The following is a 192,230-nucleotide window of genomic DNA, read 5'->3' as shown; positions in this document are numbered from 1 at the left end:
GCAGGCGCCTTCACAAGATACCTGCGCATACTTTCAAAGATCTTGGGAAGTGGCCTCAGCGCCGTTCCCGTGTGCTGCGAAGTTTCCTTCGTAGCGAGCCGCCCATTATGCCAGACTTTTTCAGTCCGTCAACACCTTCGTTCGATCATCTCGTTCGGCGGTGGTGGGCGCCCTGTTGTCGCTGAAGCCCCTTGGTGGCGACCCCTGCGACGGGGGAGGAGAAGTATGTCCCCATTCCGGTCATTTGTGAAGGGGGTGTGGCAACTTTTTTTGCTGGATGTTGCGTTCATTCATCCATCGCACGCTGCGGGAGGATTCCGCGAAGAGCAGCCGAGCGCGGCTATGCCGGGCGTCCTTGCCCGCCCCCCCTGCGGGCCGTCGCAAGCGACGTTGGCAACGGCTCCTGCCGTTGCCTTCGGCTCTACAAGAGCACAAGGAAGGGCCGGCTGGCGCCGGCCCTTCCTTGTATCAGGCAGCGACCAGGCGTACGCGGGCGAAGGTGCGCTTGCCGACCTGCAGCAGACCCTCGAAGCCCGGCTGCAGCACCTGCTGGCCGTCTTCCACCACTTCACCGTCCACCTTGACCGCACGCTCCTTGAGCTTGCGGTTGGCCTCGGAGTTGCTCGGGGTCAGGCCCGCCGCGGTCAGCAGCGCGGCGATACGCAGGCCTTCGGCCGGGATCGCCACGTCCTGCAGCGGCAGCTGGGTGATGTCGCCCTGCCCGGTCACCGCCGCTTCCCAACCGGCAACCGCCTGTTCGGCCGCTGCGGCGTCATGGAAGCGGGTCGCCAGCTCACGGGCCAGACGCAGCTTGACCACGCGCGGGTTCAGGCCGCCATTGGCCACCTGCTCGCGCAGCTGCACGGCTTCGGCCTGGCTGATGTCGAAGGACAGCAGCTCGATCCAGCGCCACATCAGGGTGTCGTCCACCTTCATGGTCTTGGTGACGATGTCGATGGCCGGCTCGCTGATACCAATGTAGTTGCCCAGCGACTTGGACATCTTGTTGACGCCGTCCAGGCCTTCCAGCAGCGGCATGGTCAGCACCACCTGCGGCTTCTGGCCGTGGTGCTCCTGCAGGCCGCGGCCCATCAGCAGGTTGAACTTCTGGTCGGTGCCGCCGAGCTCGACGTCGGCTTCCAGGGCCACCGAGTCGTAGCCCTGCACCAGCGGGTACAGGAACTCGTGGATGGCGATGGACTGCTGGGCGGCGTAGCGCTTGGCGAAATCGTCGCGCTCGAGCATGCGCGCCACGGTGTGCTGGCCGGCCAGGCGGATCATGTCGGCCGCGCCCATCTTGCCGAACCACTCCGAGTTGAAGCGGACTTCGGTACGGCTGCGGTCCAGCACCTTGAACACCTGCTCTTCATAGGTACGGGCATTGGCCAGCACGTCGTCCTTGCTGAGCGGCTTGCGGGTCAGGCTCTTGCCTGACGGGTCACCGATCATGCCGGTGAAGTCGCCGATCAGGAAAATGACCTGATGGCCGAGGTCCTGGAACTGGCGCATCTTGTTCAGCAGCACCGTATGGCCCAGGTGCAGGTCGGGCGCGGTGGGGTCGAAGCCGGCCTTGATCCGTAGCGGGCGACCTTCCTGCAGGCGCGCACGCAGATCCTCGAGCTTGAGGATCTCGTCGGCACCGCGGCCGATCAGGGCAAGGGCTTCTTCAATCGAGGACACGTGACTACTCCCGGCAACGCCGATTCTTGTGTGGGGTGTTAAAGCAAAGTTAACCCGATTGGCTTCACAAAAGCCAATGGGCACAAGGGTTTGACGCCGTTTTCTCAGGTGTCTATGGTAACCGGCGATCAGGCCCGCGCTCCCGGGCTGCCAGGAAAGAACCGCCGATGCACAATTCCGAACAAGGGCGCGCACGCAAGCAGCGCTTCCAGGAACGCCTCCACGTCCTGCACGACAACGCCCTGCATCGGAAGCTCAGGCAACATCTTCCCGCCGCCTTCAATGAGCGCTGGACCCGCCGCCATTGGATGCATGCCAGCCTGTTCGCGACCATCGGCGCCCTGGTGGCGACGATCGTTCCCGGCTTCTCGCACACCATCGATGCGCCCTTCGCCGACAGCCATACCAGCCTGGCGCTGCCGTTGCCGCCGCTGACCATGGCCCGACAGCAGCAGGTGCCCGGTGACAGCTGGCAGGTGCTGCGCGTGCAGCGCGGCCAGACCCTGAGCGACCTGTTCGACAAGGCCGGCATCCCGGCTACCACCCTGCACCGGGTGCTGGACCATCCGGGTGCGCGCGAGGCGCTGACCAAGCTGCGCCCGGGTGCCGAGATCGCCTTCGACATGCCGCTGTCCGGCGACCTGCGCAGCATCCGCTTCGACCGCGATGCCGACAACCGGGTCGAGCTGAGCCTGTCCGGCGACGACATCAAGGAGAAGGTGACCAAACGCGAGACCTCCACCCGCACCGTGGTCACCAGCGGCGAGATCACCAGCTCGCTGTACGCTGCGGCCCGCCGGGCCGGGCTGTCGCCGTCGGCGATCGCGACGATGACCGACGACATCTTCAAGTACGACATCGATTTCTCGAAGGACCTGCAGCCGGGCGACCGCTTCAGCGTGGTGATGGATGAAACCTGGCGCGAAGGCGAGAAGGTGGACACCAGCAAGATCCTCGCGGCCACCTTCACCACCGGTGGCAAGACCTATTCCGGCTTCCGCTTCGACCGCAACGGCAAGTCCGAGTACTACGACATCAACGGCCGCTCGCTGAAGAAGAGCTTCATCCGCATGCCGATCCCGTTCGCGCGGCTGAGCTCGACCTTCGGTGCGCGCAAGCACCCGGTGCTGGGCAAGATGCGCATGCACAAGGGCGTGGACTACGCCGCGCGCACCGGCACCCCGATCATGGCCGCCGGCGACGCCCGTGTGCAGTTCGCCGGCGTGCAGCGCGGCTACGGCAACGTGGTGATCCTCGACCACGGCCGTGGCCACACCACCCTGTACGGCCACATGTCGCGCTTTGCGAGCATCCGGACCGGCCAGCGCGTGGCGCAGGGCACGGTGATCGGCTATGTCGGCTCGACCGGCCTGGCGACCGGTCCGCACCTGCACTACGAATTCCGCGTGAACGGCGAGCATCGCAATCCGCTGACCGTGACCATGCCGCCGCCGGAGCCGCTGAAGGGTGCCGAGCTGGTCGCCTTCCGTGCGCAGACCGCGCCGGCGATGGCCCGCATCCAGGGCATGGAGAAGCTGATCTACGCCGACGCCAGCCCGACGCCGACCGGCCGCGACGAGGCCGCCCCCGAGGTGGCCAGCGCCAAGGACAAGCAGACGACCGGCCGCAAGCGCGGCTGAGCCCATGCGTTGACGAAGAAGGACGCGGCAGCCCAAGCTTGCCGCGTCCTTTTTTTATGCCTGCCATGAACACGACTGCCGACAGCGACGCCCCCCTGTACCTTGGCCTGATGTCGGGCACCAGCGCCGACGGCATCGATGCCGCACTGGTGCAGTTCCCCGCCAGTGGTGGCTGCCGCTTCGTGCATGGGCTGACCGCCCGCTGGGAGCCGGTGCTGCGCGCGCGGCTGGTGGCGCTGGGCGAAGGCGGGCCGCTGGATTCGCTGGAAGAGCTCGGCGAACTGGACGCGCGGATTGCGATCCGTTTTGCCGAGGCGGCCAACCAGCTGCTGGCCGAGGCCGGCGTGGACCACAGCCAGGTGCGCGCGATCGGCTCGCATGGGCAGACCGTGCGCCACCGGCCACTGGCCGACCCGGCGTTCACCGTGCAGCTGGGCGACGGCAACCGCATCGCCGAGCTGAGCGGGATCACCACGGTGTGTGATTTCCGTCGCCGTGACGTGGCAGCCGGAGGCCATGGTGCGCCGCTGATGCCGGCATTCCATCTGGGCATGCTGGGCACTGCCGATGAAGACCGCGCAGTGCTGAACCTGGGCGGCATCGCCAACCTGACCCTGATCCCGCGCGAGGGCGCGGTGCGTGGCTACGATACCGGCCCGGCCAACGCGCTGATGGATGCCTGGTGCCAGCGCCACACCGGCCGCACCTTCGATGCCGACGGCGCGTACGCGGCCAGTGGCGCGGTGGACGAGGGCCTGCTGGCGGGTTGGCGCTCGGACCCGTGGTTCGCACTGCCGCCGCCGAAGAGTACCGGCCGCGAGCAGTTCCACCTGGCCTGGGCCGAGGCGCACATGGGCGAAGGCCAGTACACCGCCGCCGACATACAGGCGACGTTGCTGGAGCTGACCGTGGCGACGGTGGTCGATGCACTGCTGGCACAGCAGCCGCAGACACGGCGCCTGCTGGTGTGTGGCGGCGGCGTGCGCAATACCCAGCTGATGAGGCGACTGGCGGCGCGGCTGCCGGGGGTGCAGGTGGAGTCCAGTGCGGTGCACGGTCTGGACCCGGAGTACGTGGAGGCGATGGGCTTTGCGTGGCTGGCACAGCGGACGATGGACGGGCTGGCCGGCAACCTGCCGAGCGTCACCGGGGCGAAGGGCCCGCGGATCCTGGGCGCGATCCACCTGGCCTGAGCGGGGCTACATCCGCCGGGCATGGCCCGGCGCTACCCCGTCGGCAGCATCCCGGCAGCGCCGGGCCATGCCCGGCGGGCAGGTATCGCGGCGACCAGGTGTCAGGTCAGTCGAAGCCCTGCCCTGCGGGCAACGCCTGCAGGGCGGCGATGGCATCGGAAAGAGCGTCCACTTCGGGGTCACCGAAGCCGGAGCGGACTTCCAGTTCACTGCTGAACAAGCCCTGCTCCAGCAAGGCCTCGCAGGTCTGTTCATGGGTCCAGCCGCGAGCGACCGCGACCCGTCGGATGCGTTCCAGCAACAGCGGGTCCAGATCCCGCAGCACAACGTCGGCCATGCTCACTTCCCCGTTCGCAAGGCACCGCCCCCTCGGCGCGTCGGGGGCGATGATCCCGCAGACCGGGCGGGCAGGCAATCAGGTCGAGCTGGCGGCCTGGCGACGACGCTGCTGCAGGATCAGCAGGGCGCAGAGGATCACCACCGGGATCGCCACCAGCGCGGTGCCGACGAAGAACAGCGCGTAGCCTTCCAGCAGCGTCCGACCCTGTGCGAGCGTCTGTACCGACCATCCGGAGAGCCCCTTGAGCGCCTTGCCGGGCATCGCGTAGAACGAACTCAGCAGCGCGTACTGGGTTGCGGTATATCCGATGCTGGTCAGGCTCGACATATAAGCGATCAGCGCCGTACCGGCGAAACCGCTGGCGAAGTTGTCGATTGCCATGGCCACGGCGAAATGGGTCGTGTCCGGGCCCGAATAGGCCAGCCAGGCAAACGCCAGGTTGGAGGCCGGACCCAGCACGGCACCCACCATCAGCGCCGCCAGCACCCCCCAGCGAACCGAGACCAGGCCCGCCGCAGCAATGCCGACGAAGGTCGCGACCAGGCCCACCGAGCCACGCACAGCGCCAACGGTGTCCTCGTCCAGGCCAAGATCGACGTAGAACGGATTGGCCATCGGCCCCATGACGAAGTCGGCCATGCGATAGACGCTGATGGCCACCAGGATCAGGATCGCGCCACTGCGATGCTCGCGGACGAAGGCGATGAACGGCCCCGCCACGGCGTCGAACAATCCGCGCGGCGTCCACAGGGAGGTCGCCTGTGCCTGCACGGCAGCCACTTCCCGCGCGGGTTCACGGGCCATGACCACGGCCACCACGCCAAGTGCCATCAGCACGGCCATGATCTCGTAGGAGACCTGCCAGCCAACACGGGCCGCGATGATCAGGATCAGCGCATCGGTGACCAGCAATGCAGTGCGGTAGCCCAGTGCGGAGGATGAGGTCAGCAGTCCAAGCTGCTCGCTGTTGTCAGCACTTTCAATGCGCCAGGCATCGATGACGATGTCCTGGGTGGCCGAGGCAAACGCCACGATCACAGCCATCACGCCGAACACGACGATGTGCTGCCAGGCGATACCCAGGAACTGGATCTGGCCACCCTTGGGCTGGACCAGCGCCATGCCGACCAGGCCCACCACCACGACCAGCTGCGACAGCAGCATCCAGCCCCGGCGGCGACCAAAACGACCGAACAGAGGCACATCGGTCTTGTCGACGATTGGCGCCCACAGGAACTTCATGGTGTAGGCCAGCCCGACCCATGACAGGAAACCGATCGTGCTCAGCTCGATGCCTTCCTTGCGCATCCAGAAGCCGAGCGTGTTGCCCACCAGATAGATCGGCAGGCCGGAACTGAAGCCGAGCAGCAGCATCGCCAGCACCTTGCGCTGGCTCAGGTTGGACACCACCTGCTGCCACGGCCGACGCGGCTTGGCAGCCTCGGTCACAGGTCGTAGTCCACGATGAACGGAGCGTGGTCGGAGAAGCGCTCATCGCGATAGATCGAGCAGCTGCGCAGGCGGTCACGCAGGCCCGGGGTGATGAACTGGTAGTCGATTCGCCAACCGACATTGTTGGCACGGGCGGCGCCACGGTTGCTCCACCAGGTGTAGTCCTCGCCGGTGGGATTGAGCAGGCGGTAGGCGTCGGCCCAGCCGCGGCCGGTGGCGACATCGGTTGTCTGGCTATGGTCGGCGCACAGGGCGTTGAGCCAGTCGCGCTCTTCCGGCAGGCAGCCGGAGTTCTTCTGGTTGGACTTCCAGTTCTTGATGTCCAGCGCCGAACGCACGATGTTCCAGTCGCCACACAGCACGTAGTCGCGGCCGCTGCGCGCCCACTCCTCGAGGATCGGCCGCAGCCATTCCATCACTTCGAACTTGAAGCCCTGGCGCAGGTCGCCCGAGCTGCCGGACGGGATATAGAAGGAGACCACGCTGAGGTTGCCGTAGCGCGCCTCGATGTAGCGGCCTTCGTCGTCGAACGGAGCCCAGCCCAGCGAGGTGATGACCTGGTCCGGCTCGCGCTTGCTGTAGATCGCCACACCGCTGTAGCCCTTCTTGGTGATGGCGTCGCGGTAGAAGCAGTGGTGGCCGTCCGGACGGAACATCGGGTCGGTCAGCTGGTCTTCCTGGGCCTTGGTCTCCTGGATGCACAGGACGTCGGCGTCCTGGGCACGGAACCAGTCGAGGAAGCCCTTGGTCGCGGCGGAACGGATGCCATTGGCGTTGAAACTGATGATGCGCATGCGGGGGACCTGCGGCGGGAAACCGGGCAAGCATACCGGTTGCCTGCCGGGCTGCGCAGTCCGCCAGGCACCGCCCGGGCACCCTTCACAAAGTGCTGGACGAGCGCGAAACGCCCAGCTGGATTAGGATTTGTGCTCCAAATGAAGATGAATCGAGTTTTGATGAGCGACCACCGTCACCGTTTCCTGCAGCTGGCTTTGACCGCCGATGCCCTGCGCTTCGGCCAGTTCACCCTCAAGTCCGGCCGGCTGAGCCCCTATTTCTTCAACGCCGGTCGCTTCGACTCCGGCTCCCTGCTGTCGCAGCTGGGCGCGTGCTATTCCGACGCCATCGACGCCAGCGGGATCAAGTACGACGTGGTGTTCGGCCCGGCCTACAAGGGCATTCCGCTGGCCACCGCGATGGCCTGCGAGCTGGCCCAGCGTGGCCGCGACCTGCCGCTGTCGTTCAACCGCAAGGAAGCCAAGGCCCATGGCGAAGGCGGCCAGCTGATCGGCGCCGACATGAATGGCAAGCGCGTGCTGATCGTCGATGACGTGATCACCGCCGGCACTGCGATCCGCGAAGCGCTGGGCATCATCCGCGACGCCGGTGGCATCCCGGCCGGCATCGTGGTCGCGCTGGACCGCCAGGAGATCGCCTCGGACACCGACCATCGCTCCGCCGCACAGGCCGTGGCCGAAGAGGCCGGCATTCCGGTGATCGCCGTGGCGACGCTGGCCGACCTGCTTGATTTCGCCTCCGGCAACCCGGAACTTGTCGGTTACCGGCAGCCGCTGGAAGCCTACCGGGCCCAGTACGGCGTCCGTTCGATCCGCTGACCGACCCAGGGGAAAGGTCATGTCCCGAGTTCCTGCTGTTCTCTTCGCCGGCCTGCTGCTGGCCCTGCCGTTCACCGTGCCGGCGCAGTCGCGCGACAGCGGCAAGGCGGAAAAGAAGCTGTACTGCTGGAACGAGGGCAAGGAGCGGATCTGCAGTGATTCGCTGCCGGCCGATGCGGTCAACCATGCCCGCGAGGAGTTCAACGCGAAGAGTGGCCTGCGCAATGCGCAGGTCCAGCGCGCGTTGACCGACGAGGAGCGCGCTGCCGCCAGCACCGTGGCGCAGCAGCAACAGCTGGACTTGATGGCCACGCAGACCCGCCAGCGTACCGAGCAGGCGATGCTGTCCACCTATGGCAGCGAGGACGACCTGCGCCGGGTGTTCACCGAGCGCCAGGAAGTGCTGGACAACAACCTGAAGACTGCCGAGTACAACGTCACCAGCCTGCGCGAATCGCTGGTGGCGCTGCTGTCGGCCGCCGGTGACCGTGAGCTGGCCGGCGGCAAGGTGGCCGACAAGCAGGCCGAGGCGATCCGCCAACGGCATGTGCAGCTGCAGGCGCAGCAGCGCCTGCAGGCCGGATTCCTGCAGCAGCAGCAGGCATTGAAGGCCGAGATCGACAGCAGCCTGCAGCGCTATCGCGAGCTCAAGGGGCTGGTGCCAGCAGATCAGGCCCCCTGATTCCCCTGTAGCGCCCAGCCCATGCCCGGCTCAGCGTGACCTCGGCAAAGAGCAGCCGAGCATGGGCTCGGCTCTGCAGCAGGTGCGGCTGGTTACGGTTTGGCCGGCGGAATTTATGCACTCTTTACGCGTCGGCCCGGTCCGGCGCGTAGTGCGTTTATGGGGGGCAGGACGACGATGACGGCCTGAGGTGGAGGGGTTCCACCAGGACGCTAATGCAATGTCCCCCTGGCTGTCGTTGTTGTGTGGCGTCGTGGTGCTGGTCGCCGCCGCCTATCTTCTTTATGTCGTGCTGCGGCCCGAGTCGTTCTGAGCGGAGACTGCCATGACTGAGATTATTGTCATTCTTGCCGCCAGCCTGCTGCTGGCCTGGCCGTTGGGCCTTTATCTGGCGCGCGTGATGCGTGGCGCGCCGATGAAGGTCGACGTTTTGTTCCACTGGATCGAGAAACCGCTGTACAGGGTGTTCGGCGTCGACCCGTCGCGCTCGATGTCCTGGCGCGGCTACGTGCTGGCCTTCGTGCTGAGCAACGTGGTGGTGGCGGTGCTGACCCAGGCGGTGTTCATGACCCAGGCCTGGCTGCCGCTGAATCCGGACCAGATCCCGAACATGCGCTGGGACACCGCGCTGCACACGATGATCTCGTTCCTGACCAACACCAACCAGCAGCACTATTCGGGCCAGGCGCAGCTGTCCTACCTCTCGCAGATGACCGGCATCACCGGCCTGCAGGTGGTGACGCCGATGATGGGCCTGGCGCTGGCGGTGGCCACACTGCGCGCGTTGTTCTCGCGTTCGCCGCAGGGCGCAGCGGCCAGTGGTACCGGTGATGACCGCCAGGTGGCGGTGGGCAACTACTACGTGGACGTGGTGCGCCTGTGCGTGCGCTTCCTGCTGCCGCTGTGCCTAGTGTGGACGCTGGTGCTGACCAGCCAGGGCGTGCCGTCGACGATGGCCGGTGGGCCACAGGCGACGCCTATCGATGCCAGCGCTGGCATGGCCGAACAGAAACTGCCGCTGGGCCCGGTGGCGGCGATGGTCGCAGCCAAGCAGCTCGGTGCCAACGGCGGCGGCTGGTACGGCCCGAACAGCAGCTTCCCGCTGGAGAACCCGACGCCGGTTTCGAATGCGCTGGAAATCGTTGGCATCCTGCTGGTGCCGATGGCAGTGATCTTCATGATCGGCGCGTTCACTGGCCGACGCCGCTTCGGCGTCCTGGTGTTCAGCTGCATGCTCGGCATGTCGCTGCTGTCCACCGGCGCCATGGTGTGGAGCGAGGGCCACAGCGCCAGCGCCGCCACGCCGCTGCTGATGGAAGGCAAGGAGGTACGCTTCGGCGCGGACGGCACTGCACTGTGGGCAGCGGTGACCACCCAGGTCTCCAACGGTTCGGTGAACGGCATGCACGATTCGCTGGCACCACTGAGTGGCGGCATCGCGATGGTCAACATGCTGGTCAGCGCGATCTGGGGCGGTATCGGCTGCGGCCTGCAGCAGTTCATCGTGTACCTGCTGCTGGGCGTGTTCCTGGCCGGGTTGATGACTGGGCGTACGCCGGAACTGTTCGGCCGCAAGCTGGAGACGCCGCAGGTACGCCTGCTGGCCCTGCTGGTGCTGCTGCAGCCGATCACCCTGCTGGTGTTCACCGCGATAACCCTGGCCGTGCCCGGCCTGGCCGGCACCTCCAACCCCGGTTTCCATGGCATCAGCCAGGTCTTCTACGAGTACGTATCGGCCTATGCCAACAACGGTTCGGGCTTCGAAGGACTGGGTGACGCCACGCTCTGGTGGAACCTCAGTTGCTCGCTGGTGCTGCTGCTGGGCCGCTTCCCGCTGCTGATCATCCCGCTGGTGGTGGCCGCACAGCTGGCCGCCAAGCGCCAGGCACCGGAATCGGCCGGCAGCCTGCAGATCGAAACCCCGACCTTCGCCCTGACCCTGGTCTCGGTGATCGTCATCCTGACCGTGCTGCAGTTCATGCCGGCGCTGGTACTCGGCCCGATCGCCGACCACCTGAGCCTGGGACTGCACTAAGGACACCCTGATGAGTACCCAAGCAAGTTCAACCCGTAGTACCCATGCACCGCGCCCTGCCCTGCTTGATGGCGCCGGCCTGCGCCGTGCGCTGATCGAAGCGGTTCTCAAGCTGTCGCCGATGCATCTGGTGCGCAGCCCGGTGATGGCGGTGGTGATGGCCGGCACGATCGTCGCCGCAATCGTCACCCTGACCGGCAACGCGCCGCTCGGCTTTGGCCTGGCAGTGACCGCGATCCTGCTGGTGACCGTGCTGTTCGGCAACTTCGCCGAAGCCGTGGCCGAAGCACGTGGCCGTGGCCAGGCCGCGTCGCTGCGGCGTGCCCGCCAGGACCTGGTGGCACGCCGGCTGGCCGCGCCGCAACCGGGTGCCGCCGAAACCCAGGTGCCGGCCGCCGAACTGCGCCCGGGCGACCACGTGATCGTCAGCGCCGGTGAGCTGGTGCCGGCCGATGGCGAGATCGTGCAGGGCCTGGCCACCATCAACGAAGCCGCGGTGACCGGCGAATCGGCGCCGGTGCTGCGCGAGGCCGGTACCGACCGCTCCGGCGTGATCGGCGGCACCAAGGTGCTGTCCGACCAGATCATCGTGCGGGTGACCGCCGAACCGGGCCACAGCTTCCTGGACCGGATGATCGCGCTGGTGGAAGGCGCCAACCGCCAGAAGACTCCGAACGAGATCGCGCTGACCCTGTTGCTGGCGGCGATGACGCTGACCTTCCTGGTGGTGGTGGCAACGCTGCCGGCCATTGGTGCCTCGGTCGGCGTCAAGGTCGACCCGCTGCTGCTGATCGCGCTGCTGGTGTGCCTGATCCCGACCACCATCGGCGGCCTGCTGCCGGCCATCGGCATCGCCGGCATGAACCGTGCGCTGGCCGCCAATGTGCTGGCCAAGTCGGGCAAGGCGGTGGAAGTGGCCGGCGACGTCGACGTGCTGCTGCTGGACAAGACCGGCACCATCACCTACGGCGACCGCCAGGCCAGCCATTTCCATCCGCTGGCCGGCATCGACGCCAGCCAGCTGCGCGAAGCAGCACTGCTCTCTTCGCTGGCCGACCCGACCCCGGAAGGCAAGTCGATCGTGCGCCTGGCGCGCGAACAGGGCTGCGCCACCGCCGAACCGGAGCAGGCCGAGTACCTGGCGTTCAGTGCGCAGACCCGCATGTCCGGCGTGGATCTGGAACATGGGCGGCAGATCCGCAAGGGCGCCGCCGATGCGATCCGTGCCCACGTACAGGCGCTGGGCGGCAACGTGCCGGCTGAACTGGCCGGTCGCGTCGAGCAGGTTGCACGCAATGGTGCCACCCCGCTGGTGGTGGCCGAAGGTCGCCACGTGCTGGGCGTGATCGAGCTGTCGGACGTGGTCAAGCACGGCATGCGCGAGAAGTTCGCGCAGCTGCGGGCGATGGGCATCCGCACGGTGATGATCACCGGCGACAATCCGCTGACCGCCGCCGCCATCGCCGCCGAAGCCGGCGTCGACGACTACATCGCCGAAGCGCGCCCGGAAGACAAGCTGGCACGCATCCGCCAGGAACAGGCCGGTGGCCGCCTGGTGGCGATGGTCGGCGACGGCACCAACGACGCACCGGCGCTCGCCCAGGCCGACATCGGCCTGGCAATGAACTCCGGCACGCAGGCGGCAAAGGAGGCCGGCAACATGGTCGACCTCGATTCGGATCCGGCCAAGCTGCTGGCAGTGGTGGAAGTGGGCAAGCAACAGCTGATCACCCGCGGTGCGCTGACCACCTTCTCGCTGGCCAACGACGTCTCCAAGTACTTCGCGATCCTGCCGGCCCTGTTCGCCGCCGCCGTGCCGACCATGGCCGCATTGAACGTGATGCAGCTGTCGAGCCCGCGCAATGCGGTGCTGGCGGCGCTGATCTTCAACGCCCTGGTGATTCCCGCCCTGATCCCGCTCGCCCTGCGTGGCGTGCGCTTCCGCCCGGCCACTGCAACCGCGCTGCTGCGCCGGAACATGCTGGTGTACGGCCTCGGCGGCGTGCTGCTGCCGTTCGCAGCGATCAAGGCGATCGACCTCCTTCTTGTCCTGGTATTCGGCGCATGAACCGTACTGCTTCCACTTCATCTTCCCTTCCGCGCGAACAGAAGGCCGAGGCCCGCATGGCCAGCCTGCAGGATGGTGCCAGCTGGCGCCCAGCGATCGGCCTGGGCCTGGCCACACTGCTGCTGGCGGGTGCGGTCTACGCCGGCATCGCCACCGGTTTTGCCGGCCTGGCGTACCCGACCCAGGCCGAGGGCAGCCTGCTGCGCGATGGCAACGGCCAGGTTCGCGGCTCGGCGTGGCTGTCGCAGCCGTTCACGGGTGACGGCTATTTCCAGGCGCGTCCGTCGGCGGCCAACTATGACCCGATGGCCGCTGCCGGTTCCAACATGGCCCGCAGCAACCCGGCCCTGGCCGAACGTGTTGCCGCCAGCACTGCTGCGGTCGCCGCGCGCGAAGGCGTCACCCCGGCGCAGGTACCGGCGGACCTGGTCACACAGTCCGCGGGTGGCCTGGATCCGCAGCTGTCGCCGGCCGCGGCGCAGCTGCAGGTGGCACGCGTGGCGCGCGCCCGTGGCCTGCCGGTGGAGCGCGTGCAGGCCCTGGTGCAGGCGCATACCGAGGGACGCCAGTGGGGCCTGTTCGGGCAGCCACGGGTGAACGTGGTGACGCTGAACTTCGCACTGGACCACGCGGCCAAGGCACCGTGATGCCGGCCTGCACCGGCTGCGCGCACAATGGCGGCCATGACAGCGGCACCCATGACTGATGCGCGTACCCGCCAGGCCGATGCCCTGGTCGAAGGCCTGCAACGCGAAGCCGGCGGCAAGCTGACCGTGTTCCTCGGTGCGGCGCCGGGCGTGGGCAAGACCTACACGATGCTGACCCGCGCGCAGGAACAGCTGCGCCGCGGTGTCGACCTGGTGGTGGGCCTGGTGGAAACCCATGGCCGTGCCGATACCCAGGCATTGCTGGAAGGCCTGCCGCAGCTGCCGCTGAAGGACGTGGATTACCACGGCCACACCCTGCAGGAGATGGATCTGGATGCCGTGCTCGCACGGCATCCGGCGCTGGTGCTGGTGGACGAACTGGCGCACCGCAATGCGCCGGGCAGCCGCCACGAGCGGCGCTGGCAGGATGTGATGGAGCTGCTGGACGCCGGCATCGACGTTTGGACCACGGTCAACATCCAGCATCTGGAAAGCCTCAACGATGTGGTGATGCGCATCACCGGCGTCCGGGTCAGCGAGACTGTGCCGGACGGTGTGCTCGACCGCCTGCATGACATCGTGCTGGTCGACCTGCCGCCACGCGAACTGATCGCGCGCCTGCAGCAGGGCAAGGTCTATGTGCCCGAACAGGCCGCGCAGGCCCTGCAGGCATTCTTCTCGCCAGCCAACCTGACCGCGTTGCGCGAACTTGCGATGCAGGAGGCCGCCGACCGCGTCGACAGCAGCCTGCGCGAAGCACGGGCGGCACGCGGCGAGAGCAACCTGCCGCTGCGGCGTGGCGTGTTGGTGGCCATTGATGGCGGCGGCCAGAGCGAATACCTGGTGCGGGTGGCGCGGCGCATCGCCGAACGCCGCGACGCGCCGTGGACGGTGGTGACCGTGCAGGGCCGGCGCCAGGACGAGGCGACCCGGCGCGAAATCGATGCGGCCTTTGCACTGGCACGTCGGCTGGGCGGCGACGCCGAACTGCTGCATGGTTCGAGCATCGCCGATGCCCTGCTCGACCATGCCGCGCACAACGGCGTGTCGACCCTGGTGCTGGGCCGGACCCGCGAACGTCCGCTGGCGCGGATGTTCAACCGCACCCTGACCCAGCAGCTGATCCAGCGCGGCGCGCACTACGAGATCACCATCATCAGCACCCCGCAGGCGCGGGCGCGCTCGCGCCGCGAGGGCCTGCTGCCGCCGGTGCGCGGCATCAGCTACGAGCCAGCGCAGGCGCTGATCGCTACCGCAATGGCCTGCGCAGTGGCGTGGCTGGCCGAGCGCTGGGTCGGCATGGCCGACCTGTCGATGGTGTTCATCGTGGCGGTGGTAGTGGTGGCCGCGCGCACGCGCGCCAGCGTGGCGGTGATGGCGGCGATCCTGTGTTTCCTCGCCTACAACTTCCTGTTCATCGCGCCGCGCTTCACCTTCGCCATCGGTGCACGCCAGGGCGTGATCACCGTGTTCCTGTTCCTGGCCGCCGCCTTGGTGGCCGGACGGCTGGCCTCGCGCTTGCGCATGCAGGTGATCGCGCTGCGTGCAGCCAACCGCCATGCGCGTGCGCGCCAGCAGCTGGGCCGGCAGCTGGCCAGTGCGGCCGGCAATGGCGAGGTCGCACAGGCCGGCAGGCTGGCACTGGAACAGGCAATGGACGTTCCGGCGTGGCTGCGCATTGGAACAGACACCGCGGCCGGTGGTCGCAGCCAGCCGGGGGACACCGATCTGGCCGCCGCCGACTGGGCGCTGCGCCATGGCCAGCCCAGCGGCCGCTTCACCGATACCCTGGCCGGTGCGCAGTGGTGGTTCCTGCCACTGCTGGATGGCGAGGACCGCGCCATTGGCGTGGCCGGCCTGTACCTGCCCGGCGCGCAGGCGCGCCTGCTGCCCGAGCAACGGCAGCTGGCCGAGGCAATGGTCGATGACATCGCCCAGGCCGCGCTTCGCACACGGCTGGTGGCCGAACTGGAACAGGCGCACGTCAGCAACGAGACCGAGCGGTTGCGCTCGGCCCTGCTCTCTTCGGTGTCGCACGACCTACGCTCGCCACTGGCGGCGATGATCGGTTCGGCAGACAGCCTGGCCAGCTACGGTGCGGCGATGGATACGGCTGATCGCCGCGCCCTGCTGGACACCATCCTGGTCGAGGGCGAACGGCTGGACCGCTACATCCAGAACCTGCTGGACATGACCCGCCTCGGCCATGAAGGGCTGAAGATCAACCGCGACTGGATCGGCGTGGACGAACTGATCGGCTCGGCAGCGCGACGCCTGCAGCGCTATCAGCCGAAGGTGCGGCTGGAGCTCGACATTCCTTCCACGCTGGCGCCGATCTGGGTGCATCCGGCGCTGGTCGAACAAGCCGTGTTCAACGTGATGGAGAACGCGGCCAAGTTCTCGCCGCCCGACGCCGCCGTACAGGTACAAGCGCGCGAGCTGGACGGCCAGCTGCGCATCGACGTGATCGATGCCGGCCCCGGCATTCCCGACGACGAGCGTGCGCGCATCTTCGACATGTTCTACAGCGTCGAACGCGGTGACCGCGGCCGCCACGGCACCGGTCTTGGCCTGACCATCTGCCAGGGCATGATCGGTGCGCATGGTGGCAGCGTGCAGGCGCTGCCCGGGCGCGACGGTCGCGGTACCCTGATCCGCATCACCCTGCCCCTGCTCAAGCCAGTCTCCCACGATGAGTCCGACCCCGATTGATGCCAGCGTCCCGGCCCCGCGCGTGCTGGTGATCGATGATGAAACCCAGATCCGCCGGTTCCTGGACATCAGCCTGCGTGCGCAGGGTTACCAGGTGCGGCAGGCCGCCACCGGCCAGGAAGGCCTGCAGCTGGCCGCCAGCGAGGACATGGATCTGGTGATCCTGGATATCGGCCTGCCGGACATGGAAGGCCACGAGGTACTGGAACAGCTGCGGCAGTGGAGCCAGGTGCCGGTGATCATGTTGACCGTGCGTGCCGGCGAAACCGAGAAGGTGCGCGCGCTGGATACAGGCGCGAACGACTACGTGACCAAGCCATTCGGCACGCAGGAACTGATGGCGCGGGTGCGGGCATTGCTGCGCACGCGCAGCGTACCCAGCGACGGCACGCCGCCGGTGTTCGACGACGGCCACCTGCACGTGGACCTGGTGCGCCGCGAAGTGGCACTCGATGGCGAGCCGGTGGCATTGACCCGCAAGGAATACGCGTTGCTGTCACTACTGCTGCGCAACGCCGGGCGGGTGGTGACCCAGCCGCAGATCCTGCAGGAGATCTGGGGACCGACCCACCAGCACGACACTCATTACCTGCGCATCCTGGTCGGCAAGCTGCGGCACAAGCTGGGCGATTCAGCGCTGGATTCGCGCTACCTGTTCACCGAGCCAGGCGTGGGTTTGCGGTTCAAGGGTTGAGGCGTGTCGACCAAGGTCGACACCTACCAGAGCCAACCCTGGTCGGCACCTGGGGGCAGAGCCCGTGCCGTTCCGACAGCTCGCGGGAAACTGTCGAAGGCGGGGTGGGTCCGGTTGCGGGGGTGTCCGCGGCATGGATGCCGCGGCCAAGCCCCCAGGGACGGGTTTACGGCGTCCCCCGCAACCGGACCCACCCCGCCATCCCACGGATAGCCCGCTTTTGACGTTGATGTTGCTGTTGCTTCGGCGGGTGCCGGGCGCGGCCCGGCTCCTCCTCAGAACCCCAGCGGGGTGTCGCCCAGCACCGGCTGCAGCTGGCTGCGGAACAGCGCCTGGATGCGTTCCAGTGCCGCCTCGTCGTTGCCTTCGAAACGCAGCACCAGCACCGGCGTGGTGTTGGAGGCGCGCACCAGGCCCCAGCCATCGGGGAAGTCCACGCGCAGGCCATCGATAGTCGACAGCCGACCGCCCACATACGGGTTGTCCGGCGACTGCGCCGCCGCCACCAGCATCGCCACCAGCGCATGCGGCGTGCCTTCGGCCACCGGCACCTTCAGTTCCGGCGTGGCCACCATCTCCGGCAGCTCGGCCAACACCTCATCCGGCGTTTCCTCGCGCTGGGCCAGGATCTCCAGCAGGCGCGCGGCCGCATACAGGCCGTCATCGAAACCGAACCAGCGCTCCTTGAAGAAGAAGTGGCCGCTCATCTCGCCGGCCAGTTCGGCATCGGTCTCGCGCATCTTCGCCTTCATCAGCGAATGCCCGGTCTTCCACATCAGCGGGCTGCCACCATTGCGCAGCACGTGGTCGGACAGCTTGCCGGTGCACTTCACGTCGTAGATCACCATCGCGCCCGGGTTGCGCATCAGCACATCGGCCGCGAACAACATCAGCAGGCGGTCGGCATAGATGGTCTTGCCTTCGCCGGTGACCACGCCCAACCGGTCTCCGTCGCCATCGAAGGCGACGCCGAGGTCGGCGCCGAAACGCTTGACCGTCTGCACCAGGTCTTCCAGGTTGGCCGGTTCGCTCGGGTCCGGATGATGGTTGGGGAAGCTGCCGTCGACATCGCAGTACAGCGGAATGACCTCAGCGCCGATCGCTTCCAGCAGCTGGGGTGCGAGCGCGCCGGCGACACCGTTGCCGGCATCGGCCACGACCTTCAACGGGCGGTCCAGCTGCACGTCGTCGGCGATGCGCTGGATGTAGTCGGCCGCAACGTCGCGCTGCTGGTAGTCACCCGGTTCGGCGGCCTGCACCAGCCGGCCCTCGACGATGCGCTGGTAGAGATCGGTGATCGCATCGCCGGACAGCGTTTCACCTCCGATGACCACCTTGAAGCCGTTGTACTCCGGCGGATTGTGGCTGCCGGTCACGGCCACGCAGGCCCCCGTGCGCAGATGGAAGGCGGCGTAGTACACCAGCGGGGTCGGCGCCAGGCCGATGTCGATCACCGCGCAACCGGCGCGCCTCAGGCCTTCGGCCAGGCCGGCGGCCAGTTCCGGGCCGGACAGGCGGCCATCGCGGCCAATCACCACCTCGCGCAGGCCCTGCTCCAGCGCCACGGTTCCGATGGCCTGGCCGATCAATGCCGCGGTCTTCGGCGTCAGTTCGCTGCCGACCACGCCACGGATGTCGTAGGCACGGAAGATGCCGGCGGCCAGCGCCTCGGCCGGCACCGGTGGTGGCGGCGGTGGCGTGGCATCGCCACTGCTGGTCACGGCGGCCGCCGCTGGCGGAGCCTGCTGCAGGCTTTCACTCAGGGTAGGGCCATGGTCGGCAACCGCCGCAGCGGCGCGACGCGGCAGTGGCAGCGTCTTCGGCAGGCGGCCACGGCCGACCACCAGCAGCACGGCAATGAACGCCAGCAGCAGTGCGACGATGGCGCTGGCCAGCGCGCCCAGGCCCAGCGGCCCGGCTTCGACGTTGGGGACCGCGGCCACCAGGCGCAGCGGAGTGCCGTTGACCGGCCGTGCCAGTGCCTCGGCGCTCTCGGCGAGGCTGGCATCGCCCTGGGTGACCAGATCATGCATACCCTGGCGCAGACCCAGGAAACCCGTAGTCGGTGCACTGACCTGATCCAGCGGCGCGGTCAGCCGCAGCAACGGCTGGCGCACATAGAGCACCGCCGGCCCCAGGCTGCCCAGCTGCACCGGCGCGGCCAGGCCCAGGCGGTTGCCACCGCCATCGCGGACCACGCGCAGGCTGGGCTTGCCTTCGGCCAATGCCGCTTCCAGCAGCGCCAATCGGGCATAGCCAAAGGCGGCCGGGGCAGCGTAGGCGTTGGCCAGATCGGCGGTCAGCACTTCCGCCTGTTCCACGCCGGTCCAGCTCTCGCGCACGGCCAGTGCCGCTGCCGCGGCATCACCGGCCTGCAGCGCCTGCTGCACGCGTTCGTTCTTCAGCTGCTGCTGCAGCTGCTTCAGCTGGCCGGCTGCAGCGTCCTGCAGGCCCTGCACGGCCTGGTCACGCGCTTCTTCCAGCGCCTGCCCATTGGCTTCCTGCCGCCATTGCTGCACCGCGCTCCATCCGAACCAACCGGCCAGCAGGACCAGCAGCACCCCCAGTAGTGGCGCGCTGCGTCCCAACGACCGTCCCCGCTGTCCTTCCCCGATGCCGCTCATCGATGTCCCCCGTCAACGCACCCCGGTATGGCCGAATCCACCCGTTCCCCGCACGCTGTCGGTGAAAGTATCCACCACCTGCAGGCTGACGCGGGCAATCGGCACCACCACCAGCTGCGCGATGCGATCGCCCGGCTCGATGGTGAAGGCTTCACGGCCACGGTTCCAGACGCTGATCAACAGCGGACCCTGGTAGTCGGCGTCGATCAGGCCGGTACCGTTGCCGAGCACAATGCCATGGCGATGGCCCAGCCCCGAACGCGGCAGGATCACCGCGCACAGGTGCGGATCGGCGATATGGATGGCCAGGCCGCTGGGCACCAGCGCGGTATCGCCCGGCTGCAGGGTCAGCGCGGTATCCAGCGCCGCGCGCAGGTCCATGCCGGCGCTGGCTTCGGTGGCATAGGCCGGCAGCGGCCAGCTGTCGCCGAAGCGCGGATCGAGCAGCTTGACCTGCAGCGGTTGGGAAGTGGATGCCTGGGTCATGCCTGGAGTCTCCGCGCGATCAGCGCCAGCAGTTGTTCGGCCAGCTCGCGCTTGGAGGTGGCCGGGAATACCTGTTCACCATCCTGCCAGAAGGCAGTGGCGGCATTGTTGTCGCTCTCGAAACCGCCGCCGCTGATGCCGACCTGATTGGCGATCACCAGGTCCAGGCGCTTGTCGACCAGCTTGCCCCGCGCATATTTCTCCACGTCGTGGGTCTCGGCGGCAAAGCCGACTACCAGCTTCAGCGACTGCGTCTGCGCGGCCACCTCGGCCAGGATGTCCGGCGTGCGCACCAGCTCGATCACCAGCGACTGACTGTCAGCGGTCTTCTTCAGCTTCTGCGGCGCGACCTGGCGCGGCGTGTAGTCGGAAACGGCCGCCGCACCGATGTAGATGTCGGCCGGCAGCGACTTCAGCACGGCATCGCGCATCTGCGCGGCAGAGCGCACATCGATACGCTGCACCCCCGGCGGCGTCGGCAGCTGCACCGGGCCACTGACCAGCACCACTTGGGCGCCAAGCGCAGTGGCTGCGGCGGCCAGGGCAAAGCCCATCTTGCCGCTGCTGCGGTTGCCGACGTAGCGCACCGGGTCAATGTCCTCATAGGTGGGGCCGGCGCTGATCAGCAGGCGCAGGCCCTGCAGCGCGCGGGTTTCCGGCGCGGCAGCCGGTGCCTCGGCACTGCCGTTGGCGGCCAGCGCGGCGACGATGTCACCCGGTTCGGCCAGACGGCCAGGACCGGATTCGCCTTCGGCCAGCGGACCGTCAACCGGGCCGATCACCTGCGCGCCACGCTGGCGCAGCAGGGCGATATTGGCCTGGGTGGCCGGGTGCAGCCACATGCGATGGTTCATCGCCGGGCAGATCGTCAGCGGCGCGGTGCTGGCCAGGCACAGGGTGCTGACCAGGTCATCGGCATGGCCCTGGGCCAGCCGCGCCAGCAGATCGGCGGTGCCGGGGGCGACCACGATGCGGTCGGCCCAGCGGGCCAGCTCGATGTGGCCCATGGCCTGTTCGGCGGCACTGTCCCACAGCGTGGTGCGGGTAGGCTGCCCGGACAGGGCCTGGAAACTGAGCGGAGTGACGAACTGCTGGGCACCGGCGGTCATCGCCACCTGCACCTGGGCACCGGCGTCGCGCAGGCGCCGCACCAGCTCCAAAGCCTTGTAGGCCGCGATCCCGCCTCCGACGCACAACAGCAGTTTCTGACCTTCCAGCGCGCGGGCCGGCGCGGGAGAAGCATTGGGGGAGTCAGCCACCTGGAATTCCTGTGCAAACGAGGGCGGTAGCTTACCCGATGGTCGGTAATGTCCCGGTACACGGCATACATAGCGGGCGGCTATCAGCAGATGGAGTCCGCCCGTATTGACCTGGCAGACGCCGGGCATCGGTTTCGGACCTTTCCTATACCGTTACGACCCCGCCCTTTTGCAGAATCAGACGTTGGCCGCTGTGTGCAGCGGTCCGTTCGATCTCCGAGGAAGCGCGTGCACCCACGCATCATCATCGCCGACGACCATCCTGTGGTCCTGCACGGCATCCGCGTCGTGCTGCAGACCCACCTGATGGACGTGGTCGGCAGTGCGTGCGATGGCGCCGAGCTGCTTCAGCTGGTGGACAACAACGACTGCGATGCAGTGCTGACCGATCTGTCGATGCCCGGCGCCGGGCCGGATGGTCCGGAACTGATCGATGCCCTGCGCGCGTACCATCCCCACCTGCCGGTGGTGGTGCTGACCGGCGCGCGGCATCCGGGCCTGCTTGATGGCCTCCTGCGCGAGGGCATCAATGGGCTGGTCGACAAATGCGCCGATTTCGCCGAGGTGCCACAGGCATTGAATGCAGCACTGGCGGGGCAGGTGTTCGTCTCCCGACAGCTTCGCCACCACCTGCAGGCCCGCGACCTTATGTTCCCGCGCGAACCGGCACCGCTGTCGGCACGCGAGCAGGAGGTGCTGGATCTGCTGGCGGCCGGGCTCAGCGTGAACGCCGTCGCCGAGCACTGCGGGCGCAGTCCGAAGACGATCAGCCGGCAGAAGGCTGAAGCCAAGCGCAAGCTGGGCCTGCAGAACAACCAGGAACTGTTCGACTACCTGCAGACCCGGCGCGACTGAGGTATCGCCCGACCCGGAGCCGCGGTGTGCGCTGATGGGCTGCGCCGACCGGGCTGGCGATGATGCAGGCATGCCCATCCACGACTGGCCCGAACAGGAACGTCCCCGCGAAAAGCTGATGGCACGCGGACCCACGGCACTTTCCGATGCCGAACTGCTGGCGCTGTTCCTGGGCTCGGGCTTCGGCGGCCGCGATGCCGTGCAGACCGCGCGCGACCTGCTGCAGGCCCATGGTCCGCTACGGGTGCTTCTGGACCGCCCCGCACGTGAACTTGCGCGGCTGCCCGGGCTGGGCCCGGCACGCAGCTGTACCCTGGCCGCCGGGCTGGAACTGGCCCATCGCTACCTGGCCGCCGAGCTGGAACATGGCGAGGCGGTCGGCAACAATCCGGCCGCGGTTGGCCGCTATCTGCAGCACCGCCTGCGCGGGCAGGCCCGGGAGATCTTCATGGCCCTGTTCCTGGACAACCGCCACCGGCTGATCGCCTGCGAGGAGTTGTTCCACGGCACCATCAACGCCGCCCCGGTCTACCCTCGCGAGGTGGTGCGGCGAGCCCTGCTGCACAATGCGGCGGCGGTGATCCTCAGCCACAACCACCCCTCGGGCGACCCGGAACCCTCCGGCGCCGACACCCACATCACCGACGAACTGCAGCAGGCGCTGGCGCTGGTGGATGTGCGCCTGCTGGACCACTTCGTGGTGGGTGAGGGCCGTCCCGTTTCGTTTGCTGAACGAGGCCTGCTGTCACCGCCCCAGCCCCGCCTGTTCGGCTGAGCGCCCGCCCTGCGTGGGCAGCCGGACGGCGCCATCGGCAGGTTCCGGTCAGCGTGGCCGCTGGTATCTGCGCTAAAATGGGCGATTCCGCCGCTCATTCTCACAGCAGGCCTCGTGAAAAATCTCCTCCGCGCCCTGATCAGCCAAGGCATCGAAGCCTTGCGCGCCAATGGCACCCTGCCCGCCGACTCCCTGCCGCCGGACTTCGTGGTCGAGCGCCCGAAGACCCGCGACCACGGCGACTTCGCAACCAACGCCGCAATGCTGCTGGCCAAGGCCGCGCGCAGCAATCCGCGCGCACTGGCACAGGCGCTGGTCGAGGCGCTGCCGCGCAGCGAGGACGTCAGCAAGGTCGAGATCGCTGGCCCCGGCTTCATCAATTTCTATCTGGCCCCGGCCGCGTACCAGCGTGAAGCCGCGTCGGTCATCAAGGAAGGTCACGACTACGGCCGCAACCTGTCCGGTAATGGCCGCACGGTGGGCGTGGAATACGTGTCGGCCAATCCGACCGGCCCGTTGCATGTCGGCCACGGCCGCGCCGCGGCGATCGGCGACTGCGTGGCGCGCGTGCTCGACGCCAACGGCTGGAACGCCAAGCGCGAGTTCTACTACAACGACGCCGGCGTGCAGATCGAGAACCTGGCGCTGTCCACCCAGGCGCGAATCAAGGGCATCGCGCCGGACCAGGACGGCTGGCCGGAAGGCGGCTACCGCGGTGAATACATCGCCGACGTCGCCCGCGCCTACATGGCCGGCGCCAGCGTCGATCTGGAAGGCAGCACCGTGGTCGGCGCCAAGGACCCGGACGACATGCAGGCGATCCGTCGCTTCGCCGTGGCCTACCTGCGCAACGAGCAGAACCTGGACCTGGCTGCATTCGGCGTCGACTTCGACATCTACTTCCTGGAAAGCTCGCTGTACGCCGATGGCAAGGTCGCCGAAGCGGTCGCCAAGCTGCAGGCCTCGGGCCACACCTACGAGGAAGGCGGCGCGCTGTGGCTGCGCAGCACCGACTTCGGTGACGACAAGGACCGCGTGATGCGCAAGTCCGACGGCACCTTCACCTACTTCGTGCCGGACGTGGCCTACCACCTGTCCAAGTGGCAGCGCGGCTACGAGCGCGCGATCACCGAGCTGGGAGCCGACCACCACGGTTCACTGGCACGCGTGCGCGCCGGCCTGCAGGCCATGGAAGTGGGCATCCCGCAGGGCTGGCCGGAATACGTGCTGCACCAGATGGTCACCGTCATGCGCGGCGGCGAGGAAGTGAAGCTGTCCAAGCGTGCCGGCAGCTACTTCACCCTGCGCGACCTGATCGAAGAAGCCGGCCGCGATGCCACCCGTTGGTTCCTGATCGCGCGCAAGCCCGATTCGCAGCTGACCTTCGACATCGACCTGGCCCGCCAGCAGAGCAACGACAACCCGGTGTTCTACGTGCAGTACGCGCACGCCCGCGTCTGCAGCCTGCTGCGCCAGGCGCAGGAGAAGGGCCTGGTGTACGAGCAGGGCAATGGCCTTGCCAACTTCGGCCGCCTGGCCGACGACGCGTCGCTGCTGCTGATGAACGAGATCTCGCGGTACCCGGAAGTGGTGGAGGCAGCCGGCGTGGCGCTGGAACCGCATCTGGTGGCGCAGTACCTGCGTGAATTGGCGCACGCGTTCCACACGTGGTATCACGGGACGCCGGTACTGGTGGAAGACGCTGCCGATCGCAACGCCAAGCTGACCCTGGCCTGCGCAGCGCGCCAGGTGCTGGCCAACGGCCTCGAACTCCTGGGCGTCAGCGCCCCGGAAAAAATGTAAGCATCAGGAGACGCAGTACACATGGCAGCACGACGCGGCAAAAACCAGGCACGACGCAACAGCAGCAGCCAGGGCACACCCGGATGGGTGTGGCTGGTCGCTGGCGTGGCGATCGCGGCCGTGGTGTTCCTGGCGGCGCCGAACCTGTTCAAGGGCGAAGGCGATGGCTTCCTGCGCGCCGGTCCGCAGCCCAACCCGAACGCGCAGCCAGCCCCGGTCGCTGATGCCGACAGCGATGTCGGCACCCAGCCGGCCGCGCAGCCAGCCACGCCGAAGCCGACAGAACCAGAAAAGCCGGCCGCCACCCAGTACGACTTCTACACCCTGCTGCCGGGCAAGGAAGTCGAGATGTCCGACGCCGAGCTGGCCGCCAGCGCGCGTGCCGAAGACCAGCGCCGGGCCAAGGCCGAAGCACAGCGTGCGCAGGCCGCTTTGGAAGGCAAGCCGGTTCCGCCGGCCACTGCCACTGCGCCGGCACCGACGGCAACTGCCAGCGTGGCGAGCACTGCACCGGTCACCGCCACCAGCCGTCCGCTGCCGGCACCGCTGAGCGAGCGTCCGGCAGTGGCAACGCCGGCGGCCAACACCACTGCGGCTTCGAACAACACGGCTGCGGCCACCGCGGCACCGCGTGCGGAAGCTGCACCGGCTGCGACCAGCACAGCTGCCACTGCCGCACCCGCTGCTGCCGACAACGCCCGCTACATCCTGCAGGCAGGCGCTTTCGGTGCCTCCGGCGATGCCGAGGCGACCAAGGCCAAGCTGGCGATGATGGGGTTGGCCGCACGCGTGGAGTCGGCACAGATCAACGGCAAGACCGTGTACCGCGTGCGCATGGGGCCGTATGGTAGTGCTGGCGAGCTGTCCGAAGCCAAGCAGAAGCTGGATGGCACCGGCCTGCAGGCGATGGCGATCAAGGCGCAGTAAGCCTGCCGATGTGAATGAAAAAGCCGGGCATTGCCCGGCTTTTTTTGTGCTTCTGTAGAGACGAGCCCATGCTCGGTTCTACAGGACGCACGGTGTAGGTCAGCCCTCGCGGGCGACCTGGAAACCGGCGAAGGACTGGCTGACCGGCATCAGTTCCAGGCGGTTGATGTTGAGATGCGGCGGCAGCGTGGCCACCCAGAAGATCTGTTCGGCGATGTCTTCGGCAGTCATCGGGTTGGCGCCGGTATAGAGCTTGTCCGACGCGGCCTGGTCGCCATGGGTACGCACCACGGTGAACTCGGTTTCGGCCATGCCCGGCTCGATCGTGGTCACGCGCACGCCGGTACCGTGCAGATCCGAGCGCAGGCCCAGCGAGAACTGGCTGACGAAGGCCTTGGTGCCACCGTAGGCATTGCCGCCCGGGTAGGGGTAGACGCCGGCCACCGAAGAAATGTTGATGATCGCGCCCTTGCGCTCGACCAGCTGCGGCAGCAGGCGGTGGGTCAGGGTCACCAGCGCGGTGATGTTGGTGTCGATCATCGTGGTCCAGTCGGACAGCTTTGCGCTCTGTGCCGGCGCGGTGCCCTGTGCCAGCCCAGCGTTGTTGACCAGCAGGTCGATCTCACCGAAGGCCGGCGGCAGCGCCAGCAGCGCCGCTTCCATCGCCACCGGGTCGCGGATGTCGAAGACCGCGGCATGCACCACGTCCTTGCCATAGCGTTCGACCAACGGCTGCAGGCGTTCGCCGCGGCGGCCGGTGGCGATCACCTTCCAGCCCGCCTGGGCGAAGCGGTGGACGGCAGCGGCGCCGAAGCCGGAAGTGGCGCCGGTAATCAGGACAGTGCGGGTCATCAGGCAACTCCAGGGGGAAAACCAGACCCCCATTCTGGCACCGTCGACCGATCCCCGTGTTGCCGGATCGGCCAGAACCTGGAGCAGAACCAGGGTCAGATCCCTTTGCCGCCAGCAAAGGGATCTGACCCCACCTGCCGGGGTGACCGGTACAATTGGGCCATGATCAACAACGATGTCCTGCGCAGCGTGCGCTACTCCCTGGACCTGGGCGACCACCACGTGGTGACCCTGTGCCAGCTGGCCGACCCGGCCTTCGCGGTGGATACCGAGCAGGTGAGGGCCTGGCTGCGCCGCGATGACGAAGCCGGCTTCGAGGCGATGAATGACAGCGCGCTGGCCCACTTCCTCGATGGCCTGATCGTGCACCTGCGTGGTCGCGACGAGAGCCAGCCGCAACGCGCGGTGGAAACCCGCATCGACAACAACCTGGTGCTGAAGAAGCTGCGCGTAGCCTTCCAGCTGCGTGACGTGGACCTGTTGGAGATCTTCGCCAGCGCCGGTTTCAACGTCTCCAAGTCGGAAATCGGTGCGCTGTTCCGCCAGCCGGGCCACACCAACTACCGGCGCTGCCTGGACCAGATGCTGCGCAACTTCCTCAAGGGCCTGAGCCTGCGCCTGCGCGGCTGAGCACGGCCGCGACGAACGCCCGTGCCGCCGGCGTCGGCAACCGCTGCCAGACCAGGTGCACGCGGCGGGTCGGGGTCGGCTGCAGCGGAATCTGGACCACCCCCTCGAACCCTTCGGCGATCAACGCCGGCACGATCCCGACCGCCAGCCTATGGCGGACGAAGCGCTCGACCAGTTCCATCAGGTTGACCTCGAAACGCACCGTGTGCGGCAGGCCTGCAGCGGCGAACGCATCATCGGTCTGCCGGCGCGCGCCGGTGCCGCGCGGGAAGTCGACCAGCGCTTCATCCTGCAGCGCGGCCAATGGCAGCCGCGTGTGCCCGGCCAACCGATGCGACGGCGCCAGCACCGCCACCAGGTCTTCCTCCTGCAGCATCTGGTGGCACACGCCATCCAGCCCCGCCGAGGGCGCCAACCCGACCAGAGCGACATCCAGTTCGCGCGACTGCACCTGCGCGATCAGGTCCTCGCTCTTGTCCACCCGCAGCTGGAATTCAACCTGCGGGTGTGCCTGCTGGAAGGCCGCCAGCATCGCCACCACGTCGATGTCGGTCAGCGAAGAGATCTGCCCGATCGCCAACAACCCGCGCACTTCGCCGCTGACTGCGGCGACGTCGGCACGCAGGTGGCGCAGGCTGGCCAGCACCTGCCGCGCGTGAACCAGCAGCACTTCACCGGCGGCGGTGGCACGTACCTGGCGCGGCAGGCGTTCGAACAGTGGCGTGCCCAGCTCCTGTTCCAGATTGGCAATCTGATGGCTGAGCGCCGACTGCACCACATGGCAGCGCTCGGCGGCACGGGTGAAGTTGCCCTCCTCGGCCAGGGCGACGGCAAATTCAAGCTGCTTGAGATTCACACAACCATCTCATTTCCAGATGACAGGGATGATGATGATTCATTTCCATCATGACTGCAGCGGGCGGACACTGTGCACCCCGCATTCTGGAACACCGCGTGAGCCCGTCCCTCCCCCCTCTGCACCGCTGGCAGGTGCTGCTGATGTCGGTCGCCACTGGCGTGGCCGTGGCCAGCAACTACTATGCGCAGCCGCTGCTGCACACCATCGCCGATGCCTTCGGCCTGCCATTCGGCCAGGTCGGCATGGTGGTTACCGTGGCGCAGCTGAGCTATGCCGCCGGGCTGATCCTGCTGGTGCCGCTGGGTGACCTGTTCGAGCGCCGCCGGCTGATCGTGGTGATGACGCTGTTGTCGGCCAGTGGACTGGTGATCAGCGCCTGTGCGCCGTCACTCACGTGGCTGCTGGTGGGCACGGCGATCACCGGCCTGTTCTCGGTGGTGGCGCAGGTGCTGGTGCCATTTGCGGCCACCCTGGCCGCACCGGAGCATCGTGGCCGGGTGGTTGGTACGCTGATGAGTGGCCTGCTGCTGGGCATCCTGCTGGCGCGCACCGTGGCCGGGCTGCTGTCGAGCCTTGGCGACTGGCGCCTGGTCTATGCAATCGCCGCCGGCACCCTGGTGCTGACCGCGCTGGCGCTGCAACGTGGCCTGCCACGCTTCCACCACAGCGCAGGCCTCAGCTACTTCGCCCTGCTGCGCTCGATCGGCTCCCTGTTCGTGCAGGAGCCGGTGCTGCGCCATCGCACGTTGCTGGGTGCATGCAGCTTCGCCATGTTCGCGATCTTCTGGACGCCACTGGCGTTCCTGCTCGCACAGCCACCGTACGCCTACAGCGACGCCACCATCGGCCTGTTCGGACTGGTCGGTGCAGCCGGCACGCTGGCCGCGGGCCTGGCCGGGCGCATGTCCGACCGTGGCCAGACTGGCCGTGCCACGGCCATCGCGCTGGTACTGTTGCTGCTGTCGTGGCTGCCACTGGGGCTGTCGGCGTACTCGCTGCTGGCACTGCTGGTGGGCGTGGTGGTGCTGGACCTGGCCGCGCAGCTGCTGCACGTCAGCAACCAGAACCTGATCTATGCGCTGCAACCGGCTGCGCGCAACCGCCTCAATGCCGGCTACATGACCGGCTACTTCATCGGCGGCTCGCTGGGTTCACTGCTGTCGGCCCAGGTCTACCAGCGCTTCGGCTGGACCGGCGTCTGCGTGGCCGGCGCCGCTGTTGCCGCACTGGCCCTGCTGCTGTGGTTGCCCGGCGCGCTGCGTGCGCGCCAGGCCACAGCTGCCAACTAGAAACTGCCCTGCAGCGCCAGCTCCCAACGTCCCCCGGCGTTGCCCGGGAACAGGCGCTTGGCTGCGTTGTCGGTGTCGTGCACGGTGGCCCGCAGCTCCCACGCCGGGGTCAGCGTGGCAATGGCACTGAGCTGACCATGCAGGTAATCCGGCCCCTGTGCGGTGGCCAGCCAATACTGGCCTACCGCCGCCTCCAGCCGGACGCGCTCGTGCAGCGGCACACGCACGCCGAGCTGGGCATAGGTGCCGCGATGACCGCCGGCCAGCGCATCATTGGAATGCGCGACCTGCAGCCAGGCGCGCTGCTTCCAGGTCAACGTGGTATTGAGTTCGGTCCAATCCAGCGCGCGGCCAGTGCCTGGGTACACGTAGCGGGTCAGGTTGGCATCCAGCGTCCAGTCCGCTGCCAGTGCGCCACTCCAACCGGCCACCAGGTCGAACTCGCTGCGCGCACCGTTGTCCGGGTTGAACGATACGTTGGAGCCCCACGCGCTGGCGTACCAACCGGATGCGAGTGCCACTTTTGCGCCCACCTGCGCTGCAGGGTCGCCGTCGCTCTGCGAGCTGCCGCGCCACACGTAGTCGCTGGTCAATGCTGCACTGCCACTCACCTGCACCTGGGCCTGCGCGCTGCCGATACCCAGCATTCCTGCCAGCGCGGCCACCATCGCTGCCATCATCCCCTTGCTGTTCACTGCACTGTGTTCCTCGTCGAAGGCGGTCACGCCGCCGGGACAGCAGTGTCGGAGGGAGCGGCGTAACGGATCGAGGGTGCTGCCCGGCCCGCAGCGCAAATTCGGCGTAAATCCCGCTGCGGTGGGCGCGGTATCATGCAGGCCTGTTTCCAGGAACCAACCACGTGGACGCCATCCTGACCCCGGTATCGATCGGCGAGCTGATCGACAAGATCACCATTCTCGAGATCAAGGCCGAGCGCATCGACGATGCCGCCAAGCTGGCCAACGTGCGCACCGAGCTGGACGGCCTGCTGCCGTTGCTGCAGCAGCAGTTGCAGGCACAGCCCGCGCTTGCCGCGCTGAAGCAGCAGCTGAAGGCGATCAACGAACGCATGTGGGACATCCAGGACCAGCTGCGCGACAAGGAAGCGGCGCAGGTGTTCGATGATGCATTCATCCAGCTCGCGCGCGGCGTGTATGGCACCAATGGTGAGCGCGTGCAGGTGAAGAACGAGATCAACCGCGTGGCCGGTTCGGCCCTGGTGGAAGAAAAGCAGTACCAGGGCGAATAAGCCCGTTCACCCGCATTCGAGCAGATGCCGGATGCGGAACAGTTCGCCATCACTACGGATGCCGAGCTTGCGGTAGGCCGCCCGCTTCTGCGTACTGACTGTGCTGCCCGTGCGGCCGGAACGCTGCGCCACCTCGCCGGTGGTGCAGCCCTGCAGGATCAACCCGAGGACTTCGCGCTCGCGTCGGCTCAACGCAGTGGGTACCGGTACCGGCGTGTGCCATATCCGCGATCGACTCGACTGCGTGCGCAGTTCTGGCGCGACGAAGCGGCCGCCCCGAGCCAACACATCAACTGCATGTCGCAGCATATCCGGCGAAGTGCCCTTGGACAGGAAGCCACGTGCACCGGCCTGCATCGTCATGGTCACCGTGCAGGCATCGCAGTGCGCGGACAGCACCAGCACCGGCAGCAGCGGCCAGCGCTGTGTCAGCTCGCGCAGCGGGGACAGGCCGTCACCGGGCGCACGCGGCACCAGCAGGTCGAACAGCAACAGATCGATGCCGCCCGGCTGGTACTGCAGCAGGTCAAGCAGCTCATGTCCGGAGGTGAAGCTGCCGCATACCTGCACTGCAGCGTGCTGGCGCAGCACGACCTCCACACCCAGTCGCAACACTGGATATGGAGACAGAATTGCCAGGCGGCAGGGCCGGTCAAAAGAAAAAGCGGGAACGGAAGGCGGCATCACGCAGATCCAGCAGGACGAAGTGCCTACCCTAGGTCGGCGCTGCGGGCAGCGGAATTCAATTTATTGCAACGAAGCAAGCCTGCGGCGCGTGGTCTGGCTCGGTTCCGGGTCCCCACAACGCAACAGGCCCGGCATGGGCCGGGCCTGTCGAGGCATCTTCGGCGCGCAGGCGCGCCGACGAAGCAATTACCAGCTGAAGCGCGGGCCGACGGTGTATTCCTTGTCGCCGTCGCGGTTCATCTTCAGCTCGCCGTTCAGGCCCCAGTTCTGGTTCAGCTTGACCTGACCACCCAGGCGACCGTACCACTGGCCTTCCGGATTGATGCCGTGCTTCTTCGAGAAATCTTCGTAACCGACCATGCCGTAGACTTCGGCGTGGGCACCGAAGGCGGTGCGGATGCCGGCTTCGGCGCTGTAGCCGTTGAAGTCAAGGCCGTGCTTCTGGTCGCGCTTCTGGTAAGCAACGCGGGCAACGAAGTCGGTGGTCGGAGCGATTTCAACGTTGTAGCCGGCACCGATCTTCCACTGGTCCAGCTTGATGTTGGTGTTGTCGATTTCCTGGCGGCTGTAATCACCGAAGGCGTGGAAGTTCGGCAGGAAGCCGTACGAACCCTTCACGCCCCAGCCGTCGGCCTTGAACGCATCGATGTCGGTCTTGGCGTAGTCAGCTTCGGCGTAGTTGTAGGACAGGTTCTCAGCAGCCGAGGCGGTGAACGGCAGGGCAGCGGCCAGGGCCAGAGCAATCAGCGAATTCTTCATGGGGGTACACCTTTACTTTCTTATGGTGTGCAGCAGCGCCAGGGCGCCAACGCATCGGGAATGTAAATTCTCCGTTATTCGCCACAACGCTCCCTGAAAACAGCGGTCTTCGCATTGCTGAATTTTTTGGCTTGATTCAGGCTGGGTCTGGCATACGCGCGCGCCACGCGTGCATCTGTCATCCATCGATGATTGCAACAGGAGGTTGCCTTGCACCTGCCCTACCCGCTGCAGATGACTGTCCGCGCTGCTGTCCTGGCCTGCGCCGCCCTGTTTTCCTCCGCGCCTGCGCACGCGCTGCAGGCCGCCGACTACCAACGCGCCGAACGCGTGCACGACAGTCATCTGCGCAGTGCGCTGCGCAATGCGTCGGTCCTGCCGAACTGGCTGGCCGATGGCCGCTTCTGGTACGAACGCGAGGACGCGCAGGGCCGACGCCAGGCGGTGTTGGTCGATCCGGCGAAAGTTATGCGGACGATCCTGTTCGAACCCGCCGCGCTGGACCGCGCGGTTGCACCGCTCGATGCCAGCGGGCCGCTGCTGCGCTTGGTCGGCGTGCAGGCGGTGGGCGATGGCCTGCGTCTGCGGTTCAGTGGTGGGGTGCCGATCGATTGCCAATGGCCAGGCTGGCAATGCGCGCGTTCGCAGCAGGCAGCGCCTCCGGCCGATGCCTTGCCCTCGCCCGATGGCAATGCGTGGCTGCAGCTGCGCGACCACAATCTGTGGCTGCAGCAGCGTGGGACGGCGCCGCGCGCACTGACCACCGGTGGTGAACCCGGTCATGGTTATGGCGTACTGCCGGACTTCAGCCTGCGTGGTATTCCACGCCGCCAGGGCCGGATGCCGGCGCGGCCGTTTGCTGTCGGCTGGTCAGCGGACGGCCGCTACGTGGCCGGCATCCGCTACGACGAGCGTGCAGTGCAGGACTACCCCTATCTGGAAAGCAGCCCGACCAACAGCGCGCGCCCACGCGTGCATACGGTGAAGCTGGGGGTACTGGGCGACGCACAGCAGGTGCGCGACAGCCTGTATGTGGTCGATACCCGCGGCGGCAGGCAGCACGACATCGCCCTGCCCGAAGGCTGGAACATCCTCAGCGAAGCCGGCGTACTCGGCTGGGACGGTGACCGGTTGTATGCCGCGATCGCGCACTTCGGCACACTGCGCAAGCTGCGCCTGGTGGAGATCGATGCCGGCAGCGGTGCAGTGCGCACCGTGCTGGAAGAAGCCAGCGATACCCGCCTGCAGCTCAACGTGTATTCGTACAACCGGCCAGCGGTGGCGATCCTGCCCGGCCAGGACACTGCGGTGTGGTTCTCGCAGCGCGATGGCCGGGGCCACCTGTATCGAGTGCGCCTGTCCGACGGGAAGGTGATGCAACAACTGACCCGCGGTCCATGGGTGGTGCGGGACCTGCTCGGCGTGGACGTTGTGAGTGGCTGGGCATACTTCAGCGCTGGCGGCGTCGACGGTGGCGATCCCTACGTGCGCGGCCTGTACCGGGTATCGCTGCAGGGCGGCCCCATCCAGCGCCTGGCCGCCGATGGCAGCGACCATCTGGCCGATGCCGGCAGCGGCGCTTTGTTCGGTGATCGCGCCCCGCAGGCCCTGTCACCGCGGGGCGACTACCTGGTCGATACCGTCTCCAGTCTCGATCAACCGCCACGCACGGTGCTGCGGGCCAGCGATGACGGCCGTGAAGTGATGGTGCTGGAAACAGCCGATGACAGCGCGATCGTTGCTGCCGGGTGGCGCCCACCACACCGCGAACGACTGCTGGCCGCCGATGGCCGCACGCCGATCTTCGCCACCGTCTACCTGCCCCGCGACTATCGCGATGACGGCAGCTTCCCGGTGATCGACGCGATGTACGGTGGTTCCTTCATCAGCAATGCGCCGGTCACCTACGCCGAGGCGGTGTCCGCCTTGAATCCGGTGTCACGCGCCAGCCTGGCCGAACTCGGCTTCGTGGTGGTCAGCATCGACGCGCGCGGTACCGGCGGCCGTGACAAGGCGTTCCATGACAGCAGCTTCGTGCAAGCCGCCGATGTGCAGCTGGATGACCACGTGGCCGCGCTGCGCCAGCTGGGCGCGCGCTACCGAGGTATCGATCTGCAACGGGTGGGCATCTACGGGCATTCGTTCGGTGGCTACAGTGCAGCGCGCGCCCTGCTGCGCTACCCGGCGTTCTACAAGGTGGGGGTGGCCTCGGCCGGCAGCCACAATTTCCAAGGCATGTACGGTGGGGCCGTTCATGGCATGGACCGGCTGTTCGGTGGCGTGCTGCCGGCCACGACCACTGCCGACGGTGTGCCGGCGCCGTTTGCCGGACTCGACAATGCAGCGCTGGCCGGCAACCTGCGCGGTCACCTGATGCTGGTCTATGGCGAGCTGGACGAAAACGCACCTCCGGCATTGACCCTGCAGCTGGCCGCCGCCCTGAACAGGGCCCAGCGCAGCTACGACCTGCTGTACCTGGCCCGGCAGGACCACGAACTGTTCCGCAACGACGCCACCTACACGCACCGCATGTGGGACTACTTCGTGCGCCACCTGGCCGGCCAGCAGCCACCGGATACGATGCTGGCGCCGCTGCCCGGTGGTCCGGGCTGAACAGGCGCACACAGGATGTCGATCCACGACGCACTGGTTCGTCGGGTACTTGAAGGCCGTGCATGCGGCACGGTCCATCCGGAGGCAGCAATGAGCTACATCGACGGTTTCGTCCTGGCGGTGCCCACCGCCAACAAAGAGAAGTTCCTCGCCCATGCACGCACAGGGGATCCCGTTTTCATCGAATACGGCGCGCTGCGCGTGGTCGAGTGCTGGGGCGATGACGTGCCGCACGGCAAGACCACCGACTTCTTCGGCGCGGTGAAAGCCGCGCCAGACGAGACGGTGGTGTTTTCCTGGATCGAATGGCCGGACAAGCCGACCCGCGACGCCGGCATGAAGAAGATGATGGAAGACCCGCGGTTTGATCCGGCGACGAATCCGATGCCGTTCGACGGCGCGCGGATGATCTACGGCGGCTTCGTGCCGATCTACGAACTAACGCGCTGAACCGGGCGGACGTGCTCAGCGCGCGTCCGTTTCATCGCTGGCAGAGGCATGGCCGGTGCCCAGTGCGGCGCCGGCGCCCAGACCCACGCCCCCCATGCCGGCGCCCATTCCGCCCCCACCGCTGCCGCCTCCAGTGCGGCCGCCCTTCGCATCACCGTCGGTGCGGCCCTTGCCACTGGCACCGCCCGGGCGGGTCGGGCCCTGCGGCGGAATCTGCAGATCGGCCGGGATCGGCGCCAGGTCCAGCGCTTCGCGCACGAAGTCGCGCAGTGAAACCACCAGATCGTGGGTGTGCACCGGTCGTCCCTGCGCCAACTCGTTGGCCGCACGCGCGGCCAGCCGTACCTGCTCATCGGTGCCCAGCAGCAGGATGTCCGACAGCGCCGCTTCTACGGCGTCGCGGATGCGGCGCGCGCGATCCGAGCGGGGTTCGGCGATGCCTTCGGCATCTTCGCGTTGGCGCAGGTCGCGGCGGTGGCTGGGATCGACACCCAGTTCACCGGTGAACGAGCCGCCCAGGGTCTTGTAGGCGGCCATCAGCGTGCGCAGGCGCTCGTTGATCTGCCGGTTCTCGCGCTCGCGCCGCTGCTGCAGGGTCTGCATCACCAGCAGGCGGATGCCCACGCCCAGCAGGGTGATCAGGACCAGGCCGGCCAGGGTGGACAGCACGCCCTGCCAGGAGCTGAAGTCGATACCGCGCATGCCCGGGGCTCCGGCGGGAAGAACCTGCATCTTGCCCCATCCCGTGTCCCAGAAACGCGAAAGGCCCCACCACCCGGTAGGTGGCAGGGCCTTCGGTACCCGCGCGATTACTTGCGCTTGGCGACCTTGCGCACGGCCTTGACCGGTGCCTTCTTGGCAACAGACTTCTTGGCCGGAGCCTTCTTGGCAGCGACCTTCTTCAGCGGCGCAGCCTTCTTGGCGACAGTCTTGCGGGTGGCGGCAACCTTCTTGCCAACCGCCTTCTTGGCGACGGCAGCCTTCTTGCCGACGACCTTCTTGGCGGCAGCGGACTTCTTGCCGACGACCTTCTTGGCAACGGCGGCCTTCTTGCCGACAACCTTCTTGGCAGCAGCGGTCTTCTTGGTGGCGACCTTCTTGGCGACAGCAGCCTTCTTGCCGGCGACCTTCTTGGCAGCGACGGTCTTCTTGGCCACAGCCTTCTTGGCGGTGGCGACCTTCTTGCCGACAACCTTCTTGGCGGCCTTGGTCTTCTTGGCAACAGCCTTCTTCGCGACGGCAGCCTTCTTGGTGGCGGCCTTCTTCACGGTAGCGACCTTCTTGCCGGCAGCCTTGGTGGCGGCCTTGGTGGTCTTCTTGGCAGCAGCGGCCTTCTTGGTCACGGCCTTGCCTGCAGCTGCCTTCTTCTTGGCCACTTCCTTCTTCAGGGCAGCGGCTTCGGCCTTGGCATTCTTCTTGGCGGCTTCCAGCTTCTTCTTGGCGTTGGCAACGGTCTTGCCGACCGACTTGGCAGCCTTCTCGGCCTTCTTGGCAACGGTCTTCTCGACCTTGGCCACAGCCTTCTTGGCCTTGGCAACGCGGGTACCGGCAGCCTTGGTGGCGCGCTTGACGGTCTTCTTGACCGACTTCACGGCGTCTTCGGCGGCGTGGGCGATGGTCTCGCCAACGTTGGTGGCGGTTTCTTTGACGTTCTCGACGGCGTCGGTCACGACCGACACACCATTACCGTTGCTCATGTTGCCCTCCTGGGGGCCTTAAGTATCAAAACGGGGCGATGCTATACCGACATTGACGATCGTGGAACGGGGCACGCGCCAGCAATCGCATCTGCTGCGACGCTGATGGTGTAGCCCACCGCCCTTGCCGGCGATACATGTGTGCAGGAAAACCCTTCTTTTCAGCACTGAGCCGCGCTGGCGAGGCTGCGGCGGGCGTTCGCTGCACGTGCTTGATCGAATGCAGGCGAAGGAGTGCTTTATGGCGCATCGCGGCACCCGGTTGCGCCGAACTGCGCAAGTATCGGCCTGTATCCGCAATGCATCCGATGTCGCACGAACGTGCACCAGGCACCTCCGCTGCTGACGCCACCACCCCGAAGCGGGTGGCAGTGGCCCCGCTTTCCGGCGTTCCGTTTTCATGGCGCATTTATCCAGATCGCGACACACTCATTCAGCTTGTTTTACCGTAGAGCCGAACGGCCCCCACCCACGCCAGCGAACCGACTCCCATGCGACCGCTTCCCACCCTGCTCACGCTCGCAATCGCCGCCGCCTTCGGTGGCTTCGTTGCCACCGGCCTCAATGCGCACCTGGACAACCGAGCCGATGCCGCGCCACTGCCAGCGGTGCTGCCCACCGCCGCCGCGCTGCCAGCTTCGGTGGCCGGGCAGGCGGTGCCGTCACTGGCACCGATGCTGGAGAAAGCGATGCCGGCCGTGGTCAGCGTCAATACCAAGCAGGTCGTGCGGGTGCGCAACCCGTTCTTCAACGACCCGTTCTTCCGCCGTCTGTTCCCGGACATTCCGCAGGAGCGCATCAATGAATCGCTCGGCTCAGGCGTGATCATCGATGCCAAGGAAGGCCTGGTACTGACCAACCACCATGTCATCGACAACGCCGATGACGTGCAGGTGACACTGGCCGACGGGCGCACGGTCAAGGCCGAGTTCCTCGGCTCGGACCGCGATACCGACATCGCGCTGATCCGTATCCCGGCGCAGAACCTGACCGACATCAAGCTCGGCAACAGCGACCAGTTGCGCGTGGGCGACTTCGTGGTGGCCATCGGCAACCCGTTCGGCTTCAGCCAGACGGTCACCTCCGGCATCGTCTCGGCGGTGGGCCGCAGCGGCATCCGCGGGCTGGGCTACCAGAACTTCATCCAGACCGATGCGTCGATCAACCCGGGTAATTCCGGTGGCGCACTGGTCGACCTGCAGGGCCAGCTGGTCGGCATCAATACCGCCAGCTTCAACCCGCAGGGCAGCATGGCCGGCAACATCGGCCTGGGCCTGGCGATCCCCTCCAACCTGGCGCGCAGCGTGGTCGACCAGCTGGTCAAGCACGGCGTAGTGGTGCGCGGCACCCTGGGCGTGGAGAGCCAGAACCTGACCGCACAGATAGCGCAGGGCCTGGGCCTGGGCGAAACCCGCGGCGCACTGGTCACGCGCGTGCTGGCCGGATCGGCCGCGGCCGCTGCGGGCCTGAAACCGGGCGACGTCGTGGTGTCGGCCAACGGGCAGCGCGTCGACAGCGCCGAGGCGCTGCACAACGTGGAAGGCCTGGCCACAGTGGGCAGCCCGCTGACGCTGGACGTGCGTCGCGAAGGCAAGCCGCTGCAGATCAAGGCGATATTGAAGGAACAGGCACGCGCGGTCACCGGCGACAGCCTGGACCCGCGCCTGGGCGGTGCCACCTTCGTCGACCTGCCCGAATCGCTGCGCCAGTCCGGCGCTGGCGGCGTGCTGGTCAGCGAGGTCAAGCGCGGCAGCCGCGCCGCCAGCAACGGGCTGCAGCAGGGCGACATCATCACTGATGCAACGGTAGGTGAATTCGCCGACCTGGCCAGCTGGCGCGCCAATTTCCAGCAGCGCCCCCCCACCCTGGTGCTGCGCGTGCTGCGCAACAATGGCCAGCAGCAGGGCCAGCTCGTGATGCGCTGATCGCCCAGCCGTAACACCCCCTATACCCCGGCAATGCTATTGCTGTCAGTCCAGGTCGGCGCCGCCGTCCCCCGTTCCCCCATCGCAACAGGAGTGATTCGATGAGCCCCACCAATACCGAGAACCTGAAGGACCACCTGGGTGAAGCCGGTTCCCACCTGAAGCAGGCCGCCAGCGCTGCCGGCGGTGCGATCAAGGGCGCAACCGGTGCAGCAACCGACGAACTGCGCATCGGCAAGGCCAACGTCAAGGCAGAGTTGTCCGACAGCGCGCTGTCCGGCCTGGCCGCCGCCGAATTCGGTGGAGCCGCGGCCAAGGAACAGGTCGACGCACTGATGGACAAGGGCAAGGACCTGATCGACAGCGCCGCTGAACTGATCCGCGAACGTCCGTTGGCTTCGTTCGGTGTCGCCTTCGCAGCTGGCTGGATCATCGCCAAGCTGGCCCGCGGCAGCAGCGACAAGTAAGCCGCAGCGTGAGCGAAGAGAACGCGCAAGCGCCTGATCCGGCGGCTACCCCGCCGCTGGATGAGAGCATCCGCCAGGTCGGGGCGGCCGGTCGTGCCGCCGCCGATTCTGCCAAGCACACGGTACGCTCCCTGCGCCGGTTGGCCTCTGCCGACTTTGCGCTGGCGCGTAGTGCATTCGGTCGCGCGCTGGCCTGGGCCGGCGTGGCGATCGTGTTTGGAGCCTCGGCCTGGCTGCTGATGGCCGCCACGCTCATCGCCCTGCTGCAGAGCTGGGGCCTGAGCTGGCTGCAGGCCCTGTTGATCACCTCGCTGCTGAGCCTGGCCGTTACCGGCTATGCGATCTGGCGGGTGTCCTACTTCTTCCACCACACCGGCATGCACGCCACCCGGCGCCAGTTGTCGCGCCTGGGCCTGTTCGATGAGCCCAGCGAGGACGACCCTGATGCCGGGGTACAGCTGCCGGAGGGCAAGCCATGAAGTTCGGCGCGCTGCAGCGGCGGGTAAAGCGCTGCGAACAGGTGGTGACCGTGCGCATGGGCGAGACCCAGGACCACTGGGGCACGCTCAGCCAGGTCTGGCGCCAGGGCTGGTCGCCTCTGCGCATCGTCGTGGTGGGCCTGGCCGGTGGCTTCATCGCCGGCAAGCTGGAAGTGCCGGGCAAGGTCAACGGCGCACGCTGGCTGCAGATGGTGGGGTCGGTGTCGAACCTGTTCGCCAGCGCGCAGGCTGCATTCGCTACGGCGATGGCAGCGCAGGCCGCGGCCACCGCCGACGATGCGGCTGAAGAAGCCGACGATGCCAGCGAACATGCACAGGCGGCAGCATCAGCGGCGGGCACACGACCGGCACCAGCACCACAACCGCAGGCAGCGCCGGAACCGGAACTGCGCGAACCGCGTCCGGCCGAAGCGGCGACCGAGCTGTCCGAACGTTGATTCACGGGATCCGCCGCGCCGATCGCGGCCGGCGGATAATGCGCTCCCCTTTCCGGTTGATGCGTCGATGAGCGAGTCCCTCCTGTCCCCGTCACCGGCTGGCCCGGAAGCGCCCGAGGCGCCACTGCCGCCGCCATCGCGCCCGCGCGGGCCGATGTCGCTGGTGGTGCTGGCCGCGCTGGCGGTGGGCTACACGCTGTGGGCCGCACAGGACATCATCCTGCCGGTGCTGCTGGCGATGTTCTTCGCGCTGGTCGGCAACCCGATCCTGCGCCTGCTGCAGAAGCTGTGGATCCCACGTGCGCTGGGCGCGCTGCTGATCCTCGGTGCCGGCCTCGGCGTGACCGGTTCGCTGGCCGTGCAGCTGATCGGCCCGGCGATGGAATGGGCGCAGGAAGCCCCGCAACAGCTGCGCAAGGTGGCCCGCCAGGTGCAGGACCTGACCAAGCCGGTGCAGCAGGCCAACCAGGCCGCGGAGAACTTTGCACGCGTCGCTGGCGGCGACAGCAACCGCAAGGTGCAGGTGATCCGCACCCAGCTGGACGACCCGTACCGCATGCTGACCCGTGCGCCGCGTCTGGCCGCCTCGGTGCTGGCAGTGGTGTTGCTGACCCTGTTCTTCATGATCTACGGGCAGAGCCTGCAGCGCGCGGCGATCGCCTTGTTCCCGAACCGCCAGCAGCAACGCTTCACCAGCGACATCCTGCGGTCGATCGAGCGCGAGGTGTCGCGCTACGTGCTGACCATCAGCGTGATCAACACCCTGGTCGGACTGGTGTTCGCCGGCGTACTGATGCTGCTGGGCATCAGCCTGCAGGAAGCGCTGCTGTGGGGCACGGTGGCCGCCCTGCTGAATTTCGCACCGTATGTAGGCCCCTTGATCGGCGTGGCACTGATGCTGCTGATGGGCTTCGTCGAGTTCCGCGACCCGCTGCAGGCCCTGCTGCCCGCAGCCGCCTACCTGGGCCTGCACACCCTGGAAGGACAGATGGTGACCCCGATCGTGCTGGGGCGGCGCATGAAGCTGTCGCCGCTGGTACTGATCCTGGCGCTGATGCTGTTCGGCTGGGCCTGGGGCATGATCGGCCTGCTGCTGGCAGTACCGCTGCTGGTCTGCATCAAGCTGGTGCTGGCACGGCTGGACGGCATGCAGGGATGGGCGCGCCTGCTGGAATGAAAGCCCGCGCTGGCGGGGGTAGAATGGCAGGGTGAATTTCCCTGTCCAAGCCATCACCCTCGACCTCGACGACACGCTCTGGCCGTTCGCCCCGATCGGCGCCCGCATCGACCTGGTCCTGCACGAGTGGATGCGTGAACACAGCCCCGCCACTGCCGAGATGTATCCGCTGGCGGCGATGCGCGAACTGCGCGAGCGCTCGTTCCGAGACAATCCACACCTTCACCATGACCTGAGCGCGCTGCGCCGGCTGACGCTGCAGGAGGCCCTGCAGAACAGCGGTGCCAGCCTGGAATTGCTCGAACCGGCCTACGAGGCGTTCTACGCCGCGCGCAACCAGGTCGAGTGCTATCCCGATGCGATCGATGCACTGGCGCGGATTGCCGCGCGGGTACCGGTCGCAGCGCTGAGCAACGGCAATGCCGATCTGGAGCGGATCGGCCTGGCCCATCATTTCGCCTTCCAGCTGGGTGCGCGCGAACACGGCGCGGCCAAGCCCGAAGCGAGCATCTTCCACGCCGCCTGCACCCGCCTGGGTGTGGCGCCGGCACAGGTGCTGCATGTCGGCGACCACGCCGAGATGGACGTGGCAGGAGCGATCGCCGCCGGCCTGCGCGGCTGCTGGATCAACCGCGAAGCCGCCACCTGGACCCATCCGCAACTGCAGCCGGACCTGCAGTTCGACACCCTCACCGGCCTGGCCGACTGGTTGGATGACAACCTCGATGCCGCCGCACCCCGGAGTACCTGACGCATGAGCGAGATCACTGGTTTCACCGCCGAAACCGCCGCAGCACTGCCACTGCATGTGCTGGGCCGCGAGCAGTTCGCGGCATGGAAGGACGGCCAGCCAGCCGCTACCCAGGCCTGGCTGGCATCGCAGGGCTTCAATGCCGGCGCGCACAGCGTGGCCCTGCTGCCGGGTGCCGACGGCCTGGCCGGTGCGGTGATCGGCGTTGGTGACCGCGCCGATGCCTACAGCTATGCGCATGCCCCGCACGCCCTGCCGGAAGGCAGCGTGTGGCAGCTGGCGACTGAACTGCCGGCCGAGGAGCAGGCACTGCTGCAGCTGGGCTGGGGCCTGGGCAGCTATCGCTTCGACCGCTACCGCAAGCGTAACCGCGCCCCGGCTCAGCTGGTGGCTGCACCGTCCGGTGAAGTGGCCGATCTGATCGCCGCCAGCCTGCGCGTGCGTGACTGGGTCAACACCCCGACCGAAGACATGGGCCCGCAGCAGCTGGAAGACGCAGCGCGCACCCTGGCTCAGGCACATGGCGCCCAAGTCGAGGCGATCACCGGCGATGAACTGCTGAAGCAGAACTTCCCGGCCATCCATGCCGTCGGCCGCGCCTCGCACCGCGCGCCGCGCCTGGTGGTGCTGCGCTGGGGCAAGGAAACCGATCCTGCACTGGTGCTGGTCGGCAAGGGTGTGTGCTTCGATACCGGCGGCCTGGACATCAAGCCGGCCGACGGCATGCGCAACATGAAGAAGGACATGGGCGGTGCTGCACACGCACTGGCCCTGGCCGGCCTGGTCATGGCTCGCGGGCTTCCGGTGCACCTGACCCTGCTGGTGCCGGCGGTGGAGAATGCGATCGGCCCGGATGCGTTCCGCCCGGGCGAAGTGATCGCCACCCGCAAGGGCCTGAGCGTGGAGATCGACAACACCGACGCCGAAGGCCGCGTGATCCTGTGTGATGCGCTGACCTTCGCCAGCGAACAGAAGCCGGACCTGGTACTGGACTTCGCCACCCTTACCGGCGCTGCGCGCATCGCGCTGGGCCCTGATCTGCCGGCGCTCTTCAGCAATGACGACAGCGTGGCCCAGCAGTGGCTGCAGGCCGGCGACGCAACCCGCGACCCGGTCTGGCGCATGCCTTTGTGGCGCCCGTACCTGCGCTACCTGAGCAGCGGTATCGCCGACCTGGCCAACGCCGGTTCGCGCATGGCCGGCTCGGTCACCGCTGCGCTGTACCTGGAACGCTTCCTGGAAGACGGCCAGCGCTGGGCGCATCTGGACGTGTACGCCTGGAACGACGGCGAACGCCCGGGCCGGCCGGCCGGTGGTGAAGCACTGGCGCTGCGCTCGGCGTGGGCGATGCTGAAGGCGCGTTACGCCTGATGGAGGCGCCGCGCATGGCCCTGCGCAACCTGCCCTGATGCAGCGGGTAAATCTGACGAAAAATTGAATTCCGGCCCCGGCCGGGTTCTGCGAGGATGTGTGGGTCGACCACCCACACGCTCCGTGAAGGCAGGACACCGACCATGTCGCTCTTCCGCTACACCCGCGCCGGCCAGACACCGGGCGCACCGCGCAAGCACTCGCCGCTGCTCTGGATCGCACTGATCGCGTTGATTCTGGGGGCGGTCGCGTTGACCTTCGCCTGGTTGGCCGGCTGGGTTGGCAACCGCCTGACCGCGCAGCGCTTCACCGACACCATCGAAGCTACCGGCCCGGCCCATCCCGGCTTCCGCCGTGCGCACAGCAAGGGCATCTGCGTGAGCGGCTGGTTCGAGCCCAGTGCGCAGGCGCCGACGCTGTCCAGCGCACGGGTGTTTTCACAGCAGAAGGTACCCGTGATGGGCCGCCTGTCGATCGGCGGTGGCGACCCCTACGGCGCGGACAACACCGCACGCGTGCGCAGCCTCGCTGTGCAGATGGTCAGCGACGACGGCCAGGAATGGCGGATGGCGATGAACAGCTTCCCATTCTTCGCCGTACCCAACGCCGAGGCGTTCTACGAGCAGACGCGCGCCTCCATCCCCGACCCCACCACCGGCAAGCCCGACCCGCAGAAGATGGCCGCGGTGCTGGCGAAGTACCCGAGTGCGCAGGCGTTCCAGCAATGGGCCAAGACAGCGCCGTGGACCAGCAGCTGGGCCAACACCACCTTCAACAGCGTCAACAGCTTCTGGTTCACCAATGTGCAGGGCCAGAAGCGCGCGGTGCGCTGGCGCTGGCAGCCGCAGGCGCCGGTGGTGGAGATGGATGCGGACACGCGCAAGCAGGCCAGCGTCGACTTCCTCAGCCAGGAACTGCAGCAGCGCCTGGCCAGTGGCCCGGTGCGCTGGAACCTCGTCGTCACCACCGCCGAACCCGGCGATGCCATCGATGATCCGTCGGTGCCGTGGCCCGAGTCGCGTGAACAGGTGGTGGCCGGCGTACTTAGCCTGGACCGCCTGCAGTCGCAGGAAGAAGGCGCCTGCGGACAGATCAACTTCGATCCACTGATCCTGCCCAGTGGCGTGCGTGGCAGTGACGATCCGATCCTGGCCGCCCGCTCGGCCGTGTACTCGCAATCCTTCAACCGACGCGAACGCGAGCGCGCCAGCGGCAACGTCGAACAACCGAAGGAGGCCGCACGATGAGCACCGGCAACGGCCACTTCAACCTGCTGGCACGGGTGCTGCACTGGGCGATGGCATTGATGATCATCGCCATGCTGTTCATTGGCGTGACCATGGTCGCCTCGCTGCACCTGCGGCCGGTGCTGATCGACCTGCACCGCCCGTTGGGCATCGCCATCGGCGTACTGGTGCTGCTCCGCCTGTACAACCGGCTGCGCCATCGCCCACCGCCGTTGCCGGCGGATCTTCCCGTATGGCAGGCGATGGCGGCCAAGGCCTCGCACTGGATGCTGTATGCGCTGATGCTGGCGATGCCACTGATCGGCTGGGCGATGCTGTCGGCCGGCGGTTACCCGATCGTGCTGTGGGGCGGCCTGCACCTGCCGCCGATCGTGCCGCATACCCCGGCGTTGTACGCCGCGTTGCGCAATGCGCACAGCCTTCTGGCGTATGTGTTGTTCGCCACGGTGCTGATGCATGTGGGTGCAGCGCTGTTCCACCTGTGGGTGCGGCGGGATGGCGTGTTCCAGGCGATGGCACGCGGGAAGGATTGAATGGGGTCGCCGGGGGTTCCCGGCTGCCCTTTTCCGCGACTGCGGAGGGGTGTCACTTTCTTTGCGCGCAAAGAAAGTAACCAAAGAAACGCTCCGCCGGCCGCGAGCCGGCGTGCTTCGCACGCCGGTGCCCTGCGCTCCTCGGTCCGTCGAGGGACGGTGCGGGAACTCGCTGCGCTCAGACACCCGCACCTCTTCGCCCTCGCCGGCCCTGCGGTGCTCGGCTCGCTTGAAGGCGGACTGGAAAATCAAGATCAAGGGCAACAGCATCCACGCATGGGATGGATCTTCGGGGTGCAGCTGTGGGTACTTGACCTTGGGTCCGCCTTGAGCGAGCCGAGCATCGCAGGGGAATCAGGGGCGAAGAGGCGCCGGTGTTTGAGCGTAGCGAGTTCGGCGCCGTCCCCTGATTCACCGAGAAGCACAGGGCACCGGTGCGCAGCACCGGCTCGTGGCTGGCGGCGCGTTTCTTTTGGTTACTTTTCTTTTCGCGCGAAAAGAAAAGTGACACCCCTCCGCAGTCGCGGAAATGATCCGCCGGGCATGGCCCGGCGCTACCGATGCGTTGGGGCGCCCCCCTACAACCACCCCTTCTGCCGCGCCAGCCGGTACGCTTCGATGCGATTGGCCACGCCCAGTTTGCCGATGCACTCGGACAGGTAATTGCGCACCGTGCCGTGCGACAGCCCCAGCTGCTCGGCGATCTCGCTGGCGGTACGGCCCTCGCCCGCCAACCGCAGCACACGGCGTTCGCGGTCGGTCAGTGGATCGGCCTGCGACCAGGCGTCCAGCGCCAGCTGCGGGTCGATCGCGCGGATGCCCTGCTTCACCTTGCGCAGTGCATCGGCCAGGTTTTCGGCCGGTGCGTCCTTCAGCAGGTAGCCCAGCACGCCAGCTTCCAGCGCGCGGCGCAGGAAACCGGCACGGGCGAAGGTGGTCACGATCACCACCTTGATCGGCAGTTCGTGGCGGGCGATGCGTTGCGCCAGCTCCAGCCCGCTCAGGCCCGGCATCTCGATGTCGGTGACCAGGATGTCCGGCTGCAGCTGCTGCAGCATGCGCCAGGCGGCCTCGCCATCGGCAGCACTGCCCAGCACTTCAATGTCCGGTTCCAGGCCGAGCAGCGCCGACAGTGCGCCGCGCACCATCGCCTGGTCTTCGGCCAGCAGGATGCGGATCATGCCGCGCCCCCCTGTGCCAACGATGCCGACGACAGGGGCATGGTGGCGGCCACCAGGGGCACGCGCACGGTCAGCAGCGTACCTTCGCCGCGCGGCGACTGCAGGGTCAGCTGTCCCCCGAGCGCCGCCGCCCGTTCACGCATGCCACTCAATCCATTGCCCTCGGCCTGCACGCCGCCGCGGCCGTCATCGCGTATCTGCATCGCCAACTGTCGGTCCTCAAGCATGAAATCCACCTGCACCCGGGTCGCCTGCGCGTGGCGCACGATGTTGGTCGCCGCCTCGCGCAGCACCAGTGACAGCCCACGCTCCACCTCCACCGGCATCGCTGGCGGCGCCGTGTACTGCAGGTGTACCTGTTGGCATTCCAGCAGCAGGCGCGCCGATGCCAGTTCGCCGGCCAGATCGCTGGCACGGATGCCGGTCACCGCACTGCGTACCTGTGCCAGCGCTTCGCGGGCGATGGCCTCGGCTTCACCGATCTCTTGCCGTGCACGCGCGTCATCGCGGTCGTACAGCTTGCGCGCCAGTTCCAGCTTCAGCGTGATCAGCGACAGCGTGTGGCCCAGCAGATCGTGCAGGTCGCGGCCGATACGCTCGCGCTCGGCGGTGGTCGCCAACCGTCGCACCTCGTCCTGGGACAGCTGCAGGGCCACGTCGCGCTGATGGCTCAAGGCCTCCACGTTCACCACCAGGCCGACAATGAACGACACCGCCGGCATCCACACCATGGCTTGCCACGGATAGCCGAAGTACAGCGCGGTGCTGCAGAACAGAAGATTCAGTCCGGTCAACTGCAGCAGGTATACCCACCAGCCGCCGCGGCTGCTCATGCGGATCATCACGCAGCCGAACACGAAGTAGCTCAACCCCGACGGATACCATGGCAGCAGTACCAGGGCCATCACGATCATGCCCAGCGCGTAGCGCCACGCGTGGTGCCGTGGCGCCAGCATCACCTTGGCATAGAGCAGCAGGAACAACGGATAGCTGGCCAGGGTCAGCAGCAGCCAGCGCAGCGTGAAGCCGTTCCCGAGCACCGGGGTGAGGAAGATCCAGACCGACCACAGCAGGTGGATTGCGCCGCTCCAGGGCGACTTGCCACGCCGCAGCAGTTCGGCCACCGCCGAATCCGGTGCAGGGCGCAGCAGGGACGCAAGCCAGCTCGACGACACGGGTGGATCCAGGCGGGGACGATCGCTGCCGATCATGCCAGTTCAGCCGATCCGGCGCAGGCGCCGGCGCGCCAGCAGCAACGCGACCACGGTCACCACCAGCAGCACCAGCAGGTGGCCGGCGAGGTTGCCCACTGCCGGCAGCCCGACCACCGGCAACGCCAGCTGCGCCAGATGCCAGGTCGGCCACAGCGGTGCCATCGTCGAGAACAGCTGAGGCAGTGCCGACAGCGGCAACCACAGGCCTGACAACAGGGCCAGCGGCAGATAAACCAGATTGACCATTGCCGGCGCCGCACTGGCACTGACGTGGCTGCCGATCAGCAGGCCGATCGCTCCGAGCGGCAGTGCTGCCAGACCCGCCACCGCCAGCAGCTGCACCATCTGCAACGCCTGCAGCTGCACGCCACCGAGCACACGCGCCACGCCTATCAGCAGCAACGCCACCAGCAGCGCGAACATCACCGCCATCGCCAGCCGTGCCAGCAGCGGTGCCGCCGCCGGCATCGGCAGCGCGCGCTTGAGGGTCAGCAGGCCGCCTTCGCGATCCAGCGCCAGCTGCACGCCGAAGCCGAACAGCGCTGGAGCCATCGCACCGAACACGCAGTAGGTGGCCAGCAGGTACAGCGGCGCATGCCCGCGCCCGAGCAGCACGCCGAACAGTAGATAGAACAGCACCGGAAACAGCAGCGAGGGCACCGCGAACGCCGGCGTGCGCCAGGCCCGGCGCAGTTCGGCCAGCAGTTCGGCGCGGTACGGGCGCAGGGCCTGGCGCCATGCAGGCAGCGGCAACCTGGCGGTGCGGACAAGGGTGTTCATGCGGCCTCCCGGGTCATGTCGAGGAAGGCGTCGGCCAGCGCCGCGCCCTGTACTTCCAGCTCGCGCAGCTGCGCGTCGGCGGCCAGCAGACGCGCCACCACCGGCTCGGCCGGGCTCGCCAGCATCTGCAGATGCTCACCGTCGCGCTGCACCTGCTGCACGCCCGGCCATTGCCGTACGTCTTCAATGGGCAACCCACTGCGGCAACGGATGCGGCGCGGGCGGTCGGCCAGGCGCAGCTCGCTCAACGGTGCGTCGGCCAGTACCCGGCCCTGCTCCAGCACCACCACCTGCTGCGCCAGCGCTTCGGCTTCCTCCAGGTAATGGGTGGTCAGCAGCACACCACAGCCTTCGGCCACCAGCTGCCGGATCGCCTGCCACATCGCCTGCCGAACCTGGATGTCCAGGCCGGTGGTGGGCTCGTCCAGGAACAGTACGCGTGGCCGCCCACACAGCGCGATGGCGAACTGCACGCAGCGCTGCTGGCCGCCGGACAGCTGGCCGTAGCGGCGGCGCGCGAGCGCCTGCAGGCCGGCGCGCTGCAGTACCTCCTGCAGCGGCATCGGGTCGGGGTAGCAGGCACTGGCCTGTGCCACCAGTTCGTCCACCTGCAGCATCGGCGGCAGGCTGGTGCTCTGCAGCATCACGCCCAGGCCGAGACGGCTGGTCCGCTGCTGCGGGTCGCCGCCAAGCAGTTCGACCTGCCCGCCATCGGCGCGGCGCAGGCCCAACAACACGCTGATCGCGGTACTCTTGCCGGCACCGTTGCGGCCCAGCAGCGCCAGCACCTGGCCAGCGCGTACCTGCAGGTCGATGCCATGCAGGGCGGTATGGTCGCGGTAACGCACCTGCACCTGCTGCAGGCGGGCCAGCGACGGGGCGATCGTATCCATGTGCGGTACCGGTAGCGGGGACGTTGCCATCCTGTGCCGCCGTGGTCACATTTCGCAGTTGCTGCCGTCAATGACATCGGATGACAGCTGTCACTGCCATCGCCGATGCACCTGCCTTCATGCTGTGCCGCACGCTCCACCGCCGGAACCGCCGCTGCCTGCCCTTCCGGTCACACCCGCCCGAACGCCTGTGATGGAACGAATGAACGCTTCTGCCGAGCTGTTGAAGGAACTCCGTATCGACCGCAAGTCGCCGCCGCCCGCCTCCAGTGGCGGCAGTGGTGACCGCCGCTGGCTGTGGATCGCGATCATCGTGATCGTGCTGCTGCTGGCCGCTGCTGCCTTCACCCTGTTCGGGCGTACGCCGGCGTTGGACGTGGAAACCGCGCCCGCGGTGGCCATCCAGCAGGGCAACGCCAGCAGTTCGGTGCTCGACGCCAGCGGTTATGTAGTTGCGCGGCGCATGGCCACCGTTTCGGCCAAGATCACCGGCAAGGTTCGCGAGGTGATGATCGAGGAAGGCATGCGCGTGGAGCAGGGCCAGATCATGGCCACGCTGGACCCGATCGATGCCGACGCGCAGCGCAGCCTGTATGCCTCGCAGTTGCAGGCCGCACGCAGCCAGGTGGCCGGGCTGGAGGCGCAGCAGAAGCAGGCCGCCGCTGAGGCCAGCCGCCTGCAGGCGCTGGTCGGCCAGCAGCTGGTATCACGCTCACAGTACGACCAGGCGGTGGCCCAGCGCGACAGCCTGCGGGCACAGCTGGACACCGCACAGCGCAACGTCAAGGTGGCCAACGACCAGCTGGCCATCGCCGACCTGGGCGTGGACAACAACATCGTGCGCGCGCCGTTCTCCGGCGTAGTCACCGCCAAGGCTGCGCAGCCCGGCGAAATCGTCTCGCCGCTGTCGGCCGGTGGTGGCTTCACCCGTACCGGCATCGGCACCATCGTCGACATGGAATCGCTGGAGATCGAAGTCGAGGTCGGCGAAGCCTTCATCGGCCGCGTGCAGCCGAAGATGCCGGTGGAAGCCACGCTCAACGCCTATCCGGAATGGAAGATTCCGGGTGAGGTGATCGCCATCATCCCCACCGCCGACCGCGGCAAGGCCACGGTGAAGGTACGCGTGGCGCTGAAGGTGAAGGACCCGCGCATCGTGCCGGAGATGGGCGTGCGGGTCAGCTTCCTGGAACAGGCACAGCCGCAGGCGGCCGCCAAGCCGCAAGGCGTGCGCGTGCCAGGTGGCGCCGTGGTCCAGCGCGAGGGTGCCTCGGTGGCCTTCGTGCTGGGTGACGAGAGCCGCGTGCAGCAGCGCACGGTCGAGGCTGGTCAGGCGATGGGCAAGGATCGCCAGATCCTCAAGGGCGTGAGCGCGGGTGAATCGGTCGTGGTGAACCCGCCGGACACCCTGCTCGACGGCGCCAAGGTGCAACAGAAACAAGCGCAGTAACGGCCTGGCGCCCGTAGGCGCCGCCGGCAACACCGCTCGACGCTCGCCCGCGCCCATCGCGGGTGCGCTTCCCCGTTTCCCGCCTTCCGTGGAGAACCACCCATGTCGACCCTGGTTTCACTGCGCAACATCACCAAGACCTACCAGCGTGGCCCCGAAAAGGTGCAGGTGCTGCACGGCATCGACCTGGACATCGCCAGCGGCGACTTCGTCGCGCTGATGGGCCCGTCCGGCTCGGGCAAGACCACCCTGCTCAACCTGATCGGTGGCCTCGACAACCCCAGCGGCGGCGAGATCAGCATCGAAGGCGAGCGCATCGACCAGATGAGCGGCGGCCAGCTGTCGACCTGGCGCAGCCACCATGTCGGCTTCGTGTTCCAGTTCTACAACCTGATGCCGATGCTGACCGCGCAGAAGAACGTGGAGCTGCCGCTGCTGCTGACCCACCTCAATGCGGCGCAGCGCCGCCGCAACGCAGAGATCGCGCTGACCCTGGTCGGCCTGGCAGACCGCCGCAGCCATCGCCCCAACGAACTGTCCGGCGGCCAGCAGCAGCGCGTGGCGATCGCCCGCGCGATCGTCTCCGACCCGACCTTCCTGATCTGCGACGAACCCACCGGCGACCTCGACCGCCAGTCTGCCGAAGAGATCCTGGGCCTGTTGCAGCAGCTCAACCGCGAACACGGCAAGACCATCATCATGGTCACCCATGACCCGAAGGCCGCCGAGTACGCCACCCACACGGTGCACCTGGACAAGGGCGAGCTGGCCGACGCGCCGCTGGCCCACTGACGGAGGCCACAGCGATGAAATACTTCTCGTTGGTCTGGGCACAGCTGTTCCGCAGCCGCACCCGCACCCTGTTGACCCTGCTGTCGGTGGTGGCCGCGTTCCTGCTGTTCGGCATGCTCGACTCGGTGCGCGTGGCGTTCTCGTCCGGTGGCAGCGTGGAAGGTGCCAACCGGTTGGTGGTGGCTTCGCGCCTGTCGATCACCCAGTCGCTGCCGATCCGCCTGGAAACGCAGATCCGCCAGGTCAGCGGCGTGCGCGATGTCACCTACGGCATGTGGTTCGGCGGCATCTACCAGGACCCGAAGAACTTCTTCCCCAACTTCTCGGTGGCGCCCAACTACTTCGATGTCTACCGCGAGCTGCAGATCGACCCGGCGCAGCTGCAGGACTGGCAGCAGACCCGTACCGGCGCGATCGTCGGCGAGACGCTGGCCAAGCAGTTCGGCTGGAAGATCGGCGACACCATCCCGCTGCAGGCCACCATCTTCCCGCGTGGCGGCAGCAACGACTGGCCGCTGGAACTGAAGGGCATCTACCGCTCGAAGGATCGCGCACTGGCAGCCAATGAAGAACGCCAGTTGATGATGAACTGGAAGTACTTCGATGAGTCCAACGACTACATCAAGAACCAGGTGAGCTGGTACACGGTGACGCTGGACAACCCGGAGCAGTCGTCAAGGGTGGCGCAGGCCATCGATGCGATCTCGGCCAACTCCGACCACGAAACCAAGACCCAGACCGAATCGGCGTTCCAGCAGGCCTTCGTCAAGCAGTTCGCCGACATCGGCATGATCGTCACCTCGATCATGGGCGCGGTGTTCTTCACCCTGCTGCTGTTGACCGGCAACACCATGGCCCAGGCGGTGCGCGAGCGCGTTCCGGAACTGGCCACACTGAAGACGCTGGGCTTCAAGGACAGCACGGTGCTGACCCTGGTGATGGTCGAATCGGTGCTGCTGATCGGCCTCGGTGGACTGATCGGCATGGGCCTGGCGGCGCTGATCCTGCCGGCCATCAGCCCCAAGAGCATGGGCATGCTGCCGCCGCACGTACCGACGCCGACCTGGCTGGTGGGCATCGTCCTGATCGTGGTGATCGGCATCGTGGTCGGGCTGCTGCCCGCACTGCGCGCCAAGCGCCTGAAGATCGTCGACGCGCTCGCCGGCCGCTGAAGAGGACACCGACATGAACAAGCTCAAGAAGTGGCTGGGGAACGCGGTGACCGTGGTGCTGCTGGTCGTTGGCCTGGTGGTATGGATCAGCCTGCCGTGGATCGGCGTCGCCGCCATCGCGGTACTGCTGGGGCTGTGGCTGGCGCTCACCCGCAGTGGCCGGCTGGCCCTGGCCGCTACCCGCATCGGCGTAGCCAGCCTGCCGCAGCGCTGGGGCGCGTCCTCGGTGATCGTGGTCGGCATCGCCGGTGTGGTCGGCGTGCTGGTGGCGATGCTGGCGATGGGCGAAGGCTTCCAGGCCACGCTCAACAACACCGGCGATGACACCACCGCCATCGTGCTGCGCGGCGGCTCGCAGGCCGAAACCAACTCAGTCATCACCCGCGAACAGGTGCCGACGTTGTCCACCCTGCCCGGCATCAGCCGCGATGCCGAAGGTCGGCCGCTGCTGTCACCGGAGCTGTCGCAGGTGGTCAACCTGGTGTCGAAGTCCGATGGCACCGACGTCAACGCGCAGTTCCGCGGCGTCGGCCCGCAGGCGTGGGCGGTGCATGACAAGGTAAAGATCGTCGAAGGCCGCACGTTCGCCACAGGCCTGCGCGAGATCGTGGTCGGCCAGGGCGCCAAGGGCCAGTTCCGCGATCTGGACGTTGGCAAGACGCTGACCCTGGGCAACCAGACCTGGACCGTGGTCGGTGTCTTCGCCACCGGCGATGCGCATGATTCGGAACTGTGGACCGACGCCGATACGTTGGCCACCACCTACCAGCGCAGTGCGTGGCAGTCGATCAGCGTGCGCACCGATGGCAAGGCCGGCTTCGAGCAGTTCAAGGCCGCCGTCGCCGCCGACCCCCGCCTGAAGCTGGATGTGGAAACCACGCGTACCTACTACAGCAAGCAGGGCGGCGGGCTGACCAAGCTGATCGACATCCTCGGCAAGGTGATCGGCACCATCATGGCGGTGGGTGCGGTGTTCGGCGCGCTCAATACCATGTACGCCGCGGTGGCGACGCGTGCGCGCGAGATCGCCACGATGCGGGCAATCGGCTTCCGGGGCCTGCCGGTGGTGACGGCGGTGATGCTGGAGACAATGCTGCTTGCACTGCTGGGTGGCCTGCTGGGCTGTGCGGTGGCGTGGCTGCTGTTCAATGGCTACAGCGTGTCCACCATCGGCAGCAACTTCAGCGCGGTGGTGTTCAAGTTCCATGTGTCGCCGGAACTGCTGTGGACGGGCCTGAAATGGGCGCTGGGCATCGGCCTGGTCGGCGGCCTGTTCCCGGCGCTGCGTGCGGCACGATTGCCGATCACCACGGCGCTGCGCGAAACCTGAGCATCACGCAGCGACAGACTGCGCATCGTGCAGAGGGACGGAGCGAAGGCTCCGTCCCTTTTTCTTTGGTGGGGTCAGATCCCTTCGCTACGCGAAGGGATCTGACCACGATCTGGGTGGTCGTCGCTACAGATTGCGTAGATACCGCCGCTACCGATGCCTCTGCCCGTCGCAAACGCAACGCGCGTGACGCTGCGCACAGTGCATCTGTGGATTGTTGGTTGCGATTCATTTTCGCGCACATTCGCGGCGCAGCGACAAACAGTTACGAATGGAAACAATCTAGAATCGCGCCCCCCACGTTGGTTTGCAGCACCCCACGCGCCCACAGAACGGGCGCATGTTTTTTCTGAAACACGAGATTTCACGGATGTCCCTGAGAACCAATCCGCTGCGCAACGCGATCGTCATCGCGCTGGCCGCCAGCTGCACCACCCCCGCCTTCGCACAGAGCACCGGCGACGCCACAACCACTCTCGACCGCATCGAAATCACCGGCTCGCGCATCCGCCAGGCCAGTGTCGAGACCGCACAGCCGGTGATCGCGCTCAACCGCGCCGAGATCGAGAAGAAGGGCTACGTCAACGTCGCCGACATCCTGCAGGACATTCCCGCCGCAGGTTCGCCGAGCATGGGCCGCGCGTCTTCGCTGACCTCCTCGCGCGACTTCGGCGGCATGTACGTCAGCCTGCGCAACCTCGGCCCGGAACGCAGCCTGGTGCTGATCGACGGCCGCCGCATGGGCGTCAGCGCCGGCGGTTACTCCGACCTGGCCTCGATCCCGTCGGCCATCGTCGAGCGCGTGGAAGTGCTGACCGACGGTGCATCCGCTCTGTATGGCTCGGACGCGGTCGCCGGCGTGGTCAACATCATCACCCGCAAGAACTTCGATGGTGGCGAAGCCAGCGTCTACGTCGGACAGTACGGCCAGGGTGACGGCCAGAAGCGTTCCTACAGCGCCACCTTCGGCAAGACCTTCGACCGCGGCTGGTTCACCGTGGGTGCCGAGCGCACCAAGGAAGACGAAGTGCTGGGCAAGGATCGCGAGTTCAGCCGCTATCCCAACGGCCCGCGCCACCCGACCGACAACTTGAACGGCAATACCCCGTGGGGCTACGTCACCGTCGGTGGCAAGAACCTGACCGTGGGCCCGGGCGGCGATCCGAGCCAGAAGGGCAACTTCCACGCGCCGGATCCGGCCGATGGTGCCAACAGCAAGACCAACATGAGCCTGCTGACCGGCCTGGAGCGCACCTCGGTGTTCGCCAACGGTGGCTTCTCGATCACCGACGACCTGCGCATCGTCGCCGACGCGCTGTACAGCAAGCGCGAATCGACCAAGCAGCTGGCCGGCTACCCGTACTCGGTCAGCGCCGCCCAGGCGCGTAACGGCAGCCGTGCCGCCCTGTCCAAGGACAGTACGTTCAACCTGTGGGGCCAGGATGTGCTGTTCGCGCACCGCTCCGAGGAGCTGCCGCGCGGCACCGAGAACAATCTGGAGACCAAGCGCGCCAGCATCGGCCTGGAAGGCAGCTTCGAAACCGGTTCGCGGTACTGGGACTGGAACGTCAGCTACATGTACAACCGCAATGAAGGCGAGCGCATCGGTACCGGCAGCATGTACCAGCCGCACGTCAACCAGGCCGTCGGTCCGTCCTTCATGGACGGCAACGTGGCCCGCTGCGGCGCACCGGGTGCGGTGATCGCCGGCTGCGTGCCGTGGAACCCGGCTGCGCCGATGGGTTACACCGGCCCCGGCTCGCTGAGCAACCAGGACGTGCAGGACTACCTGTTTGCGCGCTTCGTCGACAAGATGAAGAGCACCACCAAGGTGGCCAGCGCCAACATCTCCGGTTCGCTGTTCACCCTGCCGGCCGGCGACATCATGGGCGCGATGGGCTTCGAGCACCGCAGCGAAGAGGCCAGCTACACCCCGGACATGCGGGTGCAGAAGGGCGAGATCGCCGGCACCACCGGCCAGCCGACCCGTGGCGACTACTCGCTCAACGAGGTCTACCTGGAGCTGCAGGTGCCGCTGCTGACCGATCTGCCGTTCGCGCGCGAACTGTCGCTGGACGTGGCCGGTCGCTACTCGGATTACAACAACTTCGGTTCGACCACCAACAGCAAGTTCGGCCTGAAGTGGAAGCCGATCGACAGCCTGCTGGTGCGCGCCACCTACGGCACCGGCTTCCGTGCGCCGACCGTGGATGACCTGTACGCTGGCACCGTCAGTACCCGCGATTCGTTCACCGATCCGTGCGATACCTCGTTCGGTACCGCTGCGACCAGCCCGACCGTTGCCGCCCGCTGCCAGGCGCTGAAGGTGCCGGCCAACTTCCGCCAGCTCAACAGCGATGGCACTGTTGCCACCAAGCCGGGCCAGCAGTCGACCGTCGACTTCAACTCCGGTTCCAACGCAGAGCTGAAGCCGGAAACCGCCAAGACCTGGACCGTGGGCCTGGTGTACAGCCCGGACTTCGTCGCCGGCCTGGATGTCAGCCTCGACTGGTGGAAGATCCGCATCAACAACGCCATTGTCTCCGAGACCGCCAACAGCATTCTCGAACAGTGCTACGTGCAGGGTTCGGATGCCGCGTGCGGCCGCTTCACCCGCGGCAGCAACGGCCAGGTCAACAGCCTGGACCGCTCGCTGGTCAATGCCGGTTTCCGCGAAACCGCCGGCTATGACATCAATGTGCGTTACCGCCTGCCGGAAACCACGTTCGGCCAGTTCGCCGTCAACTGGAACACCACCTACACCGACTACCTGAAGCAGCGCAACGACAACGCCGCGACCACGCCGGTGGAACAGCGCACCAGCTGGGGCGGCGACTTCCGCGTGCGCTCCACCTTCAACCTGGATTGGCAGTACGGCGACCTCGGCATCGGCTGGACCGCGCGCTACTACTCCAGCATGAAGGAGAAGTGCTCGTACATGGACGAGTGCAACCTGCCGGGCTTCAGCTCGTCGTACACCAGCGCATCGCCGACCAACAAGGTGGGCTCCAACACCTTCCACGACCTGCAGGTGCGTTACAACCTGCCGTGGGACGGCACCGTGTCGCTGGGCGTGAACAACGTGTTCAACCACCAGGGTCCGATCATGTACAGCCAGCCGAACAGCAGCTTCACCTATTACGGTGGCTTCGACATCGGCCGCTTCATGTACATGAAGTACCAGCAGCGCTTCTAAGCCTGCAACCGCGTTCCCGCCACAGCCATCTCTCTCCTGGCTGTGGATGGAAGCAGAGCGGCGCCCTTCGGGGCGCCGCTCTTTTTTGGGGAGCGGGGTCGGATCCCTTCGCCCGCGAAGGGCTCTGGCCCCATGGCTTCGCCGGGCATGGCCCGGCGCTACCGCTTGGCGCGCATCGTGCGGATGTTGTCGCCGACAAACAGGATCAGGCCAGCCCATATCGCGGCAAAGCCGATCGCCTTGGCGGTATCGAACGCTTCGTGGAAGAAGAACACGCCCAGCAGCAGCTGCAGGCTCGGCGCGATGTACTGCAGGATGCCGACCAGCGACAGCGGAATGCGCTTCACGCCGTAGGCGAAACCGATCAGCGGTACCGCAGTGATCGCGCCGCCGAAGATCAGCAGCAGGTCGTTGCGCCAGCCCCAGCCGTGGAAGAACTCGCCACCATGGCCGTTCTCTGCCCAGACCGCAAAGGCCAGCGCCGGCAGGAACAGGTACAGGCTTTCCACGCCCAGGCCGGCCACCGGATCGACCGAGACCAGCTTGCGCAACAGGCCATACAGGCCGAACGAACAGGCCAGGCCCAGCGCGATCCACGGCGGCGTGCCGGCATCGATGGTCAGCCAGGCCACACCCACCGCCGCCATTGCCACCGCCACCCACTGCAGTCGGCGCAGCCGCTCCTTCAGCACCAGTACGCCCAGCAGCACGTTCACCAGCGGATTGATGAAGTAGCCCAGGCTGGTCTCGATGACGTGGCCGGCATTGATCGCCCAGATGTACAGGCCCCAGTTGAAGGCAATGGTCAGGCTCGACACCAGCAGGATCGGCAGCGCGCGCGGCTGCGCAGCGATCTTCTTCCACCAGTCCAGGCGCGAGCTGAGCAGCAGCCAGCCCAGCACCATCACGGTGCTCCAGATGATGCGGTGGGCGATGATCTGGAACGAGGGCACCTCGTTGAGCAGGTGCCAGTACACCGGCACCAGCCCCCAGATCACGAAGGTGGAGGCAGTGACCAGCAGGCCACGGCGTTGTTCTTTCTCGTCCATGCTCATTTCTTTCGCGTCCTCGCCATCGTCAACACCACCACACCCAGAAGAATCACCGCCATGGCGAGGAAGTCCCGCCATCCAAAGCGTTCACCATTCAATGCGGCGCCCAGCAGCACCGCGATCACGGGATTGACGTATGCATAGCTGCCCGCCAGTGCCGGGCGCACGTTCTGCAGCAGCCACACGTAGGCAGTGAAGGCGACGATGGACCCGAACACGCACAGGTAGGCCATCGCCAGCAGGCCGCCGGTGTCGGGCAGCGTGGTCGGGCGCTCGCCAACCGCCAGGCCGATCAGCACCAGCAGCACGCCGCCGCAGAGCATCTGACCGGCGGCGGTCATGAACGGGCCCGGCAGGTCCAGCCCGCGCGCCCACACCGAGCCGAACGCCCAGCCGATCGGCGCAATCAGCAGCAGCACCAGCCCGGTGGGCGAAGCGGTCAGGCTGCTGCCGGCATTGAGCCAGACCACGCCGACGAAGCCGACGGCGATACCCAGCCATTCACCCTTGCTGGCGTGCTGGCCGCGCAGCGCCGAGAACAGCGCCATCCACAATGGCACCGAGGCCACCGCCGTGGCGGCCAGGCCCGAAGACACCTCGCGTTCGGCCAGTACCACCATGCCGTTACCCAGCACCAGCATGGTCACGCCCATGATGACCAGGTTGCGCCACTGCCGCAGAGTCGGGTTCGGCATCTTCCAGAACAGGCGCAGGGCCAGGAACATCAGGCCACCGGCAATGATGAAGCGGCTGCCGGAGACCATCGTCAGCGGCAGCGCGCCGCCGTGCAGGGCTTTGGCGATGCCCAGGTAGGTCGACCCCCAGACCACGTAGACCAGCAGCAGCGCCAACGCGACAAGGCCACCCCGGGGGGCAGCCGCAGACGGAACAGGGGGAGCCGACATGACGCACCAGAGGGGCCGGGGGAACGCGGATTCTAGGACGTTCGGCCGGCTGAAATAACCCCGGTTTTCAACACACTGCAACTCGGATGGGCGATCTTCCCGGGTGCCGGACGCGAAAGGGCGTACGACGATTTAGCTATAGGCCCGTCTGGCGCCCGCTGTCACCCTGTCCGGTCCCATTCCCCGCCCGCTCGTTCGGCACCCGGCGTTGACGTGGGATGCATTACCTAGGAGGCTGGCCGCAAGCGCCCCGCGCGCGGCTGGCACCGATCTTTCCCGCACGGAAGCGCCGCATCGAGGATTCCCACCCGGATGAGCACCACGTCCCATTCCGCTGTCCCCAGCACCGACGGCGCCGCGCTGCGGCGCTCCATCTCCAATACCCTCAAAGGCTCCGCCGGCAACCTGGTGGAGTGGTACGACGTCTACGTGTACTCGGTATTCGCCGTGTACTTCGAATCGCAGTTCTTCTCGCCGGATGACAAGAACTCCACCATGTACGTGTGGGCGATCTTCGCGGCAACCTTCCTGATGCGCCCGATCGGCGCTTGGTTCTTCGGCCGCTTCGCCGACCGCCATGGCCGTCGCCAGGCCCTGACCGTGTCGGTCACGCTGATGGCGGCCTGTTCGTTCCTCATCGCCATCACCCCCACCGCCGCCAGTATCGGTATCTGGGCGGCAGTGATCCTGCTGTTCGCGCGGTTGCTGCAGGGCTTCGCCACCGGCGGCGAGTACGGTGCCAGTGCCACCTACATGTCCGAAGCCGCCATCCCCGGCCGGCGCGGCTTCCTGTCCTCCTTCCACTACGTCACCCTGGTCGGTGGCCACGTGCTGGCCCAGCTGACCCTGCTGCTGATGCTGACCTTCTGGGGCAAGCCGGAAATCTCCGAATGGGGCTGGCGCATCGCCTTCGGCATCGGTGGCATCGCGGCGGTGGTGGTGTTCTGGCTGCGCCGTGGCATGGACGAGTCGCTGTCGGAGTCGTCCATCGAGGCGGCACGCGAGGGCAAGGCACAGAAGTCCGGCTCGATGTACGAGCTGTTCGTGCACCAGTGGCGGCCGCTGCTGCTGTGCTTCCTGATTACCGCCGGTGGCACCGTGGCCTTCTACACCTATTCGGTGAACGGCCCGAAGATGATCCAGAGTGCCTTCGCCGCCAATGATCCGATGACCGGCACCCTGATCAACCTGGGCGTGCTGGCCTTCCTGATGGTGCTGCAGCCGGTCGGTGGCTGGCTGTCGGACATCATCGGCCGCAAGACCCTGCTGGTGTTCTTCGGCGTCGGCGGCGTGCTGTACAGCTGGTACCTGATCACCCAGCTGCCGCACCAGCATGACGCCACCCTGGCGTTCCTGACCCTCGCGCTGGGCTTCGTCATCCTTACCGGCTACACCTCGATCAATGCGGTGGTGAAAGCCGAACTGTTCCCCACCCACGTGCGTGCACTGGGCGTGGGCCTGGGCTATGCACTGGCCAACTCGCTGTTCGGCGGCACCGCCCCGCTGCTGTACCAGGGCGCGCTGAAGACCGGCCACGTGGACTGGTTCGCCATCTACGTGACTGCAACGATCGCGGTATCGCTGGTGGTCTATGTGTTCTTCCTCACCAACAAGGGCCCGAACTGGCTCGACGGCACCCGCAAGTAAGCGCGCCGTCATGATCGCGGCCACCGGTGCAATGCCGGTGGCCGCTGCGTCTTCCGCCACGCCACTGATGTGAATCGCGGCGACGCTGGCCGCAGCCACGGCATTGGCCTGCGCACGATGGTGGCCTGCTATCTGGCAGCACTCGCAGCCGCCAGCTGGGGCGCATGCTGCGCCGGCGTCGGTAGTGCCGGCCGCTGGCCGGCAACCACGCCGTCTTTCCGAAGGTTCATGAGGTTGCCGGCCAGCGGCCGGCACTACCCCTTCAGCGGCGGGCCGCTTCGCTCTTGTCGCGCGCGCCGTGGAACTCCGATTCCTTCTCCCACGTCGGCCAGCGGCGGCTGTTGGCCAGCTCTGCGCCCAGGTCGTAGACCAGCAGGGTGTCGGCGGCGTGGCCGCTCGGGTCCCAGCTCGGCGTCCACGCATCGCAGGCCTGGTGGTAGCAGTCGGCGAAGTACTTCTCGCGCAGCGCGCGGCCGGCTTCAACGCCACCGTCCAGCTTGTCCAGGCCCGGCCCGATGGTGATCGCCGGCACGCCCAGGCGGGCGAAGGCGAAATGGTCGGCACGGTAGAAGAACCCGGCTTCCAGATTCGGGTCCGGGCTGTAGCTGCGGCCGCGGGCCTTGGCCACGCGTTCCAGGTCACCTTCCAGCGAGACCCGGCCCTTGCCCCACGACGCGATGTCACGGGTCGCACCATCCGGGCTGAACATCTCGATGTTCAGTACTGCGGCGGTCTTGTCCAGCGGCGCCAGCGGGTGTGCGGCGTAGTAGCTGGCGCCCAGCAGGCCCTTCTCTTCAGCGGTCAGTGCCACGAAGTACAACGTGCGCTGCGGCTGCGGGCCGGCGGCGAACACCCGGCCCAGTTCCAGCACCGTGGCCACGCCGGTGGCGTTGTCAATCGCGCCGCGGCGGATACGATCGCCCTTGGCATCGGCCTGGCCGATACCGAAGGCATCCCAGTGCGCAGAGAAGATCACCGCCTCGTCGGCATGCTCGCCACCGGGCAGCTTGGCCACCACGTTGCGGGTCACCACCTGCTCGCGCTTGAGTGCGAAATCCACGCTCAGCTTCGCGTTGTCCAGTGCCACGGGTCGGAAATCGGCACGCATCGCCTTGCGCTTCTCGGCATCGAAGTCGAGGCCGGCGTCGGCGAAGATCGCCTCGGCCAGCTCGCGCTGCATCCAGCCGCGCAGCGGCGTGTGCTGGGCCATCGCCTCGGCCTGGCCGCGTTCGATGTCGAACAGCGGCGAGGTGCCCGAGCTCTTCACCGTGGCCCAGCCATACGCAGCCGGCGCGGTCTCGTGCACGATCAGCACGCCCTCGGCACCACGGCGTGCGGCTTCCTCGAACTTGTAGGTCCAACGGCCGTAGTAGGTCACCGCCTTGCCATCAAATGCACCCGGCGCATCGGCTTCGAAATCGGCGTCGTTGATCAGCACCACCGCGATCTTGCCGTGCAGGTCCACGTCCTTGTAGTCGTTCCACTGCCGTTCCGGCGCGTCGATGCCGTAGCCGACGAATACCAGCGGCGCGTCCTTGATCTGCACGCGCTTGCGCGGCTGCAGGCTCTGCAGGGTCACGTCCACGCCGTTGGCCAGCGCGCGCTTGCCCTGCTTCAGCGACAGGCTGGCCTTGGCCGCGCCATCCAGCTGTGCGCGCACCAGCGGCACCGGCTGCACCCAGCTGCCGTCCACGCCGCCCGGCTGCAGGCCGTAGCTGCGGAACTGCTCGATCAGGTACTGCACCGTGCGCTCTTCACCCTCGGTGGCCGGTGCACGGCCCTCGAATTCATCCGACGCCAGCACGCGCACATGGCGCGACAGTGCCTGCGGATCGATGCCGCCACCCGGCAGGTCGTTGGCCGCATGGGCCAGGCCACCGACGAACAGGCAGGACGACAGCAGCAACACGCGCATCGGATTCACGGCAGTACCACGGCAGGCTTGGAAGTCACCAGAGTGTAACGTGGTCGTGACACCGCGGCGCAGCCTGGGCCAACGTCATCCACGCATGGCATGGATCTACTTGCTGATGCGATCCAGCCAGCAGGCCAGGCCTTGGGCGTTGAGTTCGATGTCCATCGCCAGAACAGCGGTCACCGCGGCATCGTCCAGCGCACAGCCATGCAGTTGTGCACGTTCCAGGTACAGCGCCTGCAGTGCGGCCAGCAGGCAGCGGTGGCGATCCGGTCGACCATCGCACTGGCGGCCGATGGCGGCCATCGCATCGATCTGCTCGAACAGGTCGTCGGCCAGTTTCTCCACCTGTTCCACACGACCGTAGTGGGTCAGGTACATCGCTTGCGGCGCGTAATCGAGCATGCGCCGGATCGAGGCCTTCATCGCCTCCGGATCGAACTGCACCGGCGATGAGGTGGGGAAGATGAAAGCACCCTGCGCACTGTCCAGCTCACGGTAGGAGATACCGAACGTATCGCCGGTGAACCAGCTGCGGCTGCGCGCATCCCACACGCAGTAGTGGTGCAGCGCGTGGCCCGGGGTATGCAGCAGCACCAGCTCGCGGCCGGCCAGATCGATGCGGTGGCCGTCTTCGGCCACCACCACACGGTGCTCCGGAATCGCCTCGATGCGACCATAGCTGCGCGCGATCTCTTCGGCGCCGTACACCGCGGTGGCGCCGGCAATCAGCCGGGTCGGATCGATCATGTGCGGCGCACCGCGCGGATGCAGCACCGCCTTCGCATTCGGCAGCTGCTGCATCAGCAGGCCTGCACCACCGGCGTGGTCCAGATGTACGTGCGTGAGCAGCAGCCAGTCCACTGCTTCCACGCCCAGACCGGCCTCCGCCAGCGCCTGCAGCATCGCCGGTACCGACAGGCCGGTGCCGCAGTCGACGAACGCGGCACGGCCGTTTTCAACGATCAGATACGCCGCGTCGAAATCCGGGCGCTGGAAACCGGTATCGATGGTGTGGATGCTGGGGTCGGCGGTCATTGGCACGCACCTGGCAGGATCGGGAACAGATACCCATGGTAGGCGCGCAGGCGGCCCGGGTTCGATGCGGCTTTGGTCGGGTAGTGCCGGCCGCTGGCCGGCAACCTCGGTGTAGCCAGTTGAATGCAGTTGCCGGCCAGCGGCCGGCACTATCGATCAGCCGGAGCGCAATGCGAACCGCGGCCGCAGCAGCAACGCCAGCACCAGCACTGCCAGGAAAGCTCCATAGGCATACAGCACCGCCAGCACCTGCGGCCAGATCGGGCCGGCGCCGGGCTGCACCAGGCCGATATGGTGGCCCCACAGCATCGCCAGGATGCTCAGCAGCAATGCCAATGCCAGGGCAGCACCATCGAACAGGCGCCGCCGCGCGCTACGCGGCTGGCGCGGGAACAGCCAGTACAGGCTGCCCAGCAACAGAAACCAGGGCAGGAACAGCAGCAGCGACAACCAGGCCATTGCAGACTCCATGTCATCGCGCCTGAGGCGCGCGGACATCATGCCATGGCCGCCGATTGCGGGTAGTGCCGGCCGCTGGCCGGCATTCCGCCCTCAACAGCGCCGACCAAGGTCGGCATCTACCGATCAGTCGGCGCGCAACACAGCCAATGCCGCCAGCACCGCATCCACCTCGGCTTCCAGCTTGAACAGCTCGCTCTGCAGCTGGTCGCCCTGCTCGGCCTGCTTGATCACCGCGATCAACTGGCCCGCATCGCGCGGCGAATCAAAGCCTTCGCTCTGGATCAGCAGCGTGCCGTCACCGGCGGTCAGCTTGAAGTAGAAACGGCCGTCCTTCTCGCGGTACTGCTTGAACAGCGGCGGTGCCACGCGGGCCACGCCAGCGTCCTCGCTGGCGATGTCGCCCGCGGTGGACAGGTCACGCAGGCCCACCGCATGGCGCAGCTCGTCCAGCAGCGGTGCCGCCAGCTGCTCGCGCAGCTGCTGGCCACGGCGCTTGAGCAGCGCCTCGATCTTCTCCGGCTCGGCCATCAGCGCGTTGTAGCGCTCGCGCAGCGGAGAAAGCTCGCTGTCGATGCGCTCGAACAGCTGCTGCTTGGCATCGCCCCAGCTGATGCCGGCGGCGAACGCCTTGGCGAATTCCGCGGTCTGTTCCGGGGTGGCGAACGCCTGGTACATCTGGAACAGCGCCGAGCCCTCGGTGTCCTTCGGCTCACCCGGTGCGCGCGAGTCGGTCAGGATCGAGAACACCAGCTTCTTCAGTTCCTCGCGCGGCACGAACAGCGGAATGGTGTTGTGGTAGCTCTTGCTCATCTTGCGGCCGTCGAGGCCGGCCAGCGTCGCCACCTGCTCGTCGATCACCACGTCCGGCAGCGGGAAGTACTCCTTGCCGTACACGTGGTTGAAGCGCTGGGCGAAATCGCGCGCCATCTCGATGTGCTGGATCTGGTCGCGGCCCACCGGCACCTGGTTGGCCTTGAAGATGAGGATGTCGGCGGCCATCAGCACCGGGTACATGAACAGGCCGGCGCTGACGCCCGCGTCCTCGTCCACGCCTTCCTCGCGGTTCTTGTCCACCGCCGCCTTGTAGGCGTGCGCGCGGTTGAGGATGCCCTTGCTGGCGATGGCGGTCAGGAACCACATCAGCTCGGTGGTCTCGCGGATGTCGCTCTGGCGGTAGAACCACACATGTTCCGGGTCCAGGCCGCAGGCCAGCCAGCTGGCCGCGATCTCCAGGGTCGCGCGCTGGGTGCGCTGCGGATCCTGGGACTTGATCAGGCTGTGCAGGTCGGCCAGGAAGAAGAAGCTCTCGATCCCCGGGGCGCGGCTGGCCGCGATGGCCGGACGGATGGCGCCAACGTAGTTGCCCAGGTGGGGCGTGCCGGAGGGGGTGATGCCGGTAAGGACTCGGGTCGTCATGACTGCGTGGGGTAACCTTCGATGAACGGGGCCAGTTTACCTTGCACGCCACCAACCCCGTCAGGGCCCGCGGCGCGTTCATTCACGCAACCCCGCTGGAGACGCCCGATGAAACGCCTGCTGCCCCTGCTGCTGATCCTGCCCCTGGCCGGCTTCCGCCCGGCCCCGATGCCGCCGCCGGTGTACGAAGGTGGCCCCGTGCGCATGTCCCTGGTCGACCGCGACCGCGGCACCGAACTGCGCAGCTACCCCGCCGAGGGCCAGCGTTGGGTGGCCGGCGAGCGCGGCCACCGCTACGCCGTGCGCCTGTACAACGACAGCCCGCGCCGGGTGCTGGTGGTGCTGTCGGTGGACGGCGTCAACGCCATCTCCGGCGAAGATGCCGATCCCTCGCAGACCGGCTACGTGCTCAACCCCGGCCAGCGCGCCGACATCACCGGCTGGCGCAAGAGCCAGGACGAAGTGGCGCAGTTCGTGTTCAGCAGCCCCGGTGGCAGCTATGCCAGCCGCACCGGCCGTCCGGACAACATCGGCGTGGTGGGCGTTGCGGTGTTCGAGGAAGCACGACGCTGGTACCCGCAGCCGATCCTGCGCCGTGGCCTGCCAGCACCGGCCCCGGCGGCCGAAGCAGCGGCCGATGCCAGCGCCAGCAACAGCCGAATCGAGGGCTACGCCAGCAAGTCGCAGGCGCCAGCGTTGGGCACCGGCCACGGCGCACGCGAACAGTCCTCGGTACGCGATACCGACTTCGAACGCGCCAGCCGGAGCCCGGCCCAGGTCCTGCAGCTGCGCTACGACAGCGCCCGCAACCTGCGCGCACGCGGCATCCTGGTGGATTCGCCGTCGCGCCTGCCGCGCGAACCGCAGGCGTTTCCCAACCGCTACGTGCCGGACCCGCCGGCGCGCTGATCCTCCCGACCAGACAACACAACGCCCGCAACCTCACGGTGCGGGCGTCGTGTTGTGGGGGAAACCGAGGCGCTTACTTGTAGTCCGGGTAGTCCTTGCTCACGGCGTCCTGGAACTCACGCACTTCCTTCTCCGCGCGATCCTTGGCCCAGCCATAACGTTCCTGCAGGCGGCCGGCCAGATACTCGGCATTGCCTTCGGCCACATCGAAGTCGTCGTTGGTCAGATCGCCCCACTTGGCCTGGGCCTTGCCCTTCAGCTGCGACCACTTGCCGGAAATGATGTCTTTGTTCATTGCTGGGAGTCCTTGGTTGCAACGGCGTTCTTACCGTGGCTCCAGCTTCGCGCAGTGGCCGTTGAAGACCGGTCAACCTGCAATGAAATAGATGCTCACCTGCTTGAATGGTTCACTCCGCTTCGACAGCACGCAGCGAAAGGCACGCACAAAAAAAAGGCCGGGGATGTCCCCGGCCTTTTTCTTTTCGCTGCGTGCCGGTCTTACCGGCCCTTGGCGGTGTCCTCAACCTTTTCGCCAGCCTTCTGCACGTCCTTGCCGGCACCGGCAATGGTGTTGCAACCGGCCAGCAGGGCCACCGAGAACATCGACAACAGCATCAGGGCAACTACGCGCTTCATGGGCTTCTCCTTGGGTTTGCCGCTACACCGCTTCATTCGCGGATGGGATTCTTTCGCTCGGCGGGAGAAGGCCAATGCCCACCACCGCCGCGTGAAGTGCAATCTGGCGGCAGTGGCGTGGAGCGCGTGTGAACGGATCACAGATCCGTTCAGGCGGAACCGTCAATCGCGCATCAGGGTGGACTTGCCGAACAGGCTTTCGACCAGGTCCACGGCCAGTTCGGCAGTGGCATTCTGCTTGTCCAACAAGGGGTTGAGCTCAACGATGTCCAGCGAGCCCATGCGCCCGGTGTCGGCGATCATCTCCATCACCAGCTGCGCCTCGCGGTAGTTCACCCCGCCCGGCACGGTGGTGCCCACGCCCGGCGCGATGCTCGGGTCCAGGAAGTCCACATCGAAGCTGACATGCAGATGGGTGTTCTCGTCGATGCCGGCCAGCGCCGCTTCCACGGTGCGCTTCATGCCGTTCTCGTCGATGTAGCGCATGTCGTAAACATCGACCTTGTGGGTCTTGATCAGGCGCTTCTCTTCCGGGTCCACCGAGCGGATGCCGATCTGGTGCATCTGCGCCGGGGTGATCGTCGGTGCGCTGCCACCCAGCTGGGTCAACGCGTCCGGGCCAAGGCCGCACAGGCAGGCCACCGGCATGCCGTGGATGTTGCCCGACGGGGTGACATCGCTGGTGTTGAAGTCCGAATGCGCATCCAGCCACAGCACGCGCAGGGTCTTGCCCTGCTCGCGGCACCAGCGCGCCACGGCGGTGATCGAACCGATGCCCAGGCAGTGGTCGCCACCGAGCATGATCGGCATGCGCCCGGCCTGCAGTTCGGCATAGCTGGCTTCCATCAGTGCGTGGTTCCACGCCACCACTTCATCCAGGTGGCGATAGCCCTGCACCGGCGCAGTCCACGGGTTGCGCGGGCCGTCCAGGTTGCCGAGGTCGCGCACGTCCACGCCACGCGCTTCCAGTGCTTCGGGCAGGCCCGCCACGCGCAGCGCTTCCGGCCCCAGCCGTGCACCGCGATGGCCTGCGCCCACATCGGTGGGAACGCCAATCAGGGATACGGAGATGGGATGGGCCATGGGTGCCTCCTGCGCGGAAAAAGAAGCACAGTCTAGCCAGAGCTGTGTGACACCACTCGCGGCGGTGCAGCAGGGCATTGGCATGGCATGATGCCGCGCGGACCCGACTCCCCCTCATGGAAGATTGCGATGTCGCCCTTCATCAATACCGCCTGGCCCCGCTTTTTCACCGTGGCGCTGCCCATCGCCCTGCTTGCGGTTTTTCTGAGCAGTTCGATCGATGCGTCGCCGAATGGCTGGCTGATGCAGGCGACGCTCCTGCTGACGCCATTCTCGTTTCTGCTGTTCCTCGGTTTGGGTTGGCAGCGCCTGCGCAAGGCACACGCTGAATACCCGATCCTGAAGAGCGAGCCGCAGCGGATGCTGGCGGCATTGATTGGCAACGTGAAGGTGGCCGCGCTGTGGTTCGGCCTGACGTCAGTCGGGACGCTCGCCCTGATGCTGGCGTGGGTGTTGTTGTATAGGTCCCGCGGCTGAGGCCGGCCCCAGCCCGCTGCAAGCTCAGCTTCCGCGGCGGCGAACCGGCGTCACGCTCTGCACCTGGCCGTTGTTGCGCATCATGCACAGGAAGCGCCCATCGGGATAATCGATGATGAGTTCCTGGTAATCGCTGCCCACCGGCACCTGGGTCACCAGCGTGCCCTGCGCACCCTTGCGCATGTTGCAGGAACCCAGCGCGGTATCGCCTGCCGGCGCGCTGTTGGCCGCCTTGGACACATTGCGGAACACCGCGCGGCAGCCGCCGTTCACCCACACCGAATGCCGCGACAGACCCCAGTTCTGGCCTTGTTCGCAGCGGGTATGACTGAGCTGGCGCACGATTTCCACGTTGCCACGGGTATCCATGTCGCACGACACCTGCTGCTGGCCGGTGGACTCGCAGGTGACTTCGCGCGGTAGCGCCGCGTCGTTGTCGTCATCGTGGCGACGGTGGTCGCGATGTTCAGACGGTGCGGGCTCTCCGCCGGCACTGACCTGGCAGATGCCGTTGGCGCCGCCACGGCCGGTGTAGCTGATCTGCGGCGTGCCGTCCTCGTTGCTGCTGATCGAAAGGGTGATGCCACTGTTGGTATCGCGTGCCTCGAAATAGCGGTCGTTGAAGCGTTTCAGCGAGGCCTCGCGGCCCTGCACGTAGACCGGCCCGCCTTCGTCGGCGTGCACATCGATGCCGCCCGGGCAGCTGGCGTTGAAGAACGGCACTGCGGCCATGGCCGGGGTAACGAAAGCGGTGGACAACAGTGCGGCGGTGAGCGACAGGGCATGGCGACGCATGTGCGGATCCCGAAGGGGCCCAGAGTGGGCGTGTGGCGGCAGTATGCGGTGGGGCGCTGCTCACTGTCCGTGAGGAATATCAAGATCCGGGTGGAGCGCGTGGGGATTCAGGTCTGGTAGGGTGTTCTAGAAGTCCACTTGTGCATGGAGATGTAGTAAACAACAGGAGATGCGGGCGTACCTTGAGCACCCGCACCTTTGGGAGAAGCGATGAAAGGAGTCGTACTCGCCGCATTCGCCGCCTCCATCCTGGCAGGCTGCGCCACAACGATTGGATTTCCACAAGGCATCCCTTCGGATGGCTATACCGAGCTGGTGTCCACGCCTCTCGGGCCATTCCGCTACTTCCGGTCTCTCTCCATTGTTCCAGGGCGCAAGGACCTGCCCGCTCTGGAATCGTTTCACTGCACCAACACCCAGCACGAAATCCTGCTCTTGATGGCTGCAGGATCACCGGTTGACGTTGCCGATACCTGCATGCGCATTGATGCAGCAGCGAAGTTCTCCGAATCATGGATAGAAGCAAAGGCGAACAGATACCGGATTCTTCTCGCGCCAACGGATACCGCCGCGACGATACAGTCGCGTGCTTTGGGATCGTTCTCGGGTGGGAAGACATTGGCACTTGCGGCTTCGATACATGACGACCGCGGACGGACTGTTGCAAACCTTGTCGATCTGGTCGCACACGAGACATTCCATGCGCTAGGTCATGCCACAAGGCACCCTCAGGCGCTTGATGAACGCATCGCCTACTACGCCGGAATCTGCGCACAGCTTCAGGTAAATGGCGTTGTTCGAGAGGATTCGCTGCCTGGAGCCGCCATCGGCACGGACGACGCTGCAGTGCAGCTGTCTTCGCAAGCAGCCTATCGTGTCCGTCTCGAGACCTATCCCCTTCTCGCCGATGGCCGCATTCAAATGAATGAAAAGTCTGGCGAACGTATGCTCCAGCGTTGCAACCAACTCAGAAGGGGTCTTACGAGGTCGCGTTGAACATGCCTCCAGACCCGCATTCTTTTCAGAACGGCAACGCACAAAAAACCCGCCATTGCAGCGGGTTGATTGTTCCCCGTGGACATGTGCGGATGCCAAGGGATCGAAGTGGTGCCGCTTATCCGAATCGAACGGATGACCTACTGTTTACAAGACAGTTGCTCTACCAACTGAGCTAAAGCGGCATGGGTGGTGCACCGGCGGCAGTGCCGCGGTCCGGGGGATTCTAGCGCAACCGTGTGCATTCCAGCGACCGGCTCTGTGCCGCGCCGCTGCGCTGCTGGGCCTGGGCCGGCTGTGCGCCCGCTGCCAGCTGTCCTTCCAGCCACCATTGGCCGGCGTCGCCGCTGGCCACCAGGCGCGGCTGGAAGCCGGCAGCCTGCACCGCCGCCATGCGGCGCTCGGCGCCTTCGCGGTTGCGGTACTGGCCCAGCGCCACGGCGTTGATGTCCTCGCCCTGGCTGATGATGTAGTAGTCGCTCAGGCCGGCGGCGACGATGCGCTTCACCGTGGCCTGGGCTTCGTCGCGGTTGGCGGCGGCCGGCAGCATCACCCGGAAACGGGCGCTGCCGCTGGCAGCAGGCTGTTCGCGCAGGCGCACCTGACTGATGACATTGCCGGCCTTGCCCTGCGCACTGGTCGCGGCGGCGCGGTCGGCGAACGGACCCAGCGCGATGCAGCGCGGCGGCTCGGCGGCTGCGGACGGGGTTGCGGGCTTTTCCGGGGCCGCGGTCGGCGCGGCCGGTGTCACCGGCTTGGCAGCGGCAGCAACCGGCGTAGCCTCGGCCACCTGCGGGTTGGCGATCTCCTGCTTGGCCGGCGCAACGGGCGCAGGCGTCGCAGCCACAGACGTCCTCTCCGCAGGTTCGCGCTCCATCAACGGCGCGGTCGGGGCGGCGGCAATGGCCTCGGCGGCCGCAGCGGCATCCACGCCACCGGGCACCCAGCGCAGCTCGGCTACGCCAGCGGGTTGCGGCGGCGGCGCAGGCGCCTGCGGTGCATCGCGCAGCAGCCACCAGCAGGCGACGCCAAGATTGAGGATGGCCAGTACGACGATCAGGGCACGGGTCAGCATGCGCGGATACTAGCCTGCGGGCTGGTGCACCGCCCAGCGGGCGAGGCCATCCAGCACCAGCGACGGGTGATAGTCGGCGCCGGGCAGCAACGGCATCAGCGCTGGTGCGCCGCCACCGTGTACCAGCAGTGACGGTGCCACGCCCAGCAGCGCGTTCGCCTGCTGTGCGCTGCGTTCGATCAGCGCCACAGCCGCACCATCGCAGCCGGAGGCCAGCGCGTCGGCAGTGTCGTTGGCGAATTCGCTGTAGTCGCCGCCGGTTGCAGGCAGCTGCACTGCACGCGCGTGCAGTGCTTCGCGCATGGTGGTGGGCGATGCGGAAATGCGGCCACCGTGGTGCTGGCCATTGGCGTCGAGCAGATCAATCGTCAAGGCGGTGCCAACGCCGACCACCAGCACCGGGCGCTGCGCCTTGGCGGCAGCCAACAGGGCCAGGAAGCGGTCGACGCCGAACTTTTCCGGCTTGGCATAGGCGATGCGCACGCCGGCACATTCGGCGCTGGTGCGCACCACATGCACGTGTTCGAAGCGGCGCTGCAGCTGGTCCAGCATGGCGCTGGTCAGCGAGGGTGCGGCCACGCTGGCCACGAACGCGGTGGTGCCGCTGGGCAGGCTGTGCGGCGGCTGCCCGGCCATGCCTTCGGCGCCGTGCGCCCAGGCCTGTACGTCGCCGGCACGGTCACCCTGCAACGGCGCGAACTTGAAGCGCGAGTTGCCCAGGTCGAACAACCAATCGCTCATGCCGCCCTCACGCTGACTTCGCCGGCGTGCAGCAGGCGCTCGTGGCCATCGATGCGCACGCGCAGCGCGCCGTCGTCAGCCAGGCCAAGTGCGGTACCGTGCTGCCACTGTCCGTCCAGTTCCACGCGTACTTCGCGGCCGGCCAGCATGTCAAACGCGGCGTAGCGCGGCAGGAACGGGGCCAGCCCTTCGCGATCGAACTCTTCCAGCGCCGGCAGCAGGCGCGTCAGCACGGCGGCGACCACTACGTTGCGGTCCACCGGCTTGCCGGCCAGCGTGTCCAGGTCCACCCACGGCTGGGTGATCTGCTCGGCGAACGACGGCGGCATATGCGTGTTGATGCCGACGCCGATCACCGCGCGCGCCGGGCCGGCGTATTCGCCACCACCCTCCGCGAGCAGGCCGACCAGCTTGCGCTTGCCATCGACGATCAGGTCGTTCGGCCACTTCAGCTGCGCCTGGGTGTAGCCCAGATCGTGCAGCGCTTCGGCCACGGCGATGCCCGCCACCAGGCTCAGCCCGGCGAGGCGGCCAAGGCCACCGGAGTACAGGCGCAGCACCGACAGGTAGATATGCGCGGCCAGCGGCGAGGCCCAGGCACGCCCACGACGGCCACGGCCACCGGTCTGGCGTTCGGCCAGCAGGACGCTGACCCCGCGCTGGGGCGCGCTGCAGCGCAGCAATTCGGCGTTGGTCGAGTCCACCGTCCAAGCCACCTGCAGGTCGTGCAGCAGGGCCTGGACGTCAGCAGGCAGACCGGCGCGGATCGCGTCCGGGTCCAGCAGATCGACCGGGCGGGTCAGGCCATAGCCTTCGCCAGCACGGCCCTCGATGTCCACACCGGCGGCCCTAAGTCCTTGAATACGCTTCCAAATGGCCGCCCGGGTCTGACCCAGCTCACGGGCCAGGGCGTCGCCGGACAGGCGACCGGCAGCGAGTTTGGCCAGCAATTGGCGATCGTCCACGGCAGCTTCCACGAAGTCAGGAAGGAATTATGCGGGAAAGCCGCCAGCGACGCCCGCCACGCTGGGTTCCGCGGGGGCTTCCAACTGGGCGTCGGGTTCGGGCTAGAATCGGGAACTCACCCTCCCTTAACGTGGATGTCGTCAATGCGCCGTTATGCCCATTGCCTGATCCTGCTGATGATGCCCTTCGCGGCGTCTGCGACAGCAGCGCTGGACGACAGCCGCGGCGCTTGCGTGTCCTCCAATGGTGATGCCGCCTCGCAGCGCGCACCGACCGCAACCGCCTCGGCAGCCACCACCAAGCCGGCACCGGTACGCCCGGCCGCCAGCAGCGCCACCAGCACCGGTGGCGGTGGCAGCGACGACGACGTGCTGCAGCGCATCCGCGCACCGAAGTGGCACAGCTACCTGCCGGGAATGTTCCGCTGATCAAGTCGTTGCTGCAGTGGCTGCGGCCTGCGCCGCGGCCGATTGACGATGCGCTTTGGGATGACGCCTGCCGCCGCGCTGCCTGGCTGCACGGCCTGGACGACGAACGCCTTGCGCGCCTGCGCGTGCTGACCACGCGCTTCCTGCACGAGAAGACCATCACGCCGATTGGTGACCTGCAATTGCAGGCCGGCGATGGCGTGCTGCTGGCGGCGCTGTGCTGCCTGCCGCTGCTGGAGTTCGGCGAAGTGGGCCTGGAAGGCTGGTCGCAGCTGATCGTCTACCCCGATGCGTTCCGCGTGCACCGCAGCCACATGGATGCGGCCGGCGTGCTGCACGAGTGGGATGACGAACTGATTGGCGAATCGTGGGACAGCGGTCCGTTGATCCTGTCCTGGGCCGACGTGCAGGCCGACCTGGCCGCACCGCACGAGGGTTACTGCGTGGCCGTGCACGAAATGGTGCACAAGCTGGATGCGCTGGATGGTGCGATGGACGGTACGCCACCGCTGCCACGCGAATGGCAGCGCGAGTGGGCGGGCATTTTCCAGCGTGCCTTCGACGCCTTCTGTGCGCAGGTGGATGCAGGCGAGGAAACGTTGATCGATCCGTATGCGGCCGAGGCGCCGGAAGAGTTCTTCGCGGTGGCCAGCGAATACCACTTCTCCGCGCCGGATCTGCTGCATAAGGCGTTGCCGGAGGTGGCCGCGCAGCTGCGGCGGTTCTATGGCGAGCCGCCGGCGTTCGAAGAACGGTAGTGCCGGCCGCTGGCCGGCAACCTGGGACTGCCATCGAAGATCATGAGGTTGCCGGCCAGCGGCCGGCACTGCCGGAACACCATGCGTTGTTGCGCCAGGCGATGCCCGGCGGGCGGGAGCGCGCGGCTTACGGCCCCGGCGGCAGTTGCACCTCAAAGCGGGCGCCGCCGAGTTCACTGGAACGGCCCACGGTCAGCTCGCCGCGGTAGTCCTTGATCAGGTCCTGCACGATCGACAGGCCGATGCCGTGGCCCTGCACGCGCTCGTCGCCACGCACGCCACGCTGCAGCACCTTGCCGATGTCGTCCGGGGCGATGCCCGGGCCATCGTCGTCCACCGCCAGCAGCAGGCCGGCGCGGCGCGCGTTCGGTGCCGGCAGCGGCTGCGCGGTCAGCAGCACGCGGCGGTTGGCCCACTTGAAGGCATTCTCCAGCAGGTTGCCCAGCAGTTCCTGCAGGTCACCCGGTTCGCCGTGGAAGCGTGCGGCCGGGTCGATATCGAATTCGCACAGCACGCCCTTCGAGGCGTAGACCTTCTCCAGGCCACGCACGATTTCCTCGGCGTTGGATTCAATCGGCAGCGGCGCGGAGAACAGCTTGTGACCCGACGACGCCGCACGTGCCAGCTGGTAGGAGACCAGGTTGTTCATACGCTGCAGCTGCACGTCCAGTTCCTCGCGCAGCGCGCTGTCGCCAGCACCACTATCCATCTGCGTGCGCAGCACCGCGATTGGTGTCTTCAGGCTGTGCGCCAGGTCGGCCAGGGTATTGCGTTGGCGCTCCAGGTTCTCGCGCTCGCTTTCAATGAAGGCGTTGATGCTGTCGGTCAGCGGTTCCAGCTCGCGCGGGTGGCGCTCGCTCATGCGCGCGGTCTCGCCTCGCTGCACCTTGGTCAGCTCGGTGATCACGCGGCGCAGCGGGCGCAGGCTCCACTGCAGGATGACGGTCTGCAGCAACAGCAGGATCAGGCCGATGCCGCCCAGGTAGAACCAGACCCGGCCACGGAACACACGCAGCTGCGCACCCAGCGCGCGCGAGTCTTCCATCACATAGATGGTGTACGGGAACTCGGTAGCGGGGTCGGCGTCGGCGTCCCACACCAGGCCCAGGCCGTAGCGGTATACCGAGCCCTGGCTGCCGTCGATCTGGATCATCGGCAACGGGCCTTCGAACACTTCCTGGCGCGGCGCCAGCAGGCCACCACCGACGGTGGGCAGCATCGGGCCTTCGGCGGACATGGAATTGCCCTTGCCGTGCGGCATCACCACCTGCAGGTACAGGCCACTGCCGGGTACGTCGAAACGTGAATCCGGTGGCTGCTCGCGGATGTACAGCGAGCGGTCGCGGGTGAAGTCGATGCCGGCCGCGTACGCGGTGGCGTAGTTCTTCAGGCGCTCACGCAGGTTCGCCTTCGCCGTATCGGCGAAGGCGGCATCGAGCGCGTAACCGGCCAGTGCCAGGAACGCGACCAGGCCCACGGACGCGGCGAGCATCTGGCGCGCCTGCAGTGAGCGCGGCCGCCAGCGTCGGAAGAACCACAGACGGCCGGACATCGTGTTATCGCCAGGGTGAGCCGGCTCAGCCCTCGTTGCGCGGAATCGCGAAACGGTAGCCGCGACCGCGCACGGTCTCGATCGGCTTCAGTTCGCCATCCGGGTCCAGCTTCTTGCGCAGGCGGCCGATGAAGACCTCCAGCACGTTCGAGTCGCGGTCGAAGTCCTGCTGGTAGATGTGCTCGGTGAGGTCGGCCTTGGAGACCAGTTCACCGGCGTGCATCATCAGGTACTCCAGCACCTTGTACTCGTAGCTGGTGAGGTCGACATTGCTGCCAGCCACGCTGACGGTCTGGGCAGCCAGGTCCAGGGCAACCGGGCCGCATTCCAGGGTCGGCTTGCTCCAGCCGGCGGCGCGGCGCAGCAGCGCGTTGACGCGTGCCAGCAGTTCTTCGACGTGGAACGGCTTGACCAGGTAATCATCAGCGCCCTGCTTCAGGCCCTCGACCTTGTCCTGCCAGCTCGAACGCGCGGTCAGGATCAGCACTGGGAACTTCTTGCCTTCGTCACGCAGGGCCTTGATCAGCTCCATGCCCGACATCTTGGGCAGGCCGAGGTCGATGATGCCGACATCGAACGGGACTTCGCGCCCCATGTAGAGGCCTTCCTCGCCGTCCTGCGCAGCATCGACGGCAAAGCCTTCGCGCTTGAGCCGGGCTGCCAGGGTCTCACGCAGCGGGGCTTCGTCTTCGACCAGAAGGATACGCATGAACTCTCCCTAGTGTCCTGGGTGTGGCCCGGAGGCCTGTGGGGTACGGGTTGATAGCGACGACTATCCCTGTTCAGGGGTTATCGCCGCGTAGTGATGACATATCCGACCGCGGCGTGCGCGGCTGTGAACGCGACGGCGCGGGGTCGTCCATGTAGCGGACCCGGCCCCGATCGTCCATGTACTTCACCCGGTTGATATCACGACCATCGAACGGCACGCGCTCGGCGCCGAGGATGTGCCCGCCGGTGGTGCGCTGCACGCGGCGCACGGCATCGGACAACGAACGCTCGTCGCCACGGCCACCGCGCTCGCCCCGCTCCATCATCTCCGCCCGCCCCTGGTCGCCGCGCGGCGGCTGTTGCGCCAGCGCCGAAGACAGCGGCGCAGCCGCCAGCACCACGCAGGTGGCCAGGGCAATGCGGCGATGGAAGGGAGCGGAAGACATCAGTGCGATCCTAGCCGAGCACGGCGATTCGTTCAAAAGTCGTAAATCCGGGTGCCGGTTCGGGACCCGGCGCTTTACAAATCTTTTGCAAATTCTTGGTTTGGCGCAGTGAATCCGGTCTGAACTTTTCCGGCTTCAACTCCAAGTCGTTCAGCTAAGTGAACATTCGGAACGAATCGCCGCCCCTTGTCAAGTCAGGAATGTGATTGCGGTCACGCTACGGCGCGATCAGATGCACGTTCGGTGACCGCCAGCGCCTGCTCGATCAGGCGCCAATCGGCGCCCGGGCGGTGTGCGCCCTCACTCAGCACCTGGCGGAACGCGCGGCCACCGGGCTGGCCATGGAACAGGCCAAGTACGTGGCGGGTGATGTGCTTCAGCGCCAGGCCTTCGCCCAGTCGCGCTTCCACGTAGGGCCGCAGCGCGCGCAGCAGGTCGGCACGGGCCTGCAGCGGGGCGCCGGTATGCAGCGCCTCCAGTTGATGCAGCAGATAGGGATCGTGATAGGCCGCGCGGCCCAGCATCACGCCATCGACGTGCGCGGCCTGCGCCTGCACCGCCTCGAGGCTGGCCAGGCCGCCGTTGATCACCACCGGCAGTGCCGGGCGCTCCTGCTTCAGGCGGTAGGCCCAGTCGTACTTCAGCGGCGGAACCTCGCGGTTCTCCTTCGGCGACAGGCCCTTCAGCCACGCGTTGCGCGCATGCACCACCACCATCGCCGCACCGGCGGCAACCTGGCGGTCGACGAAGGCGGCGAACACGTCGTAGTCGTTGTCCTCGTCCACGCCCAGGCGGCACTTCACCGTCACCGGGATATCAACCGCATCGACCATGGCCGCCACGCATTCGGCCACCAGTACCGGCTCGCGCATCAGGCAGGCACCGAAACGGCCCGCCTGCACGCGATCAGACGGGCAGCCGCAGTTGAGGTTGACCTCGTCGTAGCCCCACTCGGCGGCGATACGCGCGGCCTGCGCCAGCAGCGCAGGATCACTGCCACCCAATTGCAGGGCCAGCGGCTGTTCGCTGCGGCCGAAGCCGAGCAGGCGCTCGCGATCGCCGTGGATGACCGCGTTGGCGTGCACCATTTCCGTGTACAGGCGTGCGCCCGGTGCCAGCACGCGGTGGAACACGCGGCAATGGCGATCCGTCCAGTCCATCATCGGGGCGACGGACAGGCGCAGGGAATCGGCGTAACGGGCGGTGGCGGACGTCATCTGAGCGTTGATCGTGGAGACTGGCATTGCCAGTGAGATCAATAGTTTACACCGCGTGGCTGAATGCGCGCGGTCAGCCGCGTTGCGAGCGCCGGTTGGGCACGGTTCCGGCTGGCGGCCGGGGCGGGCCGGGCGGCGGCGGCGGACGCTTCCTGCCCTCGGGGAGCTTGGGGTTCGCGTTCTCCATGGATACGACCAGCTGGTCCAGTGGTGGGTTGGAACCCTTCCTCAACTTAGCCATTGTCTGTCTCCTGGAGAATCTCGACCCACTGCACATCCACTGCGTGAATCAGTATGCCATCGAGCTGCGGAAGCTCGACCACGGCGGGGCTGCCCACGAGATGCGCTGCTGGATCGGCACCTTCATCGGGTGGATCCGCATCCACCAGCCAGGCCGGCATCTGCATGTAGAACTGTCCCGCAGCGGGGCTGATCGGCCACTCCTTGGGGTAGCCGGTCAATCGACGGCCATCCTTCAGTTGCAGCACCACGAAGGCAGGACGCGTACCCAGCACGCAGTACCACTCGCTCGGGTGGGACGTACGCGTGGTGAAGCCTGCGCGGCGGAGCCCCGCGTGGAAAAAGTCCTTGTTCGCAGCGAGGGCCAATCCTGCCCCCAGCAGTCCAGCGAGGACAAAACCCCAGAGCAGGCTGCTGGACTCGGTCCAGGTCCCCAGCACAAAGCAGCGGCCAGCCAGCAGGAGCATCAGTTCGGTGAACTTGACCAGCGCCTGGACTACGAAGGTGAACACCACGCTTCCACGGTCCTTTCGAACTGCGGTGGCTTGGGGTGTGAAGTCAGCCCGTAGAACACCCAGGCTGCCAGAAAGCCCGGCAGCAGAAAGGTCAGCAGCGTGGTGGCGTTGTTGAAGAGCGAATCCATTCCGGCAGAAGTATTCCGTCGTGAGGATCACAACGAATCACGATCACGGCGATTCTTCCACCCGATGTGGGGTTCACAGGCTGAAGATGCAGCAACCCCAACAGCAGCCATGGCGTTGCAGTTGCTCCACGAGAGCCGACAGCGTCAATGCGCGCTGCCAGCAGTGCCTTTGCCACCCACCTGTTCGACGAGGGTCTGGCTGGCCGCATTGAGCCCCACCACTGTCACCTCCGCACCGTGCGCGGCCAGCTTTTCCTGCGCCCGCTCCAGCGCGGCCACGGCAGTCAGATCCCACAGGTGGGCATCGCGCAGATCAATCTGCACCTGCGGCGCCACGTGCTGGTAATCGAACGCCGCACCCAGCTGCCCCGCTGAGGCAAAGAACACCTGCCCACGCACGCGGTAGACCTGCATGTCACCGGCATCGTCGCGCTGCACATCCAGCATGCGGCCAACCTTTCGCGCGAAGAACACTGCCGACAGCAGCACACCGCTGAGCACGCCCTTGGCCAGGTCGTGGGTGGCAACGGTGACCACCACGGTCAGCAGCATCACTGCTGACGAACTACGCGGATGCGTGCGCAGGTCGCGCAGCGAGCGCCAGCTGAAGGTGCCGATGCTGACCATGATCATTACCGCCACCAGCGCGGCCATCGGGATCTGCCGCACCAGGTCGCTGCCGTACACCACCAGCACCAACAGGAACACGCCTGCCACCAGGCAGGACAGGCGGCCACGTCCACCGGAGGTCACGTTGATCACCGACTGGCCGATCATCGCGCAGCCGGCCATGCCGCCGAGGAAGCCGGTGACCGTATTCGCCACGCCCTGGCCGACGCATTCGCGGTTGCGCTCGCTGGGCGTTTCGGTGATGTCCTCGACGATCTGCAGGGTCATCATCGATTCGAGCAGTCCGACCACCGCCAGCGTGGCCGACACCGGCAGCAGAATGCGCAGCGTCTCCCAGGTGAGCGGCACATCGGGGATGAGGAAATGCGGCAGGCTGTCGGGCAGCTGGCCCATGTCGCCGACGCTGCGTACGTCCACGCCGAAGCCGATCACCACGGCGGTCAGCACCACAATGGCCACCAGCGGCGACGGCACCGCGCGGGTAACGCGTGGCAGCAGGTAGATGATCGCCAGCGCGGCGGCGCACAGCACGTAGACCGTAGGGCCGCGTCCGATCAGCTCGGGCATCTGTGCCAGGAAGATCAGGATCGCCAGCGCGTTGACGAATCCGGTGATGACCGAGCGCGAGACGAAGCGCATCAGCGAGCCGAGCTTGAACACACCGGCCAGCACCTGCAGCAGGCCGGCCAGGATGCTGGCGGCGAACAGGTACTGCAGGCCATGGTCCTTGACCAGGTCGACCATCACCAGCGCCATCGCACCGGTGGCGGCGGAGATCATGCCGGGGCGGCCGCCAGCAATGGCAGTGATGACGGCAATGGAGAACGCGGCATACAGGCCGACCTTGGGGTCGACGCCGGCGATGAGCGAGAAGGCGATCGCCTCGGGAATCAGGGCCAGGGCGACGACGATACCGGACAGCAGGTCGCCACGGATGTTGCCCAGCCATTGCTGGCGCGGGGGGTAGGACGTTTGCATGGGAAAACTCCGCGCGCATGCGGGAGTGGCCGCAAGGCGCTGCAGTGGGATACACGGGTTCCTGAGCCGGTGCCGGGGGCACGGCCGGACCATCGACGTTGCGCGCGCCAGAAGAGGCGACGGTCAACCGAGGGCGGCAGGGGTCAGGGTGGCGTGATCACTGCTGGGAGGTGTGGGTGCGTGGGAGGGGCGCAGTCTACGGGAAGCGGCCCCACGGGGGTAGCGCGGATGGCCGGCGAAGGCAGCGAAACGCAGCAGAGCATGGCTCCGCTCTACAATCACAGCATGGCCGCCAACCGCCCGCACTTCTTCGACCCCGCCACCGAACAGGGCGTGCTGCGCCTGTCGATCGCCGCCTCGCTGCTGCTGGCCGCGGCGGCGGTGGTGTTCGGCCTGCTGGCCAATTCCTCGCTGATCATCTTCGACGGCATCTACGGCCTGATCGACGTGGTGATGACCTGGCTGTCGCTGCTGGTGGCGCGGCTGATCGCGCTGTCCACCCAGACCGACGCACTGCAATCGCGGCTCAACCAGCGCTTCACCATGGGCTTCTGGCACCTGGAGCCGATCGTGCTGGGGGTGAGCGGCACGCTGATGATCGGCGCCGCGCTGTATGCCCTGGTCAATGCGGTCGATGCGTTGATGTCCGGTGGACGCCATATCGCGCTCGGCCCGGCCATTGCCTTCGCCGGGCTGTCGATCGTGGGCGAAGGCGCGCTGGCCTGGTTCATCCTGCGCGCCAACCGCCGCATCGGCTCGGAGTTCATCGCATTGGACGCGAAGAACTGGGTGATCGCGGCCAGCATGTCGGCCTGCTACCTGCTGGCCTTCCTCGGTGGTGTACTGGTGCAGCGCACCTCGTGGGCTTGGATCGGGCCCTACATCGATCCGGCCATCCTCGCCTTCGTCTGCGTGCTGGTGATGATCGCTCCGCTCGGCACCGTGCGCCGGGCGCTGGCCGGCATCCTGCTGGTCACCCCGCCGGAACTGCAGGCCCATGTGGATGCAGTGGCACGCGGGATCGTGGCCAAGCACGGCTTCGTCGAGCACCGCAGCTACGTGGCCCAGGTGGGGCGTGGCGAGCAGATCGAGCTGTTCTTCGTGGTGCCGGAAAACGACCCGCCGCGGCCGCTGGTGGAATGGGACCAGCTGCGCGACGAGATCGGCGATGCACTGGGCGAGGCCTCGCCGGACCGCTGGCTGACGATCATGTTCACCACCGACCGCGAGTGGACGATCTAGGCCGGCAGGACGATGAATCAAGTTTTCCGGACGCATTGCAACCCAACGTACGCGGAAACCGGGCAAAGTAGGCTCCAACGCAACACCCACCCACCGACCAGGAGCATCCCGATGTCCATCGAAAAGGTTCTGTACACCGCCCAGGCCACCTCCACCGGCGGCCGTGAAGGCCGTTCCGTCTCCTCCGACAACGTGCTGGACATCCAGCTGTCGACCCCGCGCGAGCTGGGCGGCGCTGGCGGCCCGGGCACCAACCCGGAGCAGCTGTTCGCCGCTGGCTACTCGGCCTGCTTCCTGGGAGCGCTGAAGTTCGTGGCCGGCCAGGCCAAGGTCGCGCTGCCGGCCGACACCACCGTGACCGGCAAGGTCGGCATCGGCCAGATCCCGACCGGCTTCGGCATCGAAGCCGAGCTGACCATCAACGTGCCGGGCGTGCCGCGCGAGCAGGTGGAAGAGCTGGTGCAGAAGGCACACATCGTGTGCCCGTACTCCAACGCCACCCGCGGCAACATCGACGTGACGCTGATCGTTGCCTGATGCGGCCGGGGTCAGAGCCCTTTCGCGTTGCGAAAGGGATCCGATCCCAAAAAAAATGGGCGGATGCCGGTCGAAACCGAGCATCCGCCCATCCCACCTCGGGTGGACCCCGGCGCGCGGCCGGGGACGCATTCGCTTACTTCTCGCTCGTGATGAGCTGCACGACGCTGGAGAAATCCAGCTTGCCGCGGCCGGCCTGGTGGTTCATCGAGTACAGGTTGCGGGCCACTTCTCCCAGCGGGATCGAGGCGCCGACACTCATCGCCGCCTCCACCGCTAGGCCCATGTCCTTGAGCATCAGGTCGCTGCCGAAACCACCGCTGTAACCACGCGACGCCGGGGCGTTTTCCAGCACACCCGGCCACGGGTTGCACACTTCAGTGGCCCAGCTGCGGCCGGTGCTGACGGCCATCATCTGCGACAGCACCTTCGGGTCCAGCCCGTGTGCCACGCCCAGTGCGATGGCTTCACCGGTCACCGCCATGATCACGCCCAGCGCCATGTTGTTGCACAGCTTGGCGACCTGGCCGGCACCACTGGCGCCCACGTGGAAGATGTTCTTGCCCATCGCCTGCAGCACCGGACGGGCGCGCTCCAGCGCGTCCTCTTCGCCACCGACGATGAAGGTCAGGGTGCCGGCCTGCGCACCGGCGGTACCGCCGGACACCGGCGCGTCGATCATCTGCAGGCCACGTGCGGCGGCTGCTTCGGATACCTTGCGGGCGCTGGCCGGGGCGATCGTGCTGCAGTCGATGACCAGCGCACCGGCCGGGATCGCAGCGAGGATGCCGTCGTCGCCCAGGTACACGCCTTCGACGTGGCGACTGGCCGGCAGCATCGAAATCACCACCTCGGCATCGGCCAAGGTTTCGCGCGCCGACGCGGCCGCGCTGGCGCCGGCATCGACGGCGGCCTGTACTGCGGCAGGGACCAGATCGAACACGCGCACGGTGTGGCCGTTCTTGACCAGGTTGGCGGCCATCGGGCCACCCATGTTGCCCAACCCGATGAATGCAATGCGGCTCATGCAAGGCTCCTTTCAACAAGGGGAGTGCCCAGGTCGGCCAGCGGATGCGCGGCATCGGCCCAGGGGGAAGCGAAGAAGGTGTCGGCCCACGCGCCGGTGGCCTCGGCCAGGGTGGCCGGGTTCCACTGCGGATTGCGGTCCTTGTCGATCAGCAGCGCGCGGATGCCTTCGGCGAAATCACCGTGGGCGGCGCAATGCAGGGCGACGATGTACTCCAGGCGGTAGATCGCAGCCAGGTCCTGGCCGGCACTGCGTCGCTGCAGCTCGTACGACAGCCGTGCCGAGCCGGGGGCACCGGCGGCGAGGGTCTTCTGTGCGGCCTGCAACCAGGCATCGTCGGTCTGCAGACCGGCAATGCGCGCCACGATGGCCTGCAGCTCATCGCCTTCGCACAGCGCATCGACCTGCGCGGCATTGGCCAGCAACGGGCCGGTGGCGGCGTCGCTGGCATGCGACTGCAGCAGATGGCTGAGGCGTTCGTGGTTGTGTGCGGCGTTGCTGGACCACGCGACCTGCAGCAGCGCATCGAACACCGCGCTGCGGCGTTCTTCGGCCACATGCACGTCGGCCAGGCCGGCGTAGATGGCGTCGCCCGGGTTCAGCAGCGCGCCGGTCAGGGCCAGGAACAGGCCGCCCTTGCCTGGTACGCGCGGCAGCAGCCAGCTGCCACCGACATCGGGGAACAGGCCGACGGTGATTTCCGGGAAGGCCAGCTTGGAGCGTTCGCTGACCACGCGGTGGCTGGCACCGGACATCAGGCCGATGCCACCACCCATCACGATGCCGTGGCCCCAGCACAGGATCGGCTTGGCATAGGTGTGGATCAGATAATCGACGCGGTATTCGACGTCGAAGAACTCAGCGGCGTAGTCGTTCCCGCGGATGTCGCTTTGGCCGGCGTCGCGGTAGGCACGCATGCTCTGGTACAGGCTGTGCAGGTCACCGCCGGCGCAGAACGCCTTCTCACCGGCGCCCTGCAGCACCACCATGGCGATGGCATCGTCGTCGGCCCAGGCGTTCAACTGCTTCAGCAGCAGGTGCGCCATAGGAAGCGAGAAGCCATTGAGCGTGCGCGGTGCGTTGAGCGTGGCGATGCCGATGCGCGTGCCATTGCTGGCCACGCGCTCTTCGAACAGGACCGGTGCTTGTTCGGCAACGGTGTCGGTGGTCATGCGTTTTTCCACTGCGCGGCGCGCTTTTCAAGGAAGGCACTCACGCCCTCGACCTGGTCGGCGGTGTCGAACAGGTCGACGAAGGCTTCGCGCTCGGCCACCAGCGCCGAGGCGTGGGTGCCGGTGCGGGTGGACTGCACCAGGGTCTTGCAGGCGGCGATGCTGGTCGGGCTCTGCTTGCCGGCCTTCTTCGCCCATTCCAGGGCCAGCGCCTTGGATTCGCCCTTGCCAACCTTTTCTTCGGCAAGACCAATCCGCACGGCGGTTTCGGCGTTGATGCGCTCGCCGAGCAGGATCATGCGCTTGGCCCAGCCCTCGCCGACCAGGCGCGGCAGGTTCTGGGTGCCACCGGCGCAGGGCAGCAGGCCGACGGTCGCTTCGGGCAATGCCACCTGGGCGTGCTCTTCGATGATGCGCAGGTCGCAGGCCAGCGCGCATTCCAGGCCGCCGCCCATGGCGTAGCCGTTGATTGCAGCAATCGACACGCCACGGAACGCGGACAGCGCCTCGAAGGCTTCACCGAAACGGCGCGCCGCTTCGCGTGCGGCAGCCTTGTCGCCGGAGGAGAACTGGTTGAGGTCGGCGCCGGCGGAGAAGAACTTCTCGCCATCACCGGTGATCACCAGCGCGTAGATGTCGCGGTCTGCGTTGAGCGCGCCCACCAGGTCGCGCACCGCCGAAAGGCTGTGCACGGTCCAGGTATGCGCCGGCGGGTTGTGCAGGGTGACGACGGCGGTGTGGCCATCGGCCTCGACCTTCAGGCCCACGTGTTCCTGGGTACGCCAATCCTTCATCGCAGTTCCTCTTCGGTGTTGAGCAGGTGACGGGCAACGATCACCCGCATGATCTCGTTGGTGCCTTCCAGGATCTGGTGCACACGCGAATCGCGCAGCAGGCGTTCGATCGGGTATTCGCGGATGTAGCCGTAGCCGCCGTGGATCTGCAGCGCTTCATTGCAGACGTTGAAACCGGCATCGGTGGCGAAGCGCTTGGCCATCGCACACCACACATTGGCATCGCTGGCACCGGCGTCGAGCTTGCGCGCAGCCGAATGCACCATCTGCCGGGCGGCCACCAGTTCGATGGCCATGTCGGCCAGCTTGAACTGCAGCGCCTGGAAATCAGCCAGCGCCTTGCCGAACTGGCGGCGCTCGCCCATGTAGCGGCGCGCGGCATCCAGCGCGCCCTGCGCGGCACCCAGCGAGCAGGCGGCGATGTTGATGCGGCCGCCGTCCAGCCCCTTCATCGCCAGCTTGAAGCCCCCGCCTTCCTCTCCCAGAAGGTGGCTGACCGGAACGCGGACGTTTTCGAAGGTGATGCCGCGGGTGGGCTGGCTGTTCCAGCCCATCTTCTCTTCCTTGCGGCCGAAGCTGATGCCCGGCAGGTCCGCCGGCACCGCAATGGCGCTGACACCGCCAGCACCGGCACCACCGGTACGCGCCATCACCACCAGCAGTTCGGTGGCACCGGCGCCGGAAATGAAGGCCTTGGATCCGTTCAGCACATAGAAGTCACCGTCGCGTACGGCGGTGGTCTTCAGCGAGGCTGCATCCGAACCTGCGCCCGGTTCGGTCAGGCAGTACGAGGCCAGCTTGCTGCCCGAGGACAGATCGGTTCCCCACGCATCGCGCAGCGCCGGCTGGCCCCACTTGGACACCATCCACGACGCCATGTTGTGGATGCTGATGTACGCCGCGGTCGACGGATCGACGTTGGCGAGCTCCTCGATGACGACGGCGGCGTCCAGTCGGCTCAGGCCGCTGCCGCCCACTTCCGGGTCCATGTACAGACCGCAGAAGCCCAGTTCACCGGCCTTGGCGATCGCCTCGCGCGGGAAGATGCCCTCCGCATCCCATCGCGCGGCGTGCGGTGCCAGTTCGGCCTGTGCGAAGTCGCGCGCCGCCTCGCGGTACGCCTGCTGCGCTTCTTCCAGTTCCGTCGTCATCGAGTGGCTCATGGCTGCTCCTGCCGTTACTTCAGGCTGATCGTGGTGTTGACGCCATGGCTGAGCGTCTCGTCATCGAACCAGCGCGCGGTGACCGTCTTGGTCTGGGTGTAGAACAGCACCACCTGCTTGCCGTACGGGCCCAGATCGCCCAGCTTGGAAGCACGCGAACCGGTGAAGGAGAACAGCGGCACCGGCACCGGGATCGGCACGTTGATGCCGACCTGGCCAACGTCGATGTCTTCCTGGAACTTGCGCGCAGCCGCGCCGGACTGGGTAAACAGTGCGGTGCCGTTGCCGTTCGGGTTGCTGTTGACCATCGCGATGGCCTCTTCCAGCGTTTCCGCTTCGAGGATGACCAGCACCGGCCCGAAGATTTCTTCCTGGTAGATGCGCATGTCGGTGGTAACACCGGCAAAGATGGTCGGGCCGACGAAGTTGCCCTTCTCGAAACCATCGACCTGCGGCTTGCGGCCATCGAGCACCAGCTTGGCACCCTGCTCCACGCCCGAAGCGATCAGGCCTTCGACGCGATCACGGGCGCTGCAGGAAATGACCGGGCCGACGTCGGTGCCGGCGACCGTGCCACCGCTGACCTTCAGGGTCTTGGCCTTGGTGACCAGGTCCTGCACCCAGTTGCGTGCTTCACCGACCAGCACCAGCGTGGAGGCGGCCATGCAGCGCTGGCCCGCGGCACCGAAGGCGGCGCCGACCATCGCGTTGAGGGTCTGTTCCTTGTTGGCGTCCGGCAGCACCACGGCGTGGTTCTTGGCGCCCATCATGCACTGCACGCGCTTGCCGGCCAGCGAGGCACGGTTGTAGACGTGGGTGCCGACGCGGGTGGAACCGACGAACGACACCGCCTTGATGTCCGGGTGGTCGCAGATCGCGTTGACCACTTCCTCGCCGCCGTGGACGACGTTCAGCACGCCCTTCGGAATGCCGGCTTCCAGCGCCAGCTCGACCAGGCGCATGGTGACCATCGGGTCCTGCTCGGACGGCTTGAGGATGAAGGTGTTGCCGGTGGCGATCGCCATCGGGAACATCCACAGCGGGATCATCGCCGGGAAGTTGAACGGGGTGATGCCGGCGCACACGCCCAGCGGCTGCATGATCGAGTAGGTGTCGACGCCGGTGGCCACGTTGTTGGCCAGCTCGCCCAGCTGCAGGTTGCCGATGGCGGCAGCGTGCTCGACCACTTCCAGGCCGCGGAACACATCGCCTTCGGCGTCGGGCAGGGTCTTGCCCTGCTCGGCGGTAAGGATGTGCGCCAGCTCGCTCATGTTCTCGCGGATCAACTGCTGGTACTTCAGGAAGATGCGCGCGCGGGTGCCGATCGGGGTCTTGCGCCAGGTCTTGAAGGCTTCCTTGGCGGCGGCGACGGCGGCGTCCACTTCGCCGGTGGTGGCGAACGGCACCTGGGCCAGCACGTCCTGGGTGGCCGGATTGATCACGTCCTGCCAGTGGGAAGTAGCCGATTCAACGAACTGGCCATCGATCAGCATGCGGATACGGGGCGCTGCAACAGTCATGACGACAATCCCACGGGGTGCGAAAGATGCTTGGCATTATTCACAGCACCCACCTCGATTTCCGGGCTGAATCCGCTTAATCTGGCCAACACGCCAGACGATTCATGTTAATTTTGTGAATTATTCAGCCATCCCGCGGCAACTCGGCCTTCGCCTGCTGCGGCTGCGCGAACAGCGCGGCTACAGCCAGGCAGCCCTGGCGCAGGCGCTGGGGCTGTCGGCCAGCTACCTGAACCAGATCGAGCGCAACAAGCGCCCACTGACCCCGGCCGTGCAGAAGAAGCTGGGCGAGGTGTTGGGCGATGTTTCCTCCCTGTTCGACGACGATGAGCCCGCCGCGCTGCAGGAAGCGCTGGGCGAAACCCTGCGAGATCTGGGCCTGGCCGACGTCAGTGCTACCGAGCTGCGCGCGCTGGCAGGCAACCTGCCGCAGGTCAGCCGCGCCCTGCTGGACCTGCATCGCCGCCACCTGGCGCTGCGCGAGCATGCCGCTGCACTGGAGTTCCAGCTGGGCGAGCCCGGCGCGGGCAGCACCCTGCCCGCTGGCGACCAGGTGCGCGAGTTCTTCAACCGCATGCACAACCACATCCCCGAGCTGGATGAGTTGGCCGAGCAGTTGTTCGCCGAATGGGGGTTGTCGCCGGGTCATGTGGCGCCACGGCTGCGCCAGCTGCTGGCCGACCGCCATGGCGTGCTGGTGGAAGTGGCCGCACTGCAGGCCGGGCGCGAAAAGCGCCAGTACGACGCCGGTGCGCGGCGGCTGTGGCTGCCCGATTATCTGGAGCCTGGCCAGCAGGCATTCCAGATGGCCGCCGAGCTGGCGCTGCACGGTTACCTGCCGCAGATCGATGCGGTGGTGGCGCGTGCCGGCTTCACCGACGACGCGCGCATCGCGCAGGCACGGATCGGTCTTTCCAACTATTTCGCCGGCGCGCTGGTGATGCCGTACATGCGCTTCCTGCGTGCGGCCGAGGCCAGCAGCTATGACATCGAGCTGCTGGCGCATCAGTTCGGCGTCGGCTTCGAAGCGGTCTGCCACCGGCTGAGCACGCTGGCACGGCGCAGCGCACCCGGCCTGCCGTTTTTCTTCATCCGGGTGGACCGCGCCGGCAACGTATCCAAGCGCCACTCCGCCACCGATTTCCACTTCTCGCAGGTGGGTGGCTCGTGCCCGTTGTGGATCGTCTACGAGGCGTTCAACCAGCCGGGGCGCATCCTGACGCAGACCGCGCGCATGCCCGATGGGCGGCGCCACTTCTGGCTGGCGCGGCAGGTCAGCAGCGGGCCGGTGGGCCACGGCCAACCGCGCAAGACGTTCGCGGTGGCGCTGGGCTGCGATCTGCAGCATGCCGAGCGGCTGGTGTATTCGCTGGGGCTGGATGTGCAGAGCCCGGGAAACTCGGTGTCGATTGGCCCGGGGTGCCGGGTGTGCCCGCGCGAGGATTGCATGCAGCGCGCGTTCGCGCAGTTGCCTGGGCGGTAGGGTTGGTTCGGCAGGGCTGCGCCCTGCACCTGCAGAGGCCGAAGCAACGGCAACAGCAACGGCAAAAGCTGGCATCCCGTGGGATGGCGGGGCGGTGTCGGATTGCGGGGACGCCGTGAACCCGTCCCTGGGGGCTTGGCCGCGGCATCCATGCCGCGGACACCCCGCAATCCGACACCACCCCGCCTTCGACAGTTTCCTGCTGCTGTTGGTGGGTGCTGACCGTTGGTCGGCACGCTGCTCTTGGTGGGTGTCGACCTTGGTCGACACGGTAGATCCACGCATGGCGTGGATCTACTAAACCTTTCGTGCGTAGGCTGCATCCCATTGCAATGCCCATCCTGGAGACACCCAATGTCCTTGCTGCGCTCTTGCCTGGTCCTGCTGCTCGCCGCCGTCGCTGCGCCGGCGTGGGCGACCTTTTCCATTGCGGCCTGCAATGAGGCCGGCGACTGCGGTGTGGCGGTGGCTACGCACAACCTGGCGGTCGGGGGTGTGGGTGTGCCGTGGGCACAGGCGAAGGTGGGCGCGGTCGCCAGCCAGTTCGAGACCAACCCGACCTATGGCTCCAAAGGCCTTGAGCTGTTGGCCGAAGGCCGCACGCCTGCGCAGGTGCTGAAGCAGCTGTTGGATGAAGACGGCAACTTCGATGGCACCACGCTTGCCGAGCGCCAGGTGGGACTGGTCAGCGCGCGCGGCGGCAATGCGCAGTACACCGGCGCCACCGCGCAGCAGGCGGGTTGGGCCGGTGCGCAGGGTGAGGGCATGCTGAGCGTGCAGGGCAATGGCCTGGCCGGGCCAGAGGTGCTGGCATCGATGCAACGCGTCTTCGCCGCCTCACGTGGGCCGCTGGCCGCACGCTTGTTGGCGGCGCTGGAAGCCGGTCAGGCAGCGGGGGGGCAGCGCAGCGGGCAGTGGTCGGCGGCGCTGCTGGTGCGTACACCCGGCGGCGACTGGCAGGACACCGATCTGCGCGTGGACGCCGACCCGCGTGCGGTAGCGAGGCTGCGCGAGCTGTACGACATGCGCCTGTCCAACGAGGCGATCATCCGCGCCGAGGAGCGGTGGGAGAAGGGTGATGTGGCAGGTGCGCGCGCGGCGCTGGCAACGTCGTTGTCGCTGGCGCACGGTTGGGACCGCACCTGGGCGCGTGCAGCACGCCTGGCGATGCGGCAGGGCGATACCGCGCTGGCGCGCGAATATCTGGCCGGCCTGCGTGCGCTCAATCCGGGCTGGGTGAAGCAGGAACTGACGTTGCCGTTGTATGCGCCGTTGCAGGGTGATGCGGTGGTGGCGCTGTGGCGGTGATCTCTCCCAGCCGCGATACACATTGACCGTCCCTGCATACAGACAGCTGGTGCGCGCAGCCAAGAAGCTGAGGGAGATGTGATCTGAATCAAACACCTCGCCTTTCCTTCAACTCTGGATTTGTTCAATCACCATTTCGATCAATCTGGTTGGGCGGCTCGTAGATCCCTGTGCACCCTTCCGCTTTGCCATTTCCTGATTGTCCTGGCGATCTCCTCCCGCTGCATAGATCAAGAACGGCAATTTCACGCCGTTGGATCGAATTCTCTGCAGAAGCGTGTATCCCGCCATCGGATCGGGAGGCCTCCCCATATCTGAAATGACAAGATCAAATCCCTCTCCGCTCAGCAAGCCAGCGGCTTCATCCGTTGAAACTGACGTCCTGACATCAAATCCTATGGCACTCAGCAGGTCGAGCGGCCCACGGTTATTCTGTGGTTCGTCATCGACCCACAAAACCCTCTTTGACCTCGCCTTCTTGAGAACACTGTCAGTCAAAGAATTCTGAACAACGTTCGTCGCATGTCTGGCGGCAACCGCTGCGGGCTCTCCACCTTTGACTGAGATCTCTTCCGCCGCAATCGCCGCCGCGAGCTGTATTTTCTTTGCCGATGCTTCAACTCCAGGCGCCTTGAATGACAATTCTCCGACGTTATCGAGGAGCTGTCTTATTGAAGATCTAAAGATGAAGGCGATGAGGAACGTCGCAAAGGGCCAAGCGACAGCGCCGAGCAAGGTCGAAACTGAGGTAAGAAGCTCTGCGAGCCCATCTATGATCTGCACAACTACCTCTCAACCAGTGCCGTCTTAGACATGATCCGATGCAGGGCTGCGTCTACGCAACTACTTCACTAGGCCGGGAAGGAGAACACCACGAGTGAATCCGTGTTGCCTCGACGCATCGGCCTCTGCTCAATAGATCGGCGTCACTTTCATCTGCGGCAGCGGGCGCGGCGCGCCATCGGTGAGGTCCGGGCCCAGGTCGTCCCAGCTGCGTCCCTGCTCGACCATCAATCCCCACAGCTGCTGCGAGGCCAGCCGCTTGTCTTCCGAGCCCAGCTTGTACGACGGCGGCGTCGGCTGGCCGCTGGCAACCATCGCGTACGCTGCACGGTAGGCCAGTACCTGCTGCGCCGGGTCATCGGTACGCGCCACTTCCAGCGTGTAGCGCTGGTAGGCCGAGGCCAGGTTGCGCCAGCGGATCCAGTAGTGGTTCTCGAACGAGAACGAACAGAACCGTGCACCGGCCAGGCTGCCCTTGTCGGCGATGCGGGTCAGCACCTCCTGCGGCATGTTCAGGTTCATGCCGCCCTCGTCGCCCTGCAGGCTGACGTGCACGATGCGGTCGCGGTAGCCCGGTGCACGCGCCTGCAGCAGGTCGCGCCAGTTCTGCATGGTCGCCACCACCGCGAACAGGAAACGGCCCAGCTCCGCAGCGGCCAGCGGTGTGGCGATCGACTGGTAGGTCCGCTGCCAACCGTGGCGGTTCTCGGTGGGCAGGAACACGGCGTGTTCCAGCGCCTGGCGGCCACTGCTGCCGTGGCTCATCTCTTCGGCATGCTGCGGGTAGACCAGATTGATGGCGAAGGTCGGCCAGCGCGGCAACGCGGCATCGAACAGGTGGATCGGGAAGTTGCTGCTGATGCCACCATCGGAGAACCAGCAGATCCGGAACGCGGTGATCACCGGGCCGCAGGTCTGCCCGGCACTGGTCAGCCCTTCCATGCTGTCGGCCACGTTCTGCCCGCCCTCATCTGCAGCCGTCGACGTCGGCTCGCAGCGACGTTCGCGACGCGAGGGCTCATGCAGCGGCACCGCGCTGATCAGCAGCGGGAAGCTGAGGCTCATGCGCGTGGCCACCAGTACCGGCAGCGACGCGCCCTGCGGCAGATGGTAGTAGTTGCGGCCTTCAACCTCGCGCGGTGGGCCGGCACGGTCGACCATCCACTGCACCACACTGGCCGGAAACAGCTGTTCGAACTCCTCGCGCAGGAACCAGAACTGCGCCCCACCCAACGGCAGCGTGCGCGGTTCGTTATGCGACACGCAGGTGGTGATCATCTGCAGGCTGATCGCATGCGGGCTGTCCGGCTCACCGGCATAGCGCGGCGCATCGTGCAGGTCGGCGAAGGTGAGCGGTGCATCCAGCGGCTTGCCTGACAACTGCTGCAGGCACTCGTGCAGCCACTCGGTCAATGCCGGATTGCGCGCGTCGCGGCCGAGGCCGCTGCACAGGCCCAGCAGATTGCGCCGCGCCACCCGCGCCACCCGCAGCGCGGCGCCGGCCACGCCGGCACCATAAGCGCACAGCAGCGACGGCAGCAGCGTGGCGGCCACGCCGCTCCAGCCACCGCCCCACCAGCCCAGGCCCAACAGCAGCGCCAGCGACACCAACACCTCCAGTGGCGCGATCTCGAACACGGCAACGGCCAGGCACAGCAGCTTGTGCGGCAGGCGGGCATTACCGGTCAGCACCACCAGCAGCCGATACGCCGCACGAGCGCCTCGCGCTGGCTGGAACAGGCTGTAGATGAAGCCGCGCCGCGACAGCTGCGCCGACACCGCCGATAACCCGCTGTAGCCTGCGTCGCCGGACAGGTGTTCACCCGCCTGCTGCCGACGATCACCGCACGCCGCTGCCGCTGCCACCGCCGCGGCGATGGCGCCGGCCGAGGTGCCGCCGATGCTCTTGAAGCGATATTCGCGGGCCAGCGCCAGTACCGCATTGGGGTACACGATGCCGCTGGTGATGCCACCTTTCATGACCAGATCGCAGTACTTCGCCGCCACGAGCCACCTCCCGTCTGTCGGTGCCCAGTATGGCAAGAGGCGCTCTCACAGCCTGAGAAACGAGCCACAGCCCTGCACTTTCATTGGGCCTTGACCATTGCCGCCAACGCGTCCACCGTGGGCATGCCGAAGGTATCCCTGCCGTGGCGTTGATGGCGGCAGGGATTTAAACGGGAATCCGGTGAAGGCGCCTTGCGCGCCCATTCCGGAGCTGCCCCGCAGCGGTGAATGGAAACGAATCCTGCCAACAGCACTGGGCTCGCGCCTGGGAAGCGGCAGGTAGTAGGTGGGCTGCGGCCCGTGTCCATCAGCCCGAATACCGGCCCCGGCCAGGGGACACGACCGTCCCCTGACTCGACCTGGAATCTCCGCGGGGAGGTTGCCGGGGCCGTCGTCGTCCTGCGCGTGCAGGCGATGCCGCCGCGCGCGTCCTTTTCACGGTATCCGGCCAGACCTGTTCACCCACGCGCTGATGCATGGGCCACCGCCGTTGCCGGCGGTCCATGCGGTACCTGACGATGACTGAGCTCCAACGCCCCACCCTGACCCTGCCCGCCGACGGCAAGCGCCTGCTGCTGCATTCGTGCTGCGCGCCCTGTTCGGGCGAAGTAATGGAGGCGATCACCGCCTCCGGGATCGACTACGCGATCTTCTTCTACAACCCCAACATCCATCCGGTGAAGGAATACGAACTGCGAAAGCAGGAAAACATCCGCTTCGCCGAACAGCACAACATTCCATTCATCGACTGCGACTACGACACGGACAACTGGTTCAGTCGTGCACGCGGCATGGAGAACGAGCCCGAGCGTGGTATCCGCTGCACGATGTGCTTCGACATGCGTTTCGAGCGCACCGCGCTGTATGCGCACGAGCACGGCTACGACACCATCAGTTCGTCGCTGGGCATTTCGCGCTGGAAGAACATGACGCAGATCAACGACTGTGGCATCCGCGCTGCATCCCGCTATGAAGGCCTGCAGTACTGGGATTACAACTGGCGCAAGGGCGGCGGCGCCAGCCGCATGGTAGAGATCAGCAAGCGCGAGCAGTTCTACCAGCAGGAATACTGCGGCTGCGTGTACTCGCTGCGCGATGCCAACCGCCACCGCCGCGAGAACGGCCGCGAACGGATCAAGATCGGCCTGCTGTACTACGGGCAGGACGCTGAGACGCCGCAGGGCGATTGACGTGTGGGCATGGGGCGGCCACGCTGGTCGCCCCTTCTGTTGTACCGGAACTGCCATGACCGCCCTGCCCGCCGATGTCGCCCTGCTGGTGATCGACCTGCAGCCGGACTTCATGCCCGGCGGTGCGCTGGCCTGCGATCAGGGCGATGCGCTGGTGGCACCGATTGCTGATCTGCTGGCGCAGCGCCGCTACGGCACCGTGGTGGCGACACAGGACTGGCACCCGGCCGACCATGCCTCGTTTGCCAGCCAGCATCCCGGCCAGCGCCCGTTCGAATCCATCCTGCTGCACGCGCAGCCGCAGACCCTGTGGCCGGACCACTGCGTGCAGGGCAGCGCGGGTGCCGCCTTGCACCCGGATGTGGACTGGACCGTGGCCGACCTTATCCTGCGCAAGGGCACCCGCCAGCAAGTGGATTCGTACAGTGCCTTCCGCGAGAACCACGGGCCCGACGGTACTCGTCCCGCCACCGGCCTGGCCGGTTGGCTGCACGAGCGTGGCATCCGCGAGGTGCACGTGTGCGGCCTGGCCCGCGACTACTGCGTGCTGTGGAGCGCGCAGGACGCGGTGAAGTCCGGCTTCCGGGTGAAATTCCTGTGGGAGCTGACCAAGCCGGTGACCGAAGCCAACGACGCGATGGTGCGCGAGGCGCTGGGCAAGGCGGGGATCGCGATTCTGTAGTTTCGACCCGGAAGGGACCGACGGTAGTGCCGGCCGCTGGCCGGCATCTGCACAGGTTCCGTGGCTGCCGGCCAGCGGCCGGCACTACCGGAGCCCGCATGTGCAGGCATTCTTGTCGGATCTACCTGAACACCACCGTGCGGTGCCCGTTGAGCAGGATGCGGTGCTCCACATGCCGGCGCACGGCGCGTGCCAGCACCAGCGATTCGGTATCGCTGCCCAGCCGCACCAGTTCGCGCGGTGCCATCGCGTGGTCCACGCGGGCCACGTCCTGTTCGATGATCGGGCCTTCGTCCAGATCCTCGGTGACGTAGTGCGCGGTGGCGCCGATGATCTTGACGCCGCGCGCGTGCGCCTGGTGGTACGGCTGCGCACCCTTGAAGCTGGGCAGGAAGCTGTGGTGGATGTTGATCGCACGACCGGCCAGGGCGCGGCACAGCGTGGGTGACAGGATCTGCATGTAGCGCGCCAGCACTACCAGGTCGATGCGCTCGCGTTCGACCAGGTCGATGATCTGCTGCTCCTGCACCGCACGCGTATCGGCGGTCACCGGCAGGTGATGGAACGGCACCTGGTAGGACGCGGCCAGCGCTGCGAAGTCGGCATGGTTGGACGCCACCGCCGCGATGTCGACCTTCAGCTGGCCGCTGTGGGCGCGGAACAGCAGGTCGTTGAGGCAGTGCCCCTGCTTGCTGACCAGCACCAGCAATCGTGCGCGGCGTCGGCCATCGTGCAGTTGCCAGTCCATGCCGAAGCCGGCGGCGAGCGTAGCCATGGCGGCGTGTACGGTCTCCAACGGCAGGCTGGCATCGCGGTCGAAGTGCACGCGCAGGAAGAAGCGGCCGCTTTCCTCGTCGCCGAACTGCTGGGCGTCGAGGATGTTGCAGCCGTGGTCGAACAACAGGCCGGACACGCGGTAGACGATGCCGGTACGGTCGGGGCAGGACAGGGTGAGGATGGAATCGGGGCGCATCTTCCGAGTGTAGGGCAGCGACATGCCTGCCGGATCGATGGTCACCGATGCAACCGACCTGCTTGGTTCAGTCCCAAGCGATACTTGGGTTTCTCCATGGCAAGCTGGTCGGTCATGAACCTGTTGCAACTGATCCGCAGCTTCACCCGCACCGCAGAGACCGGCAGCATTGCCGCTGCGGCCCGCATCCTTGGCATCAGCGCCACCGCAGTCGGCCAGAACATCAACCGGCTGGAGGCGCATCTGGGCGTACGGTTGCTGAACCGAAGTACGCGCCAGCTGGCCCTCAGCGAGGCCGGCGCGCTGTACCTGGCGCAGGTGCGCCACATCGAAGCCGACCTGGCACGCGCGCAGGCGATGGTCACCTCCGGTGACATCGAACCGGCCGGACCGCTGCGCATCGCCAGCAGCAGCGCGTTCGGTCGCCACGTGCTTGCGCCGTTGCTGCCTTCGCTGCAGCAGCGCTACCCGCAGCTGCAGCTGGAGCTGCGGCTGACCGACCGCGCCGTGCAGCATGGTCCGGAGGCGGTGGATGCCAGCATCCGCATCGGTGCGCAGCTGGAGGACGGCGTGGTCGCGCGGCAACTGGCGCGCGTGCCCTTCGTGTTCTGTGCCTCACCGGCCTATCTGAAGGCACATGGCACGCCGCAGCTACCCTCCGACCTGAGCGGCCATCGCGGTCTGCTGCACCGCTTTCCCACCGACGGCCGGCCGCTGCGCTGGGGCCTGCTGAAGGATGGCCAGCGCGCGGACACCGCGCTGCCGCCGAGCATGGTCTGCGATGACATCGACGCGTTGGCGACGCTGGCGGCGGCCGGTGCCGGCATCACCCGGCTGGCTGCGTTCGTGGCCGAGCCGTACCTGCGCGATGGCCGCCTGCAGGCGGTGTTCGGCGCCGATACCGCGTGGCGACCGGAGCCGATGGAAGTCTATTTCTGCGTCAGCGACCGTCGCGACTTCACCGCCAAGATCCGCGCGCTGTTCGAGCACCTGCAGGCTGGCATCGCGCCGGCCTGGCGGGTGTGACGGGGAAGAGCGGAGGGCCTTCGCGGTCAGAAACTCTCCTTCAGGCTCATCAGGTGAGCACTGGCCTCTGCCCATCCTGTCAGGGTGCGCAGGCGCAGCCCATTCCTGAAAACATGGAATACCGGAGTTTCATGGACATCCAGTTCTTTCCAGCCCGCGGGCCCCGCTTGGAGCAACATGGGATGAGAGGGATTGCTTCTGTTCCACTCGCTGACACCCGGCTGCGGCCATGCAGGAGATCGACGCACGACAAAGCGCACGCTGGATCGAATCCATGTCCATTCTGGTTCGTTCATGATCACGTGCATCGCGCGTCGCGAGGGAGCGCATGCCGGACTGACATAGGCGACCACCTCCAATCCCTCCCTGTACGTCCACCCCCGCCATTCCAGCTTTCCACTCGCAAGAGGGTGGAGAACGCCCTGCTGGCCAGGCGCGTTCCGCTCTATCTCGGGAAGTTCATCTACACGCAATGACGCCATCTCACGCAGCTCATTGGCCTCAGCAAAATGTCGAACCTGCACCAGAACCGCGTGCATTTTCCGGTGCGTTGTCTCTGTGGCAATACCTCTCCGCCCCAGTTCCGCATGAATGCATCGGACCTTGCCAAGCCATTTCTCGTCTCCAACGTACATTGAGATGTAGAAGCTGGCGCGGAACGCGGCCTCAAGGTCCAGATCGCTCAGACTGCCGCAACCATCCCCTGATGGTCTGGAAGACTCCCATGACGAATAGCCATCCACCAGCTTCTCGACTCGGTCTGAAGCGCCAGCGGCCAACATCTCCCGGTCCATTTCACGCAGTTGAGCGTCTACTGGAGTTGCTGCCCACGTACTTGTGGGCAGCAGCAAACACCAAAGCAGCATGCGACCAATCATGCGATCAGCAACTCGACATGCAGATGCTGCTCATGGAGGTTGAACAGGTCGCACGCCCTGAACAGGCGTAGCCCGGATAATCTTCGAATACCGGGTTTGGATTGGCCGACTGCACGACCACATGATCCGCTTCCGACTCCTGCCGCAATCCCGGGATGTGCACAATTGCGCGCTGTGCCCCGAAGAGTGACAGGAGCCGATAGGCTTCACCTGCACTCAGTTCGGAGACGATGGGCTCGTAGCTGAAGCTGGCCAGTCCCCGATCTCCAAACACCAGCGAATCGACAAACTGCTTGCGCGCAAGGGGTGAAAGCAACATCAGTGGGGATTCGGGAGAGAGCTCGATCATGTGAAGATCAAGCCGCCCCCGCGAGTTCACAGGGGCGTGCATGAGCGAGACATTCTCCGCCCCGGTGACACTCGCCACGTCATCACCTGCGACGGCAGGCATTGATAGAGGCAGTGAGAAAGCCGAGAGCAGAACAACCAGCATCATGGGTTTCATTGCGTTTCTCCATTGGCTGCACAACCGTGTGTGCAGCTCAACGTTGCAATGTCCGCACCCAGCGCAATGAGGTGTCATTCACATAAAGTGGTATCCGCAATCATTCCTAGTTCGTTGCGACAGGCTATGCCGCAACTCGCCGCCGCGTAGATCCCCTGCATCCTGAAGCGTCACAATGCGCTCGCAGATTGCGTCAGCGCGCCTTGAACACGCCGCGTGCATCGCGCGGCTCGCAGCGCAGGTACTGCGGCGCCGCGTCCACACTGTCACGCAGCGCGGCGGCGGCATGCCACGGCCAGCGCGGGTCGTAGAGGATGCCGCGCGCCAGCGCTACCGCATCGGCATGGCGATGGCGCAGGATCGACTCGGCCTGCTCCGGTTCGGTGATCATGCCCACCGCGATGACCGGCATGCGCACCTTGGCCTTGATCGCCGCCGCGAACGGAACCTGGTAGCCCGGGCCGACGTTGATCTTCTGGCGCTCGTCCAGGCCGCCGCTGGAGACATGCAGGAAGTTGCAGCCGCGCGCGTCCAGCACCTGGGCCAGCGCCTCGCTCTGCACCAGGTCCCAGCCGCCATCGACCCAATCGCTGGCAGAGATGCGCACGCCCACGGCGACCTTGTCGGACACCACCGCACGCACCGCGTCGAACACTTCCACCAGCAGGCGCAGGCGGTTCGGCAGCGAGCCGCCGTAGCCATCGGTGCGGCGGTTGCTCAGCGGCGACAGGAACTGGTGCAGCAGGTAACCGTGCGCGGCGTGCAGCTCGATCAGCTCGAAGCCCAGGCGCTCGGCGCGCACCGCACTGGCGGCGAAGGCGGCGATGACTTCGGCGATGCCGGCTTCGTCCAGCTCCTGCGGTGCCGGATCGGTGGCATGGAACGGAAGTGGCGACGGTGCCAGCGTGGCCCAGCCACGCGCATCGTCGGCCGGCAACTGGCCACCGCCGTCCCACGGACGCTTCACCGAGGCCTTGCGGCCGGCGTGGCCCAACTGGATGCCCAGCGGCATCGGCGACCAGCGGCGAACGCTGGCCAGCACCTGCGCCAGCGCGGCCTCGGTGCCATCGTCCCACAGGCCCAGGTCGGCCCAGCTGATGCGGCCGCGCGGCTCGACCGCGGTGGCTTCCAGGATCAGCAGGCCGGCGCCGGACTGCGCCAGGTTGCCCAGGTGCATGGCATGCCAGTCGCTGGCGCGGCCGTCTTCGGCGGAGTACTGGCACATCGGCGCGATGACGATGCGGTTGGACAGGGTCAGGGGGCCGAACGAGATCGGCGAAAACAGCTGGGTCACGGCGAGGCGGGGGAGAAGCGGATGGGGGGGCGTATTGCACCGCCGCACGGCCTGCGAATCAACCGTCTGGATGGATCGCTGTTTCGTGGGAAGGCGCAGACGCTGGGTCAGCGCACCCAGCCGGCCAGCGCCTCGGCGCAGTCGCGCTCGTCCTTGAACTGCAGCAGGTCGTCGGCGCGGGTGCGGCCACGGTTCAGCGCGGCTACCGGCAGCCCCGCCTTGGCTGCGGCCTGCACGAAGCGGAAACCGGAATAGACCATCAGCGAGGAACCCACCACCAGCACCGCGTCGGCCTGCTGCAGGTGATCGTGCACCGCCGCCACGCGTTCACGCGGCACGTTTTCGCCGAAGAACACCACGTCCGGCTTCAACACGCCGCTGCAGTGCGGGCACTCGGGCACCACAAACGTGGAGAAATCGGTCTCCAGGTCGGCGTCGCCATCCGGGGCGATGCCGGCCTCCAGCGCGTCCCAGCCGGGGTTGGCGTCCAGCAGGTGCTGTTGGAATTCCTCACGGCCACTGCGGCGCTCGCAGCCCATGCAGCGCACCAGATCCAGACGGCCGTGCAGGTCGATGACGTTGTGGCTGCCGGCACGCTGGTGCAGGCCGTCCACATTCTGCGTCAGCAGCACCTGCAGCGTGCCGCGCGCTTCCAGCGCGGCCAGGGCCTGGTGGGTGCCGTTGGGCTGGGCCAGGCCGAAGCGCGGCCAACCCAGCAGGCTGCGCGCCCAGTAGCGCTGGCGGGTGGCCGCCTCGCCCATGAAGGCCTGGTAAGTCACCGGCGGCGTGCGTTTCCACTGGCCATCGGTATCCCGGTAATCGGGAATGCCCGAAGCGGTACTGCAACCAGCGCCGGTCAGTACGAACAGGCGCTGGGCGCGGTCGATGAAGTCGGTCAGTGGCGGGGTCATGGCTGCCAGATGGGGGCGCGGCGGCGCCCCCGCAAGCGCAGGTTCAGCCGGCGGATCAGGCTGCCGGCAGCGGCGGCACCGCGATCGGATGGCCTTCCTCGTCCAGCGCGATCATCACGAAGTGGCCGCGGGTGCACAGCTTGCGCTCGCCGCTGTGCAGGTCTTCGGCGACCAGTTCCACCTCCACCTTCATCGAGCTGCGGCCGACTTCGACGATGCGGCCGATGGTTTCCACCATCTGGCCGATGCGGATCGGCAGCTTGAAGTCGACCTGGTCGCTGCGCGCGGTCACCACGGTGCGCCGCGAGTAACGAGCGGCGGCCAGGAACGCGGCCTTGTCCATCCACGCCAGCGCCTGGCCACCGAACAGGGTGCCGAGATGGTTGGTGTGGTTGGGGAAGACAATTTCTGCCATGCGCACTTCGGTGGGCGGCACGGTCTCGGGGATCGGGGTCATGGGGGTAGTTCGGTGTGGGGTGCTGCGGATTCTAAGCGACCGGCGTGACGGGCATCGGAACCCGCGCGCAACAGGTATCCGGCAGTGGCGCCTGCGCAGGCCGCGCCCGCTGCAGGCGCTACACTGCGCCACGCCCACTGCCAGGACTGCCCATGCCCGCCACTTCCGACCTGCTGGCCTTTGCGCTGGTCTCGCTGGCCATGGTGCTCACGCCCGGGCCGAACATGATCTACGTGATCTCGCGCTCGATCTGCCAGGGGCCGGTGGCAGGCCTGATCTCGCTGGGCGGGGTGGCGCTGGGCTTCGTGTTCTACATGCTGTGTGCGGCACTGGGCATCACCGCCCTGCTGATGACCGTACCGTTCGCCTACGACGCGCTGCGCATCGGTGGCGCGCTGTACCTGCTGTACCTGGCCTGGCAGGCGCTCAAGCCCGGCGGCCGCTCGCCGTTCGCGGTACGCGAGCTTCCGCAGGACAGCCCGCGCAAGCTGTTCACGATGGGCTTCCTGACCAATCTATTGAACCCCAAGGTGGCGGTGATGTACCTGTCGCTGCTGCCGCAGTTCCTGCACCCGGACAGCGAAGGCAGCGTGTTGATGCAATCGGTGGTGCTGGGCTCCACCCAGATCGCGGTGAGTGTGACCGTGAACGGCATCATCGCGCTGACCGCGGGCAGCATTGCCGGCTTCCTCGCCGCGCGCCCGACCTGGCAGGTGGTGCAACGCTGGCTGATGGGCACGGTGCTGGCCGGGCTGGCGGTGCGCATGGCGGTGGAAGGGCGGAGGTAAGAGCTTTTTGTAGAGTCGAGCCATGCTCGACTGATCTTCGCGAAAAGCAGTCGAGCATGGCTCGACTCTACAGAAACAAAAAACCCCGGCGTTGGCCGGGGTTTCTCGTTGCGACAGGCCTGACCGGTTCGATCAGAAGTTCATGTCGAAGGCGACTTCGCCCTGCACGCCCACCTGGTAGGCCGAGGCGCGGCGTTCGAAGAAGTTGGTCAGTTCCTGCACGTCCTGCAGTTCCATGAAGCTCAGCGGGTTGCGCACGTTGTACTTGCGCTCCATGCCCAGGCGATGGAAATGGTTGTCGGCGCAGTGCTGCAGGTACTGGCGCATGTCACGGGTGGAGATGCCCGCCACGCCACCGGACAGCACGTCCTCGGCGAACTGCACTTCGCACTCGATCGCTTCGGCCAGCATGTCATAGACATCCTGCTTCATCTTGTCGTCGAACAGGTCCGGCTCTTCCTCGCGGATCACGTCCACGCACTCGAAGGCGAAGTCCATGTGCGCGCTTTCGTCGCGGAACACCCAGTTGGTGCCCGAAGCCAGGCCGTTGAGCAGGCCGCGCGAACGGAAGTAGTAGACGTAGGCGAACGCGGCGAAGAAGAACAGGCCTTCGATGCACGCAGCGAAGCAGATCTGGTTGAGCAGGAACTGGCGACGCTCTTCGCGGGTCTCGATGCGCTTCAGGTTCTGGATCGAGTCGATCCACTTGAAGCAGAAATCGGCCTTCTTCTTGATCGAGTCGATGTTCTCCACCGCGGCGAAGGCTTTGACGCGCTCGTCCGGATCCGGCAGGTAGTTGTCGAGCAGGGTCAGGTAGAACTGCACGTGCAGCGCTTCTTCGTACAGCTGGCGCGACAGGTACATGCGCGCTTCGGGTGCGTTCAAGTGCTGGTACAGGTTCAGCACCAGGTTGTTGGACACGATCGAATCGCCGGTGGCGAAGAACGCAACCAGGCGGTGGATCAGGTGACGCTCGCCCGGCGACATCTTGCTGTGCAGGTCGCTGATGTCGATCTGGAAGTTGATCTCTTCCACCGTCCAGGTGTTCTTGATCGCATTCCGGTACATGTCATAGAACTGCGGGTAGCGCATGGGGCGCAGGGTCAGTTCAAAACCGGGATCGAGCAGCATCTGCTTGGGCTTGTCGGCCATGGGTGTTTCCTTGTCTTCTCGGGTCAAAACGCCGGGCGTGGCCCGGCGCTACCTTGTCATTCCAGCAGCCGAGCATGGCCCGGCTCTATAAGTGCGAAGTGTTCGAGTGCCGACCAACGGTCGGCACCCACCATGCAATGTTATTGGCAGGCTTCGCAGGCTTCCGGGTTTTCCAGCGAGCAGGCGATGGCCTCTTCCGGGCTGAACACCTTCTCCGGGGCGGCGCCTGCGGCGTGGCTGACCGTGGTCTTGGCGATCTTGGTGGCCGGACGCGAACGCAGGTAGTAGGTGGTCTTGATGCCCTGCTTCCAGGCGTACATGTACATGGAGGACATCGCGCCGATGTTCGGGCTTTCCATGAACAGGTTGAGCGAGGCGGACTGGTCGATGAAGGCGCCACGGTCGGCGGCCATGTCGATCAGCGAACGCATCGGCAGTTCCCACGCGGTGCGGTAGACGTGGCGCAGCGTTTCCGGAATCTGCGTGATGCCCTGGATCGAGCCTTCGGCCAGCTTGATCGCGTCGCGCATTTCCGGGGTCCAGTGGCCCAGCTTCTTCAGCTCGTTCACCAGGTAGCGGTTGACCTGCAGGAAGTCACCGGACAGGGTTTCGCGCTTGAACAGGTTGGACACCTGCGGTTCAACGCACTCGTAGCAGCCGGCAATCGAGGCGATGGTCGCGGTCGGTGCGATGGCGATCATCAGCGAGTTGCGCAGGCCATGTTCCTTGATGCGCTCGCGCAGGCTATCCCAACGCTCGGCGTCTTCAGGCACCACGTTCCAGGCATCGAACTGCAGCTCGCCGCTGGCCGCACGGGTGTCGGCGAAGGACGGGTGCTTGCCGCGTTCCTGGGCCAGTTCGACCGAGGTTTCCAGCGCGTGGAAGTAAATGGTCTCGGCGATCTTCTTCGACAGCGCGCGGGCTTCGGCGCCGTCGAACGGCAGGCGCTTGCGGAAGAACACGTCCTGCAGGCCCATGCAGCCCAGGCCGACCGGGCGCCAGCGCAGATTGCCACGGCGCGCCGATTCGATCGGGTAGAAGTTCAGGTCGATCACGCGGTCGAGCTGGCGCACGGCCAGTCGCACGGTGTCGGCCAGCTTGTCGAAATCGAACTCGCCGTTGCCGTCGAAGTGGTTGCCCAGGTTGATCGAACCCAGGTTGCACACCGCGGTCTCTTCGGCCGAGGTGACTTCCAGGATTTCGGTGCACAGGTTGGACAGGTGGATCACGTTGCCGGCGCGCAGGGTCTGGTTGCTGGCGCGGTTGCACTTGTCCTTGAAGGTCATCCAGCCGTTGCCGGTCTCGGCCAGGGTGCGCATCATCCGCGAGTACAGCTTGCGCGCGGAGATGGTGCGGTTGGCCTTGCCCTGTGCCTCGGCCTGCAGGTAGGCGGCTTCGAAGGCTTCACCGAACAGGTCGGTGAACTCCGGCACCACGCGCGGATCGAACAGCGACCATTCCTGGTCGGCCTCGACGCGCTTCATGAACAGGTCCGGGATCCAGTTGGCCAGGTTCAGGTTGTGCGCACGGCGCGATTCGTCGCCGGTGTTGTCACGCAGTTCAAGGAAGTCCTCGACGTCGGCGTGCCAGGTTTCCAGGTAGACGCAGGCCGCGCCCTTGCGCTTGCCGCCCTGGTTCACCGCAGCCACCGACGAATCCATGGTCTTCAGCCACGGCACGATACCGTTGGAATGGCCGTTGGTGGACTTGATCAGCGAGCCGCGCGAACGCACGCGGGTGTAGCTGACGCCGATACCGCCGGAGAACTTGGACAGCTGGGCGATATCGCCGTACTTGGAGTAGATCGACTCCAGCGAATCCTGCGGCGAATCCAGCAGGAAGCACGAGGACAGCTGCTCGTGGGTGGTGCCGGAGTTGAACAGGGTCGGGCTGGACGGCAGGTAGTCCAGGTTGCCCATGCGCTTGTACAGCGCCAGGGCCTCCGGCACGTCCTCGCTGAGCGCGCTGGCGATACGCAGGAAGAACTGCTGCGGGGTCTCGATCACCTTGCGGGTGTGCGGATGGCGCAGCAGGTAACGGTCGTACAGGGTACGCAGGCCGAAGTAATCGAAGTTCAGGTCCAGCGACATGTCGATCGCATCGTTGAGCTTGCGTGCGTTGGTCTGCACGAAGTTCAGCAGGCGGTCGTTGATCAGGCCCACTTCGTGGCCACGACCAACCGACTGCGAGAAGGCATAGATTTCCTGGCCCGAGACTTCCTTGGCGATGTAGTTGGCCAGCAGGCGCGCGGCCAAGCGGCCGTACTCGGGCTCTTCACCGATCAGCAGGGCGGCGGTGCGGATGGACAGTTCGTCCAGCTCGCGGGTGGTGGCGCCGTTGTACAGGCCGGAAATGGTGCGGGTTGCCACGCGCATCGGATCGACGGCGTGCAGGCCTTCGGAGGAACGCTGCACCGCGCGCACGATCTTGTTCAGATCCACCAGCTCGGTCGTGCCATTGCGCTTGGTCACACTCATCGCGTTGGCCGTCGGCGGCGACGTCAACAGGAATTCGCTTTCCTTCTCGATGGTGGCGCTGGATTCGGTGGTCACGGCGTGAGTCCTCTTGGCGTGATGGATGGTGGCTCGGTGCATCGGATGACGCGGCCCGGGACGTGACACCCCAGCATTGCAGACCGGCGTCGCAGGAATTGAGACCTGCGCCTATGGCTGCTGCTGGTAGTGCTGACCGGTGCCGCTTCGGGCGTGGAGGGCGCATCACCGGAGGGTCCGGCGATCCATTCCATGGACCCGGCGGCTTGGGGTTCCCAACGCCGTCAGCCACAAGATAGTGGGGGTCAGGGGGTCCGTCAACGCCAAATGTAGTGAAATTCGGCAATCCCTTGCGCCGCAAGGATCGGGCCGTCGGCGCCCGGTTTGGACGCTTTGAACCTGCTGGAACGGGCTGCGCAGTCAAGCCCGAAAAACGTCACGGCGGTAGCAATCAGCGCCCCACCAGCGGAACGATGACAGCTTCACATGACAGTGATGAAACTGGCTAGGGACAACCCTGTGGATAGGTGGTGGGCAGCCGGTGGGAATCCGGTGGACGGGTGACTTCCGGCCGGTGACGGCCTCGCGCTGGCAGCGGATGCTGGGGACCTTCGGTTCCGGAGAAGGATGTTCCGATGCGCCTGTCACTGCCCGCCCTGGCCCTGCTGCCCGCCCTGTTCATTGCCCCGGCACTGGCCGCCGAAGGACCGGACCTGCGTTCAGACCAGTGCGGCATCCATACCGACTACGACGTGCTGGTGGACAGCGGCGGCATCTGGCTGCGGCACGGCCCACAGGCACCGCATGAAGTGGTGTTCCACGACGGCGAGCTGAGCTTGGACGGCAGGATGGTGACGGTCAGCACCGCCGACGCCGCCCGCCTGCGGCAGATGGAGGCCGGTGCCCGCCAGCTGATGCCAGCGGCCACGGCGCTGGCCCACGAAGTCTCCGCAGTCACCTTCGATGCGTTGGACGCCGCCTTCGAAGCCATCACCGGCAAGTCCCGCAATCGCCAGATGCGTGCGATGCGCGGCGAGATGCAGGACTGGATCGACGCCAGCCTGGGCCGCGGCTACTGGGAACAGGAAGCCTTCGGCGACGGCTTCGATGCGCACATCGAGCAGATGGCCGAGACGATGGCCGGGGCGATGACCCGCAGCGTGTTGTGGCAGGTGTTCACCGGCCGCACCGGCGCCATGGAGCGCCGCGCCGACCGCCTCGATGCGGAAGTGGACCGCCGCATGGAGGCACGCAGCCAGCAGCTGGAGGCCAAGGCCATGGCGCTATGCCCGCTGGTGCGGTCACTGGCAGAGGCCCACGATGCGCTGGAGGTGCGCTACCAGGGCCAGCCGCTACGGCTGCTGCAGCGCGACGCGAGCGTACGGGTGGAGCACGGCACCGGCTCGGGGCTGCATGTCTCGGCCGGGCCGGATGAGCAGCCACGTGGGAATGCCGTGGCACCCTCCCGATAACTGCGCTGCGTATGCCGGCCAGCGGCCGGCACTACCGGAACCCTAGCGTGGTAGTGCCGGCCGCTGGCCGGCAACGCACTCCCGCAGAACCCCTCACGCCCGGTGCGGGGTACCCAGGTATTCGGCGCTCTGCATTTCAATCAGGCGCGAGGCGGTGCGCTCGAACGCGCCCTGCAGGCGGGTGCCGGAATACAGCTCGACCGGCGAAGTGCTGGCGGTGCAGACCAGGTTGACGTGGCGGTCGTACAGCTCGTCGATCAGGTTGACGAAGCGGCGCGCGGCATCCTCGTTCAGGCGATCGAAGGCCGGAATGCCCCCCAGCAGCACGGTGTTGAACTCGTGCGCGATCTCGATGTAGTCCGACGGCCCGCGCGGGCCTTCGCACAGGGCGGCGAAGTCGAACCAGGCAATGCTCTTGCCGCGCGCGCGCACCGGAATCTTGCGGCTCTCGATTTCGATGTTGCCCGCCTTGGCCGGCTGGCCACCGCTCAACTCGCCCCAGCGCGTAGCCAGCCAGGTGTCACTGTCGGCGGCCAGCGGCGCGCGGTACACCGGCGAACGGGTCAGCGCGCGCATGCGGTAGTCCTCGGTGCCTTCGGCGTACAGCTCCACGCAGTAGCGCTGCAGCAAGCCGATGGCCGGCATGAAGCTCTCGCGCTGCAGGCCGTTGAGGTACAGGTTTTGCACCGCCGTGTTGGAGGTGGTGACCAGGGTCACGCCCTCGGCGAACATCCGCTCCAGCAGCCGCGCCAGCAACATGGCGTCGCCGATGTCGGTGACGAAGAATTCGTCCAGCACCAGCACGCGCAGGTTGCTGCGCCACTCCTGGGCGATCTTCGCCAGAGGATCGCTCTGCCCCTGGTGCTCACGCAGGCGCTCGTGGACGCTGCGCATGAAACGGTGGAAATGGGTGCGGTACTTCTGCTTGATCGGCAGGCCGTCGTAGAACAGGTCGACCAGGAAGGTCTTGCCACGACCGACGCCGCCCCAGAAGTACAGGCCCTTGACCGGCTCGGGCTTCTTCCAGAACGAGGACAGGCGGTCCAGCCAGCCGTCCTCGGCACTGTCCAGCAGGCCCAGGTGGATGCGGTCCAGTTCGGCCAGCGCGGCGTGCTGGGCCGGGTCGTTCTGCCAGTCGCCACGGGCAACCCCTTCCGCGTACCGCTGCGACGGGGTCAACTCGGTTGCACTCATGCCGCCGCGCCCAGCCAGTGCTTGACGCCGTGGGTCAACGCGCCGCGCAGATCGATCAGCTTGCGGTGGAAGAAGTGGCTGGTCTCCGGCATGCGTACCAGCTCATGCGGGAACGCCAGCGTGTCCAGCCACTGGTAGACGGCCTGCGGATCGACGATCTCGTCCTGCTCGCCCTGTATCACCAGCCAGCGCGCCGGGGGCGCGATGCCATCGAAATCCCAGCGGCCGGCCGGCGGCGCGATCGAGATCAGCGCTTCCGGCTGCAGCTCGGCAGCAGCCTTCAACGAAACGAACGAGCCGAAGCTGAAACCGGCCAGCCACAGGCGGTCGTCGGGGCGCTGGCTCTGCACCCAGGCGGCAACCGCCTTCAGGTCGTCCTGCTCGCCCACGCCGTGATCGAACTCACCGGTCGAACCACCGACGCTGCGGAAGTTGAAGCGCACCGTGGCGATGCCCAGCTCGCGCAGGGTGGTGGCGGTCATGGTGACCACCTTGTTGTGCAGGGTGCCGCCTTCGGTGGACAGCGGATGGCAGATGATGGCCACGATCGGCTGCGCCGGCACATCGGCCTTGGGCAGGTCGACGACCACCTCCAGCGGACCAACCGGGCCATCCAGCACCAGGCATGCAGTTTCGCCAGCGGCGACAGGGAACGAGGGCTTGTGCATGGCACCATGATAGCGTCCCCCGCCCCTGCCCTGTGCCCGCCCCATGCTCTACCTGTCCTTGGCCGTGATCTGCAGTGTGCTGGTTTCGGTGTTGTTGAAGCTGGCCAGCCGCCGCCAGCTGGATGTTGCGCAGATGGTCACCTGGAACTATCTGGTGGCGGCAACGCTCACCGCCGTGGTGCTGCAGCCGCCGATGGATGCGCTGCGCGCACCACACGCGCCATGGCTGTCGCTGCTGGCGCTGGCGGTGGTGCTGCCGTCGATCTTCCTGGTGCTGGGCCGCGCGGTGGCGGTGGCCGGCATAGTCCGCAGCGACGTGGCACAGCGGCTGTCGCTGCTGCTGTCATTGGCGGCGGCCTTCCTGTTCTTCGGCCAGACCGCCACGCCGTGGAAGCTGGCCGGTCTCGGCCTGGGTCTGCTGGCGATGGTGGCCATCAGCCTGCGCCCGCGCGGACCGGCGGTGGCGTCCTCACCCGGTGGCTGGGGCTGGCTGCTGGGCGTCTGGGCCGGGTTCGCGGTGGTGGACGTGCTGCTCAAGCAGGTGGCGCTGTCCGGCACACCCTCGATGGCGGCGGTGCTGGCCAGCTTCAGCGTGGCCTTCGTGCTGATGCTGGCGTTGCAGCTATGGCGGCATTTCAGTAGCCGCAGCCGGCTGGCCTGGCGCAACCTCGGCGCGGGCGCGCTGCTGGGCCTGCTCAACGGCGGCAACATCCTTTTCTATGTGCATGCGCACCAGGCGATGCCGGAGAGCCCGGCCACCGTGTTCGCCGGCATGAACATCGGCGTGGTGGTATTGGGCGCGCTGGTGGGTGTGTTCGCCTTCGGCGAAGCGACCACGAAGTGGAACCGCGCCGGCCTTGCACTGGCGGTGCTGGCGATCGGGTTGATCGCCTGGGGGTGAGCGTTGGTTGCGGCGGGCCATTTCCGCGCCCGCGGTGGGATGTCACTTTTCTTTTCACGCGAAAAGAAAAGTAACCAAAAGAAACGCGCCCCCAGCCGCGAGCCGGTGCTGTGCACCGGTACCCTGCGCTTCTCGGTGAATCAGGGGACGACGCCGAACTCGCTGCGCTCAGACATCGGCGCCTCTTCGCCCCTGATTCACCTGCGATGCTCGGCTCGCTTGAAGGCGGACTGGTAGATCAAAAGCAACGGCAGCATCCGTGCCGATCAAGGTCCCTCCCAGAGCAGATCCCCGGCGAACCTTATCTGTCGAAACCCAGCAGCAGCGGATCATGGTCGGAGCTGCGCCACGGGCCCTGCACGTTGCGGCCCTGGTAGCCGCTGGCGTCCTGTTCGTCGGCATTGCTGTGCCACTCGGCGGCACCGCGCAGGCGCTTGGCCATGCCCGGATTCAGCAGGGCGTGGTCGAGGCGGCCGGTATAGCCGTTGTAGACGTAGCTGTAGGGATGCTCGACCTTGGCCACCTTGAAGGCATCCTGCCAGCCCAGGTCATGCAGGGTGCGGATCGGGTCTTCCATCGCGTAGGCATTGAAATCGCCCAGCAGCACCGCGTCCTTGGCACCGGTACCGGTCGGGTCGGCCTGCAGCCACGCGTGCAGCTGCTGCGCCGAGGTCACGCGGGTGGCGTTCCAGCAGCCCTGGTTGTCGTTGCGGTCGGCGTCGGCGCCGCTCGCATCGCGGCAGCCCTTCGATTTGAAGTGGTTGGCGACCACCACGAACGGCGCGCCCTGCTTGCCCTGGAAGGCCTGCGCCAACGGCACGCGGCTGTGCTCGACGAACGGGCCGCCGGTCAGCGTGGCCGGCTTGCCGACCGGCTGCAGGCGCGTGCTGCGGTAGATGATGCCGACCCGGATCGGATTGTCACCGGGGCCGCTGCCGGCGTCGACGAAGCGCCAGTCACCCTGCGCGCCGCGATCGCGGTTGAGCGCATCGACCAGTTCGGCGATGGCCGACTGCGGGCCGTAGCCGTCGTTCTCCAACTCCATCAGTGCAGCGACATCGGCGCCCAGCGCATTGACCGTGGTGACCAGCTTGGCCACCTGCGCCTTGTGCTCATCCGGCGTGCGCGCACCACGCAGGGTCGGGAAGCCGCCGCCCTGGCCGTCGCCATTGAAGAAATTCTCCAGGTTGAAGGCCGCCACGTGCAGACTGCCCGGCACCGTCGGCACCGCCGGACGCTTCAGCTCCGGCAGCTTCAGCACGCCTTCGACCTGCAGGCGCGGACGGCCCTGTGCATCCACGTGCACGACACCTTCCACATTGCGCAGCTGCATGCCGGTACGCAGCACCGGGTTGGCCGGCAGGTAGGCCACGCTGGCCGGGTCGCGGGCATCGCTGCCGTCGTCCAGCACCAGGCGGCGGCGCTGGTTGTCGGCCATCACCTGTTCGTAGCCCGCGGTACCCGGCGCGGCCACTTCGGTCGGCTGCCACAGGCGGCCATCGAAGGCCACGGTGAGCTGCCCAAAGCGCTCCAGGCCATCAGTGCCGGCCAGGGTCAGTGGCGCGGCGACGCGCACGTGCTGGCCATCCAGTGCACGCCAGTCGGCCGGCGCGGCGGTCAGCACCACGGTGGCGCTGTTGCGCGCGGCGGCGGGTGACACGACCGGTGCGACCTGCGGCTGGGCCTGGGCGAAGGCGCTGGCCGGCAGCAGCAGGGACAAGGCAAGAACGAGGGAACGGCGGCGCATCGACGGGCGACTCCATGGAAGAGGCGCACAGACTAACCCTGAAATGCGAAACCCCGCCTGCGCAGCGGGGGCATATGAGCGATCAGGCCTTGGTGGGCAAAGCCTGGTAGTGCCGGCCGCTGGCCGGCAACCTCATGACCTTCGTGCAATGCGTGGTTGCCGGCCAGCGGCCGGCACTACCGGTTACTTCAGGTTGCCCAGCATCCAGTCCACGGTGGCGTGGATCTGCTCCTCGGTCAGCGCCGGGTTGCCACCCTTGGGCGGCATGATGCCGCCATCGGGGCCGGTGTAACCCTCGATGGCGTGCTTGTAGAGGGTGTCCTTGCCCTGTGCGATGCGCTTGTCCCAGTGCGAGTGGTCCAGCGTCGGCGCCATGCCCACGCCGGTGGTGTGGCAGGCGGTGCACAGGTTGTCGAAGATCACCTTGCCGTCCTTGGTGCCGCCGTAGGCGACCTGCGAGGCGGCCTTGGCCAGTGCGGCAGCCTTGGCGGCGGCCTGCGCGGCGGCGCCGGTGCTGCCGGCATAGACCGCGCCGGTGGGCGAAATGCGCTGTTCGGTACGCTTGACCGCGGTGGGCGACACCTCGGGCGGAATCCGGGTATGGATGTAGGCGGCAAGCAGGATCAGGCCGAGGGTGATGGCCATCAACAGCGCGATCACCATGGAGAAGCGTTTCAGGAACTCCAGATCGTAATTCCGCACTCTTCGTTACCCCTGGCTGATAGTCGTTGGACCACGGCTGAGCGACTGCGTGATGAACCGAGTATAGAACGGGCTTTGCGTGCGACAACAGGCGTCACTGCTGGTGCGGCGCAGCATTCGGCCCCGGTAGTGCGGGCCGCTGGCCGGCATCTCCATCCCACCGGATAGATCATGCAGAAGCCGGCCAGCGGCCGGCGCTACCGAATTACCGGTGCGCCGATCGCGCGCAGGCAGAAGCTGCAGATCGCATCCACCAGCGCGTCTTCGTCGCGGTGTGCTTCGCGGCTGGGCGCGGTCGGGCCGACCATCGCCTCGGTGAAGGCGCCGACCAGGCAGGCGGCGGCCACATGCGCGTCCTGCGCCGGCAGTTCACCGGCCGCCACGCCCTCCTCCACCAGCCGCAGGAACACGTCGCCGAAGGCGCGGCGACCGCGCATGCGCTCGGCTTCCACCTCCGGATCGACCGGTTCGACGATGAAGGCATGGGCCAGCCCAGGCCCGGCCAGGGCACGGCGGACGAAGGCGGTGATCGCCAGCCGCAGGCGCTCGCTGGCCACCTCCGGGCCGCTGGCGATGCGCTCCATGATCGCCACTTCGTGGGCCACCGCGGCGTTGAGCACCTCCACGAACAGCTCGGCCTTGGACGGGAAGTGCCGGTAGATCAGGCCGGTGGACACCCCCGCCTGGGTTGCCACGGCGGTCACCGGGGCGTTGCGCCAGCCACCGGCGGCGACCCGTTCACGGGTCGCCAGCAGGATCCGTTCACGGACCCCGGCCAGGCGTTCTTCCATCAGTGCAGAGCGTTTGTAGGCCATGTTTTGATTCTAGATTCAATTGTTGAATTTGTATTCACTTCTTTCCCGAACCCCGTTACGCTGGGGCCCAATCGCCCGTGCGGGTGGCAGTCCCTGAAACCGCCGCCCGCTCCCCGCCGGGTGCGTCCATTCCCTGCAGTCCCGTCGTGGAGCCACCGCAATGCACGTGCCATCCCTGAACTTCGATCTCGGCGAAGAGATCGACCTGCTGCGCCAGAGCGTGGCCCATTTTGCCGCTGCCGAGATTGCACCGCTCGCGGCTGAAGCCGACGCAACCAACCAGTTCCCGTTGGCACTATGGCCGAAGCTGGGCGAACAGGGCCTGCTGGGCCTGACCGTGGAAGAAGAATACGGCGGCACCGGCATGGGTTACCTGGCCCACGTGGTGGCGATGGAAGAGATCTCACGCGCCTCCGGCGGCATTGGCCTGTCCTATGGTGCGCACTCCAATCTGTGCGTGAACCAGCTGCGCAAGAACGGCAACGAAGAACAGAAGCAGCGCTTCCTGCCCGGCCTGTGCAGCGGCGCCCTGGTCGGCGCGCTGGCGATGAGCGAGCCGGGCGCCGGTTCGGACGTGGTGTCGATGAAGCTGCGCGCGGACAAGCGCGGTAACCGCTACGTGCTCAACGGCAACAAGATGTGGATCACCAACGGCCCGGACGCCGACGTGCTGGTGGTCTACGCCAAGACCGACATGGACGCAGGCGCCAAGGGCATCACCGCGTTCCTGGTCGAGAAGGGCATGAAGGGTTTCTCCACCGCGCAGAAGCTGGACAAGCTGGGCATGCGTTCCTCGCCCACCTGCGAGCTGGTGTTCCAGGATTGCGAAGTACCGGAAGAGAATGTGCTGGGTCAGGTTGGCGGCGGCGTGCGTGTGCTGATGTCCGGCCTGGACTACGAGCGCGTTGTGTTGTCCGGTGGCCCGCTGGGCCTGATGGCCGCCGCCATGGACGTGGTGATGCCGTACGTGCATGAGCGCCACCAGTTCGGTGAAGCGATCGGCAGCTTCCAGCTGATCCAGGCCAAGATCGCCGACATGTACGTGGGCCTGGGCGCTTGTCGCGCCTATGTGTACGCCGTCGCGCGCGCCTGCGACCAGGGCCGCACCACCCGCCAGGATGCCGCCGGTGCCATTCTGTACGCCGCTGAAAAGGCCACCTGGCTGACCGGCCAGGCGATCCAGATCCTGGGCGGCAACGGCTACATCAACGAGTACCCGACCGGCCGTCTGTGGCGCGACGCCAAGCTGTATGAAATCGGCGCCGGCACCTCGGAGATCCGCCGCATGCTGATCGGCCGCGAACTGTTCCAGCGCACCCTGTAAGGCCGCCGCGATGACCGTCCTCAACAGCCAGCTGCAACCGGGCAGCGAAACGTTTGAAAGCAACCGCGCGGCCATGCAGGCCGTGGTTGACGACCTGCACGCCACCCTCACCCGCACGGCGCTGGGTGGCAGCGAAGCCGCACGCGCCAAGCACACCGCACGCGGCAAGCTGCTGGTGCGCGACCGCATCGACGCCCTGCTCGACCCCGGCAGCGCCTTCCTGGAAATCGCGCCGCTGGCCGCGCATGGCATGTACGACGATGCCGTGCCTGCTGCGGGCGTGGTCGCCGGCATCGGCCGCGTGAGCGGCGTGGAATGCGTGATCGTGGCCAACGATGCGACGGTCAAGGGCGGTACTTACTACCCGATGACGGTGAAAAAGCACCTGCGCGCGCAGGAGATCGCCGAGCAGAACCATCTGCCGTGCATCTACCTGGTCGATTCCGGCGGTGCCTTCCTGCCGCTGCAGGATGAGGTGTTCCCGGACCGCGATCATTTCGGCCGCATCTTCTACAACCAGGCCAACCTGTCCGCGCAGGGCATCCCGCAGATCGCCTGCGTGATGGGCAGCTGCACCGCCGGCGGTGCCTACGTACCGGCAATGAGCGACGAGACCGTGATCGTGCGCGAACAGGGCACGATCTTCCTCGGCGGCCCGCCGCTGGTGAAGGCGGCTACAGGTGAAGTGGTCACGGCCGAGGAACTGGGCGGCGCCGATGTGCATACCCGCATCTCCGGTGTGGCCGACCACATGGCCGACAACGATCTGCAGGCGTTGGCGCGGGTGCGCGCGATCATCGCCCAGCTCAACTGGCGCAAGCCGGAACCGGCGATGGCGGTGCAGGCAACGGAAGAGCCGCTGCTGCCGGCACACGAGCTGTACGGGGTGATTCCGGCCGACACACGCAAGCCCTACGACGTGCGCGAAGTGATCGCACGGCTGGTCGATGGCTCGCGCTTCGATGAGTTCAAGCCACGCTACGGCGCCACGCTGGTCACCGGCTTTGCGCATCTGAACGGTTACCCGATCGGCATCATTGCCAACAACGGCATCCTGTTCTCGGAGTCGGCACTGAAGGGTGCGCACTTCATCGAACTGTGTACCCAACGCAACATCCCGCTGGTGTTCCTGCAGAACATCACCGGTTTCATGGTCGGCCGCAAGTACGAACAGGGCGGTATCGCCAAGGACGGCGCCAAGCTGGTGATGGCCGTGGCCTGTGCCAAGGTGCCCAAGTTCACCGTGGTGATCGGTGGCTCGTTCGGTGCAGGCAACTACGGCATGTGCGGCCGTGCGTACTCGCCGAACTTCCTGTGGATGTGGCCGAACGCGCGTATCGGCGTGATGGGCGGCGAGCAGGCCGCCAGCGTGCTGGCCACGGTCAAGCGCGATGGCATCGAAGCCAAGGGCGGCCAGTGGCCGGCGGCGGAAGAAGATGCGTTCAAGGCGCCGATCCGCGACCAGTTCGAGCAGCAGGGACACCCGTACTACGCCAGCGCGCGCATGTGGGACGACGGTGTGATCGATCCGGTCGATACCCGCCGCGTGCTCGCCCTGGCGCTGTCGGCCAGCCTCAACGCCGCCCCGCAGCAGACGCGCTTCGGCGTGTTCCGCATGTAACCCGTGCCATGACCGAGCAAGCTCCTATGAAGCACGTTGCCATGTTCACCAAAGTCCTGATCGCCAATCGTGGCGAGATCGCCTGCCGCGTCATCGCGACCTGCCACCGCCTGGGCATCGCCACGGTGGCGGTGTATTCCGATGCCGACCGCAACGCGCGCCACGTGCGCCTGGCCGACGAGGCCATCCACATCGGCCCGGCCGCAGCGCGCGAAAGCTACCTGCGCGGCGACGTGTTGCTGGACGCCGCACGCCGCAGCGGTGCGCAGGCGATCCATCCCGGCTACGGCTTCCTGTCCGAGAACGCCGATTTCGCAGATGCCTGTGCCGCCGCCGGCATCACCTTCATCGGCCCGCCGGCCACCGCGATCCGCGCGATGGGCGACAAGAGCGCGGCCAAGGCGCTGATGGCCAAGGCCGGTGTACCGCTGACACCGGGCTACCACGGCGACCAGCAGGAACCGGACTTCCTGCGCACGCAGGCCGACGGCATCGGCTACCCGGTGCTGATCAAGGCCAGCGCCGGTGGCGGTGGCAAGGGCATGCGCAAGGTTGATCGCAGCGAGGACTTCGTCGATGCACTGGCCAGCTGCCAGCGTGAGGCGGCATCGGCGTTCGGTAACGACCACGTACTGGTCGAGAAGTACGTCGAGCGTCCGCGCCATATCGAGATCCAGGTGTTCGGCGACAGCCACGGCGATGCGGTCTATCTGTTCGAGCGCGACTGCTCGGTGCAGCGCCGCCACCAGAAGGTGCTGGAAGAAGCGCCCGCACCGGGCATGAGCGCCGAACGCCGCGCCGCGATGGGCAAGGCCGCGGTCGATGCCGCGCGCGCGGTGGGCTACGTGGGCGCGGGCACGGTGGAGTTCATTGCCGGCCCGGACGGCGATTTCTATTTCATGGAAATGAACACCCGCCTGCAGGTCGAGCACCCGGTCACCGAATACATCACTGGCACCGATCTGGTGGAGTGGCAGCTGCGCGTGGCCTCGGGCCAATCGCTCCCGCTGCGCCAGGAGCAGCTGGCCATCCATGGCCATGCGATCGAAGCGCGCCTGTACGCCGAGGACGCCGACCGTGGCTTCCTGCCCTCCACCGGCACCCTGCGCCGCCTGCGCCTGCCGATTCCGTCGGCCCATGTGCGCGTGGATACCGGCGTGGAGGAAGGCGACAGCATCACCCCGTACTACGATCCGATGATCGCCAAGCTGATCGTCTGGGACGTCGATCGCGAGGCGGCCCTGCGCCGCATGAGCCAGGCCCTGGCCGACTGCCAGGTGGTGGGCGTGACCACCAATGCCGGCTTCCTGCGTCGGCTGGTGAACACCGATTCGTTCGCGCACGCGAAGCTGGATACCGCGCTGATCGAACGCGAACAGGCGGCATTGAACGCGTTCGGCGACAGCGACGATGCGCTGTGGCAGCTGGCAGCGGTTGCCGCTGTGGCCACTACCGCGCGCGCCGGCAGCGATGCGCGCGACCCGCATTCGCCGTGGCAGGCGCAGGATGGCTGGCGTCTTGGTGCCTCCGCCCCGCGCGTGCTGCCGCTGCAGCAGGGCGAACGCACGCACACGCTGAAGGTATGGGCGCAGGCCGATGGCTGGCGTGTGCAGAGCGATGACGCAGCACCGGTGCAGGTGATCGGTGCGGCCGATGCACAGGGCCTGACGGTACAGCTGGGTGAGCGTCGCTGGACGTTGCAGCTGCTGCGCGAGGGCGACCAGCTGTACCTGTTCGGCGCCGATGGCCAGCACCGCTTCACCCTGCATGATCCGGTGGGCGAATCGGACACTGCCGTAGCCGACGCCGGCAGCCTGCTGGCCCCGATGCCGGGCAAGATCGTGGCCACGCTGGTCGCGGCCGGTACCGAGGTCAAGCGCGGTACGCCGCTGGTGGTGCTGGAGGCGATGAAGATGGAGCACACCCTGCAGGCACCGGCCGATGGCACGGTGAAGGGCTACCGCGCCAAGGCCGGCGACCAGGTAGGTGATGGCGCGGTGCTGGTGGACTTCGAGGCGGCGTGAACGATGACGCGCCGGGCCCTAGGGCCCGGCTGCGTCGGCATCCCCCGCGCGTGGGTCCGAACGTGGCCACACGTGGCCATCCGGGTCCAGCTCCGCGGTGGTCTTTGTGCCACTGCGCCAGCCCAGCCCGCAGATCGCCAACGCACCTTCGGCCATCGGCTGCAGGCCAAATGCACGCCCGGCCTCGGCTTCGTTGATGGCCGCTGTAACAAAAGCGCCCAGGCCCAGTGCGGTGGCCGACGCATACAGTGCCTGTGAAACATGGCCGGCATCCAGCGTGACGGCACGGTAGGCCTTGGCATGGATCCGATACTTCCAGAAGTTGCGCTCGAAGCGGCACACCAGCACCAGCAGCACGTGTGCATCGGCGAACCAATGCTGCCCGGCCAGCAAGCGCTGGCACAGCGACTCCAGGTCCTGTGGCTGTGCCGACAGCCGGCCGAGCTCGTGCGCCACCGCATGGTAGTGATACAGCCCCGGGGCCATTCCCTCCACGTTGCGTACCAGTAAGTAGGCCTCCAGCGGATGCAGGCTGCCGGCTGAAGGCACGTTCTTCTTCAGGAACCGGACACCTGGATCGGTTTCCACCTCGGCCTGTGCCATCAGCACCTGTTGCAGCACGCGGGCCAGCAGCGGCAACGGCAGCGCACGCCCGGTATCGAAGTTGCGGCAGGTAGCCCGTGCCTGCAGCTGCGGCTGCATCGGATCATCCTCGTAGCAAGGCAGTGCCTGCGCGCCATGTATACGCGGAGGTGCCTCGGGCGGCGGACTGCCGTAGCTGCGCACCAGATCGCGTGCGGTCACCAGCTGGTGCTGCTCCATGTCCTGCACGCTGTCCACCTCGTCCCAGCACGACTGCTGGTAGTGCAGCGCCGACAATGGCCACCAGTGACTGTCGCGTACCTGCTGCTCGATTGCCAAGGCCTGCGCGTGGGCCGGATCATCGCTGACCAGCAACCCCAGTTCCAGCAGCGTCAGGACATCAGCGCGCGCCTGCGGATCCGAAGGAAGCGGCTGCCATTGCTCTGCACTGCACTGAAGCAGCCACATGCAGCTTGCTGCATCGATCACACGCGGTTCCCGCAGGTGCGCGGCACGGACCTGCAGCGAACGCTCGAAATCAACGCCGGTACCGCCACCCAGTACGCCAGCCAGGTCGAACCTGGGGCGCTCGATCGGCTCCACCATCATCATCAGGCAACGGCGGAAATTCATGTGGATCTGTCATCCCAGGGCCTGCATGGTCGACGATGATAGCGCGCAGCCCGCAGGCGGCCATCAACTCCCCTGTACGGCAGCCGATACTTGTACTTTCCACCTTCTGGTAGTGCCCCATGTCTGCATCCCCCCTCTCCGCCGACGTCGTCCAGCAGCTGCTGGAGCGCCTGTCCCACGACGATGACTTCCGCGTAGCCTTCAGTGCCGACCCAGGCAAGGCCCTGCTGGCGCTGGGTGCCGACGAAGCTACCGTGCATGCCTGCCGCGCGCCGCTGGCGACGCTGGGGGGCAAGCAGGAGTTCGCCGAGGCGGCCTCGCGCATGAGCAGCCTGCTGAGCGCACGCGCGGCCTTCAACGTGCCGTTCCTGTTCGAGGACGGCCTGCCCGGCCTGAAGCACGATTGATCGATCAGGGTGCGACCGGCGCGCCTGTGCCAGCGGCGAGGGTTGTGCCTTTCTGGAGGGCAAGCCGCTGTGCGTCCATGACGTTCAGCGGCAGCAGCGCGTAGTCGCCGATGCTTTCGGCGAAGGCCAGGCCCGCATGACGCTGCAGCCAATGCGCCTGTCGAGCGGCAGCATCGTGGTCGCCGCGAGCACGCAACAGGTCCAGCTGCAACACCCGCCACTGGAACAGGCTTGCATCGGGTCGCTGGGCCAGCAGTGACTGCGCATGCGCCAACTTGCCCTGGTCGAATGCGATACGCGCCTGCAGCAGGTTCCACAGTTCGCGCAGGCGAGGATCACCATCCCGTTCCGGCAGGGCCTGCAGCGCGTCCTGCCGATTGGCCACCACGGACGCCTGTCCGGCACGTACGGCATGGTAGGCCGTCGCCAAGGCAATGAATGCGTTGCGGCGCGCGGGCGCCGGCTGACTGCGATCGATGGCCGCCAATGCCCGGTCCAGTACCTGCTGGTACTGCTGTTCCACAGCCGGGGCACCGGCTTGTCCGCGCCAAGCCAGTGCCTGCAGGGCCAGGATGTCGCACATGCCGCCGCGAGTTCTGCATTGCGACGCCAGCTGTTGCATGTCAGCGGCCGCCTCCGTCCTGCGGTCCTGCATGGCCAGCACCGCCGCGCGCTCCATGCGCGTGCCAAGCCCGAGCGGTGCCATGGCTTCGAAACTGGCGTTGGCTGCAGCGAAATCACCGGTCAGTGCTGCCAGCACCGGCTCCATGCCATCGCCATTCCAGCCCGGATGCAGCCGGGCGCCCCGCAGCGCGGCATCTGCGGCGCCCGTCTCTCCGCGTGCCAGCTGGATCCGTGCGACGAACGCCAGCACCAATGCACGACGCGAGTGCTGGCGGCCAAGCAATGGCTGGGCAGCTGCCAGGGCGCCGTCATAGTCCCCCTGCGCGAACAGCACCAGCGCGTAGTTCATCCAGCCGGCCGGGTCGTCCGGGTACAACTCGGTCAGCATGCGCCATTTGTCAGCGATGCGTGCAGGCGGTGCACCTTCGAAATCGGCCGCCCAGGCATCGAGATAGAGCTGGTCGCGCGCGGTCAGGTGCGTACGCTGGCTGACCGCCTTGTGGTACAGCGCCGCGGCCTGCTCCAGGTTGCCCTTGGCGTGCTGGATGTTCATCTGCCCGACGTAGGCGAAGGCAAAGGCAGGATCCAGCCGGGTTGCCTGCTCGAAGAACATCAACGCATCGTCGTAGCGCGCCGCAGCCGTTGCATCCACGCCCTTGGCATACGCATGCAGTGCGTCCAGATTGGCGGTAGCCACGGTAGGCAACGGTCGCTGGTCAGCGCCGACGTCACGAAGCGCTTCGCCAAGGTCGGTACGCAACGCCGCAACCACGTGATCGGTCGAGGCGAGGATCGAGTCCAGCCCGCGGCCGTCGGCAAAGCGCGTGTAAACGGTCTGTCCACTACGCGGATCCACGACTTCGACACTGACCCGCACTTTGCCGTTGAGCTCCAGCACGCTGGGGATCAATACCGCACGAACTCCGTCACGCAGCGCCACCTCGATGGCCAGCCTGCGGTCCAGCCGCGCCTGCGGAGGGCGCTGCATCAGCTGCAGCGTGTCACGCACCTTCAGCTCGCTGAGGATGTTGACGAAGCGCGACTGCCCCAGGCTGATATACAGCGCCTGCTCCAGGCTGCTGTCCAGCTGCGGATAAGCCGTGGCGTTGTGCACCGCCGCCACGATCACCCAATCGCGTTCGGCGAAGGCGATGGCCGGTGCCGGCCGAAACAGTGTCCACAGCACTCCGCATAGCGCCAGCATGAGCGCCGCCTCGGTCACCAGCGCGGCTGGGCGACGCCACAGCGGCAGATCCCGCCACGCTTTTTCGCCCGAGCGCGGGCGACGTAGCGGGGCGCTGCCACGCAGTCCCACCTCGAAGACTTCCTGGCGTTCGCCGATGCCCTTGAAGCGCCAGCAGCCGTGATCCTTCCAGCGCAGCTCATCGGCCGCCCAGGGCAGTTCGCTGGCTGCCCGACGCGCCATCTGTTCGGCAGCCGAAGACAGCAGGACCTGTCCAGGCCACGCCAGCTGCATCAGGCGCGCAGCCATGGGCTTGGCCAGGCCTTCCACCTCCACCGGCTTTGCGCCGTGAGCAACGGCCTCGGCACTGTTGTTCCACAGCAGCACGTCACCCACGTGCAGGCCGGCGCGTGCACGCAGGACGACGCCACGTTCGCGCCCCAGTGCATCAACGGCGTTCTGGTAGGAAAGGGCAAAGCCGATGCCATCGATGGGACGTTCGAACAGGATGAACAATCCGTCAGAGCGATCGATCAGCTGGCCGTTCCAGCGCTGCTGCAGGCCCAGCACCAGACGGTCATGCTGCTGGAACAGCTCAGCGGCGGCAACGTCACCGATCCGCTCGACCAGCTGCAGCGAATCGCACAGATCGGTGAACAGCAGGGTCCGCACTTGCGAACTCTGCATCGGGAGGAAATCCGGAATGCCGTCCATTGCCACCTCTGCTGCTCATTGTCCGTTTTCGGAGTCGCCGCCCCAGCGCAGGCAGTTGCCGCCATCGCGCTTGGCCTGGTACAGCGCACGATCCGCACAGGCATACCACTCGCTCCAGCCTGCCTCCGGCACCAGCAGGCTGGCACCGATGCTGACCAGGCTGACATGCGGCGTGCCATGACTGCGTTCGAGCAGGCCATGCACCGCGCTGAGGATGAACTCGGCCGCGTGCTGCACGATCTCATGGTTGCCACGGCGCAGGATCAGGCAGAACTCATCGCCGCCGAGGCGGCAGGCCAGGTCCTGCTCACCGGCCATCGAGCGCAGGATGTTGCCCATGCTCTGCAGCACTCGGTCGCCGGCCTGGTGGCCGTGACGATCATTGATCTGCTTGAAGCGGTCGCAGTCGATCAGCAGCAGTGCCTGCGGCAACCCGTCACCATCGGCGCGGCACTCCTGCAGGTACAGGGTGAGGCCGCGACGGTTGTGCAGCCCGGTCAGTTCATCGGTACGCACCAGTTCACGGGTGTGGGTTAACTGGTGTGTGGTGATGTACAGGTTGTCCAGCGCGGTTTCCAGATCGTGGTTGCGCCGGCGCAGCTGGCTGATCAGGGCCTGCTCGTTGGTCAGCACGCGCATGATCGTGCGGCGCAGGAAGTAGGCGACCAGGCCGGGATCGGATTCCACCAGGCGATGGAAGTCAGCCGGGCCCAGCTCCAGCACTTCACAGTCGGCCAGCGCGCGTGCACTGGCGCTGCGCAGGTGATCGCCGACCAGCAGGCCAAGCTCACCGAAGAACTCATGCTGGCCGAGCGTCTTGATCACCAGGTCCTCGCCGAAGTCCAGTTCGATCTGGCCCTGGAGGATCACATACATCCGTTCGCCGCGATGGCCACGCTGGAACAACCACTGTCCGGCATGAAGCTTGCATGGGCGGGCAAATCTGGCAAACAATGCAACCTCGGCAGCGGAAAGCAGCGCGTGCACGATCTCGGCCATCGCCACCCGGGCGATACCTGACGTCACATCACTGTTCTCGGCCGCACCCCTGCCGGTCATTCCCTGCACCCGCCGCCAGCGTCCCCTGGTGAGCCGCGGAGCATAGCACCGCTTTAAAGTGTGCGCCCTATCTCATTTTTAATGCCCCGGCGATCTTGCCTGATGTGAGGATGCGTGGTGGCCGTTCTGGTCACGGGTGTCCGGGCAAAAGTCCTGCTGGATCAACCCGATGGCACTCTTCACAGGCTTTCGGCCAAGTTGCCGGTACGCGGGGGTGCGCCTGATTGACGCTGCTTGCTGACCACGCCTTTGCATCGATACAACAACGCCGGCAGGTCCCCCGACCGGCCGGCGTTGTCTGGCCCTTCCCTGGCCACCCTGATCGCCAGGAGTCCCGGTAGTGCCGGCCGTTGGCCGGCAACCCACCGATGTTCCCGCAGTCCACATTGTTGCCGGCCAGCCGCCGGCACTACCGCATCACGCCGCGCGTTCGCTGCGCCCGCCGTGGAACTGCTCTTCCTCGGTCGAGCCGGTCAGCGCGGTTGTCGACGACTGGCCCTGCTGGATCGCCTGGGTCACCGCATCGAAGTAGCCGGTGCCGACCTCACGCTGGTGCTTGACTGCGGTGAAGCCGCGCTCGGCCGCTTCGAACTCGGCTTCCTGCAGTTCCACGAACGCGCTCATCTGCCGACGCGCGTAGCCATGGGCCAGGTTGAACATCCCGTAGTTCAGCGCGTGGAAACCGGCCAGGGTGATGAACTGGAACTTGTAGCCGTAGCTGCCCAGTTCACGCTGGAACTTGGCGATGGTGGCGTCATCCAGGTTCTTCTTCCAGTTGAAGCTGGGCGAGCAGTTGTAGGCCAGCAGCTTGCCTGGGAACTTCGAATGGATTGCCTCCGCGAATTTCCGAGCGAATTCCAGATCCGGCTTGCCGGTCTCGCACCACACCAGGTCGGCATAGGGCGCATAGGCCAGGCCGCGGCTGATCGCCTGGTCCAGGCCATTGCGGGTCTTGTAGAAGCCCTCGACGGTGCGTTCGCCGGTAGCGAAGGGCTTGTCGTTGCCGTCGATGTCGCTGGTCAGCAGATCGGCAGCCTCGGCATCGGTACGCGCCACCAGCAGGGTCGGCACGCCCAGCACGTCCGCGGCCAGGCGCGCAGCGTTGAGCTTTTCTATCGCCTCGCGGGTCGGCACCAGCACCTTGCCGCCCATGTGGCCGCACTTCTTCACCGAGGCCAGCTGATCTTCGAAGTGCACGCCAGCGGCGCCGGCTTCGATCATCGCCTTCATCAGCTCGAACGCATTGAGCACGCCACCGAAACCGGCTTCGGCATCGGCCACGATCGGCTGCAGGAAGTCGATGTCGTCCTTGCCCTCAGCGTGGTGCAGCTGGTCGGCGCGCAGCAGCGTGTTGTTGATGCGCTTGACCACCGCCGGCACCGAATCGGCCGGGTACAGCGACTGGTCCGGATACATCTGACCGGCCAGGTTGGCGTCGGCCGCCACCTGCCAACCGGACAGGTAGATCGCCTTCAGGCCCGCCTTGACCTGCTGCATGGCCTGGTTGCCGGTCAGTGCACCCAGCGCGTTGACGAACTCGCGCTCATGCAGCGACGCCCACAGCTTCTCCGCACCCAGGCGGGCCAGCGAGTGCTCGATGTGGACGGTGCCGCGCAGGCGCACCACGTCGGCGGCGCTGTAGTTGCGCTGGATGCCTTCCCAGCGCGGGTTGGTATCCCAGTCGTGCTGGATCTGTTCGGCAGTGGGCAGCTTGCTCATGTCTTTCTCCAGTTCGGTTCGTGCGTGCAGCGGGGAGGGAAACGGCGGGATACGCGGGCGGCGATCAGTCGATGCGCGCGTAGGCCGGCAGGGTCAGGAAATCGGTCAGTTCTTCGCTGCGGCTCAGTTCGCCGAGCAGGGCGATGGCCTCGCTGATGCGCGCGCCACCGGGCAACGCAGCGGTATCGCCCAGCCGTGCCGGCAGCTGCGAAAGTGTGGAATCCAGCAGGGCCGGGTCGATCGCGGTGCCATCGTCCAGCTGCTGGCCCGGCGTATGCAGCCACTGCCACAGCTGGCTGCGGCTGATCTCGGCGGTGGCCGCGTCCTCCATCAGGTGATGGATCGGCACGCAGCCGTTGCCATCCAGCCAGGCGGCCAGGTAGCGCACGCAGACTTCCACGTTGCCTTCGAAGCCAGCGCGGGTGATGGTGCCGGGCGGCCGTGCGATCAGTTCGTCACGGCCTGCGCGCACATCCTGGCGCAGCACGCTGTGCTGGTTCGCACCGGGCATGTGTTCGTCGAAGATCGCCATCGCCACCGGAATCAGCGCCGGATGCGCGACCCAGGTGCCGTCGTGGCCGGCGGTCACTTCGCGCAGCTTGTCGGCGCGCACGCGTGCCATCGCCTGTTCGTTGGCAGCGGCATCGTTGTTGATCGGAATCTGCGCGGCCATGCCGCCCATCGCATGCGCACCACGGCGATGGCAGGTCTGGATCAGCAGTTCCGAATACGCCTTCAGGAACGGCTGGGTCATGGTCACCTGGCCGCGTTCGGGCAGCACGCGATCGGCGTGGCGGCGGAAGGTCTTCAGGTACGAAAAGATGTAATCCCAGCGCCCGCAGTTCAGGCCGACGATGCGATCGCGCAGCGCGTGCAGGATCTCGTCCATCTCGAACACCGCCGGCAGCGTTTCGATCAGCACGGTCACTTTGATCTGGCCGTGCGGCAGGCCGAGCATGCCTTCGATGTGCGACAGCGCGGTTTCCCACAACCCCGCCTCTTCCATGCTCTGCAGCTTGGGCAGGTAGAAGTACGGGCCGCGATCCTTGGCCTGCAGGGTGCGGGCGTTGTGGAAGGCGAACACCGCCGCATCGAACAGGCCGCCGGCAATGAACTGGCCATCGATGCGCACGTGCTTCTCGTCCAGGTGCCAGCCGCGCGGGCGCACGATCAGCACCGCCTGCTCGTCGTACGGGCGCAGGGCGTAGTGCTTGCCGGCCTTGCCGTTGGATGCCGGTGCGGTGTACTCGAGGTCACCACGCACTGCGGCAGCCAGCGACTGCTGACCCGCCAGCAGGTTGCGCCAGGTCGGAGAGGTCGAGTCCTCGAAGTCGGCCATGAACACCTTGGCGCCGGAGTTCAGCGCGTTGATGACCATCTTCGGGTCGGTCGGGCCGGTGATCTCGACACGGCGGTCCTGCAGCGCGTCCGGCAGCGGGGCAACGCGCCAGTCGCCGCTGCGGATCGCGGCGGTGTCTTCGCGGAAGTCCGGCAGGCCGCCCTGGTCGAAGAACGCCTGGCGCTCGCGGCGCGCCTGCAGCCGTGCCTGCCGGCCCGGTTCCACCGCACGGTGCAGCGACACCAGCAGGGCCAGCAGCGGCGCCGGCAGCAGGGTGTCCTGGCCGGCCACGCGGGTCGCCAGGGCGATGCCGGGGGTGGCCTTGCTGGCGGGGGTGGGAACAGCGGAAGCGACGGCGGACATGGGGCGACTCCAGCGGTGGGGGAACGTCTCCACGGTGCCGCCGGGGCCGAGTATTTGGCAAAACAGTTTTTGCAATGTTCTACATAAATTGTGCTAATACTTGTGACACGATGAGCACACGCCCCCCGCCAAGCCCTCGTTTTTCCTACAAATCCGACCGGCTGAAGCCGCTGCGCGCGTTCTGCCAGACCGTACGCCTGGGCTCAGTCTCACGGGCCGCTGAGGCACTTTTCGTCAGCCAGCCGGCCATCAGCCTGCAGTTGCAGGCGCTGGAACGGGAGCTGGGGGTGCCGTTGTTCGAGCGCAGCGGGCGCCGTCTGGTGCCCAGCCGCGAGGGCCAGCTGCTGTACGAAATGGCACAGCCGCTGGTGGAGAACCTGGACGGGCTGGAGGCGCGTTTCCGCGACAAGGTGCGTGGCCTGGACGCGGGCGAGCTGAACATCGCCGCCAACAGCTCAACCATCCTGTACCTGCTGCCGAAGATCGTCGAACGCTTCCGCCTGCATCATCCGGACGTGCGCCTGACCCTGCACAACGCGATCAGCGCCGACGGCACCGACCTGCTGCGCGAGGACGCCGCCGACCTGGCGATCGGTTCGATGACCGATGTGCCGGCCGACCTCAGCTACGCCCCGGCCTACCGCTTCGAGCAGGTGCTGATCGCGCCGCATGACCATCCGCTGGCCAGTGGCGGCGAGCTGGAACTGGCCGACATCGCGCGCTACCCGCTGGTGCTGCCGCCGAAGCGGCAGATCACCTACCGGCTGGTCGACCAGGTGTTCCAGCGCCACCGCATCGCCTACACCGTGGCGCTGGAGGTGGGCGGTTGGGAGGTGATCAAGCAGTACGTGGCGATGGGCATGGGCATTTCCATCGTGCCGGCGCTGTGCCTGAACGAGGCTGACCGCGAGCGGTTGGCGGCGCGTTCGATGAAACGCTGGTTCCCCGAACGCAGTTACGGGGTGATCGTGCGGCGTGGCAAGGCGTTGTCGGCGCAGGCGCGGGCGTTCATCGAGCTGATCCAGCCGGAGTTGTTCAGTCCGCGCGATTACGACCAGAGCGGGCATTCGGAGCGGTGAGGGGTTGTCGGCAGGGCTGCGCCCTGCACCTGCCGAATCAACGGCAACGGCAGAGGCAACGGCAACGTCAAAGGCAACAGCGGGGATTCCGTGGGATGGCGGGGTGGGTCCAGTTGCGGGGGACGCCGTGAACCCATCCCTGGGGGCTTGTCCGCGGCATCCATGCCGCGGACACCCCCGCAACCGGACCCACCCCGCCTTCGACAGATTTCTGCTGCTGTTGGTAGCTGCTGCTCTTGGTGGGTGTCGACCTTGGTCGACACGGTTGGTCCACGCCATGCGTGGATGACGATTCCCGGCGTCGGGCTGGATAGACTGCACCCATGTCCATCGAACTCCGCCACCTGCGCTACTTCCTCGCCGTTGCCGATACGCTGCACTTCGGACAGGCGGCGGAGCGGCTGGGTATGTCGCAGCCGCCGCTCAGCCAGCAGATCCGCCAGCTGGAGGACCTGATCGGTGCGCGCTTGTTCGTGCGCAGCCATCGTCGTGTACAGCTGACGCCTGCCGGTGAGCTGCTGCAGGAACGTGCACGCGCCATCGTGCAGCAGGTGGAAACGGCGGTGGATGAGGTGCAGCGCGCGCAGCGCGGTGAGCAGGGTGAGTTGCGCATCGGCCTGACCCGGGCCACGCCGCTGTCACCGCAGATTCCGCGTTCGATCCTGCGCTACCGCCAGCAGTACCCGCAGGTGCGACTGCAGCTGAGCGAGATGAACACCCTGCAGCAGATCGATGCGCTGCTCGCTGGCAGCCTGGACGTGGGCATCATCCGCAAGCGCGCTTTGCCGCCGGAGCTGGTGGCCCACAGCCTGTTCGTCGATCCGCTGGCGTTGATCGTGCATGCCGACCACCCTGCCCTGCGCAGGCTGTCGAAGCAGGGCACGCTGTCGCTGCGCGACTTCGCGCAGGAACCGTTCGTGGCATTCCGGCGCAGCGCCGGCGCCGGCATCCATGACCACATGATCGCGTTGTGTGCCGCCGCCGGCTTCACTCCACGCATCGTGCAGGAAGCCGGTGAGGCTTCGACGCTGATCAGTCTGGCCGCCGCCGGGCTGGGTGCGGCAATCCTGCCGTCGTCGTGCGACCACATCCGCGTGGAGGGTGCGCGCTTCGTGGCGCTTGCAGACGCCGGCGCGCATTCGGAGGTGCAGCTGGCGTGGCATCGCGAGGGGGTGACGCCGTTGATCCGCAATTTTGCTGGGCTGCTGCGCGGGGCGTTCGCGGAGGGGTGATACGGCCGACCATGCAGCTTTGGTAGATGCCAACCTTGGTTGGCCCCCCTGCCAGAGCGCCGACCAAGGTCGGCATCTACCAGAGCAGCGCCGCGCCCAAGTGGAGCGCGCGTTGGGTCACGCCGTCACCGGCTGCGGGGTGCGCTGCTGCAGCGCCCAGACGATGCCACCACCGATCAAAGTCAGCACGGCAGCGAACAGGCACACGCCCAGCCAGTCCCAGGCCGCATAGGCCAGGCCGCCGACTCCGCCCAGCACACTGGACCCGAGGTAGTAGGCAAACAGGTACAGCGCTGAGGCTTCCGCGCGCATCGCACCGGCACGGCTGCCAACCCAGCTGCTGGCCACCGAGTGGCCACCGAAGAAGCCGAAGGTCACCAGCGCGATGCCCAGCGCCATCGTGCTCAGCCATGGCATCGCCAGCAGCACGATGCCGGCACCGATCAGTGCGAACGAGATCGACAGGATGCGGCCGCGTCCGTAGCGCGCGGCCTGCTGCCCCATCCATGCCGAACTGAAGGTACCCACCAGATACACGCTGAAGATCAGTCCGACCACGGTCTGGCTGAGGTGGTACGGCGGCGCCAGCAGGTGGTAGCCCAGATAGTTGTAGAGGGTGACGAACACACCCATCAGCACGAACGAGGTAGCGAACAGCCACGGCAGGCCCGGGTCGGCGAACAGCGTGCGCCAGCGCGACGGCAACTGGCGCAGGCCATCACGGCGGGGATGGAAGTGGCGCGACGGCGGCAGCTGCAGCCACAGCAGCACGGTGCTGGCCACTGCGATGATCGAGACCACACCGATGCCCCAGCGCCAGCCCCAGTGGTCAGCGATGATGCCGGCCAGCAGGCGCCCGCTCATGCCACCAATGGCATTGCCGCCGATGTACAGGCCCATCGCCAGGCCCAGCGCGCGGCTGTCCATTTCCTCGACCAGGTAGGTCATCGCCACTGCCGGCACGCCGCTCAGCGCCAGGCCAAGCAGGGTGCGCAGCACCAGCAGCGTGGTCCAGTCGTCCACCAGCGCAGTGCTCAGCGACAGCATGGCCGAGGCCAGCAACGCAGCGATCATCAACGGGCGACGGCCGACCGCGTCGGACAGCAGGCCGGCCAGCAGCATTGCCACCGCCAGCGTGCCGGTGGTCAGCGACAGCGACATCGCGCTGCCGGCGGCGGACACGCCGAAGTGGCGGCTGAACTCGGGCAGCAGCGGCTGCACCGTGTACAGCAGGCCGAAGGTGGAGAAGCCGGCCAGGAACAGCGCCAGCGCGGTGCGGCGGAAAGCCGGTGTGCCCTGCTGGATGCGGGTCTCGGCGTCGGAGTCGACGGTGTGTAGGCGGTGCTCGACGGCCGCCGTGGTTTCGCCAGTCATGGAATCGAAGGGCCGGTGGGGACCGCCGGGCGTGGGAGGGAACGGGCCTCAGACTAGGCCCGCCCATCCAGTCGATCCATAACCTGATAGGTCAGGATTGATACACAGGAAGTATCAATTCAGCTTACAGGCGCTGCCACTCGAAGCCAGCGCCTCGGCGGTAATACACCGCCACGGCGCGGCCGTAGACCTTGTCGGCGTCGACAAAGCCGAAGAAGCGGCCATCGAAGCTGTTGCCACGGTGGTCACCCAGCACCAGCACCTTGCCGTCCGGCACCACCAGGTCGGCGATGTCCGGGCCGCCGCCCATGTCCAGGTCGAGGCTGGCATGGCGGTCGCCGAAGGCTTCCACGTCCTGCAGGTCGGCAATCTGCAGCGGCTGGCCGTTGATGCTCAGATGGCCGTCGCGCAGCTGCACGTGATCACCGGCCACTGCAGCCACGCGCTTGATCAGGCGGGTGCCGTCGGCCGGTGAATCGAACACCGCCACTTCACCGCGCTGCGGAACGCCGGTGGACATCAGTTCCTTGCCGGTGAACGGCAGGCGCAGGCCATAGGCCCGCATGTCCACCACCACCCGGTCGCCGGGCTGCAGGGTCGGCTGCATCGAGCCGCTGGGCACCACGTAGTGGTTGGCGAGGGTATCGCGGGCGGCGGCGAGCAGGCCCAGCATCACCAGCAACGGCAGCGCCTCCTTCTTCAACCAGGCAAGTGCGCGTTCGGAAAACGGGGGACGGGCAACAGCATCCATGACAGGCTCCGGGTGATTGGTAGCTGCATCAGACCACATCCGGGCGCAGGAGGTTCCGTTAGCGCCGGGCCACGCCCGGCGAGCGCGCAGCGTGGCCGTTCCAACACGCCGCCGGGCATGGCCCCGCGCTACCGATTCACGGGTTACGCAGGTTTTACGCCCCGACCCGGCCGCGGGCATCGCACCTTTACGGGCAGCACGCGCATCGTGTGCCCACCGCGCCGCAGGGCGCATTCCGCAAGGTGTTGTATGACCCTCCTGGTGATCCGCCACGCGTCTCCGTCGGCGCCGCACCCACAGCTGCCGGCGCAGCTGAGCGGCCATCGCGTGCTGTGCAGCGACTGCGCCAGCCTGTCCGAGGTGCGCCAGTGCCTGTGCCAGCCACAGGCGCGCTCGGCCGACTGGGTACTGCTGGATGTCGGCGCCGCCGACGAGGCGCAATGGCAGGCCGAAGGTGGCGCGCTGCAGGCGGCGCTGGAACGGCTGCCGGCGCAGTACATCGAGCTGCAGTCCCCCAGTGAGCCCGGCCTGGAGGCACGCCTGCGCCTGCAGCACGGTCCCGCCGCAGTGGTGGTCGACCAGCGCAGCCAGCAGGCCGGTTACCCGTTGTCGCTGGCCATCGTTGGCCGCCGTCTGGCGCAGGAGGGCTGAGCCATGTCGATCTTCATCATCCGCGGCCCGGAAGCGGCCGGTGCATTGATCCGCACGGCAATGCCGCTGCCGGCGCCGGTACTGAAGTCGTTGGTGCATCGCGCGATCGACGCCGGCACCAGCGTCGCGATCCGTGCCTGCGGTTCGGAACAGGAACTGCTGGATGCGCTGCGCGTGGCCGATCACAGCCGTGGCGAGGTGACCCTGCTTGACCCGGGTGCGTGTGCCAACAGCCTGCGTCTGCAGCGGCTGCTGCCTTACCTGCACAACGCCTACGTGGAAGTGCATGACGACGGCGCGGTGGCCGAGCCGTGCCTGCCGGCCGGTGTCGGCCAGCGCCTGGGCATCGCCGCGGGGTATGGCGCGCAGAGTTATGTGCTGGCGCTGGACATCGCGCTGGACCACCTGGGGTTGGCCGAGCAGGCGAACCGGGTGCATGTAGGGACGTGATGGCCGGGCTGCGCCCGGCACCCGGGGGTAGTGCCGGCCGCTGGCCGGCAACCTCAACAACAAAAGCAACAGCGGAGGCTGGCATTGCTTGGGATGGTGGGGTGGGTCCGGTTGCGGGGGACGCTGCAAGTACGTCCATGTAAGCTCGGTCGCGCCATCCATGGCGCTCACGCCCCCGCAACCGGACCCACCCCGCCTTCGACACGTTTCCGCGACCTATCGGAATGGCATGGCCTGCTCTGGGTGGGTGTCGACCTTGGTCGACACATGGATCCACGCCATGCGTGGATGAGCGACACAACGAAAAACGGCGGGGTTGCCCCCGCCGTTCTTTCTTTCGTACTTCAGGCAGCGCTTACTTCAGGCCGCGGAACTTCAGCAGCGGCTCCACCGACGGGTCCTTGCCGCGGAAATCGCGGTACAGGGTCGACAGCTCCACGCTGTTGCCGCGCGAGAGGATCTTGTCGCGGAATTCCTGGCCATTGGCGGCGGTCAGGCCACCGTGTTCGGTGAACCACTGGTAGGCGTCATGGTCCAGCACTTCGGCCCAGAAGTAGGCGTAGTAACCGGCCGAATAACCACCACCCCAGATGTGGTCGAAGTAGGTGGTGCGGTAACGCGGCGGCACCTGCGGCAGGTCGACCTTGAACTTCTTCAGTGCGCTGGCTTCAAACGCACCGACATCCTGCAGCGGCGCATCGGCCTTCTGCGTGTGCCAGGCCAGGTCCAGCAGCGCGGCCGACAGGTACTCGGTGGTCGCATAGCCCTGGTTGAAGCTGCGTGCCTTGAGGATCTTGTCGACCAGTTCCTGCGGCATCGCCTCGCCGGTCTTGTAGTGCTTGGCGTAGTTGGCAAACACCTTCGGATCCAGCGCCCAGTGCTCGTTGAACTGCGACGGGAACTCGACGAAGTCACGCGAAGTGGCGGTGCCGGCGATCGACGGGTATTTCACGTTCGAGAACATGCCGTGCAGCGCATGGCCGAACTCATGGAACATCGTGGTGACGTCGTCGAAGCTGATCAGCGCAGGCTGGCCGTCGGCCGGCTTGGTGAAGTTGCAGACGTTGTAGACCACCGGCTTGGCACCGGTCAGGCCGTCCTGTTCGACGAACACGTCCATCCATGCGCCGCCGGACTTGGTGTCACGCTTGAAGTAGTCGGTGTAGAACAGGGCCAGCGAAGTGCCGTCCTTGTCGAACACTTCGTATACCTTCATGTCCGGGTTGTAGGTCGGAATGTCGGTACGCGGCTTGAAGGTGATGCCGTACAGCTGGGTGGCGGCGTAGAAGACGCCGTTCTGCAGCACGTTGTCCAGTTCGAAGTACGGCTTGATCTGCGACTCGTCCAGATCGTACTTGGCCTTGCGCACCTGTTCGGCGTAGAAATCCCAGTCCGAAGCAGCGACCTGGAAACCACCCTTCTGCGCGTCGATCACCTTCTGGATCTCGCCGGCTTCGGCACGCGCCTTGGCCGTCGCGGCCGGCACGGTGTCGGTCAGCAGCTTGAGCGCAGCGGCCGGGGTCTTGGCCATCTGGTCGCCCAGCTGGTAGTCGGCGAAGGTGTCGAAGCCGAGCAGCTTGGCCTTCTGCGCACGCAGCTGTGCCAGGCGCTGTACGGTCTGCCGGGTGTCGTTGGCATCGCCACGCTCTGCGCGGGTTTCCGAAGCCTTCAGCACCGCGGCGCGCTGGTCACGATCGGTCAGCGAACCGAGCACCGGCTGCTGGGTGGTGTTCTGCAGCGGCAGCAGGAACTTGCCATCCAGCTTGCGGTCCTTGGCGGCAGACGCAGCGTTGTTGATCGCATTGTCGTCCAGGCCGGCCAGCTTGGCCTTGTCGTCGACGACCACGGCGGCAGCGGCGGTAGCGGCCACCAGGCGGGTGTGGAACTGGGTGGAGAGGGTGGTCTCTTCCACGTTGAGCTTGCGCAGGCTCGCCTTGTCGGCGTCGGACAGCTGGGCACCGGCGCGCACCAGGCCGTCGTAGTAATGCTCGACCAGGCGCTTCTGCACCGGGTCCAGTTCCAGCGTGTCACGCTGGTCGTACAGCGACTTCACGCGCGCGAACAGCTTCGGGTCGAGGTTGATCTCGTCCTGGTGCGCGGCCAGCTTCGGTGCGATGTCTTCCTGGATCTTCTGGCGCGCTTCGGTGCCGTCGGCCTGGACCAGGCCGAAGAAGATGCGCGACACGCGGTTCAGGGTCTCGCCGCTGCGCTCCATCGCCACCAGCGTGTTGTCGAAGGTGGCCGGCTCAGGGTTGTCGGCGATCTTGCGGACATCAGCCAGGTGCTGGCGCATGCCTTCTTCGAAGGCCGGCAGGTAGTCGCTGTCCTTGATCTTGTCGAACTGCGGCGCCTGGAACGGCAGCGTGCTGGCGCTCAGCAGCGGGTTGGTGGAGGCTTCGGCCGGCTGCTGGGCCGGGGCTTTCTGGGCATCGGACACGGGGGTGGACTCCTTGCCGGAACAGGCCGCCAGCGCCAGGCTGATGGCGGCGGCCAGGACTACGGTACGCGACATGTAAAACGCTCCTTGGGCAGACGGTATGGGATACCAGCCGTCCACCCTACTCCTGTCGCGCACGCCCGGCATGTGCCGGACGTGGCGTCTAGGCAGCGGCGCGCGGCCGACTCAGACCGTGCCGCGGGTCTTGCCGATCCAGGGCCGGTAGAACTCGCGGATCGCCGCCATGTCGGCTGCGTCGTCTCCACTGGGACGGAACACCGGGCCGATGCCGATGATCTTTTCCGGGTAATGGAAATACGCCGCCAGAACCGGCACGTCAGCCATCCGCGCGATCTTCAGGAAACCGGCCTTCCAGTCCTTCACCGCCTTGCGCGTGCCTTCCGGGGTGATGGCAAACCACATCTTCTCGTTGTTGCGCAGCAGGTCCACCGCCTGGCCCACCGTGCCCTGCGGCGAACTGCGGTCCAGCGGGATCACGCCCAGCTTGTGCAACAGGGGGCCCAGTGGCCACCAGAACAGCGAGGCCTTGCCCAGCACCTTGACCTTCATGCCCAGTGCGATCTTGGCCGCCATACCCCACAGGCCATCCCAGTTGGACGAATGCGGGGCGATGATGAAGACCAGCTTCGGGATGTCGGGCAGGGTGCCGGTAACCTTCCAGCCGCCCATGCGCAGCGTGCAGCGCGCCAGCCAGCGCAGGAAGCGGTTGGGTTTGACCTGCGGCATGTTCGGCGGAATGGCCGGCAGCAACGGCGTCGGGTTGTTCAAGCAATCACTCCCAGTCACGTGATGAGCGCCCGCGCTTGACCTGCGCGCGCCCGCGTTTGGCGTCCAGACGACGCAGTTTCGACCCGAGGGTCGGCTTGGTGGCCTTGCGTGGCTTGGGCACGTGCAGCCCGGCCTGGATGAAGGCCGCCAGCCGATCGCGCGCATCCTCGCGATTGCGATCCTGGGTACGGAATCGTTGCGCGTCGATGACCAGCACGCCTTCGCCGGTCATGCGCCGGTCGCGCCGCGCCAGCAGGCGTTCGCGCAACGGTTCGGGCAACGAGGGCGAGCCGGCCACATCGAAACGCAGTTCCACCGCGGTGGAAACCTTGTTGACGTTCTGGCCACCGGCACCACTGGCACGTACGAAACGCTCGACGATCTCGCCGTCGGGGATTTCAAGCTGCGCGCTGATGGTGACCGGTCCACTGCCCATCCGCGCATTGTAGCGGCAGCCACGCGACGGAGTGCGTCATTGCGCACCGTATGCCGCCGATCAGGTACCGAACACGCCGCCTTCGCCTCGGCTGCCGGTATGCTGGCCGTCCCATGTACTGCAGGAAGCCCCGCATGACCCGCACCACACCCGCCCTGCCGTCCCTGCTGCGCCGCGCCGCCCTGCTGCTGGCGCTGGCCGTGGCCAGCGTTCCGGCACTGGCCGCCCCGCCGACCGATGGCGACATCAACCGCCTGCTGTCAGCCTCGCGCGCGCAGAGCATGATCGACACCATGCTGCCGCAGATCGAGGCGATGCAGCAGCAGCAGTTCCAGCAGGTGGCCGCGCAGCGCCAGCTCAACGCCCAGCAGCAGGAGCAGCTGAAGCGGATCCAGGCGCGGACCAGCCAGACCCTGCGCCAGGCCCTGTCGTGGCAGCAGCTGCGGCCGATGTACGTGGACCTGTACAAGAAGACGTTCAGCAAGGAAGACGTGCTGGCGATGGCCGAGTTCTACGAGAGCGCCGCCGGCCAGAGCCTGCTGGACAAGACCCCGGCCCTGATGCAGAACGTGATGGTGGCGATCCAGGCCCGCATGCAGCCGTTGTTCGCGGACCTGCAGAAGGACCTGGAAGCGATCGTCAACGAGCCGGAAAAGAAGTGAGGTAGTGCCGGCCGCTGGCCGGCTCCAGTACATCTGGAATCGCGTAGCTGTCGGCCAGCGGCCGGCACTACCGTCAAGCGGTATCCACCTGCCAACCGAACAGGTCCAGCGCCTTCTGGAACCCGCCGTCCAACGGCGCACGCACGTCCACCGTGCCACCGTCCGGATGCGGGAAGCGCAGGCGCTCGGCGTGCAGCAGCATGCGGTGTACGCCCTGCATGCGGAAGATGCGGTTGTGCCGGCCATCACCGTGGCTGGTGTCGCCGATCATGTGGTGCGACAGGTGCTTGAGGTGCCGGCGGATCTGCCGGAAACGCCCGGTCTGCGGCTGGCAGCGCAGCAATGCATAGCGCGAACTGGTGAACTCTCCGATCGGCACTGACAGCTCGCCGGTGGCCAGGCGCTGGAAGTCGGTCACTGCCGGCTTCTTCACCGGCTTGCCCGGGCCACCGTCGAGGTCGTGGTCGACCCGCCAGGACAACTCGGCCGGCCAGCCACGGCAGACCGTCAGGTAGTCCTTGGCCACTTCACCGCCCATCAGCGCCTTGCCCAGCGCGCTGGCGGTCTCGCGGTCGAAAGCCAGCAGCAGACAGCCGCTCGTCGCCCGGTCCAGGCGATGCACGAGGAAGATCGGGCGACCCAGCTGCTCGCGCAGGCGGTCGGCCAGGAAGTCGTCTTCGCCACGGGCCAGCTTGCTGTCGTGGACCATCAACCCGGCAGGCTTGTTGACCACGGCCAGGCGCTCATCCAGGTGCAGCAGCTGCAGGGGCGCGGTGTCGGTCTCGACCGCGGCGAGGGTATCGGGTTCGGTGCTCACCGCGGGATTATACGGCTGCCCTGATCGGGGTCAGATGCGCCGGTCAGGCGTTGCGCACAGCCAGCAACTCGCCGTTGCCCACCGGCACCAGGCTGGTGCTGAAGTCCGGATCAGCATCCAGCAGCACGCGCAGCGGTTGCATCTCTTCCGCATGCGAGGTGGCGTTGTCCACCACCAGCAGGCCACCGGGGCGCAGCACGCGGCGCAGCTGCGGCCACCAGCCGGCGTACTGCCCGCGGTCCGAATCGAGGAACAGCAGGTCGATGCAGGCATCGGCGGCCTGCGCCAGCCAGAGCCCGGCATCGCCATGGACCAGGCTGATGCGATCACCCAGGCCACTCCGTGCAAACGTGGCTCGCGCCATCGCCACCTTGTCGTCGGCGTACTCCAGCGTGGTCACGTGGCCGTCGATGGCGGCGGCGGCCTCGGCCAGCCACAGCGTGGAATAGCCGTTGGACGTACCGATTTCCAGCACCCGGTGAGTGTTGCCGAATCGCACCAGAACCGACAGGAATTCACCGGTGTCAGGCGTGATGTTGAGCATGCGTCGGCCGCGCTCGCTTTCGCGTGCGTCGTTGTCGGCGCCGAAGCGGACCAGCTCGTCCTTGAGCGCTCTCAGCACGGGGCCTACTTCCACCACGCGCGCAGCAGCGCGACCGCACCGACCGCACCGGACAGCCAGCTCCACATCGGCAGGTCACCCCAGTACCAGCCCGGCGGCTGCACCACATACATCAGTGCGGCGATGGCCAGCAGGCCGACACCGGTGATCGCACCCACCGCGCGCTTCTGCAGGCGCTGCACGCTGGCATCCAGTGCGGCCAGGTCGCGCGAACGCATCGACAGTTCGTGGCGTCCTTCCACCTGCTGGGTCAGCCAGGCGTGTACCAGGCGCGGCATGTCCGGCGCGTGGGTCATGATTTCCAGCAGCCGCTTGCCGATCTCGCGCACCACGCGGCGCGGGCTGTAGCGCTCGCGCAGGATCTTCGCCAACACCGGCTTGGCCACCGCCCAGATGTCGATCTGCGGGTCGAGCTGGCGGCCGACGCCTTCGATGTTCAGTAGGGTCTTCTGCAGCAGGATCAGCTGCGGCTGCAGGGTCAGCTGGTAACGCTGGGCCACGCGGAACAGCTTCATCAGCACTTCGGCCAGCGAGATCTGCGACAGCGGCCGGGTGAAGTACGGCTCGCACACCGAACGCACGGCGGCCTCGAGATCATCGATGCGCACGTTGTCCGGCATCCAGCGCGCCTGCACGTGCAGTTCGGCGATGCGGCGGTAATCGCGGTTGAAGATGGCCATGAAGTTCTCGGCCAGGTAGTACTGATCTTCCTGGGAGAGCTGGCCCATGATGCCGAAGTCCAGCGCGATGAAGCGCGGGTTGGCGCGGCGCGACGGATCGGTGTCGACCCAGATGTTGCCGGCATGCGCGTCGGCATGGAAGAAGTTGTCGCGGAACACCTGGGTGTAGAACACCCGCACCCCCTTGGCAGCCAGTGCCTTGCGGTCGATGCCCGCCTTGTCCAGTGCAGCAATGTCATCGGAGGGGATGCCCCACACGCGCTCCAGGGTCAGCGCGCGCTCGGCGGTGTGGCTCCAGATCACTTCCGGCACGTACAGGTCGTCGCTGTTTTCCCAGAAGCGGCGCAGCACGCTGGCATTGGCGCCTTCGCGCTGCAGGTCCAGCTCGGCGGACAGAGTGTTTTCGACTTCGGCCACCACTTCGCGCGGACGGATCTTGTCGGCGCGCGGATGGGTGCGCTCGACCAGGGCAGCCAGCGAATTGAGCAACGCGATATCGGCGTCGATCTGCTTCTCGATGCCCGGGCGCAGCACCTTGACCACCACCTGGCGGCCATCGGCCAGCGTGGCCGCGTGCACCTGTGCGATCGACGCCGAGGCCAGCGGCTCGGTGTCGAAGCTGGCGAAGGCCTCGCTGACCGGCAGGCCGAGCGCTTCTTCGACGATGCGGCGTGCGGTCTCGCCATCGAACGGCTTGACGCGGTCCTGCAGCAGGGTCAATTCATTGGCCACGTCCGGCGGCACCAGGTCGCGGCGGGTGGACAGGATCTGGCCGAACTTGACGAAGATCGGGCCGAGATCCTGCAGTGCCAGGCGCAGGCGTGCACCGCGCGACTGAGCAGCGATGTCGGCCGAAGCGCGCGGCACGAACGGCTTGGCCAGGCGCAGCCAGCGCTCGGCGGGGGTGCCCTGCAGCAGGTCGTCCAGGCGGTAGCGCAGGATCACCCGGCCAATGCGGCTGGCGCGCAGCACAGCCTTCATGCGGCACCCCGCAGGCGCTGTACGCGCGCGCCGAGACGTTCGACGTCATCGCGCAGCACGTCCACATCATCATGGAAGGCATCCAGCTCAGCGCGCGGCACCACGTCGCGCGATTCCTCGGTGATGAATTCGGCGGCGCTGTGGGCCAGGTCGATCGCGCCCTGCCGCGCGTGCTGCAGAGCGCTGCGCAGGGTGTTGGCAACCTGCACGCCCAGCACCTCGCCGAACACGCTGACGAAGGGCTGTTGCCAGTCCGGATCGAAGCCCTTGGCGAGCTGCTGCAGGCGGCGCGCCAGTTCGGCATCGCCGGCCACGCGCACGCGGCCCTTGCCGTTGTTGTCGGCGCGCCGTGCACTGGCCAGCAACGGCAGCTGCGCGAGCACGCCGGCCAGGCTGCTGCGCACGGCCAGATCGGCTTCCTGTGCGTCCACTGGACCGACCCGCAGCTGGTCGCCATCGACACTGATGCGCATCGCCAGAGAGGGCGCTTCCAGGGTCAGGTCGATATGCCGGCCATCCAGGCTGGCCAGCGCGTGGCGGGTATCCGGATCCAGCGCCAGCGCGCGGTTCAGGGCGGTCTGCAGGGCGCGGCCGGCGACCGGCTTGAGTGACTTGAGCAGGGAGAGAGCCATGTGTGCATTCTACCTGCGTGGGTGGGGGGCTTGGGCCGGGCTGCTGCCCGGCACCCGCAGAGGCCACTGCCAGAGCAACATCAAAGGCTGGCTTCCTGTGGGGAGGCGGGGTGGTGTGGGTTTACGGGGACGCCGTGAACCCGTCCATGGGGCTTGGTCGCCGCTTGCTCGTGTGCGCTGTCCTGCGCACACGGCAAGACCGGGGTTGGGCGTCCTGCCCAACCCGCCCGAGGCATGCCTCGGGCCCATGCGGCTCACGCCCCCGCAACCGGACCCACCCCGCCTTCGACAGGTTCCTGCGATCTGTCAGGCTATCCGGGGTCGGATCCCGTTGCTGCGCAACGGGCTCTGACCCCAATGCTGATGGCATCTCGCGTTGGTAGATGCCGACCTTGGTCGGCGCTGGATTTCCGGGAGCCAACCAAGGTTGGCCGCTACTTGAGCCGGCCGCCAGGCGGTTCATCTGTGCCTCACCTGAGCGGCAATGGAAGGTTCATGCTGTACGGCCACGCAACGTAAAGGACATCGCAACACCATGGCACGGACCCGGGTCGGCATCATCTTCGGTGGCAAGTCTTCCGAGCACGAAGTTTCGCTGCAGTCGGCGAAGAACATCCTCGATGCGCTTGATCGCGAGCGCTTCGAGCCGGTGCTGGTCGGCATCGACAAGCAGGGCCAGTGGCATCTGAGCCAGCCGGATACCTTCCTGATCAATGCCGATGATCCGTCGCGCATCGCGCTGCATCGGTCCGGCACGTCGCTGGCGGTACGCCCGGGTGCCGAGCAGTCACAACTGCAGCCGTCCGATGCAGCCAGTGCGCTGGGACAGATCGATGTGGTGCTGCCGATCGTGCATGGGCCGCTGGGCGAGGACGGTGCGTTGCAGGGCCTGCTGCGCATGGCCAACCTGCCCTTCGTCGGTTCGCCGGTACTGGGCTCGGCGGTGGCGATGGACAAGGACGTGACCAAGCGCCTGCTGCGCGACGCCGGGCTGCAGGTGGCACCGTGGCTGTGCATCCGTCGCCATCAGGCGGCGGCAGTCGATGTCGATGCGGTGATCGCGCAGCTCGGCCTGCCGTTGTTCGTGAAGCCGGCCAACCAGGGTTCGTCGGTGGGTGTGAGCAAGGTCAAGGATGCGGCGGGCTTCGCCGGGGCACTGGAACTGGCGCTGCGTTATGACCACAAAGTGCTGGTGGAATCGGCGGTGGTCGGCCGTGAGATCGAGTGCGCGGTGCTGGGCAACGAACTGCCGCAGGCCAGCCTGTGCGGCGAGGTGGTGGTACACGACGAGTTCTACGCCTACGACACCAAGTACATCAACGAGGATGGCGCCGAGGTGGTGGTGCCGGCGGATATCGATGCCGCAACCCAGGCGCGCATCCAGCAGATCGCGCTGCAGGCCTACCAGGCGCTGGAGTGTGCGGGCATGGCGCGCGTGGATGTGTTCCTCACCGCAGACGGTGAGATCGTCATCAACGAGGTCAACACGCTGCCGGGCTTCACCCGCATCAGCATGTACCCGAAGCTGTGGGGCGCCAGCGGTGTGGACTACACCACGCTGATCACGCGCCTGATCGAACTGGCGCTGGAGCGCCATGAAGCCGATCGCGGATTGCACAGCGCCGTGTAGGGGCGCTCTCTGTAGAGTCGAGCATGGCTCGACTCTACAAAGGAGCGTACCGGCCAACGGTCGGCACCCACCGGAAAGAGCAGTGCCGGCCAGCGGCCGGCACTACCCTGCGGTCTTCTAACCGCGCTTGCGGAACATCGAGATCACTGCCAGTACCAGGAACACAACGAACAGGATCCAGGCAATGTTGCTGGCGGCACCGGCGATGCCGGAGAAGCCGAGCACGGCGGCGATGATGGCGATGACGAAGAAAATAACGGCGTAATGCAGCATGGTGCTCCTCGCAGATGTCCGGGCCGTTGGATGGCGTGGGTCCATCCTCCCGATTCGGCGGTGTGCAACCAGTGATGGCAGGCTCTGCGCGTGATGAAGTCTTCAGCGCCGTGAGCCTGACGTCATGACGCAGCCTTCAGCCTGCGCAGCCCTTCTTCAATGCTGACCTGCGGCACGTAGCCGAAATCGCGGCGCGCCGGTTCCATGCTGTACCAGTGAGGTGTGCACAGCTGCTCGGCCAGGAAGCGGGTCAACGGCGGCTCGCCGCGCAGGCGCAGCAGCGGCCACAGCCGTTCGCAGGCCGCACCAATGCGATAAGCGGTCTTGAAGCTGATCGCCTTGTCCACCGTCGGTGCACCCACAGCGGCCAGCAGCTTGTTGACCAGCTCGCGCATCGGCAGCGGTTCGCCGTTGGAAATGAAGTAGGCCTTGCCCGCACACGCTGCACCCGGGGCCAATGCCTCGAAAGCGAGGAAGTGCGCGAGCGCGGCGTTGTCGATGTAAGTGGTATCCACCTTGTTGTTGCCATCGCCGACCAGGCGCAGGCGGCCCTGCCGTGAACGTTCGGCCAGGCGCGGCACCAGCTGCTGGTCGCCCGGGCCCCAGATCAGGCGCGGGCGCAGCGCCACCGTCGCCAACGAGGCGTCGTTGGCCGCCAGCACGCGCTGTTCGGCAATCGCCTTGGTCGCCGCATACGGCGCCTGGAAATCTTCGCCGTACGGGACTTCGTCGGCACCCAGGCCCTCCACCGGATGGGTGGCGCGGTGGGTAACACTGGGCGTGGAGGTGTAGACCAAGCGGCTGATGCCATGTGCACGGCAGGCCGCGATGACGTTGTCGGTGCCGACCACGTTGGCCTGGTGGTAGCTGTCATAGCTGCCCCAGGCGCCGGCCTTCGCACCGTTGTGGAATACCGCATCGACGCCGGCCACTGCATGCAGCACCGCCTGCGCATCGGCCAGATCGCCGCGGATCTGGCCCACGCCCATGGCCTGCAGTTCCGGGTAGTGGCTGCGGTTGAACGCCAGCACCTGGTGGCCACGTTCGACCAGACCGCGGCACAGCGCCTGGCCAAGGAAACCACCACCACCGGTGACCAGGATCTTCATGCGCGCTTCTCCAGTTCGGCGCTGGCCCAGACGGCGAGCTTCTCGCGGCCGATCTTGGCGTTGTGACGGATATCAACGGGGAACGCCGGATGCACCAGGAAGTGCTGCAGGCCGGCTTCTGGCGCGCGGGCTGCTGCGTGCGCACGCAGCGCTTCCTGCAGCGCCGGGCTGTCTGACTGACCACGTTGCAGTTCCACGCACAGCACCGGCACCTGCGCACCGGCCGGACCAACACCGACCAGCGCCGTGCGCGCAACCCCGGGCACGGTATTGAACACCGGCTCGACCTGCTCGGTGTACAGCGGCCCATGCGCGGTTTCCACCCGATGGGTCTTGCGGCCGCAGAACCACAGACGACCCTGCGCATCGAAGTAGCCGACGTCGCCCATGCGATGCACGACGCGCACGCTGCCATCAGCCAAGGTCTCGCTGATCTTCGCCGCCGCGGTGGCCTGCGGGCGGTTGAAGTAGCTGTCGGTGGCGGTCGGTCCGGCCACGGTGATCTCGCCCACCTCGCCCACCGCCAGCACACGCGCCTGCGACCAGTCCGGCAGCGGTGCGTCATCGATGGCGATGATGCGCACCTCGTTCGGCTCGACCACGCTGCCCACGCAGGTACCGGCGCCGGCCTCGGTAGCAGCACGGGTGCGCTCCAGCTCGCGGCCCTCCACCACCGCCACCGGCAAGCATTCGGTGGCGCCATACGGGGTCCAGAACTGCGCATCGGCGGGCAGCAGACTGCGGATGGTAGCGACCACATCCGGCGGCACCGGCGCACCGGCCGAGGTCACCCGGGTCACCGTTGGCAGGGGCCGGCCGTGGCGGGCCAACACCCGCATCAGCGCCGGCGAGCCGAACAGCTGGGTCACCCCGAAGCGCTGGATCGCGTCATGCAGCCGCGCAGGGTCGGCCTGCGCCGGCCGGGTCGGGTCCATGTCCGGAATCACCGAGGTCAGGCCCAGCGCCGGGTCGAACAAGGCAAACGGCGGGAAGGTCGGCAGGTCCACGCCGCCCGCTTCCATGCCGAAGGCGCTGCCCAGCAGCTGGATCTGGCCGACAAAGTGGCGGTGGCGGTAAACCACGCCCTTGGGCACGCCGGTCGAGCCGCTGGTGAACAGGATCGCGGCCATGTCCTCGCCATCGGTAGCGGCCAGCATCGGCCCCCTGTTGGCGCCAGCGCGTTCCAGCGCGGCCAGAGTGGTTCCGCCCCAGCCCAGGCGCCGACCGACGGTGACCAGACGGGTTGCCGACGGTGCCCAGCGCAGCGCCAGCCGCGCCACATGGGCCAGCGGAATGCCGATGAAGGCTTCCGGCTGCGCCTCGTCCAGGCACTGCTTCAGCGCGCGCTTGTCGATGCCCGGGTCGACCAGTACCGGCACCGCGCCCAGCTTGAACAGCGCGAACATCAGCAGGAAGAACTCCGGCGACGGCCGCACCATCACCACCGTGCGCACCCCGCGGCCGATCCCATAGCCGGCCAGGCCGGCGGCCATGGCGTCGCTGCGGGCGTCCAGCTGGCGGTAATCCAGGGTCACATCGTAGGCGGCCATGCCGTTGCCGGCGCCGCGGCGGCCAGGGCAGCGGATGGCGATCTGGTCGGGGCGTTCACGCGCCAGTTCAGGCAAACGGGCGGCAATGTTGCAGGATCGGTTCATCCGTTCATTGTCGCCGCTTACGGAATTTCTTGCGCGGCGGCCCACTTCGTGGAAAATCCGCACCCTCGTTCCTGATTCCGACTGCCGCCCGGGGCGGCTTGCCCATGCAACATCCCTGCATGACCTGCGGCGCCTGCTGCACTCAATACCGCGTGGCCTTCCACTGGATGGAATCGGACGAGGTCACTCCCGGTGGCGTCCCCCACCAGCTGACCGAGGTGCTCGATCCGCACCGGCTATGCATGCGCGGCACCCACTCCAAGCCGGTGCGCTGCGTGGCGCTGGATGCGCAGATCGGCGTGTACTCACGGTGCACCATCCACCCCAACCGGCCCAGCGTGTGCCGCGAGGTGGATGCGTCGTGGGAATACGGCAAGGCCAGCCCGCAGTGCGACAAGGCCCGTATCGCCTATGGGCTGGATCCGTTGACCCTGGCCGACTGGCGCTGGCGCGACGAAGCGGGCAACGACGACGACCATCCGGACGACAACGGCAACAGCCCGTCTTCGCCGCCGCAGGCGCCGATCGCGGCGTAGTGATGGTGCCGGCCACTGGCCGGCAACTTCATGAACCCGGCGCGCATTGCGCGCTTGCCGGCCAGCGGCCGGCACTACCGGGATCCGATCAGATCGGGTTGGCGTCCAGGAACGCCCGGATCTCCGGCACCAGCACGTCGTGCTTGTCTTCCAGCACGTAATGCCCGGCATCCTCGAAGGCGTGCACCTGGGCCTTCGGCAGCGCGGCCTGGAAACCCTTCAGGAAGTGGTGGTCGAACACGAAGTCGCGCAGGCCCCAGCCGAGGAAGGCCGGGCGGTCGGCGAACGACGGCAGCGCCTTGCCGGCCCGTTCCAGCAGCGACCAGGCCTTGTCGGCCGGCGACAGCGGAATGTCCTGCATGAAGCGGATGGTGCTGATGCGGTTGGCGTAGTTGTTGTACGGCGACACGTAGGCGCGGCGCACATCGGCCGGCATCTTCCGCTCCACGCCCAGCCACGAGGCACCGGACGAGAACGCGTTGAAGGTGCGGATGATCCACTCGCCGATCTTCCAGTGGCGGCCCAGCGCGATCTGCCACGGCATCTTCTTCGCCGCCGGCATCGGGAACGCGGCCGTGTTGAGCACCACCAGGCGCTTCACCTGGTCATGGTGCGACAGCGCCCAGCCGAAGCCGATCATGCCGCCCCAGTCGTGCACGGCCAGCGTCACCGGACCGGTGATGCCCAAGTGCTTCAGCAACGCGTCCAGATCATCCACGCGCGACTGCAGCGTGTACTCGTAGCGGCTGTCATCGGGCTTGTCCGACAGGCCCATGCCGATGTGGTCCGGCACGATGCAGCGGTACGTGTCCGACAGTCCGGACACCAGCGTGCGCCAGTAATAGCTCCACGACGGGTTGCCGTGCACCATCACCACCACCTCGCCATCGCTCGGACCTTCGTCGAGATAGTTCATCGACAGGCCAGGGCGGACCTCGAAACGCTGCGGGTGGGCGGGGTAACCGGGAAGCTGGGACATCGGATCGCACCTGTAGAAAGGGCCGGTAGAACCGGCCCTTGGACACTTGGAAAAATCATCGCTGCGCGTCGCGGGCGGTTGGCTGGTGGGTGCGGACGGCGCCCGCCAGGCAATCGCGCAGCAGGTCAGCGGTGACTTTTTTACCAGACCACTTCAGCCATCGAGCAGTTCAGGCCCGAGCCGATGCCCAGAAGCGCGATGCGATCGCCCTTCTTCAGCTTGCCCAGCTGCTTGAGCTTGCTCAGCACGATCGGCACCGAGGCCGGGCCGATGTTGCCGTGCTCGCCGAAGATGGTCATGACCTTCTTCGGGTCGATGCCGAAGTTCTTGATGAACGCAGCGGTATGCGGCTGGCTGACCTGGTGGATCACGAACTGGTCCAGCTCTTCCACGGCCCAGCCCAAGGCGATCTTGGCGGCGGTGAAGGTCTTCTGGGCCAGCTTGATGCCTTCGATCAGCAGCAGGCGGGTATCGGTGACCATGCGGTCCAGGTTGCCCAGGCACAGCTGGTTCCACTCGGTGGCCGAGCGGGTCACGCCGCCCTTGTAGCGCGGTGCATCCGGCACCAGCTCCGAGCGCGCCATCACCATCGCGGCGGCACCCGAACCGGTGGTCAGGGCGGCCAGTTCGTTGCGGAAGTCGTCGGCGGTGACGTCCGGGGCGGTCATCCGCTCCAGGGTCTTCTCGTACACCAGGTTGGCGGTCTCGCCGTCCACCACCAGCGCGTAGTCGATGTCACCGCGCTCGATCATGCGCGCCGCGATATCCATGCCGTTGATGAAGGCCAGGCAGGCATTGGCGACGTCGAAGGTCATGCACTCGTCGCTGACGCCGAGGTTGCCGGAGACGATCGACGCAGTGGACGGCTCCAGGTAGTCGCGGCTGACCGAGGTGTTGACCAGCAGGCCCACCTGCGTCGCATTGATGCCTGCGTCTTCCAGCGCCTTGCGGCCGGCCATGGTGGCGGCGTCGGAGGCCAGCACGCCGTTGTCCCACAGGCGGCGGGCATGGATGCCGGCGATATCGCCGAGCACGTCGGTGCGGATACCAAGGCGATCCAGCGTCGGCTGCAGCCGCTCGTTGATTTCCTTGGTCGTCAGCGTATGCGGCGCATCAACGTGTGCCAGGCCGGCGATCGAGACATTCTTGAAGAGCATCGAGGTTAGCGCCAAGGCTCAGGCAAAAGGGGGCGCTATTCTATAACTCCCGGGGCCTTCACCGCATCTTTACGAATTCAGGCTTGGCCGTATGGTGAAGCATTCAGCGCGGCGGGCACTGGAATGCGGCGAAGCGCTGGCTGCCCTCGGCCGGTGCGGCAGCGGCCTGCACGGCATTGGCACCGGCGCTCGGGGCCTCGTTGCGGGCCAGGGTTTCCAGCTCTTCCTGCACGCGCAGCGGGTTGCGGTTGTAGAAACCGACCTTGCTCTTCACCGTGACCACCACCTCGCCCTTGGCGATGCAACCGGCCGGAACCGGGCCTGCCGGCAGCACGCGGGTCGTCTTGCCCGCCGGTTCGATCGGCACCCAGGTACAGGCGGTGACGGTGAGCAGCAGGGAGGAAAGCAGCAGAACGCGCATGGGCAGATCCTGGAAGGGTATGGGGGGATTCTGCCTGAACAGCCTGAATCGGGGGTAGCCCGTGGGCGGGGTCAGATCCCTCGCAGGGGGCTCTGACCCCTTCAGAAGTTGCCGGCCAGCGGCCGGCACTACCAAGGGGAGCCGGCCCGCCACATGGCGGGCCGGGTCTTGCCTTATTTCATTTCTTGACCGGATTGCCTTCGGCGTCGATCACCGTCACCTCACCCAGATTCAGCGCACGCACCGCCGCTTCAGTCTGCTTGAGGTCACCCACCACCACCCAGGTCAGCGCCTGCGGCTTGATCTCGGCGGCGGCCTGCTGCACCTGTGCCGGGGTCATCGACTCGATCTCGGCCTTGCGACGCAGCACGTAGTCGTCCGGGCGCTTGAACTGCACGATCGAACCGATGGTCGAAGCCACCGCGCTGGCGGTCTCGTAGGCCCCAGGCAGGCTCAGGGTCTGGATGTTGCGGATGCGGTTGACCTCGGCGGCGGTGGCCGGCTTGCTGCCATCGGCGAACGCGGCAATTTCCTTGCGCATTTCCGCCATCGCCGGGCCGGTCTTGTCGATCTGCACCGGCGCGCTGGCCATCCACGGGCGCTGGCCCACCGAGTTGATCGCGCTGCTGCGCGCACCGTACGACCAGTGCTTGTCCTCACGCAGGTTCATGTTCAGGCGCGAGGTGAAGTCGCCGCCGATCACGCCGTTGGCGATGTCGAAGCGGGTCGAGCTGGTGGCGCTGGACGGCGCCACCACCTGGCCGGCGAACAGGTTGGCCTGCACCGCGCCCGGCTGGTCGATCAGGAACACGCGCGGGCCCTTCGGCAATGCGACGTCGGTGGCCGCCTTCACCTGCGGGGCGTCGCCGGCAGCCTTCCAGTCGCCCAGCTGCTTGTCCAGCAGCGGCACGATCTCGGCCAGGGTGGTGTCACCGACCACGATCAGGGTGCCGTTCTGCGGACGCAGCCAATCGTGGTGGAAGTCGACCAGGTCTTCGCGGGTCAGGCCGTTGATCGCCGCCTCGTCACCGCTGCCGGTAAACGGAATGGCATACGGGTGGCCCTTGCCGTACAGCAGCGGCGGCAGCACGCGCATCGCCACCGCACCCGGGTTGACCTTCTCCTGCTGGATGCCGGCGATCCAGGTCGCCTTGACCCGGTCGATCTCGCCCTGCTCGAAGCGCGGCTCACGCAGCAGGTCGCGGTACAGTGCCAGCGACGGCGCCAGGTTTTCCTTCAGTGCCGACAGGTCCACGCTCATCGAGTCCAAGCCGGCCGAGGCATCCAGGCTGGCACCCAGCGCATCGGCAGCATCGGCGAAGGCCAGCGAGCCGAGCTTGCCGGCGCCTTCGGTCATCAGGCTCATGGTGAAGTTGGCGGTGCCCGGCTTGCGGCCCTGGTCGGCGCTGAAGCCGCCCGGGAACTGGTAGCTGAACTGCACCACCGGAATCTCATGGCGTTCGGCCAGGATCACCTGGGTGCCATTCTTCAGCGTGGCGCGCTGCAGGGCCGGGAACTTCAGCTGCGGGAACTCGCGGGTCTGCGGCACGCCGGCCTTGCGGTCCACCTGTTCGGGCAGGGTGCTGTACTTCGGGTCCACCGCCGGCACGTTGAACGGCTTCGGTGCCTGGCTTGGTTCCTCCTTCAGTGCCACGCGCTCACCCGGTGCGATCACCAGGGTATGGCTGCCCTTGTCCAGCCACTGTGCGCCCAGGCGGCTGAGATCGGCGGCACTGGCCTTGTCGATGTTGGCCAGCGAGGTGCGGAAGCAGCCCGGGTCGCCGGTGAACACCGCGCACTCGGCCAGCGCATCGGCCTTGCCGCCAAAGCCGCCGATGCGCTCGATGCCACGGATGAAGCCGGCGCGGGCGCCGGTCTTGGCGCGCTCCAGCTCGGCCGCGGTCGGGCCCTGCTTGATCAGGCGGTCCAGTTCCTCGTCGATGATCTTCTCGACCTTGGCCGGATCCTGGCCCTGCTTCACGGTCGCCACGATCACGAAGTTGGAGCCCAGCTGCGAGGCCGACAGGCCCGAACCGATGCTGTCCACCAGCTTGTCCTGGTGCTGCAGGCGCTGGCTCAGGCGCGAGGACTTGGCACCGCCCAACACCTCGGCGAACAACTGCAGCTGGTCGATGTCGGCGGTGCCGACCTGCGGCACGTTCCAGGCGCGGTAGATGCGCGCCTGCGGCACCTTGTCGGTCATCGTCTCGCGGGTATCGGCGCTGCGCTTGGCCACGTTCACTGCCGGCTGCGCCATGCTCGGGCCGGCCGGGATGCTGCCGAAGTACTTGGCAGCCTTTTCCTTGGCGGTGGCCAGGTCGATGTCACCGGCCAGCACCAGCACCGCGTTGTTCGGGCCGTACCAGGTGCGGAACCAGGTCTTCACGTCGTCCAGCGAAGCGGCGTTGAGATCGTTCATCGAACCGATCACACCGTGGTGGTACGGGTGGCCGACCGGGTACAGCGCCTTGTTGAGCTGATCCCAGGCCTGGCCATAAGGCTGGTTCTCGCCCTGGCGCTTCTCGTTCTGCACCACGCCACGCTGCTCGTCCAGCGCGGCCTGGTCGATCGCACCGACCAGGTGGCCCATGCGGTCCGACTCCATCCACAGCGCCATGTCCAGCGCGGTGGTCGGCACGTTCTCGAAGTAGTTGGTGCGGTCGGTGTTGGTAGTGCCGTTCTGGCCGGTGGCACCCACCTGCTTGAAGGGCTCGAAGTACTCACCGTCGTGGTTTTCGCTGCTCTGGAACATCAAATGTTCGAACAGGTGCGCGAAGCCGGTGCGGCCGGCCGGCTCGTCCTTGCTACCCACGTGGTACCAGACATTGACCGCGACGATCGGCGCCTTGCGATCGGTATGCACGATCACGCGCAGGCCGTTGGGCAGTGTGAACTGCTCAAACGGAATATCGACCTTGGCCGGTGCCGCCGGCTTGGCGGCCAGTGCAGAGGTTGGGGCGAGCGTGCCCAAGGCAGTGCTGAGGGCGACGGCCAGCAATGCAGCGCGCGGGCGAAGGGCGAGAGACATATCCAGATCCTTGGTCACATAGGTGAACCCCGATCCTAGCCTGCGCAGGCAACGGCAGGAATCGGTCGCCAGTCACTGGGGGTGTTTGCCCCTGTGCACCATCCGCGGCCCCTCACGGCCGAGTTCTGGGCGGTCACATGCACCGGCAGCCATCGTCCGGACAGTGTCCGCAGCACATGGAATGGACAGGTGTCCGCCCACCGGACACTTTTTGGCCGACAAAAATCCTTTTAAATCAATGATTAAAAGTTGGCACGGGGATTGCTTGGTACTTCCTGCGCCAAGAAGGGCTTCAGACAAAAGCTGACTGAAGACTGAACAAATGCAGGAAATGGAAAATTTTCCTTGCATGCCCAGAATTGGTGTACTACCTTACTACCACACCACTGCCCACCAACACTAAACAGGCCCCGTCATGAACGCCAAGACCATTGCCATCGCCATCGCCCTGATCGCCGGCACCGCGGTTGTTTCGTCGGTGCAGGCCTCCGAATCCATCAAGACCCTGTCCACCGTGCAGGTTCGTCCGGCCGCCGACCAGCTGGCCCAGCAGGCCTGGGAACAGGCCAGCGGCATCCCGACCCTGGCCACGGTGGAAGTTCGCCCGAGCAGCGACCAGCTGGCCGAGCGCAACGGCTACCTCGCCGCCCCGGTTGCTGCCGCGATGCCGATCACCACCCTGGCCTCGGTGGAAGTTCGCCCGAGCCTGGAGCAGCGTGTCGCCCTGGTCGCCGAGCAGGAAGCCCAGCGCTACGCCGCCACCCTGGCTGCCGCCGCCACCAGCGTCGCCAACCAGGTCATCACCAACCTGCCGGCCCTGCAGGTTCGCCCGAGCGCCGCCGACCTGCAGGCCCTGGCCACCGAAACCGCCCAGGTCCTGCTGCGCCCGTAACCGGTGCCGCCCTGCCCCATGCAGGGCGTGCGCCGTAAAGGCGGTGGTCGTCGCAGGTACACTGCGCCGATGAATGCCGCGCCCCAGTTCCATGTGATCCTGTTCCAACCGGAAATCCCGCCCAACACGGGCAATGTGATCCGGCTCTGTGCCAACACCGGCGCGCAGCTGCACCTGGTCGAGCCACTCGGCTTCGCACTGGAAGACAAGCAGCTCAAGCGCGCCGGCCTGGACTACCACGAGTACTCACGCCTGCAGGTGCATCCCGACCTGGACACGGCGCTGGCGCGTATCGCACCCAAACGATTGTTCGCACTCAGTACCCGGGCCAGCATCCGCTATGACAGCGTGGCGTTCGAAGATGGCGATGCCTTCCTGTTCGGCCCGGAAAGCCGCGGCCTGCCGCAGGACGTGCTTGATGCATTGCCCGATGGCCGCCGCCTGCGCCTGCCGATGCGGCCGGACAACCGCAGCCTCAATCTTTCCAACACCGTTGCGGTGGTGATGTACGAGGCGTGGCGCCAGCACGGGTTTGCCGGCGGGGCGTAAACCGCCTCAGGTAAGTGTGAACCGATCCTGGTGGTTGCGGACCTTGGTCCGCACAGATGTTCCGTCGCACGCTGAAGGAATGTGCCAACCAAGGTTGGCACCCACCGGAAACAGGTTTCAGAACGCGTTGATGCCGGTCAGCTCACGCCCAATCACCAGCTGGTGCACGGTCTCGGTGCCTTCATAGGTGATCACCGATTCCAGGTTCAGCGCATGCCGGATCGCTACATGCTCGGTGGTGATGCCGGCCCCGCCCAGCAGATCGCGACATTCGCGGGCGATGTCGATGGCCATGCGGCAGTTGTTCCACTTGGCCAGGCTGACCTGCTGCGGCTGCAGCTGGCCGGCTTCCTTCAGGCGCCCGAGCTGCAACGCCAGCAGCTGCGCCATGGTGATGCGGCGGGCCATCTCGGCCAGCTTGATCTGTGCGCTCTGGGTCGCGGCCAGCGGGCGGCCGAACAACACGCGCTCCTTGGCATAGCCCAGCGCTTCATCCAGACAGGCAATGGCCGAACCGATCGGGCCCCAGCTGATGCCGAAACGGGCCTGGGTCAGGCAACCCAGCGGCCCCTTCAGGCCCTTCACGTTGGGCAGGCGGTGGCTGTCGGGCACGCGCACGTCGTCGAAGAACAGCGCACCGGTCAGCGACGCACGCAGGCTCATCTTGTGCTTGATCTCCTGCGTGGTGAACCCCGGCATGCCCTTTTCCAGCACGAAGCCCTGGATGCCGTCCTCGGTCTGCGCCCAGACGATGGCCAGGTCGGCCACCGGGCCGCTGGTGATCCACATCTTGCTGCCGTTGATGCGCCAGTCGTCGCCATCGCGCACGGCGCGGGTCTTCATGCTGGCCGGATCGGAGCCGCCGTGCGCTTCGGTCAGGCCGAAGCAGCCGATCAGCTCGCCGCGCGCCATCGCCGGCAGCCATTGCCGGCGCTGTTCCTCGCTGCCGTAGGCGTAGATCGGGTACATGCACAGCGAGCTCTGCACCGATACGAAGCTGCGCAGGCCGGAATCGCCGCGTTCCAGTTCCTGGCAGATCAGGCCGTAGCTGACCGCGCCGAGGTCGCCGCCGCCGTATTCGGCCGGAAGGGTGGCACCGAGCAGGCCCAGCGCGGCGATCTCCGGCACCAGCTCTGAAGGGAAGCGTGCCTGGTCGAAGGCATCGCCGATGATCGGCAGCACGCGCTCGTTGGTGAAGCGGGCGACGCTCTCCTGGACCGCGCGCTCTTCCTCGCTGAGCAGGGAACGGACATCGAACAGGTCGTACGGATCCAAAGCCATGGCACTCACACGCAGTCAGGACCCGACCATTGTCGGTCATCCGGGCGGAGTTGGTGTGCGGGTAGAGGCCGACCTTGGTCGGCGCTGGTGTTTCCGCTCACGCCAACCAAGGTTGGCACCTACCAGACCACGCGCATTACGCTGCATTGCAGCAATCCGGATGTGAACATCGGCGATCTAGCTCGATCACGCGCGGCCCGGTACCCTGACACATTCAAACAACCGTTTCGCTCGTGGCTGCACGCGCGATTCCCAGGCAACCGCCGGTGGCCCCGATGCCGGCACTACCCACGAGTCATGCAATCGATGAGCGCTGAAGCCAACGCCCTGCCCCCGCGTGAAGTAATGGAGTTCGACGTGGTGATCGTCGGCGCCGGCCCCGCCGGCCTGGCCACCGCGATCCGCCTGCGCCAGCGCGCGATCGAAGCCGGTCGCGAGCTGTCGGTGTGCGTACTGGAAAAGGGCTCCGAGCCGGGCGCGCACGTGCTGTCCGGTGCGGTGATGGACCCGCGCGCGCTGACCGAACTGTTCCCGGACTGGGCCGAGCGCGGCGCACCGCTGAAGCAGAAGGTCACCCGCGACGAATTCCTGTTCCTCAGCGAAACCGGCGCACGCAGCACGCCCAATGCGCTGCTGCCGGAGTGCTTCCACAATGAAGGCAACTACATCATCAGCCTGGGTGAAGTGACCCGCTGGCTGGCGCAGCAGGCCGAGGCGCTGGAAGTAGCGATCTTCCCCGGCTTCGCTGCCGCCGAGGTGCTGTACGGCGACGACGGCGCAGTCATCGGCGTGGCCACAGGCGACATGGGCATCGAGAAGGACGGCACGCGCGGCCCCGCCTTCGAACGCGGCATGGCCCTGCAGGCGAAGTACACCGTGTTCGCCGAAGGCGCGCGCGGTCATCTCGGCCGCCAGCTGATCAGCCGTTTCAAGCTGGATGACGGCAAGGACCCGCAGGCCTACGGCATCGGCATCAAGGAGCTGTGGCAGATCGACCCAGCCAAGCATGAGCCGGGCCTGGTCGTGCACGCCGCCGGCTGGCCACTGGACAGCGACACCTACGGCGGTGCCTTCCTGTACCACGCAGACGGCGGCAAGGTCGCCATCGGCTACGTGGTCGGCCTGGACTACAAGAACCCGTGGCTGAGCCCGTTCGAAGAGTTCCAGCGCTTCAAGACCCACCCGTCCATCCGCAAGCATCTGGAAGGCGGCACCCGCATCGGCTACGGCGCGCGCGCGATCACCGCCGGCGGCCTGATGTCGCTGCCGAAGACGGTGTTCCCGGGCGGTGCGCTGGTCGGCTGCGAGGCCGGCTACCTCAACGTCAGCCGCATCAAGGGCAGCCATGCCGCGATCAAGACCGGCATGCTGTGCGCCGATGCCGCATTCGATGCGCTGGCCGCCGATCGCCAGCACGACGAACTGAGCGCCTACCCACAGGCCTTCGAAGCCAGCTGGCTGCATGACGAGCTGAAGCTGTCGAAGAACTTCAAGCAGTGGTTCAAGAAGGGCCAGACCGTGGCCACGCTGATGACCGGCATCGAGCAGTGGCTGCTGCCGAAGCTGGGCGTGCGCAACCCGCCGTGGACCCTGCGCCACAGCATCCCGGACCACGCCTGCCTGGAGCCGGCATCCAAGCACACCCGCATCGCCTACCCGAAGCCGGATGGCGTGCTGACCTTCGATCGCCTCAGCTCGGTGTTCCTGAGCAGCACCAACCATGCCGAAGACCAGCCCAGCCACCTGACACTGAAGGATGCGAGCATCCCGGTGAAGGTGAACTTGGCCGAGTACGCCGGCCCGGAAGCGCGTTACTGCCCGGCAGGCGTGTACGAGTTCGTCGGCGACGGTAACGACGCGCGCCTGCAGATCAATGCGCAGAACTGCGTGCACTGCAAGACCTGCGACATCAAGGACCCCACCCAGAACATCGTCTGGGTGACCCCGCAGGGCGGCGGCGGCCCGAACTACTCGGGCATGTGATCGCCACGGGCTGCGACTGCGTGTCGCAGCCCACCTGCCCCGTTGCATCGCTATCCTGCCCGCCCATGCGCGCTGCCTGCCTGCTCATTGCCGTCGTCGTGGCCCTTGCGGCCACGGCCTGCCAGCGCCCGCCGTCAGCACCCGCCACGCCCGAACAGGCGCGCCAGCAAGCCATGCAGCGCGCGTTTGAACTGTGTGCGGGCTGCCACACCGTGCAGCCCGGCGGCATCCATCGCTTCGGGCCGAACCTGCATGGAGTGATCGGCCGCCGTGCCGGCAGCCTGCCCGATTACGGCTACTCCGACGGCATGCGCCGCGCCGACATCACCTGGAGCGCGCAGACCCTGGATGCCTTCCTGCAGTCGCCCACCCACGTGGTGCCGGGTACGCGCATGTACAACGCCTTCCCCAGTGCCGAACGCCGTGCGCTGGTGATCGCATACCTGCAGCAGCAGTCGACTCAGTGAGCCAGGCGCTGCAGTTGCTGCTGCAGCCGCGCCACGAATTCCGCCACGCTTGCGAACACCGCGGTCGGATCAGTCTCGGCCGCATCCTGCAGGCGCTCCACCAGCGTATTGGCCTGCCCGGCCAGCACCGTCGCGCCTATTGCGCCCAGGCCACCGGCCTGCCGGTGCAGGTGCAGCGCGGCCGCCTCGCGATCTCCGGCCTGCAGCGCGCGCTGCACGGCGGCAAGATCGCCTTCGCTGGCCTGCAGCAGGCTGTCGCGCAGCTGGATTGCCACCGCGCGTGAGCCGAAGCGCTGCTGCAACGTGGACAGATCCGGCAGCGCCATGCCGTCGTCGGCAACCACCTCCGTCACCGGTTCGGCGAACGACTGGCCCTGTGCCTGCGGCAACCAACGCAGCAGCGCCGCGCGCAATGTGGCCAGTGACAACGGCTTGGCCAGCACTTCGTCCATGCCGGCCTCGCGGCAACGGCGCGCATCGTCGTCCAACACACTGGCGGTCAGCGCCAGCACGGTCAGGCGCGGCTGGCCATTGCGGCCCTCGCGCTCGCGCAGCAGCCGGGTGAAGCCGAAGCCATCGAGCACCGGCATCCGGCAATCGGTGATCACCAGGTCGAAGCTTTCCGACAACAGCCGATCCAGCCCCTGCTGGCCATCACCGACCATCACGTGCGGCACGCCCAGCTGCTGCAGGCGCCAGGCCATCATCGCCTGGTTGGTCGGGTGGTCCTCGATCACCAGCACCCGCGCCTGGCGCAGCGCCTGCGGCAGCAGCGAAGCCTGTTCCTGCTCAGCCACCAGCGCTTCGACATCACCGCTGCCGGCCTCCACCAGCGACAACCGCACTTCGGCACGAGTGCCTTCGCCCAGCGTGCTGTGCAGGGTCAGTTCGCCGTCCATCATCTGCACCAGGCGCTGGCTGATGCTCAGGCCAAGACCGGTGCCACCATGGTCGCGCTGGATGTAGGCACCGGCCTGGGTGAACGGCGCGAACAGATGCTGCAGCTGCTCCGGCGCGATGCCCATGCCGGTGTCGGTCACGCTCAGGCACAACGGCTGGCTGCCATCCTCCGCGGTAGGCCCCAGCACCTCCAGCTGCAGCCGCACTTCGCCGCGCGCCGTGAACTTGATGGCGTTGCTGAGCAGGTTGAACACGATCTGGCGCAGGCGCACGCCATCCACTTCGTGTGCCGGTGCCAGCTGTGGATCGATCTCCACCAGCAACGCCAACCCACGTGCACTGGCCTGCGCCGACAACAACCGGCACACGCTTTCCAGCAGCGGCCGCAGCGGTTGCGGCACCGGTTCCAGGCGCAGCGCACCGGCCTCCAGCCGCGAATAATCGAGGATGTCATCCAGGATCTGCCGCAGCATCTGCGCCGAATCCTCGATCACGCCGAGGATGCGCTGCTGCTCGGCATCCAGCGGCGAATGCGCCAGCACTTCCAGCATGCCCAGCACGCCACTCATAGGAGTACGGATCTCATGGCTCATCGTGGCCAGGAAACGTGACTTCGCTTCCGCCGCCTGCTCGGCCTCGGCTTTGGCCGCGGTCAGGGCCTCGGCCTGCGCACGTGCCTCGCTGACGTCCACCCAATAGCCACTCCAGGTCACCGCCCCTGCTTCTGCCGCATAGGGATGGGCCTGGCTGCGTACCCAGCGCGCGCCGCCCGCATCGGCACGCAGGCGGAACTCGAGGATCAATGGCGCGAACTGGCGTGCGGCCTGTTCGACCGCCTGCAGGATGCGTTCGCGATCCTCCTCCTCGATGCGTTCCAGCAGCAGTTTCGCGTCCTGCTCGGCCTGCTGCCGGGTAATGCCGAACAACGCCTGCAGGTCACCGGCAATGAACGGAAAACCGAGAGTGCCATCGGCATCGCGCCGTGCCTGGTAGACCACGGCGGGAAGGTTGTCGGTGACCTCGGCCAGGCGCTGCTCCAGATGACGCCGCCCGGCCACCTCGCGACGCAGGCGCCAGTACCCGATGCCATGTACCAGCAGCGCGGTCAGCAGCACCAGCAGCAGCGGCACCCCCCAGCGCAGCGCGTCCCTCCAGTCGATGCCATTGCGATACTCCACGGCCAGCCAGTCGCCCCGCAACGCCTCGTGCTTGCGCGGCGTCATCTGCAGCAGCAGGCGGTCGAAGGTGGTCGCCAGGGCGGCATGGCGGCGTTCCACGGCGAGCACCAGCTGGTCGTTGAAGCCCGCAGGGGCGGCCACCTGCAGGCGCCCCGGGAAGCTGCTGCGCAGCAGGTGATCGACCAGTGCCAGGTTGCCCACGTAGGCATCGGCTTCGCCAGCGGCAAGGCGCTGCAGCGCCTGCTCGGTACTGCGCGCGGCGATGATCCGCGCGCTGGGGGCCTGCTGCAGCACGTAGCCACGTATGCGCTCGGGATCGGACAGCAGTACGCGCTTGCCCTGCAGGTCCGACAGGCCCAGCAGCGCCGGGCTGTCGACGCGGCTGACGATCACGTTCGGTACGCTGATGAAGGGCTGGCTGAACACCCAGTCCGGCCCCAGATAGCGTGAATCGGCGGGAATGCCCATTACTGCCTGCAGCTCGCCGCGGCGCGCCTTCTCGCGCACCTCATACCAGTCGTGGCTGTTCTCCGGCTGAAGATTGGCACCGGCCTGCAGCAGCCGTCGCAGATACTCGCCGGCCAGGCCACTGGGCTTGCCTTCCTTGTCGGCGAACGACAACGGCGCCGCGTTCGGCGCGAAGCCGATCTTCAGCGGCTGCTCCAGCACCCGCTTCTCGGCCTGGCTCAGCGCCAGCCGTGCCGATGCCGACCACTGCGGCAACGGCAGCCAGCGCTGCACCAACGCGTCGCGCTGGGCCTGGCTGGTCGCGGCCAGGGCCAGGTCCAGTGCTTCGGCCAGCGGCTGCTTGCTGTTGGGAACGCCGAAGTGCAGGCGCTCGGGAGGCAGGTCACTGGGCCGCAGCAGCACCACACCCTGCAGACGCTGGCTGGCGATCAGCTCGGTGGCGACATAGGCATTGCCGATATAGACATCGGCTTTGTCGTCTCTGACCATCTGCAGCGCCGCAATCGAGCTGTTTGCGACAAGCTGCCGGGCGCGCGGGAAACGCGCGCGTACCTGCGGGCCGGTCAGGAAATCCTGCTCGATCACTACCCGCAGCCCATCCAGGTCGGGATTGTCGGAGGCACGCAGGTCGCCCGGGCGTCCGACCAAGGCCAGCGGCGCCTCGCCATAGGCGGCGGTGTAGACCATGCAGCGGGTACGGTCGGCACTGAGACCGACATTCATCACCACGTCGATTTCGCCACGGCACGCCGCATCCAGCACGGAAGTCCAATCTGGATAACGACGGGCTTCGACCTTCACACCCAGCTGACGGGCAAGAAGCGACAGATAATCCGGCCCCAGCCCGATCTGCCGACCATCACGGAGGGACTCGAACGGCGGCCAGCCGCTGTCATACTGGCCCACGACGATGCTTGGATGCGCGGCCAGGTACTCGCGCTGCAGGGGAGTGAGCGGCAGCGGTCCTGGCACGGCCTGTGCCGGTGCGGCAGGCAGCACCAGCACGGCCAGCAGCAGGACCAGCCCGCGAACAGCCCAGCTACGCATCGGCGTCGATCTCCTAGAATCCTGCCAGGAACCGCGATGGTCGCGGTCCGGCGTGCCCGGTGGCCATACTAGAGCATGAGCTTGCGCATCATCATCGCAGACGACCACCCGGTGGTCCGTATCGGTACCCGCGCCGTCATCGAGTCGAGCGGGGTGGGCCGCGTGGTCGGCGAGGCGGACAGCGCGCAGGCGCTGATGACCCTGCTGGGCAGCCAGCCCTGTGACCTGCTGGTCACCGACTACTCCATGCCGGGCAGCCCACAGGCCGACGGCTTCGCCATGATCGGCATGATCCGCCGCCGCCATCCCGACCTGCCGGTACTCATGCTCAGCGTCTCCAACAACCTGGCGATCCTGCGCATGGTGCTCGACAGCGGTGTGCTCGGCCTGGTCGACAAGAGCTCGTCGATGGACGAACTGCCGCAGGCCATCCAGGCGGTCTATCGCGGCCAGCCCTATATCAGCCGCAGCCTGCGCGAGCGGGTCGAGGCGGCGGGCAGCTGGCGCATGCGCGAGGGCGACGGCAAGCCACTGTCGCCGCGCGAGGTGGAGGTGCTGCGGCTGCTTGGCACTGGCATGACGGTGAAGGAGATCTCGCTGCAGCTGCACAAGAGCGTCAGCACCATCAGCCGGCAGAAGGGTGACGCCATGCTCAAACTGGGTCTGAAGGGCGACGCCGAGCTGTTCGACTACCTGCGCGATGGCAATATCTGAGATGCCGTTCACATAAGAGGGCGCGGCGTGCTGCCCTCTTTGATGCGTCGCGATTCTGTGCAAAGATTGCCGGGCATGGGTTCTCAATGCGAGGTCGAAGGAATCGACCGGCTCATGTCCTCGCTCCTGTCCCCGGTGGATGGGGTGCGGTTTCCTGCCGGCCGTCTGGCCAGGCAACGCTGACCATGGAGAGGCGCATGCATCACCCCCCAAAACCACGTTGGACCCTGCCATTGCCGCCCCTGCGCGCATTCGCGGCGTGCCTGCTCGTCTCTCTTTCCGCTGCCGCCTGCAGCGCCGCCGACCCGGCCCCCTCGTCCTCCCAGCCCGGCGCGCACGCGCAGGCTGCCAATGCGCCCCGACAGGATGTTGCCCCGATGCAGAACACTTCCCCCGATACCGCCGTCACCCCGCCAGATGCGCCGACCGTGATGTATTTCACCTACCAGCAGGACGGCGATGGCGCGACCTCCTATGAGGTCCAGAACGGCAGCGTGGCGACCTTCTGGTTCGGCCATCAGTTCACGCTCGACGGCACCACCTACTACACCGGTTTCTCGTGGGATACCCGCGAGCACTACGGCAAGCCCGGCGAGCAGCAACCGGCCGGCCCGGATGACCGCGCCAACCTGGCCGAGGCCACCTTCGTGCTGGCCGGCGGCGATGCGAAGAAGCCGTGGAAGTTCCGTGGCCAGGAGTGGACCATCGGCGCGCTCGGCGCCTACGACAAGGCCGACGACATCGACACCCGGCGCAAGCCGCTCGAACATCGCACGGCCGATGGCCGCCTGCTGCTGGCGGTGCCGACCAGCAGTTTCGACCGCGGCATCAGCGGCAGCGGCTATGCCCTGCTGCTGTTCAACCCGAAGCGCAGCGAAGACGACGTGGACAGCAAGGTCTGGCGCTATGTCGGTTCGGTACGCACCGGCGAAGACAACAGCGCCGCCTGCGACGACGGCAACGTGATGCCGTGCACCGACAGCGATGGCGAACTGGCCTTCATTGCCGACGGCAACGGCCTGCCGCAGCTGACCGTGAGCTTCAAGGGCACCACCATCGATAGCCCGGGCAAGACCCGCGCACTGGGTGTCGGCGACGCCGTGCACTACCGCTTCGACAGCGTGACCCAGAAGTACCTGGCGCGCTGATTCCCACCCGCACACGCGGGTTACCTGTTGACCGACATGTTCTTGACTCACGGATGAGTCCGGTTGGCGATTCGCGGCTTCCGCCGCTCCATCAACCCCGAGGAAAACGTCATGGCACAGCATGACTACAGCAGAAAGGAAGTCCTGGACATCGTCGAGCAGGTCGCCAGGCAGAAGGGCATCCCCGTGGATGACTTCATGCGCTTCGCGCATATCGAGACCGGCGGCAGCTTCAACGAGCGCGCGCACAACACCTCGTCCGGTGCCAAGGGCCTGTTCCAGTTCGTGCCCGGTTCCGCGCGCCAGTACCACCTGACCGGCCACGAGTTCGATCCGACCCGCAACACCGAAGCGGCCGCACAGATGTACCAGGACAACCTGGACTCGATGGCGCGCCGCAACGAGCGCACCGGCAATCCCTACCTGTCCGGGGGCAACACGCCCACCGGCCTGGACCTGTACCTGGCCCACCAGCAGGGCAGCGCCGGCTATGGCTCGGTACAGACCGCCATTGCCACCGGCACCTTCGGCGTGGTCCGCAACAGCCACGGCGAAGAAATCAACATGCGCCGCAACGTACTCAACCAGATCGGCTCCGACGCGAAGGCGCTGACCGGCCACACCCTGGCCGAGATGCGCGGCATGAACGATGGCGACCTGGCGCGGACGTTCTCCAGCTACTACATCCACAAGTACGCGGCGATCAGCATTCCGGAAAAGAACATCGAACCGCAGGCGGTGGCGCAGGGCCAGGGCCAGACCCCGGCAGCGCCTGCACAGGCCAGCGCAGCCGTGGCGGCTGGTGCAGCCACGCTGGCGGCAACCGCAACGGCGGCTGCCACGCCGAAGCCGGGCATTGAACTGCAGGCCGCCTACGAGGCCGGCGTGAAGTACGACGATGTCAGGTACGCCATCAACATTCCGGGCCACGCGCTGTACGTACCGGGCAAGACCGGCAAGAACGTCGAGCAGGGTTATATCGACTGTTCCGGCTGGGTCGGCACGCTGCAGAACCGGACCATGGACGAGATCAACCAGAAGGCCGGGCACGCGGTGTTCGGCAAGGCTGATCGCATCGACCTGGGCAACCTCGGTTCCGGCGGCATCGTGCGCAAGGCGTTCGACCAGTCCGGCGTGCTGCTTGACCGCGACGCGATCCTCAAGCCCGATGCGTTGAAGGAAGGCATGATCATCGGCCTGGATACGGCCAAGACCCGCCACGAGCACTGGAACGGCATCGACCACATCGTGATGGTGGTGCGCGATCCCAACACCGACAAGCTGCTGATCAGCCAGTCCACCGGCAGCAAGGGCGTGCACACCATGCCGGTCGAGGACTACCTGAAGCAGGTGAAGGACCACCCGAACTGGAAGCTGTACGCCTCCGACCCGCTGTCCAGGGCCCGCGATCTGCTGGAGAACCGTACCCAGTCGCACGAGCAGACCCAGGGCAGGCCCGCGGCCGAGCACAAGGCAGCTGCCACGCCGCACGCCGAACTGTACAAGCAGGGCGCGCACAGCGAGGGCGTGCGCAAGGTACAGGAACAGCTGGGCCACCTCGGCTATGCCGGGGCCGATGGCAAGCCGCTGGTCGAAGACGGTCGCTTCGGCCGCAACACCGACGCGGCGGTGCGCCAGCTGCAGAAGGACAACGGCCTGGTCGCTGACGGCGTCGTCGGCGCGAAGACCCTGGAGGCGATCAGGGAGGCTCGCGAGCGGCCGCTCCTGAACGACGAGCGGCACCCGCGCAATCCGCTGTTCATCCAGGCCAGCAAGGGCCTGGAGCTGATGCCGGCCGGCACCTTCAAGGACCGCCACGCGCTGGAAAGCGCTGCTGCCGCATTGACCAAGGAGGCACACGCCGCCGGCCTGCAGCGCATCGATTCGGTGGTACCCAGTCCGAACGGTGAGCGCCTGTTCGCCGTGCAGGGCACCATTGGCGACCCGGCCGCCATTCGCGCGGCGGTGGACACCCGTACGACCAGCGAGCAGAGCCTGGCACTCAGCAGCGGTGCCGTCCAGGGCGCCCCGAACGTGCTGCACCAGCAGCAGGATGCCCAGCAGGAGCAGGCCCGGCAGGCCCAGAAGGCGATGGGCGTCTAAGCCCGCGGCGCCTTGGGAGAGAAGGGAGGGCCACGTCCGCGTGGCCTTTTCCCTTTCTGCCAGCTGAGCGGCCGAGCCCGCTTTCAGCCTTGCTTCATGCCGCCTGCCGCTAGATGAATGCGCAAGCCGCACGGTGGACCAGGCAATGTTCCGGCAATGTTGGAACGCCAGCGTGGACATCACGGCAGCCGGGGCGCCCCGCGCCCTCCCTGCCCAGCGTGGCATGCACCTCACAGGAGAACGAACATGCTCAGTACTTCCGCACTCAGCTTCCGTGGTCTGGCGATGGCTCTGGCACTGGTGGCCGGTGTGGCCGTGGTCAGCGATGCCAGCGCGATGTCGAGGAAGGACAAGCGCACCCTGGTCGGCGCCGTGGTCGGTGGCGTGGCCGGTAACCTGCTCTCCAACGGTGATCCCGCTGCCACTGTCGGCGGTGCCGTGGCCGGCGGCGCGATCGGCAACCTGACCACCTCCGACCGCCGCGACCGTCGTTACTACGACAATCGCCGTTACGACGACCGCTACGATCGCCGTTACGACCGTGGCTACTACCGCAGCGGCTACTACGACCGCGGTGACGACCGTCGCTGGCAGCGCGAGCGCTATTACGACAACCGCTACTACCACGACCGCGGCCGCCATCGCGGCTGGTAACCCGGCGCGGCGGTACCGCCGATGACCATGTGACGACGGGCGGGTCGATGACCCGCCCGTTTGCGTTGCGGGCGGCCATGGCGTTGAATGCGCAGCCTTGGATGTGATTTTCCCCCTTGGGGCTGCGGCATGACTTCTTCTTCCCACCGGGTGCAGGGCCTCAACAACGACGAGGTCGCTGCCGACTGGCCGCCGATCAGCACCGCAGACCTCGCGTGGCTGCGCCAGCGCTTTCCGCAGCTGGATGCGGACAGCCAGCCGCACTGGCACAGTCCTCGGCCGTTGTCGGCCGCCGCCATCATCAATGGCAGGCTCGGACCGGTGTTCATCAAGCGCCACCACCACAGCGTGCGCAGCGCCGCCTGCCTGGAAGAAGAACACCACTTCATCGTCCATCTCGCTGCCGCCGGCGTACCGGTGGTGCAGGTGCTTGCGGCAGCCGATGGCCGCACCGCAGTCGAGCACGGCGAATGGACCTTCGAGCTGCATGCCGTGGGCGTGGGCGAGGACTTGTACCGCGATGCCGTGTCGTGGTCGTTGCTGACCGATGTCGCGCAGGCCCGCGAAGCCGGCCGCATGCTGGCCCGGCTGCACTGTGCCGCCGCCAGCTATCACGCGCCACAACGCAGTACCCATCTGCTGGTGGCGCGCGACGACCTGATCCGCGCCGACGATCCGATCGCCGCGATCAAAGCCGAACTGCCCACACGACCGGGTCTGGCCCGCTACCTCGCGCGCATTCCGTGGGAAACCCAGCTTCGCCGCGACGTGCTGCCGTGGCACGCCGGCCTGGCCCAGCGCCTGCGCGACGAACCGCGGCTGTGGGCGCACAACGACTGGCATGTTTCCAACCTGCTGTGGCGCGATGGGCAGGTCAGCACCGTGCTGGATTTCGGCCTGGCCTCGCCCACCAGCGCACTGTTCGACCTCGCCACCGCGATCGAGCGCAACGCGGTGGCCTGGCTGGAACTGGAGCGCGGCCTGGAGGCGGTGCGCATCGACATCGCACGGGCGTTGCTCGACGGCTACCGCGAGGTACAGCCACTGTCGGCAGCACGCGTGCAGCTGCTGGCCGACCTGCTGCCGATGGTGCATTTCGACTTCGCACTGTCCGAAGTGGAATACTTCGAAGGCATCACCGGCTCCACCGCAAACGCGGATGTGGCGTGGCAGCCGTTCATGCTGGGGCATCCGGCGTGGTTCCACAGCGCGCCGGGACAGGCACTGCTGCAGGCGTTGCACGCAGCGGCGTGACCCGGTTGGCGCACCGTTGGGGTCAGAGCCCTTTCCTGCGGAAAGGGCTCTGACCCCGCTGCCTGAAGGGCACCGGCTCGCAAATCCGTACCATTTGTAGTGAAATGGTCACCTGAAGCGGGGGTGCCTGGATCTGCCAGGCTGAGAGAGTCCCTTGGAACCTGATCCGGTTTGCACCGGCGTAGGGAGCTTTGAGCCGCAGCCACACCCCCGTCATGGGCCGGTGCACCTGCGCGCCGTCGCTTCGTCTCCCTTGTTGTCCGAAGACGAACCGAATGAACCGCTGCCTGCGCCCCACCCTGCTCTCCCTCGCCCTTTGCGCCGCGCTGCCGCTGCACGCCAGCGAAGCCGAGGCGTCCCCCGATGCGGCTGCCACCGGCGCCGAGCGTTCGCCGACCGAACTGGCGGCGGTGCGCGTGCAGGCCGGCAAGCCGAAGGCCGATACCTCGCGCGTGAACGCCTTCGGTGGTGGTTCCTGGAAGGACACGCCGGCGTCGGTGAACGTGCTTGAGCGCGACTACCTCGACCGCCGCCAGGTGCGTTCGCTGTCCGAGCTGGCCAGCAACGATGCCTCGCTGGGTGATGCCTATGCGCCGGTGGGCTACTACCAGAACATCGCCATCCGCGGTTTCGCGCTGGACGCCGCCACCGGCTACCGCTTCAACGGCCTGTCCATCGCCGGCGAACAGCGCCTTGCGCTGGAGAACGTGCAGTCGGTGGAGATCCTCAAGGGTGAAGCCGGCTTGGCCGCAGGCGTGATGGCGCCCGGCGGCATCATCAATTACATCGGCAAGCGCCCGGCCGAAGTGCGCAGCGCCACGCTCGGCACCGATTCGGAAGGCTCGCGCTACGTCGCCGTCGATGTCGGCCACTGGATCACTCCGCGTTTCGGCCTGCGCCTGAATGCCGCATGGGACTCCAGCAATTCCTATGTCGAGCACGCCGATGGCCGTCGCAACTTCTATTCGCTGGCCGCCGACTGGCTGATCGGCGAACGCGGCAAGCTGGAAGTGGATGCCAACTACCAGACCAGTTCTCAGCGCTCGGTGTCCGGCTACCAGCTGCTGGGCGCGCGCGAGCTGCCACACGGCGTGGATCGCGAATTCCTGCTGGGCTACCAGCCATGGCAGCGTCCGGTCGACATTGCCAGCACCAACATCACCGCGCTGCATACCTACGATTTCAACGATGCCTGGCAGTCGCGCGTCTCGGTCGGCCACAGCCGCTCGGTGATCGATGACAACGTCGCCTTCGCCTACGGTTGCTACTACGCCGCGCAGTGCGCCGATGGCAGTGTGCCGGGCAACTACTTCGCGCCCAATGGCGACTACGACGTCTACGACTACCGCAGCCCGGACGACACCCGCCGCAACCAGCAGGCCCGTGCCGAGCTGCGCGGCCGCTTCGAGACCGGCAGCGTCGGCCATGAGCTGACCATCGGTGCCGACTACTTCCGCCGCACCGTGGACAAGCGCCCGAGCGTCAACGAGTACGTCGGCACCAGCAACATCCACGATGCGCAGGTGCCGGTGTTCGAACCGTCGCCGAAGATGCCAGGGCCGTCCGCACGGCGCCTGGACAGCCGCCAGACCGCGTTCTTCGCGCTGGACCGGATGAGCTTCGGTGATGACTGGCAGTGGCTGGCCGGCGGCCGCTTCGTGCGCCTGGACGAGCGTGCCTACGACAAGCGTGGTACCCCGCAGCGGCACAGCCGCCTGTCGCGTTTCCTGCCGCAGACCGCCGTGGTGTGGAAGGCCACCGACCAGCTCAATGCCTATGCCAGCTATGTGCGCGGCATCTCGCTGGGCCAGGAAGCGCCGTTCTGGACCAGCAACGCCGATACCTTCCTGCCATCGGTGCAGTCGCGGCAGCTGGAAGTGGGTGTGAAGTACATGCCGGTCGAGGCGCTGACCCTGGGCGCGGCGCTGTTCCGCATTTCGCAGCCGTACCAGTACGCCAAGCCGGACGGCAGCGATGTCGGCTACACCTTCGTCGAGGAAGGCAAGCAGACCCACACCGGCCTGGAGCTGACCGCCAATGGCCAGCTGACCGATGCGCTGCAGATCGTGGCCAGCGCCAGCGTGCTGCGGGCACGCGCGCGCGACACCGGCACGCCCGCCTATGAAGGCCATCAGCTGGTGAACGTGCCGAAGGTGCGCGCCAGCGTGCACGTGGCCTATGCGCTGCCGTTCGTACAGGGCCTGGACGTGACCGGCGGCTGGCGCTATGCCGGTGCCAATGTCGCCCGCGCCGATGGTGGTGCGCGCGCACCGGACTACTCGGTGTTCGATGCCGGCCTGCGCTTCCAGCATCGCCTGCACGAGCGTGCGGTGACCTGGAACCTGTCGGTGGACAACGTGTTCAACCGCTTCTACTGGCGCGATACCGGCAGCAGCGGCGGTGACTACTACCTGTTCCCCGGCGCACCGCGACAGGCCCGCCTGTCGGTGACGTTCGCGCTGTGAGCGGCCTGATGCTGGAGTGGGCCGCCGCACTGTGCAGCATCCTCGGCGTCTGGCTGATGGCCAAGCGCCGGCTGGTGGCGTGGCCGGTGGGCCTGCTGTCGGTGATGCTGTATGGCCTGGTGTTCGCCGAGGCCAAGCTGTACTCGGACACCCTGCTGCAGGTCGCCTTCGGTGGCTTCCTGGTCTACGGCTGGCTCAACTGGCGGCAGCACGCCGCCGACGAGGGCAGCGTCCGCATCGTGCCACTGGCGCGCGGCAAGCTGCTGCGCGACCTGGCCATCGGCCTCTGCGGTGGCGTGGCGCTGGGTGCGGCCATGCACACCTTCACCGATGCCGCGCTGCCGTGGCTGGACGCGATGCTGACCGCGCTGAGCCTGGTCGGCCAGTGGTGGCAGGCACGCCGCCACGTGGCCTGCTGGTGGGTGTGGATCGCGGTGGACGTGGTGTACGTGGGTGCGTACCTGTTCAAGTCGCTGCATGTGACCGCGGCGCTGTACGTGTTCTTCCTCGGCCTGGCCGTGTTCGGGCTGCGCGCATGGAGCGCAGCTGCGCGTGAACCGCAGGTGGCAACGCAGTAGAGCCACGCCGTGCGTGGCCGGGGTTTACCGGTTGTCGCCAACCTTGGTTGGCGCACGCCTGCCGATCAAGGTCGGCATCTACCAGGCCCATCCACGCATGGCGTGGATCTACTGGGTAAGCAGCAGGCCCAGCCGCAGCGGCTGGCGCATGTCAGCCGGTGGGGCGGCCTGAAACGGCGCGGACTGCAATGTCGCGCGCAGGTCGGCGTCGATCTGGGCGTCGCCCAGGCTGCCGAATTCGAGTTTCGAAATGCGGCCATCCGCCGCGATCCACACGCTCACCGGCAACGGCGTCGGCGTATCCGGGTGTGCCTGCATCCATTCCAGCACGCGCTGCGCCCGCGGATCCTGCTCCTGCTGCAGGCGCTGCTGCAGCTGGCCGCCCACGGCGGCGGCATAGGCCATCCAGTGTGCGGGAGCCTCCTGCGCGGAAACGCTGGCACTTCCAAGTGCGAGCGCACCGAACAGCGCGGCCAACGGCCGCCACCAGCGGCGCGCGCCGGTCCTGTTTCCTGCCATGACCATCGCCAGCCTCCTGCGCTTCCATCCAACGTCTGATGGTCGGCGCGGTAGATGACAGGCAGATGGCGGGCGGTAATGGCCGGCGCGTAGACCGCAGGCCTGGCGCGATCAGTCGCCCAGGTCGGCCAGCACCTTGCGCGAGGGCGCGAAGAAGGTCACGCCGGTGGTGGCGGTGGAGAAATCGAGGATGCGGTCATGCAGCGGCGCGGGATTGCCGATGAACATGCGCTCGAGCATCTTCTCTATCACCCACAGGTGGCGCGTGTAGCCGATGAAGTAGGTGCCGTACTCGCCACGGCCCGGGTTGGCGAAGGGCATGTTGTCGCGCAGGATCTCGTGCTCGCCGTCGGCATCCTCGATGGTGCACAGCGTCTTGTGCGATTTCTGCGCATCGGCCGGCGCATCATCCAGCTCGATGTTGTCGTGCTTGGTGCGGCCGATGATCGCTTCCTGCGCTTCGGTCTTCTGTGCGCGCCAGGCATCGAGGTTGTGCAGGTACTTCTGCACCACCACGTAGCTGCCACCGGCGTGCTCCGGGTCTTCCTCGCCCACGATGGTGGCTTCCGGCAGCGACAGCCCTTCCGGGTTGGCGGTGCCATCGACGAAATCGAGCAGGTCGCGGCCATCGAAATAGCGGAAGCCGGCCACGTCATCGACCGTTTCCACCGCATCACCGAACGCCATCAGCAGGTTGCGCTCGAACGCCACGATCAGGTCCATGGTGCGCGCACGGATGTGGTACAGCAGGTCGCCCGGCGTGGACACCGCGGTGTGGGTCGCGCCCTTGATCTCGCGGAACGGCGCCAGCTCACGCGGCGGCGTGGTACCCACCAGCGGCTGCCACACGCGGTGGCCAATGGCCACGTTGCAGGTGAAGGTGCGCTCGATCTCGCGGATGGCGGTGTTCTTGATCAGGTCGTCGGTGCTGGCCAGTACCTCGCGCGCCTTTGCGATCGATGCCTCGTCATCCTTCACCTTCAGCACCAGGAACGCCGCCGAATGGGTCAGTGGCGCGGTGATCTGCTGCGGCTCGTTGTCGAGCGTGTGGTTGAGGGCGGTGATCGGTGCGGGCTGGGAGTTCACGACGGTTCCTGCTGGCTTGAGGCGGGCGCATCGCGTGTAGCGATGTGCGGGCGATCATAGCGGAACCACCTGACCGGGGACGGAGCGGTTCTCGTTCCGTCCACCGGCGAAGGTACGAAGACCTCAATCCACATCACTCCAGACCGCCAGCTCGTAGCCATCCAGATCGCGGAAGTGGAAGCGACGGCCACCGGGGAAGGCGAATACCGCCTGCACCACCTCGCCACCGGCAGCGACCACGCGCTGCTGCGCATCCGCCAGGTCCGCGCAGTAGAGAATGACCAGCGGACCACCGTGCGCACGCACCGGCGCGTCGGAAACGAAACCACCTTTCAGGCGACCATCGTCGAACTCGGTATAGGCGGGGCCGTAGTCGGTGAAGCACCACCCGAATACCTCGCCGTAGAAGCGTTTGCTGCGGGCGATGTCGGCGACGTTGAATTCGATGTTGTCGATGCGGCGTTCGGCACCGGGGGTGGCGTGGCTCATGACGGACTCCGTGGTTGGAGCCTGCAGCATCGATCAGCGTGGTCTGCCGGTCTTGAACGAAACGGCCATCATTGTCCCCACTCCCGGCGCAGTTCGCGGGCGGTCATGCCGGCCAGTTCGCGGGCCTCGCGGCTGAGATGGGCCTGGTCGGCGTAGCCAGTATCGGTGGCCAGCATCGCCAACGAATGCTGCGGCAACCCACGGCTGTGGCGCAGGAAGCGTTGCAGGCGCAGGATCCGCTCCAGCGTCTTGGCGCCGTAGCCGAACTGCGCCTGGCTGAAACGGCGCAGGCTGCGCGGGCTCAGGTTCAAGCCTGCCGCCAGCTCGTCCAGCGTAGCTTGGCCACGGCCAAGCGCGTGGAACAACACATGCGCCCGTTGCGCCTGCACGTCGAGGGCCGCCGCGCCCATGTGCTGCTGCAGGCACTGCGCCATCCGCTGCAATCGTTGGGCCGGCGCGGTATCGCCAATGGATGCAGCGGCTGCTGTGGCCCATCCGCCCTTCAGATCGGCCAACGGCACCGCCTGTCCAATGATGCCGGCCAATGGCAATCCCAAAGCGGCCAACGCCTGGCCGGGACGAAAGCGCGCACCCAGCACCTGCGCACCGGGTGCAAGCGCCGGATGCGCAGCCACACGATCCGGGCCGACCACGAACAACGCGCCGTCACGCCAGAGGATGTCCACGCAGCCATCGGGCAGCACGGTGATATGGCCATCGGCATCCGCAGCGAGCTGGCTCTGCCATAGCTGGCCGAAATGGCCACGTAGCGGCGCTGGCGCCCGGTGCTCCTGATAGGCCGTGCCGGTACCTGCGAGGGAGGAAGGGTCGCCCATGCCGCATTGTGGCGCCCAGAAGCCCATAAAAGTGAAGCCCGGCGCGAGGCCGGGCTTCGGTTGGCGTGTGGGAGAGAGAGAGAGTCACACGCCAGCACAACACGCACTAACGACAGGCGTTTGTTACCAGGTGAAGCGCGGGCCCACGAACCACTCGCGGTCGCCGGCCTTGGCCAGCTTCACTTCGCCACTCAGGCCCCAGTTCTGGTTGAACTTGGCGGTGGCGCCGACGCGGCCGTAGAACTCGCCGTCCGGGTTGATGCCGTGCTTCTTGGTGAAATCTTCGTAGCCGGCCATCACGTAGCCTTCGACGTACGGGTTGAACGCAGTGCGCACGCCCACTTCGGTGGAGTAGCCGTTGAAGTCCAGGCCGCGCTTCTCGTCGTACTTCTGGTAGGCAACACGGGCCACCAGGTCGGTGTTCGGTGCGATGCCGTAGTTGTAACCGACACCCAGGCGCCACTGGTCGACGTCATTCTTGAACTTGTCGGTCTCCTGGGCGCTGTAGTCGCCGAAGACGTGGAAGTTCGGGTGCACCGCAACGGAACCCTTCACCTTCCAGCCATCGGCGTCGCCGCCCTTGGCATCGGTGTTCACGTAGCCGCCTTCAACGTAGTTGTACGACAGGCCATCGGTCGCCGATGCAGCGAACGGCAGAGCAGCCAGAAGACCCAGGGCAAGCAGCGAATTCTTGTTCATCGGGACACACCTTTAATTATTTTGGTTTCGTCGACCGCCTCCCGGGAGGGGGAGAGAGAAGAGGCGGTCGACAGGTGTGAATTATCCGTTAGAGGGTCTAATCGACCCTGAATATTGAACTGACTGGTGTATAAATATGGTTCCCGTTCAGGGAACTCCGCATGGCATTGCCGGCGGCTTCTTGCGCGCACCACGCTCGATGCTTGATGCGGGCGCTGATCCTGATCACCTCGCCGGTCGCGCTGCTGCAGGCACAGGCGGCTGAGCGCGTCGTTCCTGCCGGGCGCATCGTCGTACAGACAGACGATGTCACGTGCTTCTTCAAGGTGCTGGACGCCAACCACGGGCGCCCAAGCGCCGATGATCTGCAGCACGGCTGCCTGGATGCGGGTACGGATGCCCTGCGCAGCTTCACCGACAGCCGTATCGGCTCGATGGAGCGGCTGGCCAGGGCTATCCAGGACAAGCCGTCACTGTTTGCGAAAGCGAGAACCACAGCATTGCCATCGATCCGCACGCGCGTCGCCGCTGCCGTCGATCAGCTGGGCGCCCTGTTGCCGTCTGCGCGCTTTCCCTCGGTCACCGTACTGGTGGGCCGCGGCAACAGTGGTGGCGTTACCACCGAAGCAGGTGTGGTCATCGGACTGGAAGCGCTGTGCAACGACTGGGTGCATGTGCAACAGCCCGGTGCACGCGTGGAAGTCGAGCAGCCCACCCTGCTCTATCAGACGCTGGTGGAAGGCGGCGCCGAATACGTGGGAGAACGGATCTCCGGGCAACCGTCCAACGCGCATCTGCAGGGTTGGACGCAGGGTCGCGAGTGAGCGCTGGAGCGCGCGTTCCTGCAGGACAGCATGGGTACCGATCTTTCGAAGTGGCTGTACAACGGCCCCGGCGACAACACGCGCCGCGGAGACCTCGGCTACTGGACGGGCTACCGCATCGCCCATGCCTATATTGCGCGCGCGCCCGACATGCACAACGCCATCGCCTAACTACTGAATGTCCAGCCTGGAAACGCTGCAGCGCTGCTGGAAGCAAGTGGATGGCAACCTGCGTGCGGAGCAGGCGGAAGCACGCAGGCGCAGATGCCGTGATGCCGGCTTCATGCTGGTGAATGGGTGATATTGAACAGGCACAAGGCGATCCGCCGGTGCAGATCAGCTCGCTTGATCCCGCTTGTTAAGGTTTGTTGATTTACCGACCTTCACAGCCCATCCACGTCTTCCAACTGCAGCTGAAAGCGCTTGGTAGCGCCGGGAACAAACGCCGCTATATTCCAGCTTCCCCAGACGAAGGAGGGAGTGGAATGAAACTGACCTCGCAACACATGAAGATGGCCCGTGCACTCAGCGTGGCGCTCATCGCCACCGTGAGCCTTGGCGCTTGCGCCTCTTACAAGAACGAGTTTGCAACGATCAACTCGCGTCTCGACCAGCTCGATGTAAAGGTGCAGGGCGCCGCCCAGAGTGCCGAGTCCGCCAACCAGTCGGCGCAGCAGGCCAACCAGCGTCTGGACCAGATCGAAGGCCGCGTGCAGCAGCTTGAAAGGGCACCTGCCGGCCGCAAGCCGCGCGGCTGATCGCTCCCTCACCGTTTGAATTGATCCACCTCTGTATCGGGAACCAGTGGCCTTCGCGGGCCACTGGCGTCCTTCCACCCGCGGTCTCAATGCAAGGAGCCGTCCCATTCGTACCTCCTCCTCCCCTGCACGTCGTGCCCTCCCTGTGTTGATGTTGGCACTGGCCGTAGCGTGCAGCGGCGCAGCCAGCGCCAAGGGCAAGGACAAGGAAGCGCCTGAACAGCGGAGTGCCGCCGTTGATGAACTTCCCGCTGACCAGAGCGTCTCCGAGACGGTGATCGAACTGGCCGGCTGGGTGGTCGCCAGCAAGGACAACCAGGGTTATCCGTTCGCGATCATGGACAAGGCGGCTGCGCAGGTACTGGTCTTCGGCGGCGACGGCAAGCTGCGCGGCGCGGCACCGGCGCTGTTCGGTTCGGCCATCGGCGATCACTCTGCACCCGGCGTTGCCAAGCTCGCGCTGAGTGCGATTCCAGGCCATGACCGCACCACCCCAGCGGGCCGTTTCATTGGTGGCTACGGCCCCTCCGACGATGCCGGACGCGTGCTGTGGGTGGACTACGATTCCGCCGTCTCGATGCACCCGCTTCCGCCAGGCACCCCGAAAGAGAAGCGCGCCGAACGGCTGGCATCACCTTCGCCGGACGACAACCGCGTTACGCACGGCTGCATCAACGTCACGCCCGCGTTCTACGAGCAGATTGTGCAATCCACGTTCGAGAAGGGCGGCGTGTTCTACATCCTGCCGGACAAGGATTCGATCGCGAAGACATTCCCGGAGTTCGCGCAGAGCCGTGGGGATGCCAAGGACGAAGACGAGAAGGGCGCGCGGCGCGCAAGCAAGTAATGCGCCCATCGGCGGATCAGGAATTCAGGAAGCCGCAGCGCCCGCGGCCCGCGCCAATGCAGCGGCATGCGCATCGCCCTTGCGTTCGCTGTAGCGGTCCACCAGGTAGTCCGACCGCCCTCGCGTCAGCAGCGTGAACTTCACCAGTTCCTCCATCACATCCACCACGCGGTCGTAGTACGGCGAGGGCTTCATTCGTCCATCGTCATCGAACTCCAGCCAGGCCTTGGCCACCGATGACTGGTTGGGGATGGTCAGCATGCGCATCCAACGACCAAGTACGCGCAGCGTGTTGACCGTGTTGAACGACTGCGAACCGCCGCTCACCTGCATCACCGCCAGCGTCCTGCCCTGTGTGGGGCGCACGCTGCCGTCTTCCAGTGGCAACCAGTCGATCTGGTTCTTGAACACACCGGTGATCGTCCCGTGCCGCTCGGGGCTGACCCAGACTTGGCCTTCCGACCACTGCGACCACGCACGCAACCGCTGCACTTCGGGGTGGCTCTTGTCCACGCTGTCCAGCATGGGCAGCGCATGCGGATCGAACACGCGGGTCTCGCACCCCAGGTAGTGCAGCAGCCGCTCGGCTTCCAGCGCCAGCTTGCGACTGAACGACTGCGGCCGAAGCGAGCCGTAGAGCAGGAGGATGCGTGGTGGCCCCAGATCGGTGGCGGCGAGCTGGTGGTGATCGGGCTGGGGCAGCGAGGCTTCTACCAGGTTCGGCAGGTGGGCACTTGTGATTGGCTTATTCATTCGACTATTCTAGAAATATGGAAACGTTGAATGCAATCACTGCCCTGACTGCCCTGGGTCATGCCACCCGCCTGGCTGCCTTCCGCCTGCTGGTGGAGGCCGGCCCGGCAGGACGCATGGCTGGCGACATCGCCACGGCCCTGCAGGTGCCACCGGCTACGCTCAGCTTCCACCTGAAGGAGCTGGTGCAGGCCGGCCTGGTAGAGAGCGAAAGCCAGGGCCGCCATGTGTGCTATCGGGCCAACTTCGATGCCATGAACGGCTTGATCGAGTACCTCACGCACAACTGCTGCGCGGGCTCACCCAGCGATGAGTGCTCGTCCGCAGCACCCGCCTGCAAGTGCTGGTACCGCACACGACCTGCCCCATCGAGGCGATTGCCCCATGACCCGTTCTGTCCTGTTCCTCTGTACCGGCAACAGCGCCCGCAGCGTGCTTGCCGAAGCCACCCTGCGCGCCTGGGGCGGCGACCGCTTCACCGCCTTCAGCGCCGGCAGCCAGCCCACCGGTCAGGTCAATCCATTCGCGCTGGCCCAGTTGCAGGCCGAAGGAATGCCCATTGAAGGGCTGCGCAGCAAATCGTGGGATGAGTTCGTGGATGCGGCTCCGATGGATCTGGTGATTACCGTGTGTGACTCCGCTGCTGCCGAAGCCTGCCCTGTGGTGTTCGGGGACTTCATCCGCAGCCATTGGGGCCTGCCCGATCCGGCCGCCGTAGCAGGCAGCGATGCCGACAAGACCGCAGCCTTCGCGCTGGCTCATGCCATCGTGAAAACCCGCCTGCGTGCGCTGCTCGCACTGCCCGAATCGGTGTGGTCCGAACGCGAAGCGCTGCAGCACGCGCTGGACCGGATCGGCCAGCTGCTGCCGATCGACGGCACGCAGTGACGGTGCCACTGCCATGAGCCTGTTCGAGCGACACCTGACCCTGTGGGTTGTGCTGTGCATTGCGATGGGCACGCTGCTGGGCCACGTCCTGCCCGATGCCTTCGCGGTGCTGGCCTCCGCCGAAGTGGCCAAGGTCAACCTGCCGGTTGCAGTGCTGATCTGGCTGATGATCATCCCGATGCTGCTGAAGGTCGACTTCGGCGCGATGCGTCAGTTGCAGCAGCACTGGAAGGGCATCGGGGTGACGCTGTTCATCAACTGGGCGGTCAAGCCGTTCTCGATGGCGCTGCTGGGCTGGCTGTTCCTGCGCCATGCCTTCGCCGACTGGTTGCCGCCCGGGCAGATCGACAGCTACATCGCCGGGCTGATCCTGCTGGCGGCCGCGCCCTGCACCGCCATGGTGTTCGTGTGGAGCAACCTGTGCCGCGGCGATGCCAACTTCACGCTGAGCCAAGTGGCCCTGAACGACGCGATCATGGTGGTCGCGTATGCGCCGGTAGTTGCGCTGCTGCTCGGCCTGTCGGCGATCAGCGTGCCGTGGGACACCTTGCTGTTGTCGGTGAGCCTCTACATTGTGGCGCCCGTGCTGGTGGCCGCGCTGCTGCGGCGCTGGATCCTGTTGCTCAGCGGCGAGGCGGGCCTGCAACGTGCGCTTCGAAGGCTGGGGCCGCTTTCCCTGTCCGCCCTGCTGCTCACGCTGGTGCTGCTGTTCGGGTTCCAAGGCCGTCAGATCGTTGAACAACCCCTGGTGATCGCGCTGATTGCGGTGCCCATCCTGATCCAGGTCTATTTCACTTCGGGCCTGGCCTACCTGCTCAACCGTCGGCTGGGCGTGGCGCATTGCGTGGCCGGTCCTTCGGCGTTGATTGGTGCCAGCAACTTCTTCGAGCTGGCGGTGGCGACAGCGGTGGGGCTGTTCGGCGTGCATTCGGGGGCGGCGCTGGCGACGGTGGTGGGCGTGCTGATCGAGGTGCCGGTCATGCTTTCTGTTGTGCGGATCGTGAATCGTACTCAAGCCTGGTACGAGAGACGCGAAGAGCACTGACATACCGGAGTGCGTCGAAGTCGATCTACGCTCTTCACTCCGCACTGTCGTCATCGGCTTGGTGGGGTACCCGTACGCCACGTCATCAACTTCGACCCATGTCGCATATTCCCCATGCCGCTACGGACGTTGCGCCGCCTGCGTCTGCGACGGCTTAACAGCATGCAAAAATGCCGAAAGCGTCTTTGATCCAGCGTTGAATGCAACTCTTCTGATTGGCGTTGCGCAGCGACGGCGGCACAGATGGTGGGCCACCGGAAAATGGGTGGCCGGGCCTCGAAAACCCGTTAGATCACGAACGTTGTTTGCGCTTGCCAGCCGGCGTCACCCCGCGTGGCGCCGGCTGGCATTCCGTCTGCCGACTATGGCGGGCGGAGCGTGGAGGCCTTGCGCCTGCCGGTCTTGTTCGTGATCTCCCGGTTTTCGAGCCACGTCTCCGCCCGCCACCTTTGTGTGGCGGCTACCGTCTGTCCTGCACGGAGCATTGCCATGACCTCACCGGACTTCCCGCGCCTGCATCCGCATCACTCGCCCGCCAATGCCGGTGAGTCGCCAGATCACACCCCTGCGGCCGATCCGAACACCTTCATCGCCACCCTCAACCGCATCGGCAAGGGCGCGGCCGCCGACGGCCAGCCCTGGCCCGAACGTCATCAGATGCCCGGCCGCCGCATGGCGCTGGCCGACGCGGATTGCGCATTGACCGGCCTGCGCGTGGCGCTGGAAATGCTGCTGGCTGCCGAGCGCGTGCGCCAGAACGGTCCCGACGAGGAGTACGTGGGCGACCGCGTGATGGAGGGCCTGATGATGGCCAGTCTGTCGCTGACCGCACAGGTCAGCGCACGCATGCGCCCGGAAGGGTGACACGGGGAACGACGCTCACTGCAACGCCGGGCACGGCCCGGCGCTGCGGCGCGCGCCACATCACTCGCAGGGCGCGCCGTCTTCCTTCAACGCGGCATCCTGCAGTGGCTGGCGCTGGTCGATCTGCGCACGTTGTTCCGCCGTCGGCTCACCCAGCCACCACACACGGCAGCGCGCGGTAAGACGGCCGACCATCTTCGACTGATCGGGCGAGTACAGCATTGCCAACGCGGTGCCGGGACAGTCGTGGGCCTGGCAGGCGGTGTAGAACCACCACGGCTCGCCCTGCAGCACTAACAGTTCGCCAGGCCCGCTGGGTCCGCTCAACAGGCGTTCGCGCAGCGAGGGAATCTCCTTGTCGGCGGATTCGGCCGCCGCCGTGTTCTTCATCAGGGTGTTGAACGCGGCCAGCACCTTCGCGTCCTTGCGGCCGCAGTCGTCCACGGTGTTGCCACCCACCAGGGTGAAGAAATGCGTCGCCAGCGGGTTGTCCGCACAGGTGAGTTCGCCGCCAGCGCTCGGGTCTTCCGGTTCGCCTTCGTTGTCCCACACCGAGGGGTCCACACCGTCTTCGATGGACGGTTCCTTTTCGACCACTGTTGCTGCGGCGGCCGGTGCTTCGGTGGTCGGTGCCGGTGCGGCCGGTGCTGCATCCGGCGCCGGTGCCTGCCCGCAGGCTGCCAGCAGCGCAGCCATCGTCGCCATCCCTGTGATTCGCATCTTCATCGCGTGTCCTTGTCTGATCTGCGCTGCATCGGCCGAGTCGGCGGCCGCGTGATTCTAACCAGCACCGCGCTAGGATGCGTTGGTAGCTTCCCGTCATCGCCTGGAGCCGGACGCATGCGCCGCACACGACTCGCCATGATCTTCTGCAGTGCCCTGCTGCTGGCATCGCCAGCAATTGCCCACGATGCAGAAGGCGCGAAGCCTCTCCCCGATGCAGCCCTCCCCGCACCGCTGGACCGTGTACTGCGCGACTATGAGCAGGCGTGGCGCAACGGTGATGCCAAGGCACTGGCTGCGCTGTTCGCCGAGGATGGCTTTGTGCTGCAGAGCAACCAGCCGCCGGTGCGCGGCCGCAGTGCGATCGAGGCTGCGTATGCCGGCCAGGGCAGCAGCCCGTTGCGGTTGCGTGCCCTGGCGTATTCGATGGAGGGCAACACGGGCTACATCATTGGTGCCTACCGCTACGGCAGCAACGTGGTCGATACCGGCAAGTTCACGCTCACGTTGAAGCGCGTGGGCGATGGGCCGTGGTTGATCTTCTCGGACATGGACAACACCAGCGCGCCGCCACGGGCGCGGTGATGAATGCCGGCGGGCATGGCCCGGCGCTACCGGGCGCCAACCAAGGTTGGCAGCTACCAGAAGCGGGGTCCATCGTAGATCCACGCCATGCGTGGATGGGGCGCGCACAAAAAAAACCCCGGCACTGGGCCGGGGTTTTTCGATTCACTTGAACAGCGTGTCCGGGTATTCCGGTTTCTGTTCCCGCGCCAGCAATGCGCGCAGGCCTTCTTCCGGTGTCTGCTCGCCGTGCAGCACGGCACGCACGCGGTCGGAGATCGGCAGGTCGATGCCATGGCGGCGCGCCTGTCGCATCACTTCGTCGGCGGTCTGCACCGACTCGACCACCTGGCCGATTTCGCGCACGGCATCCTGCAGCGTCTGGCCACGGCCCAGGGCCAGGCCCAGGCGGCGGTTGCGCGACAGGTCGCCGGTGCAGGTCAGCACCAGGTCGCCCAGGCCGGCCAGGCCCATCAGCGTTTCCGGCTTGGCGCCGATGGCAGCGGCCAGGCGCAGCATCTCGTTGAGGCCACGGGTGATCAGGCCGGCACGGGCGTTGAGGCCCAGCTGCATGCCATCGGCCACGCCGGTAGCCACGGCCAGCACGTTCTTCATCGCGCCGCCCAGCTCGGCACCGACCATGTCGTCGCCGGTGTAGGCACGGAACGCCGGGCCATGCATCGCCTCGGCCACCGTCTGCGCGAACTCGGGCACGTCGCCGTGCACGGTGATCGCCGTCGGCAGGCCCTGGGTCACTTCCTTGGCGAACGACGGCCCGGTGACGACGGCCAGCGGCACGTCCTCGCCCAGCACTTCGCGCGCCACTTCATGCAGGAAGCGGCCCGAACCGGGTTCGAAGCCCTTGGTGGCCCAGGCCACGCCGGCACCGGCCGGACGCAGCGGCGCCAGCGCACGCACGGTTTCACCGAAGGCATGCGACGGGGTCACCACCAGGATCCAGGCCGCGCCCTCCACCGCCGACGCCAGGTCGGTGGTGGCACGCAGGCTGTCCGGCAGCGGGATGCCCGGCAGGTAACGCGGGTTCTCGTGGCGCTGGTCGATGGCGTCGACCACGGCAGCATCGCGCCCCCACAGCACGGTCGGGTGACCGTGCCGTGCGAGCAGGCTGGCCAGCGCGGTTCCCCAGGAACCGGCGCCAAGCACGGCGATCTTGTCAGCGGGAGTGCTCATCCGTGACGTCGCGGCAGGAATCAGGCGTTGCCAGCCGGCTCGGAGTCAGCCAGCGACGGTGCGTCGCCCTGCTCCTGGCGCTGGCGCAGGGTTTCTGCGTACAGGCCTTCGAAGTTGATCGGCTGCAGGAAGAACGGCGGGAAGCCGCCGGCCTGGATCAGGTCGCTGATCAGCTGGCGCACGTACGGGAACAGGATGTTCGGGCACTGGGTGCCGAGCAGCACGTCGATCGACTGCGGGTCCAGGCCGACCAGGCCGAACACGCCGGCCTGCTTCACTTCGGCCACATAGGCGGTGCGCTCACCGGCCTGGCAGGTCAAGGTCACGGCCAGCACGACTTCGAAGGCGTTCTCACCCAGGCGCTGCACCTGCTGGTTCAGGTTCAGCTGCAGCTCCGGCTGCACCTGGTCGTTGAAGATGGTCGGAGCGTTCGGCGACTCGAAGGAGACGTCCTTGACGTAGATCTTCTCGACGGTGAAAGCAGGGCCGGTGGCGGCATCGACCGGCGCAGCGGCGCCGTTGGTGATCTCTTCGGACATTTCCAGTAACTCCAGGTGAATGCAATGAAAACGATGGTCGAATTACTGCGATGGGGGCGGCATCAGGCCCATACAAGGCCGGATCCGCCACCTGCGGCAATCAGTTGCGGCCCTTGACCAGCGGCAGCTCGGCCTGCTGCCAGGCGGGAATGCCGCCGTCGAGCACGTAGACCTTTTCGAAGCCGGCCTTCTTCAGCGCCTTGGCGGCGGTTTCCGAGGCGTTGCCGCTGCGGCACACCAGCACCACCGGCGACTGCTTGGCGTTGGCCACCAGCTTGTTGTCCGGGCCGAAGGCACTGGCCTGGGCATTGCGGCTGCCTGCAATGTGGCCCTTCTCGAAGTCACCGCTGGCCGACAGGTCGACCACCACCGTGCCGCCCGCGTTGATCAGCTGGGTCAGTTCGGCGGGCTTGATGCCCTTGAAGCCCCGGAACAGGCGGCGGATCTCGGTGACGATGATGGCCACGGTCAGGCCGACCAGGGCCGCGGACAGCATCGGGTTTCGGCCTGCAAAGGCCAGCAACTCTTCGTAATTCACTCAGGTCACGGGTCGATTAAGCGGGCGCCGATTGTCGCACAAGCCGGACGCGGCCCGTCACTGCCCTTTCCACAGGTCCGGCAGGCCGGCGGTCTGCCACCAGCGCTTGGCTTCCGGGTCCCAGCGCCAGCGCTCGACCACGACCACGGTGCGCTCGGCCTGGGTGTTCTGGTTGATCACCCCGATTTCGACGCGGCGTTCGACCAGGCCCCCGTCCAGCGAGGCGCTGCTGCGCTCGCGGTAGGACGACACGCGCAGCTGCGCGTAGCGGTTGAGCTCGAACTCGGTGGGCGGCTTTTCCTTGCGCAGCTTGGGGTCCAGATAGCCGATGGCATCGTCCATGCTGCCCCAGCGGATGGTGGCGCCGTAGGCGATCTGGGTCTCTTCCAGCAGCTTGCGCTGCTTGCGGCTGAGGTCGTCGGCCGAGGCCACGGCGCTGGCCAGCAGCAGGGAACAGATCAGGAACTGGATGAGGCGGCGCATCGGTGGTTTCCCCAGAACGTCAGCCTGCCATCCTACCCTTTGGCGAAGGCAACGAAGCGACCGCTGAACTCGGCGGCGGGCTTGCCATCGGCCCCGGGCTGGGTGGCGATGATGCTGATGCGCGCCTTGCGGCGCTGGCGGAAGGTATTCAGGAAGGCATCCCAGCCGCTGGCCTCAGCGGCTTCGGCATGGGCGTGCAGGTCTTCGTAGACCGGGGCCAGGTAGCGCAGGTTGCTGTCGGCCACGTAGACCTCGGCATCGTGGCCGGCCAGGCGCAGGCGCAGGCTGACCAGCGCCCAGCCGGACAGGGTCAGCACCGAGGCCAGGCTGCCACCGAAGGCATTGCCCTTGTCGTTGACGTTGGCGGCCAGCGGCGCGGTGATGCGCAGCACGCCATCGGCATAACCGTCGAGCTGGATCTGCATGGCGCGGACCGCCGGCATGCAGTCCAGCACGTCCTGCAGGGCGGCCAGCGAGGAAGTCAGAGCATCAACGGACATCGGAGCAGAGACCACGACAACGAAGGGCCCGCATAATGCAGGCAATGGCCGACCATACGATACCCACTGGCGCCGCCGGTTCCGACGCGGACTGGACCTTCATTTCGCTGCGGCCGCAGGGCCAGCATGCGGCGCTGCGCCGCGCCGTTGCTGGGCTGGACGGGCATCTGCTGGCGCTGTCGCCCTGGCGGCTGCAGCGCCTGCATGGCACGCCAGTGGTGCGCCAGCTGCAACGCGCGCTGAACTGCGATCGGGTGGTGTTCACCAGCCCGGCCGCAGTGGCAGCGGCCGCGTCCCTGCTGCCGCTGGCCGACGCGCAGCGCAGCCCGTGGCTGACCGTGGGCGACGGCACCGCGCGTGCGCTGCAGGCGCAGGGGGTCAACGAGGTACATGCGCCGCAGCGGATGGACAGCGAGGGGCTGCTGGCGCTGCCGGTGCTGGCCGACGTACGCGGCCTGCGCATCGGGCTGGTGACCGCCCCCGGCGGGCGCGGCCTGATCGCTGCGCAGCTACAGGCGGCCGGCGCCAGCATCGAACGTGCCGACGTCTACCAGCGTCGCCTGCTGCGCCTGTCGCCACGCGCACTGGCTCGATTGGCGCATTCAGCGTATCCGTGGGTGCTGGCAGTCAGCAGTGGCGAAGCGCTGCAGCATTTCTGGCAACAGCTTCCACGTGCGTTGCAACAACGCCTGCAGGCCCACGCCAGCGTGGTGGTCGCCAGCGATCGGCTTGGCGAGCAGGCGCAGGCACTGGGCCTGCAGCGCATCAGCCGTAGCGCCGGCCCTGCCGGTGCACAGCTGGTGAGCGCTGCACACGCCACGCTCACCGTCCCGGCAGCGACCTGAACAGGGACGTGGATCACGCTTGCCGCTGTCGTCGGCAACAGTGATGCTGTGCACAACGCGGCCTGCCGGAACCCCACCGGCGACTTGCCGACAAGGAAGCCCGATGAACGAGACCCCGCCCGTTTCCCCGCCCCGTCGACCGGTGCGCTGGCTGCTGCCGCTGGCCGGCGTGGTCGTGCTTGGCGTGGGTGGCTATGCCGGCTGGCGCTTCTGGCATGAGCAACAGGACGCACAGGACGCACAGGCACAGACCACCGCCGTGCAGCTGCAGGGCCTGGAAGCCACGCTGGATGCCCTGCGCCGCGACCAGCGCGCGACCAGCCAACGCCTGCAGGATGCCGCCGCCACCAACCGCGTGCTGCGCGACGAGATGCTTGGCCTTTCGCAGCGTAGTGCGCTGCTGGAAGAAAATCTGGCCAAGCTGGCCGACAGCGCCAACCAGGGCCGGCAGGCGGTGCAGCGCGACGAGGCCGAGCTGCTGCTGACCCAGGCCGCGCAGCGCCTGAACTACGCCGACGATGTGGAAGGTGCGCGTCGTCTGTACGCGCAGGCTGCCACCGCGCTGGCCGATCTGCCCGACAGTGATGGCCTGAACCTGCGCCAGGCACTGGTGCAGGAGCGCGAAGCGCTGGACACGCTCGGCGCCGGCCCACGTGTGCAGTCGCTGCAGCGCCTGGATGCATTGGCCAAGGCATTGCAGGGCCTGCCTTCGCAGGTGACGGGCAGCGCCACCGCGACCGCCAGGCCCTGGTGGCAGGCCACGCTGGCACCGTTCGTGGACATCACCCCGAGCCGCCAGAACGGCCCACTGACTGCCGCCGAGCGCCACAACGCCGACGATGCGCTGCAGCTGGAACTGACCCTGGCGCGTGCGGCCATTGAACGTGGCGACCGCAGCGGACGCGATACCGCATTGGCGCGCGTGGAACACTGGGCACAGCGGCGTTGGCCGGATTCACCGGCCCTGCGCGCGCAACGTGCTGAACTGAAGGCCTTGCGCGAGCTTCCGTTGCAGGCCAGCAACACCGTTCTTGGCAGCACCCTGCAGCAACTGCGCACCCAGACCGACCGGAGGTAATCCCGCATGAAACCCCTGCAATCCCTGGTCGTGCTGTTGCTGGCCGTGGCCATCGGCGTGGTCGCCGCGCAATGGCTCGGCGCCGATGACCTCAACCGCTTCGGCGAAGTGACCCTGCGCTATGGCGGCTACGACTATCACAGCAACCTGCCGAAGGTTGCCCTGCTGACCGTGGTCGCCGTGCTGGTGCTGTGGCTGCTGTGGAGCCTGATCGCCGCACCGTTCCGTGCCTGGGGCCGCTACCGCCGCAAGCAGGGCCGGGTGCGCCTGATCGACGGCCTGCAGGCCTATGAGCATGGCCAGTGGCAGCGCGCGGAAAAACTGCTGGATGGCGCGGCGAAGGATCCGGAAGTGAGCGCGGTGGCGCTGGCCAACGCCGTGCGCAGTGCGCAGGCGCGTGCCGATGGTCCCGCCGGTGAAGCACTGCTGCAGCGCCTGGGCGAAAGCGATGCCACCCTGCAGGCGCTGCTGCGCGCCGAGCAGCTGCTGGCGCGCGACCTGCCGGTGGATGCGATCAACGCGCTGGACGTGGCAGCGATCCAGCCGCTGCCGCCGCGTGGCCTGTGGCTGCGTACCGAGGCACTGGCCCGCGCCGGCCGCGCACACGAGGCGTACGGCCAGTTGGGCGCACTACGCCAGAGCAAGGTGCTGCCGGCCGAATCGAACAGCGAACTGGAAGCACGCCTCGCCGCACAGGCACTGCTGGAAGCAGCCGACGTCAATGCGCTGGCCGCACAGTGGGAAGCCACGCCGAAGGCGCTGCGCCCGACCCCGGACGTGGTCGGTGCGTATGCCAGCCGTGCGGTTGCGTTGAGCTGGGACGAACCGGCGCTGCTGGCGTTGGAACACGCCCTGGACCAGCGCTGGGACGATGAGCTGGTGGCGCTGTACGGCCGCCTCCCAGCCGAGCGCCTGGCCACCCGCCAGGCCAATCTGGCGCGCTGGCGCAACGTGCATGACAGCTCGGCCGCGCTTCGCCTGGCGCAGGGCCGCGTGGCCCTGGCCCAGCAGCAGTGGGATGCCGCCGATACGTTCCTGCACGAGGCGATTGCCGCCGGTGCCGGTGCCGCGGCCTGGGAAGCACTGGGTGAACTGTTCGCACAGCGTGGCGACCACGCGCTGGCCGCGCAGTGCCTTGCCAATGCGCTGCGCCTGCAGCGTGGCGAGGACAGCGTGGAACTGGTGCGCGGCAACGAGGCGCCGCTGCGTGCCACGGTGGAAGAGCAGCCGATCGCGGTGCAACCGCCGGTGTACGACGCCAACGAAGAGCGCGACGAATTCGGCAACCCGCGGTTGCCGTGATCCCTGCCGAAGCGTGCCGGCCAACGGTCCGCACCCACCGGAGCAAGAAAAAACGCCGCCCACTGGGCGGCGTTTTCATCTGTGGAACCCGGTAGTCGCCAACCCTGGTTGGCGCTCTGACATCTTCCGAACGATGACATCGCATGGCCGACCAAGGTCGGCATCTACCACAGCAGATCCAGCGCGCATTCCCGGTAGTCACCAACCTTGGTTGGCGCGCGGTCGCAACGATCAGCGTTCGACGATCGCGACCACACCCATGCCGCCGGCGGTGCAGATCGACACCAGCGCGCGGCCACCGCCGCGTTCGGCCAGCTGCTTGGCCGCGGTGGCGATCACGCGTGCGCCAGTGGCGGCGAACGGATGGCCGGTGGCCAGCGACGAGCCCAGCAGGTTGATCTTGTCCGGGTCGATGCGGCCCATCGGTGCATCCAGGCCCAGGCGGTTGCGGCAGTAGTCCTCGCTCTCCCACGCGCGCAGGGTGCACAGCACCTGTGCAGCGAAGGCCTCGTGGATCTCGTAGATGTCGAAGTCCTGCAGGGTCAGGCCGTTGCGCTTGAGCATCTCCGGCACGGCCACGGTCGGTGCCATCAGCAGGCCTTCGCCGTGCACGAAGTCCACGGCAGAGACATGCGCGTCGCGCAGGTAGGCCTGCGGCTCATGGCCGTGCGCACGTGCCCACTCTTCGCTGGCCAGCAGCACGGCGGCGGCGCCATCGGTGAGCGGAGTGGAATTGGCGGCGGTCAGCGTGCCACGGCCGGAGACCTTGTCGAACGCCGGCTTCAACGTCGCCAGCTTTTCCAGCGAGGTGTCGGCGCGCAGGATGTTGTCGCGCTCGACGCCGCGGAACGGTGCGATCAGATCGCTGAAGAAACCGCGCTCATAGGCCGCGGCCAGCTTCTTGTGCGATGACACTGCCCACTCGTCCTGCGAGTCGCGCGAGATGTTCCATTCCTTGGCCATGTCCTCGCAGTGGTCGCCCATGCTCTTGCCGGTACGCGGCTCAGCCACGCCCGGGAATTCGGGCTTGAGCTCGGAGAACTTGAAGCCGGAGGTCAGTGCACGGATCTTGTCACCGGTGCTCTTGGCGCGGTTGGCAGCCAGCAGGCGCGCGCGCAGCTTCTTGCCGTACACGATCGGCACGTCGGAGGTGGTGTCCGAACCGCCGCCGATGCCCGATTCGATCTGGCCCAGCGCGATCTTGTTGGCGACAGTGATGATGCTGTCCAGCGAAGTGCCGCAGGCGCGCTGCAGGGTGATGCCGGGGGTCAACGGCGACAGGCCGGAGGACAGCGTGGCTTCGCGGCCGAGGTTCCAGTCGCTGGAGTGCTTGATCACAGCACCCATCGCCACTTCACCCAGCTGCTGGCCGTGCAGGCCGAAACGTTCGACCAGCGCGCCCAGCGTACGGACCGACATGCCGAGGTTGCCGACATCCGAATACGCGGTGTTCTGGCGGCAGAACGGAATGCGGACGCCACCGAGGATGGCGACGGGACGAGCGTTGGGCATGGAGATACCTGGCATGGATGAGGGTGTCTGCAACATGGCCTGCACGACGGAGCAGGCATAATGGAGCCAAGTGTAGCTGCCGCCCTGTGATGGGCCAACCGTGGAACCATGAGCAAACCCGACCCCGCGATGAATGCCCTTGGCGTGCTGGCCCTGGAACTGGCCGGCGGCGAAATCCCCCGCCAGGCGGTGCTCAGCGCCGAACAGGCCGGTGAACTGGCCGAACGCGTCGGCCGTGACCTGGCCAAGCAAGTGCCGCAGGTGGCCGAGCTGGACCTGGTGTTCGCCGCCGCCCATTTCGACCCGGCCGAAGTGCTGCGCCCGGGCTGGCCGATCCACCGCCGCCTGGAAGAACTGCAGATGCGCGCACCGGGCCGCAACCAGGGGCCGCGGCTGCTGGCCTTCGGTACCGACGCCAGTGGTGATGTGCCGCTGCCGTTCCAGGCCGATGCCAGCCTGGTGGGCGGTGGCCTGCGCGTGGTGCCGTTCCTGCTGACCGGCAGCGACGTGGCCACCACCAATGCGGTGGCCGAAGCGCTGGAAGACACGCTGCTGGCCAATGGCATGGCCCATGCCGACACCGCGCTGATGGCGCAGAACGCGTTCGGCGCCCGTATCGAGCATGCGCGCTATTTCACCGTGAACGACCTGGCCGCGATGATGTCGATGCAGTACGACAACCAGGGCCTGGCCGCGCTGTGGCCGCTGATCGAGACTGCGATCATGGCGCCGGGCGAGGACGAGTGGCTCAATGCCGCGCCCGAGCCGCTGCTGCGCTATACCCATGGCGAAGCACGCATGGCGCTGTTCGATCCGGCCGGCTGGTGCGCGCATTACGACCACGGCAACAACGACTGCGACCGCCTGCAGGGTATCTACGAGCAGTTCCTGATGCGCCAGCGGCAGATGGCTGCGGTGCTGGAAGCGCACGGCGTGCCGGTGCTGTTCGTGCACTGCGAAGCCGGGCAGGACGCGCGCGAGCTGCTGGCGCGCTGATCGGAAACAGCGACCGCCGCGTGTTGTAGAGCAGAGCCCATGCTCGGCTCAGGTCCACCGAAGAGCAGGTAATGCCCGCCGCTGGCCGGCACTACCGATCAAGAAAAACGCCGGCTTGCGCCGGCGTTTTCCATTTCCGGCAAGGCCGTCCTTACGGCGCCTTCTGGATCACAGCGCACGCCAGGCGTGCGCCGGCATTGCCGGTCGGCTGGGTCTTGTAGTCGTCCGCATCGGCGTGGACGATCAGGCCTCGGCCGATGATGTCGAAGTCATCACCCTTGCCGATGTTGACGTTGCTCGACACCGGGCCGTCGATGGTGGCCACGCCCTTGTCGTCGGCCTTGATGTTGGGCATGTCGCCGCCGTGGTGCGGATCGACGGCCACGCTACCGTGGTCCTGCTTGCCCGGGTTGAAGTGGCCGCCGGCGCTCATGCCGTCCGGCGCGCTGCAGTCGCCCTTCTCGTGGATGTGGAAGCCGTGTTCGCTGCCCGGCTTCAGGCCGCTGATCTGGCCGGTCACGTGGACCTTGCCGTCGACCACCTTGAAGGTGACGCTGCCCTTGGTCTCGTTGCCCTGGGTCGGTGCCAGTTCGGCCGTCGCCGAGGTGTCGGCAGCCGGAGCTGCTGCCGGCGCTGCGGCCGGTTCGGTGGTGGCGCCCTCGGCCGGGGCGGCCGGCGGGGTTTCAGTCTGCGGCGCGGCGGGCTGCTGGTTGCAGGCCGCCAGGCCCAGTGCGGCAATGGCCGCGAACAGCGAAGTGTGGATCAGACGCATGGAATCTCTCCCTGGATGATGCCGGCAACGATCAACGGACAACCCGGATCACGCCACAGGCGATGCGGACGCCGGCATTGCCGGCGGGCTGGCTGCGATAGTCGTCGGCATTTGCATGCACGACCAGTGCACGTCCGGCGATATCGGTGGCGGCGCCTCCGCCAAGGGTAACCCCCTTGAGGTGGATATCGACGTTGGCGCGGCCCTGGGCATCGGCACGCAGATTGTCCATGTCGCCCAGATGGTGCTTGCCGGTGCCGGCGCGGCCATGCGCGGTGCCACCGGGGTTGAAATGGTTGCCGGCGCTACTGGCATCCACCGCGCTGCAGTCGCCGCGCTCGTGGATGTGGAAGCCGGCCTGCTGCAGGGGCTGCAGTCCACCGACCAGGCCGGTGATGTGGATGCCACCGGGCTCCACCATCAGCGCGATGCGGCCGCTGACGATGCTGGCCGAGGCCGGCGAGAGGTTGGCCTCGGCCTGCTTCGCGGCGCTGACCAGGGTCGGCGGTGGCGGGGTGGGCTCGGCCTTCTTCGGCGCACTGCCACAGGCAGACAGCAGCACGGCGGCGGACAACGGCAGGATGGCAAAGGACAGACGCATCGAAGACTCCTTGCAGGTGACACTACGGACGGCATCGTCCATGAACGATCAACAGTTCGGCAAGCGGGTGCGAGGATCGCGTGCAGGGACCGTTCAATGGCCCCCGCGGCGGCGCCCGGCGCCCAGCTTGCGGGTGAGGGTATTGCGGCCGAGGCCCAGGCGGGCAGCGGCTTCGGCACGGCGGCCATGGGTGATCTGCAGCGCCGCCTCCAGCAAGGCATGATCGACCCGCTCGCGCACCTGTGCGTGCAGTCCTTCCACGCCCTCGCCCAGCTGCCGGCGTGCCCATTCGGCCAGCAGCGCCTCCCACTGCCCCGGATCGGCGCCACTGGCGCTGCTGCGGCCGCCCCGCGTGCGATTCAGCGCGGTATCAACGTCGGCCACGCCGATGGTATCGGCGGCGGCCAGCGCCGCCATCCGCCAGCACACGTTCTCCAGCTCGCGTACGTTGCCCGGCCAGTCGTGCTCGCGCAGCGCCTGCAGGGCGGCGGCGGTCAACCGCTTCGGCGGCGTATCCAGCCTGTGTGCAGCGGCAGCCAGGAAGGTGCTGGCCAACTGCGCGATGTCCTCGCGGCGCTCGCGCAGCGGCGGCAGCTGCAGGCGCACCACGTCCAAGCGGTGCAGCAGATCGGCGCGGAACTTGCCCTGCGCGACCAGGCCTTCCAGGTCCTGGTGGGTGGCGGCCACCACGCGCACATCGACGCGGATCAACTCGCGGCCACCGACGCGGAAGAACTCGCCCTGTGCCAGCACGCGCAACAGACGGGTCTGCAGCGGCAGCGGCATGTCGCCGATCTCATCCAGGAACAGGGTGCCACCGTTGGCCTGCTCGAAGCGACCGATATGGCGGCGCTGGGCACCGGTGAAGGCGCCGGCTTCGTGACCGAACAGTTCGCTCTCCAGCAGCTCGGCCGGGATGGCGGCGGTATTGAGCGCAACGAATGGCGCCTGTGCGCGCGGCGATTCGCGGTGCAGGGCATGCGCCACCAGCTCCTTGCCGGTGCCGGTCTCGCCGGTGATCAACACCGCCAGCGGTGCCTGCGCCAGGCGGCCGATGGCGCGGAACAGCGCACGCATCGGCGGGGTGTCACCCACCAGCTGCGGTGGCTGATCGCTGCGGGTCTCGGCTGCGGTTGTGGGCGCAGCCATTGCCGGCGCCACCGCCGGCAGCACGCGCTGCGCCAGCGCCACTGCATCATCCAGATCAAACGGCTTGGACAGGAATTCATGCGCGCCGCCGCGGAATGCACCGGCGGTACTGGCAACATCGGTATAGGCCGACATCACCACCACCGGCAGTTGCGGCAGCGCGGCCTTCAGCTTGTCCAGCAACACCAGGCCATCGTCGCCGGGCATGCGTACATCGGTGAACAGCAGCGCCGGCGGCGGGCCCTCGCTCAGGGCCTGCAGGGCGGGAGCGGCGCTGTCGAAATCGACAACCTGATAGCCCGCCTCGCGCAGCGCGGTGCACAGCACGAAGCGCACGGCACGGTCGTCGTCGACCACCCAGATGCGTTGTGCGGGAGTGGAGGCGTCAGACATCGCGCGGGGCCTCCTCGGCCGGGGCGGCGCCGTTGCCGATCGGCAGCAGCAGAGTGAACACGGTATGTCCCGGGCGCGAGCGGTAGGTCAGCGTGCCGCGATGTTCGCGTGCGACCTGCTGCGCCAGCGCCAGACCCAGGCCAGTGCCTTCGGCGCGGCCACTGACCAGCGGCAGGAACAGATGCTCGGCCAGC

General features: G+C 66.9%; 179 protein-coding genes, 1 tRNA gene, 2 pseudogenes and 2 riboswitches (1 of these 184 only partly in view). Of the genes and pseudogenes, 83 read left to right on the top strand and 99 right to left on the bottom strand.

The annotated features are described in order from the left end of the window. Positions 1-468 precede the first annotated feature (468 nt). Positions 469-1,680, bottom strand: a complete 1,212-nt coding sequence (gene tyrS, locus AC13GA_RS16460) for a tyrosine--tRNA ligase (protein WP_006388280.1) — start codon at positions 1,678-1,680, stop codon at positions 469-471. A 167-nt stretch (positions 1,681-1,847) separates the two neighbouring features. On the opposite strand from tyrS, the gene AC13GA_RS16455 reads away from it, so the two are divergent. Both AC13GA_RS16455 and AC13GA_RS16450 read left to right on the top strand, forming a co-directional pair. After that, positions 1,848-3,320, top strand: coding sequence for a M23 family metallopeptidase (locus tag AC13GA_RS16455; protein WP_136639888.1), 1,473 nt, complete (start codon positions 1,848-1,850; stop codon positions 3,318-3,320). Between the two features lie 65 nt (positions 3,321-3,385). Further along, entirely contained in the window at positions 3,386-4,513 is a 1,128-nt protein-coding gene (locus tag AC13GA_RS16450) for an anhydro-N-acetylmuramic acid kinase (protein ID WP_482998558.1), read from the top strand. 106 nt (positions 4,514-4,619) lie between these two features. Here AC13GA_RS16450 and AC13GA_RS16445 read toward each other — a convergent pair whose 3' ends face one another. From AC13GA_RS16445 to AC13GA_RS16435, 3 genes are all read right to left on the bottom strand, one after another. Continuing rightward, a complete protein-coding gene (locus AC13GA_RS16445; protein ID WP_032972567.1) occupies positions 4,620-4,850 on the bottom strand; it encodes a hypothetical protein in 231 nt (76 codons plus the stop codon). Between the two features lie 78 nt (positions 4,851-4,928). Beyond that, positions 4,929-6,302, bottom strand: coding sequence for a muropeptide MFS transporter (locus AC13GA_RS16440; protein ID WP_049435222.1), 1,374 nt, complete (start codon positions 6,300-6,302; stop codon positions 4,929-4,931). Then, entirely contained in the window at positions 6,299-7,099 is an 801-nt protein-coding gene (locus AC13GA_RS16435; protein WP_482998557.1) for an exodeoxyribonuclease III, read from the bottom strand. Before AC13GA_RS16435 ends, AC13GA_RS16440 begins: the two co-directional genes overlap by 4 nt. A gap of 162 nt (positions 7,100-7,261) precedes the next feature. Between AC13GA_RS16435 and pyrE the strand changes: the two genes are divergently transcribed. The 8 genes from pyrE to AC13GA_RS16395 all read left to right on the top strand — a co-directional run bounded on the left by pyrE (position 7,262) and on the right by AC13GA_RS16395 (position 16,759). Then, positions 7,262-7,921, top strand: coding sequence for an orotate phosphoribosyltransferase (gene pyrE / locus AC13GA_RS16430; RefSeq protein ID WP_253079054.1), 660 nt, complete (start codon positions 7,262-7,264; stop codon positions 7,919-7,921). A 19-nt stretch (positions 7,922-7,940) separates the two neighbouring features. Beyond that, positions 7,941-8,603 carry a hypothetical protein gene (locus tag AC13GA_RS16425; protein WP_136639891.1) on the top strand — a complete coding sequence of 221 codons (663 nt, stop codon included), beginning with the start codon at positions 7,941-7,943 and terminating at the stop codon, positions 8,601-8,603. Positions 8,604-8,823: 220 nt separating this feature from the next. Further along, complete coding sequence (locus AC13GA_RS16420; protein ID WP_012509821.1) at positions 8,824-8,916, top strand: potassium-transporting ATPase subunit F; 93 nt, start codon at positions 8,824-8,826, stop codon at positions 8,914-8,916. A 12-nt stretch (positions 8,917-8,928) separates the two neighbouring features. Beyond that, positions 8,929-10,638 (top strand): potassium-transporting ATPase subunit KdpA, encoded by a 1,710-nt coding sequence (gene kdpA, locus AC13GA_RS16415; RefSeq protein ID WP_482998556.1) that lies wholly within the window; start codon positions 8,929-8,931, stop codon positions 10,636-10,638. A 10-nt stretch (positions 10,639-10,648) separates the two neighbouring features. Beyond that, positions 10,649-12,706 carry a potassium-transporting ATPase subunit KdpB gene (gene kdpB / locus AC13GA_RS16410; RefSeq protein WP_100435505.1) on the top strand — a complete coding sequence of 686 codons (2,058 nt, stop codon included), beginning with the start codon at positions 10,649-10,651 and terminating at the stop codon, positions 12,704-12,706. Further along, complete coding sequence (gene kdpC / locus AC13GA_RS16405) at positions 12,703-13,353, top strand: potassium-transporting ATPase subunit KdpC (RefSeq protein ID WP_482998555.1); 651 nt, start codon at positions 12,703-12,705, stop codon at positions 13,351-13,353. Before kdpB ends, kdpC begins: the two co-directional genes overlap by 4 nt. A 51-nt stretch (positions 13,354-13,404) precedes the next feature. Beyond that, positions 13,405-16,065: an ATP-binding protein gene (locus tag AC13GA_RS16400; RefSeq protein ID WP_480983153.1), complete on the top strand. Its 2,661-nt coding sequence runs from the start codon at positions 13,405-13,407 to the stop codon at positions 16,063-16,065. Next, positions 16,046-16,759 carry a response regulator transcription factor gene (locus AC13GA_RS16395; RefSeq protein ID WP_136639896.1) on the top strand — a complete coding sequence of 238 codons (714 nt, stop codon included), beginning with the start codon at positions 16,046-16,048 and terminating at the stop codon, positions 16,757-16,759. The genes AC13GA_RS16400 and AC13GA_RS16395 overlap by 20 nt, the downstream gene beginning before the upstream one ends. A gap of 275 nt (positions 16,760-17,034) precedes the next feature. On the opposite strand, the gene AC13GA_RS16390 is transcribed toward AC13GA_RS16395, so the two are convergent. From AC13GA_RS16390 to coaBC, 3 genes are read right to left on the bottom strand one after another with little or no spacing between them, the layout of a single operon-like run. Continuing rightward, positions 17,035-19,383, bottom strand: a complete 2,349-nt coding sequence (locus tag AC13GA_RS16390; protein WP_482998554.1) for a phosphomannomutase/phosphoglucomutase — start codon at positions 19,381-19,383, stop codon at positions 17,035-17,037. A 12-nt stretch (positions 19,384-19,395) separates the two neighbouring features. Continuing rightward, positions 19,396-19,869 carry a dUTP diphosphatase gene (dut, locus tag AC13GA_RS16385; RefSeq protein ID WP_005407763.1) on the bottom strand — a complete coding sequence of 158 codons (474 nt, stop codon included), beginning with the start codon at positions 19,867-19,869 and terminating at the stop codon, positions 19,396-19,398. Further along, entirely contained in the window at positions 19,866-21,128 is a 1,263-nt protein-coding gene (gene coaBC / locus AC13GA_RS16380; protein WP_136639898.1) for a bifunctional phosphopantothenoylcysteine decarboxylase/phosphopantothenate--cysteine ligase CoaBC, read from the bottom strand. The genes dut and coaBC overlap by 4 nt, the downstream gene beginning before the upstream one ends. 228 nt (positions 21,129-21,356) lie before the next feature. Here coaBC and AC13GA_RS16375 point away from each other — a divergent pair, with 228 nt between their 5' ends. The 4 genes from AC13GA_RS16375 (at position 21,357) to AC13GA_RS16360 (ending at position 25,488) form a co-directional block, all read left to right on the top strand. Next, positions 21,357-21,983, top strand: a complete 627-nt coding sequence (locus AC13GA_RS16375; protein WP_046984104.1) for a response regulator — start codon at positions 21,357-21,359, stop codon at positions 21,981-21,983. Positions 21,984-22,053: 70 nt separating this feature from the next. Then, complete coding sequence (gene radC, locus AC13GA_RS16370; RefSeq protein WP_482998553.1) at positions 22,054-22,758, top strand: RadC family protein; 705 nt, start codon at positions 22,054-22,056, stop codon at positions 22,756-22,758. A 114-nt stretch (positions 22,759-22,872) separates the two neighbouring features. Then, positions 22,873-24,561, top strand: a complete 1,689-nt coding sequence (argS, locus tag AC13GA_RS16365; RefSeq protein ID WP_046984105.1) for an arginine--tRNA ligase — start codon at positions 22,873-22,875, stop codon at positions 24,559-24,561. Positions 24,562-24,582: 21 nt separating this feature from the next. Then, positions 24,583-25,488 carry an SPOR domain-containing protein gene (locus tag AC13GA_RS16360; RefSeq protein WP_482998552.1) on the top strand — a complete coding sequence of 302 codons (906 nt, stop codon included), beginning with the start codon at positions 24,583-24,585 and terminating at the stop codon, positions 25,486-25,488. Between the two features lie 99 nt (positions 25,489-25,587). Here AC13GA_RS16360 and AC13GA_RS16355 read toward each other — a convergent pair whose 3' ends face one another. Continuing rightward, positions 25,588-26,340 carry an SDR family NAD(P)-dependent oxidoreductase gene (locus tag AC13GA_RS16355; protein WP_012509809.1) on the bottom strand — a complete coding sequence of 251 codons (753 nt, stop codon included), beginning with the start codon at positions 26,338-26,340 and terminating at the stop codon, positions 25,588-25,590. Positions 26,341-26,502: 162 nt separating this feature from the next. Here AC13GA_RS16355 and AC13GA_RS16350 point away from each other — a divergent pair, with 162 nt between their 5' ends. After that, the gene (locus tag AC13GA_RS16350; protein ID WP_482998551.1) at positions 26,503-26,970 is read left to right on the top strand and encodes a YehS family protein; all 468 of its coding nucleotides are present in this window, start codon (positions 26,503-26,505) and stop codon (positions 26,968-26,970) included. On the opposite strand, the gene AC13GA_RS16345 is transcribed toward AC13GA_RS16350, so the two are convergent. Further along, entirely contained in the window at positions 26,939-27,826 is an 888-nt protein-coding gene (locus AC13GA_RS16345; protein WP_482998550.1) for a LysR family transcriptional regulator, read from the bottom strand. The genes AC13GA_RS16350 and AC13GA_RS16345 overlap by 32 nt on opposite strands. 143 nt (positions 27,827-27,969) lie before the next feature. Between AC13GA_RS16345 and AC13GA_RS16340 the strand changes: the two genes are divergently transcribed. After that, a complete protein-coding gene (locus tag AC13GA_RS16340) occupies positions 27,970-29,118 on the top strand; it encodes an MFS transporter (RefSeq protein ID WP_482998562.1) in 1,149 nt (382 codons plus the stop codon). Here the strand turns inward: AC13GA_RS16340 and AC13GA_RS16335 are convergent. After that, complete coding sequence (locus AC13GA_RS16335) at positions 29,115-29,813, bottom strand: TorF family putative porin (protein WP_482998549.1); 699 nt, start codon at positions 29,811-29,813, stop codon at positions 29,115-29,117. The two genes, AC13GA_RS16340 and AC13GA_RS16335, sit on opposite strands and share 4 nt — an antisense overlap. A gap of 164 nt (positions 29,814-29,977) precedes the next feature. Between AC13GA_RS16335 and AC13GA_RS16330 the strand changes: the two genes are divergently transcribed. Then, positions 29,978-30,367 (top strand): DUF6165 family protein, encoded by a 390-nt coding sequence (locus AC13GA_RS16330; RefSeq protein ID WP_046984111.1) that lies wholly within the window; start codon positions 29,978-29,980, stop codon positions 30,365-30,367. A 6-nt stretch (positions 30,368-30,373) separates the two neighbouring features. On the opposite strand, the gene AC13GA_RS16325 is transcribed toward AC13GA_RS16330, so the two are convergent. After that, on the bottom strand, positions 30,374-31,051 hold the full coding sequence (locus AC13GA_RS16325) for a response regulator transcription factor (RefSeq protein WP_482998548.1): 678 nt from the start codon (positions 31,049-31,051) through the stop codon (positions 30,374-30,376). Positions 31,052-31,240: 189 nt separating this feature from the next. Then, a complete protein-coding gene (locus AC13GA_RS16320) occupies positions 31,241-31,813 on the bottom strand; it encodes an OmpO family porin (RefSeq protein WP_012509803.1) in 573 nt (190 codons plus the stop codon). Between the two features lie 210 nt (positions 31,814-32,023). Between AC13GA_RS16320 and AC13GA_RS16315 the strand changes: the two genes are divergently transcribed. Both AC13GA_RS16315 and AC13GA_RS16310 read left to right on the top strand, forming a co-directional pair. Next, the gene (locus AC13GA_RS16315; RefSeq protein ID WP_482998547.1) at positions 32,024-34,426 is read left to right on the top strand and encodes a S9 family peptidase; all 2,403 of its coding nucleotides are present in this window, start codon (positions 32,024-32,026) and stop codon (positions 34,424-34,426) included. Positions 34,427-34,516: 90 nt separating this feature from the next. After that, on the top strand, positions 34,517-34,876 hold the full coding sequence (locus tag AC13GA_RS16310) for a DUF1428 domain-containing protein (RefSeq protein ID WP_482998546.1): 360 nt from the start codon (positions 34,517-34,519) through the stop codon (positions 34,874-34,876). Between the two features lie 15 nt (positions 34,877-34,891). Here AC13GA_RS16310 and AC13GA_RS16305 read toward each other — a convergent pair whose 3' ends face one another. Beyond that, positions 34,892-35,578 (bottom strand): hypothetical protein, encoded by a 687-nt coding sequence (locus tag AC13GA_RS16305; RefSeq protein ID WP_482998561.1) that lies wholly within the window; start codon positions 35,576-35,578, stop codon positions 34,892-34,894. Between the two features lie 107 nt (positions 35,579-35,685). Beyond that, a complete protein-coding gene (locus AC13GA_RS16300) occupies positions 35,686-36,573 on the bottom strand; it encodes a histone (RefSeq protein ID WP_482998545.1) in 888 nt (295 codons plus the stop codon). A 491-nt stretch (positions 36,574-37,064) separates the two neighbouring features. Here AC13GA_RS16300 and AC13GA_RS16295 point away from each other — a divergent pair, with 491 nt between their 5' ends. The 9 genes from AC13GA_RS16295 to AC13GA_RS16255 all read left to right on the top strand — a co-directional run bounded on the left by AC13GA_RS16295 (position 37,065) and on the right by AC13GA_RS16255 (position 44,981). Continuing rightward, complete coding sequence (locus AC13GA_RS16295) at positions 37,065-38,498, top strand: Do family serine endopeptidase (RefSeq protein WP_012509800.1); 1,434 nt, start codon at positions 37,065-37,067, stop codon at positions 38,496-38,498. A gap of 101 nt (positions 38,499-38,599) precedes the next feature. After that, positions 38,600-38,965, top strand: coding sequence for a hypothetical protein (locus AC13GA_RS16290; RefSeq protein ID WP_004137828.1), 366 nt, complete (start codon positions 38,600-38,602; stop codon positions 38,963-38,965). Between the two features lie 8 nt (positions 38,966-38,973). Further along, a complete protein-coding gene (locus AC13GA_RS16285) occupies positions 38,974-39,444 on the top strand; it encodes a phage holin family protein (RefSeq protein ID WP_004137827.1) in 471 nt (156 codons plus the stop codon). Then, positions 39,441-39,902 carry a hypothetical protein gene (locus tag AC13GA_RS16280; RefSeq protein ID WP_046984572.1) on the top strand — a complete coding sequence of 154 codons (462 nt, stop codon included), beginning with the start codon at positions 39,441-39,443 and terminating at the stop codon, positions 39,900-39,902. The genes AC13GA_RS16285 and AC13GA_RS16280 overlap by 4 nt, the downstream gene beginning before the upstream one ends. A 67-nt stretch (positions 39,903-39,969) precedes the next feature. Continuing rightward, entirely contained in the window at positions 39,970-41,079 is a 1,110-nt protein-coding gene (locus AC13GA_RS16275) for an AI-2E family transporter (RefSeq protein WP_012509798.1), read from the top strand. A 31-nt stretch (positions 41,080-41,110) separates the two neighbouring features. Next, positions 41,111-41,830 (top strand): HAD family hydrolase, encoded by a 720-nt coding sequence (locus tag AC13GA_RS16270; protein ID WP_046984571.1) that lies wholly within the window; start codon positions 41,111-41,113, stop codon positions 41,828-41,830. A 3-nt stretch (positions 41,831-41,833) separates the two neighbouring features. Beyond that, positions 41,834-43,201, top strand: coding sequence for a leucyl aminopeptidase family protein (locus AC13GA_RS16265; protein ID WP_426354794.1), 1,368 nt, complete (start codon positions 41,834-41,836; stop codon positions 43,199-43,201). Between the two features lie 143 nt (positions 43,202-43,344). After that, positions 43,345-44,448 carry a catalase family peroxidase gene (locus AC13GA_RS16260; RefSeq protein ID WP_136639129.1) on the top strand — a complete coding sequence of 368 codons (1,104 nt, stop codon included), beginning with the start codon at positions 43,345-43,347 and terminating at the stop codon, positions 44,446-44,448. Then, the gene (locus AC13GA_RS16255) at positions 44,445-44,981 is read left to right on the top strand and encodes a cytochrome b (RefSeq protein ID WP_046984568.1); all 537 of its coding nucleotides are present in this window, start codon (positions 44,445-44,447) and stop codon (positions 44,979-44,981) included. The genes AC13GA_RS16260 and AC13GA_RS16255 overlap by 4 nt, the downstream gene beginning before the upstream one ends. A gap of 578 nt (positions 44,982-45,559) precedes the next feature. Here AC13GA_RS16255 and AC13GA_RS16250 read toward each other — a convergent pair. From AC13GA_RS16250 to AC13GA_RS16235, 4 genes are read right to left on the bottom strand one after another with little or no spacing between them, the layout of a single operon-like run. After that, positions 45,560-46,162 (bottom strand): response regulator transcription factor, encoded by a 603-nt coding sequence (locus tag AC13GA_RS16250; protein WP_005407733.1) that lies wholly within the window; start codon positions 46,160-46,162, stop codon positions 45,560-45,562. After that, complete coding sequence (locus AC13GA_RS16245) at positions 46,159-47,373, bottom strand: sensor histidine kinase (RefSeq protein WP_482998544.1); 1,215 nt, start codon at positions 47,371-47,373, stop codon at positions 46,159-46,161. The genes AC13GA_RS16250 and AC13GA_RS16245 overlap by 4 nt, the downstream gene beginning before the upstream one ends. Positions 47,374-47,379: 6 nt before the next feature. Then, positions 47,380-48,156 (bottom strand): ABC transporter permease, encoded by a 777-nt coding sequence (locus AC13GA_RS16240; RefSeq protein ID WP_136639127.1) that lies wholly within the window; start codon positions 48,154-48,156, stop codon positions 47,380-47,382. Beyond that, positions 48,153-49,049 carry an ABC transporter ATP-binding protein gene (locus AC13GA_RS16235; RefSeq protein WP_482998543.1) on the bottom strand — a complete coding sequence of 299 codons (897 nt, stop codon included), beginning with the start codon at positions 49,047-49,049 and terminating at the stop codon, positions 48,153-48,155. The genes AC13GA_RS16240 and AC13GA_RS16235 overlap by 4 nt, the downstream gene beginning before the upstream one ends. Before the next feature lie 202 nt (positions 49,050-49,251). On the opposite strand from AC13GA_RS16235, the gene AC13GA_RS16230 reads away from it, so the two are divergent. The 5 genes from AC13GA_RS16230 to AC13GA_RS16210 all read left to right on the top strand — a co-directional run bounded on the left by AC13GA_RS16230 (position 49,252) and on the right by AC13GA_RS16210 (position 56,989). Further along, complete coding sequence (locus AC13GA_RS16230; protein ID WP_482998542.1) at positions 49,252-50,499, top strand: efflux RND transporter periplasmic adaptor subunit; 1,248 nt, start codon at positions 49,252-49,254, stop codon at positions 50,497-50,499. A 102-nt stretch (positions 50,500-50,601) separates the two neighbouring features. After that, positions 50,602-51,291 (top strand): ABC transporter ATP-binding protein, encoded by a 690-nt coding sequence (locus AC13GA_RS16225; protein ID WP_004137569.1) that lies wholly within the window; start codon positions 50,602-50,604, stop codon positions 51,289-51,291. 14 nt (positions 51,292-51,305) lie between these two features. Then, a complete protein-coding gene (locus tag AC13GA_RS16220; RefSeq protein WP_032978283.1) occupies positions 51,306-52,463 on the top strand; it encodes an ABC transporter permease in 1,158 nt (385 codons plus the stop codon). 13 nt (positions 52,464-52,476) lie between these two features. After that, positions 52,477-53,793, top strand: coding sequence for an ABC transporter permease (locus AC13GA_RS16215; protein WP_482998541.1), 1,317 nt, complete (start codon positions 52,477-52,479; stop codon positions 53,791-53,793). A gap of 370 nt (positions 53,794-54,163) precedes the next feature. Then, entirely contained in the window at positions 54,164-56,989 is a 2,826-nt protein-coding gene (locus AC13GA_RS16210; protein ID WP_482998540.1) for a TonB-dependent receptor plug domain-containing protein, read from the top strand. 158 nt (positions 56,990-57,147) lie between these two features. Here the strand turns inward: AC13GA_RS16210 and rarD are convergent, their stop codons facing one another. Both rarD and yedA read right to left on the bottom strand, forming a co-directional pair. Next, complete coding sequence (gene rarD / locus AC13GA_RS16205) at positions 57,148-58,044, bottom strand: EamA family transporter RarD (protein ID WP_478474475.1); 897 nt, start codon at positions 58,042-58,044, stop codon at positions 57,148-57,150. Next, on the bottom strand, positions 58,041-58,946 hold the full coding sequence (yedA, locus tag AC13GA_RS16200) for a drug/metabolite exporter YedA (protein WP_012509785.1): 906 nt from the start codon (positions 58,944-58,946) through the stop codon (positions 58,041-58,043). The genes rarD and yedA overlap by 4 nt, the downstream gene beginning before the upstream one ends. A gap of 312 nt (positions 58,947-59,258) precedes the next feature. Here yedA and AC13GA_RS16195 point away from each other — a divergent pair, with 312 nt between their 5' ends. Next, entirely contained in the window at positions 59,259-60,593 is a 1,335-nt protein-coding gene (locus AC13GA_RS16195) for an MFS transporter (RefSeq protein ID WP_004137399.1), read from the top strand. Between the two features lie 262 nt (positions 60,594-60,855). On the opposite strand, the gene AC13GA_RS16190 is transcribed toward AC13GA_RS16195, so the two are convergent. The 4 genes from AC13GA_RS16190 to AC13GA_RS16175 form a co-directional block, all read right to left on the bottom strand. Continuing rightward, positions 60,856-62,508: a M28 family metallopeptidase gene (locus tag AC13GA_RS16190; RefSeq protein WP_478475548.1), complete on the bottom strand. Its 1,653-nt coding sequence runs from the start codon at positions 62,506-62,508 to the stop codon at positions 60,856-60,858. A 105-nt stretch (positions 62,509-62,613) separates the two neighbouring features. After that, positions 62,614-63,546, bottom strand: a complete 933-nt coding sequence (locus tag AC13GA_RS16185; protein WP_049462315.1) for an MBL fold metallo-hydrolase — start codon at positions 63,544-63,546, stop codon at positions 62,614-62,616. A 156-nt stretch (positions 63,547-63,702) separates the two neighbouring features. Then, positions 63,703-64,005: a hypothetical protein gene (locus tag AC13GA_RS16180; RefSeq protein WP_046984557.1), complete on the bottom strand. Its 303-nt coding sequence runs from the start codon at positions 64,003-64,005 to the stop codon at positions 63,703-63,705. Positions 64,006-64,131: 126 nt separating this feature from the next. Then, positions 64,132-65,424 carry a tryptophan--tRNA ligase gene (locus tag AC13GA_RS16175; RefSeq protein ID WP_136639121.1) on the bottom strand — a complete coding sequence of 431 codons (1,293 nt, stop codon included), beginning with the start codon at positions 65,422-65,424 and terminating at the stop codon, positions 64,132-64,134. 108 nt (positions 65,425-65,532) lie between these two features. On the opposite strand from AC13GA_RS16175, the gene AC13GA_RS16170 reads away from it, so the two are divergent. Then, positions 65,533-66,333 (top strand): hypothetical protein, encoded by an 801-nt coding sequence (locus tag AC13GA_RS16170; RefSeq protein WP_136639120.1) that lies wholly within the window; start codon positions 65,533-65,535, stop codon positions 66,331-66,333. A 73-nt stretch (positions 66,334-66,406) separates the two neighbouring features. Here AC13GA_RS16170 and AC13GA_RS16165 read toward each other — a convergent pair whose 3' ends face one another. The 3 genes from AC13GA_RS16165 to rocF form a co-directional block, all read right to left on the bottom strand. Then, positions 66,407-66,628 carry a CsbD family protein gene (locus AC13GA_RS16165; protein WP_004153772.1) on the bottom strand — a complete coding sequence of 74 codons (222 nt, stop codon included), beginning with the start codon at positions 66,626-66,628 and terminating at the stop codon, positions 66,407-66,409. A gap of 203 nt (positions 66,629-66,831) precedes the next feature. Then, complete coding sequence (locus AC13GA_RS16160) at positions 66,832-66,969, bottom strand: entericidin A/B family lipoprotein (protein ID WP_008266021.1); 138 nt, start codon at positions 66,967-66,969, stop codon at positions 66,832-66,834. A 162-nt stretch (positions 66,970-67,131) separates the two neighbouring features. Further along, entirely contained in the window at positions 67,132-68,052 is a 921-nt protein-coding gene (gene rocF, locus AC13GA_RS16155) for an arginase (protein WP_482998539.1), read from the bottom strand. Between the two features lie 129 nt (positions 68,053-68,181). On the opposite strand from rocF, the gene AC13GA_RS16150 reads away from it, so the two are divergent. Beyond that, positions 68,182-68,529, top strand: coding sequence for a hypothetical protein (locus tag AC13GA_RS16150; RefSeq protein WP_046984553.1), 348 nt, complete (start codon positions 68,182-68,184; stop codon positions 68,527-68,529). A gap of 24 nt (positions 68,530-68,553) precedes the next feature. Here AC13GA_RS16150 and AC13GA_RS16145 read toward each other — a convergent pair whose 3' ends face one another. Continuing rightward, positions 68,554-69,324 carry a DUF3011 domain-containing protein gene (locus tag AC13GA_RS16145; RefSeq protein ID WP_482998538.1) on the bottom strand — a complete coding sequence of 257 codons (771 nt, stop codon included), beginning with the start codon at positions 69,322-69,324 and terminating at the stop codon, positions 68,554-68,556. 210 nt (positions 69,325-69,534) lie between these two features. On the opposite strand from AC13GA_RS16145, the gene AC13GA_RS16140 reads away from it, so the two are divergent. Further along, positions 69,535-70,320: a hypothetical protein gene (locus tag AC13GA_RS16140; protein WP_136639116.1), complete on the top strand. Its 786-nt coding sequence runs from the start codon at positions 69,535-69,537 to the stop codon at positions 70,318-70,320. A 109-nt stretch (positions 70,321-70,429) separates the two neighbouring features. Here the strand turns inward: AC13GA_RS16140 and AC13GA_RS16135 are convergent. The 4 genes from AC13GA_RS16135 to birA all read right to left on the bottom strand — a co-directional run bounded on the left by AC13GA_RS16135 (position 70,430) and on the right by birA (position 73,101). Further along, positions 70,430-70,505: transfer RNA gene (locus AC13GA_RS16135), tRNA-Thr, on the bottom strand. Positions 70,506-70,546: 41 nt separating this feature from the next. Next, positions 70,547-71,395 (bottom strand): SPOR domain-containing protein, encoded by an 849-nt coding sequence (locus AC13GA_RS16130; protein ID WP_482998537.1) that lies wholly within the window; start codon positions 71,393-71,395, stop codon positions 70,547-70,549. Between the two features lie 9 nt (positions 71,396-71,404). Continuing rightward, entirely contained in the window at positions 71,405-72,136 is a 732-nt protein-coding gene (locus AC13GA_RS16125; RefSeq protein WP_046984540.1) for a type III pantothenate kinase, read from the bottom strand. Next, positions 72,133-73,101, bottom strand: coding sequence for a bifunctional biotin--[acetyl-CoA-carboxylase] ligase/biotin operon repressor BirA (gene birA, locus AC13GA_RS16120; RefSeq protein ID WP_136639113.1), 969 nt, complete (start codon positions 73,099-73,101; stop codon positions 72,133-72,135). Before birA ends, AC13GA_RS16125 begins: the two co-directional genes overlap by 4 nt. Before the next feature lie 144 nt (positions 73,102-73,245). Here birA and AC13GA_RS16115 point away from each other — a divergent pair, with 144 nt between their 5' ends. After that, positions 73,246-73,530: a hypothetical protein gene (locus AC13GA_RS16115; RefSeq protein WP_014645622.1), complete on the top strand. Its 285-nt coding sequence runs from the start codon at positions 73,246-73,248 to the stop codon at positions 73,528-73,530. Then, positions 73,497-74,288 (top strand): M90 family metallopeptidase, encoded by a 792-nt coding sequence (locus tag AC13GA_RS16110; RefSeq protein WP_482998536.1) that lies wholly within the window; start codon positions 73,497-73,499, stop codon positions 74,286-74,288. The genes AC13GA_RS16115 and AC13GA_RS16110 overlap by 34 nt, the downstream gene beginning before the upstream one ends. Before the next feature lie 127 nt (positions 74,289-74,415). On the opposite strand, the gene AC13GA_RS16105 is transcribed toward AC13GA_RS16110, so the two are convergent. The 7 genes from AC13GA_RS16105 to AC13GA_RS16075 form a co-directional block, all read right to left on the bottom strand. Continuing rightward, positions 74,416-75,840, bottom strand: a complete 1,425-nt coding sequence (locus AC13GA_RS16105; RefSeq protein ID WP_482998535.1) for an ATP-binding protein — start codon at positions 75,838-75,840, stop codon at positions 74,416-74,418. A gap of 25 nt (positions 75,841-75,865) precedes the next feature. Next, entirely contained in the window at positions 75,866-76,549 is a 684-nt protein-coding gene (locus tag AC13GA_RS16100; RefSeq protein WP_004136763.1) for a response regulator transcription factor, read from the bottom strand. A gap of 73 nt (positions 76,550-76,622) precedes the next feature. After that, positions 76,623-76,997: a hypothetical protein gene (locus AC13GA_RS16095; protein WP_005407693.1), complete on the bottom strand. Its 375-nt coding sequence runs from the start codon at positions 76,995-76,997 to the stop codon at positions 76,623-76,625. Between the two features lie 212 nt (positions 76,998-77,209). Beyond that, a complete protein-coding gene (gene dusA / locus AC13GA_RS16090) occupies positions 77,210-78,241 on the bottom strand; it encodes a tRNA dihydrouridine(20/20a) synthase DusA (RefSeq protein ID WP_482998534.1) in 1,032 nt (343 codons plus the stop codon). A 206-nt stretch (positions 78,242-78,447) separates the two neighbouring features. Beyond that, a complete protein-coding gene (locus AC13GA_RS16085; RefSeq protein ID WP_482998533.1) occupies positions 78,448-78,969 on the bottom strand; it encodes a hypothetical protein in 522 nt (173 codons plus the stop codon). Continuing rightward, positions 78,951-79,097 (bottom strand): hypothetical protein, encoded by a 147-nt coding sequence (locus AC13GA_RS16080; protein WP_482998532.1) that lies wholly within the window; start codon positions 79,095-79,097, stop codon positions 78,951-78,953. The genes AC13GA_RS16085 and AC13GA_RS16080 overlap by 19 nt, the downstream gene beginning before the upstream one ends. A gap of 144 nt (positions 79,098-79,241) precedes the next feature. Continuing rightward, a complete protein-coding gene (locus AC13GA_RS16075) occupies positions 79,242-80,705 on the bottom strand; it encodes a SulP family inorganic anion transporter (RefSeq protein WP_482998531.1) in 1,464 nt (487 codons plus the stop codon). A gap of 261 nt (positions 80,706-80,966) precedes the next feature. On the opposite strand from AC13GA_RS16075, the gene AC13GA_RS16070 reads away from it, so the two are divergent. Both AC13GA_RS16070 and AC13GA_RS16065 read left to right on the top strand, forming a co-directional pair. Further along, on the top strand, positions 80,967-81,947 hold the full coding sequence (locus AC13GA_RS16070; RefSeq protein ID WP_482998530.1) for a cation diffusion facilitator family transporter: 981 nt from the start codon (positions 80,967-80,969) through the stop codon (positions 81,945-81,947). 111 nt (positions 81,948-82,058) lie between these two features. After that, complete coding sequence (locus AC13GA_RS16065; protein ID WP_004153735.1) at positions 82,059-82,484, top strand: organic hydroperoxide resistance protein; 426 nt, start codon at positions 82,059-82,061, stop codon at positions 82,482-82,484. A gap of 136 nt (positions 82,485-82,620) precedes the next feature. On the opposite strand, the gene mmsB is transcribed toward AC13GA_RS16065, so the two are convergent. The 5 genes from mmsB to AC13GA_RS16040 are packed head-to-tail and all read right to left on the bottom strand — an operon-like array spanning position 82,621 to position 88,160. Continuing rightward, positions 82,621-83,511, bottom strand: a complete 891-nt coding sequence (gene mmsB / locus AC13GA_RS16060; RefSeq protein ID WP_004136647.1) for a 3-hydroxyisobutyrate dehydrogenase — start codon at positions 83,509-83,511, stop codon at positions 82,621-82,623. Next, on the bottom strand, positions 83,508-84,683 hold the full coding sequence (locus AC13GA_RS16055) for an enoyl-CoA hydratase/isomerase family protein (RefSeq protein ID WP_482998529.1): 1,176 nt from the start codon (positions 84,681-84,683) through the stop codon (positions 83,508-83,510). The genes mmsB and AC13GA_RS16055 overlap by 4 nt, the downstream gene beginning before the upstream one ends. After that, complete coding sequence (locus AC13GA_RS16050; RefSeq protein ID WP_482998528.1) at positions 84,680-85,477, bottom strand: enoyl-CoA hydratase; 798 nt, start codon at positions 85,475-85,477, stop codon at positions 84,680-84,682. The genes AC13GA_RS16055 and AC13GA_RS16050 overlap by 4 nt, the downstream gene beginning before the upstream one ends. Beyond that, on the bottom strand, positions 85,474-86,640 hold the full coding sequence (locus AC13GA_RS16045; RefSeq protein ID WP_046984532.1) for an acyl-CoA dehydrogenase family protein: 1,167 nt from the start codon (positions 86,638-86,640) through the stop codon (positions 85,474-85,476). Before AC13GA_RS16045 ends, AC13GA_RS16050 begins: the two co-directional genes overlap by 4 nt. A 14-nt stretch (positions 86,641-86,654) precedes the next feature. Next, positions 86,655-88,160, bottom strand: a complete 1,506-nt coding sequence (locus AC13GA_RS16040; protein WP_482998527.1) for a CoA-acylating methylmalonate-semialdehyde dehydrogenase — start codon at positions 88,158-88,160, stop codon at positions 86,655-86,657. 115 nt (positions 88,161-88,275) lie between these two features. Between AC13GA_RS16040 and AC13GA_RS16035 the strand changes: the two genes are divergently transcribed. Together AC13GA_RS16035 and AC13GA_RS16030 are read left to right on the top strand one after the other, a co-directional pair. Beyond that, positions 88,276-89,643 carry a helix-turn-helix domain-containing protein gene (locus AC13GA_RS16035; protein WP_482998526.1) on the top strand — a complete coding sequence of 456 codons (1,368 nt, stop codon included), beginning with the start codon at positions 88,276-88,278 and terminating at the stop codon, positions 89,641-89,643. 354 nt (positions 89,644-89,997) lie between these two features. Continuing rightward, on the top strand, positions 89,998-90,951 hold the full coding sequence (locus tag AC13GA_RS16030) for a DUF1028 domain-containing protein (protein ID WP_136639104.1): 954 nt from the start codon (positions 89,998-90,000) through the stop codon (positions 90,949-90,951). Between the two features lie 108 nt (positions 90,952-91,059). Here AC13GA_RS16030 and AC13GA_RS16025 read toward each other — a convergent pair whose 3' ends face one another. Next, positions 91,060-91,734, bottom strand: coding sequence for a response regulator (locus AC13GA_RS16025; RefSeq protein ID WP_482998525.1), 675 nt, complete (start codon positions 91,732-91,734; stop codon positions 91,060-91,062). 129 nt (positions 91,735-91,863) lie between these two features. Beyond that, on the bottom strand, positions 91,864-93,714 hold the full coding sequence (locus tag AC13GA_RS16020) for an RpoH suppressor (protein WP_482998524.1): 1,851 nt from the start codon (positions 93,712-93,714) through the stop codon (positions 91,864-91,866). Between the two features lie 154 nt (positions 93,715-93,868). Continuing rightward, a riboswitch (cobalamin riboswitch) is annotated at positions 93,869-94,083 on the top strand. A 161-nt stretch (positions 94,084-94,244) separates the two neighbouring features. Between AC13GA_RS16020 and AC13GA_RS16015 the strand changes: the two genes are divergently transcribed. Continuing rightward, positions 94,245-94,931, top strand: coding sequence for an epoxyqueuosine reductase QueH (locus AC13GA_RS16015; RefSeq protein ID WP_428709771.1), 687 nt, complete (start codon positions 94,245-94,247; stop codon positions 94,929-94,931). A gap of 55 nt (positions 94,932-94,986) precedes the next feature. Continuing rightward, the gene (pncA, locus tag AC13GA_RS16010; protein WP_482998523.1) at positions 94,987-95,613 is read left to right on the top strand and encodes a bifunctional nicotinamidase/pyrazinamidase; all 627 of its coding nucleotides are present in this window, start codon (positions 94,987-94,989) and stop codon (positions 95,611-95,613) included. A gap of 121 nt (positions 95,614-95,734) precedes the next feature. Here pncA and purU read toward each other — a convergent pair whose 3' ends face one another. Next, a complete protein-coding gene (gene purU, locus AC13GA_RS16005) occupies positions 95,735-96,586 on the bottom strand; it encodes a formyltetrahydrofolate deformylase (RefSeq protein ID WP_136639137.1) in 852 nt (283 codons plus the stop codon). Between the two features lie 114 nt (positions 96,587-96,700). Between purU and AC13GA_RS16000 the strand changes: the two genes are divergently transcribed. Beyond that, entirely contained in the window at positions 96,701-97,612 is a 912-nt protein-coding gene (locus tag AC13GA_RS16000) for a LysR family transcriptional regulator (protein WP_295379392.1), read from the top strand. 26 nt (positions 97,613-97,638) lie between these two features. Here the strand turns inward: AC13GA_RS16000 and AC13GA_RS15995 are convergent, their stop codons facing one another. The 5 genes from AC13GA_RS15995 to AC13GA_RS15975 form a co-directional block, all read right to left on the bottom strand. Next, positions 97,639-98,394, bottom strand: a complete 756-nt coding sequence (locus tag AC13GA_RS15995; RefSeq protein ID WP_136639098.1) for a hypothetical protein — start codon at positions 98,392-98,394, stop codon at positions 97,639-97,641. A 100-nt stretch (positions 98,395-98,494) separates the two neighbouring features. Further along, the gene (locus AC13GA_RS15990; protein ID WP_101764733.1) at positions 98,495-98,995 is read right to left on the bottom strand and encodes a hypothetical protein; all 501 of its coding nucleotides are present in this window, start codon (positions 98,993-98,995) and stop codon (positions 98,495-98,497) included. A gap of 193 nt (positions 98,996-99,188) precedes the next feature. Further along, positions 99,189-100,289: an NADH:flavin oxidoreductase/NADH oxidase gene (locus AC13GA_RS15985; RefSeq protein ID WP_482998522.1), complete on the bottom strand. Its 1,101-nt coding sequence runs from the start codon at positions 100,287-100,289 to the stop codon at positions 99,189-99,191. A 107-nt stretch (positions 100,290-100,396) separates the two neighbouring features. After that, entirely contained in the window at positions 100,397-101,200 is an 804-nt protein-coding gene (locus AC13GA_RS15980; protein ID WP_482998521.1) for an NAD-dependent protein deacetylase, read from the bottom strand. 55 nt (positions 101,201-101,255) lie between these two features. Beyond that, positions 101,256-101,657 (bottom strand): acyl-CoA thioesterase, encoded by a 402-nt coding sequence (locus tag AC13GA_RS15975; protein ID WP_004153688.1) that lies wholly within the window; start codon positions 101,655-101,657, stop codon positions 101,256-101,258. Between the two features lie 152 nt (positions 101,658-101,809). Here AC13GA_RS15975 and AC13GA_RS15970 point away from each other — a divergent pair, with 152 nt between their 5' ends. Beyond that, on the top strand, positions 101,810-102,445 hold the full coding sequence (locus AC13GA_RS15970) for a LysE family translocator (protein ID WP_253079592.1): 636 nt from the start codon (positions 101,810-101,812) through the stop codon (positions 102,443-102,445). Between the two features lie 132 nt (positions 102,446-102,577). On the opposite strand, the gene AC13GA_RS15965 is transcribed toward AC13GA_RS15970, so the two are convergent. Then, the gene (locus AC13GA_RS15965) at positions 102,578-103,597 is read right to left on the bottom strand and encodes a ribonucleotide-diphosphate reductase subunit beta (RefSeq protein WP_012509755.1); all 1,020 of its coding nucleotides are present in this window, start codon (positions 103,595-103,597) and stop codon (positions 102,578-102,580) included. A gap of 140 nt (positions 103,598-103,737) precedes the next feature. After that, a complete protein-coding gene (locus AC13GA_RS15960) occupies positions 103,738-106,149 on the bottom strand; it encodes a ribonucleoside-diphosphate reductase subunit alpha (RefSeq protein WP_004136104.1) in 2,412 nt (803 codons plus the stop codon). A gap of 575 nt (positions 106,150-106,724) precedes the next feature. Between AC13GA_RS15960 and AC13GA_RS15955 the strand changes: the two genes are divergently transcribed. Then, positions 106,725-107,561: a DUF2884 family protein gene (locus AC13GA_RS15955; RefSeq protein ID WP_482998520.1), complete on the top strand. Its 837-nt coding sequence runs from the start codon at positions 106,725-106,727 to the stop codon at positions 107,559-107,561. A gap of 93 nt (positions 107,562-107,654) precedes the next feature. On the opposite strand, the gene zapE is transcribed toward AC13GA_RS15955, so the two are convergent. Beyond that, entirely contained in the window at positions 107,655-108,755 is a 1,101-nt protein-coding gene (gene zapE, locus AC13GA_RS15950) for a cell division protein ZapE (RefSeq protein ID WP_482998519.1), read from the bottom strand. Further along, the gene (locus AC13GA_RS15945; protein ID WP_253079478.1) at positions 108,752-109,423 is read right to left on the bottom strand and encodes an alpha/beta hydrolase; all 672 of its coding nucleotides are present in this window, start codon (positions 109,421-109,423) and stop codon (positions 108,752-108,754) included. Before AC13GA_RS15945 ends, zapE begins: the two co-directional genes overlap by 4 nt. Positions 109,424-109,466: 43 nt before the next feature. Between AC13GA_RS15945 and AC13GA_RS15940 the strand changes: the two genes are divergently transcribed. After that, positions 109,467-110,324 carry an EamA family transporter gene (locus AC13GA_RS15940; RefSeq protein ID WP_253079477.1) on the top strand — a complete coding sequence of 286 codons (858 nt, stop codon included), beginning with the start codon at positions 109,467-109,469 and terminating at the stop codon, positions 110,322-110,324. A 301-nt stretch (positions 110,325-110,625) separates the two neighbouring features. Here the strand turns inward: AC13GA_RS15940 and AC13GA_RS15935 are convergent, their stop codons facing one another. The 3 genes from AC13GA_RS15935 to AC13GA_RS15925 all read right to left on the bottom strand — a co-directional run bounded on the left by AC13GA_RS15935 (position 110,626) and on the right by AC13GA_RS15925 (position 113,588). Beyond that, positions 110,626-112,071 (bottom strand): ExeM/NucH family extracellular endonuclease, encoded by a 1,446-nt coding sequence (locus AC13GA_RS15935; RefSeq protein ID WP_482998518.1) that lies wholly within the window; start codon positions 112,069-112,071, stop codon positions 110,626-110,628. Positions 112,072-112,254: 183 nt separating this feature from the next. Beyond that, positions 112,255-112,773 carry a c-type cytochrome gene (locus tag AC13GA_RS15930; protein ID WP_135271957.1) on the bottom strand — a complete coding sequence of 173 codons (519 nt, stop codon included), beginning with the start codon at positions 112,771-112,773 and terminating at the stop codon, positions 112,255-112,257. A gap of 197 nt (positions 112,774-112,970) precedes the next feature. Next, a complete protein-coding gene (locus AC13GA_RS15925) occupies positions 112,971-113,588 on the bottom strand; it encodes a TetR/AcrR family transcriptional regulator (RefSeq protein WP_046984324.1) in 618 nt (205 codons plus the stop codon). 160 nt (positions 113,589-113,748) lie between these two features. Here AC13GA_RS15925 and AC13GA_RS15920 point away from each other — a divergent pair, with 160 nt between their 5' ends. From AC13GA_RS15920 to AC13GA_RS15910, 3 genes are read left to right on the top strand one after another with little or no spacing between them, the layout of a single operon-like run. Further along, on the top strand, positions 113,749-114,912 hold the full coding sequence (locus AC13GA_RS15920) for an isovaleryl-CoA dehydrogenase (RefSeq protein ID WP_482998517.1): 1,164 nt from the start codon (positions 113,749-113,751) through the stop codon (positions 114,910-114,912). A gap of 10 nt (positions 114,913-114,922) precedes the next feature. Continuing rightward, positions 114,923-116,533: a carboxyl transferase domain-containing protein gene (locus AC13GA_RS15915; RefSeq protein ID WP_482998516.1), complete on the top strand. Its 1,611-nt coding sequence runs from the start codon at positions 114,923-114,925 to the stop codon at positions 116,531-116,533. Positions 116,534-116,541: 8 nt separating this feature from the next. Next, positions 116,542-118,557 carry an acetyl/propionyl/methylcrotonyl-CoA carboxylase subunit alpha gene (locus AC13GA_RS15910; protein ID WP_482998515.1) on the top strand — a complete coding sequence of 672 codons (2,016 nt, stop codon included), beginning with the start codon at positions 116,542-116,544 and terminating at the stop codon, positions 118,555-118,557. A gap of 18 nt (positions 118,558-118,575) precedes the next feature. On the opposite strand, the gene AC13GA_RS15905 is transcribed toward AC13GA_RS15910, so the two are convergent. Then, positions 118,576-119,772 (bottom strand): putative peptide maturation dehydrogenase, encoded by a 1,197-nt coding sequence (locus tag AC13GA_RS15905; protein WP_482998514.1) that lies wholly within the window; start codon positions 119,770-119,772, stop codon positions 118,576-118,578. 119 nt (positions 119,773-119,891) lie between these two features. Here AC13GA_RS15905 and AC13GA_RS15900 point away from each other — a divergent pair, with 119 nt between their 5' ends. Further along, a complete protein-coding gene (locus AC13GA_RS15900) occupies positions 119,892-120,179 on the top strand; it encodes an NHLP-related RiPP peptide (protein WP_136639972.1) in 288 nt (95 codons plus the stop codon). A 4-nt stretch (positions 120,180-120,183) separates the two neighbouring features. On the opposite strand, the gene AC13GA_RS15895 is transcribed toward AC13GA_RS15900, so the two are convergent. The 4 genes from AC13GA_RS15895 to aceB all read right to left on the bottom strand — a co-directional run bounded on the left by AC13GA_RS15895 (position 120,184) and on the right by aceB (position 127,180). Continuing rightward, entirely contained in the window at positions 120,184-122,673 is a 2,490-nt protein-coding gene (locus AC13GA_RS15895) for a putative peptide modification system cyclase (RefSeq protein ID WP_136639971.1), read from the bottom strand. A 42-nt stretch (positions 122,674-122,715) separates the two neighbouring features. Further along, positions 122,716-123,759: a GGDEF domain-containing protein gene (locus AC13GA_RS15890; RefSeq protein ID WP_046984329.1), complete on the bottom strand. Its 1,044-nt coding sequence runs from the start codon at positions 123,757-123,759 to the stop codon at positions 122,716-122,718. 417 nt (positions 123,760-124,176) lie between these two features. Continuing rightward, a complete protein-coding gene (gene aceA, locus AC13GA_RS15885) occupies positions 124,177-125,478 on the bottom strand; it encodes an isocitrate lyase (RefSeq protein ID WP_482998513.1) in 1,302 nt (433 codons plus the stop codon). A 64-nt stretch (positions 125,479-125,542) separates the two neighbouring features. Beyond that, the gene (aceB, locus tag AC13GA_RS15880) at positions 125,543-127,180 is read right to left on the bottom strand and encodes a malate synthase A (RefSeq protein ID WP_482998512.1); all 1,638 of its coding nucleotides are present in this window, start codon (positions 127,178-127,180) and stop codon (positions 125,543-125,545) included. A 110-nt stretch (positions 127,181-127,290) separates the two neighbouring features. Between aceB and AC13GA_RS15875 the strand changes: the two genes are divergently transcribed. Both AC13GA_RS15875 and AC13GA_RS15870 read left to right on the top strand, forming a co-directional pair. Next, positions 127,291-128,259, top strand: a complete 969-nt coding sequence (locus tag AC13GA_RS15875; RefSeq protein WP_337302941.1) for a LysR family transcriptional regulator — start codon at positions 127,291-127,293, stop codon at positions 128,257-128,259. Between the two features lie 323 nt (positions 128,260-128,582). Beyond that, positions 128,583-129,491 carry a LysR family transcriptional regulator gene (locus AC13GA_RS15870; RefSeq protein ID WP_482998511.1) on the top strand — a complete coding sequence of 303 codons (909 nt, stop codon included), beginning with the start codon at positions 128,583-128,585 and terminating at the stop codon, positions 129,489-129,491. A 117-nt stretch (positions 129,492-129,608) separates the two neighbouring features. On the opposite strand, the gene AC13GA_RS15865 is transcribed toward AC13GA_RS15870, so the two are convergent. Together AC13GA_RS15865 and lepB are read right to left on the bottom strand one after the other, a co-directional pair. After that, positions 129,609-130,865: an MFS transporter gene (locus AC13GA_RS15865; protein WP_482998510.1), complete on the bottom strand. Its 1,257-nt coding sequence runs from the start codon at positions 130,863-130,865 to the stop codon at positions 129,609-129,611. A 124-nt stretch (positions 130,866-130,989) separates the two neighbouring features. Further along, positions 130,990-131,616, bottom strand: a complete 627-nt coding sequence (gene lepB / locus AC13GA_RS15860; protein ID WP_136640087.1) for a signal peptidase I — start codon at positions 131,614-131,616, stop codon at positions 130,990-130,992. A gap of 249 nt (positions 131,617-131,865) precedes the next feature. On the opposite strand from lepB, the gene AC13GA_RS15855 reads away from it, so the two are divergent. Both AC13GA_RS15855 and AC13GA_RS15850 read left to right on the top strand, forming a co-directional pair. Next, positions 131,866-132,267: a hypothetical protein gene (locus tag AC13GA_RS15855; RefSeq protein ID WP_253079467.1), complete on the top strand. Its 402-nt coding sequence runs from the start codon at positions 131,866-131,868 to the stop codon at positions 132,265-132,267. Positions 132,268-132,270: 3 nt separating this feature from the next. Next, the gene (locus tag AC13GA_RS15850) at positions 132,271-132,717 is read left to right on the top strand and encodes a 3-dehydroquinate dehydratase (protein ID WP_004153636.1); all 447 of its coding nucleotides are present in this window, start codon (positions 132,271-132,273) and stop codon (positions 132,715-132,717) included. Between the two features lie 355 nt (positions 132,718-133,072). On the opposite strand, the gene dcp is transcribed toward AC13GA_RS15850, so the two are convergent. From dcp to arfB, 3 genes are all read right to left on the bottom strand, one after another. Further along, the gene (dcp, locus tag AC13GA_RS15845) at positions 133,073-135,229 is read right to left on the bottom strand and encodes a peptidyl-dipeptidase Dcp (protein ID WP_046985334.1); all 2,157 of its coding nucleotides are present in this window, start codon (positions 135,227-135,229) and stop codon (positions 133,073-133,075) included. Between the two features lie 111 nt (positions 135,230-135,340). Beyond that, positions 135,341-135,943 (bottom strand): lysophospholipid acyltransferase family protein, encoded by a 603-nt coding sequence (locus AC13GA_RS15840; protein WP_482998509.1) that lies wholly within the window; start codon positions 135,941-135,943, stop codon positions 135,341-135,343. A 4-nt stretch (positions 135,944-135,947) separates the two neighbouring features. Beyond that, positions 135,948-136,379, bottom strand: coding sequence for an alternative ribosome rescue aminoacyl-tRNA hydrolase ArfB (gene arfB / locus AC13GA_RS15835; RefSeq protein WP_004135621.1), 432 nt, complete (start codon positions 136,377-136,379; stop codon positions 135,948-135,950). A gap of 134 nt (positions 136,380-136,513) precedes the next feature. Between arfB and AC13GA_RS15830 the strand changes: the two genes are divergently transcribed. After that, positions 136,514-137,041 carry a DUF2059 domain-containing protein gene (locus tag AC13GA_RS15830; RefSeq protein ID WP_337302943.1) on the top strand — a complete coding sequence of 176 codons (528 nt, stop codon included), beginning with the start codon at positions 136,514-136,516 and terminating at the stop codon, positions 137,039-137,041. 73 nt (positions 137,042-137,114) lie between these two features. Here AC13GA_RS15830 and AC13GA_RS15825 read toward each other — a convergent pair whose 3' ends face one another. The 4 genes from AC13GA_RS15825 to AC13GA_RS15810 are packed head-to-tail and all read right to left on the bottom strand — an operon-like array spanning position 137,115 to position 140,773. Then, positions 137,115-137,858, bottom strand: coding sequence for a pseudouridine synthase (locus tag AC13GA_RS15825; RefSeq protein WP_046985337.1), 744 nt, complete (start codon positions 137,856-137,858; stop codon positions 137,115-137,117). A gap of 43 nt (positions 137,859-137,901) precedes the next feature. Then, a complete protein-coding gene (locus tag AC13GA_RS15820; RefSeq protein WP_253079465.1) occupies positions 137,902-138,480 on the bottom strand; it encodes an O-methyltransferase in 579 nt (192 codons plus the stop codon). 5 nt (positions 138,481-138,485) lie between these two features. After that, positions 138,486-140,141 carry a ubiquinone biosynthesis regulatory protein kinase UbiB gene (gene ubiB, locus AC13GA_RS15815; RefSeq protein WP_482998508.1) on the bottom strand — a complete coding sequence of 552 codons (1,656 nt, stop codon included), beginning with the start codon at positions 140,139-140,141 and terminating at the stop codon, positions 138,486-138,488. Continuing rightward, on the bottom strand, positions 140,138-140,773 hold the full coding sequence (locus tag AC13GA_RS15810) for a ubiquinone biosynthesis accessory factor UbiJ (protein WP_482998507.1): 636 nt from the start codon (positions 140,771-140,773) through the stop codon (positions 140,138-140,140). Before AC13GA_RS15810 ends, ubiB begins: the two co-directional genes overlap by 4 nt. A gap of 535 nt (positions 140,774-141,308) precedes the next feature. Between AC13GA_RS15810 and ddlA the strand changes: the two genes are divergently transcribed. Further along, positions 141,309-142,403 (top strand): D-alanine--D-alanine ligase, encoded by a 1,095-nt coding sequence (gene ddlA, locus AC13GA_RS15805; RefSeq protein WP_136638496.1) that lies wholly within the window; start codon positions 141,309-141,311, stop codon positions 142,401-142,403. Positions 142,404-142,520: 117 nt separating this feature from the next. On the opposite strand, the gene AC13GA_RS15800 is transcribed toward ddlA, so the two are convergent. From AC13GA_RS15800 to oleC, 3 genes are all read right to left on the bottom strand, one after another. Next, on the bottom strand, positions 142,521-142,676 hold the full coding sequence (locus AC13GA_RS15800; RefSeq protein ID WP_004153593.1) for a DUF1328 domain-containing protein: 156 nt from the start codon (positions 142,674-142,676) through the stop codon (positions 142,521-142,523). A gap of 122 nt (positions 142,677-142,798) precedes the next feature. Beyond that, complete coding sequence (oleD, locus tag AC13GA_RS15795; RefSeq protein WP_482998506.1) at positions 142,799-143,785, bottom strand: 2-alkyl-3-oxoalkanoate reductase; 987 nt, start codon at positions 143,783-143,785, stop codon at positions 142,799-142,801. Beyond that, positions 143,782-145,440, bottom strand: a complete 1,659-nt coding sequence (gene oleC / locus AC13GA_RS15790; RefSeq protein ID WP_046985343.1) for an olefin beta-lactone synthetase — start codon at positions 145,438-145,440, stop codon at positions 143,782-143,784. The genes oleD and oleC overlap by 4 nt, the downstream gene beginning before the upstream one ends. Positions 145,441-145,544: 104 nt before the next feature. Here oleC and AC13GA_RS15785 point away from each other — a divergent pair, with 104 nt between their 5' ends. Continuing rightward, on the top strand, positions 145,545-145,976 hold the full coding sequence (locus AC13GA_RS15785; protein ID WP_046985344.1) for a YkgJ family cysteine cluster protein: 432 nt from the start codon (positions 145,545-145,547) through the stop codon (positions 145,974-145,976). Between the two features lie 88 nt (positions 145,977-146,064). On the opposite strand, the gene AC13GA_RS15780 is transcribed toward AC13GA_RS15785, so the two are convergent. The 4 genes from AC13GA_RS15780 to AC13GA_RS15765 form a co-directional block, all read right to left on the bottom strand. Beyond that, on the bottom strand, positions 146,065-146,955 hold the full coding sequence (locus tag AC13GA_RS15780) for an alpha/beta fold hydrolase (protein WP_136638494.1): 891 nt from the start codon (positions 146,953-146,955) through the stop codon (positions 146,065-146,067). A 140-nt stretch (positions 146,956-147,095) separates the two neighbouring features. Next, entirely contained in the window at positions 147,096-148,112 is a 1,017-nt protein-coding gene (locus AC13GA_RS15775) for a 3-oxoacyl-ACP synthase III (protein ID WP_004135358.1), read from the bottom strand. Between the two features lie 103 nt (positions 148,113-148,215). Beyond that, positions 148,216-148,533 carry a DUF4156 domain-containing protein gene (locus AC13GA_RS15770; protein ID WP_046985346.1) on the bottom strand — a complete coding sequence of 106 codons (318 nt, stop codon included), beginning with the start codon at positions 148,531-148,533 and terminating at the stop codon, positions 148,216-148,218. A 178-nt stretch (positions 148,534-148,711) separates the two neighbouring features. After that, positions 148,712-151,561, bottom strand: coding sequence for a M16 family metallopeptidase (locus AC13GA_RS15765; protein WP_046985347.1), 2,850 nt, complete (start codon positions 151,559-151,561; stop codon positions 148,712-148,714). 415 nt (positions 151,562-151,976) lie between these two features. Between AC13GA_RS15765 and AC13GA_RS15760 the strand changes: the two genes are divergently transcribed. Continuing rightward, positions 151,977-152,453 (top strand): XAC0231 family protein, encoded by a 477-nt coding sequence (locus AC13GA_RS15760; RefSeq protein ID WP_046985348.1) that lies wholly within the window; start codon positions 151,977-151,979, stop codon positions 152,451-152,453. Positions 152,454-152,522: 69 nt separating this feature from the next. Continuing rightward, the gene (locus AC13GA_RS15755; protein ID WP_482998505.1) at positions 152,523-153,002 is read left to right on the top strand and encodes a tRNA (cytidine(34)-2'-O)-methyltransferase; all 480 of its coding nucleotides are present in this window, start codon (positions 152,523-152,525) and stop codon (positions 153,000-153,002) included. A gap of 117 nt (positions 153,003-153,119) precedes the next feature. Here AC13GA_RS15755 and AC13GA_RS15750 read toward each other — a convergent pair whose 3' ends face one another. After that, positions 153,120-154,283: an acyl-CoA dehydrogenase family protein gene (locus AC13GA_RS15750; protein WP_136638492.1), complete on the bottom strand. Its 1,164-nt coding sequence runs from the start codon at positions 154,281-154,283 to the stop codon at positions 153,120-153,122. A gap of 306 nt (positions 154,284-154,589) precedes the next feature. Between AC13GA_RS15750 and AC13GA_RS15745 the strand changes: the two genes are divergently transcribed. Next, on the top strand, positions 154,590-156,266 hold the full coding sequence (locus tag AC13GA_RS15745) for an electron transfer flavoprotein-ubiquinone oxidoreductase (RefSeq protein ID WP_482998504.1): 1,677 nt from the start codon (positions 154,590-154,592) through the stop codon (positions 156,264-156,266). Positions 156,267-156,331: 65 nt separating this feature from the next. Then, entirely contained in the window at positions 156,332-156,733 is a 402-nt protein-coding gene (locus tag AC13GA_RS15740) for a c-type cytochrome (RefSeq protein WP_136638491.1), read from the top strand. Here the strand turns inward: AC13GA_RS15740 and AC13GA_RS15735 are convergent. Beyond that, a complete protein-coding gene (locus AC13GA_RS15735; RefSeq protein WP_482998503.1) occupies positions 156,727-160,326 on the bottom strand; it encodes an ATP-binding protein in 3,600 nt (1,199 codons plus the stop codon). The two genes, AC13GA_RS15740 and AC13GA_RS15735, sit on opposite strands and share 7 nt — an antisense overlap. A gap of 75 nt (positions 160,327-160,401) precedes the next feature. On the opposite strand from AC13GA_RS15735, the gene AC13GA_RS15730 reads away from it, so the two are divergent. From AC13GA_RS15730 to pnuC, 7 genes are all read left to right on the top strand, one after another. After that, a complete protein-coding gene (locus tag AC13GA_RS15730) occupies positions 160,402-161,040 on the top strand; it encodes a response regulator (protein WP_046985354.1) in 639 nt (212 codons plus the stop codon). 377 nt (positions 161,041-161,417) lie between these two features. Continuing rightward, positions 161,418-162,188 (top strand): hypothetical protein, encoded by a 771-nt coding sequence (locus AC13GA_RS15725; protein ID WP_295378597.1) that lies wholly within the window; start codon positions 161,418-161,420, stop codon positions 162,186-162,188. 111 nt (positions 162,189-162,299) lie between these two features. Beyond that, positions 162,300-164,291, top strand: a complete 1,992-nt coding sequence (locus tag AC13GA_RS15720; protein WP_482998502.1) for an XVIPCD domain-containing protein — start codon at positions 162,300-162,302, stop codon at positions 164,289-164,291. 246 nt (positions 164,292-164,537) lie between these two features. Continuing rightward, positions 164,538-164,945: a glycine zipper 2TM domain-containing protein gene (locus AC13GA_RS15715; RefSeq protein ID WP_005411889.1), complete on the top strand. Its 408-nt coding sequence runs from the start codon at positions 164,538-164,540 to the stop codon at positions 164,943-164,945. Between the two features lie 129 nt (positions 164,946-165,074). Further along, complete coding sequence (locus AC13GA_RS15710) at positions 165,075-166,199, top strand: phosphotransferase enzyme family protein (RefSeq protein WP_482998501.1); 1,125 nt, start codon at positions 165,075-165,077, stop codon at positions 166,197-166,199. A 109-nt stretch (positions 166,200-166,308) separates the two neighbouring features. Next, positions 166,309-166,404, top strand: a riboswitch (TPP riboswitch). A 70-nt stretch (positions 166,405-166,474) separates the two neighbouring features. After that, on the top strand, positions 166,475-168,664 hold the full coding sequence (locus tag AC13GA_RS15705; protein ID WP_482998500.1) for a TonB-dependent siderophore receptor: 2,190 nt from the start codon (positions 166,475-166,477) through the stop codon (positions 168,662-168,664). An 8-nt stretch (positions 168,665-168,672) separates the two neighbouring features. Then, positions 168,673-169,242 carry a nicotinamide riboside transporter PnuC gene (gene pnuC / locus AC13GA_RS15700; protein WP_046985388.1) on the top strand — a complete coding sequence of 190 codons (570 nt, stop codon included), beginning with the start codon at positions 168,673-168,675 and terminating at the stop codon, positions 169,240-169,242. A gap of 108 nt (positions 169,243-169,350) precedes the next feature. On the opposite strand, the gene AC13GA_RS15695 is transcribed toward pnuC, so the two are convergent. From AC13GA_RS15695 to AC13GA_RS15675, 5 genes are all read right to left on the bottom strand, one after another. Next, entirely contained in the window at positions 169,351-169,767 is a 417-nt protein-coding gene (locus AC13GA_RS15695; RefSeq protein ID WP_482998499.1) for a hypothetical protein, read from the bottom strand. A 105-nt stretch (positions 169,768-169,872) separates the two neighbouring features. Then, positions 169,873-170,847, bottom strand: coding sequence for a Dyp-type peroxidase (locus AC13GA_RS15690; RefSeq protein ID WP_046985359.1), 975 nt, complete (start codon positions 170,845-170,847; stop codon positions 169,873-169,875). Between the two features lie 123 nt (positions 170,848-170,970). Further along, entirely contained in the window at positions 170,971-171,336 is a 366-nt protein-coding gene (locus tag AC13GA_RS15685; RefSeq protein WP_253078125.1) for a VOC family protein, read from the bottom strand. 68 nt (positions 171,337-171,404) lie between these two features. Next, a complete protein-coding gene (locus AC13GA_RS15680) occupies positions 171,405-172,172 on the bottom strand; it encodes a helix-turn-helix transcriptional regulator (protein ID WP_428710235.1) in 768 nt (255 codons plus the stop codon). Between the two features lie 123 nt (positions 172,173-172,295). After that, positions 172,296-172,871 (bottom strand): OmpO family porin, encoded by a 576-nt coding sequence (locus AC13GA_RS15675; protein ID WP_046985361.1) that lies wholly within the window; start codon positions 172,869-172,871, stop codon positions 172,296-172,298. Positions 172,872-173,077: 206 nt separating this feature from the next. Here AC13GA_RS15675 and AC13GA_RS15670 point away from each other — a divergent pair. The 3 genes and pseudogenes from AC13GA_RS15670 (at position 173,078) to AC13GA_RS15660 (ending at position 175,300) form a co-directional block, all read left to right on the top strand. After that, positions 173,078-173,968, top strand: a pseudogene (locus tag AC13GA_RS15670) (DUF2268 domain-containing putative Zn-dependent protease). Positions 173,969-174,180: 212 nt separating this feature from the next. Continuing rightward, positions 174,181-174,453, top strand: a complete 273-nt coding sequence (locus AC13GA_RS15665; RefSeq protein ID WP_012509703.1) for a hypothetical protein — start codon at positions 174,181-174,183, stop codon at positions 174,451-174,453. 154 nt (positions 174,454-174,607) lie between these two features. Next, complete coding sequence (locus AC13GA_RS15660) at positions 174,608-175,300, top strand: murein L,D-transpeptidase (protein WP_136638498.1); 693 nt, start codon at positions 174,608-174,610, stop codon at positions 175,298-175,300. A gap of 24 nt (positions 175,301-175,324) precedes the next feature. Here AC13GA_RS15660 and arsH read toward each other — a convergent pair whose 3' ends face one another. Next, positions 175,325-176,053, bottom strand: coding sequence for an arsenical resistance protein ArsH (arsH, locus tag AC13GA_RS15655; protein ID WP_482998498.1), 729 nt, complete (start codon positions 176,051-176,053; stop codon positions 175,325-175,327). A gap of 17 nt (positions 176,054-176,070) precedes the next feature. Between arsH and AC13GA_RS15650 the strand changes: the two are divergent. The 4 genes and pseudogenes from AC13GA_RS15650 to AC13GA_RS15635 form a co-directional block, all read left to right on the top strand. Next, positions 176,071-176,397 (top strand): annotated as a pseudogene (locus tag AC13GA_RS15650) (ArsR/SmtB family transcription factor); the annotation flags it as partial. A 40-nt stretch (positions 176,398-176,437) separates the two neighbouring features. Beyond that, positions 176,438-176,941: an arsenate reductase ArsC gene (locus tag AC13GA_RS15645; protein WP_046985364.1), complete on the top strand. Its 504-nt coding sequence runs from the start codon at positions 176,438-176,440 to the stop codon at positions 176,939-176,941. Positions 176,942-176,954: 13 nt separating this feature from the next. After that, the gene (arsB, locus tag AC13GA_RS15640; RefSeq protein WP_482998497.1) at positions 176,955-177,986 is read left to right on the top strand and encodes an ACR3 family arsenite efflux transporter; all 1,032 of its coding nucleotides are present in this window, start codon (positions 176,955-176,957) and stop codon (positions 177,984-177,986) included. A gap of 489 nt (positions 177,987-178,475) precedes the next feature. After that, on the top strand, positions 178,476-178,850 hold the full coding sequence (locus AC13GA_RS15635) for a hypothetical protein (RefSeq protein ID WP_482998496.1): 375 nt from the start codon (positions 178,476-178,478) through the stop codon (positions 178,848-178,850). A 60-nt stretch (positions 178,851-178,910) separates the two neighbouring features. Here the strand turns inward: AC13GA_RS15635 and AC13GA_RS15630 are convergent, their stop codons facing one another. After that, positions 178,911-179,576 carry an Ivy family c-type lysozyme inhibitor gene (locus AC13GA_RS15630; protein ID WP_088480011.1) on the bottom strand — a complete coding sequence of 222 codons (666 nt, stop codon included), beginning with the start codon at positions 179,574-179,576 and terminating at the stop codon, positions 178,911-178,913. Positions 179,577-179,711: 135 nt separating this feature from the next. On the opposite strand from AC13GA_RS15630, the gene AC13GA_RS15625 reads away from it, so the two are divergent. Then, positions 179,712-180,158 carry a YybH family protein gene (locus AC13GA_RS15625; protein WP_482998560.1) on the top strand — a complete coding sequence of 149 codons (447 nt, stop codon included), beginning with the start codon at positions 179,712-179,714 and terminating at the stop codon, positions 180,156-180,158. 144 nt (positions 180,159-180,302) lie between these two features. Here AC13GA_RS15625 and AC13GA_RS15620 read toward each other — a convergent pair whose 3' ends face one another. The 5 genes from AC13GA_RS15620 to AC13GA_RS15600 form a co-directional block, all read right to left on the bottom strand. After that, entirely contained in the window at positions 180,303-181,328 is a 1,026-nt protein-coding gene (locus AC13GA_RS15620; protein WP_021204061.1) for an NAD(P)H-dependent glycerol-3-phosphate dehydrogenase, read from the bottom strand. 20 nt (positions 181,329-181,348) lie between these two features. Then, on the bottom strand, positions 181,349-181,867 hold the full coding sequence (secB, locus tag AC13GA_RS15615; RefSeq protein WP_005407596.1) for a protein-export chaperone SecB: 519 nt from the start codon (positions 181,865-181,867) through the stop codon (positions 181,349-181,351). Between the two features lie 100 nt (positions 181,868-181,967). Further along, positions 181,968-182,405, bottom strand: a complete 438-nt coding sequence (locus AC13GA_RS15610) for a rhodanese-like domain-containing protein (RefSeq protein WP_004134671.1) — start codon at positions 182,403-182,405, stop codon at positions 181,968-181,970. 57 nt (positions 182,406-182,462) lie between these two features. Next, a complete protein-coding gene (locus AC13GA_RS15605) occupies positions 182,463-182,888 on the bottom strand; it encodes a hypothetical protein (protein WP_014035526.1) in 426 nt (141 codons plus the stop codon). A gap of 32 nt (positions 182,889-182,920) precedes the next feature. Further along, positions 182,921-183,388, bottom strand: a complete 468-nt coding sequence (locus tag AC13GA_RS15600; RefSeq protein ID WP_008266702.1) for a YiiD C-terminal domain-containing protein — start codon at positions 183,386-183,388, stop codon at positions 182,921-182,923. A gap of 35 nt (positions 183,389-183,423) precedes the next feature. Here AC13GA_RS15600 and AC13GA_RS15595 point away from each other — a divergent pair, with 35 nt between their 5' ends. The 3 genes from AC13GA_RS15595 (at position 183,424) to AC13GA_RS15585 (ending at position 186,613) form a co-directional block, all read left to right on the top strand. Then, positions 183,424-184,233, top strand: a complete 810-nt coding sequence (locus tag AC13GA_RS15595) for a uroporphyrinogen-III synthase (RefSeq protein ID WP_046985373.1) — start codon at positions 183,424-183,426, stop codon at positions 184,231-184,233. A 103-nt stretch (positions 184,234-184,336) separates the two neighbouring features. Then, the gene (locus tag AC13GA_RS15590; RefSeq protein WP_430766710.1) at positions 184,337-185,311 is read left to right on the top strand and encodes a uroporphyrinogen-III C-methyltransferase; all 975 of its coding nucleotides are present in this window, start codon (positions 184,337-184,339) and stop codon (positions 185,309-185,311) included. Positions 185,312-185,317: 6 nt separating this feature from the next. Next, positions 185,318-186,613 carry a heme biosynthesis protein HemY gene (locus AC13GA_RS15585; protein WP_295379674.1) on the top strand — a complete coding sequence of 432 codons (1,296 nt, stop codon included), beginning with the start codon at positions 185,318-185,320 and terminating at the stop codon, positions 186,611-186,613. A gap of 231 nt (positions 186,614-186,844) precedes the next feature. Here AC13GA_RS15585 and AC13GA_RS15580 read toward each other — a convergent pair whose 3' ends face one another. Then, positions 186,845-188,140, bottom strand: coding sequence for an acetyl-CoA C-acetyltransferase (locus AC13GA_RS15580; RefSeq protein ID WP_136638478.1), 1,296 nt, complete (start codon positions 188,138-188,140; stop codon positions 186,845-186,847). A gap of 93 nt (positions 188,141-188,233) precedes the next feature. On the opposite strand from AC13GA_RS15580, the gene AC13GA_RS15575 reads away from it, so the two are divergent. After that, a complete protein-coding gene (locus tag AC13GA_RS15575) occupies positions 188,234-189,121 on the top strand; it encodes a hypothetical protein (protein WP_482998495.1) in 888 nt (295 codons plus the stop codon). 151 nt (positions 189,122-189,272) lie between these two features. On the opposite strand, the gene AC13GA_RS15570 is transcribed toward AC13GA_RS15575, so the two are convergent. The 4 genes from AC13GA_RS15570 to AC13GA_RS15555 all read right to left on the bottom strand — a co-directional run. Next, positions 189,273-189,893, bottom strand: a complete 621-nt coding sequence (locus tag AC13GA_RS15570) for a superoxide dismutase family protein (protein ID WP_482998494.1) — start codon at positions 189,891-189,893, stop codon at positions 189,273-189,275. Positions 189,894-189,924: 31 nt separating this feature from the next. Further along, entirely contained in the window at positions 189,925-190,494 is a 570-nt protein-coding gene (locus tag AC13GA_RS15565; RefSeq protein WP_430766713.1) for a superoxide dismutase family protein, read from the bottom strand. Between the two features lie 93 nt (positions 190,495-190,587). Beyond that, positions 190,588-192,036 (bottom strand): nitrogen regulation protein NR(I), encoded by a 1,449-nt coding sequence (ntrC, locus tag AC13GA_RS15560; RefSeq protein WP_482998493.1) that lies wholly within the window; start codon positions 192,034-192,036, stop codon positions 190,588-190,590. Next, positions 192,029-192,230, bottom strand: partial view of a two-component system sensor histidine kinase NtrB gene (locus AC13GA_RS15555; protein ID WP_482998492.1) — the 3' portion only. Its footprint extends 860 nt past the window's final position; the window shows 202 of its 1,062 coding nt (coding positions 861-1,062); the start codon falls outside the window, past its right edge; the stop codon is at positions 192,029-192,031. The genes ntrC and AC13GA_RS15555 overlap by 8 nt, the downstream gene beginning before the upstream one ends.

It is taken from the genome of Stenotrophomonas sp. 22DLJC03 (assembly GCF_056861405.1).
The sequence above is the reverse complement of the archived record's forward strand: the minus strand, read 5'-3'. Positions and strand labels throughout refer to the sequence as shown.

Excerpts from the sequence above, each read along its gene's own strand:
- AC13GA_RS16455 (WP_136639888.1), top strand. The coding sequence starts at position 1,848 with ATGCACAATTCCGAACAAGGGCGCGCACGCAAGCAGCGCTTCCAGGAA.
- AC13GA_RS16450 (WP_482998558.1), top strand. The coding sequence starts at position 3,386 with ATGAACACGACTGCCGACAGCGACGCCCCCCTGTACCTTGGCCTGATG.
- AC13GA_RS16445 (WP_032972567.1), bottom strand. The coding sequence starts at position 4,850 with ATGGCCGACGTTGTGCTGCGGGATCTGGACCCGCTGTTGCTGGAACGC.
- AC13GA_RS16435 (WP_482998557.1), bottom strand. The coding sequence starts at position 7,099 with ATGCGCATCATCAGTTTCAACGCCAATGGCATCCGTTCCGCCGCGACC.
- pyrE (WP_253079054.1), top strand. The coding sequence starts at position 7,262 with ATGAGCGACCACCGTCACCGTTTCCTGCAGCTGGCTTTGACCGCCGAT.
- AC13GA_RS16425 (WP_136639891.1), top strand. The coding sequence starts at position 7,941 with ATGTCCCGAGTTCCTGCTGTTCTCTTCGCCGGCCTGCTGCTGGCCCTG.
- AC13GA_RS16420 (WP_012509821.1), top strand. The coding sequence starts at position 8,824 with ATGTCCCCCTGGCTGTCGTTGTTGTGTGGCGTCGTGGTGCTGGTCGCC.
- kdpA (WP_482998556.1), top strand. The coding sequence starts at position 8,929 with ATGACTGAGATTATTGTCATTCTTGCCGCCAGCCTGCTGCTGGCCTGG.
- kdpB (WP_100435505.1), top strand. The coding sequence starts at position 10,649 with ATGAGTACCCAAGCAAGTTCAACCCGTAGTACCCATGCACCGCGCCCT.
- kdpC (WP_482998555.1), top strand. The coding sequence starts at position 12,703 with ATGAACCGTACTGCTTCCACTTCATCTTCCCTTCCGCGCGAACAGAAG.
- AC13GA_RS16400 (WP_480983153.1), top strand. The coding sequence starts at position 13,405 with ATGACTGATGCGCGTACCCGCCAGGCCGATGCCCTGGTCGAAGGCCTG.
- AC13GA_RS16395 (WP_136639896.1), top strand. The coding sequence starts at position 16,046 with ATGAGTCCGACCCCGATTGATGCCAGCGTCCCGGCCCCGCGCGTGCTG.
- AC13GA_RS16390 (WP_482998554.1), bottom strand. The coding sequence starts at position 19,383 with ATGAGCGGCATCGGGGAAGGACAGCGGGGACGGTCGTTGGGACGCAGC.
- dut (WP_005407763.1), bottom strand. The coding sequence starts at position 19,869 with ATGACCCAGGCATCCACTTCCCAACCGCTGCAGGTCAAGCTGCTCGAT.
- radC (WP_482998553.1), top strand. The coding sequence starts at position 22,054 with ATGCCCATCCACGACTGGCCCGAACAGGAACGTCCCCGCGAAAAGCTG.
- AC13GA_RS16360 (WP_482998552.1), top strand. The coding sequence starts at position 24,583 with ATGGCAGCACGACGCGGCAAAAACCAGGCACGACGCAACAGCAGCAGC.
- AC13GA_RS16355 (WP_012509809.1), bottom strand. The coding sequence starts at position 26,340 with ATGACCCGCACTGTCCTGATTACCGGCGCCACTTCCGGCTTCGGCGCC.
- AC13GA_RS16350 (WP_482998551.1), top strand. The coding sequence starts at position 26,503 with ATGATCAACAACGATGTCCTGCGCAGCGTGCGCTACTCCCTGGACCTG.
- AC13GA_RS16340 (WP_482998562.1), top strand. The coding sequence starts at position 27,970 with ATGTCGGTCGCCACTGGCGTGGCCGTGGCCAGCAACTACTATGCGCAG.
- AC13GA_RS16325 (WP_482998548.1), bottom strand. The coding sequence starts at position 31,051 with ATGCCGCCTTCCGTTCCCGCTTTTTCTTTTGACCGGCCCTGCCGCCTG.
- AC13GA_RS16320 (WP_012509803.1), bottom strand. The coding sequence starts at position 31,813 with ATGAAGAATTCGCTGATTGCTCTGGCCCTGGCCGCTGCCCTGCCGTTC.
- AC13GA_RS16310 (WP_482998546.1), top strand. The coding sequence starts at position 34,517 with ATGAGCTACATCGACGGTTTCGTCCTGGCGGTGCCCACCGCCAACAAA.
- AC13GA_RS16305 (WP_482998561.1), bottom strand. The coding sequence starts at position 35,578 with ATGCGCGGTATCGACTTCAGCTCCTGGCAGGGCGTGCTGTCCACCCTG.
- AC13GA_RS16300 (WP_482998545.1), bottom strand. The coding sequence starts at position 36,573 with ATGAGCAACGGTAATGGTGTGTCGGTCGTGACCGACGCCGTCGAGAAC.
- AC13GA_RS16295 (WP_012509800.1), top strand. The coding sequence starts at position 37,065 with ATGCGACCGCTTCCCACCCTGCTCACGCTCGCAATCGCCGCCGCCTTC.
- AC13GA_RS16290 (WP_004137828.1), top strand. The coding sequence starts at position 38,600 with ATGAGCCCCACCAATACCGAGAACCTGAAGGACCACCTGGGTGAAGCC.
- AC13GA_RS16280 (WP_046984572.1), top strand. The coding sequence starts at position 39,441 with ATGAAGTTCGGCGCGCTGCAGCGGCGGGTAAAGCGCTGCGAACAGGTG.
- AC13GA_RS16275 (WP_012509798.1), top strand. The coding sequence starts at position 39,970 with ATGAGCGAGTCCCTCCTGTCCCCGTCACCGGCTGGCCCGGAAGCGCCC.
- AC13GA_RS16265 (WP_426354794.1), top strand. The coding sequence starts at position 41,834 with ATGAGCGAGATCACTGGTTTCACCGCCGAAACCGCCGCAGCACTGCCA.
- AC13GA_RS16260 (WP_136639129.1), top strand. The coding sequence starts at position 43,345 with ATGTCGCTCTTCCGCTACACCCGCGCCGGCCAGACACCGGGCGCACCG.
- AC13GA_RS16255 (WP_046984568.1), top strand. The coding sequence starts at position 44,445 with ATGAGCACCGGCAACGGCCACTTCAACCTGCTGGCACGGGTGCTGCAC.
- AC13GA_RS16250 (WP_005407733.1), bottom strand. The coding sequence starts at position 46,162 with ATGATCCGCATCCTGCTGGCCGAAGACCAGGCGATGGTGCGCGGCGCA.
- AC13GA_RS16245 (WP_482998544.1), bottom strand. The coding sequence starts at position 47,373 with ATGATCGGCAGCGATCGTCCCCGCCTGGATCCACCCGTGTCGTCGAGC.
- AC13GA_RS16240 (WP_136639127.1), bottom strand. The coding sequence starts at position 48,156 with ATGAACACCCTTGTCCGCACCGCCAGGTTGCCGCTGCCTGCATGGCGC.
- AC13GA_RS16235 (WP_482998543.1), bottom strand. The coding sequence starts at position 49,049 with ATGGATACGATCGCCCCGTCGCTGGCCCGCCTGCAGCAGGTGCAGGTG.
- AC13GA_RS16230 (WP_482998542.1), top strand. The coding sequence starts at position 49,252 with ATGAACGCTTCTGCCGAGCTGTTGAAGGAACTCCGTATCGACCGCAAG.
- AC13GA_RS16225 (WP_004137569.1), top strand. The coding sequence starts at position 50,602 with ATGTCGACCCTGGTTTCACTGCGCAACATCACCAAGACCTACCAGCGT.
- AC13GA_RS16220 (WP_032978283.1), top strand. The coding sequence starts at position 51,306 with ATGAAATACTTCTCGTTGGTCTGGGCACAGCTGTTCCGCAGCCGCACC.
- AC13GA_RS16215 (WP_482998541.1), top strand. The coding sequence starts at position 52,477 with ATGAACAAGCTCAAGAAGTGGCTGGGGAACGCGGTGACCGTGGTGCTG.
- AC13GA_RS16210 (WP_482998540.1), top strand. The coding sequence starts at position 54,164 with ATGTCCCTGAGAACCAATCCGCTGCGCAACGCGATCGTCATCGCGCTG.
- rarD (WP_478474475.1), bottom strand. The coding sequence starts at position 58,044 with ATGAGCATGGACGAGAAAGAACAACGCCGTGGCCTGCTGGTCACTGCC.
- yedA (WP_012509785.1), bottom strand. The coding sequence starts at position 58,946 with ATGTCGGCTCCCCCTGTTCCGTCTGCGGCTGCCCCCCGGGGTGGCCTT.
- AC13GA_RS16195 (WP_004137399.1), top strand. The coding sequence starts at position 59,259 with ATGAGCACCACGTCCCATTCCGCTGTCCCCAGCACCGACGGCGCCGCG.
- AC13GA_RS16190 (WP_478475548.1), bottom strand. The coding sequence starts at position 62,508 with ATGCGCGTGTTGCTGCTGTCGTCCTGCCTGTTCGTCGGTGGCCTGGCC.
- AC13GA_RS16185 (WP_049462315.1), bottom strand. The coding sequence starts at position 63,546 with ATGACCGCCGACCCCAGCATCCACACCATCGATACCGGTTTCCAGCGC.
- AC13GA_RS16180 (WP_046984557.1), bottom strand. The coding sequence starts at position 64,005 with ATGGCCTGGTTGTCGCTGCTGCTGTTCCTGCCCTGGTTTCTGTTGCTG.
- AC13GA_RS16175 (WP_136639121.1), bottom strand. The coding sequence starts at position 65,424 with ATGACGACCCGAGTCCTTACCGGCATCACCCCCTCCGGCACGCCCCAC.
- AC13GA_RS16170 (WP_136639120.1), top strand. The coding sequence starts at position 65,533 with ATGAAACGCCTGCTGCCCCTGCTGCTGATCCTGCCCCTGGCCGGCTTC.
- AC13GA_RS16165 (WP_004153772.1), bottom strand. The coding sequence starts at position 66,628 with ATGAACAAAGACATCATTTCCGGCAAGTGGTCGCAGCTGAAGGGCAAG.
- AC13GA_RS16160 (WP_008266021.1), bottom strand. The coding sequence starts at position 66,969 with ATGAAGCGCGTAGTTGCCCTGATGCTGTTGTCGATGTTCTCGGTGGCC.
- rocF (WP_482998539.1), bottom strand. The coding sequence starts at position 68,052 with ATGGCCCATCCCATCTCCGTATCCCTGATTGGCGTTCCCACCGATGTG.
- AC13GA_RS16150 (WP_046984553.1), top strand. The coding sequence starts at position 68,182 with ATGTCGCCCTTCATCAATACCGCCTGGCCCCGCTTTTTCACCGTGGCG.
- AC13GA_RS16145 (WP_482998538.1), bottom strand. The coding sequence starts at position 69,324 with ATGCGTCGCCATGCCCTGTCGCTCACCGCCGCACTGTTGTCCACCGCT.
- AC13GA_RS16140 (WP_136639116.1), top strand. The coding sequence starts at position 69,535 with ATGAAAGGAGTCGTACTCGCCGCATTCGCCGCCTCCATCCTGGCAGGC.
- AC13GA_RS16130 (WP_482998537.1), bottom strand. The coding sequence starts at position 71,395 with ATGCTGACCCGTGCCCTGATCGTCGTACTGGCCATCCTCAATCTTGGC.
- AC13GA_RS16125 (WP_046984540.1), bottom strand. The coding sequence starts at position 72,136 with ATGAGCGATTGGTTGTTCGACCTGGGCAACTCGCGCTTCAAGTTCGCG.
- AC13GA_RS16115 (WP_014645622.1), top strand. The coding sequence starts at position 73,246 with ATGCGCCGTTATGCCCATTGCCTGATCCTGCTGATGATGCCCTTCGCG.
- AC13GA_RS16105 (WP_482998535.1), bottom strand. The coding sequence starts at position 75,840 with ATGTCCGGCCGTCTGTGGTTCTTCCGACGCTGGCGGCCGCGCTCACTG.
- AC13GA_RS16100 (WP_004136763.1), bottom strand. The coding sequence starts at position 76,549 with ATGCGTATCCTTCTGGTCGAAGACGAAGCCCCGCTGCGTGAGACCCTG.
- AC13GA_RS16095 (WP_005407693.1), bottom strand. The coding sequence starts at position 76,997 with ATGTCTTCCGCTCCCTTCCATCGCCGCATTGCCCTGGCCACCTGCGTG.
- dusA (WP_482998534.1), bottom strand. The coding sequence starts at position 78,241 with ATGCCAGTCTCCACGATCAACGCTCAGATGACGTCCGCCACCGCCCGT.
- AC13GA_RS16080 (WP_482998532.1), bottom strand. The coding sequence starts at position 79,097 with ATGGATTCGCTCTTCAACAACGCCACCACGCTGCTGACCTTTCTGCTG.
- AC13GA_RS16075 (WP_482998531.1), bottom strand. The coding sequence starts at position 80,705 with ATGCAAACGTCCTACCCCCCGCGCCAGCAATGGCTGGGCAACATCCGT.
- AC13GA_RS16070 (WP_482998530.1), top strand. The coding sequence starts at position 80,967 with ATGGCTCCGCTCTACAATCACAGCATGGCCGCCAACCGCCCGCACTTC.
- AC13GA_RS16065 (WP_004153735.1), top strand. The coding sequence starts at position 82,059 with ATGTCCATCGAAAAGGTTCTGTACACCGCCCAGGCCACCTCCACCGGC.
- mmsB (WP_004136647.1), bottom strand. The coding sequence starts at position 83,511 with ATGAGCCGCATTGCATTCATCGGGTTGGGCAACATGGGTGGCCCGATG.
- AC13GA_RS16055 (WP_482998529.1), bottom strand. The coding sequence starts at position 84,683 with ATGACCACCGACACCGTTGCCGAACAAGCACCGGTCCTGTTCGAAGAG.
- AC13GA_RS16050 (WP_482998528.1), bottom strand. The coding sequence starts at position 85,477 with ATGAAGGATTGGCGTACCCAGGAACACGTGGGCCTGAAGGTCGAGGCC.
- AC13GA_RS16045 (WP_046984532.1), bottom strand. The coding sequence starts at position 86,640 with ATGAGCCACTCGATGACGACGGAACTGGAAGAAGCGCAGCAGGCGTAC.
- AC13GA_RS16040 (WP_482998527.1), bottom strand. The coding sequence starts at position 88,160 with ATGACTGTTGCAGCGCCCCGTATCCGCATGCTGATCGATGGCCAGTTC.
- AC13GA_RS16030 (WP_136639104.1), top strand. The coding sequence starts at position 89,998 with ATGTCCTTGCTGCGCTCTTGCCTGGTCCTGCTGCTCGCCGCCGTCGCT.
- AC13GA_RS16020 (WP_482998524.1), bottom strand. The coding sequence starts at position 93,714 with ATGAAAGGTGGCATCACCAGCGGCATCGTGTACCCCAATGCGGTACTG.
- AC13GA_RS16015 (WP_428709771.1), top strand. The coding sequence starts at position 94,245 with ATGCGGTACCTGACGATGACTGAGCTCCAACGCCCCACCCTGACCCTG.
- pncA (WP_482998523.1), top strand. The coding sequence starts at position 94,987 with ATGACCGCCCTGCCCGCCGATGTCGCCCTGCTGGTGATCGACCTGCAG.
- purU (WP_136639137.1), bottom strand. The coding sequence starts at position 96,586 with ATGCGCCCCGATTCCATCCTCACCCTGTCCTGCCCCGACCGTACCGGC.
- AC13GA_RS16000 (WP_295379392.1), top strand. The coding sequence starts at position 96,701 with ATGAACCTGTTGCAACTGATCCGCAGCTTCACCCGCACCGCAGAGACC.
- AC13GA_RS15995 (WP_136639098.1), bottom strand. The coding sequence starts at position 98,394 with ATGTTGGCCGCTGGCGCTTCAGACCGAGTCGAGAAGCTGGTGGATGGC.
- AC13GA_RS15990 (WP_101764733.1), bottom strand. The coding sequence starts at position 98,995 with ATGAAACCCATGATGCTGGTTGTTCTGCTCTCGGCTTTCTCACTGCCT.
- AC13GA_RS15980 (WP_482998521.1), bottom strand. The coding sequence starts at position 101,200 with ATGACCCCGCCACTGACCGACTTCATCGACCGCGCCCAGCGCCTGTTC.
- AC13GA_RS15975 (WP_004153688.1), bottom strand. The coding sequence starts at position 101,657 with ATGACCCCGATCCCCGAGACCGTGCCGCCCACCGAAGTGCGCATGGCA.
- AC13GA_RS15970 (WP_253079592.1), top strand. The coding sequence starts at position 101,810 with ATGCCCGCCACTTCCGACCTGCTGGCCTTTGCGCTGGTCTCGCTGGCC.
- AC13GA_RS15965 (WP_012509755.1), bottom strand. The coding sequence starts at position 103,597 with ATGGCCGACAAGCCCAAGCAGATGCTGCTCGATCCCGGTTTTGAACTG.
- AC13GA_RS15955 (WP_482998520.1), top strand. The coding sequence starts at position 106,725 with ATGCGCCTGTCACTGCCCGCCCTGGCCCTGCTGCCCGCCCTGTTCATT.
- zapE (WP_482998519.1), bottom strand. The coding sequence starts at position 108,755 with ATGAGTGCAACCGAGTTGACCCCGTCGCAGCGGTACGCGGAAGGGGTT.
- AC13GA_RS15945 (WP_253079478.1), bottom strand. The coding sequence starts at position 109,423 with ATGCACAAGCCCTCGTTCCCTGTCGCCGCTGGCGAAACTGCATGCCTG.
- AC13GA_RS15940 (WP_253079477.1), top strand. The coding sequence starts at position 109,467 with ATGCTCTACCTGTCCTTGGCCGTGATCTGCAGTGTGCTGGTTTCGGTG.
- AC13GA_RS15935 (WP_482998518.1), bottom strand. The coding sequence starts at position 112,071 with ATGCGCCGCCGTTCCCTCGTTCTTGCCTTGTCCCTGCTGCTGCCGGCC.
- AC13GA_RS15925 (WP_046984324.1), bottom strand. The coding sequence starts at position 113,588 with ATGGCCTACAAACGCTCTGCACTGATGGAAGAACGCCTGGCCGGGGTC.
- AC13GA_RS15920 (WP_482998517.1), top strand. The coding sequence starts at position 113,749 with ATGCACGTGCCATCCCTGAACTTCGATCTCGGCGAAGAGATCGACCTG.
- AC13GA_RS15915 (WP_482998516.1), top strand. The coding sequence starts at position 114,923 with ATGACCGTCCTCAACAGCCAGCTGCAACCGGGCAGCGAAACGTTTGAA.
- AC13GA_RS15910 (WP_482998515.1), top strand. The coding sequence starts at position 116,542 with ATGACCGAGCAAGCTCCTATGAAGCACGTTGCCATGTTCACCAAAGTC.
- AC13GA_RS15905 (WP_482998514.1), bottom strand. The coding sequence starts at position 119,772 with ATGAATTTCCGCCGTTGCCTGATGATGATGGTGGAGCCGATCGAGCGC.
- AC13GA_RS15900 (WP_136639972.1), top strand. The coding sequence starts at position 119,892 with ATGTCTGCATCCCCCCTCTCCGCCGACGTCGTCCAGCAGCTGCTGGAG.
- AC13GA_RS15895 (WP_136639971.1), bottom strand. The coding sequence starts at position 122,673 with ATGCAGAGTTCGCAAGTGCGGACCCTGCTGTTCACCGATCTGTGCGAT.
- AC13GA_RS15890 (WP_046984329.1), bottom strand. The coding sequence starts at position 123,759 with ATGACCGGCAGGGGTGCGGCCGAGAACAGTGATGTGACGTCAGGTATC.
- aceA (WP_482998513.1), bottom strand. The coding sequence starts at position 125,478 with ATGAGCAAGCTGCCCACTGCCGAACAGATCCAGCACGACTGGGATACC.
- aceB (WP_482998512.1), bottom strand. The coding sequence starts at position 127,180 with ATGTCCGCCGTCGCTTCCGCTGTTCCCACCCCCGCCAGCAAGGCCACC.
- AC13GA_RS15875 (WP_337302941.1), top strand. The coding sequence starts at position 127,291 with ATGAGCACACGCCCCCCGCCAAGCCCTCGTTTTTCCTACAAATCCGAC.
- AC13GA_RS15870 (WP_482998511.1), top strand. The coding sequence starts at position 128,583 with ATGTCCATCGAACTCCGCCACCTGCGCTACTTCCTCGCCGTTGCCGAT.
- AC13GA_RS15865 (WP_482998510.1), bottom strand. The coding sequence starts at position 130,865 with ATGACTGGCGAAACCACGGCGGCCGTCGAGCACCGCCTACACACCGTC.
- lepB (WP_136640087.1), bottom strand. The coding sequence starts at position 131,616 with ATGGATGCTGTTGCCCGTCCCCCGTTTTCCGAACGCGCACTTGCCTGG.
- AC13GA_RS15855 (WP_253079467.1), top strand. The coding sequence starts at position 131,866 with ATGACCCTCCTGGTGATCCGCCACGCGTCTCCGTCGGCGCCGCACCCA.
- AC13GA_RS15850 (WP_004153636.1), top strand. The coding sequence starts at position 132,271 with ATGTCGATCTTCATCATCCGCGGCCCGGAAGCGGCCGGTGCATTGATC.
- dcp (WP_046985334.1), bottom strand. The coding sequence starts at position 135,229 with ATGTCGCGTACCGTAGTCCTGGCCGCCGCCATCAGCCTGGCGCTGGCG.
- arfB (WP_004135621.1), bottom strand. The coding sequence starts at position 136,379 with ATGGGCAGTGGACCGGTCACCATCAGCGCGCAGCTTGAAATCCCCGAC.
- AC13GA_RS15830 (WP_337302943.1), top strand. The coding sequence starts at position 136,514 with ATGACCCGCACCACACCCGCCCTGCCGTCCCTGCTGCGCCGCGCCGCC.
- ubiB (WP_482998508.1), bottom strand. The coding sequence starts at position 140,141 with ATGAAGGCTGTGCTGCGCGCCAGCCGCATTGGCCGGGTGATCCTGCGC.
- AC13GA_RS15810 (WP_482998507.1), bottom strand. The coding sequence starts at position 140,773 with ATGGCTCTCTCCCTGCTCAAGTCACTCAAGCCGGTCGCCGGCCGCGCC.
- ddlA (WP_136638496.1), top strand. The coding sequence starts at position 141,309 with ATGGCACGGACCCGGGTCGGCATCATCTTCGGTGGCAAGTCTTCCGAG.
- AC13GA_RS15800 (WP_004153593.1), bottom strand. The coding sequence starts at position 142,676 with ATGCTGCATTACGCCGTTATTTTCTTCGTCATCGCCATCATCGCCGCC.
- oleD (WP_482998506.1), bottom strand. The coding sequence starts at position 143,785 with ATGAAGATCCTGGTCACCGGTGGTGGTGGTTTCCTTGGCCAGGCGCTG.
- oleC (WP_046985343.1), bottom strand. The coding sequence starts at position 145,440 with ATGAACCGATCCTGCAACATTGCCGCCCGTTTGCCTGAACTGGCGCGT.
- AC13GA_RS15785 (WP_046985344.1), top strand. The coding sequence starts at position 145,545 with ATGCAACATCCCTGCATGACCTGCGGCGCCTGCTGCACTCAATACCGC.
- AC13GA_RS15780 (WP_136638494.1), bottom strand. The coding sequence starts at position 146,955 with ATGTCCCAGCTTCCCGGTTACCCCGCCCACCCGCAGCGTTTCGAGGTC.
- AC13GA_RS15775 (WP_004135358.1), bottom strand. The coding sequence starts at position 148,112 with ATGCTCTTCAAGAATGTCTCGATCGCCGGCCTGGCACACGTTGATGCG.
- AC13GA_RS15770 (WP_046985346.1), bottom strand. The coding sequence starts at position 148,533 with ATGCGCGTTCTGCTGCTTTCCTCCCTGCTGCTCACCGTCACCGCCTGT.
- AC13GA_RS15765 (WP_046985347.1), bottom strand. The coding sequence starts at position 151,561 with ATGTCTCTCGCCCTTCGCCCGCGCGCTGCATTGCTGGCCGTCGCCCTC.
- AC13GA_RS15760 (WP_046985348.1), top strand. The coding sequence starts at position 151,977 with ATGAACGCCAAGACCATTGCCATCGCCATCGCCCTGATCGCCGGCACC.
- AC13GA_RS15755 (WP_482998505.1), top strand. The coding sequence starts at position 152,523 with ATGAATGCCGCGCCCCAGTTCCATGTGATCCTGTTCCAACCGGAAATC.
- AC13GA_RS15750 (WP_136638492.1), bottom strand. The coding sequence starts at position 154,283 with ATGGCTTTGGATCCGTACGACCTGTTCGATGTCCGTTCCCTGCTCAGC.
- AC13GA_RS15745 (WP_482998504.1), top strand. The coding sequence starts at position 154,590 with ATGAGCGCTGAAGCCAACGCCCTGCCCCCGCGTGAAGTAATGGAGTTC.
- AC13GA_RS15740 (WP_136638491.1), top strand. The coding sequence starts at position 156,332 with ATGCGCGCTGCCTGCCTGCTCATTGCCGTCGTCGTGGCCCTTGCGGCC.
- AC13GA_RS15735 (WP_482998503.1), bottom strand. The coding sequence starts at position 160,326 with ATGCGTAGCTGGGCTGTTCGCGGGCTGGTCCTGCTGCTGGCCGTGCTG.
- AC13GA_RS15730 (WP_046985354.1), top strand. The coding sequence starts at position 160,402 with ATGAGCTTGCGCATCATCATCGCAGACGACCACCCGGTGGTCCGTATC.
- AC13GA_RS15725 (WP_295378597.1), top strand. The coding sequence starts at position 161,418 with ATGCAGAACACTTCCCCCGATACCGCCGTCACCCCGCCAGATGCGCCG.
- AC13GA_RS15720 (WP_482998502.1), top strand. The coding sequence starts at position 162,300 with ATGGCACAGCATGACTACAGCAGAAAGGAAGTCCTGGACATCGTCGAG.
- AC13GA_RS15715 (WP_005411889.1), top strand. The coding sequence starts at position 164,538 with ATGCTCAGTACTTCCGCACTCAGCTTCCGTGGTCTGGCGATGGCTCTG.
- AC13GA_RS15710 (WP_482998501.1), top strand. The coding sequence starts at position 165,075 with ATGACTTCTTCTTCCCACCGGGTGCAGGGCCTCAACAACGACGAGGTC.
- AC13GA_RS15705 (WP_482998500.1), top strand. The coding sequence starts at position 166,475 with ATGAACCGCTGCCTGCGCCCCACCCTGCTCTCCCTCGCCCTTTGCGCC.
- pnuC (WP_046985388.1), top strand. The coding sequence starts at position 168,673 with ATGCTGGAGTGGGCCGCCGCACTGTGCAGCATCCTCGGCGTCTGGCTG.
- AC13GA_RS15695 (WP_482998499.1), bottom strand. The coding sequence starts at position 169,767 with ATGGTCATGGCAGGAAACAGGACCGGCGCGCGCCGCTGGTGGCGGCCG.
- AC13GA_RS15685 (WP_253078125.1), bottom strand. The coding sequence starts at position 171,336 with ATGAGCCACGCCACCCCCGGTGCCGAACGCCGCATCGACAACATCGAA.
- AC13GA_RS15680 (WP_428710235.1), bottom strand. The coding sequence starts at position 172,172 with ATGGGCGACCCTTCCTCCCTCGCAGGTACCGGCACGGCCTATCAGGAG.
- AC13GA_RS15675 (WP_046985361.1), bottom strand. The coding sequence starts at position 172,871 with ATGAACAAGAATTCGCTGCTTGCCCTGGGTCTTCTGGCTGCTCTGCCG.
- AC13GA_RS15665 (WP_012509703.1), top strand. The coding sequence starts at position 174,181 with ATGAAACTGACCTCGCAACACATGAAGATGGCCCGTGCACTCAGCGTG.
- arsH (WP_482998498.1), bottom strand. The coding sequence starts at position 176,053 with ATGAATAAGCCAATCACAAGTGCCCACCTGCCGAACCTGGTAGAAGCC.
- AC13GA_RS15645 (WP_046985364.1), top strand. The coding sequence starts at position 176,438 with ATGACCCGTTCTGTCCTGTTCCTCTGTACCGGCAACAGCGCCCGCAGC.
- arsB (WP_482998497.1), top strand. The coding sequence starts at position 176,955 with ATGAGCCTGTTCGAGCGACACCTGACCCTGTGGGTTGTGCTGTGCATT.
- AC13GA_RS15635 (WP_482998496.1), top strand. The coding sequence starts at position 178,476 with ATGACCTCACCGGACTTCCCGCGCCTGCATCCGCATCACTCGCCCGCC.
- AC13GA_RS15630 (WP_088480011.1), bottom strand. The coding sequence starts at position 179,576 with ATGAAGATGCGAATCACAGGGATGGCGACGATGGCTGCGCTGCTGGCA.
- AC13GA_RS15625 (WP_482998560.1), top strand. The coding sequence starts at position 179,712 with ATGATCTTCTGCAGTGCCCTGCTGCTGGCATCGCCAGCAATTGCCCAC.
- AC13GA_RS15620 (WP_021204061.1), bottom strand. The coding sequence starts at position 181,328 with ATGAGCACTCCCGCTGACAAGATCGCCGTGCTTGGCGCCGGTTCCTGG.
- secB (WP_005407596.1), bottom strand. The coding sequence starts at position 181,867 with ATGTCCGAAGAGATCACCAACGGCGCCGCTGCGCCGGTCGATGCCGCC.
- AC13GA_RS15605 (WP_014035526.1), bottom strand. The coding sequence starts at position 182,888 with ATGCGCCGCCTCATCCAGTTCCTGATCTGTTCCCTGCTGCTGGCCAGC.
- AC13GA_RS15600 (WP_008266702.1), bottom strand. The coding sequence starts at position 183,388 with ATGTCCGTTGATGCTCTGACTTCCTCGCTGGCCGCCCTGCAGGACGTG.
- AC13GA_RS15595 (WP_046985373.1), top strand. The coding sequence starts at position 183,424 with ATGCAGGCAATGGCCGACCATACGATACCCACTGGCGCCGCCGGTTCC.
- AC13GA_RS15590 (WP_430766710.1), top strand. The coding sequence starts at position 184,337 with ATGAACGAGACCCCGCCCGTTTCCCCGCCCCGTCGACCGGTGCGCTGG.
- AC13GA_RS15585 (WP_295379674.1), top strand. The coding sequence starts at position 185,318 with ATGAAACCCCTGCAATCCCTGGTCGTGCTGTTGCTGGCCGTGGCCATC.
- AC13GA_RS15580 (WP_136638478.1), bottom strand. The coding sequence starts at position 188,140 with ATGCCAGGTATCTCCATGCCCAACGCTCGTCCCGTCGCCATCCTCGGT.
- AC13GA_RS15575 (WP_482998495.1), top strand. The coding sequence starts at position 188,234 with ATGAGCAAACCCGACCCCGCGATGAATGCCCTTGGCGTGCTGGCCCTG.
- AC13GA_RS15570 (WP_482998494.1), bottom strand. The coding sequence starts at position 189,893 with ATGCGTCTGATCCACACTTCGCTGTTCGCGGCCATTGCCGCACTGGGC.
- AC13GA_RS15565 (WP_430766713.1), bottom strand. The coding sequence starts at position 190,494 with ATGCGTCTGTCCTTTGCCATCCTGCCGTTGTCCGCCGCCGTGCTGCTG.
- ntrC (WP_482998493.1), bottom strand. The coding sequence starts at position 192,036 with ATGTCTGACGCCTCCACTCCCGCACAACGCATCTGGGTGGTCGACGAC.